The sequence below is a fragment of the Mesorhizobium sp. M2A.F.Ca.ET.043.02.1.1 genome, assembly GCF_003952405.1.
Classification (GTDB): domain Bacteria; phylum Pseudomonadota; class Alphaproteobacteria; order Rhizobiales; family Rhizobiaceae; genus Mesorhizobium.
This window is the reverse complement of sequence record NZ_CP034445.1, coordinates 2,030,001-2,256,006: the sequence shown is the minus strand read 5'-3', so window position 1 is coordinate 2,256,006 and position 226,006 is coordinate 2,030,001. Positions and strand designations below refer to the sequence as shown.

At 64.1% G+C, this 226,006-nt stretch carries 210 protein-coding genes, 3 tRNA genes, 4 pseudogenes and 1 riboswitch (1 of these 218 running past the window's edge); of the genes and pseudogenes, 116 read left to right on the top strand and 101 right to left on the bottom strand.

The annotated features are described in order from the left end of the window. On the bottom strand, positions 1–165 hold the beginning of the coding sequence (locus EJ068_RS10735) for an RluA family pseudouridine synthase (protein WP_127250513.1). It extends 900 nt beyond the left edge of the window; only the first 165 of its 1,065 coding nucleotides appear in the window; it begins with the start codon at positions 163–165; the stop codon falls past the left edge of the window. 26 nt (positions 166–191) lie between these two features. Here EJ068_RS10735 and EJ068_RS10730 point away from each other — a divergent pair, with 26 nt between their 5' ends. The 3 genes from EJ068_RS10730 (at position 192) to EJ068_RS10720 (ending at position 1,145) form a co-directional block, all read left to right on the top strand. Beyond that, entirely contained in the window at positions 192–575 is a 384-nt protein-coding gene (locus EJ068_RS10730) for a fimbrial protein (protein ID WP_126080837.1), read from the top strand. After that, the gene (locus tag EJ068_RS10725; RefSeq protein ID WP_129554530.1) at positions 572–985 is read left to right on the top strand and encodes a VOC family protein; all 414 of its coding nucleotides are present in this window, start codon (positions 572–574) and stop codon (positions 983–985) included. Before EJ068_RS10730 ends, EJ068_RS10725 begins: the two co-directional genes overlap by 4 nt. 85 nt (positions 986–1,070) lie before the next feature. Next, positions 1,071–1,145, top strand: a tRNA-Glu gene (locus EJ068_RS10720). Between the two features lie 43 nt (positions 1,146–1,188). On the opposite strand, the gene EJ068_RS10715 is transcribed toward EJ068_RS10720, so the two are convergent. Next, on the bottom strand, positions 1,189–1,443 hold the full coding sequence (locus tag EJ068_RS10715) for a hypothetical protein (protein WP_127250510.1): 255 nt from the start codon (positions 1,441–1,443) through the stop codon (positions 1,189–1,191). 643 nt (positions 1,444–2,086) lie between these two features. Between EJ068_RS10715 and EJ068_RS10710 the strand changes: the two genes are divergently transcribed. The 4 genes from EJ068_RS10710 (at position 2,087) to EJ068_RS10695 (ending at position 5,970) form a co-directional block, all read left to right on the top strand. Next, on the top strand, positions 2,087–3,628 hold the full coding sequence (locus tag EJ068_RS10710) for a winged helix-turn-helix domain-containing protein (protein WP_129554529.1): 1,542 nt from the start codon (positions 2,087–2,089) through the stop codon (positions 3,626–3,628). 238 nt (positions 3,629–3,866) lie between these two features. Beyond that, positions 3,867–4,448, top strand: coding sequence for a VOC family protein (locus EJ068_RS10705; RefSeq protein ID WP_127250505.1), 582 nt, complete (start codon positions 3,867–3,869; stop codon positions 4,446–4,448). A 23-nt stretch (positions 4,449–4,471) separates the two neighbouring features. Then, complete coding sequence (locus EJ068_RS10700; protein ID WP_127250503.1) at positions 4,472–5,344, top strand: glutathione S-transferase family protein; 873 nt, start codon at positions 4,472–4,474, stop codon at positions 5,342–5,344. A gap of 281 nt (positions 5,345–5,625) precedes the next feature. Then, on the top strand, positions 5,626–5,970 hold the full coding sequence (locus EJ068_RS10695) for a hypothetical protein (protein ID WP_245463453.1): 345 nt from the start codon (positions 5,626–5,628) through the stop codon (positions 5,968–5,970). 17 nt (positions 5,971–5,987) lie between these two features. Here EJ068_RS10695 and EJ068_RS10690 read toward each other — a convergent pair whose 3' ends face one another. After that, positions 5,988–6,221 (bottom strand): hypothetical protein, encoded by a 234-nt coding sequence (locus EJ068_RS10690; protein ID WP_127250500.1) that lies wholly within the window; start codon positions 6,219–6,221, stop codon positions 5,988–5,990. Positions 6,222–6,482: 261 nt separating this feature from the next. Beyond that, the gene (locus EJ068_RS10685) at positions 6,483–6,842 is read right to left on the bottom strand and encodes a hypothetical protein (protein WP_126080869.1); all 360 of its coding nucleotides are present in this window, start codon (positions 6,840–6,842) and stop codon (positions 6,483–6,485) included. Positions 6,843–7,047: 205 nt separating this feature from the next. Here EJ068_RS10685 and EJ068_RS10680 point away from each other — a divergent pair, with 205 nt between their 5' ends. From EJ068_RS10680 to phoB, 7 genes are all read left to right on the top strand, one after another. After that, positions 7,048–10,803, top strand: coding sequence for a PAS-domain containing protein (locus EJ068_RS10680; protein WP_129554528.1), 3,756 nt, complete (start codon positions 7,048–7,050; stop codon positions 10,801–10,803). A gap of 490 nt (positions 10,804–11,293) precedes the next feature. Continuing rightward, complete coding sequence (pstS, locus tag EJ068_RS10675; protein ID WP_129554527.1) at positions 11,294–12,352, top strand: phosphate ABC transporter substrate-binding protein PstS; 1,059 nt, start codon at positions 11,294–11,296, stop codon at positions 12,350–12,352. A 64-nt stretch (positions 12,353–12,416) separates the two neighbouring features. Then, the gene (gene pstC / locus EJ068_RS10670) at positions 12,417–13,403 is read left to right on the top strand and encodes a phosphate ABC transporter permease subunit PstC (protein WP_127250499.1); all 987 of its coding nucleotides are present in this window, start codon (positions 12,417–12,419) and stop codon (positions 13,401–13,403) included. Positions 13,404–13,406: 3 nt separating this feature from the next. Then, on the top strand, positions 13,407–14,258 hold the full coding sequence (gene pstA, locus EJ068_RS10665; protein ID WP_127386020.1) for a phosphate ABC transporter permease PstA: 852 nt from the start codon (positions 13,407–13,409) through the stop codon (positions 14,256–14,258). After that, positions 14,255–15,058 (top strand): phosphate ABC transporter ATP-binding protein PstB, encoded by an 804-nt coding sequence (gene pstB, locus EJ068_RS10660; RefSeq protein WP_112129583.1) that lies wholly within the window; start codon positions 14,255–14,257, stop codon positions 15,056–15,058. Before pstA ends, pstB begins: the two co-directional genes overlap by 4 nt. Before the next feature lie 20 nt (positions 15,059–15,078). Further along, positions 15,079–15,786 (top strand): phosphate signaling complex protein PhoU, encoded by a 708-nt coding sequence (gene phoU, locus EJ068_RS10655; RefSeq protein ID WP_042641610.1) that lies wholly within the window; start codon positions 15,079–15,081, stop codon positions 15,784–15,786. A gap of 17 nt (positions 15,787–15,803) precedes the next feature. Beyond that, a complete protein-coding gene (gene phoB / locus EJ068_RS10650; protein ID WP_010911896.1) occupies positions 15,804–16,493 on the top strand; it encodes a phosphate regulon transcriptional regulator PhoB in 690 nt (229 codons plus the stop codon). A gap of 162 nt (positions 16,494–16,655) precedes the next feature. Here phoB and EJ068_RS10645 read toward each other — a convergent pair whose 3' ends face one another. Beyond that, positions 16,656–17,891: an ROK family protein gene (locus EJ068_RS10645; RefSeq protein ID WP_127252212.1), complete on the bottom strand. Its 1,236-nt coding sequence runs from the start codon at positions 17,889–17,891 to the stop codon at positions 16,656–16,658. 268 nt (positions 17,892–18,159) lie between these two features. Here EJ068_RS10645 and xylF point away from each other — a divergent pair, with 268 nt between their 5' ends. The 4 genes from xylF (at position 18,160) to EJ068_RS10625 (ending at position 23,271) form a co-directional block, all read left to right on the top strand. Beyond that, entirely contained in the window at positions 18,160–19,200 is a 1,041-nt protein-coding gene (gene xylF, locus EJ068_RS10640) for a D-xylose ABC transporter substrate-binding protein (RefSeq protein ID WP_127252211.1), read from the top strand. 144 nt (positions 19,201–19,344) lie between these two features. Then, positions 19,345–20,697, top strand: a complete 1,353-nt coding sequence (locus tag EJ068_RS10635; RefSeq protein ID WP_127252210.1) for a sugar ABC transporter permease — start codon at positions 19,345–19,347, stop codon at positions 20,695–20,697. Between the two features lie 18 nt (positions 20,698–20,715). Continuing rightward, entirely contained in the window at positions 20,716–21,516 is an 801-nt protein-coding gene (locus tag EJ068_RS10630) for an ATP-binding cassette domain-containing protein (RefSeq protein ID WP_127252209.1), read from the top strand. Between the two features lie 132 nt (positions 21,517–21,648). Beyond that, positions 21,649–23,271 carry a CHASE domain-containing protein gene (locus tag EJ068_RS10625; protein ID WP_127252208.1) on the top strand — a complete coding sequence of 541 codons (1,623 nt, stop codon included), beginning with the start codon at positions 21,649–21,651 and terminating at the stop codon, positions 23,269–23,271. A gap of 83 nt (positions 23,272–23,354) precedes the next feature. Here EJ068_RS10625 and EJ068_RS10620 read toward each other — a convergent pair whose 3' ends face one another. The 6 genes from EJ068_RS10620 to EJ068_RS10595 form a co-directional block, all read right to left on the bottom strand. Continuing rightward, positions 23,355–23,600 (bottom strand): YMGG-like glycine zipper-containing protein, encoded by a 246-nt coding sequence (locus EJ068_RS10620; protein WP_027166589.1) that lies wholly within the window; start codon positions 23,598–23,600, stop codon positions 23,355–23,357. 84 nt (positions 23,601–23,684) lie between these two features. Further along, positions 23,685–24,011, bottom strand: coding sequence for a hypothetical protein (locus EJ068_RS10615; protein WP_127252207.1), 327 nt, complete (start codon positions 24,009–24,011; stop codon positions 23,685–23,687). A 176-nt stretch (positions 24,012–24,187) separates the two neighbouring features. Next, positions 24,188–24,409, bottom strand: a complete 222-nt coding sequence (locus tag EJ068_RS10610; protein WP_127252206.1) for a hypothetical protein — start codon at positions 24,407–24,409, stop codon at positions 24,188–24,190. Between the two features lie 88 nt (positions 24,410–24,497). Next, positions 24,498–25,529, bottom strand: coding sequence for a sensor histidine kinase (locus EJ068_RS10605; protein WP_126080877.1), 1,032 nt, complete (start codon positions 25,527–25,529; stop codon positions 24,498–24,500). A 155-nt stretch (positions 25,530–25,684) separates the two neighbouring features. Next, positions 25,685–25,849 carry a DUF1328 domain-containing protein gene (locus EJ068_RS10600; RefSeq protein WP_018429836.1) on the bottom strand — a complete coding sequence of 55 codons (165 nt, stop codon included), beginning with the start codon at positions 25,847–25,849 and terminating at the stop codon, positions 25,685–25,687. Positions 25,850–26,023: 174 nt separating this feature from the next. Then, positions 26,024–26,818, bottom strand: coding sequence for a response regulator (locus tag EJ068_RS10595; protein ID WP_126080878.1), 795 nt, complete (start codon positions 26,816–26,818; stop codon positions 26,024–26,026). A gap of 218 nt (positions 26,819–27,036) precedes the next feature. Here EJ068_RS10595 and EJ068_RS10590 point away from each other — a divergent pair, with 218 nt between their 5' ends. The 3 genes from EJ068_RS10590 (at position 27,037) to EJ068_RS10580 (ending at position 28,869) form a co-directional block, all read left to right on the top strand. Next, positions 27,037–27,240 (top strand): NepR family anti-sigma factor, encoded by a 204-nt coding sequence (locus EJ068_RS10590; RefSeq protein ID WP_042641626.1) that lies wholly within the window; start codon positions 27,037–27,039, stop codon positions 27,238–27,240. A gap of 3 nt (positions 27,241–27,243) precedes the next feature. Next, positions 27,244–27,795, top strand: coding sequence for an RNA polymerase sigma factor (locus EJ068_RS10585; protein ID WP_027166584.1), 552 nt, complete (start codon positions 27,244–27,246; stop codon positions 27,793–27,795). Positions 27,796–27,933: 138 nt separating this feature from the next. After that, complete coding sequence (locus tag EJ068_RS10580) at positions 27,934–28,869, top strand: DMT family transporter (protein WP_127252205.1); 936 nt, start codon at positions 27,934–27,936, stop codon at positions 28,867–28,869. 46 nt (positions 28,870–28,915) lie between these two features. Here the strand turns inward: EJ068_RS10580 and EJ068_RS10575 are convergent, their stop codons facing one another. Then, positions 28,916–29,296, bottom strand: a complete 381-nt coding sequence (locus EJ068_RS10575) for a response regulator (RefSeq protein ID WP_126080880.1) — start codon at positions 29,294–29,296, stop codon at positions 28,916–28,918. Positions 29,297–29,460: 164 nt separating this feature from the next. Between EJ068_RS10575 and EJ068_RS10570 the strand changes: the two genes are divergently transcribed. The 4 genes from EJ068_RS10570 (at position 29,461) to EJ068_RS10555 (ending at position 31,655) form a co-directional block, all read left to right on the top strand. Next, positions 29,461–30,222, top strand: a complete 762-nt coding sequence (locus tag EJ068_RS10570; protein ID WP_127252204.1) for a Crp/Fnr family transcriptional regulator — start codon at positions 29,461–29,463, stop codon at positions 30,220–30,222. Positions 30,223–30,443: 221 nt separating this feature from the next. Continuing rightward, entirely contained in the window at positions 30,444–30,770 is a 327-nt protein-coding gene (locus EJ068_RS10565; RefSeq protein WP_126080881.1) for a DUF883 C-terminal domain-containing protein, read from the top strand. A 6-nt stretch (positions 30,771–30,776) separates the two neighbouring features. Beyond that, entirely contained in the window at positions 30,777–31,241 is a 465-nt protein-coding gene (locus tag EJ068_RS10560; protein ID WP_126080882.1) for a phage holin family protein, read from the top strand. A gap of 192 nt (positions 31,242–31,433) precedes the next feature. Further along, positions 31,434–31,655 carry a hypothetical protein gene (locus EJ068_RS10555; RefSeq protein WP_127386266.1) on the top strand — a complete coding sequence of 74 codons (222 nt, stop codon included), beginning with the start codon at positions 31,434–31,436 and terminating at the stop codon, positions 31,653–31,655. Positions 31,656–31,668: 13 nt separating this feature from the next. On the opposite strand, the gene EJ068_RS10550 is transcribed toward EJ068_RS10555, so the two are convergent. Then, on the bottom strand, positions 31,669–32,589 hold the full coding sequence (locus tag EJ068_RS10550) for a diacylglycerol kinase family protein (protein ID WP_127252513.1): 921 nt from the start codon (positions 32,587–32,589) through the stop codon (positions 31,669–31,671). 240 nt (positions 32,590–32,829) lie between these two features. Between EJ068_RS10550 and EJ068_RS10545 the strand changes: the two genes are divergently transcribed. Next, positions 32,830–34,191 carry a PRC-barrel domain-containing protein gene (locus EJ068_RS10545; protein ID WP_127252514.1) on the top strand — a complete coding sequence of 454 codons (1,362 nt, stop codon included), beginning with the start codon at positions 32,830–32,832 and terminating at the stop codon, positions 34,189–34,191. 52 nt (positions 34,192–34,243) lie between these two features. Here EJ068_RS10545 and EJ068_RS10540 read toward each other — a convergent pair whose 3' ends face one another. Continuing rightward, entirely contained in the window at positions 34,244–35,806 is a 1,563-nt protein-coding gene (locus EJ068_RS10540; RefSeq protein WP_189342049.1) for an alkaline phosphatase family protein, read from the bottom strand. 213 nt (positions 35,807–36,019) lie between these two features. Here EJ068_RS10540 and EJ068_RS10535 point away from each other — a divergent pair, with 213 nt between their 5' ends. The 4 genes from EJ068_RS10535 (at position 36,020) to EJ068_RS10520 (ending at position 39,240) form a co-directional block, all read left to right on the top strand. Further along, a complete protein-coding gene (locus tag EJ068_RS10535; RefSeq protein ID WP_042643016.1) occupies positions 36,020–36,952 on the top strand; it encodes a VOC family protein in 933 nt (310 codons plus the stop codon). Positions 36,953–36,956: 4 nt separating this feature from the next. Continuing rightward, a complete protein-coding gene (locus EJ068_RS10530) occupies positions 36,957–37,583 on the top strand; it encodes an alpha/beta hydrolase (RefSeq protein ID WP_127252515.1) in 627 nt (208 codons plus the stop codon). Then, entirely contained in the window at positions 37,584–37,883 is a 300-nt protein-coding gene (locus tag EJ068_RS10525; RefSeq protein ID WP_127252516.1) for a GNAT family N-acetyltransferase, read from the top strand. Positions 37,884–38,181: 298 nt separating this feature from the next. Beyond that, a complete protein-coding gene (locus EJ068_RS10520) occupies positions 38,182–39,240 on the top strand; it encodes a dipeptidase (protein ID WP_127252517.1) in 1,059 nt (352 codons plus the stop codon). Positions 39,241–39,247: 7 nt separating this feature from the next. Here the strand turns inward: EJ068_RS10520 and EJ068_RS10515 are convergent, their stop codons facing one another. From EJ068_RS10515 to EJ068_RS10500, 4 genes are read right to left on the bottom strand one after another with little or no spacing between them, the layout of a single operon-like run. Further along, complete coding sequence (locus EJ068_RS10515) at positions 39,248–39,505, bottom strand: hypothetical protein (protein WP_126080890.1); 258 nt, start codon at positions 39,503–39,505, stop codon at positions 39,248–39,250. Positions 39,506–39,507: 2 nt separating this feature from the next. Further along, complete coding sequence (locus EJ068_RS10510) at positions 39,508–40,746, bottom strand: aminomethyltransferase family protein (RefSeq protein WP_126080891.1); 1,239 nt, start codon at positions 40,744–40,746, stop codon at positions 39,508–39,510. Between the two features lie 46 nt (positions 40,747–40,792). Then, positions 40,793–42,367 (bottom strand): NAD(P)/FAD-dependent oxidoreductase, encoded by a 1,575-nt coding sequence (locus tag EJ068_RS10505; RefSeq protein ID WP_127252518.1) that lies wholly within the window; start codon positions 42,365–42,367, stop codon positions 40,793–40,795. After that, entirely contained in the window at positions 42,354–43,973 is a 1,620-nt protein-coding gene (locus EJ068_RS10500; protein WP_127252519.1) for an NAD(P)/FAD-dependent oxidoreductase, read from the bottom strand. Before EJ068_RS10500 ends, EJ068_RS10505 begins: the two co-directional genes overlap by 14 nt. 253 nt (positions 43,974–44,226) lie before the next feature. On the opposite strand from EJ068_RS10500, the gene EJ068_RS10495 reads away from it, so the two are divergent. The 3 genes from EJ068_RS10495 (at position 44,227) to EJ068_RS10485 (ending at position 46,876) form a co-directional block, all read left to right on the top strand. Continuing rightward, positions 44,227–45,021 (top strand): class I SAM-dependent methyltransferase, encoded by a 795-nt coding sequence (locus EJ068_RS10495; RefSeq protein WP_127252520.1) that lies wholly within the window; start codon positions 44,227–44,229, stop codon positions 45,019–45,021. Between the two features lie 6 nt (positions 45,022–45,027). Beyond that, entirely contained in the window at positions 45,028–45,714 is a 687-nt protein-coding gene (betI, locus tag EJ068_RS10490) for a transcriptional regulator BetI (RefSeq protein WP_127252521.1), read from the top strand. Between the two features lie 79 nt (positions 45,715–45,793). Continuing rightward, complete coding sequence (locus EJ068_RS10485; RefSeq protein ID WP_127252522.1) at positions 45,794–46,876, top strand: ABC transporter substrate-binding protein; 1,083 nt, start codon at positions 45,794–45,796, stop codon at positions 46,874–46,876. Positions 46,877–47,155: 279 nt separating this feature from the next. On the opposite strand, the gene EJ068_RS10480 is transcribed toward EJ068_RS10485, so the two are convergent. Further along, positions 47,156–48,340, bottom strand: a complete 1,185-nt coding sequence (locus EJ068_RS10480; RefSeq protein ID WP_127386606.1) for an integrase core domain-containing protein — start codon at positions 48,338–48,340, stop codon at positions 47,156–47,158. A 263-nt stretch (positions 48,341–48,603) separates the two neighbouring features. On the opposite strand from EJ068_RS10480, the pseudogene EJ068_RS10475 reads away from it, so the two are divergent. Both EJ068_RS10475 and EJ068_RS10470 read left to right on the top strand, forming a co-directional pair. Beyond that, positions 48,604–49,681 (top strand): annotated as a pseudogene (locus EJ068_RS10475) (extracellular solute-binding protein). Further along, positions 49,678–50,976, top strand: coding sequence for a flavin monoamine oxidase family protein (locus EJ068_RS10470; protein ID WP_127251231.1), 1,299 nt, complete (start codon positions 49,678–49,680; stop codon positions 50,974–50,976). The pseudogene EJ068_RS10475 and the gene EJ068_RS10470 overlap by 4 nt, the downstream one beginning before the upstream one ends. Here EJ068_RS10470 and EJ068_RS10465 read toward each other — a convergent pair. Genes EJ068_RS10465 through EJ068_RS10455 form a run of 3 tightly spaced genes read right to left on the bottom strand, consistent with a single transcriptional unit; the run spans position 50,940 to position 53,786 of the window. Continuing rightward, positions 50,940–52,013: an ABC transporter ATP-binding protein gene (locus EJ068_RS10465; RefSeq protein ID WP_127251245.1), complete on the bottom strand. Its 1,074-nt coding sequence runs from the start codon at positions 52,011–52,013 to the stop codon at positions 50,940–50,942. The two genes, EJ068_RS10470 and EJ068_RS10465, sit on opposite strands and share 37 nt — an antisense overlap. 37 nt (positions 52,014–52,050) lie before the next feature. Then, a complete protein-coding gene (locus EJ068_RS10460) occupies positions 52,051–52,872 on the bottom strand; it encodes an ABC transporter permease (protein ID WP_127251232.1) in 822 nt (273 codons plus the stop codon). After that, positions 52,869–53,786 carry an ABC transporter permease gene (locus tag EJ068_RS10455; protein ID WP_127251233.1) on the bottom strand — a complete coding sequence of 306 codons (918 nt, stop codon included), beginning with the start codon at positions 53,784–53,786 and terminating at the stop codon, positions 52,869–52,871. Before EJ068_RS10455 ends, EJ068_RS10460 begins: the two co-directional genes overlap by 4 nt. Positions 53,787–54,179: 393 nt before the next feature. On the opposite strand from EJ068_RS10455, the gene EJ068_RS10450 reads away from it, so the two are divergent. Continuing rightward, positions 54,180–55,598, top strand: coding sequence for an aminotransferase (locus tag EJ068_RS10450; RefSeq protein ID WP_127251234.1), 1,419 nt, complete (start codon positions 54,180–54,182; stop codon positions 55,596–55,598). 52 nt (positions 55,599–55,650) lie between these two features. Here EJ068_RS10450 and EJ068_RS10445 read toward each other — a convergent pair whose 3' ends face one another. Continuing rightward, on the bottom strand, positions 55,651–56,853 hold the full coding sequence (locus EJ068_RS10445) for an aromatic ring-hydroxylating dioxygenase subunit alpha (RefSeq protein WP_127251235.1): 1,203 nt from the start codon (positions 56,851–56,853) through the stop codon (positions 55,651–55,653). 477 nt (positions 56,854–57,330) lie between these two features. On the opposite strand from EJ068_RS10445, the gene EJ068_RS10440 reads away from it, so the two are divergent. Further along, positions 57,331–57,741, top strand: coding sequence for a hypothetical protein (locus tag EJ068_RS10440; protein ID WP_126080900.1), 411 nt, complete (start codon positions 57,331–57,333; stop codon positions 57,739–57,741). Positions 57,742–58,011: 270 nt separating this feature from the next. Here EJ068_RS10440 and EJ068_RS10435 read toward each other — a convergent pair whose 3' ends face one another. Together EJ068_RS10435 and EJ068_RS10430 are read right to left on the bottom strand one after the other, a co-directional pair. Then, the gene (locus EJ068_RS10435) at positions 58,012–60,120 is read right to left on the bottom strand and encodes a sensor histidine kinase (protein ID WP_245463396.1); all 2,109 of its coding nucleotides are present in this window, start codon (positions 60,118–60,120) and stop codon (positions 58,012–58,014) included. A gap of 154 nt (positions 60,121–60,274) precedes the next feature. Further along, positions 60,275–61,003, bottom strand: a complete 729-nt coding sequence (locus EJ068_RS10430; RefSeq protein ID WP_245463395.1) for a response regulator transcription factor — start codon at positions 61,001–61,003, stop codon at positions 60,275–60,277. Positions 61,004–61,096: 93 nt separating this feature from the next. Between EJ068_RS10430 and EJ068_RS10425 the strand changes: the two genes are divergently transcribed. Next, positions 61,097–61,798 carry a response regulator transcription factor gene (locus EJ068_RS10425; protein WP_126064136.1) on the top strand — a complete coding sequence of 234 codons (702 nt, stop codon included), beginning with the start codon at positions 61,097–61,099 and terminating at the stop codon, positions 61,796–61,798. Between the two features lie 72 nt (positions 61,799–61,870). On the opposite strand, the gene EJ068_RS10420 is transcribed toward EJ068_RS10425, so the two are convergent. Continuing rightward, positions 61,871–62,035: a hypothetical protein gene (locus EJ068_RS10420; protein ID WP_108702949.1), complete on the bottom strand. Its 165-nt coding sequence runs from the start codon at positions 62,033–62,035 to the stop codon at positions 61,871–61,873. A gap of 33 nt (positions 62,036–62,068) precedes the next feature. Further along, the gene (locus tag EJ068_RS10415; protein ID WP_245463394.1) at positions 62,069–62,434 is read right to left on the bottom strand and encodes a hypothetical protein; all 366 of its coding nucleotides are present in this window, start codon (positions 62,432–62,434) and stop codon (positions 62,069–62,071) included. Positions 62,435–62,753: 319 nt separating this feature from the next. Here EJ068_RS10415 and EJ068_RS10410 point away from each other — a divergent pair, with 319 nt between their 5' ends. Continuing rightward, the gene (locus EJ068_RS10410) at positions 62,754–63,209 is read left to right on the top strand and encodes a L,D-transpeptidase (RefSeq protein WP_129554526.1); all 456 of its coding nucleotides are present in this window, start codon (positions 62,754–62,756) and stop codon (positions 63,207–63,209) included. Between the two features lie 113 nt (positions 63,210–63,322). On the opposite strand, the gene EJ068_RS10405 is transcribed toward EJ068_RS10410, so the two are convergent. Both EJ068_RS10405 and EJ068_RS10400 read right to left on the bottom strand, forming a co-directional pair. Next, the gene (locus EJ068_RS10405) at positions 63,323–66,406 is read right to left on the bottom strand and encodes an efflux RND transporter permease subunit (protein WP_126080902.1); all 3,084 of its coding nucleotides are present in this window, start codon (positions 66,404–66,406) and stop codon (positions 63,323–63,325) included. Continuing rightward, positions 66,403–67,662 carry an efflux RND transporter periplasmic adaptor subunit gene (locus EJ068_RS10400; RefSeq protein WP_245463393.1) on the bottom strand — a complete coding sequence of 420 codons (1,260 nt, stop codon included), beginning with the start codon at positions 67,660–67,662 and terminating at the stop codon, positions 66,403–66,405. The genes EJ068_RS10405 and EJ068_RS10400 overlap by 4 nt, the downstream gene beginning before the upstream one ends. A 141-nt stretch (positions 67,663–67,803) precedes the next feature. On the opposite strand from EJ068_RS10400, the gene EJ068_RS10395 reads away from it, so the two are divergent. Next, on the top strand, positions 67,804–68,337 hold the full coding sequence (locus EJ068_RS10395) for a TetR/AcrR family transcriptional regulator (protein WP_126080903.1): 534 nt from the start codon (positions 67,804–67,806) through the stop codon (positions 68,335–68,337). Between the two features lie 91 nt (positions 68,338–68,428). Continuing rightward, complete coding sequence (locus EJ068_RS10390) at positions 68,429–70,039, top strand: inorganic phosphate transporter (protein ID WP_127251236.1); 1,611 nt, start codon at positions 68,429–68,431, stop codon at positions 70,037–70,039. Positions 70,040–70,483: 444 nt separating this feature from the next. Here EJ068_RS10390 and EJ068_RS10385 read toward each other — a convergent pair whose 3' ends face one another. Beyond that, positions 70,484–71,644: a patatin-like phospholipase family protein gene (locus EJ068_RS10385; protein ID WP_127251237.1), complete on the bottom strand. Its 1,161-nt coding sequence runs from the start codon at positions 71,642–71,644 to the stop codon at positions 70,484–70,486. Continuing rightward, the gene (locus EJ068_RS10380) at positions 71,637–72,425 is read right to left on the bottom strand and encodes an acetoacetate decarboxylase (protein WP_127251238.1); all 789 of its coding nucleotides are present in this window, start codon (positions 72,423–72,425) and stop codon (positions 71,637–71,639) included. The genes EJ068_RS10385 and EJ068_RS10380 overlap by 8 nt, the downstream gene beginning before the upstream one ends. Positions 72,426–72,651: 226 nt before the next feature. Here EJ068_RS10380 and EJ068_RS10375 point away from each other — a divergent pair, with 226 nt between their 5' ends. From EJ068_RS10375 to EJ068_RS10350, 6 genes are all read left to right on the top strand, one after another. Then, positions 72,652–73,440, top strand: a complete 789-nt coding sequence (locus EJ068_RS10375; RefSeq protein ID WP_127251239.1) for a 3-hydroxybutyrate dehydrogenase — start codon at positions 72,652–72,654, stop codon at positions 73,438–73,440. 278 nt (positions 73,441–73,718) lie between these two features. Then, on the top strand, positions 73,719–74,537 hold the full coding sequence (locus EJ068_RS10370; protein ID WP_127251240.1) for a sulfurtransferase/chromate resistance protein: 819 nt from the start codon (positions 73,719–73,721) through the stop codon (positions 74,535–74,537). Then, positions 74,534–75,922 (top strand): chromate transporter, encoded by a 1,389-nt coding sequence (gene chrA, locus EJ068_RS10365; protein WP_127251241.1) that lies wholly within the window; start codon positions 74,534–74,536, stop codon positions 75,920–75,922. Before EJ068_RS10370 ends, chrA begins: the two co-directional genes overlap by 4 nt. 473 nt (positions 75,923–76,395) lie before the next feature. Continuing rightward, on the top strand, positions 76,396–76,965 hold the full coding sequence (locus EJ068_RS10360; RefSeq protein WP_127251242.1) for a sigma-70 family RNA polymerase sigma factor: 570 nt from the start codon (positions 76,396–76,398) through the stop codon (positions 76,963–76,965). Further along, the gene (locus tag EJ068_RS10355) at positions 76,952–77,887 is read left to right on the top strand and encodes an anti-sigma factor (protein WP_128315201.1); all 936 of its coding nucleotides are present in this window, start codon (positions 76,952–76,954) and stop codon (positions 77,885–77,887) included. The genes EJ068_RS10360 and EJ068_RS10355 overlap by 14 nt, the downstream gene beginning before the upstream one ends. Before the next feature lie 201 nt (positions 77,888–78,088). Then, positions 78,089–78,982 carry an adenylate/guanylate cyclase domain-containing protein gene (locus EJ068_RS10350; protein WP_128315202.1) on the top strand — a complete coding sequence of 298 codons (894 nt, stop codon included), beginning with the start codon at positions 78,089–78,091 and terminating at the stop codon, positions 78,980–78,982. 116 nt (positions 78,983–79,098) lie between these two features. Here the strand turns inward: EJ068_RS10350 and EJ068_RS10345 are convergent, their stop codons facing one another. Both EJ068_RS10345 and EJ068_RS10340 read right to left on the bottom strand, forming a co-directional pair. Then, complete coding sequence (locus tag EJ068_RS10345) at positions 79,099–79,893, bottom strand: SDR family oxidoreductase (RefSeq protein ID WP_126080913.1); 795 nt, start codon at positions 79,891–79,893, stop codon at positions 79,099–79,101. Next, positions 79,890–81,224, bottom strand: a complete 1,335-nt coding sequence (locus tag EJ068_RS10340; protein WP_128298430.1) for an alpha-glucosidase/alpha-galactosidase — start codon at positions 81,222–81,224, stop codon at positions 79,890–79,892. The genes EJ068_RS10345 and EJ068_RS10340 overlap by 4 nt, the downstream gene beginning before the upstream one ends. Positions 81,225–81,370: 146 nt before the next feature. On the opposite strand from EJ068_RS10340, the gene EJ068_RS10335 reads away from it, so the two are divergent. The 4 genes from EJ068_RS10335 to EJ068_RS10320 all read left to right on the top strand — a co-directional run bounded on the left by EJ068_RS10335 (position 81,371) and on the right by EJ068_RS10320 (position 85,497). Further along, positions 81,371–82,246, top strand: a complete 876-nt coding sequence (locus EJ068_RS10335) for a helix-turn-helix domain-containing protein (RefSeq protein ID WP_127251127.1) — start codon at positions 81,371–81,373, stop codon at positions 82,244–82,246. Between the two features lie 256 nt (positions 82,247–82,502). Then, positions 82,503–83,723 (top strand): extracellular solute-binding protein, encoded by a 1,221-nt coding sequence (locus EJ068_RS10330; RefSeq protein ID WP_245463452.1) that lies wholly within the window; start codon positions 82,503–82,505, stop codon positions 83,721–83,723. Further along, a complete protein-coding gene (locus EJ068_RS10325) occupies positions 83,720–84,640 on the top strand; it encodes a sugar ABC transporter permease (RefSeq protein ID WP_348527708.1) in 921 nt (306 codons plus the stop codon). Before EJ068_RS10330 ends, EJ068_RS10325 begins: the two co-directional genes overlap by 4 nt. Beyond that, the gene (locus tag EJ068_RS10320; RefSeq protein ID WP_127251130.1) at positions 84,640–85,497 is read left to right on the top strand and encodes a carbohydrate ABC transporter permease; all 858 of its coding nucleotides are present in this window, start codon (positions 84,640–84,642) and stop codon (positions 85,495–85,497) included. The genes EJ068_RS10325 and EJ068_RS10320 overlap by 1 nt, the downstream gene beginning before the upstream one ends. Positions 85,498–85,674: 177 nt before the next feature. Here the strand turns inward: EJ068_RS10320 and EJ068_RS10315 are convergent. Next, positions 85,675–87,418: pseudogene (locus EJ068_RS10315) on the bottom strand (adenylate/guanylate cyclase domain-containing protein); the annotation flags it as partial. Between the two features lie 389 nt (positions 87,419–87,807). Between EJ068_RS10315 and EJ068_RS10310 the strand changes: the two are divergent. Then, on the top strand, positions 87,808–89,097 hold the full coding sequence (locus EJ068_RS10310; protein WP_129554525.1) for an NAD(P)/FAD-dependent oxidoreductase: 1,290 nt from the start codon (positions 87,808–87,810) through the stop codon (positions 89,095–89,097). Positions 89,098–89,276: 179 nt separating this feature from the next. Here EJ068_RS10310 and EJ068_RS10305 read toward each other — a convergent pair whose 3' ends face one another. The 3 genes from EJ068_RS10305 to EJ068_RS10295 all read right to left on the bottom strand — a co-directional run bounded on the left by EJ068_RS10305 (position 89,277) and on the right by EJ068_RS10295 (position 94,457). Further along, positions 89,277–92,672: an adenylate/guanylate cyclase domain-containing protein gene (locus EJ068_RS10305; RefSeq protein WP_129554524.1), complete on the bottom strand. Its 3,396-nt coding sequence runs from the start codon at positions 92,670–92,672 to the stop codon at positions 89,277–89,279. Positions 92,673–93,106: 434 nt separating this feature from the next. Next, positions 93,107–93,183 (bottom strand) — tRNA-Arg (locus tag EJ068_RS10300). Between the two features lie 110 nt (positions 93,184–93,293). Then, the gene (locus tag EJ068_RS10295; protein WP_127251133.1) at positions 93,294–94,457 is read right to left on the bottom strand and encodes a M20 aminoacylase family protein; all 1,164 of its coding nucleotides are present in this window, start codon (positions 94,455–94,457) and stop codon (positions 93,294–93,296) included. 221 nt (positions 94,458–94,678) lie between these two features. On the opposite strand from EJ068_RS10295, the gene EJ068_RS10290 reads away from it, so the two are divergent. Next, the gene (locus tag EJ068_RS10290) at positions 94,679–95,848 is read left to right on the top strand and encodes a D-alanyl-D-alanine carboxypeptidase family protein (protein WP_127251134.1); all 1,170 of its coding nucleotides are present in this window, start codon (positions 94,679–94,681) and stop codon (positions 95,846–95,848) included. A 5-nt stretch (positions 95,849–95,853) separates the two neighbouring features. Beyond that, complete coding sequence (locus tag EJ068_RS10285) at positions 95,854–96,990, top strand: GTP-binding protein (RefSeq protein ID WP_127251135.1); 1,137 nt, start codon at positions 95,854–95,856, stop codon at positions 96,988–96,990. 18 nt (positions 96,991–97,008) lie between these two features. On the opposite strand, the gene EJ068_RS10280 is transcribed toward EJ068_RS10285, so the two are convergent. From EJ068_RS10280 to EJ068_RS10260, 5 genes are all read right to left on the bottom strand, one after another. Continuing rightward, positions 97,009–97,260 carry a sulfurtransferase TusA family protein gene (locus EJ068_RS10280; RefSeq protein WP_042643420.1) on the bottom strand — a complete coding sequence of 84 codons (252 nt, stop codon included), beginning with the start codon at positions 97,258–97,260 and terminating at the stop codon, positions 97,009–97,011. 49 nt (positions 97,261–97,309) lie between these two features. Continuing rightward, complete coding sequence (locus EJ068_RS10275; protein WP_127251136.1) at positions 97,310–98,599, bottom strand: murein L,D-transpeptidase family protein; 1,290 nt, start codon at positions 98,597–98,599, stop codon at positions 97,310–97,312. A 223-nt stretch (positions 98,600–98,822) separates the two neighbouring features. Beyond that, positions 98,823–99,773, bottom strand: a complete 951-nt coding sequence (locus tag EJ068_RS10270; RefSeq protein ID WP_126064161.1) for an acetyl-CoA carboxylase carboxyltransferase subunit alpha — start codon at positions 99,771–99,773, stop codon at positions 98,823–98,825. Between the two features lie 101 nt (positions 99,774–99,874). After that, the gene (locus EJ068_RS10265) at positions 99,875–100,789 is read right to left on the bottom strand and encodes a site-specific tyrosine recombinase XerD (protein WP_127251138.1); all 915 of its coding nucleotides are present in this window, start codon (positions 100,787–100,789) and stop codon (positions 99,875–99,877) included. Between the two features lie 13 nt (positions 100,790–100,802). Then, positions 100,803–100,955 carry a hypothetical protein gene (locus tag EJ068_RS10260; protein WP_042643428.1) on the bottom strand — a complete coding sequence of 51 codons (153 nt, stop codon included), beginning with the start codon at positions 100,953–100,955 and terminating at the stop codon, positions 100,803–100,805. A gap of 190 nt (positions 100,956–101,145) precedes the next feature. Between EJ068_RS10260 and EJ068_RS10255 the strand changes: the two genes are divergently transcribed. Genes EJ068_RS10255 through EJ068_RS10245 form a run of 3 tightly spaced genes read left to right on the top strand, consistent with a single transcriptional unit; the run spans position 101,146 to position 103,834 of the window. Further along, positions 101,146–101,775 carry a shikimate kinase gene (locus tag EJ068_RS10255; RefSeq protein WP_127251139.1) on the top strand — a complete coding sequence of 210 codons (630 nt, stop codon included), beginning with the start codon at positions 101,146–101,148 and terminating at the stop codon, positions 101,773–101,775. Then, on the top strand, positions 101,772–102,941 hold the full coding sequence (gene aroB, locus EJ068_RS10250; RefSeq protein ID WP_127251140.1) for a 3-dehydroquinate synthase: 1,170 nt from the start codon (positions 101,772–101,774) through the stop codon (positions 102,939–102,941). The genes EJ068_RS10255 and aroB overlap by 4 nt, the downstream gene beginning before the upstream one ends. Beyond that, positions 102,938–103,834 carry a transporter associated domain-containing protein gene (locus EJ068_RS10245; RefSeq protein ID WP_127251141.1) on the top strand — a complete coding sequence of 299 codons (897 nt, stop codon included), beginning with the start codon at positions 102,938–102,940 and terminating at the stop codon, positions 103,832–103,834. The genes aroB and EJ068_RS10245 overlap by 4 nt, the downstream gene beginning before the upstream one ends. Positions 103,835–103,861: 27 nt before the next feature. Here the strand turns inward: EJ068_RS10245 and EJ068_RS10240 are convergent, their stop codons facing one another. The 3 genes from EJ068_RS10240 to EJ068_RS10230 are packed head-to-tail and all read right to left on the bottom strand — an operon-like array spanning position 103,862 to position 108,698. Next, positions 103,862–105,406, bottom strand: coding sequence for a SpoVR family protein (locus tag EJ068_RS10240; RefSeq protein ID WP_127251142.1), 1,545 nt, complete (start codon positions 105,404–105,406; stop codon positions 103,862–103,864). 12 nt (positions 105,407–105,418) lie between these two features. Next, a complete protein-coding gene (locus EJ068_RS10235; protein ID WP_127251143.1) occupies positions 105,419–106,729 on the bottom strand; it encodes a YeaH/YhbH family protein in 1,311 nt (436 codons plus the stop codon). Positions 106,730–106,748: 19 nt separating this feature from the next. Next, the gene (locus EJ068_RS10230) at positions 106,749–108,698 is read right to left on the bottom strand and encodes a PrkA family serine protein kinase (RefSeq protein WP_042643762.1); all 1,950 of its coding nucleotides are present in this window, start codon (positions 108,696–108,698) and stop codon (positions 106,749–106,751) included. Between the two features lie 293 nt (positions 108,699–108,991). Here EJ068_RS10230 and EJ068_RS10225 point away from each other — a divergent pair, with 293 nt between their 5' ends. Continuing rightward, positions 108,992–109,885: an alpha/beta hydrolase gene (locus tag EJ068_RS10225; protein ID WP_245463392.1), complete on the top strand. Its 894-nt coding sequence runs from the start codon at positions 108,992–108,994 to the stop codon at positions 109,883–109,885. Here EJ068_RS10225 and EJ068_RS10220 read toward each other — a convergent pair. Beyond that, positions 109,797–110,099: a BolA family protein gene (locus tag EJ068_RS10220; RefSeq protein WP_127251144.1), complete on the bottom strand. Its 303-nt coding sequence runs from the start codon at positions 110,097–110,099 to the stop codon at positions 109,797–109,799. The two genes, EJ068_RS10225 and EJ068_RS10220, sit on opposite strands and share 89 nt — an antisense overlap. A gap of 136 nt (positions 110,100–110,235) precedes the next feature. Between EJ068_RS10220 and EJ068_RS10215 the strand changes: the two genes are divergently transcribed. The 4 genes from EJ068_RS10215 to EJ068_RS10200 all read left to right on the top strand — a co-directional run bounded on the left by EJ068_RS10215 (position 110,236) and on the right by EJ068_RS10200 (position 114,935). Beyond that, positions 110,236–110,859, top strand: coding sequence for a J domain-containing protein (locus EJ068_RS10215; protein ID WP_127386322.1), 624 nt, complete (start codon positions 110,236–110,238; stop codon positions 110,857–110,859). Between the two features lie 123 nt (positions 110,860–110,982). After that, positions 110,983–111,969 (top strand): cobaltochelatase subunit CobS, encoded by a 987-nt coding sequence (gene cobS / locus EJ068_RS10210; RefSeq protein ID WP_042643850.1) that lies wholly within the window; start codon positions 110,983–110,985, stop codon positions 111,967–111,969. A 54-nt stretch (positions 111,970–112,023) separates the two neighbouring features. Next, a complete protein-coding gene (gene cobT, locus EJ068_RS10205) occupies positions 112,024–113,922 on the top strand; it encodes a cobaltochelatase subunit CobT (RefSeq protein WP_127251830.1) in 1,899 nt (632 codons plus the stop codon). Continuing rightward, entirely contained in the window at positions 113,919–114,935 is a 1,017-nt protein-coding gene (locus EJ068_RS10200) for an esterase-like activity of phytase family protein (RefSeq protein ID WP_189439102.1), read from the top strand. The genes cobT and EJ068_RS10200 overlap by 4 nt, the downstream gene beginning before the upstream one ends. 22 nt (positions 114,936–114,957) lie before the next feature. Here the strand turns inward: EJ068_RS10200 and EJ068_RS10195 are convergent, their stop codons facing one another. The 5 genes from EJ068_RS10195 to rpmB all read right to left on the bottom strand — a co-directional run bounded on the left by EJ068_RS10195 (position 114,958) and on the right by rpmB (position 119,671). Then, complete coding sequence (locus EJ068_RS10195) at positions 114,958–115,767, bottom strand: hypothetical protein (RefSeq protein ID WP_127251829.1); 810 nt, start codon at positions 115,765–115,767, stop codon at positions 114,958–114,960. Between the two features lie 216 nt (positions 115,768–115,983). Continuing rightward, positions 115,984–117,759, bottom strand: a complete 1,776-nt coding sequence (locus tag EJ068_RS10190; RefSeq protein ID WP_127251828.1) for a GtrA family protein — start codon at positions 117,757–117,759, stop codon at positions 115,984–115,986. A gap of 88 nt (positions 117,760–117,847) precedes the next feature. Beyond that, on the bottom strand, positions 117,848–118,522 hold the full coding sequence (locus EJ068_RS10185) for a hypothetical protein (RefSeq protein WP_126081000.1): 675 nt from the start codon (positions 118,520–118,522) through the stop codon (positions 117,848–117,850). A 58-nt stretch (positions 118,523–118,580) separates the two neighbouring features. Beyond that, positions 118,581–119,267 carry a queuosine precursor transporter gene (locus EJ068_RS10180; RefSeq protein WP_127251827.1) on the bottom strand — a complete coding sequence of 229 codons (687 nt, stop codon included), beginning with the start codon at positions 119,265–119,267 and terminating at the stop codon, positions 118,581–118,583. Positions 119,268–119,374: 107 nt separating this feature from the next. After that, positions 119,375–119,671: a 50S ribosomal protein L28 gene (gene rpmB / locus EJ068_RS10175; protein WP_040989302.1), complete on the bottom strand. Its 297-nt coding sequence runs from the start codon at positions 119,669–119,671 to the stop codon at positions 119,375–119,377. A 257-nt stretch (positions 119,672–119,928) separates the two neighbouring features. On the opposite strand from rpmB, the gene EJ068_RS10170 reads away from it, so the two are divergent. The 3 genes and pseudogenes from EJ068_RS10170 (at position 119,929) to EJ068_RS10160 (ending at position 122,352) form a co-directional block, all read left to right on the top strand. Beyond that, positions 119,929–120,720, top strand: a complete 792-nt coding sequence (locus tag EJ068_RS10170; RefSeq protein WP_127251826.1) for a DUF3108 domain-containing protein — start codon at positions 119,929–119,931, stop codon at positions 120,718–120,720. Between the two features lie 75 nt (positions 120,721–120,795). Next, positions 120,796–121,684: pseudogene (locus EJ068_RS10165) on the top strand (EamA family transporter). Further along, positions 121,681–122,352 (top strand): lysoplasmalogenase family protein, encoded by a 672-nt coding sequence (locus tag EJ068_RS10160; RefSeq protein ID WP_127251824.1) that lies wholly within the window; start codon positions 121,681–121,683, stop codon positions 122,350–122,352. The pseudogene EJ068_RS10165 and the gene EJ068_RS10160 overlap by 4 nt, the downstream one beginning before the upstream one ends. Here the strand turns inward: EJ068_RS10160 and EJ068_RS10155 are convergent. Together EJ068_RS10155 and gloB are read right to left on the bottom strand one after the other, a co-directional pair. Further along, positions 122,349–122,777, bottom strand: coding sequence for a cupin domain-containing protein (locus EJ068_RS10155; protein WP_127251823.1), 429 nt, complete (start codon positions 122,775–122,777; stop codon positions 122,349–122,351). The two genes, EJ068_RS10160 and EJ068_RS10155, sit on opposite strands and share 4 nt — an antisense overlap. 42 nt (positions 122,778–122,819) lie before the next feature. Continuing rightward, on the bottom strand, positions 122,820–123,587 hold the full coding sequence (gene gloB, locus EJ068_RS10150; protein ID WP_127251822.1) for a hydroxyacylglutathione hydrolase: 768 nt from the start codon (positions 123,585–123,587) through the stop codon (positions 122,820–122,822). Positions 123,588–123,706: 119 nt separating this feature from the next. Here gloB and EJ068_RS10145 point away from each other — a divergent pair, with 119 nt between their 5' ends. From EJ068_RS10145 to EJ068_RS10135, 3 genes are all read left to right on the top strand, one after another. Beyond that, positions 123,707–124,483 carry a methyltransferase domain-containing protein gene (locus EJ068_RS10145; protein ID WP_126081007.1) on the top strand — a complete coding sequence of 259 codons (777 nt, stop codon included), beginning with the start codon at positions 123,707–123,709 and terminating at the stop codon, positions 124,481–124,483. 101 nt (positions 124,484–124,584) lie between these two features. Next, the gene (locus EJ068_RS10140; protein WP_127251821.1) at positions 124,585–126,408 is read left to right on the top strand and encodes an ABC transporter ATP-binding protein/permease; all 1,824 of its coding nucleotides are present in this window, start codon (positions 124,585–124,587) and stop codon (positions 126,406–126,408) included. A gap of 58 nt (positions 126,409–126,466) precedes the next feature. Continuing rightward, the gene (locus tag EJ068_RS10135) at positions 126,467–127,267 is read left to right on the top strand and encodes a DUF1194 domain-containing protein (protein ID WP_127251820.1); all 801 of its coding nucleotides are present in this window, start codon (positions 126,467–126,469) and stop codon (positions 127,265–127,267) included. A gap of 16 nt (positions 127,268–127,283) precedes the next feature. Here EJ068_RS10135 and EJ068_RS10130 read toward each other — a convergent pair whose 3' ends face one another. The 3 genes from EJ068_RS10130 to EJ068_RS10120 form a co-directional block, all read right to left on the bottom strand. Further along, positions 127,284–128,213, bottom strand: a complete 930-nt coding sequence (locus EJ068_RS10130; RefSeq protein ID WP_127251819.1) for a glycosyltransferase family A protein — start codon at positions 128,211–128,213, stop codon at positions 127,284–127,286. Between the two features lie 257 nt (positions 128,214–128,470). After that, the gene (metW, locus tag EJ068_RS10125) at positions 128,471–129,085 is read right to left on the bottom strand and encodes a methionine biosynthesis protein MetW (RefSeq protein WP_042643794.1); all 615 of its coding nucleotides are present in this window, start codon (positions 129,083–129,085) and stop codon (positions 128,471–128,473) included. Further along, complete coding sequence (locus EJ068_RS10120; RefSeq protein WP_126064185.1) at positions 129,082–130,251, bottom strand: homoserine O-acetyltransferase; 1,170 nt, start codon at positions 130,249–130,251, stop codon at positions 129,082–129,084. The genes metW and EJ068_RS10120 overlap by 4 nt, the downstream gene beginning before the upstream one ends. A 96-nt stretch (positions 130,252–130,347) precedes the next feature. Then, positions 130,348–130,425: riboswitch (SAM riboswitch) on the bottom strand. 146 nt (positions 130,426–130,571) lie between these two features. Between EJ068_RS10120 and hisC the strand changes: the two genes are divergently transcribed. Both hisC and EJ068_RS10110 read left to right on the top strand, forming a co-directional pair. Then, on the top strand, positions 130,572–131,675 hold the full coding sequence (gene hisC / locus EJ068_RS10115) for a histidinol-phosphate transaminase (RefSeq protein ID WP_127251818.1): 1,104 nt from the start codon (positions 130,572–130,574) through the stop codon (positions 131,673–131,675). A 6-nt stretch (positions 131,676–131,681) separates the two neighbouring features. After that, positions 131,682–132,617, top strand: coding sequence for a prephenate/arogenate dehydrogenase family protein (locus tag EJ068_RS10110; RefSeq protein WP_189342200.1), 936 nt, complete (start codon positions 131,682–131,684; stop codon positions 132,615–132,617). 107 nt (positions 132,618–132,724) lie between these two features. Here EJ068_RS10110 and EJ068_RS10105 read toward each other — a convergent pair whose 3' ends face one another. Both EJ068_RS10105 and EJ068_RS10100 read right to left on the bottom strand, forming a co-directional pair. Next, entirely contained in the window at positions 132,725–133,669 is a 945-nt protein-coding gene (locus EJ068_RS10105) for a sugar kinase (protein ID WP_127386216.1), read from the bottom strand. A 7-nt stretch (positions 133,670–133,676) separates the two neighbouring features. Continuing rightward, a complete protein-coding gene (locus tag EJ068_RS10100; protein WP_127252564.1) occupies positions 133,677–134,675 on the bottom strand; it encodes a DUF2125 domain-containing protein in 999 nt (332 codons plus the stop codon). Positions 134,676–134,792: 117 nt separating this feature from the next. Here EJ068_RS10100 and EJ068_RS10095 point away from each other — a divergent pair, with 117 nt between their 5' ends. From EJ068_RS10095 to EJ068_RS10085, 3 genes are all read left to right on the top strand, one after another. Further along, positions 134,793–135,329, top strand: a complete 537-nt coding sequence (locus EJ068_RS10095; protein ID WP_126081017.1) for a gamma-glutamylcyclotransferase — start codon at positions 134,793–134,795, stop codon at positions 135,327–135,329. A gap of 116 nt (positions 135,330–135,445) precedes the next feature. Beyond that, positions 135,446–136,393 (top strand): aldo/keto reductase, encoded by a 948-nt coding sequence (locus EJ068_RS10090; RefSeq protein WP_127252565.1) that lies wholly within the window; start codon positions 135,446–135,448, stop codon positions 136,391–136,393. A 222-nt stretch (positions 136,394–136,615) separates the two neighbouring features. Then, complete coding sequence (locus tag EJ068_RS10085; protein WP_127252566.1) at positions 136,616–137,236, top strand: LysE family translocator; 621 nt, start codon at positions 136,616–136,618, stop codon at positions 137,234–137,236. Positions 137,237–137,240: 4 nt separating this feature from the next. Here the strand turns inward: EJ068_RS10085 and EJ068_RS10080 are convergent, their stop codons facing one another. Beyond that, positions 137,241–138,035, bottom strand: a complete 795-nt coding sequence (locus EJ068_RS10080; RefSeq protein WP_129554523.1) for a 1-acyl-sn-glycerol-3-phosphate acyltransferase — start codon at positions 138,033–138,035, stop codon at positions 137,241–137,243. 140 nt (positions 138,036–138,175) lie between these two features. After that, positions 138,176–139,078 carry a LysR family transcriptional regulator gene (locus tag EJ068_RS10075; protein ID WP_126081021.1) on the bottom strand — a complete coding sequence of 301 codons (903 nt, stop codon included), beginning with the start codon at positions 139,076–139,078 and terminating at the stop codon, positions 138,176–138,178. Between the two features lie 100 nt (positions 139,079–139,178). Here EJ068_RS10075 and EJ068_RS10070 point away from each other — a divergent pair, with 100 nt between their 5' ends. Then, complete coding sequence (locus EJ068_RS10070; protein WP_126081022.1) at positions 139,179–139,799, top strand: pyridoxamine 5'-phosphate oxidase family protein; 621 nt, start codon at positions 139,179–139,181, stop codon at positions 139,797–139,799. On the opposite strand, the gene EJ068_RS10065 is transcribed toward EJ068_RS10070, so the two are convergent. The 3 genes from EJ068_RS10065 to ftsE all read right to left on the bottom strand — a co-directional run bounded on the left by EJ068_RS10065 (position 139,796) and on the right by ftsE (position 142,314). Further along, positions 139,796–140,518 carry a YdcF family protein gene (locus EJ068_RS10065; protein WP_127252568.1) on the bottom strand — a complete coding sequence of 241 codons (723 nt, stop codon included), beginning with the start codon at positions 140,516–140,518 and terminating at the stop codon, positions 139,796–139,798. The two genes, EJ068_RS10070 and EJ068_RS10065, sit on opposite strands and share 4 nt — an antisense overlap. A 157-nt stretch (positions 140,519–140,675) precedes the next feature. Next, positions 140,676–141,662, bottom strand: a complete 987-nt coding sequence (locus tag EJ068_RS10060; RefSeq protein WP_126081024.1) for an ABC transporter permease — start codon at positions 141,660–141,662, stop codon at positions 140,676–140,678. Next, a complete protein-coding gene (gene ftsE / locus EJ068_RS10055) occupies positions 141,655–142,314 on the bottom strand; it encodes a cell division ATP-binding protein FtsE (RefSeq protein WP_040998894.1) in 660 nt (219 codons plus the stop codon). Before ftsE ends, EJ068_RS10060 begins: the two co-directional genes overlap by 8 nt. 180 nt (positions 142,315–142,494) lie before the next feature. Between ftsE and EJ068_RS10050 the strand changes: the two genes are divergently transcribed. The 3 genes from EJ068_RS10050 (at position 142,495) to EJ068_RS10040 (ending at position 144,201) form a co-directional block, all read left to right on the top strand. Further along, complete coding sequence (locus tag EJ068_RS10050; RefSeq protein ID WP_127252569.1) at positions 142,495–143,127, top strand: hypothetical protein; 633 nt, start codon at positions 142,495–142,497, stop codon at positions 143,125–143,127. 77 nt (positions 143,128–143,204) lie between these two features. After that, a complete protein-coding gene (gene hpt / locus EJ068_RS10045) occupies positions 143,205–143,747 on the top strand; it encodes a hypoxanthine phosphoribosyltransferase (RefSeq protein WP_095816886.1) in 543 nt (180 codons plus the stop codon). A gap of 82 nt (positions 143,748–143,829) precedes the next feature. Next, positions 143,830–144,201: a response regulator gene (locus EJ068_RS10040; RefSeq protein WP_127252570.1), complete on the top strand. Its 372-nt coding sequence runs from the start codon at positions 143,830–143,832 to the stop codon at positions 144,199–144,201. Here EJ068_RS10040 and EJ068_RS10035 read toward each other — a convergent pair. Further along, positions 144,184–145,137, bottom strand: a complete 954-nt coding sequence (locus tag EJ068_RS10035; protein WP_042643825.1) for a DMT family transporter — start codon at positions 145,135–145,137, stop codon at positions 144,184–144,186. The genes EJ068_RS10040 and EJ068_RS10035 overlap by 18 nt on opposite strands. A 388-nt stretch (positions 145,138–145,525) precedes the next feature. Here EJ068_RS10035 and EJ068_RS10030 point away from each other — a divergent pair, with 388 nt between their 5' ends. Next, complete coding sequence (locus EJ068_RS10030; RefSeq protein WP_127252571.1) at positions 145,526–146,404, top strand: LysR substrate-binding domain-containing protein; 879 nt, start codon at positions 145,526–145,528, stop codon at positions 146,402–146,404. Between the two features lie 264 nt (positions 146,405–146,668). On the opposite strand, the gene EJ068_RS10020 is transcribed toward EJ068_RS10030, so the two are convergent. Further along, positions 146,669–149,251 (bottom strand): TIGR02302 family protein, encoded by a 2,583-nt coding sequence (locus tag EJ068_RS10020; protein ID WP_127386327.1) that lies wholly within the window; start codon positions 149,249–149,251, stop codon positions 146,669–146,671. 114 nt (positions 149,252–149,365) lie between these two features. Beyond that, on the bottom strand, positions 149,366–150,307 hold the full coding sequence (locus EJ068_RS10015) for a threonine/serine dehydratase (RefSeq protein ID WP_127253289.1): 942 nt from the start codon (positions 150,305–150,307) through the stop codon (positions 149,366–149,368). A gap of 50 nt (positions 150,308–150,357) precedes the next feature. Here EJ068_RS10015 and EJ068_RS10010 point away from each other — a divergent pair, with 50 nt between their 5' ends. Beyond that, positions 150,358–150,660, top strand: coding sequence for a metalloregulator ArsR/SmtB family transcription factor (locus tag EJ068_RS10010; protein WP_127253287.1), 303 nt, complete (start codon positions 150,358–150,360; stop codon positions 150,658–150,660). A gap of 13 nt (positions 150,661–150,673) precedes the next feature. Here the strand turns inward: EJ068_RS10010 and lysA are convergent, their stop codons facing one another. From lysA to argH, 3 genes are all read right to left on the bottom strand, one after another. Next, complete coding sequence (gene lysA / locus EJ068_RS10005; RefSeq protein ID WP_127386326.1) at positions 150,674–151,942, bottom strand: diaminopimelate decarboxylase; 1,269 nt, start codon at positions 151,940–151,942, stop codon at positions 150,674–150,676. A gap of 54 nt (positions 151,943–151,996) precedes the next feature. After that, complete coding sequence (locus tag EJ068_RS10000) at positions 151,997–152,203, bottom strand: lipoprotein (RefSeq protein WP_127253283.1); 207 nt, start codon at positions 152,201–152,203, stop codon at positions 151,997–151,999. A 185-nt stretch (positions 152,204–152,388) separates the two neighbouring features. Further along, entirely contained in the window at positions 152,389–153,789 is a 1,401-nt protein-coding gene (gene argH, locus EJ068_RS09995) for an argininosuccinate lyase (protein WP_127253281.1), read from the bottom strand. A 33-nt stretch (positions 153,790–153,822) separates the two neighbouring features. Between argH and EJ068_RS09990 the strand changes: the two genes are divergently transcribed. Next, positions 153,823–154,506: a TlpA disulfide reductase family protein gene (locus tag EJ068_RS09990; protein ID WP_127253279.1), complete on the top strand. Its 684-nt coding sequence runs from the start codon at positions 153,823–153,825 to the stop codon at positions 154,504–154,506. 66 nt (positions 154,507–154,572) lie between these two features. Here the strand turns inward: EJ068_RS09990 and EJ068_RS09985 are convergent. Both EJ068_RS09985 and EJ068_RS09980 read right to left on the bottom strand, forming a co-directional pair. Beyond that, a pseudogene (locus EJ068_RS09985) lies at positions 154,573–157,048 on the bottom strand (EAL domain-containing protein). A 179-nt stretch (positions 157,049–157,227) separates the two neighbouring features. Continuing rightward, the gene (locus EJ068_RS09980; RefSeq protein WP_127386427.1) at positions 157,228–158,268 is read right to left on the bottom strand and encodes an endonuclease/exonuclease/phosphatase family protein; all 1,041 of its coding nucleotides are present in this window, start codon (positions 158,266–158,268) and stop codon (positions 157,228–157,230) included. Between the two features lie 240 nt (positions 158,269–158,508). Here EJ068_RS09980 and EJ068_RS09975 point away from each other — a divergent pair, with 240 nt between their 5' ends. The 5 genes from EJ068_RS09975 to EJ068_RS09955 all read left to right on the top strand — a co-directional run bounded on the left by EJ068_RS09975 (position 158,509) and on the right by EJ068_RS09955 (position 163,737). After that, positions 158,509–159,861 (top strand): extracellular solute-binding protein, encoded by a 1,353-nt coding sequence (locus EJ068_RS09975; RefSeq protein ID WP_129554522.1) that lies wholly within the window; start codon positions 158,509–158,511, stop codon positions 159,859–159,861. Positions 159,862–159,967: 106 nt separating this feature from the next. Beyond that, on the top strand, positions 159,968–160,852 hold the full coding sequence (locus EJ068_RS09970; RefSeq protein ID WP_127250981.1) for an ABC transporter permease subunit: 885 nt from the start codon (positions 159,968–159,970) through the stop codon (positions 160,850–160,852). A gap of 8 nt (positions 160,853–160,860) precedes the next feature. After that, positions 160,861–161,775 (top strand): ABC transporter permease subunit, encoded by a 915-nt coding sequence (locus tag EJ068_RS09965; protein WP_127250980.1) that lies wholly within the window; start codon positions 160,861–160,863, stop codon positions 161,773–161,775. An 11-nt stretch (positions 161,776–161,786) separates the two neighbouring features. Beyond that, the gene (gene ugpC / locus EJ068_RS09960; protein ID WP_127250979.1) at positions 161,787–162,893 is read left to right on the top strand and encodes a sn-glycerol-3-phosphate ABC transporter ATP-binding protein UgpC; all 1,107 of its coding nucleotides are present in this window, start codon (positions 161,787–161,789) and stop codon (positions 162,891–162,893) included. Positions 162,894–162,939: 46 nt separating this feature from the next. Then, positions 162,940–163,737 carry a phosphodiesterase gene (locus EJ068_RS09955; protein ID WP_127250978.1) on the top strand — a complete coding sequence of 266 codons (798 nt, stop codon included), beginning with the start codon at positions 162,940–162,942 and terminating at the stop codon, positions 163,735–163,737. 1 nt (position 163,738) lies between these two features. Here the strand turns inward: EJ068_RS09955 and EJ068_RS09950 are convergent, their stop codons facing one another. The 5 genes from EJ068_RS09950 to EJ068_RS09930 form a co-directional block, all read right to left on the bottom strand. Further along, positions 163,739–164,137 carry a type II toxin-antitoxin system VapC family toxin gene (locus EJ068_RS09950; RefSeq protein ID WP_127250977.1) on the bottom strand — a complete coding sequence of 133 codons (399 nt, stop codon included), beginning with the start codon at positions 164,135–164,137 and terminating at the stop codon, positions 163,739–163,741. Further along, positions 164,134–164,409: an AbrB/MazE/SpoVT family DNA-binding domain-containing protein gene (locus tag EJ068_RS09945; RefSeq protein ID WP_127250976.1), complete on the bottom strand. Its 276-nt coding sequence runs from the start codon at positions 164,407–164,409 to the stop codon at positions 164,134–164,136. Before EJ068_RS09945 ends, EJ068_RS09950 begins: the two co-directional genes overlap by 4 nt. A gap of 56 nt (positions 164,410–164,465) precedes the next feature. Beyond that, positions 164,466–165,548 carry an ABC transporter ATP-binding protein gene (locus EJ068_RS09940; RefSeq protein ID WP_127250975.1) on the bottom strand — a complete coding sequence of 361 codons (1,083 nt, stop codon included), beginning with the start codon at positions 165,546–165,548 and terminating at the stop codon, positions 164,466–164,468. Continuing rightward, on the bottom strand, positions 165,545–167,119 hold the full coding sequence (locus tag EJ068_RS09935) for an iron ABC transporter permease (RefSeq protein WP_128298056.1): 1,575 nt from the start codon (positions 167,117–167,119) through the stop codon (positions 165,545–165,547). Before EJ068_RS09935 ends, EJ068_RS09940 begins: the two co-directional genes overlap by 4 nt. A 160-nt stretch (positions 167,120–167,279) precedes the next feature. Continuing rightward, positions 167,280–168,284, bottom strand: a complete 1,005-nt coding sequence (locus EJ068_RS09930) for an iron ABC transporter substrate-binding protein (RefSeq protein WP_127250973.1) — start codon at positions 168,282–168,284, stop codon at positions 167,280–167,282. Between the two features lie 205 nt (positions 168,285–168,489). Here EJ068_RS09930 and EJ068_RS09925 point away from each other — a divergent pair, with 205 nt between their 5' ends. The 3 genes from EJ068_RS09925 to EJ068_RS09915 all read left to right on the top strand — a co-directional run bounded on the left by EJ068_RS09925 (position 168,490) and on the right by EJ068_RS09915 (position 171,777). Continuing rightward, positions 168,490–169,026, top strand: coding sequence for a sigma-70 family RNA polymerase sigma factor (locus EJ068_RS09925; protein ID WP_127250972.1), 537 nt, complete (start codon positions 168,490–168,492; stop codon positions 169,024–169,026). Position 169,027: 1 nt separating this feature from the next. Further along, entirely contained in the window at positions 169,028–169,666 is a 639-nt protein-coding gene (locus tag EJ068_RS09920; protein ID WP_126081051.1) for an NrsF family protein, read from the top strand. Positions 169,667–169,788: 122 nt separating this feature from the next. After that, complete coding sequence (locus EJ068_RS09915; RefSeq protein ID WP_126081052.1) at positions 169,789–171,777, top strand: PAS domain S-box protein; 1,989 nt, start codon at positions 169,789–169,791, stop codon at positions 171,775–171,777. A gap of 30 nt (positions 171,778–171,807) precedes the next feature. Here EJ068_RS09915 and EJ068_RS09910 read toward each other — a convergent pair whose 3' ends face one another. The 7 genes from EJ068_RS09910 to EJ068_RS09880 all read right to left on the bottom strand — a co-directional run bounded on the left by EJ068_RS09910 (position 171,808) and on the right by EJ068_RS09880 (position 177,267). After that, entirely contained in the window at positions 171,808–172,686 is an 879-nt protein-coding gene (locus EJ068_RS09910; protein WP_126081053.1) for a 3-hydroxybutyryl-CoA dehydrogenase, read from the bottom strand. A 201-nt stretch (positions 172,687–172,887) separates the two neighbouring features. After that, positions 172,888–173,817 (bottom strand): electron transfer flavoprotein subunit alpha/FixB family protein, encoded by a 930-nt coding sequence (locus tag EJ068_RS09905; RefSeq protein ID WP_126081054.1) that lies wholly within the window; start codon positions 173,815–173,817, stop codon positions 172,888–172,890. Positions 173,818–173,840: 23 nt separating this feature from the next. Further along, the gene (locus tag EJ068_RS09900; protein ID WP_126081055.1) at positions 173,841–174,590 is read right to left on the bottom strand and encodes an electron transfer flavoprotein subunit beta/FixA family protein; all 750 of its coding nucleotides are present in this window, start codon (positions 174,588–174,590) and stop codon (positions 173,841–173,843) included. A 162-nt stretch (positions 174,591–174,752) separates the two neighbouring features. Further along, positions 174,753–175,562 carry a rhomboid family intramembrane serine protease gene (locus EJ068_RS09895; protein ID WP_127250970.1) on the bottom strand — a complete coding sequence of 270 codons (810 nt, stop codon included), beginning with the start codon at positions 175,560–175,562 and terminating at the stop codon, positions 174,753–174,755. Positions 175,563–175,583: 21 nt separating this feature from the next. Next, entirely contained in the window at positions 175,584–176,165 is a 582-nt protein-coding gene (locus EJ068_RS09890; RefSeq protein ID WP_127250969.1) for a cob(I)yrinic acid a,c-diamide adenosyltransferase, read from the bottom strand. Positions 176,166–176,183: 18 nt separating this feature from the next. Further along, positions 176,184–176,375, bottom strand: a complete 192-nt coding sequence (locus EJ068_RS09885; protein ID WP_042641360.1) for a twin transmembrane helix small protein — start codon at positions 176,373–176,375, stop codon at positions 176,184–176,186. Positions 176,376–176,400: 25 nt separating this feature from the next. Beyond that, positions 176,401–177,267, bottom strand: coding sequence for an SDR family oxidoreductase (locus tag EJ068_RS09880; protein ID WP_127250968.1), 867 nt, complete (start codon positions 177,265–177,267; stop codon positions 176,401–176,403). A 58-nt stretch (positions 177,268–177,325) separates the two neighbouring features. Here EJ068_RS09880 and EJ068_RS09875 point away from each other — a divergent pair, with 58 nt between their 5' ends. Then, positions 177,326–178,177 carry a YihY/virulence factor BrkB family protein gene (locus tag EJ068_RS09875; protein ID WP_126081059.1) on the top strand — a complete coding sequence of 284 codons (852 nt, stop codon included), beginning with the start codon at positions 177,326–177,328 and terminating at the stop codon, positions 178,175–178,177. A gap of 118 nt (positions 178,178–178,295) precedes the next feature. Here the strand turns inward: EJ068_RS09875 and EJ068_RS09870 are convergent, their stop codons facing one another. Then, positions 178,296–179,198, bottom strand: a complete 903-nt coding sequence (locus EJ068_RS09870) for a DMT family transporter (RefSeq protein ID WP_126081060.1) — start codon at positions 179,196–179,198, stop codon at positions 178,296–178,298. 47 nt (positions 179,199–179,245) lie between these two features. Between EJ068_RS09870 and EJ068_RS09865 the strand changes: the two genes are divergently transcribed. After that, positions 179,246–179,641: a hypothetical protein gene (locus tag EJ068_RS09865; RefSeq protein ID WP_245463391.1), complete on the top strand. Its 396-nt coding sequence runs from the start codon at positions 179,246–179,248 to the stop codon at positions 179,639–179,641. On the opposite strand, the gene gluQRS is transcribed toward EJ068_RS09865, so the two are convergent. After that, on the bottom strand, positions 179,638–180,510 hold the full coding sequence (gene gluQRS / locus EJ068_RS09860; protein ID WP_127250983.1) for a tRNA glutamyl-Q(34) synthetase GluQRS: 873 nt from the start codon (positions 180,508–180,510) through the stop codon (positions 179,638–179,640). The two genes, EJ068_RS09865 and gluQRS, sit on opposite strands and share 4 nt — an antisense overlap. Before the next feature lie 89 nt (positions 180,511–180,599). Here gluQRS and EJ068_RS09855 point away from each other — a divergent pair, with 89 nt between their 5' ends. Both EJ068_RS09855 and EJ068_RS09850 read left to right on the top strand, forming a co-directional pair. Further along, on the top strand, positions 180,600–181,259 hold the full coding sequence (locus EJ068_RS09855) for a DNA-3-methyladenine glycosylase (protein ID WP_127250966.1): 660 nt from the start codon (positions 180,600–180,602) through the stop codon (positions 181,257–181,259). Positions 181,260–181,369: 110 nt separating this feature from the next. After that, positions 181,370–181,927: an HNH endonuclease gene (locus tag EJ068_RS09850; RefSeq protein ID WP_027167440.1), complete on the top strand. Its 558-nt coding sequence runs from the start codon at positions 181,370–181,372 to the stop codon at positions 181,925–181,927. 163 nt (positions 181,928–182,090) lie between these two features. Here the strand turns inward: EJ068_RS09850 and EJ068_RS09845 are convergent, their stop codons facing one another. After that, a complete protein-coding gene (locus tag EJ068_RS09845) occupies positions 182,091–182,609 on the bottom strand; it encodes a disulfide bond formation protein B (protein WP_127250965.1) in 519 nt (172 codons plus the stop codon). A gap of 25 nt (positions 182,610–182,634) precedes the next feature. Then, complete coding sequence (locus EJ068_RS09840; protein WP_042641375.1) at positions 182,635–183,222, bottom strand: YqaA family protein; 588 nt, start codon at positions 183,220–183,222, stop codon at positions 182,635–182,637. A gap of 334 nt (positions 183,223–183,556) precedes the next feature. On the opposite strand from EJ068_RS09840, the gene EJ068_RS09835 reads away from it, so the two are divergent. Then, a tRNA-Leu gene (locus EJ068_RS09835) sits at positions 183,557–183,641 on the top strand. A 147-nt stretch (positions 183,642–183,788) separates the two neighbouring features. Here the strand turns inward: EJ068_RS09835 and EJ068_RS09830 are convergent. The 6 genes from EJ068_RS09830 to EJ068_RS09805 form a co-directional block, all read right to left on the bottom strand. After that, positions 183,789–184,814, bottom strand: a complete 1,026-nt coding sequence (locus EJ068_RS09830; RefSeq protein WP_127250964.1) for an ABC transporter transmembrane domain-containing protein — start codon at positions 184,812–184,814, stop codon at positions 183,789–183,791. Between the two features lie 487 nt (positions 184,815–185,301). Further along, a complete protein-coding gene (locus EJ068_RS09825) occupies positions 185,302–186,462 on the bottom strand; it encodes a YncE family protein (RefSeq protein WP_127250963.1) in 1,161 nt (386 codons plus the stop codon). 68 nt (positions 186,463–186,530) lie between these two features. Then, positions 186,531–187,811, bottom strand: a complete 1,281-nt coding sequence (locus EJ068_RS09820; protein ID WP_127250962.1) for a GNAT family N-acetyltransferase — start codon at positions 187,809–187,811, stop codon at positions 186,531–186,533. After that, positions 187,811–189,214: a lipopolysaccharide biosynthesis protein gene (locus EJ068_RS09815; protein WP_127250961.1), complete on the bottom strand. Its 1,404-nt coding sequence runs from the start codon at positions 189,212–189,214 to the stop codon at positions 187,811–187,813. Before EJ068_RS09815 ends, EJ068_RS09820 begins: the two co-directional genes overlap by 1 nt. Before the next feature lie 370 nt (positions 189,215–189,584). Further along, positions 189,585–190,091 (bottom strand): hypothetical protein, encoded by a 507-nt coding sequence (locus tag EJ068_RS09810; RefSeq protein WP_127250960.1) that lies wholly within the window; start codon positions 190,089–190,091, stop codon positions 189,585–189,587. 379 nt (positions 190,092–190,470) lie between these two features. Next, positions 190,471–190,743: a DUF4242 domain-containing protein gene (locus tag EJ068_RS09805; RefSeq protein WP_127250959.1), complete on the bottom strand. Its 273-nt coding sequence runs from the start codon at positions 190,741–190,743 to the stop codon at positions 190,471–190,473. Between the two features lie 324 nt (positions 190,744–191,067). Here EJ068_RS09805 and EJ068_RS09800 point away from each other — a divergent pair, with 324 nt between their 5' ends. Continuing rightward, the gene (locus EJ068_RS09800) at positions 191,068–193,653 is read left to right on the top strand and encodes a LuxR family transcriptional regulator (RefSeq protein ID WP_127386374.1); all 2,586 of its coding nucleotides are present in this window, start codon (positions 191,068–191,070) and stop codon (positions 193,651–193,653) included. A gap of 125 nt (positions 193,654–193,778) precedes the next feature. On the opposite strand, the gene secA is transcribed toward EJ068_RS09800, so the two are convergent. Next, positions 193,779–196,511: a preprotein translocase subunit SecA gene (secA, locus tag EJ068_RS09795; RefSeq protein ID WP_126081071.1), complete on the bottom strand. Its 2,733-nt coding sequence runs from the start codon at positions 196,509–196,511 to the stop codon at positions 193,779–193,781. A gap of 262 nt (positions 196,512–196,773) precedes the next feature. Between secA and EJ068_RS09790 the strand changes: the two genes are divergently transcribed. Next, positions 196,774–197,694, top strand: coding sequence for a peptidylprolyl isomerase (locus EJ068_RS09790; RefSeq protein WP_126081072.1), 921 nt, complete (start codon positions 196,774–196,776; stop codon positions 197,692–197,694). Positions 197,695–197,752: 58 nt separating this feature from the next. Here the strand turns inward: EJ068_RS09790 and EJ068_RS09785 are convergent, their stop codons facing one another. Next, on the bottom strand, positions 197,753–198,346 hold the full coding sequence (locus EJ068_RS09785) for a TetR/AcrR family transcriptional regulator (protein WP_127251146.1): 594 nt from the start codon (positions 198,344–198,346) through the stop codon (positions 197,753–197,755). 187 nt (positions 198,347–198,533) lie between these two features. On the opposite strand from EJ068_RS09785, the gene argJ reads away from it, so the two are divergent. From argJ to EJ068_RS09760, 5 genes are all read left to right on the top strand, one after another. After that, positions 198,534–199,775, top strand: a complete 1,242-nt coding sequence (gene argJ, locus EJ068_RS09780; RefSeq protein WP_127251147.1) for a bifunctional glutamate N-acetyltransferase/amino-acid acetyltransferase ArgJ — start codon at positions 198,534–198,536, stop codon at positions 199,773–199,775. After that, positions 199,775–200,554: a GNAT family N-acetyltransferase gene (locus tag EJ068_RS09775; RefSeq protein ID WP_189342222.1), complete on the top strand. Its 780-nt coding sequence runs from the start codon at positions 199,775–199,777 to the stop codon at positions 200,552–200,554. Before argJ ends, EJ068_RS09775 begins: the two co-directional genes overlap by 1 nt. Then, entirely contained in the window at positions 200,551–200,973 is a 423-nt protein-coding gene (locus tag EJ068_RS09770; RefSeq protein ID WP_126064239.1) for a (deoxy)nucleoside triphosphate pyrophosphohydrolase, read from the top strand. Before EJ068_RS09775 ends, EJ068_RS09770 begins: the two co-directional genes overlap by 4 nt. 153 nt (positions 200,974–201,126) lie before the next feature. Continuing rightward, entirely contained in the window at positions 201,127–201,447 is a 321-nt protein-coding gene (locus EJ068_RS09765) for a hypothetical protein (RefSeq protein ID WP_127251148.1), read from the top strand. A 105-nt stretch (positions 201,448–201,552) separates the two neighbouring features. Then, a complete protein-coding gene (locus EJ068_RS09760; protein ID WP_126081076.1) occupies positions 201,553–201,738 on the top strand; it encodes a Flp family type IVb pilin in 186 nt (61 codons plus the stop codon). Positions 201,739–201,767: 29 nt separating this feature from the next. On the opposite strand, the gene EJ068_RS09755 is transcribed toward EJ068_RS09760, so the two are convergent. Further along, positions 201,768–202,640: a methyltransferase domain-containing protein gene (locus tag EJ068_RS09755; RefSeq protein WP_127251149.1), complete on the bottom strand. Its 873-nt coding sequence runs from the start codon at positions 202,638–202,640 to the stop codon at positions 201,768–201,770. Positions 202,641–202,705: 65 nt separating this feature from the next. Here EJ068_RS09755 and EJ068_RS09750 point away from each other — a divergent pair, with 65 nt between their 5' ends. From EJ068_RS09750 to EJ068_RS09735, 4 genes are all read left to right on the top strand, one after another. After that, positions 202,706–203,506, top strand: coding sequence for a ComF family protein (locus EJ068_RS09750; protein WP_127251159.1), 801 nt, complete (start codon positions 202,706–202,708; stop codon positions 203,504–203,506). Positions 203,507–203,582: 76 nt separating this feature from the next. Next, entirely contained in the window at positions 203,583–203,846 is a 264-nt protein-coding gene (gene grxC, locus EJ068_RS09745; protein WP_042647701.1) for a glutaredoxin 3, read from the top strand. A gap of 2 nt (positions 203,847–203,848) precedes the next feature. Beyond that, a complete protein-coding gene (locus EJ068_RS09740) occupies positions 203,849–204,715 on the top strand; it encodes a carbon-nitrogen hydrolase family protein (RefSeq protein WP_127251150.1) in 867 nt (288 codons plus the stop codon). After that, complete coding sequence (locus EJ068_RS09735; protein ID WP_127251151.1) at positions 204,712–205,137, top strand: DUF1178 family protein; 426 nt, start codon at positions 204,712–204,714, stop codon at positions 205,135–205,137. The genes EJ068_RS09740 and EJ068_RS09735 overlap by 4 nt, the downstream gene beginning before the upstream one ends. On the opposite strand, the gene EJ068_RS09730 is transcribed toward EJ068_RS09735, so the two are convergent. Continuing rightward, complete coding sequence (locus EJ068_RS09730) at positions 205,134–205,628, bottom strand: MarR family transcriptional regulator (protein ID WP_127251160.1); 495 nt, start codon at positions 205,626–205,628, stop codon at positions 205,134–205,136. The genes EJ068_RS09735 and EJ068_RS09730 overlap by 4 nt on opposite strands. 99 nt (positions 205,629–205,727) lie before the next feature. Here EJ068_RS09730 and EJ068_RS09725 point away from each other — a divergent pair, with 99 nt between their 5' ends. Together EJ068_RS09725 and EJ068_RS09720 are read left to right on the top strand one after the other, a co-directional pair. After that, positions 205,728–206,660 (top strand): DMT family transporter, encoded by a 933-nt coding sequence (locus EJ068_RS09725; protein ID WP_126081081.1) that lies wholly within the window; start codon positions 205,728–205,730, stop codon positions 206,658–206,660. 146 nt (positions 206,661–206,806) lie between these two features. Next, positions 206,807–207,310, top strand: a complete 504-nt coding sequence (locus EJ068_RS09720; RefSeq protein WP_126081082.1) for a flavin reductase family protein — start codon at positions 206,807–206,809, stop codon at positions 207,308–207,310. Between the two features lie 12 nt (positions 207,311–207,322). On the opposite strand, the gene ubiG is transcribed toward EJ068_RS09720, so the two are convergent. Then, complete coding sequence (ubiG, locus tag EJ068_RS09715; RefSeq protein ID WP_126081083.1) at positions 207,323–208,072, bottom strand: bifunctional 2-polyprenyl-6-hydroxyphenol methylase/3-demethylubiquinol 3-O-methyltransferase UbiG; 750 nt, start codon at positions 208,070–208,072, stop codon at positions 207,323–207,325. A 309-nt stretch (positions 208,073–208,381) separates the two neighbouring features. On the opposite strand from ubiG, the gene EJ068_RS09710 reads away from it, so the two are divergent. Continuing rightward, positions 208,382–208,939: a putative glycolipid-binding domain-containing protein gene (locus EJ068_RS09710; protein WP_127251152.1), complete on the top strand. Its 558-nt coding sequence runs from the start codon at positions 208,382–208,384 to the stop codon at positions 208,937–208,939. Between the two features lie 13 nt (positions 208,940–208,952). On the opposite strand, the gene EJ068_RS09705 is transcribed toward EJ068_RS09710, so the two are convergent. Then, complete coding sequence (locus EJ068_RS09705) at positions 208,953–209,249, bottom strand: hypothetical protein (RefSeq protein ID WP_127251153.1); 297 nt, start codon at positions 209,247–209,249, stop codon at positions 208,953–208,955. A gap of 215 nt (positions 209,250–209,464) precedes the next feature. Here EJ068_RS09705 and EJ068_RS09700 point away from each other — a divergent pair, with 215 nt between their 5' ends. From EJ068_RS09700 to EJ068_RS09665, 8 genes are all read left to right on the top strand, one after another. Next, positions 209,465–210,718 (top strand): aspartate kinase, encoded by a 1,254-nt coding sequence (locus EJ068_RS09700; RefSeq protein ID WP_126081086.1) that lies wholly within the window; start codon positions 209,465–209,467, stop codon positions 210,716–210,718. Between the two features lie 83 nt (positions 210,719–210,801). Then, a complete protein-coding gene (gene ptsP, locus EJ068_RS09695) occupies positions 210,802–213,072 on the top strand; it encodes a phosphoenolpyruvate--protein phosphotransferase (RefSeq protein ID WP_126081087.1) in 2,271 nt (756 codons plus the stop codon). 139 nt (positions 213,073–213,211) lie between these two features. After that, a complete protein-coding gene (gene prfA, locus EJ068_RS09690; protein WP_126081088.1) occupies positions 213,212–214,291 on the top strand; it encodes a peptide chain release factor 1 in 1,080 nt (359 codons plus the stop codon). Continuing rightward, a complete protein-coding gene (gene prmC / locus EJ068_RS09685; protein WP_126081089.1) occupies positions 214,284–215,162 on the top strand; it encodes a peptide chain release factor N(5)-glutamine methyltransferase in 879 nt (292 codons plus the stop codon). The genes prfA and prmC overlap by 8 nt, the downstream gene beginning before the upstream one ends. Before the next feature lie 304 nt (positions 215,163–215,466). Further along, positions 215,467–216,492, top strand: a complete 1,026-nt coding sequence (locus tag EJ068_RS09680; protein WP_127251154.1) for a DUF4167 domain-containing protein — start codon at positions 215,467–215,469, stop codon at positions 216,490–216,492. A gap of 311 nt (positions 216,493–216,803) precedes the next feature. Continuing rightward, on the top strand, positions 216,804–219,410 hold the full coding sequence (gene clpB, locus EJ068_RS09675) for an ATP-dependent chaperone ClpB (RefSeq protein WP_127251155.1): 2,607 nt from the start codon (positions 216,804–216,806) through the stop codon (positions 219,408–219,410). A gap of 112 nt (positions 219,411–219,522) precedes the next feature. Further along, entirely contained in the window at positions 219,523–219,891 is a 369-nt protein-coding gene (locus EJ068_RS09670) for an MmcQ/YjbR family DNA-binding protein (protein ID WP_127251156.1), read from the top strand. A 129-nt stretch (positions 219,892–220,020) separates the two neighbouring features. Beyond that, entirely contained in the window at positions 220,021–221,559 is a 1,539-nt protein-coding gene (locus tag EJ068_RS09665) for a L,D-transpeptidase family protein (RefSeq protein WP_127251157.1), read from the top strand. Here EJ068_RS09665 and EJ068_RS09660 read toward each other — a convergent pair. Continuing rightward, on the bottom strand, positions 221,533–222,165 hold the full coding sequence (locus EJ068_RS09660) for a TMEM175 family protein (RefSeq protein ID WP_126064260.1): 633 nt from the start codon (positions 222,163–222,165) through the stop codon (positions 221,533–221,535). The two genes, EJ068_RS09665 and EJ068_RS09660, sit on opposite strands and share 27 nt — an antisense overlap. A 162-nt stretch (positions 222,166–222,327) precedes the next feature. Here EJ068_RS09660 and EJ068_RS09655 point away from each other — a divergent pair, with 162 nt between their 5' ends. Beyond that, positions 222,328–223,881 carry an MFS transporter gene (locus EJ068_RS09655; RefSeq protein WP_128298054.1) on the top strand — a complete coding sequence of 518 codons (1,554 nt, stop codon included), beginning with the start codon at positions 222,328–222,330 and terminating at the stop codon, positions 223,879–223,881. A 100-nt stretch (positions 223,882–223,981) separates the two neighbouring features. Here EJ068_RS09655 and EJ068_RS09650 read toward each other — a convergent pair whose 3' ends face one another. Beyond that, positions 223,982–225,961 (bottom strand): M23 family metallopeptidase, encoded by a 1,980-nt coding sequence (locus EJ068_RS09650; protein ID WP_189342587.1) that lies wholly within the window; start codon positions 225,959–225,961, stop codon positions 223,982–223,984. Positions 225,962–226,006: the final 45 nt, after the last annotated feature.

Genomic DNA, 226,006 nt, shown 5'->3' with positions numbered 1-226,006 from the left:
CACGCGGCTGCGCGAAAGCTCCGGCCCGAGCCTGGCGGCGAGCCACTGGTCGAGGCGCTGCCCGGCGGCGTCGGCGCCGGCCTCCAGCGCGACGGCTTCGCCGGATTCCTCGTCCGCCGATTCGTCCTCTATCAATATCGGGGTCTCTTCGTTATGAGCGCTCATCGAAACCCGTTGCGGATTGTTTAGCCATGGCCCGGCCGGTCGCCGAAGAAGATGAGGAAAAGCCGCTCGACCCCGCGGCCGAGAATGTGCGCCGCAAGCTCGTCCGCTTCATGATCGTCAATCTCGGCCTTCTGTTCCTCGCCCTTATGGTGGTGATCGGCGCGCTTGTCTACAAAGCCCGCAACGCACCGGTGGCCGGATCAGCGCCTGCCGGCGATGTCCAGGTTCCGGCCGGCGCGTCGCTCTCCGGCGACATCGTGCTTCCCGTCGGCGCCAAGGTGGTCAGCCAGTCGCTCTCCGGCAACCGCCTGTCGATCGACACCGAGCTTGCCGACGGCAGCCGGTCGATCTTCGTCTACGACATCGCCGAGCGCCGCATCATCGGCCAGTTCGCGATTCGCAACAAATGAGCGGCTTTGCCGAACGCCGCAGCGTTGCGACCGTCGCGCTCGTCGTCGGCAATTACGACGAGGCGGTTCGCTGGTATGTCGAGCGGCTCGGCTTCGTGCTCATCGAGGATGTCGACCTTGGCGGCGGCAAGCGCTGGGTCACCGTCGCGCCGGCCAAGGGCCAGGGCGCGCGGCTGCTCCTGGCTGAAGCTTCCGGCGAGGAGCAGGCCAGCCGCATCGGCAACCAGACCGGCGGCCGGGTTTTTCTCTTTCTCGAGACCGACGATTTTTCCCGCGACCACCAGGCGATGCTGGCGAAAGACGTCGAGTTCCGCGAGGCGCCGCGCCACGAACCCTATGGCACGGTGGCGGTGTTCTCCGATCTTCATGGCAATCTCTGGGACCTGATCGAGCCGAAACGGCAGTCCTGACACAGCCAATCCGTAAAGTGGTTCAGGCGTCAGAAACCCCAGTTGCTTTTTCCCGGCCGCCAGCCTATGTAGCCGGTTCTTGAGCGCGCCCATCGTCTAGCGGTCAGGACACCGCCCTCTCACGGCGGGAACAGGGGTTCGATTCCCCTTGGGCGTACCAAGCTTCCGAAAACCCGACGTTCGAAAAGACTCCAGCAGGCGGATCACTCCGCAGCAAGGGCGACGGCGGCAGCGAAACCGGCCTTGGTTCTTTCGCGTGATGCCTGTTCCAACAACCTCGACAGGTGCTGGAGGTGCATCGATTGCGCATCCTCAAGCAATTGCAGAAAGTTGGATGCGTTGCCCCGCGGCAACCGGCGGCGCTTCAGCGCGGCGATGCGCGCCCGCTGGCACCTGATGTGCCGCTCCGCTTGCAGAACGTGCCGTTCCGCCATTTGGATGTCGTCAGCCAGTGCCATCAACCGCTAAACGGTCACTGCGGGCAAAGAGTTCCGTAAGGGAAACCGCTGTCTTAAAACGCAGCCCGTGATTGGAGCCCCAGCTATAGTTGCCGGCGGCGGATAGTTCGGCTAGCTCCCCAAAGGCTTCCACGATCCCGGCGTGCCGGCAGCTTCGGCGAGATCGATCTTGTTCATGAGAGCGTTGTACGGCCTGCCGGAAATCGCCTCTCGAAGTCGGGAACGAGCTCGACCATACGCGTCACCACCTGCAGGCGCGTCACATCCGACACTATGATCGCGCAGACGATGATTATTTCACCGGCGAAAGGTCCCACCAGGACTTTGAACGTTTCCGCATGCGCAGCCACGAGCCTGCGGGTTCGCCAGACCGCTCGACGGACTCTGTATAGTGTCTTTGTTGTTCGGCATAGAAGGCCATGTAGCGATCGAGCGCGGCACGGAACTCCTCCACACGTCCGGGAGGGCTTTGAGCCGGCCGTATAGTTGGGGCTTCAGTTGTTATCGTCGGGTAATCGCGGCTCCCAGGCATTGCACGCTCTCCTGTGGCTGAGCTGGAGCCAAGATGTCGGGCCGCCTGCAAAACGTATCGAAGCGCGGCCGAACAGTTCCGAAAATCGCCGAAAACACATAATGTCTCGCAATGCCGGAGCAGCGGCTCGCATTTGGTCCTTTTGTGCTCAGCCCCGAGGCGGGAACGCTTCTGAGGCAGGGCCTGCCTGTCGCGATCAGCTACCGGGGGCTGCTGCTCCTATCGGCGATGGCAAGGAACGCCGGTGAGGTCCTGACCAAGTCCGAACTACTGGACGCCGCTTGGCCGGGGACCGCAGTCGAGGAAAGCAATCTCTCGGTCCAGGTCGCGTCCCTTCGGCGCCTTCTCGGCTCCATGGCAGACGGAACAGAGTGGATCGCAACCGTTCCGCGGGTTGGTTACCGTTTCACCGGCGCGATCGAGAGGCTCGACGAGGCAGCAGTCGCGCGAAATTCTGCGGAGCCTGAGCCTTCGATTGCCGTGCTCCCTTTCGTCAACCTGAGCGACGATGCCGAGCAGCAATATTTTGCCGACGGTCTCGCTGAAGATATCATCGTGCGGCTGGCGCGGCTGCGGTGGCTGTTCGTCTGCGCCCGCAACTCGTCCTTCAGCTACAGGAACAAAGCCATCGACGTGAAACAGGTCGGGCGTGAACTCGGAGTCCGCTACGTGCTGGGCGGCAGTGTCCGCCGCTCGGGTCAGCGGCTCAGGATCAGCGCCGAGGCGAGTGACACCTCCAGTGGGCGCCAAGTATGGACAGAGCGATACGACGTCCAACTGGCTGATTTCTTCACGCTACAGGATCAGATCGCCGATAGCGTCATCGGTGCCGTCGAACCTAAACTCTATGCGGCAGAGCATCAGCGTTACATCAGCCGGCCTCCCGCCAGCCTGGACGCCTGGGGCTTCGTAATGAAGGCGATGCCTCACATATGGAGCTGGAGCTCGGAAAGCGAGCTCGCGGTCGCCGAGCAACTGCTACGCAGGGCTCTAGACGCTGACCCGGACTACCCGCGTGCCAATAGCCTGTTCGCCTGGACGATGGCTTCCCGGGTGCTGCTCGGATTGGCGCAGCCGGCCGAGGTTCTTCCGAAGGCGAATGAGATGGCTCAGCGAGCCATTGCGCATGATGCTGACGATCCTTGGACGCATTTCGCTGCCGGTTACGTGCACATGATGGCACGCCGAACGCAGGCGGCCGTCACCGCACTAACCGATGCGATCACGCTCAATCCAAATCTGGCCATCGCTCATGTCATTCTGGGCGCCGCGTACGGCTTTGGAGGAATGCCGGAGGACGGCCTGCACCATCTCGCGATCGCCGAGCGACTTAGTCCGCGCGATTCCACGCAGCAGCCGGGAGTATTGACCGTGACCGGGATGTGTCACTTCGTTGCCCAACGATACGTCGACGCAGCGAGTTTCGAGCACCGAGCAGTGCAGCTTCGGCCACATTTTGGCGCTGCGTGGCGTACGCTGGCCGCCGCGGCAGGAATGGCAGGGGATCTCGATGAGGCGACGCATGCCCTTTCAGAGGCGAAGCGACTCCATCCAACGCTGTCGGTCCAATGGGTGGAGAAATATTACCCGATGGTCAGGGAACAGGATCGCGCCGCCTATATCGAGGGGCTGCGGACCGCCGGCCTCGAATGATGTACGCGTTTCGAGGAGCCTTGCCTCGCGAGGCGCAACTGTCACGGCGGGAATAGGGGTTTATTCCCCAGTCATACAAGGTCTCTCGGTCCAGGTTCAGATCTAGCGGCACATGTCCCTTCTGGCGTGGTGTCGCGGATTGAATTAGCATTGCATCATGCTTCCTGGCGGAAGGCACCAGGGGATACGTTTCGAACTTGCCCGGCGGAAGAGGCGAGCGGAACGCGGGGAGGAACCAATGCGGAAGCTGCAGTCGCAAGGCGTTCATCACATCACGCTGGTCGGCGCCGGACGCCAGACCTCGATCGACTTCTGGGAAGGGGTGCTCGGCATGCCCTTCATCTTCGAGCAGCCCAATCTCGACAAGGCGAGCGAGAGCCATCTCTATTTCGATCCGGGCGACGGTCGCCTGATCACGGTCTTCACTGACGAGAGCCGCATCCCGGTCAAGCGGCGGACGCCGACCGATATCGGTTGCGTCCATCACATCGCCTTCGCGGTGTCGCGGGTCACCTTCCTGCAGGCGGTTGCGCGACTCGACGAGCGCGGCATCAAGCACAGCGGCGTCAAGGACCGCGGTTTCATGGATTCGATCTATTTCGAGGACCCGCTGGGGCTGCTGATCGAGCTTGCTTCCTACCGTTTCGAGCCGCCGGCCGGCTTCACCCATGCAGACGTGCTGATGGAGGCGCACAAGATCCGCGTGGCACGCGGCGACTACAATATCGCCGAACTCCATCTGGCCGACGCCATTCAGGCGCTGGTCGAGCGGTCGCGCGAAACCCTGTCGGACGAGCGGACGGCGAAGAATCCATATTGAGCAAGCCATAAGGGGAGGAACAGATGGCAAAGGCTGCAGCGAAGAGCGTGAAGAAACCCGCGGCCAAGGCCGCGGCAAAGCCGACCGCGAAGGCGGCGGCAAAAGCTGCGACGGCAAAGGCCGCGCCCAAGGCGACAACTAAGTCCGCGCCTAAAGCGACGGCAAAAGCCGCACCTAAAGCCAAGGCCAAACCGGCCAAGAAGCCCGGCATAAAACTCAGCATGCTGAGGCCGAGCGTCAACAACCTGACGGTCAGGGTGTTCGTGCGCGCGGCAGGGCTCGATCCCGCCGAGACCGATGCCTGGGGCCATACGCGCTCGCCTGAGTTCCTGGCGCGCAATCCGGCGCATCTGACGCCGATGATCGAGGACAAGGGCCTGCCGCGCGGGGTGCTGTGGGAAAGCTGCGCCATCATGCAGTATCTCGCCAACAAGCACGGGCTGGAGAAGTTCTATCCGAAGGCGCCGGCCAAGCGGGCAATGATCGACAGCGCCATGTTCTATCTGATCGGAACGCTTTATCCCTATGTCGCGCGCGCCACCTATCCGGCGCTCGGCTTCCCGCAATATGCCGGCGAGGTCGGCCACAGCGACGCCCATCCCGACAAAAAATCGGAAGCGCAGAAGGCGGCGATGGCCGCGATCGCCGAGCCGCTCGAGGTGTTTCACTCTTTCTTCCGCAACGGCAAACCGTTCATCGGCGGCAACAACCCCTCGATCGCCGACATAAGGCTGGGGGCAACGCTCGAATTCCTGGCGGTCGTCGACTATGCGCTGCCCAAATGGGCGAAGGAGTACATGGCGGCCCTGGAGAAGAAGCTCGGCAAGGCTTATGCCGAGCCGGCCGGCGACGTGCGCGGCTACATCGCGCATGTGAAATCGCAGGCCAGGGCGTAGCGGTCCCCGGCGTTAAGGTTTCGTTTACCTAAGACCTGTCTACTGGGTTGAGACCTCGCTGCGACCACGGATGTACTGGCGCCATGACGAGGCAAGGGAAAGGTCGGCTCAGTGCCGGCCTTTTGCTTTTTCGCTGCCATCGCCGAAATCACGACAGTATGATTGCACCCCGACGGGTGGACTGAAAGCCTATTGTCATCCTCGTCACGGATCGTACGATACCGTCCGGGGCAGAGCGACGGCGACGAGGACCTGCGACGAACACGGCAAGATTTCTGATGATGTCGGGGGCGCTGTCGGTTGTGCCCTTTCCAGCGGCCGCCACCGCACCGCTCAACGGCATGAACGAGGTCGGCGCCGCCCTGCTCGCCTGCTGGACGCCGCCGGCCAACTCCGACAATTCCTCGGTCACGCTCAGCTTCAGCTTCAAGCGCGACGGCACGCTGATCGGGCCGCCTAACACAACCGCCATCCATGTCGGCGGCGACGACAAGGCGCGCAAGGCCTATGTCGATGCGGCGATAAAGGCGCTGAATGACTGCCTGCCGCTCAGCCTTTCGCCGGCGCTGGCGCAAGGCATTCCCGGCAACGTCTTCACGCTGCAGTTCAACTCACCGAAGAAATGAGCGGCAGGCTCACCGTTTCAGGTCAGGCCGCCCGCGCCTGACCTGGCGCGCCTGAGTTGGGCATGTTTTTCCAACTCCGGCATCTCGAAGACATAGTCGCTCCAGGCCGAGTCCGGGATCTGCCCGGCCAGATAACAATCCAGCAGAAGGTTCTGCTCCGGGGTAAGGGGCCTCGGCGCCTGCTCATGATCCAACCCAAGCGAATGGATCAGGTTCCTGGTCAGGCCAGAGACGGTGAAGTGAATGGACATCTTCAGTCTCCTGGGTGCAGCGCGGATCACCAAAGCGCGTCGCGATCCTTCCGATTCGCTCATGCGCTTTGGGTCTCTATTTTACGCATGTCTTTATCCCGAAACCGGTTCCCACTTTCGGGAGACATGCTTTAGTGCCGGGAAACGTCCACCACCGGTCAAAGGTTTCACCAGCAATCGGTGATCGCGACGGCGGCTCGGTTTTTTACGCCGGCTGTTGTTCGACGCTGTCCGGCCGGCACTGGGCCCACGGATTGAAGGTTATTCGCAGATGACGCGATAGCGCTTGCCGTCTTCGCCGACATTCCTGCAGGTGAGGGGGCTCTGCTCGCCGGATGTCGGGTCGGGCAGATCCCGCCCGAAGGACGGTTTCGTCGAAGCGGGCCTGGAATGGCGCCGGACGGTCGGGCTCGCCGGCAGGCTTGCCGGCGCGCTCGGCGGCGGCGGAAACACATCCGACACGATCTGCCGCGAGGCGGTCGTTCCCGGCGGCGCCTCGTCCCAGACACGCCTGACATCCATCCGGCTTGGAACGATCACCGTGCCGTCGTCGCTTCGCGTGCAGGCGCCCGCTGCAAGCAGCGCCGGGCACAGGACGAAAGCGGCGATTCGATTGAACATTAGCAACACCTCAGGTGCTTTATAGTGTGTCGTCGCCTCAATCGCCAACAGTCGGATTACCGCAACCGGTGCCATGATGCTGGTTTTCTCAACGGCATCGAACGGCAGGTGGTTGCGATCCATTATGGTTAGCGGATCGTTAATGCTTGTCAGGCACATTTCCGCGACGAACCGCGAAGGGGGGTTCGGTTGGGGTGGCAACAGCATGGCGGACGTGGACAAGACGAGTGGGACTGGCGGCATGCGCGACCCCCTCGACGCAACGGTTGCGCATGACGACGACACGCCCGCCGACGAGGGCGGCGAGCAGCATCTTGCCGATCTCGAACGAACGATGGACGCCATGCGCATGGGCGTCGTGCTTCTGGACGCCCGGCTCGACACGCTGATCATCAACAAAGCCTACCGGGAGTTTTCCAGGATCCCCGACGGGGTGGTGACCATCGGCGCGCCATTCAGCCGCCTCATGGATCTCAATCGCCGCAACGGCATCTATGGCGAGATCGACGAACAGGAGTGGCAGCGCTACCTTGCCAGCCGAATCGCGGAAATTCGTGCCGGTTCCGTCGCGCCGCGCGAGTTCGTCCATGCCGACGGCCGCACGATGATATTCTCGGTGACGGCGTTGTCCGGCGGCAAGCGCCTGTTGACCTACTATGATGTCACCGAGGTCAAGCGCCGAGACGCCGAGATCGAAAGAGCCAATGCCAGGACGGCCGAGACGTTCAGCAATCTCAGCCTGATGGTCGATTCGATGCCGATCGGCGTCATCGTTGTCGATGCCGAATTGCAGGTCGAGGTGATCAACCGGGCCTTCTACGACTTCTGGGAGGTCGATCCGCGGCGCGCTCCAGCCGGCATCTCTTTTCGCGACCTAATGGAAGCCACTCGTGCCGCCGATCCGTTCGGCGGCGAGGAGCGGAACTGGCAAAGCCATGTGGCCGAGCGGGAATCCGAAATCCGGGCCGGCGCCGCAGGCTCCAGGCATTTGCCGCGCAGCGACGGCCGTACGCTGATCGCCTCGCTGGCGCCGCTTCCGGGCGGCAAGCGGCTGATCTCCTATGTCGACATCACCGACATGAAGCAGCGCGAGACCGAGGCCGAGGACGCGCGCAGGAACCTCACCACCGTCCTGGAGTCGCTGCCGGCGGGCGTCATCATCTACGACCGCGACGACCGCTTCGTCTTCGCCAACCGCAAGCTGCAGGACACGCTGCCGGCGCTGAAGCCGGCCTGGCAGCCGGGCCGCACATTCCGCGAGGCATTGTCTCTCGGCCATTCGGTCGGCTATTTCCGCTCGAGCGGCGACACTGAAATCGACGGTCTGTACGGCGTCGACACCGAGCGCTGGCTCGACGCCATGCTCAGGCGGTACCGTTTGCCAAATTCCGCCTACGAGCGCCTCAACGCCGACGGGCGCTGGTACCAGGTCTATGACATGCGCACCGATGACGGGACGTTCATCGGCGTGCGTGTCGATATCACCGACATCAGGGTCCGCGAAAAGGCGCTGCGCGACTCCATGCGCCAGATCGACCTCTACCGGCACGTGATGGATGAGCTGCCGGTGGCGGCCTTCATCAAGGCCGACGATCTCAGCATGGAATTCGTCAACAAGGCCTGGTGCGCGCTGACCGGATTCGCCAAGGACGAGGTGCTCGGCAAGACGGATCGCGAGCTTTTCGCGTCGGAAGAGGCGGACGGCTTCAGCAATGACGATACCGAAGTCGTGGCAACTGGCGCGGGGCGCGAGGTCGAGGAGGCTGTCACCCATCGCGACGGCACCGTGCGGCAGCTGATGACGCGCAAGAGCCGGCTGGTGGCCATTGACGGGTCGGTGCATCTGGTCGGTTCCAGCACCGACATCACCGACGTCAAGGCGCGCGAGCAGGCGCTTCGGCAGAGCATGAGCGAGAACGAGGTGTTCCGCAGCCTGATCGACAATGTGCCGGTGTCGATCTACGCCAAGCGTTCGGACCTCAGGCAATTCTATGTCAACAAGGGCTGGTGCGATCTCACCGGCTTCAGCAAGGAAGAGGCGATCGGCAAGACCGGCGTCGAGATATTCGGCGCCGACGGCGAAGCCTTCGTCGCCGGCGACCTTGCCGTGCTGCGCACCGGCGAAACTCAGGAGATCGAAGAGACGGTGGTGCTGCCGGACGGCAGCGTCAGGCACCAGTTCGCGCGCAAGGGCGCGATGATCGCCTCCGACGGCTCGCTCTATCTCATCGGCTCCACCACCGACATCACCGAGCTCAAGCAGCGCGAGGCCGAGCTCAGCGAAGCACAGCGGCGCGCCGTGCTCGCCGACCGGGCCAAGTCGGAATTCCTCGCCAATATGAGCCACGAGATCCGCACGCCGATGAACGGGGTCCTTGGAATGGCAGAGCTTTTGGCAAAGTCGGACCTCGATCCGAAGCAGAAGACGTTCACCGACATCATCGTCAAATCCGGCAACGCGCTGCTCACCATCATCAACGACATCCTCGACTTCTCCAAGATCGACGCCGGCCAGCTGGTGCTCGACCCGGCGCCATTCAATCTTGCCGAGGCGATCGAGGATGTGGCGACGCTGGTCTCGACGCGCGCCAAGGAGAAGGACCTCGAGCTCATCGTGCGCGTCCAGCCGGGGCTCGACGGCCAGTTCGTCGGCGATGTCGGCCGCGTCAGGCAGATCGTCACCAACCTGCTCGGCAACGCGGTGAAGTTCACCGACGAGGGCCATGTGTTGGTCGATGTGACGGGCGAGCGGGTTCCCGCGGGAACGAAGCTCACCATTTCCGTGACGGATACCGGCATCGGCATTCCCGAGGACAAGATGAAGCTGGTGTTCGAGAAGTTCAGCCAGGTCGATACCTCCTCGACCAGGCGGCACGAAGGCACCGGCCTCGGCCTCGCCATCACCTCGCGGCTGGTCTCGATGATGGGCGGCGAGATCGGCGTCGACAGCGCCGAGGGCAAGGGCTCGACCTTCTGGTTCACGGTCACGCTGCCCCGGGCCGAGCAGGGCGGGCAGCGCATCACACCGGTCGACGTCACCGGCGCGCGCGTGCTCATCGTCGACGACAACGCGGTCAACCGCTCGATCCTGAGCGAGCAGATGGCGTCGTGGACGTTCGATGCCTGCGCTGCCGAAAGCGGCGCCGAAGGGCTTAAGGTGCTGATTGCAGCCGCTGCCTATGGCGTGCCGGTCGACTGCGTCGTGCTCGACTACCAGATGCCGGGCATGACCGGCGCCGAGATGGCGCGCATCGTGCGCAACACGGCGGGCCTGGCGCATACGCCCATCATCATGCTGACCTCGGTCGACCAGTCACTTGCCAACACTGCGTATCGCGACCTCGGCATCGATGCGCAGCTTATCAAGCCGGCGCGCTCCTCCGTCCTTCTGGAAACGCTGGTCGCGACCATCCAGCGTCATCGCCACAGCAGCGCCGCGGCGCAACCCGCCGTTGGCGGCAGCCTATCGCAAGCCGCGCCGGCGCAGACGGCGACGTCGGACCGCGCCATGCTGCAGCCGCCGCCCGTGCGAGCGCGCCAACGACCGGCCGAAGCCGAGCGCGGGCTCGACATCCTCGTCGCCGAGGACAATGAGGTGAACCAGATGGTGTTCACCCAGATCCTTGGCGAGACCGGCTACCGCTTCGAGATCGTCGGCAACGGCCGCACGGCGCTCGATGCTTTCGGCAAGCTCAATCCGCGCATGATCCTGATGGACGTGTCGATGCCGGAAATGAACGGGCTGGAAGCAACAGGCGCCATTCGCAAGCTCGAGCAGGACATGGGCACGCATGTGCCGATCGTGGGCGTCACGGCGCATGCGCTGAAGGGCGACCGCGAACGCTGCCTCGAGGCCGGCATGGACGATTACCTGCCGAAGCCGATCAGCCCGCGGGCGCTGCTCGAAAAGCTCGAGCGCTGGCTGGGTTCGGATATCGAGACCCGGCGCAGCGCGGGTTAAAGCGAATTTAGCCGGCAGGCGGGCGCAAGGCGTTGACGTATGCGTATGGTGCGATCGCACCATATCAAAGCCAACGCCAAGCTCTGACAATCGTAGCATTGATTCCGCTCTTCGGTTACGGGCGGGAGCAGCGACCGCCAACAAGAAACAGCGTCGACTCTACCCCAACGGACCTGTTTTCGGCGATGGCCACGCCATGATCCGCTCTGGCATGCAGGCAACGCGCTCTCGTCCGGATTTTATTTCCCGGCGGCCGCGATCCGGCCGCCGGGATAATTTTTGATTCAAAAGTCAGACAAGTCGCTGATTCCCGCGGCAAACTCCGGCCGGCCCGCAGAGACCGCCGGAAGCCCTTCCGAGCATCCCCGTTCAGGCGTTACCGGGCTGACACGAAACTGTCATGCGACTGTAATAATCGAAGTCTATTGCGCTCACCGGGCGCCGATAGAACGGGTGCCGAAAGACCATCTTCCGAACAGGAGCAGGCCACATGAGACATTTCATCCGCTCTGCGGCCGTTGCGATTGCAATGGCTGCGGCATCAACCCTTAGCATCTCCGCCGCGATGGCAGCCGATATCTCCGGCGCCGGCGCCACCTTCCCCTATCCGATCTATGCGAAGTGGGCCGACGCCTACAAGAAGGAGACCGGCATCGGTCTCAACTACCAGTCGATCGGCTCCGGCGGCGGCATCAAGCAGATCAAGGCCAAGACGGTGACCTTCGGCGCTTCCGACGCGCCGCTGAAGGGCGAGGATCTCAACTCCACCGGGCTCGCGCAGTTCCCGATGGTGATGGGCGGCATCGTTCCGGTCGTCAACCTCGAAGGCGTCAAGCCGGGCGAGCTGGTGCTCGACGGCCCGACGCTGGCCGACATCTTCTCCGGCAAGATCACCAACTGGAACGACGAAGCGATCAAGAAGCTCAACCCGGACGTTAAGCTGCCCGACCAGGCGATCGCGGTCGTGCACCGTTCGGACGGCTCGGGCACCACCTTCAACTTCAGCTACTATCTGGCCGACGTCAGCGCCGACTGGAAGTCGAAAGTCGGCGTCAACACCGCGCTCGAGTGGCCGGTGGGCATCGGCGCCAAGGGCAATGAGGGCGTCGCCAACAACGTCTCGCAGACCGGCGGCGCGATCGGCTATGTCGAATATGCCTATGCCAAGCAGAACAAGCTGACCTACACCGACCTGATCAACAAGGACGGCAAGAAGGTCGAGCCGACCGCCGCCGCCTTCTCGGCCGCCGCTGCCAATGCCGACTGGAACTCGCAGCCGGGCTACGGCGTCATCCTGGCCAACCAGACCGGCGCCGAAACCTGGCCGATGACGTCCGCCACCTGGATCCTCGTCTACAAGAAGCCCGACGATGCCGCCGCCACCGGCGAGGCGCTCAAGTTCTTCGCCTGGTCCTACGCCAAGGGCGACGAGCTGGCCGCCAGCCTGGACTATGTTCCGATGCCCGACGCGGTCGTGAAGAGCGTCGAGGAAATGTGGGGCAAGGACATCGTCGACGCGAATGGCAAGCCGCTCTATTCCGGCATGTAATTCTGACGAACAAGGGAGGGCGCTTCCGGCGCCCTCCCGTCTCTTTCGAAATGCGAGGGGCTAGATGAGTGCCGTTTCCGAAGCCGCGACATCGTCCGCCATGCGGACCAGGGAAGCGACAGTGCGCCGCTTTGCCTTCACCGACATGGTCTTCCGGGCGGCCACGCGCGCTTCCGCCATCCTCGTGCTGGTTCTGCTCGGCGGGGTCGCCATCTCGCTGATCGCCGGATCGTGGGAAGCGCTGTCGAAATTCGGCATATCCTTCCTTTCGACCGAATCCTGGAACCCGGTCACCGAGAATTTCGGCGCGCTGGCGCCCATCTACGGCACCATCGTCACCTCGGCCATCGCCATCATCATCGCCGTGCCGATCGGCATCGGCATCGGCGTCTTCCTGACCGAGCTCTGCCCGCGTCCGCTGCGGCGCCCTATCGGCATCGCCGTCGAGCTTCTGGCCGGCATCCCCTCGATCATCTACGGCATCTGGGGCCTGTTCGTCTTCGCGCCGTTCCTGCAGACGACGATCCAGCCCTTCATCATCTGGCTCTTCAAAGGCGTCCCCGGCCTCAACAGCCTGTTTGCCGGCCCGCCCTACGGCATCGGCCTGCTGACCTCCTCGCTGATCCTGGCCATCATGGTGCTGCCCTTCATCACCTCGATCACCAAGGACGTGTTCGACACGGTGCCGGCGGTGTTGAAGGAATCGGCATACGGCATCGGCTGCACGACCTGGGAGGTGACGCGGCGCGTGACCATTCCCTACACCCGCGTCGGCATCATGGGCGGCGTCATGCTCGGCCTCGGCCGCGCGCTCGGCGAGACGATGGCCGTCACCTTCGTCATCGGCAACGCGCATCGCATCAGCGCCTCGCTGTTCGCGCCGGGCACGACGATCTCGGCGACGATCGCCAACGAGTTCACCGAGGCCGATGGCGCGATCTACACCTCCTCGCTGGTGGCTCTCGGCCTGATCCTGTTCATCATAACCTTCATCATCCTGGCGCTCGCACGCTACATGCTGCTGCGCATCGATAGCCGCACGGGAGCCTGACCGATGGCGACTGCCCAATCGCTTCACCAGAGCCGCAAGCGCAAGAATGCCGTGATGATGGCGCTGTGCGTCATAGCCGCCGGCATCGGGCTGGCCTGGCTGGCGCTGATCCTTGGCGCTCTGCTCTACAAGGGCCTTTCGGGGGTGAACCTTGCCGTGTTCACGGAAATGACGCCACCGCCCGGCGATGCCGGCGGCCTGCTCAACGCCATCTACGGCAGCATCGTGATGACGATCATCGGCATCGTCGTCGGCACGCCGATCGGCGTGCTGGCCGGCACCTACATGGCCGAGTACGGCCGCTTCTCGAAGCTGACCACGGTGGTGCGCTTCATCAACGACATCCTGTTGTCGGCCCCTTCGATCATCGTCGGCCTGTTCGTCTATGAGCTGATGGTGCGGCCGATGGGGCACTTCTCGGCCATCGCCGGCGCCGTCGCGCTGTCCATCCTGGTGATCCCCGTCGTGGTGCGCACCACCGAGGACATGCTGAACCTCGTGCCCAACGCGCTGCGCGAGGCAGGCACCGCCATCGGCGCGCCGCGCTGGGTGGTGATCCGCTCCGTCGCCTACCGCGCGGCGCTGTCCGGCATCGTGACCGGCATATTGCTGGCGATCGCCCGCATCTCCGGCGAGACGGCGCCGCTGCTCTTCACCGCGCTCAACAACCAGTTCTGGTCGAGCAATCTCAATGCCCCGATGGCCAGCCTGCCGGTGACCATCTTCCAGTTCGCTCTCAGCCCTTACGAGGAATGGCAGCAGCTGGCCTGGACGGGCGCACTCATAATCACCTTGACGGTTCTCGGGCTGAGCATCATCGCCCGCAGCCTAACCGGACGCAGAGAGGACAGATGAAACCGATGTTGTCCACCGACCTGAACGTAGCCGACACGACCGTCGAGAAGGCCAAGATCGAGGTCAAGAACCTCAACTTCTACTATGGCCAGTCGAAGGCGCTGAAGGACATCAACCTGTCGCTGCCCGAGCGCAGCGTGACCGCCTTCATCGGGCCGTCGGGCTGCGGGAAGTCGACGCTGCTGCGCGTCTTGAACCGCATCTACGAGCTTTATCCGAAGCAGAGCGCCGAGGGCCAGGTGCTGCTCGACGGCAAGAACATCCTCGATCGCTCGCAGGACCTCAACCTGCTCAGGACCAAGATCGGCATGGTGTTCCAGAAGCCGACGCCGTTCCCGATGTCGATCTACGAGAACATCGCCTTCGGCGTCAGGCTCTATGAGAAGATCAGCAAGGCCGAGATGGACAGCCGCGTCGAGTCGGCGCTGAAGCGCGCGGCGCTGTGGAACGAGGTCAAGGACAAGCTCAACGCCAGCGGCCAGAGCCTCTCGGGCGGCCAGCAGCAGCGCCTTTGCATCGCCCGCACCGTCGCGGTGAAGCCGGAGGTCATCCTGCTCGACGAACCGGCCTCGGCGCTCGATCCGCTCTCGACCGCCAAGATCGAGGAGCTGATCGACGAATTGCAGGCCGACTACACGATCGTCATCGTCACCCACAACATGCAGCAGGCGGCGCGCGTGTCGCGGCAGACGGCGTTCATGTATCTGGGCGAGCTGGTGGAATTCGACCGGACCGAGAAGATATTCACCTCGCCCCGCGAGAAGCGCACCCAGGACTACATCACCGGCCGCTTCGGCTGAGCTCATACGAGGACAACATCATGGCCGAACATACCGTCGCCTCGTTCGACGAGGATCTGAGGCAGATCAGCCGGCTCATCAACGACATGGGCGATCTCGCCGGCTCCATGGTCGGCGGCTCGACCAGGGCCCTGCTCGAAAGCGACAATGCGCTGGCGCAGCGCGTCGTCTCCGACGATGCCATCATGGACGCGCGTCAGCGCGAGCTTGACGACCGCGCCATCACGCTGATCGCCAAGCGCCAGCCGATGGCGGACGATCTTCGCCACGTGGTCGGCTCGATACGCATGGCGGGCGACCTCGAACGCATCGGCGATCTCGCCAAGAACATCGCCAAGCGCGTCGGGTCAGTCGGCGTCAGCACTGCCCCGCGCGACCTCACGCATTCGATCGATTCCATGGCGCAACTGGTGCTGATCCAGGTCCAGGGCGTGATTCAGGAATATACGGTGGGTGATGCCACGGCGCTGGCCAAGCTTCGCAACGACGACGAACGCATCGACGTCAAATACACCTCCGTCTTCCGCGAGCTGTTGACCTACATGATGGAAGATCCACGCAACATCACCGCTTGCACGCATCTTCTGTTCTGCGCCAAGAACCTCGAGCGCATCGGTGACCATGTGACCAACATCGCCGAGAACGCCTATTATGTGCTGACCGGCACGCAATTGCCCGCCAACCGTCCCAAGCAGGACGAGACGGCAATGTCGGCGCCGGCCGCCTGACGGAAAAGGTTACCCCGATGATCGCGCCACGCATCATGGTGGTGGAGGACGAGGAGCCGCTGGGGGTGCTGCTCCGCTACAACCTCGAATCCGAGGGTTACCAGGTGGAAGTGGTGACCCGCGGCGACGAGGCCGAAATCCGCCTTCAGGAAAATGTTCCCGACCTGCTCGTGCTCGACTGGATGGTGCCGGCGGTCTCCGGCATCGAGCTCTGCCGGCGTCTCAGGATGCGGCCCGAGACCGAGCGGCTGCCGATCATCATGCTGACCGCGCGCGGTGAAGAAAGCGATCGGGTTCGAGGTTTGTCCACCGGCGCCGACGACTATCTGGTCAAGCCGTTCTCGACGCCGGAGTTCATGGCGCGCGTCAAGGCGCTGCTGCGCCGCGCCAAGCCCGAGGTGCTGTCCAGCGTGCTCAAGGTCGGCGACATCGTGCTCGACCGCGAATCGCACCGCGTCTATCGCAAGAAGAGCGAGATCAGGCTCGGCCCGACCGAGTTCCGCCTGCTCGAATTCATGATGCGGCATCCCGGCCGCGTGTTCTCGCGCAGCCAGCTGCTCGACAATGTCTGGGGCGAGACGATCTATATCGACGAGCGCACCGTGGACGTGCATGTCGGCCGCCTGCGCAAGGCCGTCAACAACGGCCGCATGCCCGACGTCATCCGCACCATCCGCGGGGCGGGTTATGCAATCCGGGAAGACTAGGGATATGCTGATATTCAGGTGAGGCCGGCCTGCGAATGGCGGCTTCCTGCGCTTCCGGTACTCACGTACCAAAAAGTACGCTCCGCTCCGGTTCTCGGAATCCACCATTTTCGACTCGGCCTGACCGGAATCTCAGCATATCCCGGCGCTTGAGCTTGCGGCTTATGCGACGTGCTTGCCCGCTCTTGCCTGGACACCCGGCGCGAAAATCTCCTGGTCGACGAAGGTCAGCGCGCGGGTGGCGCAGCCTTCGCGGATCAGCGGCAGCTCGTTCGGCTCGGTGTCGAAGGAGATCGAGCTCGAGTGCTGGCCGCCGGCGGTCTGGGCGATCGCCTCCCTCAGCGCCGGCTCGATCAGGTCGAAGGCGGCCGCGCTGACGCCGACCATGGCGACCGGCGCCGGGTCGATGAGGGCGAACAGGCTGCCAAGACCGAAGCCCAGCGCCTCGCCGGCCCGACGATAGGCTTCCCGTTCGGGGCCGTCCGCCTGTCGGGCCTTTGCGGCCAGCGCGCGCATGTCGGCGTCACCGACATCGGTCGGTGCGGCGTCCTCGCTTATCCCCATGGCGCTGCGCCAGATCGCGTAGTTGCCGGCATAGGCCTCGACGCAGCCGCGGCGGCCGCAGCGGCAAAGCGCGCCGCCCGGACGATGGATCATGTGGCCGAACTCGCCGCCGGAGGAATGCGAGCCGGTGAACAATTCGCCCTTCAGCACCAGGCCCATGCCGATGCCGTGCGAGAGCAGGATGGCGATGAAATTGTCACGATAGCGCTCGGGATCGCGCCATCGCAGCGCCACCGCCATCATGTTGCAGTCGTTCTCCATGGTGGCAGGGATGCCGAATTCCCTCTCCAGGATGTCGGCGAACGGAATGTCGGTCAGCGGCGTGATCGGCGACCATAGCATGGCGCGTGCGTGGGAATCGGTGATGCCTTGAATGCCCATGGCGATGCGGGCGACGCTGCCCACGTCGAGATCGGGGTCCTGCAGCCGGCGCCGGACGATCGCCAGGCATTCGCCGATCAGCTCGTCGCGCGGCATGACGAGCGTGTCCAGGCGCCGCTGCTCCTCGGCGATCACCTGGCCGGCATAGTCGATGACGGCGACGGACAGGAAGTTCAGCGACAGCACCACCGTCAACACCGCGGCGGCCTCGGGATTCAGCGCCAGGCCGATCTGCGGCCGGCCGCGCTTCAACGCCGTCGGCTCGCTGGCCTTGCTCTCGGTGAGGATGCCCTCCTGGATCAGATCGGCGGAGATCGCTGAAATGGTCGAGTGGCTGAGGCCGGTGGTGGCGGCAATTTCCGTCCGCGATGGCTGGCCGGCGCGGCGCACGGCCGAAATCACCATGGCGCGGTTGCGCCGGCGCAAATCGTCGTGACGGATTCCGACCGACATCGTCTCGCACGTCCTCCCGGTCATCGCGGCCTTGTGATGATGCCATGGCCTGTCGCTGACACGCTAGGGATAGTGGCAGAAGCCAAAGCCGATGTCATTATTTATTGCGGACTCCGAAAAAAATCCCTGGGCCCATCAAATGCCATCAGAATCTCGGTTGACAGCTTCATTTCGCTGGATCACTATTTTTTTGAGGCTCGAAAAAAAGCCTCTATGCCGGCCTTCGGGCCAGTCTGGGTCGCGCCGCACAAGGCGCAGGGAGGATATCATGAAGAAATTCGCAGCCGCCATTCTGGCGGGCGTAGCCATGTCGCTGACGCTGCCTTCGGTCGCCGAGGCGAAGGACAAGGTGATCGGCGTCTCGTGGTCGAATTTCCAGGAAGAGCGCTGGAAGACCGACGAAGCGGCGATGAAGGCCGCCATCGAGGCCGCCGGCGACAAGTATATTTCCGCCGACGCGCAGTCCAATCCGGGCAAGCAGCTGACCGACGTCGAAAGCCTGATCTCGCAGGGCGCCAATTCGCTGATCATCCTGGCGCAGGACGCCTCGGCGATCGGCCCGGCGGTGCAGAAGGCGCTCGATGAAGGCATCCCGGTCGTCGGCTACGACCGCCTGATCGAGAACAAGGACGTTTTCTACCTGACCTTCGACAACAAGGAAGTCGGCCGCATGCAGGCCCGTGAGGTGTTCAAGGCCAAGCCCGAAGGCAACTACGTCTTTATCAAGGGCTCGGGTTCCGATCCGAACGCCGACTTCCTGTTCTCGGGTTCCATGGAAGTGCTGAAGGAGGCGATCGACAGCGGCAAGATCAAGAATGTCGGCGAGGCCTATACCGACGGCTGGCTGCCCGCCAACGCGCAGAAGAATATGGAGCAGTTCCTGACCGCCAACGACAACAAGGTCGACGCGGTCGTGGCCGCCAATGACGGCACCGCCGGCGGCGTCGTCGCGGCGCTGACGGCGCAAGGCCTGGCCGGCACCGTTCCGGTCTCGGGCCAGGACGGCGACCACGCGGCGCTGAACCGCATCGCGCTCGGCACGCAGACCGTGTCGGTGTGGAAGGATGCGCGCGAGCTCGGCAAGAACGCCGCCGAGATCGCCTCGCAGCTCGCCGACGGCAAGAAGATGGGCGACATCGCCGGCGCCAAGGACTTCACAACGCCTGGCGGCAACACCGTCAAGTCGCTGTTCCTGACCCCGATCGCGATCACCAAGGACAATCTCAACCTCGTCATCGACGCCGGCTGGATCAAGAAGGACGAAGTCTGCGCTGGCGTTGCCGCCGGCAGCGTCAAGGTCTGCAACTAAGCTCGCCGACTTAAACCAAAAACTTCGCGCCGCGGCCGGAAAGCCGCGGCGTTTTCTCGAAGATTTACCGTCCCGCCTCGAGCGGATAGCTTCTAGGCTTGCTCCGGCATCCGCGTCAGACGGCAGGCCGGCAGGAGGAATTTCATGACCGACACGACGTCCACCCAACCGGCAGACACCGCGCGTGCCTCGGAGCTGGGCACCGTCGCCCGGTTCCTGAAGGCAACCGAGCTGGACACCCGCATGCTCGGCATGATCGGCGCGCTGCTGCTGATCTGGGGCGGACTGCATGTGATCTCCAGCCTGCGGCTTGGCGTCAATCCGCTCGACTTCGACAGCCGCACTTTCCTGACGCCGCGCAACCTCTGGAACCTGTCGGTGCAGACTTCGGCCGTGGCGATCATGGCCTCTGGCATGGTGCTGGTCATCGTCATGCGCAACATCGACCTGTCGGTCGGATCGGCCGAAGGGGTGATCGGCATGGTCATGGGTTTTGCCCAGGTGCATTTCCTGGTTCGCTTCGTCGGGCTCGAGCTCGGCAACCCGTGGATCTGGGTGCTGGCACTGCTGATCGGCCTGGCGCTCGGCCTCCTCATCGGTGCCTTCCAGGGCTTCGTCATCGCCTATCTCGAAGTGCCGGCCTTCATCGTCACGCTGGGCGGATTGCTGGTGTGGCGTGGCGCTGCCTGGTGGGTCACCAGCGGCCAGACCGTCGCGCCGCTTGACGCCACCTTCCAGCTGATGGGCGGCGGCCCGGCGGGCTCGATCGGCGCCAAATGGAGTTGGGTCGTCGGCATCGTCGCCTGCCTGGCGGTCATTTTCATGCATTATAACGGTCGCGTGCAGCGCAAGCGCTTCCGCTTCCCGCTGCGTCCGGTCTGGGCCGAGACGCTGCTCGCTACGGTCACCTGCGCGATCATCCTGGGCGCTGTGTGGCTCGCCAATTCCTATCCGTGGCCGGTCGGCATCGTGAACCGCTATGCCGCCGCCAACAACATCACCGTTCCCGAAGGCGGACTGTTCATCGCGCATGGCATAGCCATTCCGGTGCTGATGGCGGTCGCCGTCGGCCTGATCATGACCTTCGTCACCAAGCGCACGCGCTTCGGCCGCTATGTCTTCGCCATCGGCGGCAATCCGGAAGCGGCCAATCTCGCCGGCATCAACACGCGCTGGATCACCATGAAGGTGTTCATGATCATGGGCGTGCTGGCGACAATCGCGGCGGCGATCTCGTCGGCCAGGCAGAATTCATCCACCAATGCGCTCGGAACGCTGGACGAGTTGCTGGTCATCGCCGCGGCCGTCATCGGCGGCACGTCGCTCGCCGGTGGTTCCGGAACCGTGCTCGGCGCCATGCTTGGTGCGCTGCTGATGCAGTCGCTGCAGTCCGGCATGGTGCTGCTCGGCGTCGATTCGCCGCTGCAAAGCATCGTCGTGGGCGCCGTGCTGGTCGTGGCGGTGTGGCTCGACACCCTCTATCGCAAGCGGGCCTGATCAGGGAGGAGAAACAACATGGCTGACAAATCCGCTCCCGCCGGCGTTTCACTGGTCGACATGCGCAACATCTCGATCGCCTTCGGCGGCATCCGCGCAGTCGACGACGCGTCCGTCGATCTTTTCCCCGGCGAAGTGATGGCGCTGCTCGGCCACAACGGCGCCGGCAAGTCGACGCTGATCAAGATCCTGTCCGGCGCCTACAAGCGCGACAGCGGGCAGATCTTCATCAATGGCGAGGAGGCTTCGATCTCCAACCCGCGCGACGCCAAGAAATACGGCGTCGAGACGATCTACCAGACGCTGGCGCTGGCCGACAATGTCGATGCCGCCGCCAATCTCTTCCTCGGGCGCGAGCGGATGACCGCCTGGGGCACGCTGGACGACGTCGCAATGGAAGCCGAGGCGCGCAAGGTGATGGGCCGGCTCAATCCGCGCTTCCAGCGCTTCAAGGAGCCGGTCGTCAAGCTGTCGGGCGGACAGCGGCAGTCCGTGGCGATCGCGCGCGCGATCCTGTTCAATGCCCGCATCCTGATCATGGACGAGCCGACGGCGGCGCTCGGGCCGCAGGAGACGGCGCAGGTCGGGGAGTTGGTCAAGCAGCTCAAGGCCGACGGCATCGGCATCTTCCTGATCAGCCACGACATCCACGACGTCTTCGAGCTCGCCGACCGGGTCTGCGTGATGAAGAACGGCCAGGTGGTCGGCACCGCGCGCACCACCGATGTCACCCAGGACGAAGTGCTCGGCATGATCATTTTGGGCAAATGTCCGCCCGGCGCCATTCCAGGCCCTGGCGCGCTGAAGATCGCGGCCTAAGCCCAGGCATATAGCCGGCTAATTGCTGGCTGCGTGATGTACCAGCCACGGTGATGATTTGACCGCGCCATTGTGTTGACGCGGAGACTTGCCCATAAGGATCGTAGACCGTCCACGGGCCACATCGTTGATTTGAAGAAGCTCTTTCCGATCGTTGCCTTTGTCGCCGTCGCGCTGATCAGCCTGACGATGGCCGGGTTCGCCTATTTCGCGACGCAGGAGGCGGCGCGGATCAAGTTCGAGGGCACTGCCGACGACGCGCTGAGCCGCATCGAGAGCCGGATCGACCTGCATCTGTCGCTGCTGCGTTCGACGCAGGCGCTGTTCGATGCCCGCAACGGCGACATCACGCGCGGCGAATTCAACGCCTTCTTCACCGCGCTGAACATCGATGACAACTTCGCGGGCCTGCGCGGCATAGGCTTCCTCAGGCTCGCCAAAGCCGGCGACGAGGCCGCGGTCGAACGCGATATCCTGCGCGACCATGGGTCGGCCCACCCGATCTACCCTGCGACGACCCAGCAGTGGCGCACGCCGATCGTGCTGTTCGAGCCGCTCGACACGTCCAACCAGTCGATCATCGGATTCGACATGTTCAGCGAGCCGGTGCGGCGCGAGGCGATCGAAAAGGCGATGGCCGACGACCAGCAGCATGCGAGCGGCCTGGTCCAGCTCGGCCAGGGCGCCGGCGTGGCGCAGACGTTCACGGGTTTCCTGGTTTTCGTGCGGCTGAACGTCGAAACCGCCCCGGACGTGATCAATGCAAGCCGCTCCTCGACGGCCGGCCTTCTCTACGCTGCCTTCCGCGCGCAGGACCTGTTCCAGGTCGCGCTCAGCCGCGCGCCGCTGCTGCCCGTCAATGTCGAGGTCTATGACGGCAAGCCCGAGGCCGGCAATCTTTTGTTCCGGTCGGAAGCGCCGCCGGCGGAACGCATCGGGGCGAAGCTTCTGGCGCGCCGCGATATCGTTGTTGCCGGTCGGCCCTGGACGCTGCTGTTCAGGCCGACAAGCGCCTTCGAGCTACCATCCTCGCGCGCCATTCCGGTTATGCTCGGGCTGTTCGGCCTGCTGCTTGCAGGTGCCATCGCCCTGGTGGCGCGCTATCAGGAGCGTGCCTATGACGCCAAATCGGCGCTGCACGAGGCGACGGAAAAGAGCCTGCTGGAGAAGGACCTGATCCTTCAGGAGATGAAGCATCGCATCAAGAATTCGATCACCCGTGTGCTGGCGATCGCGCGGCAGACGGCTTCGCAAGCCACCGACGTCAAGGAGTTCTCGGCATCGTTCTCGGCGCGCCTCCAGGCCATGGCCGCATCGCAGGATATGCTCACCCGCTCGCGCTGGCAGAAGGCCGATCTCGGCGACCTGCTGCGTATCGAGCTGGGGCAGGTATTCGGCAAAGACCTCCCGGAAGGTGTGCTGTCCGGGCCGCAAGTGTTGCTCGACGAGACGACGACTCAGGCGCTGGGGCTGACCTTCCACGAACTCGCCACCAACGCGCTGAAATATGGCGAGGCCGGCAACTCGGTGGGCGCCCTCAAGGTCGACTGGAACGTGAAAGGGCGCGGCCGCGAGCGGACGCTTACCCTGAATTGGCGCGAAGCGGGTCAGAAGAAACTGGAGGCGCCGGCTAAGACCGGCTTCGGCACCAAGCTGATAGACCTCAATGTCACGCGCGAGTTGCGCGGCACGATCGCGCGCGACTATCGGGACGACGGATTGAAGGTGGAAATCAGGATACCGCTGGCGGAGTGAGCGGCCAAAATGGCCCCGCGCTGGTGTACGAATCAGCGGGTCGGAACCGAGGCCGGCCAGCGGCCTCCGGTCCCTTTCCGGTATCAGTTGCAGCGAGCCGTGTAGATCCGGCCGCGATGATCGCGGTACTGGCAATAGCCGTTGCGCAGGTTACGAACCAGGAGGCCCGACCCGGCACCGACCGCCGCGCCGATCAGCGCACCCTTGCCGCCGCCGACCAGGCCACCCACGCCGGCGCCAATCAGGCCACCGCCCACGACATCCTGCTCGGTCGTGGTGCAGCCGCTGACAGCGACAACGGCAACCATGGCAATAATCATCTTCCGCATTGAAATGCTCCTCACTTTTGTCCTCACTTTTCGGCAGTGCCAGCCGCCATTTAGCATGAAAAAACGGGCTTTGCCTGCCCGATCTTACTGTTGTTTAAGATAGTCTTTTTCGGGGCGCGCGCTGTTCGACGCGACAAGCATGCCGGAAACCTCCAAAGACGCGACCAGCGTGCCGTCGGGCCGCACGTTCCAGGCGATCTGATCGTAATCATCTTCCAGGGCCGGATCGACGGTAAGGCACTTGCCGACGATGTGCGGGGCCTGGCCCTGCAGGTCGCCGAGGGCGAAGGGCCGTTCGGCCGTACAGGCCTGCTCGGTCTCGAAGACGCTGACTGGCACCTGGAGTTCGCGACAATCGGTCATTGTGCTCGAGCAACCGACGACGAAGAGCAGTGCGGCGATGTGTTCCATGGCTCCAAACCTCTCGCCGCAAACAACGATTCTCGGCGAGCGAAAGTTCCGGGGCCGGGTTCAAAGCGTAGTGTCGAAGGGAATCAGACGACGCGCAACAAGTCCTGTTCCTTATGGACGTTTACCCAAAGCCGCCGCGCAGCTCTGATCGACATGCCAGCTGCCGCATGCAGGGATCAGAACAATTGCCAGACGGCAGTCAGGGCCACGGCGGCGAGAAGCGCGACCGCGCCAAGCCGGAGCGAAAGACGGGATGATCGCGGCGCCGGCTGAGGCTCGGCCTCCTGGAAGCCGCTCATCGAGACACGGGCGGCCTGCTCCAGCTTGTTCATATCGGCAACAATCTTTTCAGTCTCCCAGATCGCGCGCCGGGAGGCGCGGATGGGTTTCCGGCGCATCGCCAGCCGGCGACTCAGGATCGGACTTTATGGTGAACAGGGGGGGTTAAGCGCCTTCGCCTGCGAAGCCTGGCGCCATAGGGCGCAATCAATCCGTCTCGAAATTTCCATGCGGGACGGTGAGGCGGTATTCCATACGGTCCTTGCCGATTTCGAGCGTCGCGGAGCCGTTCAGCGACATCGGCACGACGCGCTCCAGCGCCACGCTGCCGAAGCGCTTCTCATTGCGCGGCGCGTCGCCGACCGCCTCCGTCCAGGTCAGCAAAAGGCTGGGCGAGCTTCCGCTTTCGGGTTCAAGCCTTGCGCTCACTTCGACATGGCCGTCAGCTCGCGACAGCGCGCCGTAGCTCACCGAGTTCACAGCCAATTCGTGCATCGCCAAGCCGATATGCAGGGCGGCATTGGGGTTAAGATAGGGATTGTCGCCCGCGAACCGCAGGCTCCGGGCCAGATCGGCGCTGTAGCGGCCGACCTGGCCGGATACGAGTTCCTGCAGCGCCGCTCCCCGCCAGTTGGAGGATGTGACCAGATCCTGCGAGGACGCGAGCGATTGCAGCCGGCCGCGAAACCGCGCCAGGAACTCACCGAGCGTCTCCGCGTAGCGTCCTGTCTGTGTGGCGATGCTCTGGATGATGGCCAGGAGGTTTTTCGATCGGTGACTGACTTCGCGCAGCAATGCCTTCAGCGTCTGCTCGCGACGTTTCTGCTCCGTCGTTTCCACCATGGTGGTGACGACGCCGAGGACTTCGCCGGCGTCGCCGCGGTCGGCATCGACCCAAAGCTGGAACCAACGGACGCCCTGGCTTCCTGGAATGCTGAGCTCGAGCTGGTCGGCGTTGCCGGATTCGATCACCTTGAGCTTGACGGCGCTTATACGTTCGGCCTGCGTCGGCGAAAGCTGGTCCTTGCCGTCGGCGGTTTCGGAGGCCCACGGCGCGCCCATGTTGCGCGCCCAGACCGTTTTCATCTGCCGATCCTGATAAAGAACCGAGATTCCGGCATTGTGCAGGGCATGAAGCAAGGCTCGCCCCACCTGCATCCCGCTTTCGGCGGGATGCATCGCGATCACCTCGCCGTCACGCCTTTCAGTCCTGTCCTTGGTGGGATCCTCGGGAGGCATCGGAACATCCCCGCACTCGGTCCTTGAACGGTTTCAATCCGCAACTGGTTCCGACGCCGCAGGCTCTCCAAAACGGTCCGCCGGACGGCGCTCTTTCGAGACGCCGCCCGGCGGTGGCTGGAAACCGTTTGAGGGGTGCGGCTTCCAGTGTCGCGTCAGGCTCTCCTGAAGAGGCCCGCGATGAGCGAAATCACCAGGAAGGCGAGGAAGATGAAGAACAGGATTTGCGCGATGCCAGCCGACGTGCCGGCGATGCCGCCGAACCCAAGCGCGCCGGCGATGATCGCAACTACGAGAAATACGAGCGCCCAGTACAGCATGATGCGTCTCCTTGTTATGTCGGGAAAAGAACGTGGGTCGGTGCCGTTTGTTCCACCATTTGCTGAAAAAGACGATCCCCTTTGAAGGGACTTTTCAGATCGCAAAAAGATGAGCGTCATGCGAGGCGCGAAGGCCCCGCATGACGCTCAAAACGGTCCAGCATTCGGAGCGGATCAGGCGGCGGCCTTGGCCTGCCGGTCGAAGAACAGGGCCTGGCTGATCAGAGCCTTGACCATGTCGGGATTGAAAGGCTTCGTGACCAGGAAGGCCGGCTCAGGGCGTTCGCCGGTCAGCAGGCGTTCCGGGAAGGCGGTGATGAAGATCACCGGCACCGGTGTCGACGACAAGATCTCGTTGACGGCCTCGATGCCAGAGCTGCCGTCGGCGAGCTGTATGTCGGCCAGTACCATTTTCGGCCGCGTCTTGCCGAACATGGCCACTGCCTCGGCATGTGTACGTGCCGTGCCGACGACCCGGTGGCCGAGGCTTTCGACCATCTCCTCGATGTCCATGGCAATCAGCGGCTCGTCCTCGATGATCAGCACATCGGTCGCGACCTGTCGCGAAATCTCGCTGCTTGCCTGCGCAAGCAACTCCGAGAACTCGTCGTCGTCGACGTCGAGAACCTCCGCGGCCTCGTCCTCGCTGAAACCCTCCACGGCGACAAGAAGGAAAGCCTGCCTCGGCAAGGGCGCGATCGCGTTCAGATTGGCGGCCGCCCGCTGCTCCCAGGCTGTCTGGGCCTGCTCCTGCGGCACGCGGATGGCAACTGAGGTGAAGAGCCTGGCAAAGACCTTATATATCGCAATACGGTCGCTGGAGGCTTCGGGGAAGATATTGGTGTCGGCGATGATGGCTTCCAGCATCGCGGCGACCAGCGCGTCACCGCTTTCCTGCGATCCGGACACCGCGCGCGAGAAGCGGCGCAGGAACGGAAGATGCGGAGCGATGGTTGCGGACAAACTCATTATTTACGTCTCCCTCAGATGACGTTGCACGTTCAAGGCCATGCTGTTGCCAGCCCCTGGAAAACCAACGCCGGCTTCCGGAAAAAGTTCCGCCGGCCATGGAACTAAATTAGCAGGCCTGCGTTTCGGGGTCTCGGGTTGGGCAACCAGACGAGGGTTCCGCTTGCGTTGTGGTTTGAAGTCGAAGAGCGGTTCCGGTGCTGGAAACTAGGGCTAACATGAAAGAAATGTCAAAAAAACAGATGGCTGATGCCAAGAGCAGGCATCGGAACGGGGATGGCAACCCGCTTGGAGCAAACTCCGAAATTGCCCGCAAGCTCAAGCAATATTACGACGAGCTGGTCTCGGATCATGTGCCGGACCGTTTCGCTCAGTTGCTCAGCCAGCTGGAACAGACCGAACCTGCCCAGAAAAAGGACTGAGGCATGGCGGCGGTATCCCAGAGCTTCAAGACCGAGCTGCTCGGTGCGATCCCGAGCTTGCGTGCTTTTGCGGTGTCGCTGACGCAGAATGCCGACCGGGCCGACGACCTCGTCCAGGAGACGCTGGTCAAGGCGTGGGACAAGCATGAGAGTTTCCAGCCGGGCACCAATCTCAAGGCCTGGCTGTTCACCATCCTGCGCAACGAATTCTATTCGCAGATGCGCAAGCGCGGCCGCGAAGTGCAGGACAGCGACGGCATCATGACCGCCAGGCTTGCCGTCCATCCGGCCCAGCACGGTCAGCTCGACCTCAAGGATTTCCGCGGCGCGCTCGAGCAACTGCCCGAGGACCAGCGCGAAGCCATCATCCTGATCGGCGCTTCCGGCTTTTCCTACGAGGAAGCCGCCGAAATCTGCGGCTGCGCGGTCGGCACGATCAAGAGCCGGGTCAGCCGGGCGCGCACCAGGCTGCAGGAGATCCTCAAGATTTCCGGCGAGGACGAGTTCGGACCCGACGCGATCTCGGCGCAAGTGACAGGCTCGAACGCGGCCTGATTTTCGGGGCGCGGAGCGCCGCCTGGCGTCCCTAAGTGCGATACCGGCCATTTCGGCGGGCGTGATCGGCTCGCCGAGCTCGGTATTCACGAGGACTTGCTTGTCAGGTCAGGCCGCAGTTCTATTCTATTCGGCGGTATGGAAACAGTATCTGCAGCATCGGTCTTCCGCCTCCAACTGCCCTTGGACGGGCTGCGGCCGCTCGGTCCGCGAGCCAGGGCGGCCGCCCTTGCCGTGGGGGCCGTGCTTTTCTGGGCGACATGGCCGACACTGGCCACGCTGGCGAGCCCCGCGCCTCCGTTCCTGGTCTTTGGGCTGGCTGCGGCCGTAGGCTTTGTCGCCGCGCTTTTCATGGCGTTCATACGTAGGCGCACCGCCTCCTTCGTCGCCACGCCGTTCCGCACGGTCCTTCTGGTCAGCGTCGGCCTGCTCGTCAACAATGTCCTTTATCTCTTCGCCATGCCCAGGATCGGGCCGGCGGAGGCGAATGTCGTCGCTTATCTGTGGCCGGTGATGCTGGTGCTCATCATGGCCCGGAAGCGGCGTGAACGGCTCGGCCCGTCGCGCCTGGGCAGCATTGTCCTCGGCTTCGTCGGCGCGGTGGTTGCGATCGGCCCCAGCTTTGCGCTCGGCTTCGACCTTTTTGGCGTGTTCCTGGCATTTTTGAGCGGCCTTACCTTCGCCATCTATGCCGCGGTCCGCTCGGATGGTCGGGAGGCCGAGGACGTCATCGGGCCGTCAATGGGAATTCTGGCGGTGCTTGCGCTGGCCTTGCACTTCGGTTTCGAGGCGCCGATCAGCCTTTCCCCATCCCAGCTGCTGGCGATCGCAGCCATAGGGATCGTTCCGTTGACGCTTTCCAACGCGCTTTGGGATCGGGCGACCAGGACAGGCCATACCGCGCTGATCTCGGCAATCGCCTATGCGACGCCGTTGGCCGCGTTGTCCCTGCTCGCGCTGCTCGGCGTCGGTGATGTTTCTTATTGGGTTGCCGCCGGCGCCGTGCTGATCGTCATCGGGGCGCTTGGCGCATCCGGAAGCTGCGGAAGGATCCCCGGTTCGCGCAAGCCGTAGCGAAGGTGAACGGGCAGCCTGTAGGGCGGCTTCGGCGAACCCTGCGTCAGGCCGAGGGGACCCGGCCGCAGGCCATGGCCACGGCTTCGATCAGATCCTCGCCCGAGTAAGGCTTGGTCACCAGGCGGATGTCGGGGAACGAACCCCGGATTTCCTCCGGATCCGAATAGCCGGAGGCGAATACGAACGGCACGCCCTCGCTGCGCAGCCGGGCGGCGAAATCCAAGGTCGAGACGCCGCCGAGCATAAGGTCGACAACCGCCGCGTCGAATCGCGCGGACAGCGCTTGCCCGTCGATCTCGACGATCTCCCGGGCGATCGTCACCTCCGCCGCGCCATGGTCGCGGCAAAGCTGCTCGACATCCATCGCGATCAGGAACTCGTCTTCCAGGACGAGGATACGCAGTCCGTCAAGCAGTGCTGGCACTTATCGGTTTCTCCTGGCAGGACCGCACTGATGCGCGGAATTTGTTGGCATGTCATTTAAAAAAGACATGGCTAAAAGCACAGGCGTGGAAGCCTGCGGAACCCCTGCCGGTCTCAGGCGTTTTTCTGCGCCCGCAAGGGCAGGGATTTCGAAGAGGGGTCGAAATGTCCAGCCAAAGCGCACGTCCGATCGCCAGCCGTCAATATCGTTGCGAAAAGTGCCCATTGCGGCCTCTGCCTGCATTCCGCGAGTTCGACAAGCAGGAACTGTCATTCATCAACACCTTCAAGCGCGGTGAGCTTGCCGTCGACAAGGGGGCGACGGTGCTGGTCGAAGGCAGCCACAGCGCCCATCTCTACACGGTGCTGTCGGGTTGGGCTTTCCGCTACAAGCTGTTGCCCGACGGGCGGCGGCAGATCCTCAATTTTTCCATGCCCGGGGACCTCATCGGCCTGCAGGGCAGCCTGATGGGCGAGATGCAGCATTCCGTCGAAGCCCTGTCGCCGATGCTGCTTTGCGTCTTCGAACGCGAGCAGTTGCAGGAACTCTACCGCAATCACCCCGGCCTTGCCTACGACATAACCTGGATCGCTTCGCGCGAGGAGCGAATGCTGGACGAGAACCTGCTCAGCATCGGCCGTCGCACCGCGCTCGAGCGCGCCGCCTATCTTATCGCCTTCATCGCCAGTCGGGCTCGTGGCGCCGGCCTCAACGGCAAGACGCCGGTGCAGATCCCGATCACGCAACAGCACGTCGCCGACACGCTTGGCCTCTCGCTTGTTCACACCAACAAGACGATCCGCAAGCTGATGGACCGCGAATTGGTCCTGTGGCGGGATGGTGGCTGTGAAGTGATCGACTATGATGGGCTGAAGAAGCTGGCCCGCTGGGAAGGGCTGGGGGAGGACCGCAGGCCGCTGATCTAGGGCGTGTTCAGATTCAGGTGAGGCCGGCCTGCAAATGGTAGCTTCCTGCGCTTCCGGTGCTCACGTACTTTAAGTACGCTCCGCTCCGGTTCTCGGAAGCCACCATTTTCGACTCGGCCTGACCTGAATCTGAAGACGCCCTAGGGTGCTGTGAGAGGCCAGACCCGGAACCATGGTGCAGAACGGGCGTTGAAACCAACGCAAACGCAAGGAGTTAGAGAATGGCAAGCGCCGCAGGCAAATCCGCAACGGACCAAGCAACCACCGCCGATCTCGAAGCCGATATCGAGCAGTTGAAGGCGGATATTCAGAAACTCACCGAGCAACTGGCCAGGACGGGCCAGCACGGCTACGGCGCCGCGCGGCGCGCCGCCGCGGACGGCGTCGAACAGCTGCGCGCGCAAGGCGAAGCCGCGTTCGAGAGCATGCGAGGAAGCGCCGAGGACATTGAGGCACAACTGATCGCCAAAGTCCGTGAGAAGCCGGTGACGTCGCTGGCGATCGCCGCGGGCGTCGGTTTCCTCTTCGCTCTTCTTTCCCGCCGCTAGCCTCAGATGGGGACGCTTGTCTCGCTGATCTCAGCCCTTGCCTCGGGCGAGGCAATGGCTGCTTTGCAAAGGGCGCGGATAACCGCCATCCTTTATGGGCTTGCCGCCATCTTCGCCCTCTGCGGCGTCGGCTTCCTCATCGGCGCCGTCTATATCTGGCTGGCGGCGCGCTACGGGCCGTTGGCGACCAGCCTGGGGTTCGGCATCGGGTTCCTGGTGATTGCCGGGCTGATCATCGTCATCCACAAGCTGACCGCCAGCGCGCGCGGCAAACGCCGCGCGCGACGGCGACAGGCCGACATGACGGCGGTGGGTGTTACCGCCGCGCTTGCCCTGCTTCCGGCGCTTGCCAGGAGCAAGGGCGGGCTGGCAGCCATTGCGGCGCCCGCCCTGGCGGTCGTCGCCTACGCCATCTATCGGGAGAACACCAGGCCCCCGCCGCCCAGGCAAGGTCCGGACGATCTGCATTAGGCTGTCGAGGTCTCCAGCGTGGCGGGCTGCTTGGGCATGACTATCGCGGCTGGCTTGCTGGCGAGCTTCGAACGCCTGCCGCAGGCTCATTCGTCCAATGATCTCCCGCTCGGAACCTTCACGGCAAGGTCTCGTTACCCGATCGTGCCGTGCCCGAAACGCTTGGCCAGACACGCAACATGGAGGCCAATCATGACCAAGATCGTTCCTGAAGACAAAGCCCGCCAGGGGCGCTGGGGTTGGCACGCTTTAAGGATTCTCGTAGGCGGCCTGTTGCTGGCCTTCATTGCGTGGGGCGCGGTGGAGATTTACGGGGAATTGATAAAGTCGCCGGCTTCCGGCGAGCAGCATGTGCCGCAGCCGCCTGGCACCGAGCAGGGCGCCGCTCCAGGCCAATCGACCGCAAAACCTTGAAGCAGCGCCGTCTTCAAGCTGCCTTTGCGCTGACGCCGCTCGACGGAACAAGCACGTTCAACGCGCCGGGGTGGATCTCGATCGTGGTTTCGCGCTCGAGCCTGATCAGTTCGCCGTCGAGGACGGCGCTGAATTTCCTGGCGGGCGAGAGGACCTTCAGGACAACCTTGCCGGCCTGATGAACTTCGACATGGGCACTTTGGCGCAGCCGGCCGCGCAGCATGTCCAGCAGCAGCTTTGCCAGATGGTGACGCCGGCGCGCGACGCTGACATAGATGCCGAGCACGCCGCCGGCCGGGTTGTCGGCATAAGGCAGGTGGCCCTCGCCGAACAGGTTGTTGGAAATGCCGATGCCGGTCGTGCGCGTCACGATCTCCGCCTTGCCGATGCTCAGGCTCACTTTCAGCGCCGGTGGATTCTTGATCGCCGCCCAGGCGGCGCGCACGGAGGCCTGCATCTTTCCAAGGCGCGAGCCGAAATCCATTTTCTCGCGCAACTGGACCATCTTGGCATGCATGCCAATCGAGAACTGATGCACGAAAGGCTGGCCATTGGCGCTCGCCATGTCGACGGCGATCACCTCGCCATCGGCAAAGGACCGCAGCGCTGCCTCCAGTGTCTGCGGAATGCCCAGGCCGCGCGCGAAGAGGTTCATCGTCCCCGCAGGTAAAATAGCCAGCGCCTTCTTCTTGTTCATGAGAAGGGACGCCGCGGTCGAGATCGTGCCGTCGCCGCCACCGGCGAGGATCACGTCGATGTTGCGCCTGGCGATGGCCTTCTCCAGCGCGGTAGCGACATCCCGGCCGGCGACGATGTCGATCTCGACCGAATGTCCCGCCGCTTCAAGCGTCTGACGCAACTGTCCGGAGAAAGCTTCCATGTCGACGGTGCGGAGCGCGCCGCCGTCATGATTAAGCACCGCAGCAAACCGCATATCCGCTCCGTATTCGGTTCAAGCCGCCTTGAGCCGTCAGACCTCAGCCGAAGGCTGGAACGAGGATGCGGCCGCAAAGGTTCCAGCGTAGGTTTGGCAACCCAGACGCTCGTGAACGTGTCTTGGAACAACACCCCGGTCACAACGTTGTGAACCTGTCGACACTGCCGCTCCCGACCCGCCGTCCAGAGGCTGACCGGGTGAGCAGCATGCACAAATCAGGCACGAGGAGAGACCATCATGATCCGCACTCTTTTTGCGACCACCGCGATCGCTACACTGCTCGCAACCGGCGCCCTTGCGCAGACGACAACCGCTCCGGCGCAACAGGCCCCTGCCGCCGAAACCACGGCTCCGGTGCCGCGCGCCGACGGCGCGCTGATGTCCAATATCATCGGCGAGTCTGTCTACAATGGCACCGGCGACGACGCCCAGAACATCGGCAAGGTCGATGATGTCGTCTTCGATTCCAGCGGCAAGGCCAAATCCGCCATCATCGGGGTCGGCGGTTTTCTCGGCGTCGGCAAGAAAGACGTCGCCTTCGACTACGCGAAGCTGGAATGGGCCGAGAAGAATGGCGACCGCTGGCTGGTCGCCAAATCGACCAAGGATGAGTTGAACGCGCTGCCGGCATTCGATCGCAAGCCTTATGACCCGGCGCCGGCGCAGACGACCGATGCCACGCAGCCCGCCAACAACACGACAGCACAGGCTCCGGCGGCCGCACCGGCCGAGCCGGTGAAGAAGGCCGAGGGCAACATCGCGTCCAACATCATGGGCGAGTCGGTCTATAACGGCACCGCGGACGACGCCCAGAAGATCGGCGACGTCAACGACATCGTTCTTGCCAAGGACGGCAAGGCTGAATCCCTCGTGATCGGCGTGGGGGGCTTCCTCGGCATTGGTGAGAAGAACGTCGCCTATGACTTCGCCAAGGCAAAATGGGCCGAGAAAAATGGCGACCGCTGGCTGGTGGCCGAGACCACCAAGGAGGAGTTGCAGGCGCAGCCCGACTTCAACCGCAAGGCCTATGACCCGGCGCCGGGCACGACCACGGCCGCGAACAACGCTCCCGCGGCGACCACGCCCGCGGTGGTGTCTTCGGACACGACCTCCGACAAGGGGGCCAAGCCGGCAGAGCCCGCCCAGTCGACGGCAGAGAACAAGCCCGCGGCGCCGGCGGCCCAGAGCACTGCTGAGAACAAGCCCGCCGACAATGGCACCGCCGCAACCGACCAGACCAAGACCTCGTCCATCGACAAGTCGACGCTGACCGAAATGCCCATGGGCAATATCAGGGTCGATGATCTGAAGGGTACGACGGTCTATGGCGCCAACGACGCCGAGATCGGTTCCATCGGCGACGTCGTGCTGACGCCCGAAAACAAGCCGGACGCGGTCATCGTCGAGGTCGGCGGCTTCCTCGGCATCGGCGCCAAGGAGGTGGCGGTCGGCATGGACAAGCTCAAATTCATGACCGACAAAAACGGCAAGAAATATCTCTACACCAACTTCACCAAGGAACAGCTGCAGGCGCAGACGGCCTATGACAAGAGCAGTTATGCCGCCAATCGCGACCAGCAGCGGATGATGCTGAAGTAAGGGAATAGGGCAGTAGGGCAGTAGGGCAGTAGGGAGCGATTCCCATACTGCCCTATTGCCTTACTGCCCTACTGACGCACCCAGCCACTCCATCCTCCGTCAGTTCCGCCAAGGCCAGCGACTGGTCGAGGTGAGTAGCGCGCCAGGCTAGCATCTTCTCCGCGAACTCGAGTCGCACCGGCAGATAGGCGGGGTCGTTCGCCACATTGTTCAGTTCTCCCGGGTCTTGCGACAGGTCGAACAGAAGCGCCGGCAGGCCGCCGCCGAAATGGACATATTTGAAGCCGGCCGAGCGGATGACGGCGAGATTGCAGTCGCGCGACTCCATGCCGAAATGGCGTTCGGCGTCGCCTGCCGCGATCGTGCGGAAGTCGAATTCCCAATGCGCGGCGTCGCGCCAGTTCCCGGGGCGGTCGCCGTCAAGCCACGGGGTCAGCGGGCAGCCGTCGAGATGGCGCTGCGGCGCGGCGCCGATCAGGTCGAGCAAGGTCGGAAAGACGTCGACGGCTTCGGTGAAATGATCCACGGATGAACCGGCCGCTGCTTTCCGGCGCGGGTCGCGGACGATCAGCGGAATGTGGTAGCTGGCATCGAAGAAGCCGCCTTTGCCCAGCATGAAATGGTCGCCCATCATCTCGGCATGGTCGGATGTAAGGACGACGATGGTGTCGTCCCAGGCGCCGGCCGATTTGATCGCCTGCCAGATACGGCCGAGCTGCGCATCGACCTCCGAAATCATGCCGTAATAGATGGCGCGGATGCGGCGGAAATTCTCCTCGCTCCAGTCCGGCACGTTGCCCTTCATGCCTGGAACGAATTTCGTTCTCTTCTGGAGGGCGAGATCATAGGCGAGATAGGGGTGGCTTGCGGCTTCGGCTTGCCAATTTGCCGCCCGCTTGAAAGCGGGGCCTTCAGCCGGATCGTACATCGTATTGTAAGGCTCCGGCACGATGAAGGGCGGGTGCGGGCTGATGAAGGAGATGTGCGCGAACCATGGCGCGCCCTTCTCCTGCTCGCCAAGCCAGCGGATGAATTCGCCGGCCAGGAAAGCGCTCGGCGTCTGGTCCTTCGAATAGACCGGCGGCGCGTTGGTCACGTCGCATTCCGCCTGCCCTCCGGCCGGACGGTGGATGCCAGGGCTGCCGGAGCTCGTGTCTATGCCTTGCGCGCGCAGCCATGACAGCCACTGCTTCTGATGCTCGGGCAAAGCCTGTCGGACGGTGAAGCCAGGCAGCACGCCTTCATAACTGCGCAGGCGCGGATCCCCCGCCGCAAGCTGGCGCGGGTCGAGCGAGACATCGGTGTAGCCGAACAGGGTTGGATCGTAGCCCGCCGCGCGCGCCGAAAGCGCGATGTTGCCATGGCGCGCGTCGAGCGGCGTGCCGTTGCGGCAGACGCGATTGTTCATCTGGTAGAGGCCTGTATAGAGACAGGCGCGGGCCGGAGAACAAGGCGCTGCCCCGCCATAGTGGCGGCGGAAAAGCACGCCCTCGGCGGCGAGCGCATCCGCATTTGGCGTCTTCACCACCGGATGGCCGGCGGCCGAGAGGCAATCGCCACGCCATTGGTCGCAAGTGATGAGGAGAACATTCGGGCGGCTCGTCGGATTGTCCAAGATCGTCTCCTTGTGGAAGCGCTCAGATGGAACGGAAATCACCTGGGTTGCAAGCCGATGCTGGTGATGGATTGGTGAACATATTTTGAACGGTCGTTCACGTTTATGATACAGTCCATCCTGTGTTTGCCCGCTTTGCCGCAGAGCCGCCCCTCCTCATATTGGCGTGGACTGCGGCGAGGGCCGCGCAAGAACAAGGGAAGGAGCACAATCATGCTCAATCAGATCCAAGGCCTGCATCACGTCACCTCGATGGCGAGCGACGCACGCCGCAACAATGAGTTCTTCACGAAAAAGCTCGGCCTGCGCCGGGTGAAGAAAACCGTCAATTTCGACGCGCCGGACGTCTATCACCTCTACTATGCCGATGAGGTCGGCACGCCGGGTTCGGTGATGACGTATTTTCCGTTCCCCGATATCGGCAAGGGCCGGCACGGCGTCGGCGAGGTCGGCACGACCGTGTTCTCGGTGCCGGAAGGCACGCTCGCCTACTGGGAAAAGCGCTTCGCCGATGAGGGCGTGGGCAATGTCGCCCGCACCGAAAGCTTTGGCGAAAAGCGGCTTACCTTCACCGGCCCGGACGGCGACAGCTTCGCGCTTGTCGAGGACAAGGCCGACAGCAGAGCGCCCTGGGTCAAGGGCGGCGTTCCCGGCGACGAGGCGATCCGCGGCTTTCACTCGGTCTCGCTCCGGCTGAAGGACGGCGGCGCCACCGAGGAGCTCTTGAAGTTCATGGGCTATGAGGAGGTCGACAAGTCCGGCAATATCCGCCGGCTGGCGATCAAGAACGGCAATGGCGCCGATGTCGTCGACATTGAATCGCTGCCGGGCGCCGGCTTCGCCAATCTCGGCGCCGGCTCGGTGCACCATGTCGCCTTCGCGGTCGAGGATCGCGCCAAGCAGCTCGAGGTGCGCAAGGCGCTGATCGACACGGGCTATGGCGTGACGCCGGTCATCGATCGCGACTATTTCTGGGCGATCTATTTCCGCACGCCGGGCGGTGTTCTGTTCGAGGTGGCAACCAACGAACCGGGCTTCGACCGCGACGAGGATACCGCCCATCTTGGCGAGGCGCTGAAGCTGCCGACGCAGCATCAGCATCTTAGGCCCTATCTCGAAGAGCACCTGCAGAAGCTGGAAGGCTGAAGCCATGAGCAAGGACGCTTACATCCACAAAATGCTGCCCGGTTCGCCGGGCAGCCCGCTCCTCTTTGTCTTCCACGGCACCGGCGCGGACGAGAACCAGCTGCTTGGCTTCGGCCGCGATCTGGTGCCTTCGGCGACGATCGTCTCGCCGCGCGGCGATGTGTCGGAGCATGGCGCCGCGCGCTTCTTCCGCCGCACTGGCGAGGGCGTCTACGACATGAACGACCTGGCGCGCGCAACATCGAAGATGGCGGGCTTCGTCAAGGCGCATGTCGAAGCGGTGAAACCATCGGCCGTGTTCGGCCTCGGCTACTCCAACGGTGCCAACATCCTGGCTTCGATGGTGTTCGCCGAGCCGACGCTGTTCGATGCCTCGGAACTCATGCATCCGCTGATCCCGTTCGAGCCGAAGGTGCAGGGCAGTCTTGCCGGCCGCCATATCCTGATCACGGCCGGCAGGCGCGACCCGATCTGCCCGCCTAACCTGACGTCGCGGCTCGAGGCCTATTTGCGTGCCGACGGCGCCGATGTCACAGTGGAATGGCACGACGGCGGGCATGAGGTTCGGCCGAATGAAATCGAAGCGGCGCGGCGGCTTTTCGCGCTCGCGCCCGCTGAAGGAGGCAAATAAATGGCTGACGAATTGCCCGAGATCGAGCTGGAAGACCGCGGCTCCAAGGGGCGCTACGTGCTGCGCGGCCCCGGCGGCGCCGAGGCCGAGATGACCTTCACCAAGATCGGCGAGCACCAGCTCATCATCGATCACACAGAGGTGCCGGACGTCTTTCGCGGCCAGGGCGCCGGGCTTCGGCTCGTCACCCGCGCCGTGGAGGATGCCCGTGCCACAGGCAAGAAGATCATCCCGCTCTGCCCCTTCGCCAACGCCCAGTTCCGCCGCCACCCGGAATGGGCGGATGTGCTGAAGCAGTAGAGAATTTCTTCCTTCCCCCCTTGCGGGGAAGGTGGCCGCGCAGCGGCCGGATGAGGGGTGCTCCGGGGAAAGCCAGCGTCTCACTCCGCTGGAACACTCCTCATCCGTCTCGACGCTGGCGCGCCGATCCACCGCCCAGGGGCGAGCCACGGGTCTCGCCCCGTCCTTCGACCCCACAAGGGGAGAAGGAAGAGGCCTAGTCTTGCCATTTGCACCGGCCGGCCATCTTGCCTAAGTTGACGGTTCGTTCGGACGAAACCTGTCGTCCCGCCTGTCCCCGATTTGAATGGCTCCCCTGATGACCGATACCGACCTGATCCCCGTTTTCGACGGACACAACGACACGCTGCTGCGACTCTACCAGTCGAAGGAAGCCGATGTCGAAAAGCTGTTCATCGAGGGAACGCCGGGTGGCCATATCGACCTGCCGCGCGCCAGAAAGGGCGGCTTTGCCGGCGGCATGTTCGCGATCTTTCCGCCGCCGGTCGAAAAGTCGAAGCGCAGCGCCGTGCCGCCGGCGCCGAGCGACAACGAGCCGTTGCCGCCCGAGCTGCCGCAGGCAGAAGCGATCACCTCAACCATAGGGATGGCTTCGATCCTGTTCAGGCTGGAGCGCGCCGGCGCGCTGACCGTCTGCCGCAGCGCCGGCGATGTGCGCGACGCGATGGCGAAAGGCTCGATCGCGGCGATTTTCCATATCGAAGGCGTCGAGGCGATCGATCCCGGACTCGCCATGCTCGACGTGCTGCACGCCGCCGGGCTGCGCTCGCTGGGCATCGTCTGGAGCCGCCCGAACGCCTTCGGCAATGGCGTGCCGTTCCGCTTCCCATCCTCGCCCGATACCGGGCCTGGCCTCACCGATGCCGGCAAGGCGCTGGTCAAGGCATGCAACCAGCTCAGGATCATGATCGACCTGTCGCATCTCAACGAGAAGGGTTTTCGCGACGTGGCCGAGCTTAGCGACGCGCCGCTGGTCGCGACTCATTCCAACGTGCATGCGATCTGCGGCCATTCGCGCAACCTGACCGACTGGCAGCTCGGCGCGATCCGCGAATCGGGCGGCATGGTGGGCCTTAACTTCGCCACCGGCTTCCTGCGCGAGGATGGCCGCATGAACGCCGACACCAGCATCGACATCATGGTGCGCCACATCGATTCGCTGTTGCAGGCGCTGGGCGAGGACGGCGTGGGTCTCGGCTCCGATTTCGACGGCGCCATGATCCCGGCCCCGATCGGCGACGTCGCTGGCCTGCCGAAGCTCATCGATGCGCTCGCCACGCGCGGTTTCGGCCGCGCGCTGATCGAGAAGATCGCTTATCGCAACTGGCTGAGTGTGTTGGAAAGAACCATAGGGTGAAGCGTGCCTACTGCGCGTAACCCATTCGCTTCAGCCAGTCTTTGCCAACGCCGCGGTCGCGGATGACCGGCAGAGGGTCCTCCTGATCGAGCCGGGCGCAGATGCGGTAGACCTCCAGCGTCTCGGCATTCATCTCGCCGCGCTTGAAGAAATACATCGCCGCCGCGTAGCGGGTGCGGCCGGACCACATCTCGCCGAGCGGCGTGTTGACCAGCTGCCACTGCTCGGCGGCTTCCGCCTCGAGGTCTTCCGCTTCGCTTGCCATCGTCAGAAGTCCGCCGGCGGGTTGGCGGTGCGGCGGTCGAGCTTGATGAAGGGCCGCGGCACCACCTTCGCCTTCTTCATCAGCTTCTGGTACTGCAGCTCGCGCATGGCGTAGATCTCGACCCAGAGATCGTCGACGATCGTGTCGCCATAGGGCCGCTGCAGGGAGGCGAGCGCGATGTTGCGCTTGGCCATGGGCGACCACATCGCCGCGCTGACCAGCCCGACCTCCTGGCTCTTCCTGTAGTAAACGATGGCATGCTCGGCCGGGATGTTGCCTTCGATCTCCAGCCCAACCAGCACATGGCGCAGCTTCTTCCTGCCGCGCGCTTCGAGGATGGCGCGGCGGCCGTTGAAGTGGCCCTTGTCCGAATCGATCATGAAGCCGAGGCCGATCTCGTCGGGCATGCGCAGGCGGTCGGCGCGAATGGCGTGCTCGGCAGCTGTGAAGTCGGCATTGGCGACGATCAGCCCGGCTTCCAGCCTGGCGCGGTTCAGCGCGGTGTAGCCGATGGCGCGGATGCCGCGCAGCTCGCCCGCCGCCATCAGCCGGTCCCAAAGGCTCAGCGCCTTGTCGGCCGACACGAACAATTCGTAGCCGAGATCGCCGGTGAAGCCGGTGCGCGAGATGGTGACGGTGCCACCGTCATGCGCGAATTCGGCAAGGTCGAAGATTTTCAGCCGCTGGATGCCGGCGAAGCCCGCGTCGCGCAGGATGGCGAAGGAGGTCGGGCCCTGCAGCGCGAGGCCGGCGACGGCTTCGGTCTCTTCCTCGACGCTGACCTCGTAGCCAATCGCGCTGTCGAGCAGCCAGGGCAGATGCCGCTCCTGCGAACCCAGGCGGAAGCGCGTCGGCGAGAGCCGGAACAGCGTTCCGTCGTCGAGCACGAAACCGTCGTCGTCGCACCAGGCGGTGTAGTGGACGCGGCCGGGTTTCAGTTTTGTCACGTCGCGCAGCGTGACGCGGTCAAGATAGGCTTCGGCGTCTGGGCCTTCGATCCGGTATTTGGTCATCGGCGAGATGTCGAACAGCGCCGCCTGGCTGCGGATGGCGAAATATTCGAGCTCCTCGTCCCACAGGGAATGCGGCGCGCGATAGCCGGCCCAATTGTACCAGTCCTCCTTCAGCCCCAGCGCGTCGATGCGCGGCTGGAAAGGCGTGCCGAGCCGCAGCGTGCGGAAGTGGGATTGGGCGGTTGTACGAGTGTCGGCCGAGGGCTTGGTCGTGGGATGATGGTTCATGACGGCGTTCCTTCGCCGTAGAGCGCTACTTCGACGAATTTCATTCTCATGCCCTCATCGCGATGATGCGGCGCGCGGCGTTGAGGCCGGGCGCGCCGGAGATGCCGCCGCCCGGATGCGAGCCGGCGCCGGCAAGGAACAGCCCTTCGAGCGGCGTGTCGTAGCCCGACCAGCCGGAGACCGGCCGCGACATCAGCATCTGGTCGGCCTGCATTTCGCCGTTGTGCCAGTGGCCGCCGGGCATGCGGTAGCGCGCCTCGATGTCGGCGGGCGTCAGAAGCTCGGCGTGGCGGACCGTCGCGCCGATGCCGGGCGCATAGGTCTCGAGTTGACCCATGACCGCCTTGAGGAATTGCGGCTTGCCGGCGGTCCAGCCTTCTTTCAACACATAGGGCGCGTATTGCACCACGGCCGAGAGCACGCAGGCGCTGGACGGTGCGAGCGATGGATCGACCAGGCTGGGCAAGGTAATCTCCATCACCGGCTCGGGCGAGAACGCGCCATATTTCGACGGGTTGAAGGCGCGCTCGACATGGTCGGGCGAAGGCGCGATGACGAGGCGACCCTTATGGCCGGCGGCATCGATGCCTGAGAATTGCGGCGGTCGGTCGAGCGCCAGATGGAGCTTCGCCGCATCGCCCTTCATGCGGATATTCCGGACCTTGCGCACGAAGCCGGTGTCGACCTCGCGCGGGCCGACGAGATCGAGGATCGTGGCTGCGGGATTGATGGCCGAGACGACGGTCTTTGCGCGCAGCGTCTCGCGGCTCTGCGTAACGACCCCCACGGCGCGGCCCTTCTCGACGATCACCTTGGCGACCGGCGAAGCGCGACGGATGGAGACGCCGGCCTTCTCCGCCGCGGCGCGAATGGCGGCAACGACGGCGCCCATGCCGCCTTTCGGCTGGACTTGCGCGCCCGCAAGGCCGCCGATCTCGCCGGCAAGCCGATAATAGAGACCGAGCAGGGAGGTCGGCGAGCGCGGCCCCAGATGCGAGCCGAGCGTCGCGTCGAAGGCAAGCAGACCCTTCAGTCGGTCGTCCGAAAGCTGCTCGTCGAGCAGGTCGCAGACATTCATCAGAAGCACGCGCAGGAAGTCGCGCATGTCTTCCTTGCCGAGCCGCTTCAACGCCAGCGCCGTCTGGCCAAGCCCGGTCATTTCCGTGAGCGACATGTTGCCGAGGTCCGGCGGCCGGCGCGACAGGAACGGCTTCAGCACGCCGGCATAGCGCAGCAATTGTGAACGCAATTCCTTCCAGGCGGCTTGCTCCGAAGGGCTCGCGCCGGTCAGCACTTCGCCATAGGCGCCGTGCAGCGTAAGCGGGCCGTCCTTGGACAGCGCGACCGAGGGCACGAAATCGCCGCGTTCGACTTTCAGCCCGTGGCGTTCCAGCTCCAGCGTCTTCACCACATCGGGATGCAGGCGGTTGAGCAGATGGGCGACCGCGGAGACTCGAAAGCCCGGCGCGAATTCCTCGGTGCGTGCCGCGCCGCCGACCTCGTTGCCGGCTTCGAGCAGCAGCACCTTGCGGCCCGACTTCGCCAGCGTGGCGGCGGCGACGAGGCCGTTATGGCCGCCGCCGATGACGATGGCGTCCCAATTCATTTCAGATGACGTCATGGGCCGGGCTCATATGCAGGGTCGGCTTGGCGAGATCGCGCAGGATCTCGGCGGCGGCGTTGCGTCCCGGTGCGCCCATGACGCCGCCGCCGGGATGGGTGGAGGAGCCGCACATATAGAGCCCGCCGATCGGCGAACGGTATTGCGCGTAGCCCGGCACCGGGCGGTTGAAGAGCAGCTGGTCGAAGGTCAGCTCGCCCTGGAAGATATTGCCTTCGGTGAGGCCGACCTCGGCCTCGATCTCGCGCGGCGTGCGCACCTCCATATGGACGATGCGATCGCGGAAGCCGGGCGAATATTGCGCGATCTGGGAAATCACGCTTTCGGCGAAGCCGTCGCGGTCGGCGTCGGTCCAGTCGCGCCCGTCTATCTTGGGCGGCGCGTATTGGACGAAGCAGCTCATGAAGTGCTTGCCCGGCGGCGCCATGGTCGGGTCGAGCGTGGTCGGGATCATCATGTCGAGGAAGGGGTCGGCAGACCAGCGCCCGGCCTTCCAGTCGTCATAGGCGCGCTCCATGCGTTCGATGGAATCGGTGAAGTGCATGTCGGCGCGGTAGACCGGCGAATCCTTCGGCAGGGCCGGAAACTCGGGCAGCGAATCCAGCGCGATGTTGACCTTGCCGGACGAGCCGCGGATCTTGAAGTTCCTGATACGGCGCAGGAAGATGTCGGGCAGTTCCTTCTCCTCGACCAGTTTCAGGAAGGTGCGCTTGACGTCGGCGTTGGAGATGACGAGCTTGCCAAAAATTTCCTCGCCGCTGGCGAGCACCACGCCCTTGGCCTTGCCGTTCCTGATCAGCACATGATCGACCTCGGCGCCCGTGCGGATGGTGCCGCCGGAAGCCTTGAAGGAGGCGGCCAGCGCCCTGGTGACGGCGCCCATGCCGCCGCGCGCATAGCCCCAGGCGCCGATCGAGCCGTCGACCTCGCCCATATAGTGGTGGAGCAGCACATAAGCCGAGCCCGGCGACATTGGCCCGAGCGCCGTGCCGATGATGGCGGACAGCGCGAAATTCGCCTTGATGATCTCGGTCTCGAAATACTCGTCCAGGAAGTCCGAGATCGACATCGTCCAGAAGCGCAGGGTCAGCGCCATCTCCTCGGCCGAGAGCCCGGCGAACTTCTTGCCGAGATAGAGCAGCTCGCCGAGGTCGCGCGGCTTGAAGCTCGTCGGGTCTGGCGCGGTGCGCATCAAGAGCGGCTGGATGAAGCGGCACTGCCGCGTGACGTCGCGCGAATAGCGATCATAGGCCTCGGCGTCGCGCTTCGAGAAGCGCGCGAACTCGCGACGATGGGCATCGTGGTCGCGGTAATTGGCGAGATAATCGCCGTCGCGCGTGAACACGGCGCCGCCTTCATAGGAGATCACCTGCAGACCGAAGCGCGGCAGCTCGAGATCGCGCATGATCTCGGGTCGGAACAGCGAGCAGACATAGGAGCAGTTGGAATAGAGGAAGCCCGGCGTCAGCTCCCGGCTGGTGGCCGCGCCGCCGACCCAGTCGTTCTTCTCGACCACCAGCACGTCCAGGCCGGCGCGCTGCAGATAGCAGGCGTTGACCAGTCCGTTATGTCCGCCGCCGATGACGATCGCGTCCCAGGCCTTCAAGCGCGCAGAAGCTCCATCCGGTAGCCCTATCTTCCTGTTTTTGCGCAACTCCTGACGGAAAACCGCTTCACGCTTTTCCTGGAATTGCCCGTGCCTTTGTTCCCCGATTGCCCAAATTTGGCACGGTTCACGGTTTTTTGTCCAGCCATCTTGAATGAATGTTCAACAAATGATGTTGCGTTTTCCTGTTGATGCGCTAGGCTTTGGCAGCATTCTGGACTGATCCACATCGGCATTTGGGGTTGAAGATCCGATGATCGAAACGGCTGACGCCGAGCCGGAATATGACGACACCGCCATCCGCTTTCTCGAAGCGTTGTGGGGCGAGGGCTACCTTTCGCCGGGCGGCCCCGAAGAGGTCGACCGCGTCATCGAAGGCCTGTCGCTCAAGGGCAAGACGATCGTCGATATCGGCTGCGGAGCCGGCGGCATCACGCTGCATCTGGTGGCAAAGCACGGCGCGGCTCGCGCCACCGGCTTCGACGTCGAGAAGCCGGTGATCCAGGCGGCAAGGCGAGGGGCGATAAGGCAGGGCCTGGAGGACCGCGTCAGCTTCGTCCAGGCGCCGCCGGGGCCGCTGCCTTTCGCCGACGCCTGCTTCGACCTCGTCTTCTCCAAGGACGCGCTGCTGCATGTGCCGGACAAGGATGCGCTGTTCGCTGAAATCTTCCGTGTGCTGAAGCCGGGCGGGGTCTTCGCGGCGTCGAACTGGATGATCGGGCATGACGGCGAGCCGTCGCCTCAGATGAAGACCTATATAGCGGCCGAAGGGCTGTCCTTCGCCATGGCCTCACCGGCGCGCTATGCCGAAGCGATGCGGCGCGCCGGCTTCACCGACATCACCATCCGCGACCGCAATCCATGGTACCGCGAGGTCGCGCGCGAAGAGCTTTCGCGGCTCAAGGGGCCGCTCTACGCGCAGGCCGCGGCAGCGGTCGGCGCGGCCTATGTCGACAAGAACATCAGGACCTGGGAGGCGATGCAGAAGGTGCTTGACAGTGGCGAGCACCGCCCCACTCATCTGCGCGGTTGGAAGCCGGTCGGATAGCCGGCGATGCTGGAGACCGTCACCCATATGAAGACCGTAGAGGCTACCGACAATGAGGCTCAATCGGCACCCAAAGGCGATGCCGAAAAGCGCGGCCGCAAGGCCTCGAAAGAGGTCCGCCGGTTGCAGCTGATCGAGGCGACGATCGATTCGCTCGCCAAGCGCGGTTATGCCGAAACGACGATGGCCGATGTCGCGGACGGCGCAGGCCTGTCGCGCGGCATCGTCAACTTCCATTTCGAGAGCAAGGAAAAGCTGCTCATCGCCACGCTGCAGCACATGTATGACGAGTATTCGGCGCATTGGCGCACTGCCCTCCAGAAGGCGGGCGACGATCCGGCGAGACAATTGCAGCAGCTGGTGTGGGCCGATTTCGACCGCTCGATCTGCAACAAGCGCAAGCTCGCCGCCTGGCTCGCCTTCTGGGGCGAGGCCAAGTCGCGGCCGACCTACCAGGCGCTGAGCAGCTCGCGCGACAATTACTACCAGCAGGTCTTCATCGATCTCTGCGCGACGCTCAAGGAAAGCGGCGGATACAGCTATGACCCCCAGGCCATCGCGCTCGCGCTCAGCGCCATGCTCGAGGGCCTGTGGCTGCGGCTGATGATGGGGACGGAGGACACCACGCGTGAGACGGCATTGCAGGCTGCGAACGCGTTTTTGGCCGCCGCCTTCCCCAAACATTATGGCTAGCGGGAACTGGGCTAGCAAAAACCGGGGTTAGCAATAGCCGGCCAAACAAGACCGGCAAACCAAAAGAGGATGGAACAGCATGAAGAAACTCAGCCGACGCCTGACACTGACCCTGGCGCTTGGGAGCGCGCTCGCGGCTTCGGCGGCGGCGTTCGCCGTCGCCGCCGACAAGGACCTGATCGTGTTCGACTGGTCCGGCTACGAGGATCCGAGCTTCCACGGCAAATATGTCGAGAAGAACGGCGACTCGCCGACCTTCGCCTTCTTCGGCGACGAGGACGAGGCCTTCGAAAAGATCCGCTCCGGCTTCAAGTCCGATCTTGGCCATCCCTGCTCGCAAAGCGTGGTGAAGTGGCGCGAAGCCGGGCTCTTGCAGCCGCTCGACACCTCGAAGATCACCGGCTGGAAGGACCTCAATCCCGGCATCATGGCGATGAAGGACCTCGCCACCACGCCCGACGGCAAGGCCTGGTTCATGCCCTGGGACTGGGGCGATACCCAGCTGACCTACAATTCCGACAAGATCGCCGAAAAGGACGTGCAGTCGCTGAAGGTGTTCGCCGATCCGAAATACAAGGGCCGTGTCTCGATCGGCGACAATGTCGACGACGCCTATGCCCTGGCCAGCCTCGCCATCGGGCTCAAGGACTGGACCAAGATAACGGACGACCAGTTCAAACAGGCGTCCGATTTCCTGCGCCAGGTGCACAAGAATGTGCGCTCCTACTGGACCGACACGACCGACATCGTGCAACTTCTCTCGGGCGGCGAAGTCGATCTCGCCTGGGCCTGGAACGACGCCACCGTGCAGTCGGCCGCAGCGGGCGTGCCGATCAAATCCAAGAAGGACACTGACGAAGGCATCTCGACCTGGGTATGCGGCTACGTGCTGTTCAAGGACGCGCCCGGCAACATCGACAAGGCCTATGACTATCTCAACGCCGTAAACGATCCGGAAGTCGCCAAGGTGCTGGTCAAGGACTGGGGCTACGGCCAGGCCAACGCCAAGGGCATGGCGGGCGTCGACCCGGCGATCCTGAAGGAAAAGGGCTACGACAATGTGCAAAAATGGGTCGACAAGACGCTGTTCCAGCAGCCGCTGCCCTCGGAGCTCAAGCTCAAGATGATCGCCGAATTCGAGAAGATCAAAGCCGGCTATTGAGTGCTGCGGAAACGACCTGTCGCTCTTGCACTGAAACGGCGTAGTGCAATCGTCCCAATGCGGCTTACGGTTGTTTGGCAGGTAATCGCCGAAGTCGGCGCTGCCCCTCATCCCCCTGCCGGGACCTTCTCCCCGTATAGTGACGGGGAGAAGGGAACTGGCCGCGGCCTTGGCGCTCGTTCTGCAGCGTTGGCGATTGGCGAAACCGCCGACGGCAGCTGTCCAGCGGATAGATGGGTAACACTTTGAACCGGATACATAGGTAACAGTTTTCTCTCCCTATGATGCGGTCGCCGCAGCGCCAAGCGGTCGGCTTGGCGCGGCGCTGCGGCGAACCAGTTTCATGTGCTTCTCATCGATGAAGCCGAGCGGATGGGTGTGGAAGCGCATCGTCCACTCGCCATCCTCAGTCTCTTCAATGGCAATCGGTTCGCCGGCCAACGTGGCCGAGACATAGATCTCGGTGCCCCGCCATTTGACCGCGCCGTTCTGGCGCACGCCGCGCACCGCTGCCTCGGTCGGATAATCGGGTTCAGGGGCTGTCTTCGGCATCGGTCGGGTCGAGGGGCGGTAATGCTGTGCCGGGGTGTCCATGCCCAGCGCCTCGTGCGGACGCTCCTCATTGTAGCTGCGCCGGAAGTCCTCGAAGGCCCTGGCTTGAGCCGCTTTGTCAGCCTTCGGTGCATCGGCCATCGGCAGCATGGTCAGATGGAAACGCTCATGGCGCCCGTTCTGCTGCGGCTTGCCTGGCTGGATGCGCTCCAGGGCGATGCCGAGCTTAATGAAGCGCACTGCCAGCGGCGTCAGCCCTGTGACGCCGGCCGACGCAAAGGGTGGGCCATTGTCGCTTCGAATGCGATCCGGCAGACCGTTTTCCTCAAACAATCGCTCAAACACCGGCCACGCCTCCTCGTCGGCCGTCGAGCCCGTCGCCTCGAGCCCCAGCAGGTAGCGGCTCAATGCATCCATCACCGTCAATGGCTCGCAGCGCCAGCCGTCACGGGTCCGGAACCAGCCCTTGTGGTCTACCGTCCACACCGCATTCGGCGCCGCAGGCTCCGGCCATGGCCCATTGCCCACAGCCCGCCAGCGCCGGCGTCCCACAAGACCATGCCGCTTCAGGATCTCGCCAGCTGTCGAGACTGCCGGCCAGCCACAACTGGGCTCCGCCCGCTTCAGCCGCGCCATGATCTTCTTCGGCCCCCACAGCGGATGCGCTTCCTTCTCCGCCACGATCCGCTCCACCAGCTCGGCTGCCGTTGCTCGGCCGTGATCGAGCGGCGCCCGCGGCCGGTCGTGCAGGCCTTCCGGCCCGGTCTCCCGGTAACGCCCAAGCCATTTGTAGCCGGTCTTGCGTGAGATCTCGAAGGCCGCGCAAAGCTGCGTCATCGTCTCCTCGCCAGCTAGGCATTCAACAACAAAACGAAGCCGCTCATCCATGATGCCAGTCTCTCGCCAAACCATCGCCGGTCCTCCCGGCTGGCAAGAAAACTGTCACCCATCTAATCGGTCCATTCTGTTACCTATCTATCCGGTTCGGACAACAGCCTCTTTCTCCCCGTCACTATACGGGGAGAAATGCCTGGCAGGGCAATGAGGGGCAGCGCTGATTTTGACAGTTTAGCGATCTCTGCCGCAAATTCGAAACGGAGCCAGCAGGCTCGCCAAAGTCCGGGAATTCTCCTAACCTCTCCCGATATATTCGCGATGGGGGAGTTTTTCGCGCCATGAAGACCATGCTTCGCCGCCTTGCCTTGGCCGCGCTCGTCACAGTCGGCGCGGGCACCGCCTATGCGCTGGCGGAAGGCGGCGGCGACCTCGTCGTCTTCGACTGGTCCGGTTACGAGGATCCGCTGCTGCATCCGGCCTACACAGCCAAATACAATGCCGAGCCGACCTTCTCCTTCTTCGGCGACGAGGACGAGGCCTTCGAGAAGATGCGCGCCGGCTTCAAGGCCGATATCGCGCATCCCTGCTCGCAAAGCGTGGTGAAGTGGCGCGAGGCGGGATTGCTGCAGCCGCTCGACCTTCGAAGATCGCCGGCTGGAAAGATCTCAATCCCGGCATCATGGCGATGAAGGATCTGGCCACCACCGCCGACGGCAAGGCTTGGTTCATGCCGTTCGACTGGGGCAACACCTCACTGTTCTACCGCACTGACAAGGTGACGGCGGACGAGGCGCAATCGCTGAAGATCTTCGCCGATCCGAAGTTCAAGGGCCGCGTCACCATCGGTGACAATGTCGACGACGCCTATGCGCTGGCGAGCCTGGTCATCGGCCTGAAGGACTGGACCAAGATGACGGACGAGCAGTTCAGCGAGGCTTCCGCCTTCCTGCGCGACGTGCACAAGAATGTCCGCTTCTACTGGACCGACGACACCGATCTCAACCAGGCCTTCACGGGCAATGAGGTCGACCTGGTCTGGGGTTGGAATGAGACCTATGTGACGCTGAAAGGCCAGGGGATGCCGATCGCCATGAACCGTGACACCAAGGAAGGCATTTCGACCTGGGTGTGCGGCTATGTGCTGCTCAAGGATGCACCGGGCAAGCTCGACCAGGCCTATGATTTCCTGAGCGCGGTCAACGCGCCGGGCGTTTCGGAGTATATATGGTGAAGACCTTCGGCTACGGTCACGGCAACAGCGCCGGCATGGCGGCGATGGACCAGAAGCTGCTCACCGAGCGCGGCTTCGACAATCTCGACAAGTTCCTCGACAAGACGCTGTTCCAGCAGCCGGTGGCGCCGGACCTCAAGCAGCGCATGGTCGCCGAATTCGAGAAGATCAAGGCCGGCTATTGAAGAGCATCATTGAAAGAACCGACGTCGTCATCGTCGGCGCCGGTTTCACCGGCTTATGCGCCGCGCTCGAGCTGAAGCGGGCGGGTATCGATTTCCTTGTCCTTGAAGCACGCCATCGTGTCGGCGGCAGGGTGGAGGCTGTCCGCAACGGACTCGGCGAGCTGATCGACAGCGGCGGGCAGTTCCTATGCCAGGACATGCCCGAGCTGATGGCGCTGGCCAAGGCGCGGGGCAAGAGCTTCGTCGAGACCTATATCGAAGGCGAGTTCATCACCCATCCGTCGATGTCGGTCGAGGAAGCCGAGCGGACCTATCAGGTCGCGATGGCGATCCGCGAGCGCATGAACAGGATCGAGCCGGACGATGCCTCGATCGCCGGACTGACCGTGGCGACATGGCTCGAGCGCCAGAAGGACACGGCCGACGCCAAGGCGACCTTCCGTTCGATGATCGAGGGCCTGTGGTGCCTGGCGCTGGACAAAGTGCCGCTCTGGTATCTGATCGACAATGATCGCCGCATCACCAACGAGGTGTTCGAGCTGCAGTATTTTCTGGGCGACACCATGCAATCGCTAGCCGAGGATCTGGCCGCCGAGCTCGGCGACCGGCTGCGCCTGAACCAGGCGGCGACGCGTGTCGAGCGCGCCCAGCAAGGCGTTCGCGTCAGCACCGGCGCGGCCACGATTGAAGCGCGCGAGGTTCTGATCGCGCTGCCGCCGGCGACGGCCGCCAAGCTCGACTTCGCACCAGCCTTGCCGGCGGAACTCGCAGGCGCGCTCGGCGTCTGGGAAAGCGGCGCGGTGATCAAGATCCTGGTGCGCTACGCAAAGCCGTTCTGGCGCGAGCGGGGCCTGTGCGGCATGGTGATGTGGCGCGATCAGCCGGGGCTGTTTGCCTGCGACGCCAGCCAGGATGCCGGTCACGCCGCGCTTATCGTCTTTGTCGGCGGGCCGCTCGCGCTGCGCTGGCATCCGCTCGGCGAGGCGGCGCTGCAGGCGGAAATCACCGCCAGACTTGTCCAGGCGCTTGGCGCTCAGGCCGCCGACTTCATCGATTTCAGCGCGCGCGACTGGACGCATGACCGCTGGAGCGGCGGCGCCTATAGCGACCTCATCATCGATGTGACCGCGCGCGATGCCGAGCGCGTGATCCTTGCTGGCGTGCCGCATGTCCATTTCGCCGCTTCGGAAGTCTCGCCGTCCTTCCCGGGTTATGTCGAGGGCGCGATCGTCGCCGGCCGCATCGCTGCCGCAAGGATTCAGTCGGCCATCGCCACCAAGGCCTCGGGGTCGTAGGCGAGGCGGATCGGGGCGCCGACCGGAATATCGTCGGCGCCGAAATCATTGGTCTCGGTCACCGAGAGCGGTTTTTCGAGCCCCGGTATCTCGACGATCAGATGGGTGATCTCGCCGAAATAATGCCGCTCGACGACCTTGCCGGCGACCTCGAATTTTGCCGACGCATTGTCCCACAGAACGCGCAGCCGTTCGGGCCGGATGCCAAGCGTCGCCGCGCCGCCATTGCGCATGAAAGCCTTCGGCTTGTCGGTCCTGACGCGGCCGAAGCCCAGCGTGTCGAGCAGCAGCGAAGCGCCGTTCTCCTCGACGATCTCGGCCTTGACGAAGTTCATGCCGCCTAGGAAGTCGGCGACCTGGCGGTTGACCGGGCGCTGGTAGATCTCCTTCGGCGAGGCGACCTGCGCGATGCGGCCGCCGAACATCACGGCGATGCGGTCAGACATAGCCAAGGCCTCGTACTGGTCGTGGGTGACCAGCACGAAGGTGATGCCGACCGCCTGCTGCAGGCGGCGCAATTCGACCTGCATCTGCTCGCGCAGCTTCTTGTCGAGGGCCGAGAGCGGTTCGTCGAGCAGCAGCACCTTCGGCCGCATGACCAGCGCCCGGGCCAAAGCCACGCGCTGGCGCTGGCCGCCGGAAAGCTCGGTGGCGCGGCGCTTGCCGAGGCCGGTGAGCGAGACCTGGGCCAGCGCCTCCTCGACGCGGCGTTCTTCTTCGCCGCCCCGCAGCTTAAGCCGCTTCAGCCCGTAGGCGACGTTCTGCTCGACATTGAGATGTGGGAAGATCGCATAGCTCTGGAAGACCATGTTGGTGGGCCGGCGGTTGGCGGGAATGCCGTCCATCGGCTGGCCGTCGACGGCGATCGAGCCGCTGCTCGGCGTGTCGAAACCGGCGATCATGCGCAACAGCGTGGTCTTGCCGCAGCCTGAGGGCCCGAGCAGCGAAAAGAACTCACCTTCGCGGATCGCCAGCGAGGCGTTGTCCAGCGCCTTGAACGATCCGTAGCTGCGGGTGACGTCGCGGATGTCGATCATCGTGCGGTCGGATTGGATGCGCTCGGACTGGAGCCGCTCAAGCATGGAGGCCTCCCTCGTGCTGGGTGCGTCTCGCCGCGCGGCGGCGCAGGATTTCGGCAATTGTCATCAGCACGAAGGATGCCAACAGCAACAAGGTGCCGAGCGCCAGCACGCCAGGAAGCTTGGCCGCGAAACGCAACTGGCCCCAGATGTAGATCGGCAGCGTCGCCTCGGTGCCGGTAAGGAAGAAGGCGATGATGAATTCGTCAAGCGAGATGGTGAAGCAGACGAGCAGGCTGGAGATGATCGCCGGCGCGACCATGGGCAGCGTCACCCGCCGGAAAGTGCCGAAGGCGCTCTCGCCGAGATCGGCGGAGGCCTCCTCCAGGCTGCGGTCGAAACCCTCGAAGCCGGAGGTCAGGACGGTCATGGAGTAGGGAATGCAGACCAGCACATGGCCGAGCACGACGGTGTAGAGCGATAGGCTCAGGCCTAGCTGCAGCATGACCAGCAGCATGGAGATGGCGACGATCACCTCGGGCAGCACCAGCGGCGCCATGATCAGGCCGTTGATGGCGCGGCAGCCGGGGTAGCGGTAGCGGGTGATCGAGCGGGCGGCGAGGATGCCCAGCACCGTCGACAGGATCGAGGCGGAGACGCCGACGATCAGGCTGTTCCAGGTCGCGTCGATCAGCGCCGGCGTTTTCGGCAGGTCCTCGTACCAGTGCAGCGTGACGCCAGAGAGCGGGAATTTCGGTGTCGCCGCCGTGTTGATCGAGAAGATCGGCAGGAAGATCACCGGCAGATAGAGGAACAGGACGTAGAGCGTGGCGTAGCTCGACAGCCATCCCGGCCGGAAACGTCTTGTCGCCGTCATCGCGCCAACCTTTGTAAAGCGCGAATGATCAGCACGGTGGCGCCTGCCATCAGCGAGACGATGACCATCGTGGTGACCGAGAGCGCAGCACCCAGCGGCCAGTTCGACGCCTTGCCGAACTGCGCCTGGATGGCGTTGGCGATCATGACGCCGTCCTTGCCGCCGACGAGCTTCGGCGTGACATAGTCGCCGACGGTCGGGATCATGACGATGAGCGCCGCCGAGATGACGCCGGGCGCCGACAGCGGGAGGGTGACGCGCAGGAAGGAGCGCAGCGGCCCGTCGCCGAGATCGGTCGCCGCTTCGATCAGGGTGCGGTCGACCTTCTCCAGCGAAACGAAGATCGGGAGGATGGCGAAGGTCGCCCAGGCATGGGTGAGCGTGATGATGACGGCGGTGGAATTGTAGAGCAGCGCGTCCGACGGCTCGCTGATGATGCCAAGGCCCATCAGGCCGGAATTCAAGACGCCATTGTGGCCGAGGATCACCTTCCACGACATCACGCGCAGCAGGTAGCTCGTCCAGAACGGGATGGTGATGAGGAACAGCCACAGGCTTTTGTGGCGGCCGCCATGAAAGGAAATGAAGTAGGCGATCGGGTAGGCGAGCGCCACCGTCAGCAGGCTGACCGTCAGCGAGATGTAGAGCGAGCGCCAGAGCAGGTCGCGGTAGATCGGCTCGGCCAGCGCGATCCGGTAGTTCTCCAATGTGAAGGTGTGGTCGATGGTGAGATAGTTCTGCGTCCAGAAGGAATGGGCGATAACGACCAGGATCGGCAGGACGAGAAGAACAAGGGCGTAGACGAAGGTGGGACTGATCAGGGCAAAGCCCTGGACGGCTTCCGATTGCAGAAGGGGATTTCGTCTGGCCCCTGCCATGCGCAACGGGGGCGACCCTTCCGCGGCAACCGTCATTGCAGCGCTCCGGGGGTGATTTCGGTAGCTGGCTCGGACTGTCCCGCCATGCGGCCTTCCCATTCGCTAGACCAGGATAACGTTCCGCTGGATCGTTATCCCGGCCTAACTCCTCGTTGAAGCATGATCTTATCCGAAAACCGGTTCCCACTTTTCGGGATCATGCCTTGGCGCCGGCCGCCTGTTCCCGAATTATGCTTAGAGCGCGATCGCTCCTGGCTTGCCGGCTTTCTTTCATCATGAGCGCATCCGCCGATTGAAATCAAGCGCTATTTCTGCGATATTGATTGAACGGATATTCAAAATATAGCGACAGAAAGCCGAGTTTCCATGGTTTTCCGCGTTGTTTGATGTCCGGTGAGATTTCGGCAACTCTGGCGATACGAGGCGAAGATGGCGGCTCAAAGCAAGGTCAAGGCAAGCGAACTGATCGGCCCTGGCGATGACGATGCGGTCGAGCTTGCCAGGCGCCATCTCGTCCAGCCCTGGCCCTATGCCGGCTCGGTCGGCGCCGAGGCGCGCACGCTGATCGGCGAGGGCGACGGCATCTACATCACCGACGCCTCCGGCAAGCGGCTGATCGACGGGCCGGCCGGCATGTGGTGCATCAATGTCGGCCATCGTCGCGAGGAGCTGGCCAAGGTCATGTACGACCAGGCGATGGCGCTCTCCTACAACACGCCCTGGTACACGATGAACGCGCCCTCGGCGGAGCTTGCGCGGCGCATCGCGGATGTCGCTCCGGGCGACCTCAGCCACACCTTCTTCACCACCGGCGGCTCGTCGGCGGTGGAGACGGCGCTGCGCTTCATGCAGTTCTACAACAATGTGCGCGGGCGACCGGAGAAGAAGCTGATCCTCAGCCGCGGCGGCGCCTATCACGGCTCGACCTATCTGTCGGCCTCGCTCAACGGCCGCCCGCGCGATCACGACTGGATGGACGGCGCCGACGATCTGGTGATCAAGCTTTCCTCGCCCGATCCGTTCCGCCGGCCGAAGGGCATGAGCGTTGCCGCCTTCACCGATTTCCTGGTCGACCAGTTCCGCGACACGATCGCGCGCGTCGGCGCCGACCGCATCGGCGCTTTTGTCGGCGAGCCGGTGCAGGCCTCGGGCGGCGTCATCGTGCCGCCGGACGGGTATCTGAAGCGCATCCGCGAGATCTGCCGCGAGAACGATATCCTCTATGTCTCGGACGAGGTGGTGACCGGCTTCTGCCGGCTTGGCCATGTCTTCGCCTCGGGCGACGTGTTCGGCATCGACCCGGACATGATCACCTTCGCCAAGGGGATCACCTCGGGCTATTTCCCGCTCGGCGGCGTGATCATCTCCGAGCGGCTGCTGGAAGAGCTGCGCCGCTCCAATCACCCGGATGCATTGTTCGGACACGGCCTCACCTACACCAGCCATCCGATCGGCTGCGCTGTCGCGCTGAAGAATCTCGACCTGCTGGAAGAGGGCGTCCTTCAACACACCCGCGAGATCGCGCCCTATTTCCAGGCGCAGTTGAAGACGCTTGAAGAGCTGCCGCTGGTCGGCGAGGTGCGCGGCGTCGGCCTGATGGCTTGCGTCGAATGCGTGGCCGATCGCGAAAGCAAGGATCCGCTGCAGCTCGACAAGAATGTCGGCAAACGCATCGACGCGCATTGCCACGAGCTCGGCCTTCTGGTGCGGCCGCTGATCAACATGTGCGTGATGTCGCCGCCGCTGATCATCACCAAAGAGCAGATCGACGACATGGTTGCGATCCTGCGCGAAGGGATTTCGCGGACCATGGATGATTTGCGGAAGGAAGGCGTCTGGCGGGGGTGATTAGCCGATCTCCCCCACAAGGGGGGAGATCAGCAGCTTCGGCCGCCTCGCCCTACCCCCTCGACCGCAGCGCGTCGTTCAGGCCCCACATGTCCTTTTCCTCGGGCGCCGTCTCCAGGTTCAGCACCGGGACCTGCCTGCGCAGATGGTCGTGGTGGGTGCGCACGCCGTACTCCAAATCCGACAAGTAGAAGCCTTCAAAAGCCTCCGACAGCATGGATTCGTTCGACCAGACCGAGAGCTGCACGTCCTCGTTCATGGTGTCGCGATCGATGCGGTACGCAAGGTAGCGCGCGGCCGCCTGTTCGCGGGTCTCGTCCTTGTGGCGGTAGATGGCGCCGCGCAGCAGCGTCTCGCCGGTCGACAGCGGGAACTCCTGATAGAATTGGACGGATTCCGGCATGATCGACAGCGCGTTGTTGGGGAAGATGCCGTAATAGATCCAGGCCTTGCGCAGATGCTCCGGCAGATGCGTGGCCTCGGGCGCGAGCTTGATGTATTCGCGCACGCTCCAGCGCCGGCCGGCATGTGGATTGTAGGTGGCGAAGGAGCGCGACACGCCATTGATGAAAGGCTCGTCGAAATAGGTGGCGCCGTAGAGGTCCTGCAGCGCCGGATGCGCCACGGCGACGTGATAGCCTTCATTGTCGACGTCGCGCACCGACTTCCAGTTGACCGGCGATTTCTGCGTCCAGATGCCCCAGGACGGCACCATGTCGGCGACGTTGTAATGCGCCATCTCGGCTTCGATCGGCTTCAGGAGTGCGGCGACGGAGGGCTGCGGGCCGCCCTTGCGGAAGCGGATGAAGATGAACCCCATCCAGATTTCGAGGTCGAGCGGCATCAGGCCGAACTCGGTCTTGTCGAGCTCGGGGAAGGAGCGCGGACGGGCAGCGCCGCGCAGCGTGCCGTCGAGATTGTAGACCCAGCCGTGGAACGGGCAGACCAGCGCGTTCATGCAGCTGCCCTGGCTGTCGGCGACGACGCGGCTGCCGCGGTGGCGGCACATGTTGTTGAAGGCGCGCACGACGCCGTCCTTGCCGCGCACGATCAGCGCGCGCTCGCCGATGACGTCCATGGTCAGATAGTCGCCCGGATTCGGCACGTCGGAGACATGGCCGGCGATCTGCCAGTGATTGCGGAAGACATATTCCTTCTCGAGCTCGAGAAGGGCGTTGGAATGGTAGCTCCACCCCGGCAAACCCCGCCGGTCCCAATCGTTGGGGATCGCCACGTCACGGAGGTGCGGGTTCATCGGAATGCTCTTCTTTTTGTTGAATACTCATTCAATATAGACATATTTTCCATTGAAATGCAACGGCTTGTAGGAATATGAAAATGCCAAGGCTGTAAGTTCGACCTCGTCTGGGCCGGAAAAATCCCGTAGAATCCGGGCCTTAATCGAGGAAGCGGAACGGCGGTTGTGAGCGCCGGTGCCCGCGTCGGAAAGGGCATGTTTCGATTGATGCCGAGCTGCGGCAGACGACAGCGACGCGCTCGATACAAACATTGCTGTGTGAGGCTGTTTACAGTCGGGCAGGCGCGACAGGCGCATAGCTGCGCCAACCAGCTTCGATAGTCGGTCGAATGGTTGCCGTGGATCGGAAGGCCGCACCGCTCAGCGTCTGTTTCAATCCTGTTACACAGGCAATCGCCGCCAATCATCCGACTGTTACGTGGTGCGACTAAGTTCGTTTCACAGCAAAAAGAAAGATAACGAAGGGAACAGCCGATGTTTGCGAAAGTTCATGCCGCCGATACCAATCGCCGCCAGCATGGCCCGGAGCGCAATGACCGCCGGCCGAAACTTGCGCTGCGCCAGCGCGCCAGCGACCATCCGATGGCGATGTTCATGCTGATCGGCGCCTGCGCCTTCGTCGGCATGCTGGCCGCGCCCGCCTCCGGTCCGGCCTTCGCTTCGATCAACCCGCCGGCCAATGTCGTTGAAGGCGCGCAGACCACGCTCAAGACCGCCCGCCTGCCGGAATCTGCGATCGACTTTGCCTGTAAGGGCCAGAACTGGGGCGCCGAGAGCGTCGAGTGCCTGCGCGCCATCGCCGAGCAGTCCGGCCAGCACCGCGAGCGCGCTGTGCGCATGATCGCCAACGCCGCCCCGGTCACCAACACGCCGAACATTTTTTAAGACCTCCCCAGAGCGCTCCCTCCTGCGCTCAAGTCAGGCTCCCGCCGCGAAAATCGGTCGGGAGCCTCTTTTTTCCGGATCTGCCGGTATTCAGGTGAAGCCGGCCTGCGAATGGCGGTTCCCTGCGCTTCCGGTGCTCGCGTACTATAAGTACGCTCCGCTCCGGTTCTCGCGAACCACCATTCTCGGCTCGGCTTGACCTGAATCTCGGCAGATCCTGCGGCGGTGCTAGCTCAAGCTCGGCCACGCCTCTTCGGTTGCAATCTTAGCTCAGAAGTGGACGCTGTTGTCGGCCGCGGCTGCGGCTTCGTCGGCTACCGCCGACAGGATGCCGCGGACGTCGAGGGTCGAGAAGGGCTTTTCCAGAATGTGCGGGCGCTGCGGCGGTGGCAGCGCTTCGATCTCCGCCTTGGCGCCGATGAGGTCGCCGGTCACCAGCACGAAGCGCTTGGCCAGAGCGGGCTGCTGCGAGAGCAGCTCGCGGTAGATCGCGATGCCGCTAGTGCCCGGCATGCGCAGGTCGGAAAAGACGATGTCCGGCGGCATATGGCCCGTGAGCACGTCGGCGGCGGAGGTCCAGCTTGCCACAACGCGCGACTTGAGCCCCATCAGCTCCAGTATATCCGAAAGCGAGCCCGCGACGTCGGGCTCGTCGTCGATGATCAACGCATGGCGCAATCCGCTCGAGCGCGCCGGCCCTTCACCCGCGCTTGCGGCACCGCCGGCAATCGCCGGCAATTGCACGACGAAGCGCGCGCCGGTCGGTTGCACTTCCTCGAACCAGATGTTGCCGTTGTGGCGCTCGACGATCGACTTCGAGATCGACAGGCCGATGCCGGTGCCAACCCCGACCGGCTTGGTGGTGAAATAGGATTCGAAGATGCGCGCGCGGATCGCCTCGGGAATGCCCGGGCCGTTGTCCTCGACGGAGAAGCCCGGATTGCCGTGCTCGTTGCGGAATGTCCGCACCTTGATGATCCGCTCGCCGGTGATGCCGGCCAGCGCATGCTGGCTGTTGATGAGGAAGTTCGCCGCCACCTGGGTGATATGGTCGGCGTCGGCCATGGCAAGCAGCGGCCCGGTGGCGAAATCGGTGTCGATGATGATGCCGCTGGAGCGGGCACCATAGGCGGTGACTTCGAGCGCCGAGCGCATCACCTGGTTGAGATCGGTCTCGGCCTGCTCGGTCGGGTGCAGCCGCACCATCGACAGGAAGCTCTTGACGATGCGGCCGCAGCGCTCGGCGGCCGCGCGCACCTTCTCGGCGCGCACCTTGGTCTGCGGGTCGCCGGCGAATTCGTGCAGCAGCGTCGACTGCGCCACCACCACCGCCAGCGGGTTGTTGAGCTCGTGCGAGACCCCGGCGAGCAGCGAGCCCATCGCCGCCATCTTCTCGTTCTGGTGCAGCTTCTCGCGCTGGCGGTTGATTTCCTCCTCGGCCTGCAGCTTCTCGCGCAGGTCGCGGATCGAGCCGAAGATCAGGCGGCGGTCGGCAACGCGCATCTCCGTCGCCGTCAGCTCGATCGGGAAAATCTCGCCGGCGGCGTTCTGGGTGACGGTCTCCAGGCGCTGGCCGACCATCGGCGCGCCGCGGCCCGCCATGTATTCGGCACCCGAGGCGTAGCCCTTGCGGTAATATATCGGAACGATGGTATCGAGCAGGTCCTTGCCGAGGATGGAGCTGCGCTGGAAGCCGAACATCTTCTCGGCGGCCGGATTGAACTCGATGATCGAGCCCGTCTCGTCGATGACGATGATGGCGTCGAGCGAGGCCTGCAGCATGGTGCGGCGGATCACCTCGCTGGCATGCGCCTCGGATGGCGAGCGCTCGATGGCGTCGCCGATGGCCAGAGCGATGATGTGCAGCGTCGCCTCTTCCTCATCCGTCCATTCGCGCTCGGCGACGCAGTCGTTGACCGCCAGCGTGCCCCAGAGGTGGCCATGCGCGAAAACGGAGACGGACAGGAACGACTTGATGCTCTGCTTCTCGAAGTCGTCCCGCAGGAAACCGTCCAAGTTGCGTGTGTGGCCGGAGAAGATCTTGCCCTGCCGCTCGTCTTCCTGCAGGCGCTCCAGCAAGGTATCCGAGTTGATGATCGACTGCATGATCACCGTGGGCGAGGCCAGGTCGCCGCCGGAGTCGGGGTCGATCCAGTAGGCGGCGACCGACTGGGCGAAACCTTCGCCCGGCAATTCACGCAGCCGGAAGAGAATGCCGCGCTGGCAATCCATCTTGCGGCACACCGTCTCCAGTATGCCGTCCATCTCGCGCTGCCAGTCGCCCGCCTCGCGCAGGCGGCGCACGACATGCACGGCCGCCATCGCTGCGCCGCCCGGGCGCGAGGCATGCGTATCGGTGCGTGCTGCATCGGCAGTCATGGTCAATTCCAGGCCCGGACGTCGGTCGTTCAGAGCACCCTTCGTTCCCGCAGAAACGGCGAACCGCTCTATCGTTCGCTTGTTGACGCAATTCCGGACGGAAGGCTACGGCGAAACCGCCGAGCCTACCACTCACACTTTTCCTGGAATTGCTTTAGTTGGCGTCGCCATTCGGCAGCGAGAAGATATAGCCTTCGCCGCGCACCGTGCGCAGGAATTTCGGATTGGCTGGGTCGGCCTCGATCTTCTTTCGCAACCGCATGATGCGGATGTCGACCGCGCGCGAGGATTCCGGGTCCTCGACGAAGCCGATGGCTTCCGAAATCGCCGCGCGCGTCAGGAGCCGGTTGGCGCGGGTGAGGAAAACCTCGAGCACGTCGAACTCGCTCTTGGCCATCTCGATCACCGCGCCATTGGCGGCGGTGACCATGCGACCGTCGAAATCGGCCTGAAAGCCGCCGAAATTCATGAAACGCCGATTACCGGTCTCGGCCTTCGCGGCTTGCGGCTCGGCCGGCTGCGGCACGCGGCGCAAAACGCTGCGCACCCGCGCCAGCACCTCGCGCAATTCGTACGGCTTGACGATGTAATCGTCGGCGCCGAGCTCCAGCCCGACGATGCGGTCGAGCGCGGTGCCGGCTGCGGTGGCATAGATGATGCCGATCGGCGTCTTCGAGCGCAGCCAGCGGCCGAGCGACAGCCCGTCCTCACCGGGCATGGCGATGTCGAGGATGGCAAGGTGAAAGGGCTGCGTTTCGAACAGCGCGCGTGCCGCCACGGCATTCTCGGCCGTCACGACGTCATAGCCGCTGGCGCCGAGATACTCGGCCACGGCCTCCCTCAGATCCGGTTCGTCCTCGACGACGATGATGCGTGCCTTCACGACGCGCTCGCTCCCGCTTTCAGCGGAAAGTAGATTGGGTATAAACATGATGTCCAGCACTCATCTCGAGTTGTCTGTGGCGGGGTGGAGAAAATGGCCGCACGATCCGTCATTGCGCTTGTGTCCGTCGCCGAGGTGGTGGCGGGCGATCTCGCCGACCATCTCGAGCGGCGTGGGCACGACGTGCGCCAGGCGCGCCAGCCCTGGGAGGCGGAGACGCTGCTTTCGGCCGGCGGTATCGATGTCGTGGTGGTCGGCGACGAGGTCACCCAGGCCGAGAGCCGCGAACTGCTCAAGCGCTACAGCAGCCAGGGCGCGGGTGGCGAGGGCGGCCCCGATTTCATCCTGATCTGCCGGCCGCGCGACCTTGTCGACAAGGTGCTGGCGCTCGAGCTCGGCGCCGCCGATGTGGTCGAAAGCCCGCTCAACGTGCGCGAGCTTGCCGCGCGCATCGGCGGCCTGCTGATGAGACGCGGCAGGGCCGCCGGGGAGCTGATCGTGCTGGAGAACGCCACTGTCGACCTGCGATCGGCCATGGTCATGCATCGCTCGGGTGCGGAGGATCAGCTTTCCCCGGGGCAGGTGGCGTTGCTGAAGCTGTTCCTGGCGAGCCCGCGCAAGGTGCTGACCCGCGACGACATCATTGCCGCGGCCCCGGCCGAGAATGCTGACGCTTTCGACCGTTCGATCGATTCGCGCATCGTGCGGCTGCGCCGAAAGCTCGACACCGAGACCATCATCACCATCCGCGGCGCCGGCTATCGTTTCGATCCACCAGCCTCGCGCAACGAGTGAATTCGGGTCGACGAGTCTATCAAGCATCGGATTCCCCAAAGCGGTGGTCATCTTGGGTCCGGCGCCTGGCGCTCAGCGCACCACAATGATCGAGGGGCCGGATAAAATGTCGGCGCCGGCGGTTGTCTCGGCGTGGGCGCGCTCCTTGAGCAGCACCGTCGCCAGCGCGGCAAAGCCGAGCAGGCCCTGCGCGTAAAGCAGCGCGGAAAGCACGGAGGCGGCAAATTTCGTCTTCATGTCCCTATCCTCAATCTCGATGTCGTCGGTGCTTCAGGAAACTCCCGAAGCGCCCGCGCCGCTGACGGAGCCCCCCGCTGCGGCGCGGGCCTTCGGTCCTCTCGGCAGCAAGTAGCCGGAGGGGCCGCGCGTCCTCAGCAGCCGGAGGCCGACCCGCCAGAGGGCCTTCAGCCGGTGGACGCGCAGGCTGGAGACAATCCAGACCGTGGCGATGAACAGAGCCATGTGCAGTGTCGAAACCTCGCTGGACGTCATCGCCGCCAGCGCCGTCACCGGGCTGCCGGCCACAGAGCCTGCGCCGCCGAGCGCGATTGCCGCGACGCTGATCCTGAGAAGCCAGGAGGGAGTTTCGATTTCCTGCCCATTTTCGTTTGCAGTTGTCTGTTCCCGTTGCGTCAAATCTGCCGCCGGCCTGTATCCAGATCATGCCGCCGTGGCTGCACTTTGTTGCAGTTTGGTTTCGAGCCGGGCGTAAAGTATTTAATATTAGAAATGAAATGAACTTTCGTTTGCGGGACTAAGCTCATTGTGTAGCGCCGACCTGCCGCGCCCCGGAAGAGGTCCGATGTAATGGCTGGCCGGAGCTTTTTGTTAACTTATGGAAACGAATTCGAAACAGAAACGAGCATCAAGCGAAATAGCTCGGAAACGGACGAGCACGATAAGAGCCCATCGAAATTGAAGCCGGACACAACGGCAAAAAACAGAGGGATCCGTCATGCATACCGCCATTTCCGCCAAGCTCATCCATGTCGCCGCCGCCGCGCTCAGCGGTGCCGCGCTGCTCTTCGGCGCCGGCAATGCCGCTCACGCCAACCAGATCGTCGCCAAGGTCTCGCTGTCGCAGCAGATCATGGAAGTCACCGTCGACGGTCGCCCGACCTACACCTGGAAGGTCTCGACCGGCGCGAGGGGGCACATCACGCCGACCGGTTCGTTCAAGCCGACGCGCATGCATGAGATGTGGTACTCGAAGAAATACGACAACGCGCCAATGCCGCATTCGGTGTTCTTCAGCGGCGGCTACGCCGTCCACGCCACTTACGCCATCAGCCGTCTCGGCCGTCCCGCTTCGCATGGTTGCGTGCGGCTGCATCCCGACGCGGCAGCCGACTTCTATCAGCTCGTCGAGGCCTTCGGCCCCGCCAACACCAGCATCGTCATCGTCAAATAGCCGGATCGGGTAGCAGGCCGTTGCCGCCTTCGGGACCAAACTGAAGCCGTGAGGCAGCCGCCAAAAAAGAGGCCGGAATTTCCGGCCTCTTTTGTTTTTAGCTGTCGTGCCGATCAGCTCGGCAGTGCCGGCATCAGCTTCGGATCGGGCTTCTCGGCGAGATGCGGCAGGTCCTTGCTGGCAATGAAGGTGTAGAACATCGGCACGACGAAGAGCGTGAACATCGTGCCGACCAGGATGCCGGTGAAGATGACCAGGCCCATCGAATAGCGGGCGGCCGCGCCGGCGCCGCTGGAGATGATAAGCGGCACGACGCCCAGCGCCATCGCCGCCGTCGTCATCAGGATCGGCCGCAGGCGCACCTTGGCCGATGCGATGATGGCGTCGCGGCGGCGCATGCCGTGCACCTCGCGCTGCTGGTTGGCGAACTCCACCAGCAGAATGCCGTGCTTGGTGATCAGGCCGATCAGCGTGATCAGGCCGACCTGGGTGTAGATGTTGAGCGTCCCGAGCCCGATGTTGAGCGGCACGATGGCGCCGAAGATCGACAGCGGCACGGCCATCATGATGATCAGCGGGTCGCGGAAGCTCTCGAACTGGGCCGCCAGCACCAGATAGATCACGACCACCGCCGCGGCGAAGGCGATCAGGATGGTGTTGCCCTGCTCCTTCTCCTGCCGCGACTGGCCGGAATAGTCGATGAAGAAGGTGTCGGGCAGGGTCTCATTGGCGATATCCTCCAGCACCTTCAAGCCGTCGCCGGTGGTCACGCCGGGCAAAGGCAAGGCCGAAATCGTCGAGGAGTTCAGCTGGTTGAACTGCTCGATGGCCGCCGGCGAGGCGTTGGTCGAGATCTTCACCACCGCCGACAGCGGCACCATCTTGCCGTCGACGCTGCGAATGAAATACTCGCCAAGCTTCTCGGGGTTGTCGCGGAATTCCTGCGGCACCTGCGGGATGATGTCGTAGCTGTTGGAATCGCGGTCGAACTGCGCCACCTCGGCGCCGCCGACCAGCAGCGTCAACGTATTGCCGATATCGGCGATCGGCAGGTTCAACGCCGCCGCGCGCTCGCGGTCGATGGTGACCGTCACCTGCGGCGCGTCGTAGGCCATCGAGTTCTGCACGACGATGAAGCGGCCCGAGGCCTGCGCCTTGTTCTTGATTTTCTCGGCCTGATCGAAGACCTCCGAGGGGTCGCCGGTGGAGCGCACGACCATGGAGATCGGCAGGCCGCCGCCGGAACCCGGCAGCGTCGGCGGCGCGAAGACGAAGGCCTGAACGCCGGCGACCTTGGCGAGCCGTGCGGTGATGTCGGCCTGCAGTTCCTTCGAATTGCGCTTGCGGTCCGCCCAATCCTTGAAGGCGAAGCCGACGAAGGCGCTGTTGGTGGCGCCGCCGAAGGCAACGGCCGAGAACTGCGCCCGGGTCTCGGGGATGTCCCTCACCAGGCCGAGCATCTGGTTGACATAGGTCTCGGTGTAGTCCGACGTCGCATAGCGCGGCGCGGTCACCAGAGAGAGCAGGAAGCCCTGGTCTTCTTCGGGCGCCAGTTCGGTCGAGGTCTTGGTGAACATGAAGCCGGTGAGGGCGACAAGCGCCACGACGATGATCAGCGTCACCGGCCGGTTCCGGAGCGAGGCGGTGACGGCCCGTTCATAGAAGCGCTCGACGCGGCTGAATGTACCATCGACGATGCGCTGGAAGCGTCCGTGCTGGCCAGCCTTCAGCAAACGCGCCGACATCATCGGCGTGATCGTCATGGCGATCAGGCCCGACAGCACCACAGAGCCGGCCAGCGTCACCGCGAATTCGCGGAACAGCGCGCCGGTCAGGCCTCCGGTGAAGGCAAGTGGGGCGAACACGGCGGCCAGCGTGATGGTCATCGCCACGATGGCCGTCGCGATCTCGCGCATGCCGTTGAAGGCCGCCTGCATCGGCGACATGTGGTCCTCTTCCATGTGGCGGTGGATGTTTTCCACCACCACGATGGCGTCGTCGACGACGAGGCCGATCGCCAGCACCATGGCAAGCAGCGACAGAAGGTTGATCGAGTAGCCGACCGCAAACAGGATGAAGCAGACGCCGATCAGCGACAGGGGGATGGTCACGATCGGCATCATCACCGAGCGGAACGAGCCGAGGAACAGAAGGATCACCACGATGACGATGGCGACGGCCTCGCCGATGGTCTTGAACACTTCCTCGATCGAGGCGCTGATCTGGCCGGTGGCGTCGTAGACGACCTCGATCGTCATGCCTTTCGGCAGCGTTTCCTGAATCACCGGCACGAGCTTGGTGACCGCGGCCGCAGTCGTCAGCGGGTTGGCGGCCGGCGTCGGGAAGATGGCGAGGAAGGTTCCCGGCTTGCCGTTGAAGCTCACCCTGGTGTCGGTGCTGGCCGCGCCGAGCTCGACACGCGCGACATCGCGCAGGCGCACAACCTCGCCGTTCGTCGAGCGGATCGGGAGCTGGGCGAAGGCCTCCGGCGTCTGCAGGGTCGAATGCACGGTGATCGAGGAGACCACATACTCGTTCTGGGTGTTGCCGGGCGCCGACAGGAAATTCGAGTTGTTGATGGCGGTCAGCACGTCAACCGCCGTGGCGCCGCGCGCGGCGAGCCGGATCGGGTCGATCCAGATGCGCATGGAATATTCCTGGGCGCCGAAGATCTGGACGTCGGCGACGCCTTCCACGGTCGAAATGCGGGGCCGAATGACGCGCTCGATATACTCAGTGAGCTGCTCCTTCGTCATGTTCGGGTTCTGCATCGAGATGTACATCATCGCGAACTGCTGCCCGGTGCCCTTGACGATGACCGGATCCTTGGAGGCGTCCGGCAAGGTGCCGCGCACGCCCTGGACCTTGGACAGCACCTCGGCGAGCGCGACGTCCGGATTGGAGCCGAGCTTCATCTGCACCGTGACCGTGCTCGAGGACGGACGGCTGGACGAGGTGACGTAGTCGATGTTTTCGGTCGAGGCGACGGCGCGCGCGATCGGCGCCGAGATGAAGCCCTGGATGAGGTCGGCGCTGGCGCCCGGATAGGCCGTGGTGATCGTGATCGCCGTCTCGTCAACCTTGGGATACTGGCGGATCGACAGGCCGAAGATGCCCTGGAAGCCCAGCAGCAGGATCATGCAGGCCAGCACCGTCGACAAGACGGGCCGGCGAATGAAGAGGTCGGAAAAGCTCATTGCTGAACCTCTTTGTTCGCCGATTTGCTGGGGTCGATAGTGTTGTCGACAGCAACCGACATGCCGTTGAAGAGCCGGTTCTGGCCGGCGGTGACGACCTGGTCGCCGTCCTTGAGGCCCTCGACGATCTCGACCATGCCGTTGTTGCGGCGGCCGAGCTTCACGAAGATCTGCGAGATGGTGAACGCCTGCTGCTGCGCGGCATCGGCCGGCTTGGCGTCAGCCGGCTTCGTGGCGTTGTCGGCGGGTTTGGACGCGTCCGCCTGCGGCTTGGCGGCATCGGCGGTGGCCTTCTGCTCGTCCGGCTTTGCCGGCGCGGCAGCGGCGCCCTCCGCCGGCTTTGCCGGCACAACCACGAAGACATAATCGCCGTAGAGGCTCGTCGTCACCGCGGTTTGCGGCACGGAGATGACATTGTCTTCCTGCGGCAGCTCGACACGGATCTGGACGAACTGGCCAGGCGTCAGCTTGCCTTCCGGATTGGCGACCTCGCCGCGGATCGAAACCAGCCGGCTTGCCGGATCGATCTTGGGATCGATGCCGCGGATGGAGCCGGCAAACGACATGTCCGCAAGGCTGCTGCCGAGCTTGACGGTCTGGCCGATCTTGAGCAGCGGCAGCTGCTGTTCGGGAACCGTGAAGTCGACCCGCATCGTGTCCAGATCCTGGATCGTCACCACCGAATTGCCGGGGGCCAGATATTGGCCGATATCGATCTTCGGGATGCCGACCGTGCCGCCGAAGGGCGCGGACAATTGCTTCTGGTCGAGCACCGCCTGCAGCTTGTTCACCTGTGCCGCCGAGGCATCCGCGGCGGCGCGCGCGGCGTCGAGCGTCGCGTCCGTGCCGACGCCGCGCCGCTGCAATTCGATCGCGCGGGTCAGCGCCGCCTGGTCGGAGGCGGCCTGCGCCTTCTGCGCCACCAGATCAGCCTTCTCGACCGCGTCGTCCAGCTGCAGGAGCACCGCGTCGGTGGCGACCTTCTGGTTGGCGTGGAAGAGGATGTTCTTGACGATGCCGCTCGTTTCGACGGTAAGGTCGACGCCGCGCACGGCATTGACGGTGCCGATGGCCTCGACGCCCGGCGTCCATTCCGAAGGCTTGACGACCACTGTCGAGACCGTGGCGGCCGGCGGCTTCATGGTGGCGAAATACTGCTTGATGCCGGCATCGCGCATGAAGTTGAAACCAACGATGCCGACGCAGACGAGAGCGAGCAGAATCAGGAACACAGCGATGGTGAAAAAGCGCTTCACGGACAGTCCCTCGAGCCGGCAACCGGCAAACAATCGATGCCGGGACACATATCGACAACAGGTCCCGACTTCAAACGGCGCCTTACTGTACCGGCTGGACGGTCTTGTCAATTCCGCCTAAGCTAATATAGGGGAGGCGTGATGAGAGCACCCAGGGCAAACTCACGCGAAAAGATACTTGCCGCCGCCGCCGACGTGGCGCGCGAAGCAGGCCCGGGAAGCTTGTCGCTCGAGGCAGTCGCCAGCCGCGCCGGGGTGTCGAAGGGCGGCTTGCTTTACAACTTCCCGACCAAGGCCAAGCTGATGCAGGGCCTTGTCGAAAGCTATCTCCGCGACTTCCAGACGGCGTTGGAAGCACGCACCGCCGAGGCCAGGCACGAAAGCGCCCTCTCGGCCTATATCAAGCTGTCGGCCGACGACTGCGAGCGACCGAAACCCTCGGCCTCCTGGATTTTCTCGGCGATCGCCGAAGATCCCGATTTCCTGGCGCCGATAAAGGCCTTCAAGCACCAACTGCTCGAACGGTTGAAGGAAGAGACCAGCGATCTCGGCTCGCTGCTGGTCTGCTTTCTCGCCATCGAGGGGATGCGCAGCATGAACCTTTTCGATTCCGATGTGCTTTCCGAAGACGAGCATAAGCTTCTGGTGGCCTCGCTCCTGAAGATAGCCGGATAGGTGGCCTGCCGGCCAAGGCGTCACACCAGCTTCATCCTAGGGACATAGCGTCCTTCCCGGTTCTTTGCTGCAATGCAAATGGAGTGGGACAATGGTGGACGTAGTTTCAAGTGAGGCGGGGATCCCGAGACCGGATCATCCCTTGGAGCAATCGGGCGGGGCGAAATGGTTTCTGCCGGCTTTCGGCGTGCTGGTGCTCGTCGGCATCATCTATGTCGGCTACGCGCTCAGCCAGGATCTGGCGATCGCCAAGACGGTACCGTGGATCCTGCTCGGCATAGCGCTTCTGATTGCGCTGGGCTTCGAATTCGTCAACGGCTTCCACGACACCGCCAACGCCGTCGCCACCGTCATCTACACGCGGTCGCTGCCGGCCGAATTCGCCGTCATGTGGTCCGGCGTCTTCAACTTCCTCGGCGTCTTGACCTCGAGCGGCGCCGTGGCGTTCGGCATCCTGTCGCTGCTGCCGGTCGAGCTCATCCTGCAGGTCGGCTCGTCATCCGGCTTCGCTATGGTGTTCGCCCTTCTGGTCGCCGCCATCCTGTGGAACCTGGGCACGTGGTTCCTCGGCCTGCCGGCTTCGAGCTCGCACACCATGGTCGGTTCGATCATCGGCGTCGGCCTCGCCAACCAGTTCATGGCTCCGGCAGGAAGCGCCACCAGCGGCGTCGATTGGGGGCAGGCGACCAATGTCGGCACCACCCTGCTGGTCTCGCCGATCGTTGGGTTCTTCGCCGCCGCGGTGCTGCTCTATGCGATGAAGCTCCTGGTGCGTAATCCTGCCCTCTACGAAGCGCCGAAGGGCAAAACGCCGCCGCCATGGTGGATCCGCGCGCTGCTGATCTTCACCTGCACCGGCGTCAGCTTCGCGCATGGCTCCAATGACGGCCAGAAGGGCATGGGCTTGATCATGCTGATCCTGATCGGCGTGGTGCCGACCGCCTATGCGCTCAACCGCACGCCCGACATCAACTATCTCGACGCCTATAAGTCGGCATCCGTCGCCGTCGAGCAGGCGCTGGGCAAATATGTCAAGCCGGGGGTCACCGTCGCGGATGACAATGCCGCAAAGGCCGCCGTGCAGGAAGCCGTGCGCAGCAAGTCGTGGAACGATCAGACGACGCTCGCGCTGCAGACCTACATCCACAGCACGACCGCCGGGCTGCAGCCCTACGCCACCGTCGACAACGTTCCGACCGACCTGGTCAGCAACGCGCGCAACGACATCTACCTGATCGGCGAGGCGCTGAAGCTGATCGACAAGAAGAAGCTGCTGCCGATGCAGCGCGCCGACCTGAAGGCGGTCACCGACTATCACAAGGCGGTCGACAACGCGACGAAATTCATCCCGCTGTGGGTGAAGATCGCCGTGGCGCTGGCGCTTGGGCTCGGCACCATGGTCGGCTGGAAGCGCATAGTCGTCACCGTCGGCGAGAAGATCGGCAAGAGCCACCTGACCTATGGCCAGGGCGCCGCCGCCGAGCTGGTCGCGATGGTCACCATCGGCATGGCCGACCGTCTCGGCCTGCCGGTGTCGACCACCCATGTGCTGTCGTCCGGCGTCGCCGGCACGATGGCGGCCAACGGCTCCGGCCTGCAGTGGTCGACCGTGCGCAATCTTCTGCTGGCCTGGGTGCTCACGCTGCCCTGCTCGATCGCGCTCGCCTTCGTGCTGTTCGTGATCTTCCGCCAGGTTTTCTGAGTCTGGCGCAAAGAGTTCAAAAAGGCAGCGCCGGTCGCCGGCGCTGCCTTTTTTGTTTGGGCAAACCCATGTTCGGGACACGAGTCGCGAGGGATGTATTTGCTGCGTCGAAATAGCGCTCGGAGATAGCCGAGCGCCCCTCATGTCGTCATTCCATGGCGGAGCAAGGAGCGAAAGACGCGGCGCAGACCATAGAATCCATTCCGTTACCTATGAGCGTCACGGCGGTCAGAAAGATCTTTGTTCTGCGCCGTCTTTACCCTTCGCGCCAAGCCACGGAATGGATCCTCGGGTCTTCGCGACGCCGCTTCGCGGCTGCTCCGCCCGTGGATGACGACGCGAGGCAGGGTTTCGACAAGCCGTAGGGCCGATCCGCTCGATCGAACGACTGGGTTCTCGCGGCCAACAGATACGATGCCGCTGAAAGCCGCAGCGCAGGGCTGATCAGGTCGGGTCTTCGCGATGCAGGTCGTGGATGGTGACGCCATCGGCATTGTCGGGCAGCATCAGCCATTTCTTGTGGCGCAGCGTGCGCTCGGTGTCTTCCAGGCCCATCTCCCAGTGCTCGCGCATCGAGGTGCCGGAGAACTCATAGTCCTTGGCGTGGCCTTCATAGCCTTTGTGCTGGTAGATCAGGTGGACGATGTTGACCACGCCGGCGTCGGAATAGTCGGCGATCAATTCCCTCTCGCCGTCCTTCAACTGCTCCGGCGGCACGCGCTTCAGCGCGTCAAGCAGCTTCATCTTGAGCGCGTGGATGCGCTGGAAATTGTCGGTGTTCTGGCGCGTGCGGCTGGAATACATGATGTCCTTGTGGCGCGACAGGACGTCGGCCATGCCGCGCGGCAGCACGCCGCGGGCGCTGAACAGATCGACCTGGAAAACCAGCGAGGAGCGGTCCTCCTCCTGGTCGAGCAGATATTGCAGCGGCGTGTTGGAGACGATGCCGCCATCCCAGTAATACTCGCCCTCGATGCGGATCGAGGGAAAGGCCGGCGGCAGCGCGCCGCTCGCCATGATGTGCTCCGGCCCGATGCGCACCTTGTCGGTGTCGAAATAAACGAAATTGCCGGTCCGGACATTGACCGCACCGACGCTCAACCGCTTCCTGCCGTCGTTCAGCACGTCGAAATCGATCAGGCTTTCCAGCGTGTCCTTGAGCTCGGCGGTGTCGTAGAAGCTGGTGGCGCCGTCTGCCCCGGCCAGCTGGAACCAGGGGTTGGGGCTGCGCGGCTTGAAGAAGCCTGGTTGGCCCATGGCCATGGTCATGAATGACGAGGTCTGGTTGCGGATATCGCGATAGATGTCGCCTTCCGGCGTATAGGCCCAGATCTTGCGGCCCGAGACGGTCTGCCAGAACTGCTCCAGCCGCTGCAGGCGGCGGCTCGGCTCGTTGCCGGCGATGATCGAGGCATTGATGGCACCGATCGAGACGCCGGACAGCCAGGTCGGCTCGCAGCCGGCGTCGGCTAGCGCCTGATAGACGCCGGCCTGATAGGCGCCGAGCGCGCCGCCGCCCTGGAAGACCAGGGCGATGCGGTCGTATTGCGCGGTGATTTCAGCGATGGTGGCGGCGGCCGCCCTGTTGCGGTTACGCTCAAGCACCGGCTTTCTCCAGCGCCTTCACGCCGGCAGCCGATCGGCCGTGGTCGGCGAGATAATCATGCACGACTTCGCCGAGGCCGAGCGTCAGGTCGGCGGTGAAGTGAACGGCCGAGACGATGTCGAGCACAGGCAGCTTGGCCACATCGGCCATGACATGGGGGCGCAGGTCGAGCGCGGCGGGCGCCGTCCAGGCCTCCTTCAGTGTGACGTCGGTGAGATAGTAACGCACCAGCTCGCAGATGCGCGGGCTGCCGTCGACATGCGGAATGATCTTGATCAGGAAATTGGGCGCGGCGAGCGCTGCCAGCACCTGGTCGTGGTCGGCCTCGCGATGCTTGTAGCCCATGGTGCCGGTGGCGCACAGAACGCTGCCATAATGCAGCGTGCCGACCACCACCTCGCCCTCATGCACGATCTTGGGGCTGGCGAGCTTCTTGGGGAAGCCCCAGAGCTCGCGGCCGCCGGCGATCGGCGCGTCGTCGTCGAGATACATGGAATGCACATAGCCGCCATGCTGGCCCTTATAGCGCACCGGGATGACCTGGCCGGTCTCGGTGTAGTCGCCGAAGCCGGTCGAGTCCGGCATGCGGATGAACTCGTATTTGACCAGCGGCTCGTCAATCTCGAGCGGCGCGGGCACGACCGCCTCCAACGCCTCACGCGTGGTGCGGTAGGTGATGATGATGTATTCGCGGTCGAAGAAACGGTAGGGTCCGGGCGGGAAGGAAGGGTTGGTGAGGGGCATCGCGTAGGCGCGCTTCACGACATCGTCGATTTCCAAGCTATTCACCCATCGGTTCAGGAACGACACGCGCTGGACGCGCGGCAGGATATGTTGCACGGCACCATGACAGTGCCATGTCAGCCGCATCGAGCGCCAGCTTGGCGGGCATCGGACAGCATCACAACATTGTAATCGCTACGACATATGGTCATGGCGTTGTCATGCTGCGGCGCACAAACTATGTGCCCTTGTAGTTCCCTTCCCTCCTGTCGCGAGATCTCCCATGGGTTCCCTGTCTTCGAAGAATGCGCTCGTCACCGGCTCGACCAGCGGCATCGGCCTTGCAATCGCCCGCGCCTTCGCCGCCGAGGGCGCCAACGTCACCATCAACGGCCTGGGCGATGACGCGGTGATCGAGCAGGAGCGGGCCGGCATCGAAAGGGATTTCGGCGTCAAGTGCCGTTACTCGGACGCCAACATGATCGATGGCGCAGCCGTCACCGCCATGATCCATGAGGCCGAGGAGGCGTTCGGCAGCCTCGACATCCTGGTCAACAATGCCGGCATCCAGCATGTCGCGCCGATCGAGGAATTTCCCGACGACAAGTGGGAGGCCATCATCCGCATCAATCTGCTTGCCGCCTTCTACGCCATCAAGGCGGCGGTGCCGGGCATGAAGCGCCGCACATGGGGCCGCATCATCAACACGGCCTCGGCGCATGCGCTGGTCGCTTCGCCGTTCAAGTCGGCCTATGTCTCGGCCAAGCATGGCATTGCCGGCCTGACCAAGACGGTGGCGCTGGAAGTGGCGCAGGACGGCATCACCGTCAATGCGATCGCGCCCGGCTATGTCTGGACGCCGCTGGTCGAGAAGCAGATCCCCGACACGATGAAGGCGCGCGGCATGACCGAGGAACAGGTCAAGCACGATGTGCTGCTGGCAGCGCAGCCGACCAAGGAATTCGTCACCGTCGAGGAGCTTGCCGCGCTGACGCTTTTCCTGTGCTCGGACGCCGCCAAGCAGATCACCGGCGCGACCCTGCCGATGGATGGCGGCTGGACCGCGCAGTAGGGCAAAGGTCGTTTCAGGGAAGGGCGGAGCGGAGCTCGCGTCCTCATAGAGCAGTTCACCGTTTCACGGAAACAGTGAACCGCTCTATCTCTCTGTTTTTGCGCAATTCCGGACGGAAAACCGCTCACACTTTTCCTGGAATTGCTCTAGGCAATTTGATTTCTTGACAATCGCAGGGGACCGTTCCAGCATTCCCGTAAGGGGTTCCCCGCGATGACCCCGTGAGGCGTCAGCCCAACGATCGCGTCCAGACTCTCTCTGTTCAGGAGGTGGACGCCATGCCATCAACAACCGCAATCACCGTTCCGCAGCTTGCCCGTATCGTCGGCCTGCCCGACGCGCCTTGCCTGGTCGATGTGCGCACCGACGAGGACTATGAAGCCGACCCGCGCCTGCTGCCGGCGTCATGCCGGCGCGATTTCCGGACTGTGTCGACCTGGGCGGCCGAGTTCTCCGGAGCAAAAGTCGCCGTCATCTGCCAGAGGGGGCAGAAACTCTCGCAAGGCGTTGCCGCATGGCTGCGTCATGAAGGCATTCCGGCGGAGTCGCTGGAAGGCGGCTTCGAGGCCTGGGTCGCCGCCAAGGCGCCATTGGTCAGCGCCAGCGCGATCCCGCCGCGCGACGAAAAGGGGCGCACGGTCTGGGTCACGCGTTCGCGGCCGAAGGTCGACCGCATCGCCTGCCCCTGGCTGATCCGCCGCTTCGTCGATCCCGAGGCGGTGTTCCTGTTCGTCGATCCGGCCGAGGTGCCCCTGGTGGCCGATCGCTTCGGCGCGGTTCCCTTCGACATCGAAGGCGTGTTCTGGAGCCATCGGGGCGATCGCTGCAGCTTCGACACGATGATCGAGGAATTCGGCCTGCGCGTCGACGCGCTCGACCGACTGGCGCTGATCGTGCGGGCCGCCGATACGGCGCGCCTCGACCTCGTCCCGCAGGCGGCCGGGTTCCTCGCCGCCTCGCTCGGCCTGTCGCGCATGTTTCGCGACGATCTCGAGCAGTTGGAAGCCGGCATGCTGCTCTACGACGCCTTCTTCCGCTGGTGCCGCGACGCCGCGGACGAGACGCATAACTGGCCGGCCGGAGGCAAGGCGCCATGACCGCGCTCGCCAAGGACGACGCCGCGCCGCCGGTGGATACCCCCGCCATGCCGAGCTTCCGTGAGGCGACGCGGCTCTGGGCCAAGATCGGCCTGCTGTCCTTCGGCGGGCCGGCCGGGCAGATCGCGCTGATGCACAAAGAGCTGGTCGAGGAGCGCCGCTGGATCGGCGAGGAGCGTTTTCTGCACGCGCTCAACTATTGCATGCTCCTGCCTGGACCTGAGGCGCAGCAGCTTGCCGTCTATATCGGCTGGCTCCTGCACCGGACCGCCGGCGGCCTCGTCGCCGGCACACTGTTCGTGCTGCCCGGCGCGCTGGTGATGCTTTGTCTGAGCAGCTTCTACATGCTCTACAACGACGCGCCGGTGGTCGAGGCGCTGTTCTTCGGGGTCAAGGCGGCGGTGCTGGCCGTCGTCGTCGAGGCGGTGATCCGCATCGGCAAGCGGGCGCTGAAGAACCGCGTAATGGTGGCGATCGCGGTGGCGGCCTTCCTGGCGATCTACATCGCCAAGCTGCCGTTCCCGCTGATCGTGCTTGCGGCTGGCCTCATCGGTTGGATCGGCAACCGCTTCGCGCCAGGCCTGTTTTCCGGCTCGGCCCATGGCAAGGGTGGGGCTACCGTCGACAGAATCGGCGTGGTCGACCTGATGTTCGAACGCGGCGAGCTGGCCCACACCGTGCCCACCAAATGGCACGCGGTCCGCACCATCGCCATCTGGCTGCCGCTCTGGCTCGGACCGGTGGCGCTGATCGCCGTGCTGGTGGGGCCAGGCAGCGTGTGGGCGCAGATCGGCGGCTTCTTCAGCCTGATGGCCGTCGTCACCTTCGGCGGCGCCTATGCGGTTCTGGCCTATGTCGCGCAGGCGGCGGTCACCTCTTTCGGCTGGCTGTCACCCGGCCAGATGGTCGACGGGCTGGGCCTCGCCGAGACAACGCCCGGACCGCTGATCCTGGTGCTGCAATTCGTTGGCTTCGCCGCCGCCTATCGCCATGCCGGCCTTGCCAGCCCGCTGCTCGCCGGGTCGCTCGGATCGCTGCTGACGCTCTGGGCGACCTTCGTGCCCTGCTTCTTCTGGATATTTCTGGGCGCCCCCTACATCGAGCAGCTGAGGCAGAACCGAGCGCTGGCAGCGGCGCTCGGCGCGATCACCGCGGCGGTGGTCGGCGTGATCATGAACCTGGCGCTGTGGTTCGCGCTGCATGTCGTCTTCGGCAAGGTCGCAAGCGTCGGTTGGGGCGTGGAGGTGCCGGTCCTGTCCTCGCTCGACTGGCGCGCCGCGCTGCTGTCGGTTGCGGCGATGGTTGCCATGTTCAGGCTGAAACTCGGCATGCTGCCGACGCTGGCGGCATCGGCGCTGGCGGGACTTTTCCTGTCGGCGCTATAGGCCGCGCGCAGTTCCGATCACATCAGCGTGAATGAAAAAGCGGAGCGGCCGGGAATAAACGGCCCGGTCCGCCGGTCTCCAAGGCATGCGCCTTTTTGCGCAACGGCAGGAGACCATCATGAAGCGGCACGAAGACAGATACGCACGGGTCGGAGAGGGCGAAGGCGTCAGCCGGCGTCGACCTTTGGAGCGTTGGCGCCGGGCGCATCTGTTCCGGGCGATCCCGCCACGCCGCCGGCCCTGATCCGTGCCGATCGCAACCATCGAAACCCACGACCATGACGGCGAGCACCCCGTTGCAGCCAGCGATGCGCCGTCCCCTTGTGAGGCGCCCCTTGCTTCCGAGACTCTTGACTCCGGTGACACCAATGCCTTCTCCTCCCTCGAAGCAGGCGCCATCGCCTGCGGTCGCGATCTTCACCCGCACGAGCAGGGACAGATCGTCGCCTCCCGCTGAGGGAAGCGGCAGACCCATGGCGGGAGCGCCCGACGGCGGAACGGTGTTGAGCGAAAAGATGCTGGCCGCGCGTTTTGCCGAGGTGGTGCTACCGCATCTTGGCGATGCGCTGTCGCTCGCCCGCTGGCTGACCGGCAACACCGCCGATGCCGAGGACGTGGTGCAGGAGGCCTGCCTCAAGGCGCATGCGGGCATCGCCGGATTCGCTGGGGGAAATCCCCGCGCGTGGCTGCTCACCATCGTGCGCAACGCCTCCTATACATGGATGGCGAAGAACCGGCCGCGCAGCGTGGTGGCGGTCGGCGACCTCGCCGATCTCGACGACGTCTCGCCGCCGCCCGACAATGATGCCGACAGCCCGGAGGCGGCGCTGATCGCCAAGGCAAATTCGGCGGCGGTGGAAGCGGCGATCGCGAGGCTGCCGCAAGCCTTCCGCGAAACGCTGGTGCTGCGCGACATAAACGGTCTCAGCTACCGCGAGATCGCCGCCATGCTCGGCGTGCCGCAAGGCACGGTGATGTCGCGACTGGCAAGGGCTCGCGGCCTGTTGATGACGGAACTTGGAGGGCGCCATGAGCCCGCATGAAAATCGCCCGCGTGAGGATGGCCCCCGTGAGGATGGATTGCCGCAAGACCCGCAGGATATGAAGCTGATGATCCACGCCCTTGTCGATGGCGAGCTCGATGCCGCCGCCGCACTTGCCGTCGAGCGGCGCATGGCCGCCGATCCGGAACTGGCCGCCGAGCATGCGCGCCTTGTGGCGCTGCGTGGCGCTGTCGCCAGCGTGCCGCGCCCGACCGTCAGCGACGATTTCCTGGCGCGTATCGCCGCCATTGCCGAGGTGAAAAGCCCGGAAGAAGCGGAGGCGCCAAACGTCTCTTCCGCGAAGGCTGAGCCGCTGCCGCAACAGCAGCAAGGCAATGTCGTCGCGATGCAGCCGCGCGCGTCGCGCTGGTTCAACTCCTTCGACTGGCGCCAGATGGCGGCCTCAATCGTACTGACGGCGTTCCTCGCCAGCGGCGCGACGCAGTGGCTGGCGACGGCGGATAACGGGGCCGAAAGTTTCGCCGTGGCCGTCGCCAACGGCCATCGCCGCAGCCTGCTCGCGGCGAATCCGGTCGACATCGTGTCGTCCGACCGCCATACGGTGAAGCCATGGCTCGACGGCCGTATCGGCGTGTCGCCGGCGGCGCCGGACCTGGCCAAGGACGGCTACGCGCTGCTCGGCGGCCGCGTCGAGGTGATAGGCGACAGACCGATGCCGGCGCTGGTTTATCGCCATCACGAGCACCTGATCACGCTGGTCGCCGCACCCCGGCAGAACGAGGCCAAATCGATGCCGGTGGCGGACGACCTCTCGGCGGGGGGCTTCCTCCTGGTTCACTGGACCGACGATGCCTTCTCCTACTGGGCGATCTCGGATGCCGAACGCCCGGCGCTCGACGATTTCGTCGCCCGCTTCCGGGCGGCGATCATCGCCAATCCGACCGCGGGCAGTCCGGGGTAGGGAAACGAAACCTTTTATCGCCGCTATTTCTGAGGCCGATAATCCGTTTGGCTGGATGAGCGAAGGCAGGTGCCTGTCCGTCCAAGATGATCGCGCCAAAGCACTTGCCCCGTTGCGCCGGCCCCAAGACGCGCAAGTAGATAGCTCAAGGTCGACTTTGGTATGTTATAAACGCTCCGTTCTCGGGGCGGATACGGGGCAATGGATCAGGAAAGACTTCTAGCCGCAGTCCTCCTAGCTGATGTCGTGGGCAGCACGCCGCTCTATGAGCGCATTGGCGACGATGCCGCCCTGCGGCAGGTCTCGGATTGCCTCGACGCGATACGCGCGATCGTCGCCCAGCACGGCGGTGACTTCATTTACTCGAAGGGCGATGACGTGCTCAGTCTGTTCGAGAGCTCGGAGGCGGCGCTGAGGGCCGTCTGCCAAATCAACACCCAACTGACGAGGGGGCCGTTAAGCGCCCGGATCGGATTGCATTTCGGGGCGGTCATTCGCGCGCGCGGCGCGGTATTCGGCGATGTTGTCAATGTCACCGCAAGGCTGTCCACCACGGCCAATCCGGGGGAGGTGCTGATCAGCCAGAGCTTCTTCGAAGCGCTTTCGGCGGGCAGCCGCAGTGCCTTGCGGCTCCTCGACCAAATGGGGTTCAAGGGCAAGCAGGGACTCTTCGATGTCTATACCCTGCGGAGCGACGATGGGGCGCTCAGTACGCAGATCGCCAGCCGGGGCACCATTATCGAAAGGCGCTCCGCGCCGCCGCGGCAGATCAATCTGGTCATCCGCTATGGAGATCAGTTGGGGTCCTGCCGAAACAATGAATTCGTGACGATCGGCCGATCTCCGGAATGCGATATCGTCGTCCAGCGGCCCTGGGTCTCGAGGCACCACGCGACCTTCACCATTTCGAATGGCAAGGCACGGCTTGTCGAGCGGAGCTCGTCAGGCACATTTGTGTCGATGGGACCCGGCCAGGAAGAAGTATTCGTACGCCGCGAGGATATCCTGCTCTTCGGCTCCGGCGTCATCTCGCCCGGACGCAGATCGTCCCTCCGCGACGCCCAGGTCCTGCACTACGAAGTTGTCTCAGGCTGACCTGGCCGGTTGGGCGGGATCGCCGCACCGCCGGCTCTAGATCTCGGCCGGAATTGTCCTGTCGGATGCTGCGATGAGCGGCAGGCCAAGTTTCATCAGCCGCTTGATAGTCACCTTCAACGCGCCGCTTCCGGCAGGATCGCGGTCGACATTTCGGGCAAGGTCTGCCCGCCGTCTACGATGATACTTTGGCCGGTGATGTAAGCCGCTTCATCGGAAGCGAGAAAACGCACCGCGTGGGCAACGTCCTGCGGTGTGCCGAGACGGCGAAGCGGCACGGCGGCGCATTGTGCATCCACGAAGCTTTGTGACTGATGCTCCATCACGCCCTCCGTCAGGATGTTGCCCGGCTCAACGGCATTCAGCGTAACGTTCCAAGGCGCAAATTCGAGGGCCGCCGTGCGCATGAAGCCCAGAATTCCTGCCTTGCTAGCCGCATAGTGAGAATACCCAGGAGAAGATACGCGCGCACCCGTTATTGAGGACAAAAAGACCACCCTGCCGTGGCGCTGCCGCTGAAAATAGGGCAGGCAAGCCTTCGCCAGCAGGAAGGGCCCTCGCAGGTTGACCGCCATGACGCTGTCCCACTCGTCGGGCGTAATCGATGCGATATTGGTGTTCGGATAGATCGCAGCATTGGCAACGGCAATATCAAGTCGACCCATCTCGGCAAAGATATCATCGATCACGTGCGTGACCTCCGACTCATCGCTTGTATCCATGCGGCGATAAGTTGCTGCCAGACCCATTGCGCAAATGTTGGCGGCGGCGCGATAGCCGTCGACGTCCTTTATGCCCGTCAGGACGACTTGCGCTCCGGCGCGCGCCAGTTCAGTAGCAACACCCAGTCCGATCCCGCGTTGTGCGCCGGTGACGATGGCAACCTTTCCCAACAGGTCGAAGCCACTCATTGGGCAGCCCGAGCAAAAGCGGGCAACAAGCTGCCATGAGCTTCGATCAGCGCATCCACCAGGGCATCGATTTCGGCAAGCGAAAGCTCCGCTGCCGTGTGAGGGTCCATGGCGGCTGCGTGGTAGATGTGCTCGCGCTTCCCCGTGAGGGCGGCCGTCACGGCCAGCTCCTGCACATTGATGTTGCTCCGCATGATGGCGGCAAGCTGAACCGGGATGCGTCCGATGCGGATAGGCTGAATGCCGTTGCGATCGACATGGCAAGGAACTTCAACCGCAGCGTTCGATGGCAGATTTTCGATTAGGCCCCGGTTGGCGACATTGCCGTAGATCAGGCTTGGCTCACCCGTCACGCAGGCATGAATGATGGCGGCAGCATACTCCTTGCTGCGCGAGACTTCGATCGGCCGACTCTCGTCTTCCAGTTCGTGGCGCAGTTCATGCCATTGCGCGACCTGTCTTTCGCAACGGGTGATGTATTCGTCGAGCGGCAACCTGAATTCTTCCAGCAAGTCCTCGCGCCCGCGCTTGATGAACCAGGGCGTGTATTCCGAAAAGTGGATGGAACTCTCGGTAACGAAATGGCCGGAGTGCTTCATGACCGCGAAACGAACTGCATCATCGACGGGAAAAGTCCCATCGCGGGCAATCTGCCGAAGCCGCGGATAAAGGTCTACACGGCCGCCGCCCGGCAGGCGTTTTTCGAACTTGAGGAAAAAGGCCACATGATTAAGGCCGGCACACAGATAGTCGATGTCGGCAATATCCTCGCCGAGAGTGCGGGCCAGGAATTGCGATGTTTCCTGAACGGAGTGACACAGGCCGACATAGCGAATGTCCGGGTAGCCCTCGGCCATGGCCCAGCTGATCATGGCCATCGGGTTCACATAGTTCATCATCAGCGCCTGCGGGCAGTGCTTGCGCATGTCGTCGGCGATGGCAAACACGACGGGAATTGTACGCAGAGCCCGGAAGATGCCGCCGATGCCCAGAGTGTCGGCGATGGTCTGCCTCAGGCCGAACCTCTTCGGGACTTCGAAATCGGTGACAGTGGCCGGCTTATAGCCGCCCACCTGCATCATCAGGATGACGAAGTCGGCGTCCTTGAGGGCGATTGCCCGATCGACTGTCGCGACGAGCCTTACCTCGTCCTCGATCCCAAGCGCGCGGCAGATGCGGCGTGTCATGATCTCGGAGGTGGCAAGGCGGTCCCGATCGAGATCGTGAAGCGCGATTTCGCAACGCGAGAGAGCTTCATTGCTCAGCACGTCGCTGAGGATGTTGCGGGCGAACACCGTACTTCCGGCGCCGACGAGACAGATCTTGGGCATTGCGGGTATCCAGTCCTTGCTATGCGCTTTCGACGCAGCTTCCCTATTGCCATTGGAAACCGGAAAATGCTTGCTTGAATGCAATTGATATTTCCGGTTTTTAAGTGGAACCGCGCTAGCCGGGGCGCGAAGAACGGAGGGAGCGAATGCGTCAGCTTGACCCGCGCCAGACCGGCAACCGTTTTCTCAAGCCGGACGAATTCCTGGCTGAGACGCATATCGTGGAGCCTATGCCGGAAGCCCACTGGCACGACCATGTGGAACTCAACGTCATCACGCGCGGCGGCATGACCTATCTCATCAATGGCAAGCAGGTCAGCCTGCGCGAAGGCGCCATCTACTGCTTCTGGGCCGCTGTTCCTCACCAGGTGATATCTGCTGGTGACGGAACGGAGCTTGTCTGCATCTACGTGCCATTCGCCGATCTTCTGTCGCTTGCGGTCTCAAGTGATTTCAAGAACGACCTCATGGCGGGTCACGTCGTCACGGGCTCGTCCATCGACGCTGCCGACACATTATTGGTGACGCGCTGGGCGCGAGAGTGGGACACCAACAGCGAACTGGCCGCCGACATATTACGCGACGAGGTTCGCCTTCGCCTTCGCCGGCTGGCGGCCGACCCGCGCATCGCCGAGATAGGCTTGGGCGCCCTCGAAGCTGAACATCGGCGCCAGGCGATGCATGTCGCCGACCGGCGGGTGGTTGCGCGGGTGCAGCAGATGACGACCTTCATCAACAACGAATTCGCCAGGCCGATCAACGTTGCGGACGTAGCGCTTGTCGGCGGACTCCATCCGACGAACGCAACCGCGACCTTTCAGAAGGTCCTGGGACAATCCATCGCGCAATATCTGCGCCGCCGGCGGCTCAACCATGCACTGAAGCTTTTGGCCGACAGCGATATGGCAATTATCGAAGTGGCTTTCGAAAGCGGCCACGGCTCTCTCAGCCGCTTTTACGATGCCTTCCAGCGGCAGGTTGGCTGTACGCCGAAGGACTACCGCCGCCGCTTCCGCCCCTGAACGTAACCCGGATGTCGACGCTTCACTACCAGCGCCCGTTTTTTGCTCCTGCGACAGACCGAAGGGCTGAAAAACCTGAAAATTTGGGTCGAAACCGGCAAGAATATCAGAATTTCCAGCGATAGCTTTACCGTCTATTGGTGCGGGCAGCGGCCAAAAAGCATAGTGGGAACAATGCTGCCCGCTCGCGACGTCACGGGAGATAATCATGCGTTTGCCGAAGTCTGATCTGGTCTTCGCCTTCAGCGTCGTTTTGATGGCCACTACCAGCGGAATTGCGCTGGCCGATGATGCCAAGCCCTTTGCGGGACAAACAGTTTCGGTGCTCCTACCCTCGCCTCAGGATGCAAACATGGCGGCCGATTTCGAGAAAGCCACCGGCATCAAGCTCGATATGCAGACAGCGTCATGGGACGACGTGTCGGTGAAGATTTCGACGGCGTTGCTGGCTGGCACGGCGCCGGCCGATGTGACCGAGTTTGACTGGTCCTGGACCGGCCAGTTCGCTGCGGCAGACTGGTATACGCCGCTCAACGACACCGTTGACGCCGCGACCCTGGATGACATCAAGGGGTCGACGATCTTCAACGTGAACGGCAAGGTTCTGGCCATTCCTTACACGAACGACTTTCGCGTCATGCTGGTGAACAAGAAGCAGTTCGCCGACGCCGGCGTGACCGTCATGCCAAAGACGCTCGACGAGCTTGTAGCGGCGGCGAAGGCCGTCAAGGCCAAGGGAATCGTAAAGTATCCGATCGGCCTGCCGCTTTCCGCGACCGAAGGCGCATCGACAAGCTGGTACCTTCTGACCAAGGCGTTCGGCGGAGATCTTTTCGACAAGGATATGAAACCTCTGTTCACGGCGCCGGACTCGGCCGGCTACAAAGCGATGGCCTTCGAGATGATGCTCTTGAAGGAGGGCTTGGTTGACCCCGCCTCCACCGGTCTTAAAGACAGTGAGATCAATGAGACACTTTTCGCCAAGGGCCTGACCAGCATCATGATCAGCGGCGAACCGGGCCGTCTTGGCGCTTACAATGATCCCGCACAGTCTGTCGTTGCCGGGCAGGTTCAGGCAATTCCGGTGGCCACCGAAAGCGGCAAGACGCGCTCATTCGGGTTGCTGGAGGGCCTCGGCATCCCAAGGAATGCCCAGAACCCGGAAGCGGCCAAGGAATTCATCAAATGGATGACATCCAAGGACTATCAGATCCACAACTACGGAAACGGGGTATTGCCGACGCGCACGTCCGCGCTCGCAGAGCTGCAGCAACAGGGCAAACTGGTCAGCGGCGAGGCGATTGTCGAACAGGCGCCAACCGTGGAGGCGTTGTTCCCATCTGGCGCGCCCGCCTGGTATCCGCAATTCTCGCTGGCCGTAAACACCTCGATCAACAGCGCCGCAAAAGGTGAGATCAGTGTGGAGCAGGCCGTTCAGCGTATCGCCGAGGCCGCGGCTGAAGCCGTCAAGCAGTGACGTCGCAAACGGTAACCGTCCTCCCGCGACAAGGTCGTGGCGCCCGCAAAGTTGGGGACGCCACGACCGCCTTTTTGATGGTGCTGCCGATCCTGCTCACCATGGGCGGGCTCGTTTTCTACCCACTGCTGAGCACCGCATGGGACAGCTTGCACCGCGTCAACCCGATGCAAGCAGGGACCCCGTTCGTCGGCATCTCCAATTATACGCGCGTCTTCAGCGACGTAGAGGTGGGGCAGGCTTGGCTGAACACCTTCAAATATGTCGTAATCGCCGTTTTCGCCGAGACGGTGCTGGGGGTCCTTGCGGCTTCACTCATCAATCAGTTGAAGAGCGGGCGTCAGTGGGTGTTGGCAGCGGTGGTCCTGCCGTGGGCGCTGCCCGGCGTGGTCAGCGGGGTCATATGGCAATGGATCTATTCGCCCGGCCCCGGCCTCCTTAACGGGCTGCTGGTGATGATCGGTTTGGACTACGAGGGTCATCTCTGGTTCAACAACAGCACCAGCGCGATGCTTGCAGTCTCGGTGGTGCATATCTGGCGCATGTTGCCGCTGACCATCGTTATCGTGCTGGCGGCGATGCAAAGTATTCCGGGCGACCTCTATGAGGCCGCGCGCATGGACGGTGCCAGTCGCCTGGTGATGTTCCGCAATATTACCTTGCCGCTGACGCGCGGCGCGATCGCGGTGGCGATGACCAATGCCACAGTGTCGGCCTTCAACCTGTTCGACGAAGCGATCGTGCTTGCCCGCAACAGTCTGGAGACGAGGCCGATCCTGCTGCAGATCTATCTTGAGGCCTTCAAGAAACTCAATTTCTCGTACGGCATGGCATTGTCGCTGATGGTCACCTTCATTTCGCTCGCCATATCGCTTGGCTATGTGCTGCGCATCCACCGCAGCACGAGGCTTGACTGATGAAGGAACCTTGGCACATCCGTCTTGGAATCTGGGCCGGCGTTGCGCTGCTGCTCGCCTGGTCGCTTCTTCCGATCTACTGGACACTCGCCTCCAGCCTGACGCCGACGGTCGAGTTCAATGCGCGGCCGCTTCATCTTTTTCCCGAGCATCCCACCGGCGAGCACTATCTGAGGCTTCTTGGCGTGCTTGACGGGCATATGGGCGGCGTCGACGTGGCTGGCGAGTTTCGGCTTGCGCTTTTCAACAGCATACTCACTTCGGGTGCCGCCACCGTGCTTTGCGTGCTGATGTCGCTGCTTGCGGCCTATGCCTTCGCGCGCCTGAACTTTCCCGGACGTGAGGTGCTCTTCTATGCTGTGGTAGGGACCATGGCGGTGCCGGGATATGCGGTTCTCATCCCGCTCTTCCGGCTGATGGTGTCGATCCGGCAGATCGACGCCTATCTCGGCGTGACGCTCATCTACGTCTCGGCGTTCCTACCGCTTTGCCTTTGGCTCCTGAAAGGCGTCATGGACACGCTGCCGCGATCGTTGGAAGAGGCGGCGCGCATCGATGGGGCAAGCCATATGCGCATTCTTTTTTCCATCATCGCGCCGATCGCGGCACCAGGACTTACGGCGGCTGCCATTCTCACCTTTCTCGGTGCCTGGGGGCAATATGTTGTGCCGCTCGTCTTCTCACCCAAGGACACAAAGCCGCTGACGGTTCTGATCCCGGAATTCGCAGGGAAGAACTTCGTCGACTACGGGCTTATCATGGCCGGCGGTTCTATCGCCATTGCGGTGCCCTGCCTGCTGGTGATCTTCCTCAATCGATACCTCATTTCCGGCCTGCTTGCAGGTTCAACCAAATAGCGTCCGTAGGCCACAGCTGGAGCAATGCCGCAAACGGCGCAATTCTTGAGACGGCGGTCTGCGTTAGTGGAACACGATCTCCGCCCTGTCGCGCGTCAATAATCCAGACCCTGCCGGAAAGCGCCGATGACCACCGGCAGGCCGCTCACTCGCTACAGCGCTACCAACGGCACACTTGTCAGTCAGCCCGGCCTTGCGCATCCCCTCGACGAAGTATTGGACCACGACCAAATGGCGCGCCGGCTGGGAGGCAGCCCACCGTCCCAGGGAAAACTGGGGGTTATTGGCTATAAAGATGTTCGCTTCTCGACGAGTTTCGCGGTCGCGGTCCACCATTGCAAGCGCGGCTGCAAGCACCTTCCTTGATCCCGAGCGATAGGTCGCCTCATTGCGCAGGGTGTCGATTGCCGCATCATATCGGCCGGCAGCGTAATGGACCATTCCCAAGATCCAGAAATACCAGCCGGCTGGGTGCGGATTAAGCCGAAAAGCTCTGAGGATCATGTCCCTGGCCTCAACGATACGGCCGTCCCACATCAGCATTTCGGCACTCATAACAAGGGTATCCGCGTGGTTGGGATCGAGCGCCAGAGCGGCGGCGAAAGCGGCTTCCGACTCTGCCCAACGACGCTCATAGGCCTGCAGGTAGCCAACCACCCAGTGATTGCCAGCGTCGTTCGGGTCGAGTTCTACGGAACGAAGCGCAAACTCGATCGACTCCGGCCTCTTGGTTTCCGGCGAGCCTATGCTGTGAGCCCAATACGACCAAAGCGTGAAGGCCAGCCAGCGCATGGCTTCAGCATAATCCGGCTCGATCGTAACCGCTTCTCTCAGCAGGATCTCGCACTCGCGGATTGCTTCGGCGGATCCGGCAAGGTGGGCGATGAGTGGACGCGCTCGCAAGCAGAGTTCATAGGCCTCGAGATTTTTCGGGCGGCTGCGCGCAGGCAAAGTGGTAAGTCGGCCGACAAGGGCCTCGACAATCTTGCCCGTTACCTCGTCCTGCACCGAGAATATGTCTTCGACGCTGCGGTCGAACCGCTCAGCCCAGAGGTGATCGCCGCCGGTCGCGTCGATAAGCTGGACGTTAATCCGAACGCGTCCGTCGAGGCGGCGCGCACTGCCTTCCAACACATAACGGACGCCAAGCTCGCGGGCGATCTGGCGGACGTCTATCGCCTTGGCTTTGTAAGCAAACGTGGAGTGTCGCGCGATGACGAACAACCCCTCATTTCTAGACAGGTCGGTGATTAGGTCTTCAGTCAGCCCATCCGCGAAGACGTCCTGCTCGCGATCGCCGCTCATGTTGGTGAACGGAAGAACCCCCAAGGAAGGCTTGGCGGGAAGCCTCGGCGGGGTCGGTTCGATGACACTTTCGATATGACCGCCCGGCGGCGGCCGCAGACGATACACGCGCACGGGTTCAGCAATATTCTTTAGTGCTTGCTCTCCCAAATCGTCAAAGGTGGCGTCGAGCTTGCGCTTTACCTGGTCGAACACGCTCGCGGAAATGCACACTTCGCCAGGCTCCGCGACGGTTTCGAGCCGCACCGCAACATTGACACCATCGCCATAGATATTCACTCCCCTCGACGATGACGTCACCGAGGTTGACCCCAATGCGCAAAGTTATGCGCTTGGGCTCAGGCAGTGACCCATTCGCCTTTGCTGTTTCGTGCTGCAGATCAAGCGCGCATTGGGCGGCGTTCACCGCGCTTGCGAACTCCACCAGAACCCCATCGCCCATTACCTTTACGAGACGCCCATGGTATTTGGCGATGAGAGGTGCCAGGACTTCGCTGCGCCGCTGCTTGAGCGCTTTGAGAGTTCCCACTTCGTCGAGCCCCATCAGGCGCGAATACCCCACGACGTCCGCGCTCATTATCGCGGCGAGACGTCGCGGCGCGCTTTGCTTGGCCATCCGGCACCAGAACGATCGTGACTGCTGCATCAGGATAGTCACGGCGTGCAGACAAGTCCATAAGTGTCACTGTTCCGTCGGTGAGCCTGGACCAACCGATGCTTTCCCGCCACGACAGGATCAGAAGCGCTCCGGTCTGCCGAACGTCGGCCTTGCGCTTCGGATCAGCCCTTGGCACCGCACCCGTGAGTGACTGTCAGCGGAAGACGATATCGTGATTAGAAGAGATGGCAGTCGATAGTCGACAGAGGTTCGGGGCGGGGATGCTTTCGTCCTTTGCAATTCCCGGAAACAGCTGTTTGCAGTATGCTGCCGCATTTCCAGGGTGAGCCTGGTGTCGTTCGCCCTCACATGCAGTCGTTGTCGGCGGCACGATTTTGGCGGGGACCATGAGGGGGATTCTTGATGCGATCGTCATAGGCGCTGGCTCGGCCGGGCTTGGCGTCAGCTATTTCCTGCAACAACGTGGCTGCACGCACCAGGTTCTCGAGCGAGGCTGCATAGGCGAGACGTGGCGAACTCAGCGCTGGGACTCTTTCCGTCTGAACTCGACGAATTTACGCACCATGCTGCCCGGCGACTCCTACGACGGGCCGGACCCCTGGGGCGCGATAACGCACCACGAATTCGTCGCCTATCTGGAAGGCTATGTTGACCGGTACCACTTGCCGGTGCGCACCAGGGTGGCGGTCGAGCGGCTGGATTCCGAGAGCGGCACCTACCGGGTCACGACTGATTGCGAGACGCTTGTGGCCCATTCGATCGTGATTGCAACGGGCAACCAGTGCCGCCAGGTCCGGCCACCCTGGTGGTCAGACCTGCCGACCATTTTTCGCCAGGTCGATTCCTCAGCCTACCGCAACCCGGCCGAGCTTGTTGAGGGCGCCGTGCTCGTCGTCGGGAGTGGTCAATCGGGTGGACAGATCGCCGAGGATCTGGTGCAAGCCGGACGTCGGGTATTTCTGGCGACCAGCCGCACTGGCCGCCTAGTGCGCCGCTACAGGGGTGGCGACTCGTTCAACTGGCTCACCATCTCCGGCTTTGCCGACGTGCCGCGCTGTCAGCTCATCGTGGAAAACGGCGGCAGGCCTCCGGCGCGCCCGCTGCTCGGCGCGACCCACACAATCAGCTTGCAGTCGCTTAGCGCCCAAGGGGTCGTATTGCTCGGGCGTTTCAATGGCATCGTGAATGGCAGCCTGGCCTTCGGGGATGACGTCGACGACCACATGCGCTTCGCAGACGAAACCTCGGCCTACGCGAAGCGGGTTATCGACGAGTACATCGAGCGCGCCGGCATCGATGCGCCGCCGGCTGAGGATGATCCTGCCGAAACGGTTGCGTCGAGCGTGCCGAGCCCGCCGATCCGATCGATCGGCTTGGCCGCAAGCGGCATCTCCTCGATCATCTGGTGCACCGGATTCTCGGGCGACTTTTCATGGGTGAAGGTTCCCGGGGCTCTCGACCAGGCCGGCCAGCCGAAGCACGAGGACGGTATAGGCACCATTCCCGGGCTCTATTTCGCCGGCCTCGACTTTGGGGTAACGCGGAAATCAGGCACCATTCCGGCCGTTGCAGAGGAGGCGGACCATCTGGTGAGCCACATTGCAGCAAAAGTGAGTCGAATACTTCGGCCAATCCCGGCCGCGGAGAACTCACATGGGCCATTCTCAATTCGATGATGCTAGACGCGAGCGCTTAGCTTGGAACGCCGGAAAAAAGTCGGCACCAAGCGACCGCCTCACTCAGAAGCAAATCTGGGCAATTCGCTTTTTTCTGATCGTGAAAGACTGGAACGACTGCAATTGGCGCGACCGCGCCCGTTGAACGCGCTGCCCCTTCCACCAACAAACGGCCAGGGCTATTCACGCCGAGCCGAAGGCGAGCCAAATAGCGTAGCACGCTCCAACTCGCTGAGCAGGGCCTCGGCCTCTCTGACGTCGGCAGTTTCGAAACCCTCGGTGAACCAGTCGCGAACGTGTGTCAGAAAATCGTGGGCCTTCTCCCCGGCGCCTCGCTCCGCCCACTGGCGTGCGAGTTGCGTCGCAGTTCGCAACTCCCACCATTTGGCGGCCTGCGCCCCGGCAGTCTCTACCGATTTGCCGAAAGATTCCGCCGCCAAGTCGCCATCGCGACCAGGCTCGCGCAAAGCAAACTCCCCTTTCAGTCGGTACAGCTCGGCATCAAACCAACGCTCGCCGGTCGAAGTCGCACGCTCGAACGCGTCGTCGAGCACGCGTCGCGCATCTTCAACGTTGCCACTACTAAGGTAAGCCTCAGCCAGAATAGATCCGTAGTACGGCATCATCACCAGGTAATCGGCGTTCACGTCGTGCTCGTAGCAGGATTTGAGGGTCTCGAGGCCTTCGGTTGCATTTCCTTCAGCGATGAGTGCGGCAGCTCGAAAGCCCCGTCCCTTGTTCAACATTGCAGGCATGGCCTTTTCGGACGCGAGAGCAATCAGGCGCTCGCTGTCGCGCCGAAGGGCGAGCCAGTCTTTGCACAAGTGGTAGTAGACGCACGCGTTGGCGAGAGCCAACGCGATCGCGAAGGGCTGGCGCGTTTTCTCCGCAGTTTCCAGACCCTGCCGACACCGCCGGTACCCCTGCTCGGGGTAGCCCAGAATGAGCAGCGTCCGGGCAAGGTAGAGGTTCGGTCCGGCGTCGGCGATGTCCGCACCGAGCAGAGGGTCCAGGTCAGGTGCTCTTGTCGAGACCCGCTGTTCCAGGAAAGAGCGTGCGGTGGCAAAATCGCCCATCCAAAGGGCAACGAATCCGGCTGCGTCCGCTCCGATTGGGCCACCCTCGCCGTATGCGCGCGCCGCCGCGCGCATCAGCTCGTTTTCGACTTCGCGCGCGCGGTCGAGCTCCGCGCGATTGTAGTAACAGAGAAACTCGCCATAGCAGGCACGGAGGTTCTCGTGCTCCGCTCCCGTTTGCCCTGCCAAGAATCTGGCGCGGGCATAAGCGGTGCCCGTTTCGACCGCCGCCGTGCCTCTAGCCGCCCGGAGCGCATCGCCGAGCGCAAGGCGGAGCCCGAGTTCAAGTCGGTTGCGCTCCAAGCCTTCCGGCAGCTTTTCGAGAAGCGAGAGACCGTTATTGAGCTGGCCCAACGCTTCTCTTGTCGCCGAGCGCATGATCGCCGTGCGTGCCGCAGCCTGATAATATGGCACTGCCTGCTCGACGAGCCCGGCCCTGCCGTAGTGGCCAGCGACGAGTTCGGGATGGGCTGTGGCCGTGTCCTTGAATCTGTTGACCAGCGCGTCGGCAATCGCGCCGTGCAGTTCCCGGCGGCGCCTTTTGAGGAGCGATTCGTAGGCGGCGTCCTGAATGAGAGCGTGCTTGAAGATATTTGCCGGGCTGGCCGTGGTGCCGCCGCTCAAGATTAGCTCGGCTCCGATCAGTTCCGAGAGCGCCGTCTCCAATTCATCGGCAGGCATGTCGCTCACGCTCGCCAGCAGCGCACGATCGAACTCCCGCCCAATCACGGCACCGACTTGCGCGGCATGCCTTGCGGAGGGTGGCAGGCTGTCGAGCCGAGCCATCAGCGCGTCCTGAGGTGTCACGGGAACCGTGACTGCAGGCAGAGATCCCAAAAGGTCGAAATGATCCCCTGCGTCGACAAGGACGTTGAGATCGCGCATCGCCTTGGTCAATTCCTCGATGAACAGCGGAACGCCGTCGGTGTGCGCGACGATCTCGTTCAAGACTTCCTGCGGAAGACGCTTGCCCGCAACGGCCTCGGCCACTGCGGCCGCCTCAATCGGATCGAGCCGTTCGAGCACGATACAGTCAACGTGTGCGCCGCTCCAGGTCGGCTTGAACTCCGGCCGAAAAGTGACGAGCAGCAGCACGGGCAATTGGGCGATCCGATTGTTGATCCGATCGACCAGTTCCAGCGTCGTCGGGTCGAGCCATTGTGCATCTTCGACGACCATGAGCAGCGGATGCCGCGTCGCGAGCCCCTCAACCCAGTTCAGCAGCACTTCAAAAGTTATGGTCTTCCTCTGCTGAGGGGTCAGATCACGTAACGAATGCTGCTCGCCGGTGCGAACGCCGAGCAGATCGGCGATGACAGGGATGGCGCCGGTGGTATCGGGCAAAGCCCTTCCGAGAAGAAGCTCGAGCTTCCTGAACGGTGTTTTGTCCGGGTCAATGTTTGCAAACTCCGCAGAGCGCCGGATTTCCGAGATGACGGGCCGTAGCGCCGAGTTCGTGTAGTACGGCGAGGCGTCGAAATGGATTGCCTGGAGCCGGTCCCCTCTCAGTCGATCCACGAAAAAGCGCACCAGTCTCGATTTTCCGATCCCGGGTTCCCCGGTTACGAGGACAACCTGGCCCATCGTTCGCCTGACCCGCCCCCAGCGCTCGAGCAGCAGATCAATCTCGCGGCCTCGGCCGACGAACGGCGTGAGCATCGTGCCGTGAAGTCCCTCGAACCGACTTTCACTGCGCCCGATGCCGTGGACCCGCCAGAGAGCTACCGAGGGGCCTATCCCTTTGATCGGCTGCCTTCCCAGGTCCTCCAGGTCAAAAATCCCTCCGACGAGGTGCCGGGTGGTTTCGGAAATCACAACCTGGTCCGGTCCTGCCGCCTGCTGCAGCCGTGCTGCGAGGTTCGGCGTCACCCCGACGATCTCGTCCGGGCGCTCTGCCTCCCCTTCCCCTAGGCTTCCGATGACCACCAACCCTGTGGCAATCCCGATGCGTGCACGAAGGTGAGGAACCTCTTGCGTCTTGATTCCACCGGCTGCTGCCACAATGCGAAGGGCAGCCTTGACAGCCCGTTCAGCCGCGTCCTCCTGTGCCTTCGGCCAGCCGAAATATGCAAGAATGCCATCGCCCAAGAACTTGGCGACGTGCCCTCCCAAACACTCCACTTCTTCGGTTACCGCGCTTCGGTAACGCCGCATCACCGCCCGCAGTTCTTCGGGGTCGAGCTGTCGGCTTAGCTCGGTCGACCCGACGAGGTCGACGAACATCACCGTGAGCTGCCGCCGCTCCGCCGCTGGCGGGGCAGATAAAGGCAGCGCCGTCGTCAGCGATGCGGATGCGCCAACGGGCGCCGACCTCGAAACAGGGGCCAGTGAGGCAATCGCATCGAGCAGCTTGCGCCGGTGTCCGACGGAGGTCACGCCGAGTCTCGTCAGATCCTCGGCCCTCAGGTGGGCAAGAACCTCTCCACTAACATCGTTGTCGCGAAAGGCCTTCTCGTATTGTCCCAGGCCGATACCGCGAAGCCAGGTGGCGACGTTCACCTCCCCCTCCTGTATGAAAGTACAATAATACACCAAAAGGCCCTCATGGATGCGTGAAAACGGGTCCGAGAGAGTCGATTCGGCCTCAGCCTGAAGGTCCCCTTAATAGGACCAGAAATGTCTGGAAGTGGCGGCGCAAGAATGTCCTTCCGGAACCGGAACTGATGACCCAAGTCGGCCGAGACGTCGCGACAGCGTCAAAGGCCGCTTTCGACTAAGCAGATCGCTATTGCCGGAATCGGGTCGACTGCAGAAGGGCCGCTATTGAAGCAACGACAGGCGAGACCTGACGGTCCGGCTTCGGCCCATTTCAGCCGTTCACCGACACCGATAGTAAGGTCGCTCATGGCCTAAAGTTTGCAGGTCTGCATAATTTGCCGTACTTTTCGAGCAAAAATAGTACGGCGACTTCAGAGCCAAGCCATTGAAATTCATGGTGATCCCGACAGGAATCGAACCTGTGACCTACAGATTAGGAATCTGCCGCTCTATCCTACTGAGCTACGGGACCACGCGGCCCGACACATAAACGCTTCGGGCCGGTTCGCCAAGAGGAGTCTGAAAGCCGATCAGGCGGCCGTCTTGCGATAGGCGGCCGCCTCCTCTTGCCAAGCCTGCGCGTCAAGCGGCCAAGGCCGTCTCGGCCAGCTTCACCCAGTAGCTCATGCCGTGCGGGATGACCTCGTCGTTGAAGTCGTAGGCCGGGTGATGCAGGCCGGCCGAGTCGCCGTTGCCGATGAAGATGAAGGCGCCGGGGCGGGCTTCCAGCATATAGGAGAAATCCTCGCCGCCCATCACCGGCTGTATGGCGCGATGGACATGCGCGTCGCCGGCGACGTCGGCGGCGACATCGCTGGCGAAGACCGTCTCTTGCGCATGATTGAAGGTGACGGGGTAGTTGGCGTCGTAATCGACCTCGATGGTGGCGCCGAAGGCGGTCGCGATGCCGGCGCAGATGGCGCGCATGCGCTCTTCCGATTTCTTGGCCACTTCCTTCTTCAGCGTGCGGACCGTGCCGGCGATCTCGGCGCTTTCGGGGATGACGTTATAGGCGTCGCCGGCGTGGAACTTCGTGACCGACACCACCACGGCCTCGACCGGATCGGTGCTGCGCGAGGCGATGGTCTGCAGCGCGCCGACCAGCTGGCTGGCGATGACGATGGGATCGATCGTGCCGTGCGGCATCGCGGCATGGCCGCCGCGGCCCTTGACGGTGATGGTGAACTCGGCCGTCGCGGCCATGATCGGACCGGGCTTGATGGCGAACTGGCCGACCGGCAGGCCCGGCATATTGTGCATGCCGAACACCTTCTCGATATCGAAGCGTTCCATCATGCCGTCCTTGACCATCTCGTTGCCGCCGCCGCCGCCTTCCTCGGCCGGCTGGAAGATCACCGCCACGGTGCCGGCGAAATTGCGCGTCTCGGCAAGATATTTGGCGGCGCCCAAGAGCATCGCGGTATGGCCATCATGGCCGCAGGCATGCATCTTGCCGCGCACGGTCGAGGCCCATGGCTTGCCGGTGATCTCGTCGATCGGCAGCGCGTCCATGTCGGCGCGCAGTCCGATCGTCGGGCCATCGCCCTTGCGGCCGCGGATGATGCCGACGACGCCGGTCTTGCCCAATCCCGTCACCACTTCGTCACAGCCGAAGGCCTTCAGCTTCTCGGTGACGAAGCCGGCAGTCTGGAAGACGTCGAAATTCAGTTCCGGCGTCTGGTGGAGATGTCGTCGCCAGCCGGCGACTTCTTCCTGCATTTGTGCGGCGCGGTTGAGAATCGGCATGATCGGTCCATCTCTCGGTTGATTGGCGGCGGTCCGTTCAGAACCGATGCTCAGCAATTGTGATTGTGTTGAACTTTGCCATTTTGGCGTCACATAGGGTAAATAGCACCGCAACAATGGGGTCCGGGTCGAGGGGCCGGGCCGCATTTATGCTGGCGATGGGTAACGAAATCTTACGGACCCAGTGGCGATTACGGCAAGAGGCGATTTCGGATTTGATCATGCGGCAGAGGCATTTCCTCAACCTGTTGCTGGCGGGCGCGCTGGCGCTTCCGGCGTTTGCCGGCGTTGCGCGCGCCAATCCGGTGGTCCTGTTCGATCTCAAGAGCGGCTCCATTCTGGAGCATCAGGACGCGTTCAAGCGCTGGTATCCGGCCTCGCTCAGCAAGCTGATGACGGCCTATGTCGCCTTCCGCGCCATTCAGGCCGGCGAGGTGGCGCTCGATTCGCCGATCAAGGTGACCAAGCATTCGGCCGGCGAGCCGCCGAGCAAGATGGGCTTCAAGCCCGGCTCGGTGATGCGTCTCGACAATGCGCTGAAGATGATGCTGGTCAAATCGGCCAACGACATCGCCATGGCCGTGGGCGAGAATATCGGCGGGTCGCAGGCGGCCTTCGCCGACCGCATGAACGCCGAGGCGGCCCGGCTCGGCATGGTCGGAACGCATTTCGTCAACCCGAACGGGCTCTATTCGCCGGAACAATACACCACAGCGCGCGACCTCGCCGTGCTGGTGACGGCGCTGCGCAATGATTTTCCACAGTATGCGCCCTGGTTCTCAATCGAAGGCCTTGCCGTCGGCAAGAAGGCGCTCCCGAACTATAATCTGCTCATCGGCCGCTATCCCGGCGCCGACGGCATGAAGACCGGCTTCGTCTGCTCTTCCGGCTTCAACATGATCGGCTCGGCGACGCGCAACGGCCGCACGCTGGTCGCCGTGGTGCTTGGCGAAAAATCGGCGGTCAGCCGCGCCGAGGCGGCGGCAAAGCTGCTCGACCAGGGTTTCGATATGCCGGCGGCGGGTACGACGACGCTGGCCGCTCTCAAGCCCTATGGTGATACGCTGTCGCCCAACGACATGCATGACGAGATCTGCAAGAAGAAGCCGAAGGAAGAGCAATCCGAGGCGGCCCCCGAGGTCGCTGCCAAGGATAAGCCCAAGTCGCCCTATCAGGTGAAGCTCGACCACCCGACGCTGATCGCGGTCGGCCTCGGGGGCGCAACCGGACCGGCGCCCAAGGCATTCGTCGACCAGGCCGATCAGAACTATGCCGATGTGCCGGTGCCGAGCTGGCGGCCCGACAGGCCGGCGCCGGCCGGCGCCGAGCCGGCGGCGACCGGAACGGCAGCCGCCGCGGCGCAAGGCGACCAGCCCGCCAAGGCGAACTAGCCATCATGAAGGGCGGCTTTCCCATCCCCGTCTCCGTTCTCACCGGCTTTCTCGGCGCCGGCAAGACGACGCTGCTCAATCGGCTGCTCAAGGATCCGGCGCTTGCCGATACGGCGGTGATCATCAACGAGTTCGGCGAGGTGGCGGTCGACCACCTTTTGGTCGAGCAGGCATCCGACGGCATCATCCAGCTCTCCGACGGCTGCCTCTGCTGCACGGTGCGCGGCGACCTGGTCGACACGCTTGCCGATCTCGTCGACCGGCTGCAGACCGGCCGCATCGCGAAACTCGCCCGCGTCGTCGTCGAGACGACGGGTCTCGCCGATCCGGCGCCGGTGCTGCAGTCGATCATGGCGCATCCTGCGCTGGTGCAGGCCTTCCGGCTCGACGGCGTCATCACGCTGGTCGACGCCGTCAATAGCGAGGCGACGCTCGACGCCCATGTCGAGGCGGTGAAACAGGCGGCGGTGGCCGATCGCATCGTGCTGACCAAGACGGACCTTGCCGATGCGGCCGAGGTCGAGGCGTTGCTGGCAAGGCTGAAGCAGGTCAATCCGGGCGCCGTCGTGCTCGACGTCAACGAGGCCGGCGCCGCGGCGCTGTTCAATTGCGGGCTTTATGATCCCGAAACCAAGTCCGCCGACGTGCGGCGCTGGCTTGGCGAAGAGGCTGCGCATGATCAAGATCATCACCATGATCAGGATCATCACCAAGATCATCGCCATCATCACCATGACGGCGATCATGATCACCACCATCATGAGCATCGCCACGATAGGCGCGTGCGCACGCACTCGCTCGTCCATGACGGTCCGGTGCCGTACTCGGCGATCGAGATGTTCCTCGACCTTCTGCGCTCGACACATGGCGAGAAGCTGCTGCGCATGAAGGGCGTCATCGAGCTCGCGGAGGATCCGTCGCGACCGCTTGTCATTCACGGCGTGCAGAAGATCCTGCATCCACCGGCAAGGCTGCCGGCCTGGCCCGACGGTCAGCGCGGCACCAGGCTGGTGCTGATCACGCTGGACATGCCGGAAGATTATATCCAGCGCCTGTTCGCGGCCTTCACCAACAAACCGTCGATCGACACGCCGGACCGGGCCGCGCTCGAGTCCAATCCGCTGGCGATTGCAGGGTTATAGCAAAAAAACGACGCCGGCTCAGGCCGCGCTGCCGCGCTCGACCAGGAAACGATGACCGCCAGTGACCGCGGCCGTTTCGACCAATTGGTGGCCGGCATCGGCGCAGAAGGCCGGGATATCGATGACCGCGAGCGGATCGGTGGTTTCCAGCCAAAGCCGGCTGCCCGGCCGCATGGCCGCCAACCGCTTGCGGGCTTTCAGCACCGGCAACGGACAGTTCAGTCCCTTGAGATCGTAGATGGCGGGCGGCTTTGCCCTTTGTTCATGCATGTCGTTATCCCAAAACCGCCTTACACTTTCGGGCGACATGCATTGGGTCTCAGCCGCCGAACATGCCGAGCAGCTTCTTCTTCAGCTTCGACACGGTGCCCTGGTCGGCGTCGGCGGCCTGCTGGGTTTCCTGCGCGGCCGCTGGCTCGACGCCGGCGGTGACGACCGGCTGCTGCGCGGCCTGCTTGGCGGCTTCCTTCTCGGCCAGCGCTTGCGCCTTGGCCTGTTCCTTGGCGGCCTTGGCCGCCTCGATCGCCGCCAGGCGCTGCTCTTCCGCCTTGCGCTTGGCTTCCTTTTCCGCGTCGAGCGCGGCCATCTTGCGGCCGGCCGGCGAATCGATACGGCCCATGCGGGTCGTTTCCGTCACCGAGCCATCCGCATTCATCGACGGCGGCTCGATCGGCACGCGCTCGCCGCGGGCGCGGCGCTTCGACCAGTCAGAGACGATGCTGGCTTCCTTGATGCCGGCAATGGTCGGCTTCGGCGGCGGGTTGCTGGAATTCACCGCCGAATTGAAGGCCGCGTCGTAGCTCTTCTCGTAACTGGCGAAGGCGGTCTTCAGCGAATCCGGCTGCGTCGTCGGGGGGCAGGGGCCAGTCGGGTCGAAGGTCGTGCCTTCCGGCGCGACCTGATTGAAGACGTAGCGCTTCTCGCAGACGTCGACCTTCGGCGGCACCTTGGTGATCTCGAAATTGTCGTATCCGACCTTCAGCATCTTCCAGAACTCGTAGTTCGGGTCGTTGCGGTAGCGCGCCATGTTGGCGGCGGTCATGCGGAAGGGGAAGGCCTGGATCTGGAATTCGGTCTGGCCGCCCTGGAAGGCGTCGCGGCCGAAGGCATAGATCTGCTCGATCTGCGCGTCGGTCATCGAATAGCAGCCGGACGACGAGCAGGCGCCGTGCACCATCAGGTTCTGCCCGGTGCGGCCATTGGCGCGGTCATAGGCGTTGGGGAAGCCGATGTTGAAGGACAGATGGTAATTCGAGCGCGGGTTCATCTGCGACGGGCGCACCGTGTAGAAGCCTTCCGGCGCCTGGCGGTCGCCCTCGGTGTATTTGGGGCCGAGCTTCCCCGACCATTTGCAGATGTCGTAGCTGGCGACGAGATCGTAGCGGCCGTTGGTCTTGGCCTTCCAAATCTCGAGCTTGCCTTCTTCCTTGAAGATGCGCGCCATCACCGAGGAGGTGCGCACCATGCCCTTGGCCTTCATGTCGGCAAGGATCTTGTCCGGCAGCGGCTTGTTGGCCTCCGGCGCGAAATCCTTCATCGACGAATCATTGCAGCCGGCGACGCCGATGGCGGCGATCAGGACTCCGGTGCGGGCAAGCTTGGCAAACATCGGTGCGGCTACGTCTCTTCTCTCGGGCCAACGACTCTCGGCATGGCCGGGCCCGCAGGCTGAACACCAGTGGACCGTAAGCCCGTTAACCTTGAAAATTCCTTACCGCAAGCCTTCGTCACAAATCTGGGCAAACCCCTCACGGCAAATCCCATTGAGCCGAATCCGGCGGCATTTTTGTGGCGAAATTGCTCATCTTGGCCACAGTTGAACGGTTAGCGGGTCAGAGGCTGCGGCCCATCGCCAGATATTTCTCGCGGCGCTGCTCGCGGAAATCGGTGTTGGCGCCGGCAAAGTCCTTCATCGTCCTGGCGATGAGGTCACCGGTGGAGGCAATCACCGTTTCCGGCGCGCGCTGGGCGCCGCCCATCGGCTCGGGAATGATGGCGTCGATGATCTTCATCTCGAGCAGATCCTGCGCCGTGATCTTCATGTTGGTCGCCGCGTCCTTGGAGCGGGTGGTGTCACGCCACAGGATCGAAGCGGCACCCTCCGGCGAGATCACCGAATAGATGGCGTGCTCGAGCATATAGACCCGGTTGGCGGTGGCGATCGCGATGGCCCCGCCGGACCCGCCTTCGCCGATGACCACCGAGATCGACGGCACTTTCAGCGAAAGGCAGGCGGAAGTCGAACGTGCGATCGCTTCGGCCTGGCCGCGCTCCTCAGCGCCGACGCCGGGATAGGCGCCGGCGGTGTCGACCAGCGTCAGAAGCGGGATCTTGAAACGGTCGGCCAGTTCCATGAGGCGCACCGCCTTGCGGTAGCCCTCCGGCCGCACCGAGCCGAAATTGTGCTTGATACGGCTTGCCGTGTCCGAACCCTTTTCCTGACCGATCACCGCCACCGGCTCGCCGCGGAAGCGGGCGAAGCCGCCGACGATCGCCTGGTCGTCGCCGAAATTGCGGTCGCCGGCCAAGGGCGTGAAATCGGTGAACAGCCCTTTGATGTAGTCGACGCAATGCGGGCGGTCGGGATGGCGCGCGACCTGCACCTTCTGCCAGGGGGTGAGCGCCTTGTAGAGGTCGCGCAACGCGTCGCGCGAACGCTTTTCCAGCCGGCTGATCTCTTCGGCGACATCGACCGCCTCGCCGTTCTCGGCAAGCTTCTTCAGTTCGAGGATCTTGAGCTCCAGATCCTGCACCGGCTTTTCGAAGTCGAGGTAGTTGTACATGCTTGCGCGGACCGATCCGTCGGAAGGCGAAATGGCTGGCGGAACCGCTGAAATGCCGGCTCCGGGCGGTGGAACGTCGCCCTCACATAGCGATATGAGGCCTAGTCGGCAAGCGGATGATGATCGTTGACCAGCCGCACCAGCCGCTCCTCCAGCACATGGGTGTAGATCTGCGTGGTCGAGATGTCGGCATGGCCAAGGAGTTGCTGAACGGCTCTGAGATCGGCGCCGTTCTGCAGGAGATGGCTGGCAAAAGCATGGCGAAGCACATGCGGCGAGATTTTCGCCGCAGCTATCCCCGACCGAGCCGCCAAGTCCTTGAGATCGCGGGCGAAAACCTGCCGGGAAAGATGGCCGCTGTCGGAGGAGGCGGGAAACAGGAACGGGCTCTCGGCAAAGGCCGGGCGCTCGGCCCTTGCGGCAAGCCAGGCGCGCATGGCCGTGCGCGCCTTGGCCGACAGCGGCACCATGCGTTCCTTGTCGCCCTTGCCGCGCACCATGAAGAAGCGGTCGTCACGCAGCGCCACCGTCACCGGGAGGCCGACCAGCTCCGACACGCGCAGGCCCGTGGCGTAGAGCACCTCGACCAGCGCGTGCAGGCGCAAGGCGGCCATCCGGTCGCCATCCGGACCAGCTTCGCCGGCTTCCTGCGCCGCCCGGTCGAGCAGGCGGCCGGTCTCGGCCTCGCTCATCGTCTTCGGCAGCGGCCGGCCCTTGCGCGGGCTGTCCAGCGTGCCGGTCGGGTCGTCGCCGCGCAGGCCCTCGGCGTAGAGGAATTTGAAGAACTGGCGGATCGCCGACAATTTGCGCGCCTGCGAGGTCGGCGCGAAGCCACGCGCGGCAATGTCGTCGAGATAGGCGCGGATGTCGGCCGATCCGGCGCCCGCAAGTCCGCCCTTGATCGCTTCGGAAGCGTCCTCGAGATCGCGGCGGTAGGAGGCAAGCGTGTTCTCGGCCGCCCCCCGTTCGGCGCTCATCATTTCGAGGAAGGCTTCGATGCGGGCGGCGCTGTTCATCGGGCCGGGTTTGTCAGTTCTTCTTGGGGTTGAGCTTTTCGGCGGGAATGCGGATGCTCATTTCCGCTTTTTTGGGCTCCACGAACATCGCCAGCGCGAACATCGCGCCATAGGCAATACCCGCAAGAACCGCCAGCGTCACGACGAAGCGAAACAAAGTCGGCATTCAAATTTCGCCCGTCTTGTTGTTCTGCGTTTCCAAAGCCCTGTGCCCTTATGGGACGCCAAACCGGGCAATTCAAGGACGAAGGATTCCGGTCGCCGCAGGTTTTTGCCGGAAAGGCTTCGGACCCGTTCGTGCACCCGCGCTTGACGCAAACAGGCTTTTGATGTCGATACGGCGCAAAGAGGCCCCGATGAACGCTGTGCCACCAAATCCGACGGACGAAGGCTGTGCCGCGCTGGTCGAACGGCTCGGCAGCCGTTCGATCGTCTTCGTCGGGCTGATGGGGGCTGGCAAGACGGCGATCGGCCGCAAGGTGGCGACGATGCTGTCGCTGCCCTTCATGGACAGCGACCAGGAGATCGAAAGCGTCTCGCGCATGACGGTGCCGGAACTGTTCGAGCGCTATGGCGAGCCGGAATTCCGTGCGCTGGAGCAGCGCGTGATCCTGCGCCTGCTGGAAAACGGCCCGCAGGTGCTGTCGACCGGCGGCGGCGCCTTCATGAACGCGCAGACGCGCGAGGCTATATCGGCGCATGGCGTGTCGGTCTGGCTGAAGGCCGATCTGGACCTCTTGATGGAGCGCGTCTCCAAGAAGCAGAACCGGCCGCTGTTGAAGAACCCCGATCCGCGCGCCGTGCTGGAAAAGCTGATGGGCGAGCGTTATCCGGTCTATGCCGCCGCCGACCTGACCGTGCCGACGCGCGACGACCGCAAGGAGATCATCGCCGGCGAAGTCGTCGCGGCGCTCTGCGCCCATCTCGGCGTCGAGGCGATCGCGACGGGCGCTACAGGCGCCACAAATGACGAGGTGCAGCCGTGAGCCATGCCGAACCGGTAAAGGTCGAGGTCGGGCTCGGCGACCGCGCCTATGACATCCTTATCGGTTCCGGATTGCTGGCGCGCTCCGGCGAGGAGGTCGCGCGCCGGCTTCCTGGCACCCGCGCGGCCATCGTCACCGACGAGAACGTCGCCGCCGCGCATCTCGACACGCTGAAGGCGGGATTGGAGAAAGGCGGCATCCAGTCCGCCGTCATCACATTGCCGGCCGGGGAGAAGACCAAGAGCTTCGCCCATCTCGAGGAGGTGGTCGACGGCGTGCTCGCCGCCAAGCTCGAACGCCGCGACGTGGTGATCGCGCTCGGCGGCGGCGTCATCGGCGACCTCGCCGGCTTTGCGTCCGGCATCGTGCGGCGCGGCATGAATTTCGTGCAGATCCCGACCTCGCTCTTGGCGCAGGTCGATTCCTCCGTCGGCGGCAAGACCGGCATCAACAGCCCGCGCGGCAAGAACCTGGTCGGCGTCTTCCACCAGCCCAGGCTGGTGCTCGCCGACACTCAAGTGCTCGACACGCTGCCCGTCCGCGAGTTCCGCGCCGGCTATGCCGAGCTTGCCAAATACGGGCTGATCGATCGCCCGGCCTTCTTCGCCTGGCTGGAACAGAACTGGGGGCAGGTCTTTGCCGGCGGCCCGGCGCGCGTCGAGGCGATCGCCGAGGCCTGCCGCGCCAAGGCCGACGTTGTCGCCCGGGACGAGTTCGAGACCGGCGACCGCGCCCTGCTCAATCTCGGCCACACATTCGGCCATGCGCTGGAAGCCGCCACGCACTATGACGGCGCGCGCCTCGTCCATGGCGAGGGCGTTGCCATCGGCATGGCGCTGGCGCATCGCTTTTCGGCGCGGCTCAACCTGGCGAGCCCGGACGACGCCGAACGCGTCGAGGCGCATCTCAGCGCCGTCGGCCTCCCCTGGCGCATGGCCGATATTCCTGGCGAGTTGCCGGACGCCGAGGCGCTGCTTTCCTTCATCACTCAGGACAAGAAGGTCTCGCGCGGCGCGCTGACCTTCATCTTGACGCGCGGCATCGGCCAGTCGTTCATCGCCAAGGACGTGCCGCACTCGGAAGTGCTTTCCTTCCTCAAGATGAGCCATCCAGCGGCGCTCAAGACGAGCCATCCCGAACGGTCCAAGAGGAGCCGTTCCGGATGATCGACGCCGGCTGGATCGTCGCAGCCGTCCTCGCCGCCATCATGATCGTGGCGCTCCTGTTCCGCGCCCCCTTGCTTGCCGCTTTCGGTTACGCGCTGTGGCCGATAGAGCCGCCGCCGCGATCCGAGCGCAACGGCAAGGATCATGACAGCGACGATTCCCGTCGCGATGGCGAAGCCGGCCGCGAGGAGCGCAACCGGCTCGAGGGCCTCTTCGAGCTTGATGAGCTCGAAGTGTCGGACGTCATGGTCCACCGCACCAATATGCGCTCCGTCAATGCTGACAATGCGCCGGAGGCGGTGGTGCGCGAGATCCTCACGAGTCCGCACACCCGCATGCCGCTGTGGAAGGGCTCGCTCGACAACATCGTCGGCGTCCTGCACGCGAAAGACCTGCTGAGGGCCCTCAACGAGGTCGGCAACGATTTTTCGCGGATCGACGTGATGAAGATCGCGGCGAAGCCCTGGTTCGTGCCGGACACCACCACCTTGCAGGAACAGCTCAACGCCTTCCTGCGGCGCAAGACGCATTTCGCCATCGTCGTCGACGAGTATGGCGAGGTCGAAGGGCTGGTGACGCTGGAAGACATCATCGAGGAGATCGTCGGCGAGATCGCCGACGAGCACGATGTCGACATGCAGGGCGTCAAGAAAGAAGCCGATGGCTCGGTCGTCGTCGACGGCACCGTGCCGATCCGCGACTTGAACCGCGCTCTCGACTGGGACCTGCCCGACGAGGAGGCGACGACGATCGCCGGTCTCGTCATCCATGAGACGCAGTCGATCCCGGAGGAGAAGCAGGCCTTCACCTTCCACGGCAAGCGTTTCGTGGTGATGAAGCGCGACAAGAACCGCATTGCGAGGTTGAGGATCAGGCCCGCCGGGGAGAGCTGACGCGCTCCGCGATTCAAGCCATGTCGCTCAGAGTTCCTTCGTCCAGCGCTCGCTGAGCGTCGCGCCGGTCCCGGCGTCGATTGCCGCCAGGCTGACCTCGTAGCCCCAGAGGTTGCGGATATGGCGCAGGGTTGCGTCGCGGCTCTGGCCCTCGAGCATGATGCCGTCCTTGACCTTGTGCTGCAGCCGCAGATGCCGGTCGCCCAGCAGGTCCACGTCGACCACCTGGATGTCGGGGCGGCTGGCACCGATATCGTAGCTTTGCGCCAGCGCCGACCGTATCCTGGCATAGCCGCGCTCATTGTGGATCGAGGCCACCTCGTAATGCGGCTCGTCGGCGCCGTCGGCCAGCGCGAAGAGCCGCCATTTGCGGATCAGCGCCGGGCTCAGATACTGGCGGATGAAGGATTCGTCGCGGTGGTTGGCCCAGGCGTCGAGCAGGGTGTCGCGCCAGTCGCCGCGGCCGGCGATGTCCGGGAACCAGTCGCGGTCCTCGGCGGTGGGCACGGTCGAGATGCGCTGGATATCCTGCATCATGTCGAGGCCAAGCGCGTAGGGATTGATGCCGGAGTAGCGCGGATCGTCATAGGCCGGCTGGAAGACCACGTTGGAGTGGTTGCGCAGGATCTCGAGCATGGCGCCTTCGCTGATGCGGCCGCGATCGAACAGCGTGTTCATGATCGTGTAGTGCACGAAGGTGGCGCAGCCTTCGTTCATCACCTGGGTTTGCCGCTGCGGGTAGAAATATTGCGCGATGACGCGCACGATCCTGACGATCTCGCGTTGCCAGGGCTCAAGGACGAGGCTGTTCTTCTCGAGGAAATAGAGCAGGTTCTCCTCCGGCAGCTTGAGCGATTTCTTCCGCTCGGCAAGCATTTCGTCCCCCGCTTCCGGCTTGCTCTTTCCCTGCGAGGGCGGCAGCGTTCGCCACAGATCGTTGAAGGAGCGCTCCTCGTATTCGAGACGTTCGCGCAGCCCCTCGCGCTGCTGCTCGGACGACAGTTTCGGCGGCCGATGGTAGCGGAACACGCCCTGCTCCATCAGCGCGTGCGCGGAATCCAGGATCGCTTCCACGGCCGCCAGGCCATGCCGTTCCTCGCATCGGGCGATGTAGCCCTTGGCAAAATCCAGATAACTCAGAATGCCGCCGGCATCGGTCCATTGCCGGAAGAGATGATTGTTCTTGAAGAAATGGTTGTGCCCGAGCGCGGCATGCGCGGTCACCAGGGCCTGCAGGGCCATGGTGTTCTCTTCCATCAGATAGACGATGCAGGGGTTGGAGTTGATGACCAGCTCATAGGCCAGGCCGCGTGCGCCCTTGCGGTAGAGAAACTCGTCGTAGAGGAAACGCTTGCCGAACGACCAATGCCGGTACATCAGCGGCATGCCGACCGAGGAATAGGCGTCGAGCATCTGCTCGGAAGAGATGACCTCCATCTGCACAGGATAGATGTCGAGGCCCAGCTCTTCGGTCCCGAGCGCCTCGATCTCGTCATAGACGCGGGACAGCTTCGCAAAATTCCAGTCCGAGCCGGAAAACAGCAGTTCGGATTTGCCCGCCTGACTGACCATTGCAGAAGCCCCTCAAGCGCTCTTGCGCAGGGCGGGTTGCCTGGCGAAGAGCTCGCGGAAGACCGGGTAGATGTCGGCCGGCGCGGCAATGCGCCTCATCTGGAAGTTCGGCCATTTGCCGTCGACGGCGTTGTAGGCGCGCCAGAGCGACGTGCCGTTCTCGGTCGAGCCGAAGATATGACTTTCCCGCTCGTCGATGATCTCCACATAGGCGAAATACTGGCAAAGCCGCATGAGCTTGCGGTCGAGCAGTTCGATGCAGCGCTCGGAGTCGGTGGCGAAGTTGTCGCCGTCTGAGGCCTGGGCGGCGTAGATGTTCCACTCGGCGACCGGATAGCGTTCTTCGATGATGCGGTGCATTTCCTCGAGCGCGGTGGAGACGACAGTGCCGCCGCTTTCGGTGTGGTAGAAGAACGTCTGCTCGTCTACCTCCTTGGCTTGGTGGGTATGGCGGATGAAGACGACCTCGATGCGGTCGTAGCGGCGCGTCAGGAAGAGATGCAGCAGCACGAAGAAGCGTTTGGCCAGGTCCTTCTCGCGCTCTCCCATCGAGCCTGAGACGTCCATCAGGCAGAACATGACCGCGTTCGCATTGGGCACGGGCTGGGGATCGAAGCGGTTGAACCGGATGTCGACCGGGTCGACATAGGCAATCCGCCTGCGCCGGCCCTCGAGCCGCTCAAGCTCTTCGCGCAGCGCCGTGATGCCTTCGCGCACAGCAGCGCTTGCCGGCTTCGCTTCCAGCTCGGCGATCTGCCTGGCGATTTCGTCCAGCTCGGCCTGCTTGGGGCGCCTCAGCGCGATGCGGCGGCCGTGGCTGTTGCGCATCGTGCGTCCGACATTGATGTTGGTCGGCGCTCCGCTTGCGGCGAAGCCTGCCCGCCTCGGCTTGAAGCTCAGTATCTGCTTGAGGTTGAGCTTGACCAGATCCGGCAGTTCGAGGTCCTCGAAGAAAAGGTCGAGCACCTCCTCGCGCGACAGCACGAAGCGGAAGTCGTCTTCGGATTCCGTGGTCCCCGGAGCCGATCCGTAGCCTCCGCCGCCGCCAGGCTTGTCGATGAGATCGCCAGGGCTGAACGTCTTGTTGCCGGGCAGGATGTGCTGGCGCCGGCCGCTTTGCTTGTCGTCGCCGAAGCTCGGTTCGTCGGTGCCCTTGCGCGGCATCGGCACGGCGTGTTCGCGGTCGAGGTCGGCGATGCCGCCGGTGCGGACCTTGTCGCGGATGCTGCGCTTGAGATCCTCGCGGGCGCGCCTGAGGAAGCGCTGGCGATTGCCAAGGCTCTTGTCTTTCGGGTTCAGACGGCGGTCGATGAAGATCGGCATGGCACCGTTCGGGCGTCCCTCAACCCGCCTTGTTCACGCGCATGTACCAGTCGACCAATCGGCGCACCTGCCGCTGGGTATAGCCGCGCTCCACCATGCGCTGCACGAATTCATTGTGCCGCTTCTCCGTGACGCTGTCCTGCTTGGAACCGAAGCTGATCACCGGCAACAGGTCCTCGACCTGGCCGAACATGCGCTTCTCGATAACCTCGCGAAGCTTTTCATAACTCGTCCAGGAAGGATTGCGGCCATGGTTGCGCGCCCGGGCGCGCAAGGTGAATTTGACCACTTCGTTGCGGAAGTCCTTGGGGTTGGCGATGCCGGCCGGCTTTTCGACCTGCGACAACTCCTTTTCCAGAACCTCGCGGTTGAGGATCTGGCCGGTGTCGGGGTCCTTGTAGTCCTGATCCTCGATCCAGGCATCGGCATAAGCGATGTAGCGGTCGAAGAGGTTCTGGCCATACTCGCTGTAGGATTCCAGATAGGCTTTCTGGATCTCGTGGCCGATGAACTCGGCATAGCGGCTGGCGAGTTCCGACTTGATGAACTCGAGATAGGCAGCCTCCGTTTCCTTCGGGAATTGCTCGCGCTTGATGGCCTCTTCGAGGATGTACATCAGGTGCACGGGATCGGCGGCCACTTCCTTGGTGTCGTAGTTGAAGGTCTGCGACAGGATCTTGAAGGCGAAACGCGTGCTGACCCCGGTCATGCCCTCGTCGACGCCGGCGGCATCGCGATATTCCTGGACGGACTTCGCCTTCGGGTCGATCTCCTTGAGGTTCTCGCCGTCATAGGCGCGCATCTTGGTGTAGAGCGGCGAGTTCTCGTGCTCGGCAAGGCGGGTCGAGACGGTGAAGCGGCTGAGGATGTCCAGCACCTCGGGCGCGCAAGGACTGTTCGCCAGCTCGCTTTCGCGCAGCAGCTTCTCGTAGATCTGCCGCTCCTCTGTGATGCGCAGGCAATAGGGCACCTTGACCACGAGGATGCGGTCGAGGAACGCCTCATTGTTCTTGTTGTTCTTGAACTGCTGCCATTCCGATTCATTGGAATGGGCGACGACGATGCCCTGATAGGGGAAGGCGCCGAAATTCTCGGTGCCGTTGTAGCTGCCTTCCTGGGTGGCGGTCAGCAGCGGGTGCAGGACCTTGATCGGCGCCTTGAACATCTCGACGAATTCGAGCAGGCCTTGCGTCGTCCGGTTCAGGCCGCCGCTGTAGGAATAAGCGTCCGGGTCGGACTGGCTGAAGTGCTCCAACTGCCTGATGTCGACCTTGCCGACCAGCGCCGAGACATCCTGATTGTTCTCGTCGCCGGGCTCGGTCTTGGCGATGGAGATCTGGCGCAGCCGCGACGGCATCAGCTTGACGACGCTGAATTTCGAGATGTCGCCCTTCAGCTCATCCAGGCGCTTGGCCGCCCAGGGCGAGATCAGTCCGTTCAGGCGGCGGCGGGCGATGCCGTATTTGTCCTCCAGCAGATCGCCCATCCGGTCGGGATGAAAGAGGCCGAGCGGCGATTCGAAGATCGGGCTGATCTGGTTGCCGACCTTGAGCGTGTAGATCGGCCGCTCTTCCATCAGCTTCTTCAGCCGTTCGGCTAGCGAGGATTTGCCGCCGCCGACCGGGCCGAGAAGATAGAGGATCTGCTTGCGCTCCTCGAGGCCTTGCGAGGCGTAGCGGAAATATCCGGCGATGCGCTCGATCGTATCCTCCATTCCGTAGAAGTCGGAAAAGGAAGGATAGATCTTGATGGTGCGGTTGGAGAAAATGCGGCCGAGCCGCTCGTCCTTGCTGGTGTCGACCAGATTCGGCTCGCCGATCGCCTCGACCATGCGCTCCGGCGCCGAGGCGTACATGGATTTGTCCTCGCGGCAGGCCAGCAGATATTGCTGAAGGCTGATCTCTTCCTGTGCCGCATTGGAATAGATCTCCGAAAACAGATCGAAGACGTCGGATTGGTTCTCGCGCATGATGCTTTGCCTCGGAGCCGATAGGCTGCCAATCGGCTCATCGCTTCATCAACCACCGGAAAGCATTGTGGTTCCCTTCACGTGAAGGAAGAGCGCACAATGCACCCCGACATTAGCCTTCGGGACACCCCGATTCGGCCTTAAATGCTCGCCTATGAACATACGTGGTGATTGCCAGCGGACGGTCAAGGAGTGGATTTGGTTTCGCACCGAAAGTTGTCATTTTTGGTTCGTAAACGAGGCGTGTGGCGAGCATCCGTGCCCGCCGCGACACAATCTGGCCGGAGATGGCGATGATCGATCGACGCAGCTTCATCGTGGCAGCCCTGGCGGCGCTGTTGCCGCCGGGTGCGTCAGCCGCTGGGCGTCCGGGCCAGCCGGAACCGCAAACCCTCGATTACGGTCCGGCCAAGCTCGACATCTACGCGCCGGCCGGCGCGAAGAACCTGCCGGTGGTCTTCTTCGTCCATGGCGGCGCTTGGCGGTTCGGCAAGCGCAGCCAGGTCGGCTCAAAGCCGGACTTCCTGCTCGCCAATGGCTTCTTGTTCGTCTCGATCGACTACCGCATGCTGCCGGAAGCGGATGTCGCCACCCAGGCCGGCGATGTCGAAAAGGCCTATGCCTATGTGCGCGCGAACATCGCCCGATATGGCGGCGATCCGGACCGCATCGTCGGCATGGGCCATTCGGCCGGCTGCCATCTGGTTGCGCTGACCGGCATGCGCGGAGGGTTGCCGGGCGTCGCCGCGCTGATCCTGGACGACACAAGGGCCTACGATCTTGCCGCGCTTTCGAGGTATGGCGGCATGGTGCGCGCCTATGCGCGTGTCTTCTCCGACCCGAAACAATGGGCGGCGCTGTCGCCGTCGAGCTATGTCGACGGCAGGAAGCATCCGCCGACCTTCATCGCCTATTCGCGCGCGCCCGGGCGAGGCGAGGAGTCGAAAGTTCGCCGAGCGCCTGCGCGCCACTGGCACCGAGGTCACGCTGTTCGACGGCAGCGCCTATACGCATATGTCGATCAATGGCGATTTCGGCGAGGCTGGCGACGCCTTGACCGCGGCGGTGCTGGCCTTCCTGAAGGCGACGGTGGCCTGATTACCAGCGCGTCTTCTCGCCGGGTGCGGCCGGCTCGATCGCCAGCGCGTGCACGCCTGCCTTCAGTTCGTCGGCAAGCAGTTGGTTGACGGCGCGGTGGCGGTCGATGCGGCTCATACCGGCAAAACTCGGCGAGACAATGCGGACGCGGAAATGTGTCTCGCCGGTGCCGTCGAACGTCGCGTGATGGCCGGACTCGATATGGTGATGGCCTGCATGAAGGTGGCTTTCATTGATGACGGCGAGCCGTTCGGGCGAAAATGCCGCTTTCAGCTTGTCTTCCATCTTGGCCTGTATGGACATCAGGGCTTCCCTTCACCACATATGCGGCACAGCCGCAAAATCTTGTATTTCGACCGCTTTTAAGCCGCGATTCAGCGGTTAGGGCGATCATCGGCGAAATGTCAATTCTTGTTTCGCACATGCGAACAGCCCATAAATGGGTGAGATGAAAGCGTATCCCAAATATTTCGAGAAGATCCGGATCCGGCCGGAGAAGGATGCGGAGCTGAAGTCGCGCGCGCCGGTCTGCCAGTGGGACGGCTGCAACGAGGCCGGCACGCACCGGGCGCCGGTCGGGCGGCTCAAGGAGGGCGAGTATTTCCGCTTCTGCTTCGATCATGTGCGCGAATACAACAAGGGCTTCAACTACTTCTCCGGCGTGTCGGACAGCGAGATCGCCCGCTTCCAGAAAGAGGCGCTGACCGGCCACAGGCCGACCTGGCGCATGGGCGCCAATGGCGGCGGGACGCGCTCGGCGCCGGATTTCGCGCAGCAGCGCTCGGGGCGCGCCGGCTACTACAACCGCATGCGCGATCCGTTCAATCTGTTCAGCGGCGGAGCGCGGGAGCCGCGCGAACGCAAGGCCAAGCCGCTTGAGGCCAAGGCGCTGGAAACGCTTGGTCTTGATACAAAGGCGACTGGTCAGGACATCAAGGCGCGTTATAAGGAACTGGTTAAGCGCCACCATCCGGATGCGAATGGCGGCGACAGAGGTTCGGAAGACCGGTTCCGCGATGTGCTGCAGGCCTATCGCGTGCTCAAGCAGGCAGGATTGTGCTGAGCGGCCCTTCGGTCCCAAGTCTTTTCCAACTTTCATAAGGTTGGAAAAGGCTCTAAGACCGCCCCCGGACAAAATCGATTGCCGGCGAAACGCGGCGTTTCGCCCGTGGAGACGTTGATAGAGATGAACAAGGTCGATCGCGACATCGCCAACCTGCCCGACACGACGGTGTCGGTGAAGGAGAAATTCGGTTTCGACTCCAAGATGGTCGTTCCCGCCTATTCGGCGGCGACAGAGCATGTCCCGGACATCGACCCGGATTATCTGTTCGACAAGGCGACGACATTGGCGATCCTCGCCGGCTTTGCCTACAACCGCCGCGTGATGGTGTCGGGCTATCACGGCACCGGCAAGTCGACGCATATCGAGCAGGTCGCGGCGCGGCTCAACTGGCCTTGCGTGCGCGTCAACCTCGACAGCCATGTCAGCCGTATCGACCTCGTCGGCAAGGACGCCATCGTCGTCAAGGAAGGCCTGCAGGTCACCGAGTTCCGTGACGGCATCCTGCCCTGGGCCTATCAGCATAATGTGGCGCTGTGCTTCGACGAGTATGATGCCGGCCGGCCGGACGTGATGTTCGTCATCCAGCGCGTGCTGGAATCCTCGGGCCGGCTCACGCTGCTCGACCAGAGCCGCGTCATCCGCCCGCATCCGGCTTTCCGGCTGTTTGCCACCGCCAACACGGTCGGCCTCGGCGACACCACCGGCCTCTATCACGGCACGCAGCAGATCAACCAAGCGCAGATGGACCGCTGGTCGATCGTCACCACGCTCAACTACCTGCCGCACGACAATGAAGTGAACATCGTGCTGGCCAAGGCCAAGCACTATCGCGACAACAAGGGCAGGGACATCGTCAACAAGATGGTGCGCGTCGCCGACATGACGCGCTCGGCCTTCATCAACGGCGACCTGTCGACCGTGATGAGCCCGCGCACCGTCATCACCTGGGCCGAGAATGCCGAGATCTTCGGCGATATCGGCATGGCGTTCCGGCTGACCTTCCTCAACAAATGCGACGAGCTGGAGCGTTCAGTGGTGGCCGAGTTCTACCAGCGCGCCTTCGGCGAGGATCTGCCGGAGAGCGCCGCCAACGTGGTGCTGGGCTAGGCGCAGCTGAATGGCCTCCGGCCGTTCAGCATGAAAATGCGCAGGGAATGATCAATGGCGGGTCCGGGCGACAACACGCGCAACAAGCCGAAGAACGGGTCTGAAGCGGACAGCTTCAAGCGCGCCGTCACCGTGTGCATGCGCGCCGTCGCGGGCGACAAGGACCTCGAGGTCGGCTTCGCCAAGGACCGGCCGGCGCTGGCTGGCAACCGCGCCCGGCTGCCCGAGCTGCCGAAGAAGGCCTCCCGCAACGACATCGCGATCACCCGCGGCATCGGCGATTCCATGGCGCTGAAGCGCGCCTGCCACGATCAGCGCATCCACAACAAGCTGGCGCCGGAAGGCAAGCTCGCGCGATCCATCTTTGACGCCGTCGAGCAGGCGCGCGTCGAGGCGATCGGCAGCCGCGCCATGCAGGGCGTGGCCGACAATATCGGCTCGATGCTCGAGGACAAATACGCCAAGGCGAATCTCGTCGACGTCAGGGACAAGGCCGACGCGCCGCTGGAAGAAGCGATCGCGCTGATCGTGCGCGAAAAACTCACCGGCCGCGCGATCCCAAAGAGCGCCGAGCGGCTCGTCGATCTCTGGCGCCCCTGGGTCGAGGAAAAGGCGGGCGGCGACCTCGACGGCCTGTCGGCCAAGCTGGAGGACCAGCAGGCCTTTGCCCGCGTCGTGCGCGACATGCTGGTTTCCATGGAGATGGCCGAGGAACTCGGCGACGACCAGGAAACCGACGACTCCGAGGAAAACGAAGAGAACGAGCAGCAGGGAGACGAACAGAGCGAGGAAGGCGGCGAGGAGGATTCAGGCTCCGAGCAGTCGCAGTCGGAAGAGGCCGAAGCTTCAGCCGACGAGGAAGAGTCGGCCGAGACGGAAGCGACCGACGCCACATCGGACGACCTCTCGGACGAGGACGATTCCGACGCTGAGACGCCCGGCGAGGCCAAGCGCAACGACAACCCGTTCCTCAACCTGCCGAAGGAGATCGACTACAAGGTCTTCACCACCGCCTTCGACGAGACGGTGGGGGCCGAGGACCTTTGCGAGGAAGAGGAGCTCGACCGGCTGCGCGCCTTTCTTGACAAGCAGCTTGCCAACCTGTCCGGCGTTGTCGGGCGGTTGGCCAACCGGCTGCAGCGCCGGCTGATGGCGCAGCAGAACCGCTCCTGGGATTTCGATCTTGAGGAAGGCTATCTCGATCCGGCGCGCCTCGTGCGTGTCGTCATCGATCCGATGCAGCCGCTGTCCTTCAAGCAGGAGCGCGACACCAAGTTCCGTGACACGGTGGTGTCGCTGGTGCTCGACAATTCGGGTTCGATGCGCGGCCGGCCGATCACCGTCGCGGCGACCTGCGCCGACATCCTGGCGCGCACGCTGGAGCGCTGCGGCGTTTCGGTCGAGATCCTCGGCTTCACCACCCGCGCTTGGAAGGGCGGGCAAGCGCGCGAGAAATGGCTGAAGGACGGCAAGCCGCCGAATCCCGGCCGGCTCAACGACCTGCGCCACATCATCTACAAGTCCGCCGATCATCCATGGCGGCGCGCCCGGCGCAATCTCGGGCTGATGATGCGTGAGGGCCTGCTCAAGGAAAACATCGACGGCGAGGCGCTGCTTTGGGCGCATAACCGGCTGATCGGCCGGCCCGAGCAGCGCAAGATCCTGATGATGATCTCGGACGGCGCGCCGGTCGACGATTCCACCCTCTCGGTCAATCCGGGCAATTATCTGGAGCGGCATCTGCGGGCGGTCATCGAGCTGATCGAGACGCGTTCGCCGGTCGAGCTTTTGGCCATCGGCATCGGCCACGACGTCACGCGCTACTACCGCCGCGCCGTCACCATCGTCGACGCCGAGGAACTGGCCGGGGCCATGACCGAGCAACTCGCCTCGCTGTTCGGCGAGGAAAGCGCGCGCGACACGCGCCGCGGCGGGTTGCGGCGCGCCGGATGATGTTTTCGGGGCGGCGTGCGCGGCGGACGCTCTTCGCCTGCGTGCTGATCTGCGCCTCGCCGGCCATTGCCGCCCAGAGAGCTCCCGTCGAGACCGTCGAGATTTCAGCGCGGCCGATCACCCAGTTCCAAATCGGCCATGACGAGACGCGGTTCGGGCCGTTCGAATTCGTCGGCGGGCTGGAGATGACCTCGCCGGCGCGCGATTTCGGCGCGCTGTCGGCGCTTCGTTTCTTGAAGCCGGGCAGCGACTTCATCGGGGTCGCCGACACCGGCTTCTGGTTCTTCGGCACGATCGCGCATGACGCCGGCAAGCGACCCTCGGGTGTCAAGAATTTCCGCATGCAGCAGATGGTCGACGCTTCGGGGCGGCCGATCGACCGGAAATGGAAGGTCGACGCGGAAGGGCTCGCGGTGAAGGACGGCATCGCAACCGTCGGCTTTGAGCGCGACCAGCGCGTCGCCCAGTTCAAGATCGACCCCGACAATGTGAAAGCGCCGATCCGGCAGCTCGACTATCTGGTTCCCGCCCACGAGTTGCGCCAGAACCGCGGCTTCGAGACCGTCGCCCATGCCAACCCTTACGGTCAGCATGCGGGCGGGCTGGTCGTGGTTTCGGAGAGGAGCCTCGACAAGGCGGGCAACGTCTACGCCGCCATTATCGAAGGGCCGCACAAAGGCGTCTTCACCATCAAGCGCAATGGCGATTTCGACATCACCGACGGAGCCTTCCGGCCGGACGGCGACCTGCTGCTTCTGGAACGCAGTTTCTCGATCGCGCGCGGGGTGAAGATGCGGCTGCGGCGCATCTATGGTGAGAGCGTCGAGAAGGGCGCGGTCGCCGACGGGCCGGTGCTGATGGAGGCCGATCTGGGCTACCAGATCGACAATATGGAAGGGCTCGACGTCTGGACCCGCGACGATGGCGCGCTGATGGTGTCGCTGGTATCCGACGACAACCATTCGATCCTGCAGCGCAACCTCTATTTGGAATTCATCCTGCATCAGGACTGAACAAGACACGAGCGCCGGGAGATTACCGGCCGACGTGGCGGACTTCGTTCATCACGAAATTGGCGGCGCGCTTGCTCCGGTTGCGGATCTTGAGTGTCGCTGTGTTGTCGACGAAATAGGTGTGAAGGATGCTGTCGCGGGTGCGGACTTCCGGCCCGACAGTATCGACCGCGTGCCAGGTGTCGGCACCGACCGCAAAGGCGTAGCCCGTGTTCGGCGAAAACGACATCCGGCGCGAATTCTCGAAACGCCCGTCCGGCATGCGCTCGGCGAAGCGGGTGCCGATATGGTTGATCGAGTCGTCCTCCGGCAAATAGAACTGGACCGTGATCCCCTTCCATTTCGTGTCGGTGTGGAAGCCAATCTTGTAGCCCGCCACGTCGCGCGTCAGCATCGGCACCGGATACATGCCGACCTTCATGAAATCCGAGCCGAACCGGCGCTCCAGGCCCGGGGCAAGGCGGCGCATAAAGGCTTCCTTCAGTTCCGGCGCGTGCAATGCCTTGCCGACCAGGGCCCAGACGGCCCGTTTCTCAGCTGGCAGATGGCGGATATATTCGGGATAGAGGTCGATCTTGATCCGCGTCGCGGTGCCGTCGGCCTTGATGTTCACATTGTGGCGGCCCTTGAGCGCGCGATATTCGCGCGCCTCCGGCATGGCTGCGCGCATGCGCTGGTAGAGGTCCGCCGGAAAGATATCCGTCATCTCAAGATGCCAGAACGGCTTTTCCACGAAGGTGGCGCGGTTCACCGCCTCCACCATGTGGGAGACAACATGCTGCAGCGTTTGTCTGGCTGATGCTGGCGCCGCCGCGCCGTCTATGACCGACATGGATAACCCTTCCCCAATCCAAAGAACCCCGAACCCAAATTTCTTGAATAGATATATCGCCGACCGTGCGGAATGCTAACCAAAGCACAGGCTGGATTGCAATGATCCACGGACTGACTTCAATCGCGGTTTCCAATCACGAGGTGATGTTGCATCGGCGCAAAGCAAGGGCGTTGCAAGGCACCCGGCGATGCTGATTTGGCCGCAAGCCGATATTCAACGGACCTTGTAGATCTCGATCGGCTTGCCCGCGGTCGACTGGTCCAGTTCAAGCCATGCCGGCAGGTCGCCCTGCAGCAATGCCGCGGCAAGGCCCTTGGGCGCGTCCAAGCCCAACGATATCTCTTCCGTGTTGCCGCGGCAGATCGCGATCAATCCCACTTGCTCGCGATGGATGACGGCGCGGGCTGCCTCCGGCGTTCCCATGAAAGCGTCGAGCATGGCGAGATTGCCAGCGACATTGCGGTGGTAAGGGCCGGCCAGCACCCGGTGGCCGGTGAACATCAATATCCCCGAGCCGAGATTGGACGAAGCAAGCACCGTCGTCGCCGGCAAGGCGGCCAGATCGCGGAAGTCGTCCGGCTTGCCGCAGGTCACGGCATGATCGGGATCTGAATTGATCTCCTGCGGCGCCTTCTGGACCACGGATTGCGCCGCCACCGCTACCCCGGCCCAGGTCGCATTGAGCGAGACCAGCCACGCCATGACGATGGCGGTGGAGATCCGCCAAGAGGGCGCGGCGCTGGCCCTGAGGCGGATTTGCGCGATCCAGGCCGAGAGCGGCAGCACCGCGAAAGCGACGGAAAAGGTCGAGCCGCGCACCTGCCAGAGGCTGACGCCGAAGGCGACGACAAGCAGGATGGCGGCAAGCATCTCCTCGCGGCGCAGGCGACGGCTTCGCAGCTGAAAGCCGATCAGAAGGATCGCGATGAAGGGCGTCACATAGCGCGCCGCCATCAGCTTGGGCTGGTGGATGGCGACGCTCCAGAAGGGCTGCGCTTCGACCACGTCGGCCAGCCAAAAGGTGCGGATGCGCTCGTCCATGCCCGCATAGGGCGACGCCAGGCACTGCGGGAAGGCCGCTATCACAGTCACCGCGACCACCGCGGCCAGCGCCAGCATCGAAACGAACCGTGCCCGAACCGTCGATGCGGTCAATGTCGAGGCGATCGCGAGGCCAAATCCGGAAAGCGCCGCTACGGCGAACTGGAAAAACGAGAAGGCGTCGCATTGGGCAACGGTCCAGTTGGAAGGCCGGATGGTCGCCACGAAGACCAGCAAGGCGACACCGGCAAATCCAAGGCCGAAGCCTCGCGCGGTGGCGTGCTCCTTATCGTCGAGGATGAACAGGACCGCAGCGCAGATGCCGAGCGTCGCCACATAGGGAGCGGTTTCCATGCCGACAGCGAGCGTCAGGCCGGCGCAAATGCCCGACAGCAGGGCGGCAGGCCGCCAGAAGGGCGCTTCCATCAGAAGCCAAAGGCTGGCCGCCGTCAGCAGCAGCTGGACATTGTGGTGATCGATCACGCCGGGGCTGTAGACCATCAGGAAGAAAAGCGCGGCCGTCGACAGGATGAGCGATGGCATCGCGACGTCGGCGCCGGCGAAGCGCCGCGAGGCGCGCATGAGCACGAATATGGTCAGTCCGTAGAGCGTGGTCGGCCAGATGATCCGCGCTGCCCGTTCGGCGGTGGCGGCGCCGGCGCCCAGCGCGTCGAAGACCATGACAAGCAATGCGAGCGGCGCGTCCACCAGCCGGGACCAGTGCATGACGAAACCGCCTGCCGTGCCCATCCTGTATTGATGGAGATCGAACCAGCCCTGCCCGGCGAGCAGGTCGCGGACCTCGACCAGCCGCAGCATGCTGTCATTGTCCGCGCCATTATTCGCAAGGGTTGGGAAGCCGGAAACCGCGTTGACGGTCAACACCACCAGCGTGGCGCATGCCGCAAGCAGGAGATGATTTTTCCAACCGGTGCCTTGCACGGTCATGGTGGTTGCGAAGCCTTGGAGAATTTTCGCGATCCTGCACGATCGGCCGTAACAAAGCGTAAATCCGCCGCAGCTGTGACGGAAAGCGTCAGGGCCGGTTGGTCGCAACCCAGATAACATGGCGGGCGCCGCGCTTGCCGTGGGCGCGCGTGTTGACCTCTTCGACCGCGAAGCCTGCCTGCTTCAGCCGCCAGGTGAAGCCGCCGTCCGGTCCCTGCGACCAGACCGCCAGCACGCCGCCTGGCTTCAAGGCGGCGCTAGCGGCAGCCAGCCCGGCCGCGTCATAGAGCGAGTCATTGCCCTTGTAGACGATGCCCTCGGGACCATTGTCGACGTCGAGCAGGATGGCGTCCCAAGCGGCTTTCCGCACCCTTATCAGCTGACCGACATCAGCCTCGCGAATGCTGACTCGAGGATCCTCGAGGCAGCCGCCGAAGATCGTCGACATCGGCCCACGCGCCCAGCCAACGACCGCGGGGACAAGCTCGGCGACAGTGACGGCGGCATCGCCATCGAGCGCGGCGAGAGCGGCGCGCAAGGTGAAGCCCATGCCGAGCCCGCCGATGAGGATCTCCGGCCGCTTGCGGCCGGCGATCCGCTCGCAGGAAAGCCTGGCGAGCGCCTCCTCGGAGCCGCTGAGGCGGCTGTTCATCAGCTCGTTGGTGCCGAGCATGATCGAGAATTCAGTGCCGCGCTGCTTCAGGCGCAGTTCCTGGCCGCCATCGGGCGTGCGGGCGGAATCAAGCTGAACCCAGGGGATCACGGCCTGTCTTTTGGCTTGAGCATGATCTTTTCCAAAAACCGAGTCCCACTTTTTGGGATCATGCTCCGACGGCGACCGCCGGCTGGCTCCAGCGCGCGGCGAGCAGCCGGTAGGGGATCAGCGCCACGACGGCGATGATGAGCTTGACCGAAAGGTCGCCAAGCGCCCAGGAGACCCAGCGCATCGTCTCGACCGGCAGCATGCCCATTAGCGGCGCGGCCTCCAGCGCGAAACTGTCATTGGGGCCGGCAAAGGCGAAGGCGGCGGAAAAGGCGACGCCGAAGAAGACGAGCGTGTCGAACACCGAGCCGACCAGCGTGCCGACGATCGGCGCGCGCCACCAGCTCTGCCGGCGCAGCCGGTTGAAGACGGTGACGTCGAGCAATTGCGCGGTGAGGAAGGCGGCGCCGGAAGCGGCCGCGATGCGCACCAACCGATCGGCGGCGGTCTCGAACTCGATCAGGCCATGACGGAACAGGAAGGGCGGGACCAGGATCGAGCAGGTCACCGCAGTCATGAAACCCACGAACACCACCTTGCGCGCCACGGCCGGGCCGTAGCGGCGGTTGGCTAGGTCGGTGACCAGGAAGGAGAAGGGATAGGTGAAGGCGCCCCAGGTCAGCAGGTCTGCCAGCGACAGGCCGCCGACCTGGCCCTGCATCGGGAACTGCACGAGGATATTCGACGCCACGACGACAAGCGCCATGGCGGCCACGAAGGGCAGGTATCGCGTCAGGAAATTCATTTTTTTATCCTGGGTAATGGAACCAGCCGAGCGTCAAGGCGACGCTCGCTCATATCCGAGCACCGGTCTGGCCGGTGCCCGAGGCGGTCGTCGTGCCCGAAAGCTACTTAAGCGGCGGACTGCTCGGCAAGCTTCTTGGCGATCTGCTTCTTCAGCAGACGAGCGCGCTGCGACAATTCCTTGACGTCCGCCTTGACCAGGAAGGCGTCGAGGCCACCGCGATGCTCGACCGAACGCAGCGCGTTGGCCGAAATGCGCAGCCGAACGTTCTGGTTCAGCGCTTCGGAAATCAGCGTCACATTGACCAGGTTCGGCAGGAAGCGACGCTTGGTCTTGTTGTTGGCGTGGCTCACATTGTTGCCGGTCTGGACTGCCTTGGCAGTGAGTTCGCAGGTGCGGGACATTTGTCTAACCTTCAGTTTCTAAACCTGCCAAACCATTCTGCCCGCGCCAGGCGGCGCGCGGTCTCAGTCAGGCGGCCTTTGGAAAAGTTGGCGTTCCATAGTGGCATTTCGCCATTGCGTCAAGCTCCGGCACGTCGCCTGCCGTCGGGCGCGCTCCATATAAAGGCCGGATTTCATACTATAAGCCGTTCGCGAAGGGACACGCCAGGCTGGAGCCGTTGCGTTCTGGCCGAACCGCCAGGGATTCGCCAGCCGCCATGCTCCGTCCATCTCATGCATTCGCCACCCTTCTTGCCCTTGCCGTGCCGGCAACAAGCTTCGCCGCCCCCTCGCCACAGTCCTTCAAGGGCGAATATACGGTGTCCTACCTCGGCCTTTCGATCGCCAGGGCCACCTTTTCCAGCCGCTATGTGGGCGATACCTACGCCATCAACGGCACCGTCTCCGCCGCCGGGCTCGGCAGGCTGTTCGACGACACGAAAGGCACGATTTCGTCGAAAGGCATCATTTCCGACAAGCGGATGACGCCGCAGGTGTTCAGGGCCGATTATACGTCCGGTAAGAAGTCCTCCAGGGTCGACATCCGCTTCAGCAACGGGGCGGTCTCCTCCACGCAAGTCGTTCCCGCTCCAGGCAAGCGCGATCCGAAGAGCTGGGTGCCGATCGGCGACGGAGACCTGAAATCGGTGCTCGATCCGATGGCCGCGACCGTGATCCATGCCGACAGCCTGGACAAGGTCTGCGGACGCACGGTCAAGTTCTATGATGGCGAGATGCGCGCCGACCTGACACTGACCTATGCCTCCAAGGGCTCGATCGCGGTGCCGGGCTACAAGGGCGACACGGTGACCTGCAAGATGGGATTCGAGCCGGTGGCGGGCTATCGCAAGGGACGCAAGGCGCTGAACTACCTCAAGAACAAGAGCCGCATGCTGGTGACGTTTGCACCGGTCGGTCAATCCGGCGTATATGCCCCGATCCGCGCCACGGTCGGGACCCAGATCGGTCCGCTGACCATCAGCGCCGGACGGTTCGAAGCGGTAAATTAACTAATTCCGGACGGAAAACCGCAAGGCACTTTTCCTGGATTGCTAGAGGCGCCGCCGCGCGCCGGCGGGGGAGATATGGGGCGCGCAACATTGATCGGATTTTCGGCGGTCGCCATGTGGGCGCTGCTGGCGCTGCTCACCGACGCCTCGGGGCAGGTGCCGCCATTCCTGCTGTCGGCCATCACCTTCGCCATCGGCACCTGCGTCGGGCTGGCGGCCCGGCTGGTGATGCCGGCGCCCGACCGCAGTGAGAAGATCCCGCCACAGGTCTGGGTGATCGGCATAGCCGGCCTGTTCGGCTACCATTTCTTCTACTTTACGGCGCTGCGCAACGCGCCGGCAGTCGAGGCGAGCCTGATCGCCTATCTGTGGCCGCTGCTGATCGTGCTGGGTTCCGCGCTGATGCCGGGCGAGCGGCTGGCCTGGAACCATGTCGTCGGCGCGCTGCTCGGCCTTGCCGGTACCTTCCTGATCGTCACCAAGGGCGGCGGGCTGGCCTTCGACGCGCGTTATGCCTTCGGCTACGCGATGGCCGCCGTCTGCGCGCTTTTGTGGTCGTCCTATTCACTTCTGTCGAGGCGTTTCCCCGTCGGTGCCGACCTCGATCGTCACCTGGTTCTGCGCGGCGACGTCGGTGCTTTCGCTGGTCTGCCATTTTCTGCTTGAGAAGACCGTGCTGCCCGACGGCCCCGGACAGTGGCTGGCGGTCATCGGGCTCGGCCTGATGCCGGTCGGCGCGGCCTTCTATGCCTGGGACACCGGCGTCAAACGCGGCAACATCCAGGTCCTGGGCGCCGCGAGCTATGCCGCGCCGCTGTTGTCGACGCTGGTGCTGATCGCCGCCGGCGTCGCCGAGCCGTCGCTGCGCATCCTCGCGGCCTGCGTGCTCATCACCGGGGGTGCTGCGCTGGCCGCGAAGTCTCTGCTGATGCGCAAGCCGGCGGTCAAAGAGGTGAACGCATGATGCCGTTTCCCGGCGGCATCGAGGCCAACGCCAACGCGACGCTTCTGTTCTCGTTCGTCGCGGCCGTGATCTACGCCTTTGCGCTCGACATGCCGGCGAAATGGACGCGCACGGCGGCAAAGACGCTTGCAGTCGCTTTGCTGGCCGTGCTTGCCGTGATGCAGGGCGGTCCGCTGCTGCTCGTCGCCGCGCTGGGCTTGAGCGCCATCGGCGACGCCTTCCTGTCGCGCGACGGCGAAAAGGCCTTCCTCGGCGGGCTGGCGAGCTTCCTCGCCGGCCATGTCGCCTATGTCGCGCTGTTCTCGCAGGCGGGTGGCGGGCTCCGACTGTTGAGCGCCGAATCCTGGCGGGGCGCGATCGCGCTGGTCATGGCCGCATTCAGCATCGTCATGCTTGCCGCGCTCTGGCGCCGCGTCGGCCCGCAACTGCGCATCCCGATCGCCGTCTATGTCGCGGCGATCCTCGCCATGGGCATTTCGGCGCTCACCACCGGCAGCGCATGGGTCATCGCCGGCGCGGTGCTGTTCATCGCTTCGGACGGGTTGCTGGCGACCGAGCGCTTCCTGTTCGCGGCGATCTCGCCACAGCGCCTGTGGATGCGCTACGCGGTCTGGGTGCTTTATTACGCCGCCCAGCTGGCGATCACGCTGGGGTTTCTGCTGGCCTAGACCGGCCGCCAGCCGGGCTCAGCCAGCTCGAAAGCGGCGAAATCGAAGCCCGGCGCCACGGTGCAGCCGACCAGCGTCCATTCACCTAAGCTGCGCGCCGACTGCCACCAGCCGGCCGGTACGACGACCTGCGGCCGCTCGCCCGTGGCAAGGGCCGTGCCCAGAACCTGCTCGATGACCAGGCCTGCGCCTTCCTCCTCATGCATCGACAGCGCCAGCGGCGCGCCGGCATAGAAGTGCCAGACCTCGGCCGCGTCCTTCACCCGGTGCCATGCCGAAAGCTGACCTTGCTCGAGGAGGAAGTAGATCGCGGTGGAATGACCGCGCGGGCCGCCCGCGGCGTCGCGAAACGTCTCGGCATACCAGCCGCCCTCGGGATGCGGCTTAAGGCCAAGGGTGGCGATGATCTCGGCGGCGCTGGTCATTGGCGGTCTTTGGTTCGATGCATGTCGCTTTATGCGGTGGAGTTAGAAATTGTCCTTGCGCTTGCGGATCTCGGCAAACACCTCGGCGTCGCCGGCTTTCTCCATGCCGAGATGCTTGCGGATCGCCGGGTCGTGCCAGCGCAGGAACGGGTTGGTCGACAGTTCCTCGCCGATGGTCGTCGGCAGCGTCGGCTTGTTGTCGGCGCGCAGCGCCTCGATCCTGGCCGCGCGCTGCCTCAGCAGCGGATTGCCCGGGTCGACCGTCACCGCGAAGCGGGCATTGGCAAGTGTGTATTCGTGGCCGCAATAGATGGCGGTTTCCGCCGGCAGCGCCGCCAGCTTCTTCAGCGATTCATACATAACCGGCGGCTTGCATTCGAACAGGCGGCCGCAACCCAGCGCGAACAATGTGTCGGCGGTGAAGGCCACTTTCGAGGCTGGCAGGTGGTAGGAGACGTGGCCGGCGGTATGACCGGGCGTCTCGATGACCTCGATCCGTTCCTCGCCAAGGCGCACGACCGAGCCTTGGCCGACCGTCTCGTCTATGCCGGGAATCTTTGCCTTCTCGGCTTCCGGGCCGATGATGCGCAGCTTGAAGCGCTCCTTGAGCGCCAGATTGGCCTCGACGTGATCGGCATGATGGTGCGTGGTGAGGATCAATGTCGGCGTCCAGCCGGTGCGCTTGATCGCCGCAAGGATCGGCGCTTCTTCCGGCGCGTCGATGATCGCCGTCTCGCCGCTTTTGGGATCGTGAACCAGCACGCCAAAATTGTCCGTGCGGCACATGAACTGCTCGATCTCTACGGCCATAGGCATCTTTCTCCATCTATCGCCGCAGACATAGGGCGACCGGCCGCCGATGTCATCCGCGTTCGTCGAACTTGCCGCCTTTGTTGAACTTGGCAGGCTTCACGGCTACCGTCCCGCGCATGCATTCGGACATCGTCGACCTGCGTTCCTTCTACTCGTCCACGCTCGGGCGTCTCGCCGAGCGCTCGATCACCATGGCGCTGTCGTCCATCTGGGCAACTGTCCCCAACGAGCGGCTGGTCGGCCTCGGCTACGCGCTGCCATGGCTGGAACGCTTCGGCACCGATGCCGAGCGTGTCTTCGCTTTTATGCCGGCAACGCAGGGCGCTGTGGTATGGCCGGCGTCGGGACCGACGGCAACGGCGCTGGTCTTCGACGAGGAACTGCCGCTGGTCGATTCCTGCATCGATCGCGTGCTCCTGGTGCATTCGCTCGAGCACGCCGAAAACCCGCGCGAGACGCTGAACGAGATCTGGCGCGTGCTGTCGCCTGCGGGCAGGGTCGTCATCGTCGTGCCCAACCGGCGCGGCGTCTGGGCGCGCTTCGAGCACACGCCCTTCGGCAACGGCCGGCCGTTCTCGCGCGGCCAGCTGACCGAGTTGCTGCGCGAGGCGAACTTCACCCCGGCGACGTGGAGCGATGCGCTGTTCTTCCCGCCGTCGCCGCGGCGTTTCATGATGCGGTTCCACAATGTGCTGGAGCGGGCCGGCCGCCGGTTCTGGCCGATCTTTTCGGGCGTCATCGTCGTTGAGGCGCAGAAGCGGCTCTACCAGGGCGTGCCGGTCGCCCAGCGCGCCTCGCGCCGCGTCTTCGTGCCAGTCTTCTCGCCACAGGGCGCGACGCGGCTCGGACGCAAGGCGGCGGACGTCGCCGCCCGACGGGTGACGCGTTCGTGATCGGTGTCGCGCCTTGTCCTTTACCGCCATCGCCACCCTATCTGAGGGAAAGCTTCGCGGCGCGGCTCCGTTGATCGCGCCCGAAATCAGGGATGTCCTTTATGGCTGACCAAATGGACTACAAGCCAGGCGCCGAGCAGGCTGCGTTCTCGATCGAGACCAGCAGCCTTTCCGACCAGCTGGCCACGATACGCATGGCGCTGAAGACCTCGCCGGTGCGCCGGCCGCTTGCCTGGGTCAGCATCGGCATCGTCGCCGTCATCATCGCGACCTCGATCGGGCAGGTTCTGCTCAACCGATGGAACCAGCCTTTCTACGATGCGCTGGCGCGGCGCGACCTCGGGGGCTTCCTGCACCAACTGATGATCTTTGTGGAAATCGCCGGCAGCCTGCTGGTGCTCAATATCGGCCAGACGTGGCTCAACCAGATGATCCGGCTGAGGCTGCGCGAGGCGCTGACGCTCGACCTCATCGATGAATGGATGGCGCCGGCCCGGGCCTTCCGGCTCGCCCATGCCGGCGCCATCGGCGTCAATCCCGATCAGCGCATGCAGCAGGATGCCGCCCATCTGTCGGATCTGTCGACCGACCTTGGCGTCGGCCTATTGCAATCCTTCATCCTGCTGGCGTCCTTCATCGGCGTGCTCTGGCAGCTCTCTTCCGGCTTCGTCTTCCATATCGGCGGCCATTCGCTCACCATACCGGGCTACATGGTCTGGGCTGCGGTCCTCTATGCCGGCATCGCGTCCTGGCTGAGCTGGCTGGTGGGCCGGCCGCTGATACGCTTCAACAGCGACCGCTACACCCGCGAGGCGCAGCTGCGCTCCTCGATGGTCCGGGTCAACGAGAATGTCGATGCGATCGCGCTCGCCCATGGCGAGGCCGATGCCAGGCGCCAGCTGGAGCTCGACCTCGGCACCGTGCTTGGCGCCATGCGGCGTATCTACAGCGCCCAGATCAACCTTTCCTGGGTCACCGATGCCTATGGCTGGATCACCGTGGTAGCCCCGATCCTGGTGGCCGCGCCCGTCTATTTCGCGGGCGACATCAGCTTCGGCGGGTTGATGATGGCGGTGGGCGCCTTCAACCAGGTGAATTCCTCGCTGCGCTGGTTCATCAACAATATCGGCGCCATCGCCGACTGGCGGGCAACGCTGATGCGCGTCGCCGACTTCCGCATCGCGCTTGGCGAAACGGACATCCTGCACGACAAGGAAAAGCGAATCGAGGTCGGCGAGAATCCGGACGGCAAGCTGACATTCGACGAGCTCGAAGTCGCCTCGCCCGACGGCTGCACCAGGCTTGCCGAGACGAGCGTCGAGATCCATCCGGGCGAGCATGTCATGATCACCGGCGATCCGCGCGCCGGCAAGACGCTGTTCTTCCGCGCCCTTGCCGGCCTGTGGCCCTGGGGAGGGGGCCGCATCGGCATGCCCGACGGGGAGAAGCCGTTCTTCGTACCGCGCACGCCCTATTTCCCGCTCGGTTCGCTGCGCGATGTGCTGAACCACGCCGAGGGCGTCAAGATCGACGACGCCGAGATCAAGGCCGTGCTCGGCGAGGTCGGGCTGGAGCGCCTGTCGTCCCAGCTCGACCGCTCGGCGCGCTGGGAGCGTGAGCTGGCGGACGACGAGCAGCGCCTGCTGGCGTTTGCCCGGCTGGCGCTGCGGAAGCCGAAATGGGTCATCATCGACGAGGCGCTGGACACGTTGGACGGCGCGACGCTGCGGCGCGTGCTGGCGATGCTGCAGGCCAGGCTCCCGGATGCAGCAATCCTCAATATCGGGCGCGGCCTGCACAACAACCAGTTCTTCCCGCGGGCCCTCACCATCGTCAAGGACGTCTGCGGCCCAGCGCTCAAGCCGGCGCGCGTCCGCGCCGGAGCGATCGAGCCGCCGCCCCAGGCGGCGCGCCGCAAGAAATAGCTTTATTTTGCCGCGATCGCCGGGAAGAATCGCCGGCGTCGACAGAACGCCTGCAGCCATGCTCGAGATGCTCAGCCTGCTTGCCTGTTTCGCCTGCGCCGAGGCGGCTTCGTTGCCCGTGCCTGACGTCGGCACGCCGGTCGATGTGGAGCTCGTGCTCGCCGTCGACATCTCGCAATCGATGGATGAGGACGAGTTCGCGCTGCAGCGCGCCGGTTATGTCGAGGCGCTGCGCCATCGCGATTTCATCAACACGGTGCGTTCGGGGACGAACGGGCGCATCGCGCTTGCCTATTTCGAATGGGCAGGGGTGGTGCGCGACGACGGCGTCATCGCCTGGCAGGTCATTGACGGCGAGGACAGCGCCAACGCCTTCGCCGACAAGATCGCCTCCCGGCCGTTCCGGAGCTTTCGCGGCACCTCGATCTCGGGCGCGCTGGGCTTCGGCACCGGGCTCCTTGAGAAAAGCGCCTTTTCGGCACCCCGCCGGGTCATCGACATATCGGGCGACGGCCCCAACAATACCGGACGGCCTGTCGCCGCGATCCGCGATGCCGCCGTTGCCGAGGGTATCGTCATCAACGGCCTGCCCATACTCATCAGGCCGTCGCCGAGCGTCAGCCGCCTCGACCGATACTATGCCGATTGCGTGACCGGAGGAGACGGTTCCTTCGTGCTGCCGATCTATGCGGCGTCCGAATTCTCGACCGCCATCCGCCGCAAGCTGATCCAGGAGGTGAGCGGCGTCACCGACGCCAGATCCATTCGCGTCCAGGATGCGGCGCCCGTCGATTGCCTACTGGGCGAGCGCCTGCGGCAGCGGTTCTCCGATCCCTATTTTCCGGAACTCGACCGATAGCGGTCTTGCGGCCACATCAGACCGCCCGGGCGCCATATTTGGCGCGGAACTCGTCATAGCAGTCGCGGCGCCAGCGCCGGCCGACGACATAGCCGCGCAGGAGCTTCGGCAGCGAATAGCCGAGCGCCTTGGACGAACGATTGGCGAGGTAGCCGGAAAAGGCCTGCTGCAGCCGGCCCTTCAATGTGTCGGCGATGATCTGGCGAGCGATCATAAAGGGCGGGACATCGGGATAGCGGTCGGCGATATAGGGATGCTTGTCGATCAGGTTGGCATAGGCCGCGACATAGCCGTCGCGCCGGCGGGAGATCGAGTTCTCCGAATTGTACTTCTTCCAGTCGATGTCTTCGGACAGCTGGGCGCCGCCGCGGCGGGCAAAGCGCAGCAGAAGGTCGAGATCCTGCATGCGCGTGATATCGCTGTCATAGCCGCCGATCGCCAGCAGCGATTCGTGCCTGGCGGTGATTGCCGAGCCGGCGATGAAAATAGTCTGCGAGACCAGGGCGCGCTGCAGCGCGCTTTTATCAAGAAAGGCTTCGCGGTTGATGCATTTGGTGCTGCGGCTGCCCTTCAGCGACAGGAACGAGCTGATCAGGACTTCGAGCGAGGGACTCTGGTCAAAGCGCGCCAGCGTCCGCTCTAGCCGGTCCGGCAGATAGACGTCGTCCGAATCGAGGAAGGTCACCACGGGCGCCCGCGCGCGCTCGATGCCCGCGTTGCGGGCGGCATTGGCGCCGCGCCATTTGGCGCCGACATAGATCAGCCTCGGGTCGCGGATCTCGGCCAGCGCGGCGGCCGTCCCGTCGGTCGAACCGTCGTCGACCACGATGTGCTCGAAGCGGGTAAGTGTCTGCGCCAGAACGCTTTTCACCGCACGTACGACCTGACTGCGCCGGTTGTGGGTCGGCGTGATCACTGAGATCAGCGGAACGTCCTGGTTCGACATCGGGCTGCGACCGGTCGGATCTGGCGCGTGTCGGATGGGTTTGATGGCTATGTTCTTATCCCACCTGTGATTTGCGGTCGAAGCTACAAAAAAGCCACCTGTGTGTCACGCCGAGTCGGCCGAGAAATGCGAAACAGGGGCTTTTCCGCAACGTTGCGGTTTGATGGCAACACAATCGGCCTTCCAATCCGCGGAGGCCGTCCGCCGGCAAGAGCCGGCGGTGAGAATCATGCGCTCATCGAACTGATCGCGCGGCGTCAGCGCCTGAGCAGAAACACCGCTTGCTGGCCGAAGAAGTTCCAGAACCACCACGGCATCGACAGGCCGATCTTCTGGCCGTTGGCGTCGAGCGCGGTCGCCTTCTCGACGGTCGCGCCGAGCTCTTCGCACAGGTTGACGAAGTCGCGGATGGTGCAAAAGTGGATATTGGGCGTGTCGTACCAGGAATAGGGCAGATCCTTGGTGACCGGCATCCTGCCTTTGATCAGCAGCGAGAAGCGCACGCGCCAATGGCCGAAATTGGGGAAGGAGACGATGGCGCGGTTGCCGATCCGAAGCAGCTCGTCAAGCACGACCTTCGGGTTGCGCGTCGCCTGCAGCGTCTGCGACAGCACGACGAAGTCGAAGCCCTTGTCGGCATAGAATTTCAGATCCGTGTCGGCGTCGCCCTGGATGACCGAGAGCCCGCGCGCCACGCATTCGTTGACGCCACGCTGCGACAGTTCCAGCCCGCGGCCATCGACCTGCTTGGTCTCCTGCAACAATTCCAGAAGGACGCCGTCGCCCGAGCCGACGTCGAGGACGCGCGACTTGGCCGGAATGAGATCGGTGACGACTTCGAGGTCGACACGCTGGGCGCGGTTGACGCTCATAGGCTGAGCCCCCTTGCGCGTGCTGCCGAACCGATGAAGCCGTTGATGGCCGCGAACAGCTCCGGCTCGTCGAGCAGGAAGGCATCGTGGCCGCGATCCGTCTCGATCTCGACGAAGGAGACGGAAGCGCCCGCCGCGTTCAAGGCATGCACGATCGAGCGGCTCTCCTCGGTCGGGAACAGCCAGTCGCTGGTGAAGGAAACCAGGCAGAAGCGCGTCCTGGTGCCGGCGAAGGCATCGGCGAGGCGCCCGCCGTGATCGGCGGCAAGGTCGAAATAGTCCATCGCGCGGGTCAGATAGAGATAGGAATTGGCGTCGAAGCGGTCGACGAAGGTCATGCCCTGGTGGCGCAGATAGCTTTCGATCTGGAAATCGGCGTCGAAGCCGAAGGTGAGCGCCTCGCGGTCCTGCAGGTTGCGGCCGAACTTGCGGTGGAGCGCGGCTTCCGAAAGATAGGTGATGTGGGCGGCCATGCGCGCGACGGCAAGCCCCTTTTCCGGGCGCTTGCCGAACTCGAGATATTTGCCGCCATGCCAGTCCGGATCGGCCATGACCGCCTGCCGGCCGACCTCGTGGAAGGCGATGTTCTGCGAGGAATGGCGGGCGCCGGTGGCGATCGGCAGCGCCGAGAAGACCCGCTCCGGATAGCTCGCCGCCCATTCCAGCACCTGCATGCCGCCCATCGAGCCGCCGAGCACGCAAAACAGCTTTTCGATGCCGAAATGATCGACCAGCATCGCCTGCGCGCGCACCATGTCGCGTATGGTGATGATCGGCAGGTCGAGGCCGTAAGGCTTGCCGGTCGCCGGATTGGTCGAGGCCGGGCCGGTCGAGCCGAGGCAGCCGCCGATCACGTTTGCGCAGATGACGAAGAAGCGGTTGGTGTCGATGATCCTGCCGGGACCGATCAGCACTTCCCACCAGCCCGGCTTGCCGGTCACCGGATTGGTGTTGGCGACGTGCTGGTCGCCAGTCAGGGCATGGCAGACGAGAATGGCGTTGGAGCGCGCGTCGTTCAAGCTGCCGTAGGTCTGGTAGGCGATCTGGAAAGGCGAGAGCAGCGTGCCGGCGTCGAGCTTCAGCGGCTTGTCGGGGCCGAACTGCAGCACCGGGCTCGACGGATGGTCGGCCTCGTCGTTGGTTCTTGCAGCGCGCTGAGCGGCCATGCCCGTCCTCGATCCTGTCCCGCATCGGTCTCGACACCACGCGGTGTCCGGCCGGCGGCGGACAACAAAAAACCGGCTTGCCGTCGCAAAGCCGGTTACAGGTTGCAAACGGCCCTTTAGCGAGTTGTTTAACGTGGCTGCAAGCCGACCGGCCAAATCACCACGGAAGTCTGGCTGACCTTCTAGGACCGGAGCCGCTGTTCGTCAACGGGGGTAGCCTCCATGCCGACAGGGGCTGCCGCAAGCGCCAGCACTCGACATTGCAGCCCGTGGCCTGTATTTCCGCTGCGGCCTTGAGGCCTTCTCGACGGATTTGTGACATGAAGCAGGATCAGCCCCGTCCGACGCCCCGCGCGGGCATCATGGACATCGAGGCCTATGTGCCGGGAAAAAGCACCGCGCCGGCCGGCGTGACGAAAGTCTACAAGCTGTCGTCGAACGAAAATCCCCTGGGGCCTTCGCCGAAGGCGATCGAGGCCGCGCGCGAGGTGGCGGCGAAGCTCGACGTCTATCCCGACGGCACGGCGCGGCGGCTGCGCGAGGCGATCGGCGAGGTGCATGGGCTGAACCCTGCGAACATCATCTGCTCCAACGGCTCGGACGAGATCCTGGGGCTTCTGGCGCAGACCTATCTCGCGCCGGGCGACGAGGCCGTGTTCACCGAACACGCCTTCATGGTCTACAAGATCTACATCCAGGCGACGGGCGCCAAGCCGGTGGCGGTGAAGGAAACCGACGAGCGCGCCGATGTCGACGCGATCCTCGCCGCGGTTACGCCCAAGACGCGTATCGTGTTCCTTGCCAATCCGAACAATCCGACCGGCACCTACCTGCCGTTCAGCGAGGTGCGGCGGCTGCATGCCGGCCTGCCGAAGAACGTGCTTCTGGTGCTTGATGCGGCTTACGCCGAATATGTGCGGCGCAACGACTACGAAGCCGGCATCGAGCTTGCCGGCAGCGCCGAGAACGTGGTGATGACACGCACCTTCTCCAAGTTCGGCCTTGGCGGCGCGCGCGTGGGCTGGATGTACGGGCCGGCGCATATCGTCGATGCCATCAACCGTATTCGCGGCCCCTTCAACGTCAATGCCACCGCGATAGAGGCCGGCATCGCCTCGATTCGCGACCGCGCCCATATCGAGCGCAGCGTGACGCATAACGAGAAATGGCTGACATGGCTCAGCGCGGAGCTGACCGGGCTCGGCCTGCGCGTCACGCCCAGCGTCGGCAATTTCGTGCTGATCCATTTTCCCGACGACAAGAAGCATTCGGCTGCGGCCGCGGACGATTACCTGAGCGCGCGCGGCTATATCCTGCGCCGCGTCACCGGCTACGGCTTCCCCAACGCGCTGCGCATGAGCGTCGGCACCGAGGAAGCCAACCGCGGCGTGATCGATGCGCTCAAGACCTTCCTGAAAAGCTAGAACGCCATGGCATCACCGATGTTCGAGAAAATAGCGCTGGTCGGCATCGGCCTGATCGGCTCGTCGCTCGCCCGCGTCATCCGCCGTGAAGGCCTGGCGCGTCATATCGCCATCGCGACGCGCAGCGCATCGACGCTGAAGCGCGCCGAGGAGTTGGGCCTTGGCGATTCCTACACGACGGAGGCAAAAGAAGCGGTGCGCGATGCCGATCTCATCATCGTCTCGGTCCCGGTCGGCTCGTCCGGCGAGGTCGCGGCCGAGATCGCGCCGGCGCTGAAGAAGGGCGCCATCCTCACCGATGTCGGCTCGACCAAGGCTTCCGTCATCGCGCAGATCGAGCCGCACGTGCCGGAAGGCGTGCACTTCATTCCCGGACATCCGCTGGCCGGCACGGAAAAGTCCGGACCCGATGCGGGCTTTGCCGATCTCTTCGAGAACCGCTGGTGCATCTTCACGCCGCTGCCGGGCACCGATCCCGCCGCGCTCGAGACGCTCTCGGAATTCTGGCGGCGCTGCGGCTCCAACATCGATACGATGGACCCGCAGCATCACGACATGACCTTGGCGATCGTGTCGCACCTGCCGCATATCATCGCCTACAACATCGTCGGCACGGCGGACGATCTGGAAGCGGTGACCAAGAGCGAGGTCATCAAATATTCCGCCTCCGGTTTCCGCGATTTCACCCGCCTTGCTGCCTCCGATCCGACGATGTGGCGGGACGTGTGCCTGCACAACAAGGACGCGATCCTGGAGATGCTGGCGCGTTTCTCGGAAGATCTGGCCTCGCTGCAGCGGGCGATCCGCTGGGGCGACGGCGAGAAGCTGTTCGATCTCTTCACCCGCACGCGCGCCATCCGCCGCTCGATCATCGAGGCCGGCCAGGATATCGATGTGCCGGATTTTGGCCGGCAGGCGGTCGAGCATCCCAAAGGGAACTGATATTCAGGTGAGGCCGGCCTGCGAATGCCGGCTTCCTGCGCTTCCGGTGCAGTACGCTCCGCTCCGGTTCTCGGAAGCCACCATTCTCGACTCGGCCTGACCTGATCTCAGCTCCCTTTGCCTCCTCGGACTGGCGGCCAGTGCGCCGCAATCATGGCGAGCGTCTCGGCTCTGTCCGGCGCGCCCAGCCTGCCGCCGAAGCGCAGGCATTTGAGCGCGGCTGCGGCGCTGGCGAAGCGCAGGGCCTTTTCCATTGGCATGGCCTCGGCGAGGCCGACGGCAAAGGCGCCGTGGAAAACGTCGCCGGCGGCGAGCGTATCCACCGCCTTGACCTTCGGTGCCTCGACATGGCGCACGCGTCCGGTCGCCCGGTCGTGCCACCAGGTTCCAGCGGCGCCGCCGGTCACCGCGACAAAGGCATCGGTGCGCGAGCCGAGGTCGGCGCAAGCGCTTTCCGGGTCGAGCGCATGGCCGCAGACGATGCGCGCCGCAGGCTCGGATGCGACGATATGGGAGGCCAACGGCAGAAGCTGCTCCAGCACCTCGACGGGTGCTGTATCGGCATCCAGGATCGCCGGACGGCCGATCGATCTGGCCGCGCTCAAGGCGAGCGCCGCGGCGCCCGGCCAGCGGACATCGACCAGAACGGCGTCGAAGCCGGAGAGGTCGGCGAGCGGCAGCATTTCAGGATCGGCCTGCGCCTTCTTGTCGTAGAAGGGGGCGATGATGCGCTCGCCATGCGCATCGACCATGATCGCGGCCAGCGCCGAACGCGCGCCGGGAACCCGGCGGATAAGGCTGCAGTCGATGCCTTCGGCCTTGATGTCGGCAATCAGCTGGTCGCCGACCGGATCGTCGCCCGCGCTTGCCCATAGCGAGACCTCGGCGCCGAGGCGATGCGCGGCGCAGGCGGCGCTCGTCGCCATGCCGGAAGCGATCTGGACGCCGTCGCTGGCGATGAACTTGCCCTGATGCGCGGGCAGCGTCTCGACTCGGAGAATGGTGTCGAGGGTGAAGGCGCCGACGCTGAGCAGTCTGACCGGCTTCGCCATCATCGTGTTACTCGAGCGGCTTGATCTTGCCGAGCGGAATGAAGCCGAGCGAAGCCTTACCCTTGACGATCTTCAGCGGCATCGACGGTTCCTTCCCGAGCATGGCCAGGGCGGCAAAACCCTGCTCGATTTCGCTTTTATGCTCGGGAACCGCCCCGGCAAGGATGGCCGCCACCGCTTTCGGGTCCCTGAGCTTGATCATCAGGTCCCCGTCGACCAGTCCTTCCGCATCGACGGAGACCGGTCCTGATACGGTGATGCGCGCCGTACCCGACGACAGGTCGAGCCTGGCGATCTCGATCGACTGGCCGCGCAGGCTTTTCGGGGGGGCCGCGATCAGCGCCACGCCGTTCTTCAGCGTCACGTCGCCGCTGCCGTCCAGCGCCGGCAGCACGCGTCCCTCGATAGCGTCGGCATTGATCTCCAGATCGCCGAAGCTGCCGACATAGTTGATGTCCTGGCCGGCCGGCTGCAATTGCCCGGCCGCCTTGCCGGCGCTGAACAGCTGCATCGGATCCGTGTCGTCCTGCGGGTCGGTCTGACCGTTCAGGCCTTCGGCCTGCAGCGAGACACTGCGCGGCAGCGGCCACCACACTTTGACATTGGCCTGCAACTGGTCCCAGTCGATCCAGAGCGGCGGCATGCCGGGGGCCATCGTGCGCAGCGGCCCGCGCAGGTCGGCGACCGGCGACAAGAGACCGGTGATGCCAGCGACGGCGTTGAAGCTCCCGGTAGACGCAGCGACTTTCCGGGCGTCGTCCTCATACGCGATGTTGTCGCAGGAGACCGTGAAGCTCATCGGATAACCGCTGACGGTGAGGTTGGCGCAGCCGGCGGCGATCCCCTTGCTGCCCAGCCGCGCCACCGCCTGGTCGGCTTCGGTCTTGAGCCTTTCGGCGAGATAGAACCAGCCGCCGCTGTAGAAGGCGAACAGCACGGCGATGAACGCCGCGAGCCAAAGCAGCCGGCGGCGGGGTTTGGGCGATCGCTCGTCACTTGACGTCATGCTGCGGCTCTCGTTAACCCCGGCGTGCAGGCGTTTGCTTCACGCAAACAAGCGGGGGACAGAAGAAGCACTCTCCGGTGCGGTGTCGTTCACTCGAATGCGATCAGGCTTGGCGATATGGGCGATTTTTGGGTTTTTGGCTATGGCTCGCTGATCTGGCGGCCCGGATTCGCCCATGTCGAGACGCGCCGCGCCCGGCTTTACGGCTACCGCCGCTCGCTTTGCGTCTATTCCTTCGTGCATCGCGGCACGCGCGCACGGCCGGGTCTGGTGCTCGGCCTCGACCGGGGCGGCTCCTGCATCGGCCTCGCCTACCGCGTCCCCGGCAATCTGCGCGACGAGGTGCTTTCCTACCTGCGCGAGCGAGAGCTGGTGACCAGCGTCTATCTCGAACGCATGCTCGATGTCCGACTGGGCAGGGACGGGAAAGGAGAGGGCGTTTCGGTCGAGGCGGTCGCCTACATCGTCGACCGGCGGCATGAACAATATGCTGGCGCGCTCGATGCCGATCACGCGGCAAGGATCGTTCGCGGCGCCGTCGGCCAGTCGGGCCGGAATGAGGATTATGTGCTGAGCACGCTCGAGCATCTCGAGGCGCTCGGCATCCGCGATCACTGGCTGGAAGAGGTGGGCCGTCAGGTCTCGTCTTCGTGAAGTGCTGGTCCGATCAAAAAGCAAAACCATGCCTTTGACCTCGTCCGGCCACGACCTAGCTTAGCGGCATCCCATCCCTGGGCGTCAGGCCCGTTCCAGCATCACGGAGATCAGTCTTGCAGAAACGCCGTCTCGGTCGCACCGACCTTTTAATCGCGCCGCTGGTCCTGGGCGGCAACGTCTTCGGCTGGACCGCCGACGAGAAGACCTCCTTCGATCTGCTTGACCGGTTCGCCGGAGCCGGCCTGAACGCCATCGATACGGCCGATGCCTATTCGCGCTGGGTTCCCGGCAACAAGGGCGGCGAGTCGGAAACCATCATCGGCAATTGGATGAAGAGCCGCGGCAACCGCGACAAGGTGGTCATCATCACCAAGGTCGGCTCGGATATGGGCCAGGGTAAACGCGACCTCTCCGCCGCTTATATCGAAAAGGCGGTCGAGGCATCGCTCAAACGGCTGCAGGTCGATGTCATCGACCTCTATCTGTCGCACTGGCCGGACCCGGCCACGCCTTACGAGGAAACGCTCGGCGCCTATCAGCGCCTGCTCGAAAAAGGCAAGATCCGCTATCCCGGCTGCTCCAATCTCGATGCCGGCCAGTTGCGCGCGGCACTCGACGTGGCCAGCCTGCGCAGCCTGCCGCGTTACGAGGTGCTGCAGCCTGAATACAATTTGTACGATCGCTCATCGCTCGACGGACCGCTGCTCGATCTCTGCAAGGCTGAGGATATCGGCGTCATCACCTATTTCAGCCTGGCCAAGGGATTTTTGAGCGGGAAATACCGCAGCAAGCCCGATCTCGGGCAAAGCGCGCGCGGCGAGGGCGTGGCCGGCTACCTCAACGAGCGCGGCATGCGCATCCTGTCCGCGCTCGATGCAGTGGCCGAACGCCATTCGGCCAAGCAGGCGGAAGTGGCGCTGGCCTGGATCATCGCGCGTCCAGGCATCACCGCGCCGATCGCCAGCGCCACGACGCCGGCCCAGATGGACAGCCTGATCCGCGCCGCATCGCTCAAGCTTTCGGCGGACGATGTCGCGGCGCTGGACCGGGCCAGCTCGTAAGGCGTGTTGATCTTCGGGTGAGGCCGGTCTGCAAATGGCAGTTTCCTGCGCTTCCGGTGCTACTTTACGCAGCTCCGCTCCGGTTCTCGGAACCTACCATTTTCGACTCGGCCTCACCCGAATCTCAACACGCCTTAGCGGAGTCGATACTCGCACGATCATCCAAGACGGCCATGACGGTCCCTCCTAAATCCTGCGCATCGCGACAGGAGGAGGTTCGGCATGGCTGGTGGTGTTCTGGGCGATCCACAATCCTGGCAGCAAGTGCTGGCGCTTGTCTTGGCCGCGACGGTCGTCATGGGCAGTCCGGGACCGGCGACGATCAGCGTCACCGCCGTCGGCGCGGCTTTCGGTCTGAGTCCTTCCCTGAGTTACACCGCGGGCGTCGTGCTCGGCACGATGGCCGTGCTTTTGGCGGTGGCGGCCGGGATTCTCGGCCTACTGACCTCGGTGCCGGGAGTGGCGCCGGTGCTGGCGATCCTCTCGGCCGCATACATCCTTTATCTCGCCTTCAAAATAGCGACCGCGCCGCCATTGGCCGAGCGCGGGAGCACGGCGACGAAGCCCGATTTTCTCGGCGGCTTCACGCTCGCCGTCGCCAATCCGAAGGCCTATGTGGCGATCGCCGCGGTTTTCGCCGGCGCCCGGTCGCAAACCGATGCGCTGGGCGCTTCAACCAGGCTGCTTGTGCTAGCCGCGATGATCGTCGCCATCCACGTCGTGTGGCTGCTCGCAGGAACGGCCTTCGCACGGTTCCTGCGCCATCCGCTGGCGTCGCGGGTCATCAACCTGGTGTTTGCCGCGACGCTGGTGCTGACGACCTTGCTGGCGGTGCTGCGGTAGCGGATCAGGTCCTGGCCGTTACGCCGAGTTCCGCTAGGCGCTTGACCGCCGTCGGCGGCATGGGCGGCGGGTTCGGCGCCTGCGCGGCCTCGACAAGCATCTGGTCGCAGGCGGCTTCCGTCTCGCCGATCAGCCGCTGCATGAATTCCTCCTTGCCGAGCCCTGGCGGGATAGGCGGCAGGAAGCGGGCCTTGATGGTGCCCGGATAGCGCAGGAACTTGCGGCGCGGCCAATAGAGGCCGGCGACATGGGCGACCGGCACCACGGGCACGCCCAGCTGCGTGTAGATCTCGACGATGCCGTATTTGTAGGACGGCTCGGCGCCCGGCGCGCGGCGCGTGCCTTCGGGATAGATGATCAGTTGGCGCGGGTTGCGGTCCATCTCCTGTCTGGTCGCGACGACGACCGCTTTCAGCGCTTTCGAACGGCTGCCGCGGTCGACCGGGATCATGCGCATCTTCATGATGTACCAGCCGAAGAAAGGGATCCAGGTCAGCTCGCGTTTCAGGATGTAGAGCGCGTCGTCGAGATAGGGGAAGAAGGCGATCGCATCCCAGAAGGACTGATGCTTCGGCGCCAGGATGAAGGACCCTTCGGGCAGGTTCTCGACACCGGTGATCTCGCTCTTCGTCGCGGCGATCTTGTTATAGAGCCACATTGAGGTCCGTGACCAGAATTTCGGCACGAACCAGGCACGGTGGCGCGGCGCCAGGAAATAGAAAGGGGTCCAGAAGATCATCTGGACGATCAGGCTGAGATAGAAGACGAGGTTGAACGCCAGCGAGCGGATGATGAGCATGCAAGGGGCCCGTGAGGAAGTGTGCGTTGGTTACACCAAGCGGCGGCAAAAAGGAAACGCCGCCACGGTCGAAATGCCGGCCACTCTTGGTTTGCCGCAATTCCGGACGGAAAACCGCGATGCACTTTTCCTGGAATTGCTTACAATGACCGCGCCAGCCGCTCCTTGAGGCGCGGCGCTGCAAAATCGAGGAAGGCGCGCAATTTCACCGGCAGCCGGCCCTGGCCGGCATGGACGAGGCTTACCGGCCAGGGCGGCGACTCGAATGGCTCCAGCACCACCCGCAGCGTGCCGGCGCGCACGCCGGCGTCCGCCTGGTAGGAGAGCACTTTCGTCAGGCCAAGCCCGGCGATGGCGGCATCGATCGCCGCTTCGGCGGTGTTGACTTGCAGGCGCGAGCGGACCGGGATCGTGGTTTCCGTCTTGCCCGCTCCGAAACTCCATGTCGCGGGAGAGGCAAGGCCCTCGAAGGTGACGCAGCTGTGACCCGCAAGCTCAGATGGTTTCTCCGGCGTGCCCTGCGAGGCAAGGTAAGCCGGGCTTGCGCAGACGATGCGGCGGATCGAGCCGACGCGGATCGCGACCATGGCCGAATCCGGCAGCTCGCCGATGCGCAGGGCCAAATCGATATGCTCCTCGACCAGTTGGGTGATCCGGTCCGACAAGGTCAGGCGGACGTCCACCTGCGGATAGATGGCGAGAAAGTCGGTGATCACGGGCAGCACATGCAGGCGGCCGAAGACGACCGGTGCCGTGATGACCAGCTCGCCTGTCGGGCTCGAATATTCGCCCGCAGCGGTACGCTCGGCCTCATTCACCTCATCGAGAATGCGGCGGCAGGCGGCGAGGTAGGATTGGCCGGCATCCGTCAGCACCAGGCGCCGCGTCGAGCGGTTGAGCAGACGCGTCTTCAAATGCTTCTCCAGGTCGGAGAGCTTGCGGCTCACCGTCGCCAACGGCACGCCGGCACGCCTGGCAGCGGCGGAAAGGCTGCCTGCCTCCACCGTAGCGACGAACAGGGACATGGCGTCGAGGCGATCCATTATTCTTCCGAAATCTGGAAGGGTGAATTGCAAATATGCTCTCTACATCCGATTTTCGGAAGAGGGTAATGACATGCCATCCTGTCCGAGGAGCGCCGGCATGAACGAATTCACCAGCGACGTCGCCTTCACACCGACCGTCAAGGCGATCCAGTCGCGCAAGGGATCGCGCGATTCCTATGCGCGCGTCGAGCAGCGCGGCGGCTGGCGGGCCACGATCACGCCGGACCTTGCCGCCTTCATCGAAGCGCAGTCCAGCGTGTTCCTTGCGACGGCCAATGCCGAAGGCCAGCCTTACATCCAGCATCGTGGCGGGCCGGCCGGCTTCCTCAAGGTGCTGGACGAGCACACGATCGGCTTCGCGGATTTCTCCGGCAACCGCCAGTTCATCACCCAGGGCAACCTGCAGGACAACGACCAGGCCTTCCTGTTCCTGATCGACTATATGCTCAGGCAGCGCATCAAGGTCTGGGGCAGGGCGCGGGTCGTCGAAAACGACCCGGAGCTGACGGCGAAGCTGATGCCGGCGGACTACAAGGCAAAGCCGGAGCAGGCGATCCTGTTCACGGTCACGGCGTGGGATGCCAATTGTCCGCAGCACATACCGCAGCGTTTCGAGGCGGCGGATGTCGCGGCGGCGCTCGCCGAGCGCGATCGGCGCATCGCCGGCCTGGAGCAGGAGATTGCCCGCTTGCGAGATAATTTGGAGGCTAAGGTCTAGTTCTTCACCGCGGTCGATGCTTGGGCAAGCGTCATGCCCTCGGGCGTCGTGCGAAGCGGCAGGAAGCCGCGCGCCAGCGAGAGCACATATTTGCTGTATTCGGTCAGCAGCACGCGCAGCGCTTCCGGCTTGGTCAGCCAGCCGCCATTGCCGAGATTGGTGTTGACCACCGGATAGGGCTCAAGGCGCGCGCCATGCAGCAGCCGGCCCATCTCGAGCAGGCTGCGCGGCATGTGGTAATTGTTGGTGACGATGATGATGCTGCCATAGGCGTGGTTTTCCACCCATTTGGCGCTTTCTTCGGCGTTGCCGATGGTGTCGAGCGCGGCACGGTCGATGTCGACACAGCAAGAGAAGAGCCGCTTGTCACCACCCATCGCCGCCTGCAACTGGCGTTTGGTGGCCGACGGATGGACGCCGCTGATCAGCAGCCGTTCCCCTTTGCCGGACGCCAGCAGGTCCATGGCGGCGTCGAGCCGCGACTGCCCGCCGGTGAGCACGATTATGGCATCCGCCCTGGCCGGATCGAGCGGGGTCGTCATATGGCTGACCTTGTCGGCGAACCAGCCGAAGCCGCCGGCAAAAAGCACCAGCGCGGCGAGAGCGACGAAAGCGCAGACGCGCAGGGCGAGCCGCAGACGACCGGCGGGGGCGGCGGCGCGCGCAGGCACTGCCGGCATCCGTCCAGCCGTCTCGATCTGCTCCCGCGCTTCCATCATCCCCAGGTTAATCCTGAAAGCTTCTAATGGTTAACTCCGAAATGCGGCCTTTGATAGGTGAGGCGGCGCACTTTGCGTTACGGCATCTGCCCAAGCCGTGATCGTTGCCTTGTTTGTATGCAACGCCTTCCACGGGCTTTCGGCTGGAGCTCATGGATCAGCCCGCGTCCGGCTGGCGAACGTCGATGTCGCTGAGATAGGCGACGACGGTCGCGTGCGAGGTGGCCGCGGTCAGCGCGCCGATCACAAGCACCATCAGGCCGACGCCGAAATAGCCGGCGGAGCCAATGGCGAAATTGCCGAATAAGGCGGTCGCCTGGTCGGCCTCGGGCGTCGCCATGTTGCGCGACGACCACCAAGAAAAGACGATGAAGACGACGATCGCGAGCGCTCCGCCGGCTGCCGCGCCCTTCATGCCGGTGACCAGGAAATGCCAGCGGAATTCGCGCGCGATGAAACGCGCCTCGGCGCCGACGAAATGCAGCACCTCGATGATATGGCCGTTACCGGCCATGGCGCCGCGCGTGGCGAACACCACCGTCAGCACCGTCGCCGAGAGCATCAGCGCCAGAACGGCGATGCCGATCGTCACCGTGGTGTGCGCCATGGCGACGAGGCGGTCCACCCAGGTGCGGTGGTCGTCGAGCGCGGCGGTCGGGATCTTGGGCGTGATGGCGGCGCGCATGGCGGCAAAGTCAGGCGGGCTGGCCTCGTCGATGGTGACGATAATGAGGCGCGGCACCGGCAGCTCGTCGATGTTGAGGCCGCTGCCCAGCCATGGTTCCAAAAGGCGCGCCGTCGCGTCGCGGTCGATGATCTTGGTGCCCTTCACACCGGGGAACTCGCTGGCGATCTGCGAGGCCTGCGCAAGCGCCGCCTCCATGTCGAGGCCGTCGGCCGGCTTGATCTGGATCGTCGCCTCGCGCGAGATCTGGTTCTCCCAGACCGAGGCGGTGTCGCGCACCAGCGTCACCGCGCCGAAGGTGAGACAGGACAGGAAGGTCATGATGGCGATGACCAGCACCAGCGCCCGCCCGGCGATGTTCTGCGCCGGCACGATCGGCGCCGTCTTGCGCTGGACGCGCCGGACCGTCACCGGCGCCTCGGCTTCATCCTGGAGGTGATCGGCCGGAAAGTCAGTCATAGACGTCCAACCTTCCACCGGCCAGAATCATACGACGCGCATCGACCTGCTCCATCAGGCCGAGGTCATGGGTGGCGATGACGACTGCGGTGCCCAGCCGGTTGAGCTCGATGAAGAGTCTCAGCAGCCGGCGCGCCAGCGGCGGATCGACATTGCCTGTGGGCTCGTCGGCCAAAAGGATCTCCGGCTGCTCGATCAGCGCGCGCGCGATCGCGGCGCGCTGCTTCTCGCCGCCCGACAGCACCGGCGGCAGCACATGCATGCGGTCGCCAAGGCCGACCCATTTCAGTAGCTCGGTGACGTCGGTGCGGTAGCTCGCCTCCTCGCGCCCGCGCACGCGCAAGGGCAGCGCGACATTCTCGTAGGTCGTCATATGGTCGAGCAGGCGGAAATCCTGGAACACCACGCCAATGCGGCGGCGCAGCAGCGGCAATTCGCTGCGCGAGATGCGCGACCGGTCCTTGCCGAAGATGGTGATCAGGCCGCGCGTCGGCTTCAGCGACATGAACAAAAGGCGCAGCAACGTCGTCTTGCCGGCGCCCGAGGGGCCGCTCAGGAACTGAAAGGAGCGCTCCGGAATGTGCAGGGAGATGTCGCGGAGGATCTCCGGACCCATGCCATAGCGGAGGCCGACATTTTCGAAGCGGATCACGTTCGGCGACCTGAAACTTTCGGCGGCGACGCGCCACGATCTACATTAACAGACCATCGGCCGGCATGGTTAACCGGCGGTTAATTTTTCAACGATCGGTACTCGTCAAGGCCATTCCGGTGGGGAAGCGTTAACCAATTCCGTTTACGCAAAAGAAACGAAGACTGCACTGGTGCCGTAATGGCTGAGAATAGAACCGCGCGCCCCGTTTCCGGCGAAATCATGACCGGCCCGGCAACACATGCCGCGCCGGAGCGCGCCATGTCCAATGCGGCCGACATCGTCGATGCCGACTATGTGGTGCTGCCGCGTTTTGCCGCGCATCCGGAGCGGTCGCCGCCCCAGCCGCAGATCCCGCCGCCGCCGATCGAAGGCATGGGCATGCTGCGCAAGCCGGATGCCGCGCCGTCGCGGCCGTCGCGGGGCGGCCCAATGTTCTGGATCGCCGGCGTCGGCATAGCACTTGCCTCTTTCTGGGTGTCGGGCGGTCATGCGCTGGTGCGGCAAAGCCCCTTTTGGACGACCGCCGGGCCGGCGAGCGCGCTCACCATTTCGGGCGTGACGTCGCGCATCGATGCGTCGGGATTGAAGCCGGTGCTGTTCGTGGATGGCGAAGCGGCCAATGACGGGACCAGGTCGGAGGAACTGCCGCCGCTCGAAATCCGCGTCACCGACAACGACAGCAATATCATCCGCTACAGGCTGGGGACATCCAATCGCGCACTGGCACCCGGCGAAAGATTCGGCTTTTCCAGCCGCCTCGATGTGCCTAAAGACGGCGTGAAGGCCGTTGCAGTCGTCTTCGCCGGCTAGACGGGTCTATATTCAGGTGAGGCCGGCCTGCAAATAGCGGTTTCCTGCGCTTTCAGGTGATTTTGAAGGACGAAAGAATGCCAGTTGTGCGCGGCAAGGACATCGAGGTCCTGTTTTCGGCGTCGGCGATCGCCCGCCGCAATCTCGAGCTCGCCAAGGAAATCGCCGGGCGCGACTATCACGACCTCTTGGTGATCTCGATCCTCAAGGGCTCGTTCGTCTTCGCCGCCGATCTCATCCGCGCCATGCATGATGTCGGCCTGTCGCCGGAAGTCGAGTTCATCTTCATCTCGAGCTATGGCGCCGGCACCACGAGCGGCGAGGTCAGGGTGCTGCGCGACATCGACAACGAGGTCGCCGGCCGCGACGTGCTTCTGATCGACGACATACTGGAATCCGGCAAGACGCTTTCCTACACCCGCGACCTGATGCTTTCGCGCGGCGCCAAGAGCTGCGCCATCGCGGTGCTGCTCGACAAGCGCATGCGCCGTCAGACCGCGCTCAACGCCGACTATGTCGGCTTCGACTGCCCGGACTATTTCGTGGTCGGCTACGGCATGGATGTCGCCCACGCGTTTCGCGAACTGCCGTTTGTCGGGGTGGTGAAGGGCGACGCCTGAAGAGCCCCCGTTTCGCCCCGAAAAGCCGCTGATCGTTAGAATTTTCAGAAAACGTCAACGTTTCGGCGGCATCTATCTCGGCATGGCAAAGCTTCTGATCGTCGAGGACGATGAGTCCGTCCGCACCCTCGCCGCCCGCGCGCTGGAGCGCGACGGCCATGATGTCACCGTCGCCCCCGATGGGTCGCAAGGGCTGGACGCGATCCGGCAGGCCCGCGGCGGCTACGATCTGGTGGTGTCCGACATCCGTATGCCGGAGATGGACGGCATCGAGATGGCGACTGCCGCCGCAAGAGAGTTCCCGACGCTGCGGATCATGCTGATGACCGGCTATGCCGACCAGCGCGAGCGCGCCGAGGAGCTCAACGGCATCATCCTCGACGTCGTGCAGAAGCCGTTCACGCTTGCCGAGATCCGCGCCCGCGTCGGCAAGGCGTTAAGCTGCTTCGCTTGAGACCGCACCGGCCGCGGGTGCTGCGCTTCGCCGGCGCTCGCCGTTGAGCGCAAGCAGGCCGGCGCCGATGATCAGCGCCGCGCCGAGCACGGTCGTCTCGCGCGGCACTTCGGCGAAGAACAGGAAACCCCACAGCGGCGACCACAGGATGCCGGTGTATTCGAAGGTGGCGACGCGGTTGGCCGGCGCCATGCGGTAGGCCTGCGACAGCAGGATCATGCCGGCGGAAGCGACGAAGCCGCAAGCGGCCATCTTCAGGAAATCAGGCATCGTCGGCCACACCCACGGCCGCACCAGGAATTCGACGCTCGGATGCGCCGCATGGGTGATGCCGGCGAGATGGAAGACGGTCGCAACCGCGACGGCGCCGCTGAGATAGGCGCCGTTCTGGTAGAAGGCCATCACGGTCGATGATTCGGTGTCGCCGATGCGGCGCGCCATCAACTGCGAAAAGCCGTATAGGAAGGCCGAGCCCAGCGACAGCAGCGCCGCCCAGTCGAACACGCCGGCGCCCGGACGCACCATCACCAGCACGCCGACAAGGCCGATCAGCACCGTCGCCAGCGTCTTCCACGAGACGCGCTCGCCGAGATAGGGGCCGGCCATCGCCATGATGAACAGCGGCGCCATGAAATAGAGCGCCACCGCGTCTGCCAGGGGCAAGGCAGCGATCGCGAGATAATAGACCGTATAGGACGAGAACTGGATGAAGGCGCGCAGCGTCAGCAGGCCGAAGCGCTTGGACAGCACCGCCTTCAGGCCGACATCGGCCTGGACGATGACGATCAGGATCGGCAGCGCGACGATGGCGCGGATCGCCATCACCTCGGTCACCGGATAGCCGCCCGACACCGCCTTCACCAGCGGATCCTGCAGAGAAAAGACCAGCACGCCGAGGCAGAGGCTCAGAATGCCAAGCACCAACCGGTTCCGCATCAGTCTCGGCCCCCCCCGCGAGCCGCATCGATATTCATTTCACGCAATTCCGGACGGAAAACCGCAAGCACTTTTCCTGGAATTGCTCCTAGAGCAGGATGACGCTTCGTTGAACCGTCATTCTGCTCCAACTCTTGTTGTTTGAGCATGATCTCGCCCGAAAACCGGTTCCCACTTTCCGCTGACGCGGTCCTTCGGCTCGGGATCATGCTCTTAAAAAGAACCCGCTACCGTTTCGGGCAGCGGGTACGAGTGAGGACTCTTCGATTGTCCGCGGCCGACTCGCGACCGCATATACAATGGGTATGGGAACTATCCTGCGGCGTTTGACATGTTGCAAGCGAATTGAAATGATGCCAGCAATCAGATTTGCTTATGGCGGTTTTCGATGAGACCAGTCCTCGACAGCGACCTCCTGCGCACCTTCGTGGCGGTGGCCGAAACCGGCAATTTCACGCGCGCGGCGGAGAAAGCCGGGCGCACGCAATCGGCCGTGTCCATGCAGATGAAGAAGCTGGAGGACATGGTCGGCGACAATCTGTTCGAGCGCGGCTCGCGCGGCGTGGCGCTGACGCGCCGCGGCGGCGAGTTGATCGCCAATGCGCGCCGGATCGTCTCGCTGCTCGACGAAACGGCTGCCTCGCTGGTGGCGCCGCCGCTTGGCGGGCTGGTGCGCATCGGCATCCCGGCCGAATATGGCCGCTCGATCCTGTCGCGGGCGCTGGGCGAATTCGCCAAGCGCCATCCGCGCGTCGAGGTCACGGTGCGCTACGCGCATTCGGATTCGCAGGTGAGGGCGCTCGCGGCCGGCGAGCTCGATCTCGCCGTGGTGTTCGAATGGGAGGGCTCTTCCGGCGGCGAGGTGCTGATGCACGACCCGACGGTCTGGGTGACCTCGACGCTGCACCGCATGCATGAGGAGCGGCCGGTGCCGATCGCGCTCTACAGCCGCAACGGCTGGTGCCGCGACTTCGCCATCAAGTCGCTTCAGCAGCGCGGCCTCGATTACCGCGTCGCTTACACCAGCGACACCAATGGCGGCCTGACGCTCGCGGTGACTTCCGGCCTGGCGATCGCGCCCATCTCGCGCAGCAACATTCCGCCCGATTGCCGGGAACTGACGGCCGCCGACGGCTTTGGCGACATCGATTCGTCAAACGTCGTCCTGCATCGCAATCCGCTCGCGACCGGCGAGGCGATCGACGGCATGGAAAACGCGATCCGCGACGCCTTCATGCTGACAAGGCAGGTCGCGCCTGCGGCATAGATACCGACGCACAGCGATCCTTCGCGCCCCCCTCTGTCCTACCGGACATCTCCCCCACAAGGGGGGAGATTGCCAGTTCCCGCGACCGCCCTTTTCCTGCGGTGTTGGTGATTGCGGCGCTGGCGATTGGCGAAAGCGGTGACGACATCCGATCTCCCCCAAGTGGGGGAGATGTCCGGCAGGACAGAGGGGGGCGCTGTCCCGCCAGCATCCCAAAAGTGGGCAAGGGCCGTCACATCCAGTCTAACAGCTGTGAGGCAGAAGCTACTTCAGCTCCAGCAGCCGTTCGAGATAGCTGCGCTCGATGTCGGGGCTGAGCGCATTGCCGAGCCGCTTGCGGATCGCGTCGAGGATCTGGCGGGCGCGCTGGACGTCGATCTCGTCGGGAACCTTGACCGAAGTGCCGTCATCGGGGCCATTGGTGGCGCGCGGCCGTCCCAGCGGGTCACGGTCGGCATTCTGCTCGCGACCGCCCTGCTCGCTGCCGCCCTGGTCACCCTGCATGGCCTGCATCTGCTTCATCATGTCCTTGGCGCCGCGGCGCAGCGCTTCCAACGCGCGGCCCTGGTGGCCAACGGCCTGGTCGCCGTCGCCCTGGCCGAGCGATTGCTCGGCGTCGCCCATCGACTTGCCGGCTTCGCCAAAACCCTCATTGGGCTCCATGCCCATGCCTTCGAGCCCTTTCTTCAGCTGGTCGAGCTCGCTCTGCAACTGGCCCTGGCCTTCCTGCAATTGCTTTAGCGCATCGGCGAAATCCTTCGGCGACATTTTCGGCCGTCCCAGCGGATCGCGGTCCTGGCCGGGGCCGGGCCTCTGCTCGTCCTGGCCCTGCTGCTGCTCGCCGTCCTCGCCGAACTGTTGTTCGCCATTGTCGCGCGAACCGCGCTGCATCTGGTCCAGGCGGAAGGTGTCGTTCATCATCTCCTGCTGGCGGCGCATGATGTCGCCGAGCTTGTCCATCTGCTGGCGCAGCTCGCTATCCTGTTCGCCGCCCTGCTGCTGGCGGCCGGCCTGCAGGTTGTTCATCATGTCCTGCAGTTCGGAGAGAAGCTGCTGCGCCTTGTCGCGATCGCCGGATTTGGCCAGGTTCTCGATCTGGTCCATCATGCGGTCGATGTCGCTCTGGCGCAGCTCGCGGCCGTTCTGCTGCATCTGCGGCGCGTTCGGGTTCTGCTGCGCGCGCTGGGCGAATTCCTGCAGGAACTGGTTCATCGCCTCGCGCAGTTCCTTCATCGCCTTCTCGATCTCCTGATCGCTGGCGCCGTTCTTGATGGCGTCCTGCAAGGCCTGCTGCGCCTGGCGCAGCCGCCGCTCGGCGGCCGAGAGATTGCCTTCCTCGATGCCGAGCGCGATCTCCCAGAGATAGGAGACGATGTTGCGCAACTGGTCGTCGCTCTCGGCGAGCTTCAGACGGCTCCTTGCGCTCATGATGGCGAGATAGTTCGACATGTTGTCGAACGTGTCCTCGGGCCGCAGCGTGATCGCGTCCATCAGGTCGAGAACGCGCGGCTTGGCGTTGGTATCCAGCGCCAACAGCCGGCGCTGCTCGATCACCGCGCGGGCCAGCGGGTTGGCGAAGGGCCGCTCCGGCATCACAAGCGTCTTGGTTTCGCTGGTCGCGGTGTGGCCGGCATCGTCGGTGACGCTCAGCGTCAGCTTGATGCCGCTGCCGGCCCAGACATGCTCGGTCAGGTCCTTGGTCGTCTTGGCCGCGTTCGTCTTGCCGCCGCGGCGCGGCAGGGTCAGCGGCAGGTCCGGCGGGCCGTAGAGCGGATGCGCATTGGCGGCCGGCGGGTCCGACAGCTCGAAAACGGCCCTGGCCGAGGCTGCGCCGTAATCGTCATCGATCTCGTAGTTCAGCTCCATGGAGCCGTTGACGGCGCGCTTCGGCTCGCCGACGAAGCGGATCGCCGGCGGCTTGTCGGGAATGACGGCAAAGGCCCAGTGGCCGAGATCGCTTTCGGCGGATTTCAGCGTCAGCGTGCCGTTGGTATCCAGCGTGCCGGAGAACTGGCGCACTTTGGGCGCGGCCTGGCTGGCAGGCGCGGGGCCTTTGGGCGCCGCGGGCTCGATGGCGCGCGCATTGCCGCCTTGATCGGCGTAGCTCAGCGTTTCCTCGCCGGAACCGCCGGTGACGCGCAGCGAAACGTCGCTGCCTTGCGGCACCGAGAAGGTCTGGACCGCCTGGTTGGCGTCGGCGGTCAGGAACAGCGGCGCCTTGCCGGTATAGGCGGGCGGCGTCACCCAGGCGTCGATGCGCGGCGGCACGGTATCGCGCGCGGCGCGGGCAACGAAGCCGTCGCTGACCCTGCCGCCGAAGGGCCCGAAGGAGAAGGCCAAAGCGGTGACGAACAGCAGCCCCGCCACTGCGCGCAGGCCCCAGCGATCGTAGTCCGGGACGCGGCTGCGCGGCCGGTCGGCGCCGAGGCTCGACAGCCGCTCGGCCATCCGCTTCTGGTGCTCGCGCCACAAGGCCTGCGAGAAGATGCTCTCGGCGCCGCTGGGACGATCGGTCTGCACCTGGACCGGGCTGTGCAGCAATTGGTTTGCCGCCTCGATACGCCTGTCGATCTCGGCGGCAGAGGGCATGCGGAAGAAACGCAGCGGATAGAGCGCCGCGACCCCGGACAGGGCGAACAGGATCAAGAGGCCGATGCGCGCGACGTCGGGCAGACGCGGGAACAGGCCGAACCACGAAAAGCTGAGAAACAGGCTGATGGCGATCAACAGCGGCAGCACGAGCGGCCAGCCGCGCTCGAAGACCATCGAGGCCCGCGTCGCCAACCGGCTGAGCGCCAAGCGCAAGGCCAGGCCGCGTTCGCCGCTGGAAATGGGTCGTTCCGTCATCGGCCCTTCCTGCCCGGGCGTAACAGCCCGGACGTCATCACCAGAAGGATACCAGCAAACACGGCAAAGGCGAGGCGGGTTCCAAAAACGTGAAGCGGTTTTGCCGGGTTATGATCAGAAATTGCCAGGATTCGTGTTGGAACCGCAGACCAGGACCGCCACGCGCTCGCCCTCCGCCGGCACATAGCGCCCGGAAAGCATGGCGGCGAAGGCCGCTGCGCCACCCGGCTCGGCGATGATTCGCACGCGGTCCCACAGCGCCTTCTGCGCAGCTATGATGTCGTCGTCGCTGACCAGGATAGAGCGCTCGACGAAGGCTTCCGCGATCGGAAACATCATCTCGCCGACGCGCTTCGGCGCCAGCGAATCGGCGGCAATGCCTTCTGCCGGGGCATCGACCGGCTCACCGGCCTCCAGAGCGCGATAAAGCGTCGGCGCGCCCTCGGGCTCGATGGCGACGATGCGGATGCGCCCCGAAAACCACGCTGCGATGCCGCCGATCAGGCCGCCGCCGCCAACGGCAACCAGCAGCGTGTCGATCGCGGGCAGGTCGGCCTCGATCTCCAGGCCGAGCGTGCCCTGGCCGAGCAGCGTTTCCTCCTGGTTGAAGGCGTGGATCTGCAGGGCGCCGGTCCGGGCCGCGAAGTCCTCGCTGGCGGCTAGGGCCTCGGCATAGCGCGCGCCGCCGACGACCAGATCCGCGCCGTAGCTACGGATGCGCGCGAGCTTGGCCGGGGGGCTGACCTCGGGCACGAAGATCGTGGCCTTGTGGCCAAGCTTCATGGTGGCATAAGCGACGGCCGCACCGTGGTTGCCGCCGGACGCGGCCACCACGCCGGCCTCGGGCACCTGGCGTTCGAGCAGGTTGGTGAAGGCGCCGCGCACCTTGAAGGAACCGGAATGCTGCAGGGATTCGAGTTTCAGGTCGACCGGAAAGGCGGGACGGCCGAAATCCGCCATGTCGACGCGCATGACCGGCGTATGGCGGACATAGGGGCGGATGCGCGGTTCGACTGCGGCGATGCGCTCGCGCGTGATCGTTCTGGTGTTCAGCATAACCTGCTCCTCGGGATTGACTTCAATTAGTAACTTAGCAAAATAGCTAAATGCAAGAGGTCGACATCTTCAAGGCATTCGCCAATGAGCGCAGGCTGCAGATCCTCGATTGGCTCAAGGATCCTCGCGCGCATTTCCCGCGCCAAGCAGATGGCGATCTGGTCGAGGACGGCGTTTGCGCGCTGCTGATCGCTGAGAAGCTCGGCATCACACAGGCGACGCTCAGCGAGCATATGCGTGTGCTCACCCAGGCCGGCCTGCTCAGCACAAAGCGGGTGAAGCAATGGATCTTCTATCGCCGCGACGAAGGGCGGATCGCCGAAGCCAAGGCGCTCATCCAGCAAAGAATCTAACGCTTCGAGCGCGCTACCTCAGCCAGTCGGGGACCGAATCCAGCCCGATCAGGTTCTCATAGGTCTGGCGGGGGCGCACGACATGGAAGCGGTCGCCGTCCACCAGAACCTCCGGCACCAGAAGCCTGGTGTTGTAGGTGCCGGCCTGCACCGCGCCATAAGCGCCGGCGGTCGAAACAGCGATCAGGTCGCCGGCCTTCAGCCTGGGCAGGTCGCGGTCGTGGCCGAGGAAGTCGCCGGTCTCGCAGACCGGGCCGACGACGTCGACCTTCATGCGCGGTGTGGAGGCGGGCGGCTGCACCACCGGCCGGATGTCGTGGAAAGCGTCATAGAGCGTCGGCCGGATCAGGTCGTTCATGGCGGCGTCGACGATAAGGAAATTCCTGGCGTCGCCTTCCTTCACATAGATGACCTCGGACACCAGGATGCCGGCATTGCCGACGATCAGGCGCCCGGGCTCGAACATCACCTTGAGACCGAGCCTGGTGACATGCTTCCTGACGATCTCGGCATAGGCGTCGGGCAGCGGCGGCGGGCTGTTGTCGACGCGGTAGGGGATGCCGAGGCCGCCGCCGAGATCGACATGCTCGATCGCATGTCCGTCGGCGCGCAGCGCGCCGACCAGCTCGACCAGCAGCGCGAAGGCGTCGTCGAAGGGCTGCAATTCGGTGATCTGGCTGCCGATATGGGTGTCGATGCCGGTCACCTTGATGCCGGGCAATTCGGCCGCGCGGGCATAGACCTGCCGCACGCGCTGCCACGGGATGCCGAACTTGTTCTCGGCCTTGCCGGTCGAGATCTTCTTGTGTGTCCTGGCATCGACATCCGGATTGATGCGCAGCGAGATGGGCGCCACCTTGCCGAGCGCCACGGCGCGCGCCGACAGCAGTTCGAGTTCAGGCTCGGATTCGACATTGAAGCAAAGAATGCCGGCGGAGAGCGCGAAATCCATCTCGCGCGCGGTCTTGCCGACGCCGGAAAACAGGATCTTGCTGGCCGGGATGCCGGCGGCCAGGGCACGGCGCAATTCGCCTTCCGAGACCACGTCGGCGCCAGCACCTTGCCTGGCCAGCGTCCTCAGCACGGCCTGGTTGGAGTTCGCCTTCATGGCGTAGCAGACCAGCGCGTCGAGGCCGGCGAAGGCTTCTCTGAAAACGCGGAAATGCCGGGTCAGCGTCGCCGTCGAATAGCAGTAGAAAGGCGTGCCGACCTCGGCTGCTATATCGGGGATGGCGACGTCCTCGGCATGGAGCACGCCGTCGCGGTAGTCGAAATGGTTCACGAGGGTTGGTCCCGAAAAGTTGGAGCGTGGTGAGATCGAGCGATCCCGTCGGCTCTAGAGCAGTGGATCGAGGATGAACTTCCTGTCCTTGACCGGTTTCTCCGGCTCGGGCGGCACCGGCTGCTTGGCTTTTTCCGCATCCTTGCGCGCCTGCTCCGCCGCCTCATAGGGCGTGTCGAGGCCGGTCTTCCTGCCGCAGGCCGTGACGGTGACAACCGCCGCCAGCAGCGCCAGCGTCACCAAAATCCTGCTACGGGTCATCGATCCATCCGTTTGAAATTGTTTCCTGTGCCGCCGCTTTTAGCCGAGTTTTCGGCACTTTGCATCCGGGCAATTGTTTTGATGCATATCGTGTCCCAGAACCGCTGCACACGTCCGGGCGACATGCATTTGTTTTGATGCATGTCGTTGTCCCAGAACCGCTATGCACTTCTGGGCGACAGGCATTAAGCCTTGGCGAGCCGCTTTTTCCAGTAGCGGATCTGCTTCCGCACCTCCGACGGCGCGGTGCCGCCGAAGCTCACCCGGCTCTTCACCGAATTCTGCACGGCAAGCACCGAGAAGATGTCGTCGGTGATGCCGGGATGGATCGAGCGCAGGTCCTCCAGCGAGAGCTTCTCCAGGCCGACCTTCTTCTCCTCGGCGAGCGCCACGGCGCGGCCGGTGACATGATGTGCCTCGCGGAAGGGCAGGCCGAGATTGCGAACCAGCCAGTCGGCGAGGTCGGTCGCGGTGGCGTGACCGGCGCCGGCGGCCTTCTTCATGGCGGCGGCGTTGACGGTCATGTCGCGCACCATGCCGGTGGTCGCCGCCAGCATCAGGTCGAGCGTCTCGGCGGCGTCAAAGACCGCTTCCTTGTCCTCCTGCATGTCCTTGCCATAGGTCAGCGGCATGCCCTTCATCACGGTCAGCAGGCCGACGAGATGGCCGTTGACGCGGCCGGTCTTGCCGCGCACCAGCTCGGCGGCGTCCGGGTTCTTCTTCTGCGGCATGATCGAGGAGCCGGTGGAGAAGGAATCCGACAGGCGGATGAAGCCGAATTGCGGGGTCGACCAGATGATGATCTCCTCGGCGAGCCGGGAGAGGTGCGTCGCGCAGATCGCGGCGAGGCTCAGGAATTCCAGCGCGAAGTCGCGGTCCGAAACGCTGTCCAGCGAATTGCGCGTCGGCTCGCGGAAACCCAGCGCCTTGGCCGTCATGTGGCGGTCGATGGAAAAGCTGGTGCCGGCAAGCGCCGCCGCGCCAAGTGGGCTTTCGTCCATGCGCTCGATGGCGTCGTGGACGCGCGAGAGGTCGCGGCCGAACATCTCGACATAGGCCATGCAATGGTGGCCGAAAGTCACCGGCTGCGCGGCCTGCATATGGGTGAAGCCGGGCATGACGGTCGCCGCATGCTCCTCGGCGCGTTCGAGGAATGCGGCGATCAAGTCCTTCAATGCCTCGGCGACGCGCTGGCATTCCTGCTTGACCCAGAGCCTCAGATCGACCGCCACCTGGTCGTTGCGCGAGCGGGCGGTGTGCAGACGTCCGGCCGCAGGGCCGATCAGGTCGGCAAGGCGGGCCTCGACATTCATGTGGATGTCTTCCAGCCTGGTGGAGAATTCGAAGGTGCCGGCCTCGATCTCTTTCAGGATCGTGTTCAGCCCGTGAGCGATTTTTTCTTGATCGGCCGCCGAAATAATGCCCGTTTCAGCCAACATCTCGCTATGGGCGATCGATCCGCTTATGTCCTGCGCATAGAGCTTGCGGTCGAAGCCGATCGACGCGTTGATCGCTTCCATGATCGCGGCCGGACCCGAGGCAAAACGTCCGCCCCACATCTGGTTGCTGGCCTTCTTGTCGCTCATCGCTATAACCCGTGCTCCGGAGCAGTTTTGAAAATGGCAGACGGCAAGAAATTCTTTTTTCCGGCTACGCGCCTCATCCTTGCCGCTTTGGTGGCGGGCGTGCTGGCCGGCGCGGTCGCGGTATATGTCAGCGAGAGCGGTTCTGGCAACAACGCTCCGGAGAAGGTCGCCGCGGCCGCCGGCAAAGACGACGCCGCCTGTGCGGCCAAGGCAACCCGGGCCAAGACCGTCGCCGCAAAAGCGGTTGGCCAGGTCGCGGCGCTGCAGCCAGCCGATCCGCCGCAATCGCTGAAAAGCCTCGCCTTCAACGGTCCCGATGGCAAGCCGATGACGATCGCCGACCATGCCGGCAAGACGGTGCTGCTCAATCTGTGGGCGACATGGTGCGCGCCGTGCCGAGCCGAGATGCCGGCGCTCGATGCACTGCAGAAGGAGAAGGGCAGCAAGGACTTCGAGGTCGTCGCGGTCAATGTCGATACGGGCGACGATACCAAGCCGAAGAAGTTCCTCAAGGAAATCGGCGTCGAGACGCTCGGCTTCTACCGCGATCCGACGATCGCCCTGTTCAACGAGGCGAAGACGCGCGGCCTGGCGCTCGGGCTTCCGGTCACCATGCTGATCGACGCGGACGGCTGCTTGATCGCGCATATGAACGGCCCGGCCGAATGGTCGAGCCCCGACGCCAAGCGCCTAGTGGAAGCGGCGCTCGCGCCGTGATCGTGTGATCTTTTGGATTGACGCAATTCCGGACGGAAAACCGCTACACACTTTTCCTGGAATTGCTTAGACTGAACGCGCGGCCGCTGCCGGCTGCAGCATCAGGATGCTGCCGCCCCGGACATTTTCGACCTTGGCGGTTGCCGCGTCTTCCTTGACGCCGTCATCGGCCGCCGGAACACCCGTGAGCTCGCTGAACGCCTCGATCGGGCCGGGCCTGCCCAGAAAATATCCCTGGCCGATGTCGCAATCCTCGGCATCGAGGAAGCGCAATTCGTCGAGCGTCTCGACGCCTTCGGCCAAGACCGGCAGGCCGAGGCCGCGCCCCAGGCCGAGCACGGCGCGCACGATGGTTGCGACCTGGCCGTTACGGTCGACCGACTTGATGAAGGACCCGTCGATCTTGATCTTGTCGAAGGGGAAGGCGCGCAGGTTGGACAGCGAGGAATAGCCGGTGCCGAAATCATCCATCGCCACGCGTACGCCCAGCGCCTTGATCTGACGCAAGGTGGCCAGCGCGCGCGGCATGTCCTTCACCAACGCCGTCTCGGTGATCTCGAGCTCGAGCCGGCCTGCCGCCAGGCCGGTGCGAAGCAGCACCTCATGCACCTTGCGGCTGAAATCGGGATTGTGAAGCTGCACCGCCGAGACGTTGACAGCGACCGTCAGCGGGTTCTTCCACGTCGCGGCCTCCTCGCAGGCGGTCGACAGCACCCACTCGCCGATCTGGGCAATCGAACCGCTATCCTCGGCCACCGGGATGAACACCGACGGCGGAACCTCGCCGCGGTCGGGATGCTGCCAGCGGAGCAGGGCTTCGAAGCCGATCATCCTGCCGCTGCTGATTTCCTTCTGCGGCTGATAGACGAGCCGGAATTCGCCGCGCGCCACTGCCTGGCGCAGATCCTGCTCCAGGCTGCGCCGGTCGCGCGCCTCGGCACCCATGGAGGCCTCGAAATAGCGGAAGGTGTCCTTGCCTTCGGCCTTGGCGCGATAAAGCGCGGTGTCGGCATGGCTGACCAGCGCCGCCTGTTCGTCGGCATCGAGCGGGTAAAGCGCGATGCCGATGCTGGCCGACACCATGCCGCCGGGCGACAGCCGGTTTTTCCTGGCGCAGCGCCGAAAGCACCGCCTCGGCTATGCGGCCCGCCGCCTGCGGGTCAGGAAGATTGGGGGCGATGATGGCGAATTCGTCGCCGCCAAGCCGGGCCAACATCTGTCCGTGGCGCAGCACGCTGGAAGCGCAGTGAGCCACCTTTTGCAGCACGGCGTCGCCAGCGGCGTGGCCGAAGAGGTCATTCACTTCCTTGAACCGGTCGAGGTCGAGCAGCATGAGCGCCAGCTGGCTACCTTTGCCACTGCTTTTGCCATCTGGCGCGGATGCGGCGATCTCGGCTTCCAGGCGGCTGGTGAAGCTACGGCGGTTGGCAAGGCCGGTGAGCGGGTCGTAATTCGCAAGCCGCATGATCTCCTGTTCGGCCTTCCTGCGTTCGCGTATGTCGCGCACGGCCACGACCAGATGCGGCTTGCCGCAATAATCGATTCTCCTGGCGATCAGCTCCACCGGTATCCGGCTGTCGTCCTGACCGCGGAGGTCGGCTTCCTGCGCCTGTCCGTTGCCGGTGCCAACGGCCGACGCAATTCGTTCGCCGAACAGCTCGCCCAGCCTCATCGTGTTCAGCGTGCCGGCGGCGATGCCGCTCAGCGCCGCGATGCTGTCGTTGGCGCTGACGATGCGGTTGCCGTCGCAGACGATGAGGCCTTCGACGGCAGCATTGGCGAGGCCGTGCATGCGCTCCGCCTCGATCCTGTGACGGCGGAAGCGCAGATCGATCCACAGCGCGGTGGCCGCCAGCACCAGAATGACGAGGCTTGCCGTCGCGGCTGCGAAAGCCTGCGACATCGGAGCGATCGTGAATTTCGAGATCTCGATCGAGGAATCCGGATAGATCGAGACGGCGGCCATGGCGATGAAATGCAGCGTGCAGATCGCCAGCGTCAGCAGGACGGCACCGGCGACTGTCGCTAGGGTCGACGGGCGACGCAGCACGATAAACAGCGAAAGCGCGGCAAGTGATATACCCGAGACCAGCGATGCCGCGACCAGCAGCTGGTTCCAGACGATCCGACCTTCGACCTCGAAAGCCGCCATGCCGGTATAGTGCATCGCCGCGATGCCGATGCCGAGCACGGCGCCACCGACGAGATAGTGGTCGATGCCGCTGCGCACGGTTGCGATCCATATCCCAGCGGCCGTCAGAAGAACGGAAACCGCCAGCGAAGCGACCGAAAGCTCGGCGTTGTAGGCGTTGGGTATTCCCGGCGTGAAGGCGATCATGGCGATGAAATGCGTCGCCCAGATGCCAAATCCGGTCGAAGCGGCGGCAATCAGCAGCCAGGCATAACGGTTCCGGCTGGTCGATTGCACGACATGGCGGAGCAGATTGACAGCGGTGAAACAAGAAATTCCACAAATCAGCGCGGCCAGTGCGACCAGTCTCAGATCGTGCTCGTTTACGATACAATTATAGACGGTCAACATCTTGCTTCACCTGATCTTCCCACATCAATCAAGGCAACGGAATTGATTAGGGCCCGGCAGCTGAAGAATCGGTTATGCCGCCCGCAACCACTGCGTGCGTCCCAGGTTGTATCTGTCAGGGAGGCCATGCCTGGAATCATTGGGCCGAGCCAGCGGGAATTGGTCGATCCTGAAGGCCGTCACTTCACCCGCACCGTGACCACCAGCGCCTCGTGGTCGGCGCTCGGGCTGCCGTCCGGCAAGACCGCCGGCAGCGTCGCGGGTGCGCTTGCCGAAAGGCCGCGGGTGAAGAACCAGTCGATATGGCCGGCGGGCGTCAGGTCGCCGGCCGCGCGCCGCTGCGTCGGCTTGTCGAAGGCGTTGGCCTCGCGCCAGTCGTAGCCACGCTCGGCAAACACCGCGAACAGGGGCTCATGACGCTCCGGGCACATCAGCCGGTCCGGTTCGGCGGCGATGCGCTTTCGCCACGCGGCTGGGTCGTCATTGCGTTCGGGATAGGTGGCGGTGAGCGTGTTGAAGTCGCCGCCGATGAGAACAGGCGTTTCCGCATCATATCTGTCGATGGCATCGAGCAGATGGCGCGTCTGGTCGGCCCGGCCGGCCGGCGTGGTGCGGTTCTCGAGATGCACGGAAACGACGGTCACACGGCGGTCGCCGACCATCATCTGGCCGCCGAGCGCCATGCGGCCGCCGATGCGTGGCTGGCCGTGCTCCGGCAGGAACCAGGCGCCAGCGGCGTCGAAGCGAACGAGAAAAGGCCGCAGCAGCGGAACGGTGCTGGTTATGGCGTTGCCGTGGAAGCCCTCCACATTCTCGGCGCCGCCATTTGCCACCTGCTCCGTCTCATTGCCGGTGCCGAGCTCGAGGAACTCGACGCCATAGGCGTAGGAATGGCCCAGGCGATCGGCAAGCCGGCTCAGCAGATGGCCGTTGCCGGAGCGCGCCATGCCCTTGTCGACCTCGGACAGCAGCACGACGTGTGGCGCCTGGCCGGCGATGGTTTCGGCGATGGCATCGACGTGGCGCAGCCGCTCGACATTCCAGGCCATGACGGTCAGGCTCTCACCGGCGCTTTCACGCGAAGCCTTGCCGCCGATCTCAATCTCGCCGAGGGCGGGAACGGCGGCGGCGTGGCGCAGATGGGTGGCGCTGTCGCGCGGCCCGTCCCGCATGGCGTTGCGGACGGCGACGGGCACGTGCGTGAGCTGCGGAACCAGCATGTCTTGTCTCATTCAGTTAGCCGGTTAATCAAAGAGGTCTTTTCACGGCTTGGCGGCGCCCTAGCTCTCTAGAGCGCCGATGTGACGTTTTCATGCCGGCGCTGCCGCTGCCAGGGGAGGAGAGACTGGCTGTCCACAGGGGCTTCGGGCCCACAACAGAACTGTCACATACCTTCTCTATGAGAGCGGGCAAGGACTTGCGCAAAACCCTTGTCACACTGCCACTCAAGAGGGAAAACCATGACGATCATCAAGCGGGGCTTTGCTGCCCTTGCCGCCAGCGCGCTCAGCACCGCGCTTGCGGTTCCTGCTATTGCCGAACCGGTCAAATTCGACTTCTGGTTCGGTCTTTCGGGCGACCTCGCCCGCGTCGTCGACACGCTGTGCAAGAACTTCAACGCCTCCCAGAAGGACTACGAGGTCGTCTGCACCAGCCTGGGCAATTACGACGCCACGCTGCAGAACACGATCGCCGCGTTCCGCGCCGGCAAGCAGCCTACCGTCGTCCAGGTCTATGACGTCGGCACCGCCACCATGATGCTGTCGGGCGCCTACAAGCCCGCCGACAAGCTGATGGAGGAGAACGGCTACAAGATCGACTACAACGACTATTTTCCCGGCATCGCCCGCTACTACGCGACGTCGAAGGGCGAGATGCTGTCCTTCCCGTTCAACTCGTCGACGGCGCTGATGTACTGGAACAAGGACGCCTTCGCCAAGATCGGCAAGACCGAGGCGCCGAAGACCTGGGAAGATGTCGGCGCCGATCTCAAGGCGCTGAAAGACGCCGGCTATGACTGCCCGATGGCGATCAACATCTCGGCCAACGAAAGCTGGCAGCTGATGGAGCAGTTCTCGGCGCTGCACAACCAGCCGATCGCCACCAAGAACAACGGTTATGACGGCCTCGACGCGCGTCTGGAAGTCAACAAGACCAAGTTCGTCCAGTACGTCACCGACTTGAAGAAGTGGTATGACGCGGGTCTCATCAAGATCAAGTCCAAGGATCTCGGCCAGGACATGGTGCAGGCCTTCGCCACCGGCACCTGCCAGGTCATCCTGACTTCGGTCGGCGACCACGGCACTGTCGGCCGCACCCAGAAGGAAGGCATGAGCTGGGATGTCGCCGAGCTGCCGGTCTATGCCGGCACCGAGCGCAAGAACTCTTTGGTCGGCGGCGCCTCGCTGTGGGTGCTGTCCGGCAAGTCGGACGCCGAATACAAGGGCGCGGCCGCCTTCCTCAACTTCATCCACGACCCCAAGACCGCTTTGTTCTGGTCGACCAACACCGGCTATATCCCGGTGACGAAATCGGGCTTCGATTTCATGCAATCCAACGGCTTCTACGACAAGGCGCCTTATAAGGGCCGCGAGGTGGCCATCGCCAGCCTGACCGCGTCGGAGCCGACCGAGATCACCCGCGGCATCCGCCTCGGCAACTTCACCCAGATCCGCGCCGAGTTCGGCACGCAGATGCAGGCGATCTTCGCCAACAAGGTCAGCGTGCAGGAAGGCCTCGACGCGCTGGTCAAGAATGGCGACGCCATCCTCGAGCGCTTCCAGCAGACCTATCCGGGTAAGACCCTGCCCTGACCCCGGATAGCGCAACGGCCGCCCGTCGAGATTCGACGGGCGGCCATTTCATATCTAGTTTGTCCCGCGAAGGCGGGCTGATGGGTTCCACTGCATCGGCGGATCTATGGAAAAACGCGTCACTTTCGGCAGATGGACGATCGGCATCCTGTTCGCGGTGCCGCAGCTTATCCTGATCTTCACCTTCTTCTATTGGCCTGCCGGCCAGGCGGTCTACTGGTCGCTGACGCTGCAGCAGCCCTGGGGCGGCGGCAACATCTGGGTCGGGCTCGACAATTTCCGCTCGATCCTGGCCAGTGCCGACTACTGGAATTCCATCACCGCCAGCATGATCTTTGCCGGCATCAGCACGGGCCTTGCGATGGTCATCGCGCTGGTGCTCGCCGCCCTGACCGACCGGCAGCTTGCCGGCTCGTGGCTCTATCGCGTGGTGCTGATCTGGCCTTACGGCATCGCCGCGCCGGCGCTGGCGCTGGCATTTCGTTTCATCCTGGCGCCGGAGGCCGGCTTCATGGCCGTCGTCAACAAGGTTTGGCCCGGCTTCTGGGACCCCGGCCTCGACGGCGCCGACGCGATGGCATCCGTCATCATCGCCTTTTCCTGGAAATATGTCGGCTACAACTTCATCTTCTTCCTCGCTGCCTTGCAGGCGATCCCGCGTTCGCTGATCGAGGCGGCGGCGATGGACGGCTCCGGCGTCATCCGGCGCTTCTGGGACATCCAGTTCCCGCTGATCACGCCGACGATCTTCTTCCTGCTGGTCATCAACATCACCGAGAGTTTCCAGGATTCCTTCGGCATCGTCGACATCATGACCGCCGGCGGGCCGGCCAACGCCACCAATCTGATGGTCTACAAGATCTATTCCGACGGCTTCAAAGGCCTGGATTACTCCGGCGCGGCCGCGCAGAGCATCATCCTGATGCTCTTGATCATCGCGCTCACCATCGTCCAGTTCCGCTTCATCGAGCGGCGCGTGCATTATCGTTGAGGCGGGTCATGGTCGAGCGCACTCCGATCCTCAATTTCTTCACGCATCTCATCCTGTTCGCCGGCTTCGTCTTCTGCGTGGCGCCGTTCGTCATCGTGGCGATCGCCGCCTCGCACAATCTGAAGGACGTCAACGACGTGCCGATGTCGCTGCTGCCGGGCAGCGACTTCTGGGTCAACATCAAGACGGCATGGACGACGGCCGATCTCGGCCCGAAGCTGCTCAATTCCTTCATCATGGCGTTTGGCGTTGCCGCCGGCAAAGTGATCATCTCGGCGCTCACCGCCTTCTCGATCGTCTATTTCCGCTATCCCGGCCGCATGCTGATCTTCTGGTTGATCTTCATCACGCTGATGCTGCCGCTCGAAGTGCGCATCGTGCCGACCTATGCGGTGGTCGCCAACGTGCTCGAGCCCTATCAGACGATCATGGACCTGACAGGGCTGTCCTGGCTGATCGAGAAGATATCGGGGGTTCAAGTCCAGCTCAGCCTGGGGCTGCTCAATTCCTATAGCGGCCTGATCCTGCCGCTGGTCGCGACCGCCACCGGCACGTTCCTTTACCGCCAGTTCTTCCTGACCGTGCCGGACGAATTGACCGAGGCGGCGCGCATGGACGGGGCCGGCGCGCTGCGCTTCTTCGTCGATATCCTTCTGCCGCTGTCGCGCAACAACATGGCGGCGCTCGGCACCATCATGTTCCTGTGGGCCTGGAACCAGTATCTGTGGCCATTGCTCATCACCACCGACCAGTCGCATGCGATGGCGGTGACCGAGTTGAAGCAGCTCATCCCCAATGTCGGCGGCGCGCCGGAATGGCATATCGCCATGGCTGGCACACTGATCATCATGCTGCCGCCTATGATCGTCGTGGTGCTGATGCAGCGCTGGTTCGTGCGCGGCCTGATCGCCACCGAAAAATAAGGAGACAGGAAATGGCCTCCATCACCATTCGCGGCGTCAAGAAGAACTATGCCAAGACGCAGGTCGTGCACGGCGTCGACCTCGATTTCGCCTCGGGCGAATTCGTCGTCATCCTGGGACCCTCCGGCTGCGGCAAGTCCACGCTGCTCAGGATGATCGCAGGGCTGGAAGAGATATCCGGCGGCACGATCGCCATCGACGGCACGGTCGTCAACAAGCTCGAGCCGCGCGAGCGCGGCTGCGCCATGGTGTTTCAGAATTACGCGCTCTACCCGCATATGAGCGTGGCGCAGAACATCGGCTATTCGCTGAAGGTGGCAGGCGTTCCCGCCGCCGAGCGGACGCAGCGCATCCAGGCAGTGGCGCGCGTCCTGGAACTGGAGCACCTGCTCGACCGCAAGCCGATGGCGCTGTCCGGCGGCCAGCGCCAGCGCGTCGCCATGGGCCGCGCCATGATCCGCGAGCCGAAGGTGTTCCTGTTCGACGAGCCGCTCTCCAACCTCGACGCCAAGCTGCGCGTGCAGATGCGTTCGGAAATCCGCAAGCTGCACCGGCGGCTCAATGCCACCTCCGTCTTCGTCACGCATGATCAGGTCGAGGCGATGACGCTGGCCGACCGGCTGGTGGTGATGAATGGCGGCCGCGTCGAGCAGGTCGGCACCCCGGCGGAAGTCTACGGCCGGCCGGCAAGCCGCTTCGTCGCCACCTTCGTCGGCGCGCCGGCGATGAACATGCTCGAAGGCACGGTGGCGCTCGACGGCATTTCGCTGCTCGGCGGCAGCCGCAAGCTCAACGTATCGCGAGCCGGGCTAGCGGTGGGCTCGAAGGTCGCGGTCGGCGTCCGGCCGGAGGCGGTGCGCATGGTGGCGCCGGGGACGCCCGGAGCGCTCGCGGCGACGGTCGACCTCATCGAGGAATTGGGCGCCGGACGTGTCATCTATGTCGATCTCGACGGCGCGCCGTTCTCCGTCGTGACGTCTGAGGCCGTCCACCCCGAACCGGGCAGCACGATCGGCCTGCAGTTCGCCGAATCGGACCTGCACTTCTTCTCCTCGGAGACAGGCGGTAGGCTGGAGGTGTTCAAGGCTTCTGTGCCGGAGCCGGCGCTCCAAGGGTGATCCCTTTCCGTCGGCTTTGCGAACATTTTGATTGAGGGTTCGGGGCATGAAGGTCATCCAGGTTACGGACGTCCATCTCGGTCGTCTGCGCGAGATACGATATGGCGCGAACCTGAATGAGCGGCTCGATCGTTGCATCGACCATATCAATCAGCGCCACAGCGATGGGGCGCTCTGCATCTTCACCGGCGACCTGACCGACGACGGCGAGGCCGACAGCTATGCTGACCTGAAGGCGGCGCTGAGCCGGCTTGCCGTGCCTTACCGGCTGCTGCCTGGAAACCACGACCGGCGCGCCAACCTCATCGCCGCCTTCCCGGAAAACGGGACCGACGGAAACGGTTTCGTGCAGTCGGTTTTCGACACGCCGGAAGGGCGGCTTATTTTCCTCGACAGCCTGGCGGAAGGCCGCGTCACAGGCGAGTTGTGCGACGACCGGCTCGGCTGGCTCGATGCCAGGCTCGCCGAGGTGGCGGGGAAGGCGGCCTATATCTTCCTGCACCATCCGCCGGTCGAGCTCGGGCTTACGCTGCTCGACCCGCTCGGGCTCGAGCAGCCGCAGCGGCTCATCGACGTGCTGACGCGCCACGGCAATGTCCGCTATATCTTCTTCGGCCATGTCCACCGCGACATAGCCGGCACCGTCGCCGGCATTCCGTTCTCGGTGCAACGGGGCCTGCATGCCCGCTTCATGCTGGACGTGGTCGGCGACGAGATGGTCGAGCAGGCGCCGCCCGCCTATTCGATCATCCTGATCGACGGGCAGCGCGTCGTTATCCACAGCCACGACTTTCTCGAGCAATGGCCGCTCTGGTCGCCGGCGACGGGACAACGCGTGCGGTAGATCACTCGAGCAGCAGTGTGGGCGTTCCCTGTCCTTCGACCAGCTTTACCGCTTTCCTATCGAAGGACACGAAGGTTTTGCCGCCGAGCCACTGACCGTCGAACGCTATCACGCCGTCGGCGAAATCTCCGCCGGCGTCGAGCACGGCCAGGCCAGCCTCGATCGTTGGTCGGTTGGCTACGACGTTGCGCATATCGAGGATGCGACGGATCGAGGCTGATATGTCGGGCCGCGCGACCCGGTAGCTTCTGTCCAGCACCCAAACGAACTCGCAGAGCGCTTGAACGCTGATCGCGACCAGTTCGGCCCTTTCCAGGGTCTCGGCTGCGGTCTGCTGCTGCGCTTCGTCGTCCCCGACAATGAGCCACAACAGCACGTTGGTGTCGAGGCTGACCTTCACTCGCGCTCGATTCCGCGCATCCCGCTCGAAGCGCCGGCGTCGGCGATCGCATCGTTGATCTCCTCGATCGAAAGCCGGGCGCCGTTGGTTTTGCCCTTGAGCATCCCGCTCAGCTCTTGCCAGGAGCCCTTGCCCTGGTCGGCTTTCAGCTCCGCCCGGCCACCAGGTAGAAGATCAAGCCTGATCTTGTCGCCGGGCTGGATGCCGAGGTGCTTGAGCACATCCTTCCGGAACGTGACTTGGCCACGCGCTGTAACTGTCAATGTCGTCATGGTGTAGCCTCCGGCTGCTGAAGATAATGCAGAATTGCATTATCTCAAGGCGGACATTAAGCGAATACGTGCGCCTTGCCGGTGACGGTCAGCCGCACGATCTCGCCGATGGACGGCGCGTCCATGCCTGTCCTGCGCAAGACGAGCGGCGTGTTGCCGATGGCGGCCGCGTCCGGCGGATCCGGGCTGTTGAGCAGCCGTACCGCCACGGTGCAGACGGCGCCCGCGAATTCGCAGTCCGTCACCTCGCCGAACAGCATGTCCGGCGTGCCCGACATGCCTTCGCGGGAGGTGAGCTTGAGCAGGATCTGCTCGGGCCGCAGCATGATGCGCGCGACATCGCGCCGTTCCTTCGTATCGACGGCGATGCGGCCGAGCCGCGACACTGCGAAGCCATCCGCGATCCTGGCGGGCACGATGATGGCGTCGCCAAGGAATTCGGCGACCATCCTGTCCTTGGGCTGGAAATAGAGCTCGCGCGGCGTCCCGACCTGCGAGAACAGGCCGTCGCGCATCACCGCCACCTGGCTGGCGAAGGACAGCGCTTCGGCCTGGTCGTGCGTGACCAGGATGGTAGTGATGCCCGCCTCTTCCAGAAGCTCTGCCACCGCTTTGCGCATCGAAGCGCGAAGCCCGGTGTCGAGCGCCGAGAAGGGTTCGTCGAGCAGCATCAGCCGCGGCTTCATCGCCATGGCGCGGGCAAGCGCGACGCGCTGCTGCTGGCCGCCGGAAAGCTCATGCGGCCGGCGTTTCAGGACCGCCTTGTCCAGCCCGACGATATAGGCAAGCTCGACGATATGCTCGGCCCGCTTGTCGGCATTCCGCGCGATGCCGAAACCGATATTGTCGGCGATGCTGAGATGCGGGAACAGGGCACCGTCCTGGGCCACCACGCCGATCCCACGGCGATGCGCCGGCACGGCCGCGTCGCCATTGGCGAGCACCTTGCCGTCAAGCGCGATGCGGCCGCGGTCCGGCGCCTCGAAGCCGGCGATCAGCCTGAGCAAGGTGGTCTTGCCGCAGCCGGACGGCCCGACGATCGCGGTGCGGCTGCCGCTTTCGACCTGAAGGTCGACACCGGCCAGCGCCGTCACCGGACCATAGTTCTTGGCGACATCGCTCAGTTCGAGAAAGCTCATCGTCCGGCCATCCGCTTCGACTGGACGTAGAGCCACCAGGTCATCGGCAGCGACATCGCCACCATGATCAGCGCGTAAGGAGCGGCGGAGGCGTAGTCGATCTCGCTGCTGTAGGACCAGAAGGCCATCGCCAGGGTGCGGGTGCCGTTGGGCGCCAGCATCTGGGTGGCGGTGAGCTCGTTGGTGATGCCGAGCGCCACCATCGCCATGCCGGCCGCGGCGCCGGGCGCCGACAGGCGGATGGTTGTCGCCCACAGTGCCTTGACTGGCGGCCGGCCGAGGCTGGAAGCGGCACGCTCCAACTCCACCGGAGCCTGCGCGATCGAAGCGCGCAGGCTTATCAGCGCGCGCGGCAGGAACATCAGCGCATAGCCGAACAGGATGGTGAACAGCGTCTGGTAGAGCGGCAGCGCGACGCGTACGGTGATCGTCACCAGCGCCAGCGCAATGACCACGCCCGGCAACGCGCCGACGATGTAGTTGCAGCCCTCGAGCAGGCGCTGCAGCCGGCCTGGCGCGCGGATCGAGATCCAGGCCATCGGCATGGCGGCAACCGTCGCGAGCACAGCGCCGACGATGGCGAGGAACAGCGTCTGGCCGAGCGCCAGGCCGATCTCGTCCCAGCGCCAGACATCCGCGCCGCCGGCGAGCAGCCAGCGGCCGACAGTGACGAAGGGCACGCCGAGCGACAGCAGTGCGACACCGGCCGGCAAAAGCAGGCAAGGCAGGGCGGCGCGGCCGAGGCGGGCACGCTGCTGCTTGCGCGCGGCGCCGGAACCGACACGCGCATAGCGCTCCTCGCCACGTATCATCACCTCGAGGGCGAGCAGGAAAAGGCAGCAAGCCACAAGCACGGCGGCCAGCATGTTGGCGGCCGGGCCGTTGAAGGTCGACTGGAACTGGTCGACGATCGCGGTGGTGAAGGTGTCGAAGCGAATGAAGACATAGAGGCCATATTCGGCCAGAAGATGCAGGCCGACCAGCAGCGAGCCGCCGCAGATGGCAAGCCTCAACTGCGGCAGCACGACGCGCGCGAAAACCCGCCACGGGCCAAGGCCAAGCGCCGCCGCCGCATCCTCCAGCGCCGGGTCGAGACGGCGCAACGCGGCGGAGATCGGCAGATAGAGGAACGGGAAATAGGCGATGACGGAGACCAGCAGGCCGGCCCAGAGCCCGTGCAGGCCAGGGACAAAGCTGATCCATGAATAGGAGTGCACGAAAGCAGGGATGGCGAGCGGCGCCACCGACAGCCACGACCACAGCCGATTGCCCGGCAGGTCGCTGCGTTCGGTCAGCCAAGCCAGCGCCACCGACAGCGCGATGGCGATCGGCACGGTGACGATGACGAGGAGCACCGTGTTGATCAGCAACTCGCCGACGCGCGGGCGGAAGATCAGCGCCACCACCGTATCCCAGCCGGTCTGGATCGCGATCCAGACGATGAAGCCGAGAGGCAGCAGCGCGATGAGCGAGATCAAAGCCGCGGCGAGCGTGATCCACGACATGGCCCGGCGCTTCTTCATTCCGGCCGCCGGCAGCGCGGAAGCCGTGAGGTGGATCGCGGACGCCATCAGTCGGAATAGGCCGCCCGGAAGCGACGTGATGAACCGCGGCCGCGGCCGCAAACGCAGATGATCGTCATCGACGAGGCCATCTCCAAAACAAAAGCGCTCCCACGGAAGCGAGTTCCCGCGGGAGCACGGTCGCTTGCCCTTTTAGGACGAACGCGAACTAAAGCAAGCCGGCTTGCGTCATCAGGTCGATGACCTTCTTGGAATTCAGCGTCGCCGGATCGATTTTCGGCGCCTGCAGGTCGGCCAGCGGCACCAGCTTCGGGTTGGACTGGGCATCCTTGCCGACCGCATATTCATACGACGTGCCCGTTTTCAGCACGTCCTGGCCGCCCTTGCCTGTCACCCACTTCAGGAACGCCTGGGCTTCCTTCTGATGCTTGCTGGAGGCCAGCACGCCGCCGCCCGATACCGAAACGAAGGCGCCCGGGTCCTGGTTCTTGAAATAATGCAGGCCGACATTCTTGCTGTTCTCGCCGGTCTTGGCCTGATCGCCGAACCAGTAATAGTGGTAGATCACGCCACCATCGATCTCGCCGACATTGACCGCCTTCATGACAGTGCTGTTGCCTTTGTAGGCCGTGAAATTCTCCTTCATCGCCTTCAGCCAGTCGGCGGTCGCGGCCTCGCCCTTCAGCTGGAGCAGGGCGCTGACGATGGCCTGGAAGTCGGGGCCCGACGGCGAGGCGGCCCAGCGGCCTTTCCAGCTCGGATCGGCGAGGTCCAGCAGCGACTCGGGGAGCTGGTCTTCCTTCAGCTTGTCCTTGTTGTAGGCAAAGACGGTGCTGCGGGCCGCGACGCCGACCCACTTGCCGCTCGACGGCTGGTATTCCTGGGGAACCTGGGCGAGGGTGTCGGCGTCGACCGGGGCGAACAGACCGGCCGCCTCGACCAGCGCCATGGCCGGCGAATTCTCGGTCAGGAAGACGTCGGCCGGCGAGGCCGCGCCCTCGGCGACGATCTGGTTGGAGAAATCGCTGTCGCCGCCATTGCGCAGCGTGACCTTGATGCCGGTCTCCTTAGTGAAGCCGGCAGCCCATTCCTTGGCGAGGCTCTCATGCTGGGCATTGTAGACGACGATGCCTTGATCCTCCGCCATGGCCGGGCCGGCGATCAGGCCGAGCGCCATCGCAGCGCCGGCGAGCGTGGAAAGGGCAATCTTCATGGGGCATCGTCCTCGAATTTGGAGACAGGGGTTCAGGCTCGGCTCACCTATCAATACCTGATTATTGTAGTCAAGATTGTGACCCTGCTTCAATCCGTCGCCATGCCGCAAACTTTCGTGATTCTGCGGCAGTTTGGCTTGGACATTATTTCGCTGGCCACGTAACAAACCAGGGCCGAGACGCGAACTTCGGGGGTAAACTCTTGTGACCGGCAAGGACGAGGCAGAGCTCTCCGGGCTGCTCAGGGCCGCGATCGCGGGAGACGAAAGGGCTTATGCCAACTTTCTGCATCGCATCGCCGCCCTCGTTCGCGGCTTTGTCCGGCGCAAGATCGTTCAGGGCGGAGTCGACCCCGAGGATGTCGTGCAGGAAACCTTGCTTGCCATTCATGTGAAACGCCACACCTGGCGGCCGGATGCGCCGGTGTTGCCCTGGGTTTACGCGATCGCCCGCTTCAAGCTTATCGACGCGTTTCGCCGGCGAGGGCGCCGCATCGAGGTCGAGATCGACGAGATCGCCGAGACCTTCGCCGAGCCGGAGACAGAAACGGTCAGCGAGCGCGACATAAACCGGGCGCTCGAGGGACTGCCGCCAACGCAACGTTCGGTCGTCTCGTCAATCTCGGTCGACGGCCATTCGATCGGCGAAACCGCCGCCAAGCTCGGCGTCAGTGAAACGGCTGTGCGCGTGTCGCTGCATCGCGGCCTCGCCGCGATCGCTAAAAGATTCGGGCGACAGTGACATGAGGACGGAGGATCTGATCAAAGCGCTCGACGCGGATGCCGGCAAGAAGGCCATGCCGATGGGCAAGGCCTGGTGGCTGGCGGTCTCCGTTGCCGTGGCGATCGCGGCAGCCGTGTTCTTCACGACCATCGGGCCGCGTCCCGACATCATGCCGGCCATGCACACGATGCGCTTCATGTCGAAATTCGTGTTCACGCTGGTGCTTGCGGTCAGCGCCTTCGCGCTGATCCGCGCGCTGTCGGTGCCGGGCGCTTCGACAAGGCAGAAGATGGCCTGGATGCTCGCCGCGCCGCTTTTGGTCGTGCTGGCGGTGGTCCTGGAGCTTTTCGTCGTACCCCAGGCCGATTGGGGCAAGCGGCTCGTCGGCTCGAACATGATGATCTGCATGACTTTCATCCCGCTGATCGGCATCGGCCCGCTGGCGGTCTTCCTCGGCATGCTGCGCTACGGCGCGCCGACCAGGCCGGTGCTTGCTGGCGCGGTGGCCGGGCTGCTCGCGGGCGGGCTCGCGGCAACCTTCTACGCCGCGCATTGTTTCGACGATTCGCCGCTCTTCGTCGCCACCTGGTATACGATCGCCATCGCCTTCCTGACGCTGCTCGGGGCTATCGGCGGGCGGCTTTTCGTGCGCTGGTAGCCCGCCGGGGCTGTTTCGAAACAGTCCCTTAATCATGCCGGCAATTGTTTGCCGGTTAGCGGAGCGATCGCCATCATCTGCGCAACCATTCCTTAAAACCGATCCGCCAGGGTTGCGGCAACGTGCAGTTGCGTGTTGGGGTGGGTCGCATCGTGGCGTGGTTGAACTGGAAAGGGCTTCGTGCCGACAGGCACGCCGCGCAGGGTTTGCTCGCAATCGGCCTGGTTGCCGCCGCCGCATCGATCCTGCTGCCACGCCTCGAATTTGGCGCCGACGCGCTGAGGCTCTGCCTGCAGATTTCCATCGCCATCACAGCCGCGACGCTGTTTCTGTCGGCCATGTTCATCCAACGCATCGTCGACGATCGCCGGCAGATCGCCGAGAGCGAACAGCGCTTCCGCCGGGCCATGGAGGATTCGGCGATCGGCGTCGCCATTGTCGGGCTCGACGGGCGCATCGTTCAGGCCAATCCGGCCTTCGCCGACATGCTCGGCTATACCCGATCGGAAATCGAGGCGCTGACGTTCCTCCAGATCACCCATCCCGACGACCTGCAGATCGGCCGCGAGACGATGATGAGCCTGAAGGAAGGCAAGATCCACTCCTTCCATTTCGAGAAGCGGTATCTGCACAAGGACGGTACTCCGGTCTGGGCGCAGCTTGCGGGCTCGGTCATCCGCGAAGAGGGGACAGGCCGCCCGCTCTATCTGGTGTCGCAGATCGAGGACATCGACGCCCGCAAGCAGGCCGAGGCGCGCATCGCCGAGGCCGAGACCCGTTGGAATTTCGCGCTCACCAGCACCGGACAGGGAGTCTGGAGCCTCGATATGCGCAAGGGTGGCACAACCTATTCCGAAACCTGGGCGAAGATGCTGGGCTATGCCGCTGGCGAGCTCGACGGAGACCCGGACCGCTGGCTGACCATGATCCATCCCGACGATCAGGCACGCGTCGCCGAGGCGGATCGCGCGCACCTTGCCGGCGAGACGCCCTTTTTCGAAGCCGAGTTCCGGATGCGCCACAAGGACGGCCACTGGGTCTGGATCCTCGACCGTGGCAAGACGATCGAGCGCGACGCCGAGGGCCGGGTGATCCGCGCCATCGGCAGCCTGACCGATATCACGCAGCGCAAGGAGGCCGAGACGCGGCTGATGGTTTCGGCGGCGATGCTGGCCGACGAGAAGGAGCGTCTGAGGGTCACGCTGCAGTCGATCGGCGACGCGGTGATTTGCACCGATGCCGCCAACCGCATCACCTTCATGAACCCCGTCGCGGAAAAGCTCACCGGCGTTGACGTCTGCGAAGCCCTTGGAAAGGTGCTCGGCCATGTCTATTGGGCGGTCGACGAGGAAAGCGGGCAGAGAATCGGCCTGACGCGTCCTTCGGCGTGCGAACAGCCTCGTTGCGACCAGAACACGCGCGCGGTTCTCGTGCGGCGCGACGACACGCGCTGCAGCATCCGCCAGGTGGTGTCGCCGATCATGAACGACCGCAAGCAGTTCTGCGGCCTGGTCATCGTCTTCCAGGACTTCACCGACGCGCGCGCCCTGCAGCGACAACTGGCCTACGCCGCCGCCCATGACGCGCTGACCGGGCTCGCCAACCGCTCGAGCTTCATGCGCACCATGGAGGAACTGGTCGACCAGTGCCGCCTCAATGGCGGCGAGCATCAGTTCATGTTCGTCGACCTCGACCACTTCAAGGCCGTCAACGACACCGGCGGCCATGCCGCGGGCGATGCGCTGCTCAGGCGCGTGGCCGACACCCTGCGCAATGTGCTTGGCCCGGAAGAGATCGTCGCGCGGCTCGGCGGCGACGAGTTCGCCGTCATCCTCAAATCGGGCGACGCGGCGCGCGGGCCGATCGCGGCGCGCTCGATCATCGATGCCATCTGCAACCTCAATTTCAGCTGGGACGGCCGCCCGCATTTGATCGGCGCCAGCATCGGGCTCGCGCCGATCCGCGCCGGTTGCGGCGAGGTGGATGAGATCATCGCCCGCGCCGATGCCGCCTGCTACGATGCCAAGGCGGCAGGCCGCGGCTGCGTTTCCGCCGCGCCGGACGAAGCTTCGAGAGATGTGCCGCCCATGCCGCTCGCCGCGGCGTCCTGAACGGCGTCGGAAGGGTTCAGCCGCGGAAGATCAGCGCGTCGGCACCGGATGGTCGCCGCGATAGTCGTAGAAGCCGCGACCAGTCTTGCGGCCGAGCCAGCCGGCCTCGACATATTTCACCAGCAGCGGACAAGGGCGGTATTTCGAGTCCGACAGGCCCTCATGCAGCACCTGCATGATCGACAGGCAGGTGTCGAGGCCGATGAAGTCGGCGAGCTGCAGCGGGCCCATCGGATGGTTGGCGCCGAGCCGCATGGCGGTATCGATGGCGTCGACCGTGCCGACGCCCTCATAGAGCGTGTAGATCGCCTCGTTGATCATCGGCAAAAGGATGCGGTTGACGATGAAGGCCGGGAAATCCTCGGAGACGGTGATCGTCTTGTCGAGGTGCTTCACATAGGTCTTGGCCGCCTCGAAGGTCTGGTCCTCGGTGGCGATGCCGCGCACTAGCTCGACCAGCTTCATCACCGGCACAGGATTCATGAAATGTATGCCGATGAAGCGCTCGGGACGGTCGGTCTGGGCGGCAAGCCGGGTGATCGAGATGGACGAGGTGTTGGTCGCCAGAATCGCTTCCGGATTGAGCTGCGGGCAGAGCTGCGCGTAGATCTTGCGCTTGACCGTCTCGTCCTCGGTCGCCGCCTCGATCACGAGGTCGGCGGCGGCGAGGTCGGCCATGGCCGGAGCGGCGGAGATGCGCGCCATCGCTTCGTTGCGCGCCTTTTCCTCAAGCTTGCCGGAACCGACTTGGCGGGCCATGTTGCCACTGATGGTGGCGATGCCCTTCTCGATCCGGTCGGCCGATATGTCGTGGATCAGGACCTTGTAGCCGCCCAGCGCAGAGACATGGGCGATACCGCCACCCATCTGACCCGCGCCGACAATGCCGATCGTCTCGATCTTGCTCATGAACCCCGATCCCGTCCGGAACGTCCGCACTTCCTTGAAGTACAAAGACGCTCCTGCTTGTTTGTTTCCCGCAATCCGGAGGCGAACCGCCGGATTGGCTCCGGACCTTGATGGCCCGCTTTTTGTGCAGTGCAAACTAAAAGGGCGGGGCGACTTCGTCTACCCCACCCTTTGGATTTTAATATGCCAGAACGGACGGCGTCAAAGCGCCTTTTGCAGCTCCGGCAAAATGACGAAGAGATCGCCGACCAAGCCGTAATCGGCAACCTGGAAGATCGGCGCCTCCTCGTCCTTGTTGATGGCGACGATCACCTTGGAGTCCTTCATGCCGGCCAGGTGCTGGATGGCGCCGGAGATGCCGACGGCAATGTAGAGGTCGGGCGCGACCACCTTGCCGGTCTGGCCGACCTGCCAGTCGTTCGGGGCATAGCCCGCGTCGACCGCGGCGCGGGACGCGCCGACCGCGGCGCCGAGCTTGTCGGCGACCGGCAGGATGACTTCCTGGAACTTCTCCGAGGAGCCGAGCGCGCGGCCGCCGGAGATGATGATCTTGGCCGAGGTCAGTTCCGGACGATCGTTCTCCGAGAGCTTGTTCTCGACGAAGGACGACAGGCCGGGGTTGGCGGCGGCGCCGACCGTCTCGACCGCGGCAGAACCACCTTCCGGCGCTGCCGCGAAGGAGGCGGTGCGCACCGTGATGACCTTCTTGGCGTCGGTCGACTGGACGGTCTGGATGGCGTTGCCGGCATAGATCGGCCGCTTGAAGGTGTCAGGCGAGACCACTTCGATGATTTCCGACACCTGGGCGACGTCGAGCAGGGCGGCGACGCGCGGCGCGATGTTCTTGCCGGCGGAAGTGGCCGGCGCGATGATCGTGTCGTAGCCGCCCGCAAGCGAGACGACGAGAGCCGCAGTCGGCTCGGCGAGGCGTTCCGAAAGCTCGTCCGCTTCGGCCAGCAGCACTTTCCGAACGCCCTTCAGCTTGGCGGCGGCGTCGGCCGCGCCCTTGGCGCCCTTGCCGGCCACCAGCACGTCGACTTCCGCGCCGATCTGGAGCGCCGCCGACAGCGCCTTGGCGGTCTGGTCGGAAAGGCTTGCGTTGTCGTGTTCGGCGATGAGGAGAATTGCCATTGTCTTTATCCTTTCCCGATCGCTTAGAGCACGCCGGCTTCGTTCTTCAGCTTCTCGACCAGCTCGGCCACCGACTTCACCTTGACGCCCGCCTTGCGGCCGCCCGGCTCCTCGGTCTTGATCACCTTGAGGCGCGGCTTGACGTCGGCGCCGAAGTCGGCCGGGCTCTTCTCGTCGAGCGGCTTCTTCTTCGCCTTCATGATGTTGGGCAGCGATGCATAGCGCGGCTGGTTGAGGCGAAGGTCGGCGGTGACGATCGCCGGCATCTTCAGTTCGACCGTCTGCAGGCCGCCGTCGACCTCGCGCGTCACCTTGGCATGATCGCCGGCAAGCTCGACCTTGGAGGCGAAGGTGCCCTGCGACCAGCCAAGCAGCGCCGCCAGCATCTGGCCGGTCTGGTTCGAATCGTCATCGATCGCCTGCTTGCCGAGGATGACGAGGCCGGGCTTCTCCGCCTCGACTACGCCCTTCAGCACCTTGGCGACGCCGAGCGGCTCGGTCTGCTCGTCAGTCTTAACCAGAATGGCCCGGTCGGCGCCCATGGCGAGCGCGGTGCGCAGCGTTTCCTGCGCCTGCTGCGGGCCGACCGAGACGACGATGATCTCTTCCGCCTTGCCGGCTTCCTTGATGCGGATCGCTTCCTCGACCGCGATCTCGTCGAACGGGTTCATCGCCATCTTGACATTGGCGAGCTCGACGCCGAGTCCGTCGGCTTTCACCCGGACCTTGACGTTGGCATCCACAACCCGCTTCACGGGCACAAGGATCTTCATTTTCCTGTCACCTCTCCTGAGATAGTCGGGGCGCTATAGCAGCGTACGCCCTGTCAGAGTTGTCGAAAGCCGACATTACGGGCGGAATATCCGCCCAGCGGTGCCGTTTCCGTAGTGGCGGCAAATCCGCGCGTCAATATCCCACGAGGCACCCAAATCGGTTCAGTCCCGAGGCGTCGCTGCTCCACGGCCCCATTGCGACCCCGGCTGCGCCGGGGTGCCGTCGCTCGCGGCGGGCTCGACGGGGACAGGCGGCTGCTGGATGTTCGGCGTCGGGTCCGGCTCGCCGTCGGCGCCGGCCAGCAGCGGCACGCCGCGGCTGCGCAGCACCAGCACCAGCACGAATCCGGCGAGGATGCCGCCGATATGGCAGGCCCAGGAAATCCGGTCCTCTCCGCCGGCGGCGAACATCACGATCTGGAACAGGATCCAGAGGATCAGCGGGATGAAGGCCGGAATGCGCAAGGGGATGCGGGCAAAGGCCAGCACCCAGACTTTCACGCGAGGGTAGAGAATCAGATAGGCGGTGACGACGCCGGCAATGGCGCCGGACGCGCCGATCAGCGGCACCTGCGAATCCCAGGCCACCAGCCCCTGGAAGAAAGCGCCGGCGACAGCGCAGGCCAAGTAGAAGATCAGGTAGCGTATGTGGCCGAGCGCATCCTCGACATTGTCGCCGAACACCCACAGGAACAGCATGTTGCCGCCTAGATGGAAAATGTCGGCGTGCAGGAAGGAATAGGTGAGATAGCTGAGGCTTTCGGGGATGACGACGAATTCAGGCGACAGCTCGACCTTGTCGTGGACCACCGAGGGAATGAAGCCGAGGCCGAGAACCGCGGCATTGGTGAAGTTCTCACCGCCAAGCGTGGTCGCCAGATAGACCAGCGCATTCACCACGATCAGACCGATCGTCACATATTGCAGACGGATGTGGCGCAGCCTGTTGGTGTCGTAAAGCGGGATGAACATCGGACCCTCCCGCCCCTGGATTCAGCGGTTCTTGCCGGGAACCCATAGCACGTCGGCCTTTCCATTGTCATTGACCGCACGGGCGGCAACGAACAGGAAATCCGAGACGCGATTGACGTATTTGAGCGCCTCGCGGTTGACATGCTCGGTCGGATCCTGGGCCAGCGCCACCATCAGGCGCTCGGCCCTGCGCGCCACGGTGCGGGCCAGATGGAGCGCGGCCGCGGCCGGCGTGCCGCCGTTCAGCACGAAGGATTTCAGCGGCTGCAGGTCCTTGTTGAGGAGGTCGATGTCCTGTTCGACGCGGCCGGTCTGGGCGGCGACGATACGCAGCGGCTCGTATTCCAGGGGCTTGCCGCCGTCGGGCACGGCGAGGTCGGCTCCCAGATCGAACAGATCGTTCTGAATGCGCGACAGCATGGCGTCGATCGCGGGATGTTGGCCGGCGGTATGGATGCGGGCCATGCCGATGCAGGCATTGGCCTCGTCGACCGTGCCATAGGCGTCGACGCGCAGGTCGGATTTCAGCCGCCGCTCGCCGGTGCCGAGCCCGGTGGTGCCGTCATCGCCGGTGCGGGTGTAGATCTTGTTGAGCTTGACCATAACGTCCCCAAAAGACCTCTATTTGCGCGTGAAATAGACCACCAGCAACAGCAGCGCCAACGCCACGGCCTGCAGCATCACACGGGCTTGCATCAGCTTGTTCGAGGTGACGCCGGAGCCGCCGCGCATCATGTTGATCAGGCCGCGAACCAGCACGATCAGCACGGCCGCCATCGCGATGACGGCGAGAATCTTCAAGACGATGACCATCTGGCTGGCTCCGGTTCAGTTTCGGTCAGGCGCGCCTGGCGAGCACGCGGTACAGCATTGACGCCGGCAGGATGCGTTTGAGTGCCGCGCCGATCCTGGCCGGCACCGTTACCACATAGTGCGGGCGCGGGCGCTGTGACAGAAGCGCGTGGCGGAGCGCGTTGTGCACGACCTCCGGCCCGGGCTTCAGCTTCGACACGCTGCCGCCGGCCTGGAGCCGGGCGAGCTGCGCCTGATAATCGGCGCGGTGGACGGACTTTTCGACATCGATGTTCTTCAGGAACCAGGGCAGGCCATTGCTGGCGATCTTCGACGTCACCGGTCCCGGTTCGATGAGGGAAAGGTGGATGCCGCTGCCGTCGAGTTCCTGGCGCATGCACAGCATCAGGCCTTCGATGGCGTGCTTGGATGCCGAATAGGCGCCGCGGAAGCGGACAGGCGCCAGTCCGAGGATCGAGGAGCAATGGACGAGACGGCCGTGCCCCTGGCGACGCATGACCGGCATGACGCGCCGGGTGAGATCATGCCAGCCGAAGAAATTGGCCTCGAACTGCTCGCGCAGCGCTGCGACCGGCAGGTCCTCGACGGCGCCGGGCTGAGCGTAGGCGCCGTTGTTGAACAGCGCGTCAAGCGTGCCGCCGGTGCGTTCAAGCACCCCCTCGACTAGCGCGGCGATGGATTCCGGCTCACGATAATCGAGATAGAAGGCCTCCAGGCCGTCGGCCTCGAGCACGGCTATGTCGGCCGGCTTGCGCGCCGTTGCGAAGACCCGCCAGCCCTCCGCCTTCAGCGCCCGCGCGCAATACGCGCCGATGCCGGAGGAGGCCCCGGTGACGATGACGGTGCGCAATTCTTTCGCGACGGTGGACGTTGTCTGACCTGGGGTTGCCATTTGCCGCAATCACTTCCCATATTCGCGGCGTCGACACAATCGAGCGGAGCGCGGGTCCTTGCTCAGGAATATCGTCGCCGTCAAGCGCGTGCTCTACGATGCGATCGGCCATTTCAACAATGACGACGGCTGGGCGATGGCCAGCCACCTCGCCATCACTTCGCTGATGGCGTTGTTTCCGTTCCTGATCTTCGCCACGACACTGGCCAGCTTCCTCGGCGCGCAGGCGTTCTCGGACACGGCGGTGCATCTCGTCTTCGACACCTGGCCGGAGCAGATCGCCAAGCCGATCGCGCGCGAGGTGCAGAACGTTCTCACCGTCAGGCGAACCGACCTTTTGACCTACGGCGTCGTGCTTGCCGCCTATTTCGCGTCGAACGGCATCGAGGCGCTGCGCACCTCGCTCAACCGGGCCTATCGTGTCACCGAAACGCGCGGCATCATCCACCGCAGGGTGCAGAGCATCATTTTCGTACTGATCGCCACGGCCTGCTTCCTGGCCGTCAGCGTGCTTCTGGTGTTCGCCCCTCTGCTGGCCAGGCTGGCGGAGGCCCATCTCGAATGGATCAAGCCCTATATGGGCACCATCACGCTGTGGCGTTACGTCGTCGCCTCCACCGTCATCGTCATCGGGCTGTTCTCCGTGCATATCTGGCTGCCGGCCGGCAAGCGCCGCTTTGTCTCGATCATACCTGGCATCGTCTTCACGCTGATCGCCTGGCTCGCCGGCTCGACCATCTTCGCCACCTATCTCGATCATTTCTCGTCCTACGTGACTACCTATGCGGGGCTCGCCTCGATCATGATCGCGGTGGTTTTCCTCTACATCATCTCGGCGATCTTCATCCTCGGCGGCGAGCTCAACGCCGCGATCAGCCGCTATCTGGAGGCGCGTGCGCGCGTCGGGTGAGTTGCGTCGGTAGAGGAATTGAAGAAATGAAGAATTGAGGAATTGAAGAAAAAGCGATCCGGCGCTGCCGGCTTCTTCTTCAGCTCTTCAGTTCTTCAGTTCTTCAGTTCTCCGTTCTTCAATTCTTCAATTCCTCAATTCCCCTTCCCTTCCCTTGCCTGCCCGCCGTCGCCAGGCCTACGCCAAGGGTCGCGATCGCCATGCCGGCGATCTGCAGCAGATTGAGCTGCTCGTCGAAAAGCATCCAGGCGATGACCGCGGTCACGGCGGGCACGAGGTAGAACAGCGAAGCGACCTTCGACATCTCGCCGTCCCTGATCATCACCATCAACAGGAAGATGGCGCCGACCGACAGCACCAGGACCAGCCAGGCCATGGCAAAGATCAGCTCGCCATTGACGGTGACGGCGCGCGTCTCGAAGGCGAGCGAGCCCAGGATCATCACGGCGGAGCCGCCGACATACTGCCACATCGTCGCCGACACCAGGTCGCCGCCGGAAGCATAGCGTTTCTGCCAGATGGTGCCGGCGCTCATGCCGAGCACCGAGACGAGCGAGGCGGTCAATGTTGCCGCGGTCACGCCGCCGCCGACCGCTCCGAGCTTCGGCCACAGCACAATGACGACGCCCACAAGCCCGACAGCGAGCCCGGCCCAATGGCGGGGCAGGATCGCCTCGCCGAGGAACCTGCCCGCGAGCACGGCGGTGATCAGCGGCTGCAGGCCGACGATCAATGCGGAAAACCCTGCCGGCATGCCCCGGTGGATCGCCCAGAAGACGGCGCCGAGATAGACGCCATGCATGAGGACGCCGGCCATCGTCGCATGCAACGCCTCGTCGCGCGTCGCCGTGCGCGAGCCAAGCAGCACGGCGAGGCCGGCAAACAGGATCGCCGCTATGACGAAGCGGATGGCAAGGAACGTAAAGGGCTCGGCCCAGGGCATGGCGTAGCGCGCGCCGATGAAGCCTGTCGCCCACAGAACGACGAAGGAGGCGGGAATGAGCCGCTTGATGCTCTGCATGGGTGGGAGGCTGCCGGGGTGAACGGTTGATGACGGCAATTGCTCTAATGCCGTTCAATCCGGCAAGCAAAACGAAACGGTTGATCCATAAGCTAAGTCGAATTCAACAAACCGTGCCAAGAGGGGCATGGCGCGTCGGCGCGCCATGGGTGGGCATGTTTTTGCATCTCGACACGACCTGGCTGTTGTTCGCCTTCCTGATCATTGCCGGCTTCGGTTTCTTCTTCGGCACGGCGCTCGACGCGATCATGAAGGAGAGCGGGTTTGGCCCGACCGGCAACACGCTGCTGTTCATCTTCGGCTTCTTTGCCGCGGTGACGGTCGCCGGCAAGCATGGCATCAGCCTGAGCGACCTCAGGCTGGCGGTTGCCTGTGGGCTCGGCGGCGCCTTTGCCTTCATCAGCGTGCTGGCGCTGATCAAGGCCGGGATGGCGCGACTTTAATCAAACTCGACAAGCCGCCTGACGTCCTGCGACGACATGCCCGCCTCGCGAAGCGCGGCAAGACCGGTGTCCTTGAAGCTCTTGGACAGTTTCCTGCCGTCCGGACCAAGGATCAGGCGGTGGTGGAAATAGCGCGGCTGCGGCAGGCCGAGCAGTTCCTGCAGCAGGCGCTGCACGCCGGCCGCCGCATAGAGGTCCTGGCCGCGCACGACATGGCTGACGCCCTGCAGCGCGTCGTCGAGGACGACGGCAAGATGATAGCTGGTCGGGATGTCGCGGCGGGCGACGATGACGTCGCCCCAGGCCTGCGGTTGCGCTTCGATCGCTCGTGTCGCCGACATCGTCTCATCGGTGAATTCGGTCCATGACAGGTCGGCGGTGACGCGCATCCTTGCCGCTTCGACGTCGAGCCGCCAGGCGAAGGGCATGTTCTCGGCGATCCGTCGCTTGCGCTCCCTGGCTGGCAGGGCCTTGTCGAGCGGCGGGTAGAGCGGCACGCCGTCAGGATCGCGCGGCCAGTCGCGGCCGCCTCTCTCGGCGATGAAGGCGCGGATCTCGCCCCGGCTCATGAAGGCCGGATAGACCAGTTCCTCGGCGACCAATCGGTCGAGCACCGCCTGGTATTCGGCAAAATGTTCCGACTGGCGACGCACCGGCTGTTCCCAGCGCAATCCCAGCCATTCGAGGTCGCGGAAAATGCCGGTCTCGAATTGCGGCGTGCAGCGGGCGATGTCGATATCCTCGATGCGCAGCAGCAGCCGTCCGCCCACCTGCGTCGCCATCTGCTGGTTCAGCAGGGCCGAATAGGCATGGCCGAGATGCAGTTCGCCATTCGGGCTCGGCGCGAAGCGGAATGTCAGGAGCGTCATCTCTCGGGCGGCGTTCGGGTTGAAAGGTGCTTTCGCCGGTTGGTATTTAGCCTCCATTGCCATTTCGCGGGCGTCCTGGGAACAAGAACGTGCAACGCATCGCCTCGCTCGACGACATTGCGACTGGGCTCGACGCGCTCTGCCGGATCGATCCGCGGTTGGAGACAGTGCGCGGCAAGGCGGGCGACGTGCCGCTTCGGCTGTCGGAACCGGGGTTTCGAAGCCTGGCGTCGATCATCGTTTCGCAGCAGGTTTCCCGCGCCAGCGCCGATGCGATCTTCGGGCGGCTGGTCAAGCTGGTCGATCCGCTGACGCCACAGGCAATCCTGGCCGCGGGCGAAGACGTGTTTCGCGAGGCCGGGCTGTCGCGGCCGAAGCAGCGTGGTCTGCTCGCCGTGGCCGAAGCCGTTGCCGGCGGGCTCGATCTCGATCACCTGTGCACCCTGGACGCCGGCGAGGCGATCGCCGCGATGACGGCCGTGCCCGGCATCGGCCCATGGACGGCCGAATGCTATCTGTTGTTCGCCGCCGGCCATCCGGACGTCTTCCCCGCGCGCGATGTCGCGCTGCAGACGGCGGTCGGCCATGCGCTCGGCATCGACCCGCGTCCGCCGGAGAAAATGCTGATCCGGCTGGCCGAATCATGGAGCCCCTGGCGGGGTGTCGCGTCGCGGCTTTTTTGGGCCTACTATCGTGAACTGAAGGGCAGGGACGCGGCCCCTCCCGTCGAAATGGCCAATAAAGCATGAAAATCATGCGTTTTTGAGAGTTTCGGCGAGAGACAATCCGCTTCACATCCCTGTCATGTCGGGCTTACAGTATTCGCGCCGTTCGGTTTGGAATGTAGGAGGCGAAGGACGTGACGGTTGCCGTATCTCCGGATGGGCTTCCCGCGCTGGTGCTGAATGCGGACTACCGCCCGCTCAGCTATTACCCCCTGTCGCTCTGGTCGTGGCAGGACGCCATCAAGGCTGTCTTCCTCGACCGGGTCAACATCGTCGCAGAATACGAGCACGCCGTCTCCTCGCCGACCTTCTCGATGAAGCTGCCGAGCGTGGTCAGCCTCAAGGCCTATGTGAAGCCGTCCCGGCATCCCGCCTTCACCCGCTTCAACGTGTTCCTGCGCGACCGTTTCCAGTGCCAGTATTGCGGCACGCCGGAGGATCTGACCTTCGACCATGTCATCCCGCGCCATCGCGGCGGGGCGACGACCTGGGAGAATGTCGTCGCCGCCTGCTCGCCCTGCAATCTTCGCAAGGGCGGCATGATGCCGGCGCAGGCCAAGATGTGGCCGCTGCAGAAGCCCTACCAGCCGACGGTGCACGACCTGCACAACAACGGCCGCCTGTTCCCGCCCAACCATCTGCATGAAAGCTGGATGGATTATCTCTACTGGGATGTCGAGCTGGAACCTTGAGATCGTTCGAGAATTCGTGAGGCAGGCCGTCTGAAGCGATTGTCTGCGCTTCCGATGCTCATGGACCTGAATGTCCGCTGCGCTTCGGTTCTCGACAATCACTTCATACGACTCAGCCTGACGAATTCTTTGAACGATCTCGCGTCGGCGCTTTGGTGCCGGCTCAATCCCGCGCGAGCGCGCTGCGGAAGGCGACGGCGGCCAGCACGAGGCTGGCGATAGCGTTCCAGCCGGCGAGCGAGAGACCGAGGATGCGGAGCGCCGCCTTGTCGCAGGAGGGCGGCACGAATTTGTCGAGCGCGTCGAGCACGCCCTTGCCGCCGGTGTCGACCGGGCCGGCGCCCGCCGTGCAGTCGGTCGGGCCGGCCCACCAATGCCATTCGACGCCGGAGTGGTAGACGCCGAGATAGAGGCCGTAGAGCATCAGCAAGCCGCCGATCCCCAGCAGGCCGCGCGTAGCCCAGGCCGGCGCATGAAGCATCGAGGCGATTACCGCCAGCAGCATCAGCGGCGCGCCGACATAATAGGGCGTGCGCTGCTCGAGGCAGAGATGGCAGGGGATGTAGCCGCCGATATATTGGAAAGCCAGCGCCGAGCCGACGGTCGCGGCCATGGCGACGGCGAGAAAAAGCGCCGCGCGCGTGCGCTGGCGTCCGGTGTCGGCATTCATGGTCGCTGTCATCTAATCGGATCCGTTTGTTGCGTCGCTATCCGTGGGCGTATCTGACGAGGATATAGAGCAAAATCAGGGCAGCCGCGCCGGCGCCGACGATCAATCCCAAGCGCTTTTCGATGAACTCCCGGATCGATTCACCATAGCGGCGCAACAGCCAGGCCAGCAGCAGGAAACGCGCGCCGCGCGCCACGATGGCCGAGACGACGAAGACAAGAATGTTGACGTGAAGCGCGCCGGCCAGAATGGTGACCACCTTGATCGGCGGCAGGTGCGCAGCGCCGGATGTGACGAGCAGCACGAGCATCAGCCCGGTGCCGGAGGACTGCCACCTCTCGAAGGTGTCGAGGCCGCCGAAATGCTCCAGGATCGGCCGCGCTATCGTGTCGTAGGCATAGTAGCCGATCAGCCAGCCGGCAATGCCGCCCAGCACGGAGGCAACAGTGGCGGTCAGCGCATAGCGATAGGCGCGGTCGGGCCGCGCCAACGCCATGGGCAGGAACAGCACGTCGGCCGGTATGAAGAACACGGAGCTTTCGACGAAGGCGATGAAGGCCAGCCACCATTCGGCGGATTTGCGCGCCGCCAGCGACAGGGTCCAGTCGTAAAGTCCGCGAAGCATCGGCTCTCCTAATGCAGTCGACGCAATTCCCGACGGAAAACCGCAGCGCGCTTTTCCTGGAATTGCTCTGATCAAAGTCACCCGGGACGCTTGGCGGTTTTGGGCAACGGCAGGCAGGAAGACAAGGACCCAAAGCGCCGCATCCAGCTTCCGGATGCGAGGCGCTCAATGCTTCGCCTGTCTAGAAAGATTTTCCGCGCCGCACAATGTCTGCGTCGCCACGAGGCCGAAGGGTGGGCGATGCCGCCGGTTGCGCGGGCAAATCCGCAACAGGCCAGTTGACGAACACCCATCCGCCCGTATAGTCCGCGCCCATCCAGGCCGCCCGGCCTGAGCCCCTATGGCGGAATTGGTAGACGCGCTCGACTCAAAATCGAGTTCCGCAAGGAGTGCTGGTTCGATCCCGGCTAGGGGCACCACCACCTTCATGCAGGTGTTGACGTATTTTACCGTCGGGTCGACCGGCGCAGGGCGCTTAACAAAAGCAAGACCGTCACCCACGGGCGCCAACACCAACCATCGGCTTGCGCTTGCGGAGCACCGGTTCCGGCAACAGGCTGGCAAGATCATCGATCTATTCTGTGCGCGGAATGTCCGGTTTGCGCGGGATGATCGCCGTCAACCCACTGGACGATCATCCGGAATTGCACTTTCGCTTGCGAATAGGAGCGATAGAAGTCGAGAAGTTCCCCTGTGGGTTCCGACAAGCGTTGGAAGCCCGAAATAAAGGCGACGACCGTGCCGATCGTCGTCTGCCCGCGGATCACAAGATAGCCGCCAACGATCAGGACCATCAGGGACCCCGCCGCGTTGGCTATATTCAGCAACGTCTTCAGCCCGAATTTCAACAAATAGAATTCGATGCGGGTGCTGAAGATCGTGCGTATGGTGCGAAAGGCGGCTCGGCGCTTCGTCGAGTGGCTGGCGAAGGAATTGACTGCTTGGTTGCCAAGCTTTCGGACCAGCGCGACCTGCCGTTCCACGAGTGTGTTCAGGTCCTTCTGCATGTAAAGCGCAAGCAGGATTTGCGGCAGGAGTGACACGCCGCTGACCAGAGCGATCACCGGCTGCATGTAGGTCATGTAAGATGCGACGGAGACCATCAGCGTGACGTTGACCACGCAATCAGAGATGCTGGTGCCGACAAATCCGCCAACATAGTCGATCTCGTTGCCGATGATGCCGGCGGTCTGACCACTCCTTGCGTGCTCGCGCGCGGACCTTTGCGTGGCGACGAGAGCGAGTTGGTCGCGGGCCGTCTTCACCACGCTCTCTCCGACCCAGCCTTGATAGACGATCAGTGCGTATTTCAGGCCCGCATGCAGGAGTATAGCCCCAAGATAAAGGCCGCCGAGCATCAGCAGCCCCCGAACGTCCTTGTCGGCAATTGCCACATCGACGACCCGTCTCTGCAGGTCGATGGGTAGAAAGTTGGCCAATGCAACCGAAGTCGCGATCACGCTGACATAGACCTGTTGCATGCCGCTGGCGCGCCGGACAAAACTGGGAAACTTCTCGCCAGGGCGCATCGCGTCGGCCATCGGCTCAAACGGGGCGAAGCGCCGCGCAATTGTCGCGAAAATTCCGCTCACCTTCGGTGCGCCTCCGTCGTATCCATTTCCGGTCCAACCGATCAGAGCAACGCACCCTGTCGGTGACCTGCTGAACAGGCAGCCTCTGTCAGGGCCGGGACTGCCGCCCGGTCATGCCTTTTGCCAGCCCACGCCACATGAGGAGGCTGAGTTCTCTATCTTCACGGTTTGATAGCGAACAAGGCCGCGAGCCCCTTTGATCGGCATCAAGGCCAGGGGAATTTACGATCCGAGCTGAACCAGGCAGGCTGCGCGATAGATACGCTGGAGAACTCCGAGCCGTCCGTGTCGATATTTTGAAGTATGCGTTTCAGGCTTGGAACGATCGGCGCGAGCGTGGCAGGCATTTGGCGCGCACATCATAAGCTGCAATTCCGCTCCCGGACATTCAGACGCTCTGCAAAATGGCAGGCGTGACGTTCAAAGGATCGTGCAGGTCGACTACACAATGCCGGCTGCGTTGAGTCTATTAGCGGCGTCCAGCCTCCTACCGCATATTGCCCGTATGCCCTTGCGAGTAGCGCCCCGGCTGCGGCCATACGGTGAGCCCATGCGGCTCTAGGCCGACGCGGATTTTCGTCACGGCGCCGCTCGTCGTGTCGATCATATAGACGTCGCTGTCGAAGCGGCCGGAGAGCCATAGCTGCTTGCCGTCGGCGCTGACATTGCCCATGTCGGGGCTGCCGCCGCCGGGGATCGGCCATTGCGCGACCACGGCGCGGGTGGCGAAGTCGATCACGGTCACGCTGCCCGGACCCTTGGCCTTGCCCTGCTCCATCTTGTGCGAGCCGCGATTGGAGACATAGAGCCGCTTTCCGTCGCGGCTGACGACGAAACCATGCGTGCCGATGCCGGTGGGGATGAAGCCGATTTCCTTGAAACTGTCGCCGTCGACCAGGAACACGCCGTCATTCATCATGTCGGCGACGTAAAAGACCTTGCCGTCGGGCGACAGGCGGATGTCCTGCGGCATGCCCATCCTGGAGAGGTCGAGATGGCCGAGCACCTTCTGGTTCTTCAGGTCGATCTTGGCCAGGCCGCCATCGCCATATTCGCAGGTGAAGATCGCATAGGAGCCGTCGACCGAGAAATCGGCATGGTTGATGCCAAGGCAGGTCGGCGTCGGCAGGCTCGATTTCAGCGCCATGGTGTGCGGGTCGCGGAAATCGAGCTGCTGCAATGCCTCGTCGACGACGATTGCCGCGCTGCCGTCCGGCATGAAATAGAGGTTGTAGGGATCGTCGACCGAGACCTGCTGGCCGGGCTTGGCCGTCATCGGGTCGATCGGCGTCAGGCTGCCGTTTTTGCCGGTGCCGTTGTTGGCAACCCACAGCGTCTTCAAATCCCAGGATGGCACGACGTGCTGCGGCTTGCTGCCGACATTGAAGCGATCGACTTCCTTGAGCGTCACGCTGTCGATCACCGAGACGCTGTTGGAGGAGCGGTTGGGCACATAGACGCGCGGCAGCGACCCGGTCGTCACGGGGCTCAGATGACCGGCAGCGGTGTGTTTGTAGATGTTGACGGCGGGCGGCGGCGGTTCGCTGCAGCCCTCGGGGCACGTATCGGCCCAAGCTCGAGCAGGCAGGAGCGCAATCAGCAGCAGGGCCGCACGAAGACTGGTGTGACGCAAAAGGCTTCTGATCATCTGGATGGTTTCGTGAAGGCCCGGCCCGAGTTCCCGCCCGGACCCATAGCTTGTGTCCCGCCGTCGATCTAGCGCCTTTTCAGGAAGCTCCGCATGCGGTTGCGCAGCAGGCGCGCCATGTTGCGGGTCTCGCGGTAGAGGTGCAGTTGCGAGGCCGCCTGGCGGGCCAGCCGGTCGGCATCCGGCGTCAGCCCGATCACCAGCGTGCCCATCGGCTTGCGCTCGCTCCACAGGCGGCTCATCACAGGATGGTCCGGAACCGCGCAGGAATCGGTCATGACGATGTTGGGATCGTCGAGATGCTGCTTGGTCACCTCGATCATCAGCAGCGTGCCCGGCGAATAGGCGGAGAGCGTCTCGTCATAGGCCGTCTTCCAGGTGTAGGCGACGCCGGCCTCGACGAAGACAACCAGGCAGGCGATGGCGCGGCCGTCGAGCGTCAAGACATGGATGCGGCACATATCCTGCTCGGCCAGCCGGTGCACGGCCTCGCGGGCGAAGGCGGCGCGATAGCGGTCGATCGCCATGGCGGTGCGCTCGCGACCCTTCCAGCCGGCGGCCTCCAGCGTCAGAAAGCTTTCGATGGCATGGCGGATCTCGTCCGGCCCGCGCGCAACGACGTGCTCGAGCTTGCCGAGGTCGGCGAGGCGCCGCTTCAGCCGGCGGAATTCGCGGTAATGGTGCGCGCGCAGCGATGCCTTGAGGTAGTCCTCGCCGTCGGCGTCGCTTTCAAGCACCGGGCGCTCGAGCTTGCCGGTGGTCACCAGGGTCAGGCCGCGGCTGTCGGCAAAGGAGGTGAGCAGGCTCGCGACCGGACCGTCGAGGCGCATGTCGGGCAGCACGAAGACTTTTGGCAGCTTGAGATGCGGCCGCGACAGCATCGAGAAGAAATCCTCGATGACGCCGATCGGATCGTCGCGGTCGACCAGCGGCGTGCCGAGCGGGCCGAACGGGCTCGACCATGTGCGCATCACCGGAACGCCAAGCGGGATCGCCGGCCGCTCGACCGAGAAGGGCACCAGAAGACGCAACCGGTTGCGGTATTCGTCGCCGTCGCGGATGACGGCCAGCCGCACCTCGCGGTCCTCCAGCCGGGGCATCGCCGGGGCCAGGAAGCGCGGGTTGAAGAAGACATTGGGCTCGACCGTGCGGGCGCTGAGATAGTCGAGTTCCTCGACAAGGTCGAAACCGGCCGAGGCCGGGTAGATGGCGAGCTTGCGTTCCGGCCTGTTGCTGGCGAAGAGCTCGATATGGGCGGGGTCGACCTCGCGCGCCAGGCCGGCAAGATTGGAGACCATGGCGCCGGCGGGGCCGCCGCTCGTCTCTTCAAGCAACGGGACAGCGGCCATCAGGCGACTTCCTTTCTTGCGGGCACGAAGATCGCCATCACGATGCCAAGCTTGCGCCAGACGGTGAAGGAGAGCGCGCTGGCCTCGAAGACCATGGCGAGGCTTGTGGCCATCGCCGCGCCCCAGAGGCCGAAGAGCGGGATCAGCAGCACGTTGAGGCCGATGTTGAGGGCGAGCGTCATGGCATAGACGGCGGCGCAGATGTTCTGGTTGCCGCTCATGGTGAGCAGGCTCTCGCACGGTCCGACGGCGGCGCGCGCCACGACGCCCAGCACCAGCAGGAAGAGCAGCGGATAGCCGGCGGTGAATTCGGGGCCGAACAGCACCAGCATCGGCTCGCCCAGCGCCAGCACCAGCAGCGCCATCAAAAGCGAAGGCCAGAAGGTCCAGGAGACGGTCTCGCGGGCGAAGGCGGCAAGCCTGTCCGGCTCGCCATGGGTGAATTGCGCATAGCGCTGGGCAACGCCGGCCTTGACCGCGAAATAAACGAAATGCACCAGCGCCAGCGTCTTCACGGTCGCGAAATAGACGGCGACATCGTTGGGCGGGAGGTAGGCGCCCACCATCAATACATCGGCATTGGTGAGCAGGAAGAAGAAGCTCTCGACCAGGAAGATCGGCAGCGAGACGAGGATCCATTGGCCGAAATGCACCGTCATCGGCCCGGGCGGGACCTTCTGGTCCATGCGAGAGGTGACGGCCATCAGCTGGCCGAGCGTCGTGACATAGGTGGCGGCGATCGAGGCGAAGATCGCGGTCTTGGCGTCGGGCACATAGTGCAGGCCAAGCATCAGCGCCATGAACACCAGGATCAGCACCGGCCGCACCAGATAGGTCGGCGAGAGCGCCAGCAGCGCCCAGGAATTGGCGCGCGCCAGCCCTTGCAGGAGGTCGCCGAGCCCGATCATCGGCAGGCAGATGACGCCGAGGATGAATGGGATGACGTAGTAGTTCTCGATCCAGTCCGAGGCCAGCCACACGCCAAGGGCGCCGAGGCCGGCGATCAGCGTCGAGGCGACGAGCACGAACAGGCGGCTGGCAAGCACGATGCCGCGCAGCTCGGCCAGCATGCCGCGCTCGCGATACTCCGGAATGAAGCGGATGACGGAGGTGTGGAAGCCAAGGCAGGCGAGATTGCCGACGATGACCATCGTCACCCAGACCAGCACCGAGATGCCGTACTCGAATGACCCCATCCAGCGCGCCATCAGCACCTGGCTGACAAAGGCGATCAAGGCGCTGATGATGCGGATGGAAAAGGCGATCAGCGACATGCGCCCGGCTTCGCCGCGCGCATCGGCGGTGAAGAGGATGGCATCGATGCGGCCAAGCAGCGGCCGCATGCGCAGCGCCCAGCGCTGCGGCAGGAACCGCCCGGCAGTCGTTGCCGCGGAAAAGCGCACCCAAAACTCTCCGTTTTCCGCCTTTTTCCAGGGTTCGGGTCTATCCGAAACACCTTAAGAAAGGGTGGGTGGGGAGCTTCCTTCTCCCGTCACTATACGGGGAGGTGAGGAGTGGTCCGCGCAGCGGACGAAAAGCCAATTGCTTGGCTTTTCGAACGACGAACGCCGGCAGGCGGATGAGGGGCATCGCTGGCCTCGGAAATTTGGGATGAACTGCGTGTCGAAGAGGTTCTTTGCGGGAGTGTCCTACAGGGTGATTATCCTCTGTTGGATTACGAAGGGCGGCCAATCGCAATCGTTGGCGCTGCCCCTCGTCCGGCCCTTCGGGCCACCTTCTCCCCGTATAGAAACGGGGAGAAGGAAAAGGCGCTCACATCCCCTTCATCGCGTCGCACGAGACGTTCGGGTTCATGTCGGCGAAGGCGCCGGTCGGGTTCTGCTTCCAAGCCCAGACATGCAGCTCGTAGAACGGGCCGAGGCCGTAGCGGTTGGGCGCGGTGTTGAAGTTGAAGAGATGGCCTTCGAGCGAGGCCGGTCCTTTCGACGTGATGTATTCGACGGCGATCAGCTTCAGCGTGCCGTCGGCCATCGGCTCGTACATGACGGCTTCCGGTTTGGCGACGTCGACGGCGTCGTCCTTCAGATAGGCGGCGTTGACGTAGTGAATGCCCATGGCGCCGCCGGTGAGGCCGCTGGCGCAGGGGATCGGCGCGTAGCCTTCGGCCTTCGCCACCGCCACGTCCTCGAAGCGGCTGTCGAGCGCCCGCACCTTTTCGGCGAGCGGGTTGACGGTTTGCGCGGTAGCGGCGCCCGCTATCAGCAGGATGGTCGAGGCGGAGGCGCCGATGGCGCATCTGGCTAAGGTCTGAATGCTCATTTGTCTCTCCAATTCAGTTGAGGCGAGCGGGCAGTGGGTCGGCCGGTCAAGGCCAACTCCGCGCCCTGGCGGCTCCTGTCGGTAAATGGGATGTTCGCCGGTCCGGACGCTGCGGGATCAGTGGTGATGTCACCAATATTCCCAGTATTCGCGCGGCATTTCCCGCTCATCGAGGCCGATATCGCGTCTCAGGTAATCGTTCTGAGGCGGCAGAAGGCGGCGCCGATTTCGCAACGGCGAAAGCAGCGCCGACAAAGCCCGTCGCATGTAGCCGCGCCGTGGCGGGAGGTAATCCGCCGCGGCGGATACACTCTCGCTGTCCGGCACGGCGTCAGGTCCGCCGGCGACGGGTATGGTCTGCCCGACACGGTCTTCCCCGTCAGCGATAAAAGTAGGGGTCGAGGACCCGCACCTCCGTGATCTTGTCGACGGGAAGCGCATTCTTTTGCGCGGTGCTGCGGATCGCCTCCGGCGAGGGCGCGTCGTAGATGCAGAAACTCTTGCCCTTGTCGGGCGAGACGAAGGATTGCACCCAGGTGACGCCTTTCTCGGCGTTGCGGGCGATGACGCCGCCCATCGCGGTGGCGCCGGCATCGTTCATCGGCACGTTCAGGCCTTCCGGGAAGGTGCGTTCAACGAGATAACGTGGCACGATCGTCTTTCCTTTCGTGATTGGATTGCAAGTTTCCACGCAATTCCGGACGGAAGGCCACGGCGAAGTCGCCGAGCCCAACCGCTACGCAGTTTTCCCGGAATTGCTCCGTGCTCGTTTCGAGCAAGGCGGATCCCACCATTTCGGCAAAGACTGCGCATCGGAGCCATTCCCCATATTGCTCCGGACGATTCCCTATCTTTGGGACGTTTTATGTGGAAGATGGCACTTGAATGTGTGGAAAGTCACATTTTAGGACTGTCTCCCACGCTATCGCGGCGGCGATCCGCCACGATGGAATTCCAATTTCGCGAGAGAGCGATGATGCTTCTGGAACGGCAGCCGCAGCTGCAGCAGATGGATGCCCTGTTGGCGGACGCAATGGGGGGCCGCGGCCGCGTCGTGGTCGTCTTGGGCGAGGCGGGCGCCGGCAAGACGGCGCTGGTCGAGGCGTTCGCGAGCCGACTGGATGATGGCCTGACAATGCTTCGCAGCGCCTGCGAGGACCTGTCCATCCCGGATCCGCTGGGGCCGCTTTATGATCTGGCCCGCGACGCGCGGTGGGAACTGCCGCGGGCGATGGACGACCGCCAGGTGCAGCGGCTGCCGTTGTTTTCCGAGGCGCTCGACGTCTTCGAGGCGAAAGGCCCGTGCCTGCTCGTCATCGAGGATCTGCACTGGGCCGACGACGCGACACTCGATTTCGTGCGCTTCCTCGGCCGGCGCATCGCAAACACCCGCATCCTGCTCCTGATCACTGCGCGGACCGATCGCAGCGAAGGGCAGATGCGCGTGCGCCGGGCGCTCGGCGAGATCCCGGCCGGCAATGTCGTGCGTATCGACGTGCCGCTGCTCAGCGAAAGCGCCGTGCTGTCGCTGGCCGCAACCGCCGAGCGCGACGGCGAGGCGATCTACCGGGCAAGCGCCGGTAACGCCTTCTTCGTCACCGAGCTGCTCGCCGCCGAAGGCGATGGCGCCTTGCCGGCAAGCGTGCGCGACGCCGTGCTGGCGCGCGCCGAAAAACTGTCACCGGGCGCGCGCTCGATGCTCGACGCCGTCTCGGTGTTTCCGCGCCGCGCCGACGCCTGGGCGCTGAGCGGCCTTTGCGGGATTGCCGCCGCCGGCCAGCTCGCCGAATGCGTCGCCAACGGCCTGCTCGAGGATTTCGGCGACGGCTATGCCTTCCGGCACGAGATCGCCCGCACGGCCATCGAGATGGCGCTGACGCCAAGCAAACGGCGCGAATACAATGAACGCGCCCTGGCAGCCTTGCGCGAAAACCCGCAAGTGGCCACCGCAAGGCTGGTGCATCATGCCGTGGAAGCGCAGAACCTGGAGGTGGTGCGCGAGCTCGCGCCGGCGGCGGCGCGCGAGGCTTCGCGGGTCGGCGCGCATCGCGACGCGGTGGGCTATTACGAGGTTGCCCTGCGCTATGCGGATATGCTGCCGGTCGACAAGCGAGCCGAGCTCTATGAGGGCCATGCTTTCGAGTGCCACCTGATCGGCCGCGTCGAGGCGGCGATGGAAGCGCAGGGCCAGGCGCGCCAGTTGCGCCAGGCGCAGGGCGATCGGGTCAAGGAGGGCGACGGTCTACGCTGCCTGTCGCGCTTTGCCTACCTGCTCGGCGATCGCGAGGCCGCGGACCGGTTCGGAGCGCAGGCCGTGGAGCTTCTGGAGACAGCGCCTGACGGCCCTGAACTCGCCATGGCTTATTCCAACCTCTCGCAGCTGGCGATGCTCGCCGAACGGCTCGAGGACACGCTCATGCTCGGCGGCAAGGCCGTGGAGCTGGCGGAGCGGCTCAACCGGCCGGATATTCTGTGTCATGCGCTGAACAATGTCGGCGCCGCCGGGCAATGGCTGGACTTCGCCAAGGGGCGGCGCGATCTCGCCCGCAGCCTGGGAATCGCATTGTCGGGAAACTTCCAGGAACATGCGGCGCGCGCCTTCACCAACTGCGCCTGCGTCGAGATGAACAGGCTCAACTTCAAGGAGGCGTCCTCGTTGCTGGAGCGCGGCATCGGCTACTGCGTCGAGAACGATCTCGCGACATGGCGCGACTACATGCGCGGCGTGCAGGCGCAGCTGCTGCTGAGGCTCGGCCTCTGGGACGACGCCGCGGCGGTGGCGCATGAGGTTGTCGATGATGAAGCAACGACGCCGTTGGTACGCTATCCATCGCTCGTCGCGCTGGCACGCTTGCGCATCCGCCGCGGCGACCCGTCGGCCGAGCCGATCGTGGAAGAGATGAGGCGGTTCCTGGACAAGGGCATGGAACTGCAACGGCTTGTGCCTTTTGCCGAGGTGATGGCCGAGCTGGCGTGGCTGGGCGAGGGCGACAGGGATGAAGCGCTGCATCTGATCGCCCTTGCCGAAGGCCTCGCGCCGACGCGGGCGGTGTTCGGCGGGCTGGCGGCCTGGCGGCGGCTTTTGTTGCCGGAAAGCGATCCCGGCGAGACCGACAGCATGGCCGAGCCGCATCGCCTGCAATTGATCGGCGACTGGCGCGCCGCCGCTGCGCTTTGGGCGAGGATGGGCGCCCCTTTCGAACGGGCGCTCGCCTTGCTGCAGGGCGACGAGGCCGCGCAGCGTGAAGCGCTGGATATTTTCGAGGCGCTCGGCGCAAGACCAGTAGCGCAGCATGTGCGCGGCCTGCTGCGGCAGAGCGGCGTGGGCCGTATTGCCAGAGGTCCAAGGCAGGCGACGCGCGCCAACCAGGCCGGCCTTACGCAGCGCCAGATGGAGGTCCTGCAGTTGATCGAACGAGGCTTCTCCAACAAGAAGATCGCCGCGCATATGGCGATCTCGCCGAAGACGGTCGATCACCACGTTTCGGCGGTGCTCGGGAAACTGGAAGCCGTCTCGCGCGGCGAAGCAGCGGCCGCGGCGCGCGCGTCGGGGCTGGTGTAAGGTTCAGCTGACGGGAAGCTCGAACAAGTCAGGCGATCTGCGGTAATCGCCAGCGCCGGCGCTGCCCCTCATCCGCCCTTCGGGCACCTTCTCCCCGTATAGTGACGGGGAGAAGGAAGACTGCGTCAGGCGAAGGCGCCGTGGCAGTGCTTGTATTTCTTGCCGGAGCCGCAGGGGCAGGCTTCGTTGCGGCCGACCTTGCCCCAGGTCGCGGGGTTCTTCGGGTCGCGGTTTTCCGGAGCGACAACGGTATTCGAATCCTGGCGCAGGAGAAGCGCGGTTTCGCCGCCCTGGAAATCGTCCTCGCCGGTGGAGCCGTCGATATGGCTGCCGAACATCTCGGGCGCCTCGGGCGGCGGCGCGTCCGCAGCCTCGCGCACCAGCTCGACGCGCATCAGCTGCGCGGTGACAGCTTGGCGCAAATTGCCCAGCATGCCCTGGAACAGCTCAAAGGCTTCGCCCTTGTATTCCTGCAGCGGGTCGCGCTGGGCGTAGCCGCGGAAGCCGACGACCGAGCGCAGATGATCGAGATTGACGATATGCTCGCGCCACAGATGATCGAGCGTCTGCAACACCACCGAACGCTCGACATAATTCATCACGTCGGGGCCGAAGCGATCGGCGCGCTCCTTGGCGGCGGCATCGGCCGCGGCCGTGATGCGCTCGCGGATGTCGTCCTCGGCGATGCCCTCTTCCTTGACCCATTCCTCGATCGGCAGGTCGAGGTTGAGGTATTGCCCCACCTCTTCCTTGAGGCCGGCGACGTTCCATTGCTCGGCATAGGCGTTTTCGGGGATGTTCTTGGCGACGATCTCCTCGATGACGCCTTCACGCATCTCGGTGATCGTCTCCGACAGGCCTTCGCCGTCCATCAGCTCGATGCGCTGCTCGAACACCACCTTGCGCTGGTCGTTCGAGACGTCGTCATACTTCAACAGATTCTTGCGGATGTCGAAGTTGCGCGCCTCGACCTTCTTCTGCGCCTTCTCCAGCGCCTTGTTGATCCAGGGATGGATGATCGCCTCGTCTTCCTTGAGGCCGAGCTTCTGCAGCATGCCGTCCATGCGCTCGGAGCCGAAGATGCGCATCAGGTCATCCTGCAGCGACAGGAAGAATTTCGAGCGGCCCGGATCGCCCTGACGGCCGGAGCGGCCGCGCAACTGGTTGTCGATGCGGCGCGATTCGTGGCGCTCGGTGGCCAGAACGTAAAGGCCGCCGGCGGCCAGCGCCTTTTCCTTCAGGCGTTCGACATCGTCGATGATGGCCTTTTCCCGCGCCTCGCGCTCGGGGCCGGCCGGCATGTCGCCAAGCTCCTCGGCGATGCGCATCTCGGCATTGCCGCCGAGCTTGATGTCGGTGCCGCGGCCGGCCATGTTGGTGGCGATGGTGATGGCGCCGGGCTTGCCGGCCTGGGCGACGATGGACGCCTCGCGCTCATGGTGGCGAGCGTTCAGCACTTCGAAGTCCTTGATGCCTTCCTTGCGCAGGCGCTCGGCCAGTTGCTCGGATTTCTCGATCGAGGTGGTGCCGACCAGGATCGGCTGGCCGCGGTCGCGCGCGTCCTTGATTTCCTTGACGATCGCCTTGTATTTCTCGTCGACCGTACGGTAGACCTCGTCGTCCTCGTCCTTGCGGGCGACCGGCAGGTTGGTCGGGATCTCGGTGACTTCGAGATTGTAGATGTTGGCGAATTCCTCGGCCTCGGTCAGCGCCGTGCCGGTCATGCCGGCGAGCTTCTTGTAGAGGCGGAAATAGTTCTGGAAGGTGACGGAGGCCAGCGTCTGGTTCTCCGGCTGGATCTGCACATGCTCCTTGGCCTCGAGCGCCTGGTGCAGGCCTTCCGAATAGCGGCGTCCTGGCATCATGCGGCCGGTGAACTCGTCGATGATGACGATCTCGCCGTTGCGCACGATGTAATCGCGATCCTTCTGGAAGAGCAGATGCGCCTTCAGCGCGTTGTTGACGTGGTGGACGATGGCGACATTCTCGACGTCATAGAGCGACTCACCTTTGAGCAAGCCCGCCGCTGTCAGCATGTTTTCGAGCTTCTCGGTTCCTTCCTCGGTGAAGATCGTCGTCTTCTGCTTCTCGTCGACCTCGTAGTCGGCCGGGCCGAGCTTCAGCATGAAGGCGTCGATGGTGTTGTACATTTCCGAGCGGTCCTCAAGCGGACCGGAAATGATCAGCGGCGTGCGCGCCTCGTCCACCAGGATGGAATCGACCTCGTCGACGATGGCGTAGGAGTGGCCGCGCTGCACCATCTGCGAGCGCTCATACTTCATATTGTCGCGCAGATAGTCGAAGCCGAGCTCGTTGTTGGTGGCGTAGGTGACGTCGCAGGCGTAGGCCTCGCGGCGCTCGTCGTCGGAAAGGCCGTGGACGATGATGCCGACGGTCAGGCCGAGGAATTTGTAGACGCGGCCCATCCATTCGGCGTCGCGCTTGGCGAGGTAGTCGTTGACGGTGACGACATGCACGCCCTTGCCGGCGAGCGCGTTGAGATAGACCGGCAAGGTGGCGACCAGGGTCTTGCCCTCGCCGGTGCGCATCTCGGCGATGCCGCCATTGTGCAGCACCATGCCGCCGATCAACTGGACGTCGAAAGGCCGCATGCCGAGCACGCGGCGGGCCGCCTCGCGCACCGTGGCGAAGGCCGGGACCAGCAGGTCGTCGAGCGAAGCGCCGTTAGCGAGATCCTGGCGGAATTTCTCCGTGCGCCCGGCAAGCTCGGCGTCGGAAAGCGCCCGCATCTCGTTTTCCATGGCGTTGATGGCCTCGACCCTAGGTCGGGTCGACTTGACGCGCCGGTCGTTGGAAGAACCGAAAACCTTACGGGCGAGACCGCCGAGACTGACCATCCAATGGTCCTTTCGATAGCAATTTTGGCCGTTTGCGACAGGCGCCTGGCGGGCCCATCAAATCCGCGTGAATGCGGACAAACGCAAAAAGCGCCCGGAAAACGGTTCTGGACGCCAAGTCGTTGGACAGATAAGAGGGGGCTCAATCGATGTCAACGCCGCGTTAGCCCTATGGGCAGCGCCAAATTCCGCCACAATTCGACTGATCTGGAACCCTTCCGCTCACGCGATCCTCATTGGCAATCCCATTGGAGTTATCTTGATGCCCCTGTCGTTCCGCCGCGCCTCGCTCGCCAGCCTCGGTCTGGCCTTCGGGCTCTCGGCTCTTAGCCTGTCGCCGCTGATGGCGCAGGAGACCAAGCCCGCGGATGCCACCGCGCCTGCCACCGCTCCCGCCGCGCCGGTCGATCCCAATGCCGTGGTCGCCACCATCAATGGCGAGAAGCTGACCGAGGCCGATCTTCAGCTCGCCGAAGGCGAACTCTCGCAGCAGTTCGCGCAGCTGCCGCCCGATCAGCGCCGCGCGGCCGCCCTTTCGGCGGCGATCGAAATCCGCGTCATGGCCAAGAAGGCGGTCGACAGCGGCCTTGACAAGGACGCCGACTTCCAGCGCCGCATGGCTTTCCTGCAGGCGCGCGCGCTGCATGGCGAGGTCGTCGAGAAGGAAGTGGTCGACAAGGTCACGGACGCCGAAGTCCGCGCCCGCTACGACCAGGAGATCGCCAACACGCCGCCAGTCAACGAAGTGCATGCGCGTCACATCCTCGTGAAGACGAAGGAAGAGGCCGAGGCGATCATCAAGCAGCTCGACGGCGGCGCCGACTTCCAGAAGCTCGCCAACGAACACACCAACGACCCCTCGGGCAAAACCAGTGGCGGCGATCTCGGCTGGTTCGGACCGGGCCAGATGGTGCCGGAATTCGACAAGGCGGCCTTCGCGCTCGACGTCGGCAAGTACACCAAGGAGCCGGTGCAGACGCAGTTCGGCTGGCACGTCATCAAGCTCGAGGACAAGCGCGCCAAGCAGCCGCCGGCCTTCGACGACGTCAAGGACCAGGCCAAGCAGGCGGTAATCCGCGACAAGTATTTCGCCATGGTGAAGGACCTGCGCGCCGCCGCCAAGGTCGAGATCTCGGACGAGAAGCTCAAGAAGGACGTCGACACGCTGGAAGCGGGCAAGTAATCCGCTGTCGGCCTGATTATCCTGAAAAGGGCGCCATGCGGCGCCCTTTGCTTTTGGCTCAGGCGGTCAGTATCCCCCGCGTGATGTAGCCAACGGCCGCGCGGATCGCCGCCACGTCCTCGTCGAGCCGTCCGGTCAGCAGATGCCGCCAGGCGTAGGACGCAATCAGATCGGCGACGATCCCGGCATCGACATCGGCCGCCACCTCGCCCCGCGCCTTGGCGCGCTCGATGATCCGGCCGGTATGGCTGCGGCGTTCCTTCGAATACTCGGCAAGCACGGCCGCGGCTGCCTCGTCCGACTGCGCCTCCGCGATCAGCGAGCGGTAGATGTTGCCCGACGGGGTGTCGCGCCAATGGGCGAAGAGATTTTCGAGAAAGCCCGCCAGGTCGTCCTCGACGTTTCCGGTGTCGGGTGTCTCGACATGCTTCTGCCTCTGGTAGATCTCGATCAGCAGCGCCGCCTTGCTTGGCCACCAGCGATAGATGGTCGGCTTTCCCGCCCGCGCCCGCCGGGCGACGGCCTCGATCGAGAAGCCGGCATAGCCCGCTTCGCGCAACACGGCCTCGGCCGCCTCGATGATGGCATCGGCGCTTTCTGGATTGCGTTTCGCGCCGATCGACTTGCGCCCGCGAGCGGCGGCTTCGCCCATTCCAGTCTTCCTTAGCCGGTGAATCTAGTGCCGATCATATTGGCATCGCGGGCGAAACGAAACGACCCGTTTCAGACCGCGAGCCCTTCGGCCGGGGCGATCAGGCGCGGCCAGAACGCCCTTGCGCCGGGACGCGCTATCGGGCAAACCGGCCTTCCTTTCGCTTCATTGCCGTTCCGGGGTTCCGATGTCCGCTACGATCTCGCCGCTCGCACCGAAGAAATATCCCAAGATGCCGGTCATCGAAGGTGTGCGCATCGCGACCGCGGAAGCGGGCATCAAATACCGGAATAGAACCGACCTGCTCGCCATGGTCTTCGATCCGGGCACGGCTGTCGCCGGCGTGTTCACCAGGTCGAAATGTCCGTCGGCGCCGGTCGACTTCTGCCGCCAGAACCTGCCCGCGGGCAAGGCGCGCGTGCTGGTGGTCAATTCCGGCAATGCCAATGCCTTCACCGGCAAGAAGGGCAAGGTCTCGACCGCGCTGACCGGCGACGCGGCGGCGAAGGCCGCCGGCTGTTCCGAGAGCGAGGTGTTCCTGGCCTCGACCGGCGTCATCGGCGAGCCGCTCGACACCACCAAGTTCAGCCATCTGCTCGCCGGCCTGGTCAAGGACGGCAAGCCCAATCTGTGGACCGAGGCGGCAAAGGCCATCATGACCACCGACACCTATCCGAAGGTGGCGACGGCGACGGTCAAGCTCGGCGACGCCGACGTCACCATCAACGGCATCGCCAAGGGCGCCGGCATGATCGCACCCGACATGGCGACGATGCTTTCCTTCATCGCCACCGACGCGCCGATCGCCGCGCCCGTGCTGCAGAACCTGTTGTCGCGCAGCACGGCCAAGACCTTCAACGCGGTAACCGTCGACAGCGACACCTCGACCAGCGACACGCTGCTCATCTTCGCCACCGGCAAGGCGGCTGCCCGCGGCGCGCCGGCGATCAGCGATGCCAAGGACGCGCGGCTCGGCGCGTTCCGTCGGGCGCTCGGCAAGGTGCTGAAGTCGCTGGCGCTGCAAGTGGTGCGCGACGGCGAGGGCGCACGCAAGCAGGTCGAGGTCACGGTGACCGGCGCCAAATCGGCGCGTTCGGCCAAGCGCATCGCGCTTTCGATCGCCAATTCGCCGCTGGTCAAGACGGCCGTCGCCGGCGAGGACGCCAATTGGGGCCGCGTCGTCATGGCCGTCGGCAAGGCCGGCGAGCCAGCCGACCGCGACCGGCTGTCGATCTGGTTCGGCGACAATCGCCTGGCGCATGAGGGCGAGCGCGATCCGGCCTATTCGGAGGAAGCGACGTCTGCCTACATGAAGCGCGACGACATCCGCATCCGCGCCGATCTCGGCATCGGCCGCGGCAAGGCGACGGTGTGGACCTGCGACCTCACCAAGGAATATGTCGCCATCAACGGCGACTACCGGAGCTGATGGCGCCGGTGTCCAGGCATCCGGCAAGCGTGCTGGCGGTCGTGCGCCGCTACGAGGCGGCGGGCTTTCGCGCCTGGCCGGCGGCGGCCGTCCATTATGACGGGACCTGGGTGGTGCGGCTGACCGCCGGGCATCCGGCCAAGCGCTTGAACTCGGTCAATCCGCTCGATCCGGGCGACACGCACGCCATCGAGGAGCGCATCGGCCGCGCCGCGCGCCGCTTCGATGCCTATGGCAGGCCGCTGACCTTTCGCATGTCGCCGCTGTCGGGACAGGTGCTGTCCACCCATCTCGACAAGGCCGGCTGGAACAGGTTCGACGAATCCATGGTGATGCGGCTACCGCTCAAGGACCTCGAGCTCGGCGCGGCCATGGACCAGATACCGCTCAAGGACATCAGCCGCTTCATCGGCGCGTCGCTGAGGACCAGCGGCTCGGACGCCTCGCTGCGGCCCGGCCTGTCGGAGGTCATCGGCGCCATTCAGCCCGAAGCTGGGCTGTTCGCGCTGGAGGACGGCAATGAGCCGCTGGCGACGCTGATCTGCGTCCATGATGGCGACCTCGCCGGCCTGTTCGAGGTCGCCACCGAAAAATCGGCGCGCAAACAGGGCCATGGCCGCAATCTCATCCTGTCGGCGCTGAAATGGGCGCGGCTGCGCGGCGCGCGCGAGGCCTGGCTGCAGGTCGAGGCCGGCAATCTACCGGCGCTCTCGCTCTACCGGTCGCTCGGCTTCGAGGAAGTCTACCGCTACCACTATCGGCGGCCGCCGGGCGCATGAGCGAGGTGAAGCCAGCCGGAAAGCGCCTGTTGCTGGTCGCCGCCTGCGCGCTGGTTGATGCCGACCGGCGCGTGCTTCTGGCGCAGCGCCCCGAGGGCAAGCAGCTTGCCGGCCTGTGGGAGTTTCCTGGCGGCAAGGTCGAGCCCGGCGAGACGCCTGAGGAGTGCCTGGTCCGCGAGCTGCATGAGGAACTCGGCATCGAGACCGAGATTCCGTGCCTGGCGCCGCTCACCTTCGCCAGCCATTCCTATGACGATTTCCATCTGCTGATGCCGCTTTATGTCTGCCGCCGCTTTCGCGGGATCGCGCAACCCAGGGAAGGGCAGGGGCTGAAATGGGTCAGGCCGAGGCAGATGCGCGACTACCCGATGCCGCCGGCCGACGCGCCGCTGATCCAGTTCCTCATCGACCTGCTGTAATTTCGCGAACTGTCTTCGCGGCCGTTTACCGTTTGCCGAAAGCGTCGTTTTCCGAGCTGCTTTAGCCAGCGTTAATGGAAGATTTATCTCGACGTGAAAAATTGCTCGGGGCCGTTTCGCGCGGCACATCGTTGATGACCGGGAACAACGGCAATGAGCCTTGAAAGAGAGTGGGACTCGATCCGGCCTGACCGAGGCTTCCGCGCCGCGGATGCCGGCATGAGCATCCTGCGAGTAACGCTTCTCTTCGGCTCGGCCGCCGTGGCGCTGGCGCTGATCGCAACGCCCTTCCTGGACAGCCAGACGCGATCGCAGGGCACCCGCGACGGCTTGGCTGTTGGGCTCGACATGACAGCGACCGGATCGATCGGCCATCGCACCAATACATACACGGTGCGCCGCAGTGTGCTGCAGCCGATGCCCAGTTCAATCTGCGTCATCCGCAATGACGGCAGCCGCAGCGGCGAGTGCTGACGTGGTTAATGATTTTTTGAGACACCGGCATTTCACTCGCTGTTAAGCTTTCGCCGTTAACCTTTCTTAACGGGTAGGACATTAGAATTTCTGCATAAGGGATTGATGGCCATGAAAAACCTGCTGCAGCAATTCGTAAGGGATGAGACCGGCGCCACGGCCATCGAATATGGCCTGATCGTTACCGTGCTGTCGCTTACCATCATCGGCGGCGTAAGCAGGGCGGCGGATGCGCTCCAATGGCTGTTCAGCGACAACAGCAGCAGGCTGGTCCAGGCCTTCTCCCACTGACGAAACCGGTCGGGCAATCAGAGACGCAGTCAGCTCTTCGGCGGGTTCTCCAGGATCGCCTTCAGCGATAGCTTGGCTGATCCAGGCTTGAGCGGCTTTTGCTGCGAGGCGTCGGGCGCCCAGCCGGACATCCAGACAACCGGAAAGCTTGCGCGGATGCGGCCGTCCGGGTCCGAGAACCGTTCGGCATAGATTTCGGCCGCGCGGGCAAACAAACGCCTGCTGCCGGGTCGCCGGCTGCGGTCGATGAGCGGGCTGGTTTCGCCCACGGCGCGCAGGTCGGCGGCGAGATCGAACAGCGTGTCGTAGCGCACGGCGACCGATTCGACATCGGCGACAGGCAATGCCAGGCCGGCGCGCTGCAACAGCGCGCCCGCATCGCGCACGTCGGTGAAGGGAAGGATGCGCGGGCTCGCGCCGCCGTAAAGCTCGGTCTCGGCCGTCAGCATGCTTTCGCGCAACTCGGCGAGCGTACCCGCGCCGGCGAGAGCGCCAAGGAAAAGCCCATCCGGTTTCAGCGCCCGGCGGATTTGCGCCAGCACGCCAGGAATGTCGTTCATCGCGTGCAGCGAGAGCAGGGAGACGACGAGATCGAGGCTGCCGTCCTCGAACGGCACGGTTTCCGGCGGCGCCACCAGGCCCGGGCCGCCGGCGAGAAGCGCTTCGTCCATCTCGACGCGCACGATCTCGCCGACCTTGCCGCTGGCTGCGAGCACCTCGAACGCCGCCGACGTCTGGCAGAACAGCGCGGCCGCCTTGCCGAAGCGGCGCTCGACGGCACCCAGCCGATCGGCAAGGTCTTCGGCCGCTCGCCGCATCAGGAAATCGGCACCCTCGACGGGGCGGGCGAGGGCCCGGCGCTTGCGCGCGAGCCAGAGCTCAGTGTCAATCAAAGGCTGCAATCAAAAGCTTCCTGTTGTCCGCGCCCGCCGGAGTGGTGTTAATGTGGCGAGGGGTTTCCTTTCACGTGGCCGATCCGGTGCACAAGATCAAGACCAGCGCGGTTCAGGACATGACGCGGCAGGCACTGGCCTGGCCGGCGCGTCTGTTGTTTCCGCCGGTTTGCGCCGGCTGCCGTCGCCATGTGTCGCAGCCCGGCGTCTTGTGCGGCGCCTGCTGGCCGAAGCTCAGGCTGCTGGAAAAGCCCTGGTGCCCGGTGATGGGCACGCCCTTCACCCACGACATGGGCGAGGGGTTTCTGTCGGCGGAAGCGATCGCCGATCCGCCGCCCTTCGAGCGGGCGCGGGCCGCTGTCATCTATTCGGGCGTCGCCCGGCAGATGGTCCAGGGGCTGAAATACCAGGACCGGACGGACCTGGCGCCCTGGATGGCGAACTGGATGGTCCGCGCCGGCGCGGAGCTGATTGCCGAGGCCGATCTGGTCGTGCCGGTTCCGTTGCACTGGCGGCGCTTCTTCCGGCGCCAGTTCAACCAGTCTGCGGAGCTTGGACGCGCCGTTGCAAAGCTCAGCGGACTGCCATTCTCGCCATCCGCGATCAAACGCGTGAAGCTGACGCGCCAGCAGGTCGGGCTCGAACGGCATGAGCGCGAGGAGAATGTGCGCGCCGCCTTCCGCGTTCCACCGGAGGCCGAGATCGAAATCGCGGGCCGCCGGGTGCTGGTCGTCGACGATGTCTACACCACCGGCGCCACGGTGAGGGCGGTCGCCAAGGCGCTGAAGCGGGGCGGCGCCGGGGCGGTCGACGTGCTGACGTTCGCCCGAGTCCTGCCGGGGGACTTTCGGGCGGATGAGTCCGCGACTATATAGAAACTCAAACGTTGTTTTTGGTGCAGGTCGCTTCCATACAACCATTGGGCGACATGCATTGGCAGGATTGTGATCGATGGTCGATGTGACGATCTATACAAGGATGATGTGCGGCTACTGCAGCGCCGCCAAGCGGCTGCTCGACCGCAAGGGCGTGGCCTATACTGAGCACGACGCCTCGTTCTCGCCGGAACTGCGCCAGGAAATGATTTCCAAGGCGCATGGGCGAACCACCTTTCCGCAGATTTTCATCGGCGACACGCATGTCGGCGGCTGTGACGATCTCCATGATCTGGAGTCGCAGGGCCGGCTGGATGTGATGCTCGCCAACGGGAGATGATCATGGGTAGTTTCAAGGCCGCAGCCGTGCAGATGCGTTCGGGCACGAGCCCCGAACGCAACGCCGCCGACATGGAAATCCTGGTCCGCCAGGCCGCCGGCCAGGGCGCCACCTATGTCCAGACGCCGGAAATGACGGGTGCGCTGGTGCGCGACAAGGAAGCCGGCGCGGCCGCCTTCACCACCGAAGACAAGGACATTGTCGTCGCCACCGCGCGCAGGTTGGCTAAGGAGCTCGGCATCCACCTGCATATCGGCTCGACGGCGATCCGTCGCGCAGACGGCAAGCTCGCCAACCGCGCCTTCCTGTTTTCACCCGACGGCACGCTGATTGCCGGCTACGACAAGATCCACATGTTCGATGTCGACCTCGACAATGGCGAGAGCTGGCGCGAATCCGCATCCTACGAGCCGGGAACGGAAGCGGTCGTGACCGACGTCAAAGGGACGAAGCTGGGCTTTGCCGTCTGCTACGACCTGCGCTTCCCGCAGCTGTTCCGCGCCGAGGCGATGGCCGGGGCCGAGGTGCTGACGGTGCCCGCCGCCTTCACGCGCCAGACCGGCGAGGCGCATTGGCATGTGCTTTTGCGCGCCCGCGCCATCGAGAACGGCGCCTATGTCATCGCCGCCGCGCAGGGCGGCCTGCATGAGGACGGGCGCGAGACCTATGGCCATTCGCTGATCGTCGATCCGTGGGGGCGCGTCATCGCCGAGGCCGCGCATAACGAGCCGGGCGTGATCCTTGCCGAGATCGATCCGGCGCAGTCGCTTGCGGCGCGCCGCAAGATCCCCAATCTCAGGAATGCGCGGGATTTCATCGTCAATGCCGGCGCAGGCGAAGCGCCGCGTCTCAGGGGTGCTGCCTCTTGATCCGCTTTTCCCTGATCTGCGAGCACGAGCACGAATTCGAAGCCTGGTTTCGCAGCAATGACGACTTCGACACCCAGAAGAAGCGCGGCTTTGTCGATTGCCCGACCTGCGGCTCGCAAAAGATAGAGAAGGCGCTGATGGCGCCGGCCGTCTCGACGTCGCGCAAGCAGGAGAAGATGGCTTTGGCCATGGGCGAAGCGCAGAAACAGGCGCTGGCGCAGTTGAAGGCGCTGGCCGAGAAGGTGCGCGAGAATGCCGACTATGTCGGCGACAAGTTCGCCGAGGAAGCGCGCAAGATCCATTTCGGTGAGACCGATCCGCGCGGCATCTACGGCGAGGCGACGCCGGAGGAGGCGCAAAGCCTGATCGAGGATGGCGTCGAGTTCATGCCGATCCCGAGCTTTCCGGACGATCGAAATTAGGGCGGCGAACTCAAGCTTCCGATGAGTTTTTCCAGCAGTTTCGCCAGCATTTCGCGGTCCTCTTGCGTCAGGCCGGCGAGGATTTCATGCTCGTTGGCGACATGGGCGGCAAGTGCGGTGTCGGTGAGCTCGCGGCCTTTCGCGGTGAGTTGGACAACCACGCCGCGCCGATCGCTTGGGTGCGGGGCGCGCTGGATCAGACCGGCCTTTTCCAGGCGATCGAGGCGGGCGGTCATGGCGCCGGACGTCACCATCGTCGCCTCATAAAGTTCGGTCGGCGTCAGCGCGTAGGGTGAGCCTGAGCGGCGCAATGTCGCCAGCACGTCGAACTCGCCGGCCTGCAATCCAAACCGGGCGAAGACCGGCGCGAGCCGGTCGCGGGCAATGAGCGCCGAGGCCTCGTTCAGCCGTCCGATCACCCCCATCGGCGACACGTCAAGATCCGGCCGCTCCCCCCGCCACTGTTCCATAGCCCTGCCCGCCCGATCCATATCGCTCACCACAAAGTATCTTGACGTAAAGAATCTTTACGCTATCTTATCGCATGAAGAACCGGCCGCCAAGCGGTCACGCAGCGACAGGACAGCCCGATGAAATTTCTCTGGGATTCGGCTATCGGCCTTCTGGTCGTGACCGGCGGCCTGCTCGGCATGACGCTGCCCTTCGGCAAGCTCGCCACCGCCGCCGGAGTGCCGGCCATGGTCTGGGCTTTCATTATCTCGGTCGGCGCAGGCGGAGTGCTGTTGCTTGCGCTTCTGCTGCGCGGCGAGCGCATCCGGCTGACGCCGCACAAGCTGCGCTATTTCTTCGTCACCGCGGCGATTTCCTATGCCATCCCCAATCTATTGATGTTTTCCGCCATCCCGCATCTCGGCGCAGGCTACACCGGCATCATGTTCACGCTGTCGCCGGTGATCACGCTGGTGTTCTCGATCCTGCTCGGCGTCAGGCGTCCGAACCTGCTCGGCGTCATCGGCATCGCCGTCGGCTTCGTCGGCGCGGTGATGGTCGCGCTGACGCGCGGCGAGGCCGGCCAAGCGGCGGATTATTTCTGGGTGGCGATCGGGCTGCTCATCCCGGTCAGCCTTGCCGCCGGCAACATTTATCGTACCGTCGACTGGCCGGAAGGCACCGGCCCGATCGAGCTCGCCGTCGGCAGCCATCTGGCCTCGGCCACGCTGCTCCTCATCGGCATACTGACGCTTTTGGGCTGGCAGGCCTTCGCACCGCTCGCCGGAGTGCCGCTGGTGATCGTCGGGCAGGTCGCCTCGGCCTCGGCAATGTTCGTCTTCTTCTTCCGCCTGCAGGCCGTCGGCGGCCCGGTCTATCTCAGCCAGATCGGCTATGTGGCAGCGGCCGTCGGCCTGTTCGCCGGGACGATCCTTCTCGGCGAGCACTACCAGCTTCTGACCTGGCTGGGTGCGGCCATCATCACCGCCGGTGTGTTCATCACCACGAAGGCGCAAAGCCAAAACGGCGCGCCTGCGTCGGTCCGGATCGAGCCGGCGTCGTCCCGCAGCTAATCCTCTTTGCTCGCGGCGCATGTCCTTATCCCGAAACCGGTTCCCATTTTCGGGAGACATGCTTTAAGCTCGCCTTGACGCTGTTCCAGACAGAGAACAACTACGCATCTTTCGTGAGATTGCTTTCGGCGAAAAAGGAGAAAGCCATGGCCAACGCGGAAGGTCCGGTCAGCGTCGCGGATTTCCGCGCCGCCATGCGGCTCATCGTCGGCAATGTCAGCGTCATCACCGCCGGCGTCGGCGACGACCGTACCGGCCTTGTCGTCATCTCGGTGGTGTCGCTGTCGGCGGAACCGCCGAAGGTGATCGCCTGCGTCAACCGCTCCTCGTCGACCTGGCCGGTCGTCGAGCGCTACCGGCATTTCGGCGTCAACTCGCTCGGGCCTCAGCACCAGCGGGTGGCCGAGCGCTTCTCCGGCTTCGGCGGCATCAAGGGCAAGGACCGCTATGAGGGTGCCGAATGGACGACGCTGAAGACCGGCGCATCGTTGCTCACCGATGCGGTGGCCGCGTTCGACTGCAGCCTCGACGAGATGATCGACCGCGGCGCGCATTCGATCGTCATCGGCTCGGTCGAAGCTGTCAGAATCCAGGACGCTGGGCAGGCTCTGATCTACTGGCGGGGCGGCTATCGGCCGTTGGAAGCCTGAGGTCTGACGCGATCAGACCGAGGCTTTCTCTGCCAGCACCATGTAGTTGACGTCCATGTCCTTCGAGCGCTGCCAGCGGTCGGCCAGCGGATGATAGATGACGCCGGTGCGGTCGATCACCGTGAGCCCGGCGGCGCCCAGCGCCTTTTCCAATTCGTCCGGCCGCACGAGCTTGCCGAACTGATGCGTGCCGCGCGGCAGCCAGCGCAGCACATATTCTGCGCCGATGATGGCAAGGCCGAGCGCCTTCAGCGTGCGGTTGATCGTGGCGACGAACATGATGCCGCCCGGGCGGACCATCTGGCCGCATTTGGCGACGAACAGGTCGACATCGGCGACATGCTCGACCACTTCCATGTTGAGGATGACATCGAAGGTCTCGCCGGCGTCCGCCAGTTCCTCGGCCGTCGCGGCGCGATAGTCGATGCCGACACCGGCTTCCGCCGCATGCAGCTTGGCCACTTCGATGTTCGTCGCCGAAGCGTCGGCGCCGACCACTTCGGCGCCAAGCCGGGCCATCGGCTCGCACAGCAAGCCGCCGCCGCAGCCGATGTCCAGGAAGCGCAGGCCCTCGAAAGGCCGCGCCGCGCGCGGATCGCGGCCGAAACGCGCCGCTACCTGGTCGCGGATATAGGCAAGCCGAACCGGATTGAACTTGTGCAGCGGACGGAACTTGCCGTTCGGGTTCCACCATTCGGCGGCAAGGGCGGAAAAGCGTTCGACTTCTCCGGCATCGATGGTCGATCGGCGGGGCTCTGGCATAGGCGGGTCTCCAGCGCATGACCCCGAAAATCGGAATCGATTTTCGGAAAAGGATCATGCGCAAAGTCAAACTGCTACAGCGTCCTTTGCGCGTCCGAGAGGACGCGCGGCGCTGTAGAGCGTTAGGAAGTCGGGCCCTTGGCGCCAAAAGTCAAGGCAGGGTTTTTCGGCTGCCGCCATGCGCGCCCCGGCAACCCTGCGGCGCGGCCCGGCGTTCTGTCAGCACATGGCAGCTGACTTGCCGCGCGTCGAAACAAAGCGGAATGAAGAACGAATACAGGACAGCCGGCACCGGCAGGAGGATCAAAAATGCGCATCGAGACTTCGATCCTTTGGCGCCGGCTCGACCAGGAAGGCCACGATGCCTGCCTGCTCGGCGAGACGGATGATGGTTGGTGTCTCAAGGGACATGCCCTCTTCGTCCATGACGGCAAGTCGTCCAGCCTTGCCTATGAGGTGAGTTGTGATTCCGGCTGGCGCACGCGCGCGGCGCGGGTCGACGGCTTTGTCGCGCTGCAGGAGTTGCGCTTTGAGATCGAGCGCCGGGCCGACGGCCAATGGCTGCTCAACGGCAAGGGCCAGGCGGAGGCAGCCGGCCTTGTCGACATCGACCTCGGTTTCACACCCGCCACCAATCTTCTGCCGATCCGCCGCCTCGATCTTGGCCCCGGCAAGACGACGCCCGCCCCAGCCGCCTATCTGGCTTTTCCCCAGCTCGAGCTTGTGCGCCTCGATCAGACCTATCGTCGGCTCGACGAAAGCCGCTACGCCTACGCCGCGCCCATGTTCGGTTATGAGGGCGTGCTGACGGTTTCGTTGGCCGGCTTCGTTGTCGATTATCCAAGCCTGTGGCGAAGCGCTGCCTGAGCAAGTTGCGCGATCAGCGCGACAGCGCAATCTCGGCATGGCTCATGACAACGCTGGCGGGCTCGATCGCCTGCATGGCCTCGCTGTCGCCGATCTCGGCTATAATGCGGTCTGCCGCCGCCTGGGCCTGATCCAGGCTCTGCCAGCGCACGACATCCACCCAGGTGCCATCCTCACGCTTCCCTAGGTGACGGGCAAGAAAGCCCGGCTGCCGGGCGAGCCAGTCGGTCATGACCCGGTTGTTGGCGACAAAGCCGGCTTCGGTGCCGGGCTTGAGGCGGAAGGTGACGATTTCCAGGGTTTCGGTCATGAGAAGCTCCAAAGGCCGGGTTTCGGCAGTCTATGGCATGATCGGCGACAGAAATCCGTCAGGATGAGCGTCGTCGGGGCGGCTATAGGCTCGCTCGCTTGCGAAGCCTTGTTGTTTTGGCTAAGGAGGCCGCGCATTTCCGCGCCTGGCTTAACCCCTGGCGTTTCCTTCGGTTCCGGCCGTGCGCCGGCTTCAGTCAAAGGCATTTCGCTTCCATGGCGCGTATCGTGATGAAATTCGGCGGAACCTCGGTCGCCGACATCGCCCGCATCCGCAATGTGGCGCGCCATGTCAAACGCGAGGTCGATGCCGGCCATGAGGTGGCGGTCGTGGTTTCGGCCATGGCCGGCAAGACCAACGAACTGGTCGCCTGGACCCGCGAGGCCTCGCCGATGCATGACGCGCGCGAATATGACGCGGTCGTCGCCTCGGGCGAACAGGTCACCGCCGGCCTGTTGGCGATCACGCTGCAGAGCATGGGGGTGCACGCCCGCTCGTGGCAGGGCTGGCAGATCCCGATCAAGACCGACAATGCGCATGGCGCGGCGCGCATCCTCGACATCGACGGCGCCTTCCTGATCAAGCGCTTCGGCGAGGGCCAGGTGGCGGTCATCGCCGGTTTCCAGGGCATCGGGCCGGACAACCGCATCGCCACCCTCGGCCGCGGCGGCTCCGATACAAGCGCCGTCGCGATCGCGGCGGCGGTGAAGGCCGACCGCTGCGACATCTATACCGATGTCGACGGCGTCTACACCACCGATCCGCGCATCGAGCCGAAAGCCCGGCGTCTGGCCAAGATTTCCTTCGAGGAAATGCTCGAAATGGCTTCGCTTGGCGCCAAGGTTCTGCAGGTGCGCTCGGTGGAGCTTGCCATGGTACACAGGGTGCGTACCTTCGTGCGGTCGTCCTTCGACGATCCCGATGCGCCCGGAATGGGGGATTTACTCAATCCGCCCGGAACGCTTATTTGCGACGAGGAAGAGATCGTGGAACAGCAGGTCGTCACCGGAATTGCCTACGCCAAGGACGAAGCGCAGATTTCGCTGCGCCGCGTCGGCGACCGTCCAGGCGTCGCCGCCGGCATTTTCGGCCCGTTGGCCGAGGCCAACATCAATGTCGACATGATCGTCCAGAACATTTCCGAGGACGGCAAGTTCACCGACATGACCTTCACGGTGCCGTCGGGCGATGTCGACAAGGCGCTTGCCGTGCTGGACAAGCTGAAAGCCGAAGTCGGTTACGATGTCGTGCAGTCGGAAGCCGGCATGTCGAAGGTCTCGGTCATCGGCATCGGCATGAGGAGCCATGCCGGCGTCGCCGCCACCGCCTTCAAGGCGCTGGCCGACAAGGCGATCAACATCCGCGCCATCACCACTTCCGAGATCAAAATCTCGATACTGATCGATGGTCCCTATACGGAACTTGCAGTTCGTACTTTGCATTCCGTCTACGGTCTGGATAAGCAATAGCAAGAACTGAGTCAGTTGTTGCGTGAACGCCGGCCGCGGGAGAAACTGCGGCGGGCGAAATGCCCATTGGAGAACAAGCCGCGATGCGTGATACGGCCGGTGGCCCGCGCGTTCTGCTCAAACGGCTTCGCGAGCTCATGCAGGAGCCGCTGGAGCCGCAGGAGCGGCTCGACCGTATCGTGCGCGACATCGCCTCCAACATGGTGGCGGAAGTCTGCTCGCTCTATGTGCTGCGCGCCGACTCCGTGCTCGAGCTCTACGCCACCGAAGGTCTGAACCCCAACGCCGTCCACCTGTCGCAGTTGCGGCTGGGGCAGGGCCTGGTCGGCACGATTGCCGCCAGCGCGCGGCCGCTCAACCTGTCCAACGCGCAGGAGCACCCGGCCTTCGCCTATCTGCCGGAGACCGGCGAAGAGATCTACAACTCCTTCCTCGGCGTGCCGGTGCTGAGGGCGGGGCGCACGCTGGGCGTGCTGGTGGTGCAGAACAAGACCATGCGCCATTATCGAGACGACGAGGTCGAGGCGCTGGAAACCACGGCGATGGTGATCGCCGAGATGATCGCCACCGGCGATCTCGCGCGCCTGACCCGGCCCGGGCTGGAGCTCGACCTGCGCCGCCCGGTGAGCTTCACCGGCCTTTCCTTCAACGAGGGCGTCGGCCTCGGCCATGTCGTGCTGCACGAGCCGCGCATCGTCGTCACCAACCTGTTCAACGAGGACAGCGAGGAGGAGGTGCGCCGGCTGCAGTCCTCGCTCGGCTCACTCAGGCTGTCCATCGACGACATGCTGGAGCGGCGCGAAGTCGCCTTCGAGGGCGAGCACCGCGAGGTGCTCGAGGCCTATCGCATGTTCGCCAATGACAGCGGTTGGGTGCGCCGGCTGGAAGAGGCGATCCGCAACGGCCTGACCGCGGAAGCGGCGGTCGAGAAGGTGCAGAGCGACATGCGCGCCCGCATGCTGCACATGACAGACCCTTATCTGCGCGAGCGGATGAGCGATTTCGACGACCTTGCCAACCGGCTCCTGCGCCAGTTGATGGGGCGCGGCCCCGAGGATGTCGCGGCCGCGCTGCCCAAGGACGCCATCATCGTCGCCCGTTCGATGGGCGCGGCCGAACTGCTCGACTATCCGCGCGACAAGCTGCGCGGCCTGGTGCTGGAGGATGGCGCCGCGACCAGCCATGTCGTCATCGTCGCCCGCGCCATGGGCATTCCCGTCGCCGGCCAGATGAAGGGCGCCGTTTCCATGGCGGAAAACGGCGACGCCATCATTGTGGACGGCGAGGAAGGGACCATCCACCTGCGGCCGCAGTCGGATCTCGAGGCCGCCTATGCCGAAAAGGTCCGGTTCCGGGCCCGACGGCAGGAAGTGTACCGGGAACTGCGCAAGAAGCCGTCGCTGACCAAGGATGGCGTTCCGGTCGATCTCCTGATGAATGCGGGTCTTGCCGTCGATCTGCCGCAGCTGACCGAATCGGGCGCCGCCGGCATCGGACTCTTCCGCACCGAATTGCAGTTCATGGTCGCCTCGACCTTCCCGCGCGCCGAGGCGCAGGAGCGGCTCTACCGCGACGTCCTCGATGCCGCGCGCGGCAAGCCGGTCACCTTCCGCACCATCGATATCGGGGGAGACAAGGTGCTGCCTTATTTCAAGGGCGCGATCCAGGAGGAAAACCCGGCGCTCGGCTGGCGCGCGATCCGGCTGACGCTCGATCGTCCCGGCCTGCTCAGAACGCAGATCCGGGCGCTGCTGAAAGCCAGCGGCGGCCGCGAGCTGAAGCTGATGCTGCCTATGGTGACCGAGCTGTCGGAGATCGCGCAGGCGCGCGAGATCATCGACCGGGAGGTCCGGCACCTGTCGCGCTTTGCCCATCACCTGCCCACCAGCCTCAAGCTCGGCGCGATGCTGGAAGTGCCCTCGCTCTTGTTCCAGCTCGACGAACTTATGAAGGCGGTGGATTTCGTTTCGGTCGGCTCCAACGACCTCTTCCAGTTCATGATGGCGGTCGACCGCGGCAACACGCAGCTTGCCGACCGTTTCGACACGCTTTCGGCGCCGTTCCTGCGGGTGTTGAAGACGATTGCCGATGCCGGCGTGCGCAACAACACGCCGGTGACGCTGTGCGGCGAGCTTGCCGGCAAGCCGATCTCGGCAATGGCGCTGATCGGCCTCGGCTTCCGCTCGATCTCGATGTCGCCGGCCTCGATCGGCCCGGTCAAGGCGATGCTGACAGAGCTGCCGCTGCAGGAGCTGAAAGACTTCTTCAAGGACAATCTGATGGCGCCCAGCCTGGGAACGCCGATGCGGGCGCTGCTGCAGGCGTTTGCCGACGACCGTTCTATTCCGCTATAGATTCACGTGAGGGCGGTCTGCAAATGGCGATTTTCTGCGCTCCCGGTGCTCATGTACCTAAATGTACATTCGGCTCCAGTTCTCGAAACTCGCCATTTTCGACTCGCCCTGACGTGAATTCCATCGAAGTTCGAAGACCATGATCAACCTGCCTCGCGACCGTATGGATCAAGTCGTCAAGCGTTTCGACATGCTCGAAGCGCAGATGGCGGCCGGGCCTGCCGCCGATCAATATGTCAAAATGGCTTCCGAATATGCCGACATCCAGGAGATGGTGGGCAAGATCCGGTCGTTGCGAGCCGCCGAGCAGGAGCAGGCGGATCTCGAGGCGATGCTCGCCGACAAGGCAACCGATGCCGAGATGCGGGCCCTGGCCGAGGCGGACCTGCCGGAGGTCGAGAGCCGCATCGAGGCGCTGCAGAAGGACATCCAAATCCTGCTCCTGCCCAAGGATGCGGCCGACGAAAGGAACGCCATCCTCGAAATCCGCGCGGGCACCGGCGGCGACGAGGCAGCACTGTTCGCAGGCGATCTCTTCCGCATGTATGAGCGCTATGCCGCCTCGCGCGGCTGGCGCTTCGAGGTCGTTTCGGCCAGCGACGGCGAGGTCGGCGGCTACAAGGAAATCATCGCCTCGGTGTCGGGCAAGGGCGTGTTCGCGCATCTGAAGTTCGAATCCGGCGTTCACCGCGTCCAGCGCGTGCCGGAAACCGAAGCCGGCGGGCGCATCCATACCTCGGCGGCGACGGTCGCCGTGCTGCCCGAGGCCGAGGAGGTCGATATCGACGTCCGGCCGGAGGATATCCGCATCGATACGATGCGCGCCTCGGGGTCCGGCGGTCAGCACGTCAACACCACCGACTCGGCGGTTCGCATCACCCACCTGCCAACCGGCATCATGGTGGTGCAGGCGGAGAAGTCGCAGCACCAGAACCGGGCGCGCGCCATGCAGATCCTGCGCGCGCGGCTCTACGACCTCGAGCGCAGCCGCGCGGATGAGGAGCGCTCTGAGTCACGCAAATCGCAGGTCGGGTCCGGCGACCGGTCGGAGCGCATCCGCACCTACAACTTCCCGCAAGGGCGCGTCACCGACCATCGCATTAACCTCACGCTCTACAAGCTCGACCGGGTGATGATGGGCGAGCTCGACGAGGTCATCGACGCGCTGATCGCCGACCATCAGTCGAAGCTGCTTGCCGATATGAGCCTCGATGGCTGATCGACTGCCCGCCGCGCTTGGCCCGCTGCTCAGGGCGGCGCGCGAACGTCTGGCCACCGCCGGCATTGACGATCCAGGGCTCGATTCCCGGCTGATCGTCGAACATTTTTCCGGCACGACCCGCACCCAGGCAATTGCCGACCCAGGGCAAAAGGTGGGTTCGGCGGCGCTTTCGGCCATCGAATCGGCCCTGAGGCGTCGCGTCGCAGGCGAGCCGGCGCACCGCATCCTCGGTTATCGCGAATTCTACGGCTTGCGCCTGTCGCTCTCACCGGAGACGCTTGAGCCGCGGCCGGACACCGAGACGCTGGTAGACGCCATTCTGCCTTTCGCCAGGACAACGGCGGAAAGGCTCGGCGAATGCCGCATTCTCGACCTCGGCACCGGAACCGGCGCCATCGCGCTGGCCCTGCTCAACGCCGTTCCGGTTGCCACCGCGACGGGCGTCGACATTTCACCAGACGCATTGGCGACTGCGGCCGGAAATGCCCGGGATCTGGGGCTCGGCGGGCGCTTCAAAGCCTTGCATTCCAACTGGTTCGAAAAAGTTTCGGGCTCCTACCATGTAATTGCCTCGAACCCTCCCTATATACCCAGTCGAGAGATTGGAAATCTGCAGGACGAGGTCCGCGATTTCGACCCGCACCGGGCCTTGGATGGTGGTGCGGATGGTTTGGACCCCTACCGGGTCATCGCCGCCGAAGCGGCAGGATTTCTGGAAACGCAAGGCAGGGTAGCGGTCGAGATCGGCCACACGCAGAAAAACGAGGTCAGCGGAATATTCGCGGCAGCGGGCTATGTGTTAACCGGAACACATCGCGACCTCGGCGGCAATGACAGAGTTCTGGTGTTTGAGCGGCGAAAGCCCTGATACAGCGCGAAAAAACCGCTTGGCAATATAAGGGAATGCAGTTAGGGTCCGGCTCAACCGGATGAGACGAAGCAGGCAGTGCTCCCAGCGATTCGGTTTTCCTTGGAAATAGCTGCCTTCTTGCGCAAACGACGCCCAAGCTTCGTGCGGGAATCGTCCGGCAAGTGATGTAACCGGAACAGGATGGCACGTGGCGCCAACGCAATTGATGCGGGCGAACGCCGGTGAAGAAACGAAACGGCTGGCTGCATGAGCGCCTCCGTTCGTGAAGAGTTTTTCGAAAATCCACTATGAAGAGAGTCTAATGAGGCCACAACAGCAGAACAGGCGCATGCGCGGTCGCAACAACAATGGCGGCGGTGGCAACAACAACAACCGCAAGGGGCCAAATCCCCTGACCCGCACCTACGAGAGCAACGGCCCGGACGTGAAGATCCGCGGATCGGCTCAACAGATCGCCGAAAAATACGCCACACTCGCCCGTGACGCGCAGAGCTCCGGCGACCGGGTGATGGCGGAGAACTATCTCCAGCACGCCGAGCACTACAATCGCATCATTGCCGCCGCGCAGGCGCAGATGCCGATCCAGAACGCCCAGCAAAACCGCGACGACTTCGACGACGATCTCGATGAGGATCGTGACGAGTTCGATTCTGTCGGCAACAGCAACGGCGGTGGAGCCGAGGCGCCGGCCGCGGCGAACGGCTCGGGGCCGCAGCCTGTGATCGAAGGCACGCCGGCGGAGCTCGCCTACAACCAGGAAAACGGCCGCGACAACAACCGGCGCGACAACAACCAGCGCGACAACCGCGACAACAATGGCCGCGACCGGCATCGTGACCGCCGCAACGGCGGCTACGGCCAGAACGGTCAGCGTGGCGACAACGGCCAGCGCGGCGAGCATGGCGGCCAGCAGCTCGACCAGAACCGGCGCAATGAGACCCCGGCGCAGCCCGAGGCCGCTGGAGAGGCCGGAACCCAGGCCGAGCAGACACCGCAGTTCGACAGTTTCTCGCCGGCAGCGCTCGCCGCACAGGCCGAGCTCAACGAAGCCGCCATGGACAATGGTGGCGGTCGCCGGCCGCGGCGTCCGCGCCGCCCGCGCGGCACCTATGCCGACCATGCCGGCAATGGCGAGCAGGGCGACCAGCCGCAGGGCGCAAGCCCCGAAAATTCAGGCGAAGCACACAATGCGACGAACAATGGCGGCGAGGCCGGCGCCAAGCCCGCCGAAGAGGCAAGGCCGGCAAGCGAGCCTGTCGCCAGCGAGCCGGCGCCGGTCGCCGGCGAAGCTCCCGGCGAGCCTGTGACCGCCGACGCGAACAACTGACACAAACGCCATTTCAGGCATTGCAAACGGCGGGGATCTTTCTCCGCCGTTTTCGTTCGCGCGCGGCTAAAGCGCGTCACGGCGCGCTTTAGGTCTCTTTGCTCGATGCATGTCGCTTGCCCCAAAACCGCCGCGCATTTTTGGGGCGACATGCGGTGGAATATTCTGCTTTGATCGACATCAAGGCGTCTTGAGGGACCGCACCCCATACACCATATCTCGGCTGAACAGGGCTCGGCTCCTATGAGCGGGTCCGTCACCGCAATCTGATCCGGTGCCGCAAAGCGGGCCGGTGACGGAAGGAGACAGATATGAATCTTGAAAAATACTCGGAGCGCGTGCGCGGCTTCATCCAGTCCGCGCAGACCATGGCGCTTTCGCGCAACCATCAGCAATTCACACCTGAACATATGCTTAAGGTGCTCGTCGACGATGACGAGGGCCTTGCCGTGTCCCTGATCGAGCGCGCCGGCGGCAATGCCCGCGACGTCAAGCTCGGCGTCGAGACGGCGCTCGAGGCCATGCCCAAGGTCGAAGGCGGCAATGGCCAGCTCTATCTGGCCCAGCCGCTCGCCAAGGTGTTCTCGACCGCCGAGGACCTGGCCAAGAAGGCCGGCGACAGCTTCGTCACCGTCGAGCGGCTGCTGCAGGCGCTCGTCATGGAGAAGTCGGCCAAGACCGCCGACATCCTGTCCAAGGCGGGCGTCACCGCGCAGGCGCTCAACCAGGCTATCAATGATATCCGCAAGGGCCGCACCGCCGACTCGGCCAGCGCCGAGCAAGGCTATGACGCGCTGAAGAAATACGCGCGCGACCTGACGGCCGACGCCCGCGCGGGCAAGCTCGATCCGGTCATCGGCCGCGACGACGAGATCCGCCGCACTATCCAGGTGCTGTCGCGGCGCACCAAGAACAACCCCGTGCTGATCGGCGAGCCGGGCGTCGGCAAGACGGCGATCGCCGAGGGCCTGGCGCTGCGCATCGTCAATGGCGACGTGCCGGAATCGCTGAAGGACAAGCAGTTGATGGCGCTCGACATGGGCGCGCTGATTGCCGGCGCCAAATATCGCGGCGAGTTCGAGGAGCGGCTGAAGGCCGTGCTCAACGAGGTCACCTCGGCCAGCGGCAACATCATCCTGTTCATCGACGAGATGCACACGCTGGTCGGCGCCGGCAAGGCCGACGGCGCTATGGACGCGTCCAACCTGTTGAAGCCCGCGCTGGCGCGCGGCGAGTTGCACTGCGTCGGCGCGACCACGCTCGACGAATACCGCAAGCATGTCGAGAAGGACGCCGCCCTTGCCCGCCGGTTCCAGCCCGTCTTCGTCGACGAGCCGACGGTGGAGGACACGGTCTCGATCCTGCGCGGCCTGAAGGAGAAATACGAGCAGCACCACAAGGTGCGCATTTCCGATTCTGCACTGGTGTCGGCAGCGACGCTTTCCAACCGCTATATCGCCGACCGCTTCCTGCCGGACAAGGCGATCGACCTGGTAGACGAGGCGGCGTCGCGGCTTCGCATGCAGGTCGATTCCAAGCCCGAGGCGCTGGACGAGGTCGACCGCCGCATCATGCAACTGAAGATCGAGCGCGAGGCGCTGAAGGTCGAGAAGGACGAGGCTTCGAAGGACCGGCTTGCCCGGCTGGAGAAGGAACTCGCCGGCCTCGAGGAGGAATCGACCGCGCTGACCACGAAGTGGCAGGCCGAAAAGCAGAAGCTCGGCCTCGCTGCCGACCTGAAGAAGCAGCTCGACGAGATGCGCAACGAACTGGCGATCGCGCAGCGCAAGGGCGAGTTCCAGCGCGCCGGCGAGCTTGCCTATGGCAAGATCCCGGAACTGGAGAAGAAGCTCAAGGAAGCCGAGGCCCAGGACGGCAAGACCGGCATGGTGGAAGAGGTGGTCACCCCTGACCACGTCGCGCATGTCGTGTCGCGCTGGACCGGCATTCCGGTCGACAAGATGCTCGAAGGGCAGCGCGAGAAGCTGTTGCGCATGGAAGACGAGATCGGCAAGCGGGTCGTCGGCCAGGGCGAGGCCGTGCAGGCGGTGGCCAAGGCTGTTCGGCGCGCCCGCGCCGGCCTGCAGGATCCAAACCGGCCGATCGGCTCGTTCATGTTCCTCGGGCCCACCGGCGTCGGCAAGACCGAGCTCACCAAGGCGCTGGCCAGCTTCCTGTTCGACGACGAGACGGCGCTGGTGCGCATCGACATGTCGGAGTTCATGGAGAAGCACTCCGTCGCCCGGCTGATCGGCGCGCCTCCCGGCTATGTCGGCTATGAGGAAGGCGGCGCGCTGACCGAAGCGGTGCGGCGCCGGCCTTACCAAGTGGTGCTGTTCGACGAGATCGAGAAGGCGCATCCGGACGTGTTCAACGTGCTCCTGCAGGTGCTCGATGACGGCCGGCTGACCGACGGCCAGGGCCGCACGGTCGACTTCCGCAACACGCTGATCATCATGACGTCGAACCTCGGCGCCGAATACCTGGTCAGCCTCAGCGACGACCAGGATGTCGATGCCGTGCGCGACGAGGTGATGAGCGTGGTGAAAGCCTCGTTCCGGCCGGAGTTCCTCAACCGCGTCGACGAGGTGATCCTGTTCCACCGGCTGCGCCGGCAGGACATGGACCGCATCGTCGAGATCCAGCTCAAGCGGCTGGAGAACCTGCTCGTCGACCGCAAGATCACGCTGTCGCTCGATCATGACGCGATCGAGTGGCTGGCCTCGAAAGGCTACGACCCGGCCTATGGCGCCAGGCCCCTGAAGCGGGTGATGCAGAAGGAGTTGCAGGACCCGCTGGCCGAGAAGATCCTGCTCGGTGAGATCCTCGACGGTTCGACCGTCAAGGTCACGGCGGGTTCCGATCGGCTGAACTTCCGCTCAAAGCCGACCGTGGTGGCGACGGAAGCCGCCGCCTGATCCGGGTCGAGCTTGAATGAACGCGAAGCGCGTCGCACCGGTGCGGCGCGCTTTGTTATTCCCGGTGACTGCGCATAATCGGCTGCCGATTCGGATAACCGGGAAGGACTCGATGAAGCTCGACGATTACAACGGCTTTTGCGCTTCATTGCCCGCCACGACGCATATCGTCCAATGGGGCGGCGCCCATGTCTGGAAGGTCGGCGGCAAGGTGTTCGCCATCGGCGGCTGGAACGACGGCGGCGAGCTTTTCGTCACCTTCAAATGTTCCGAGATGGCCTATGACGTGCTAAAGGATCAGCCGGGCTGCCGGCCGGCGCCCTATCTCGCTTCGCGCGGCATGAAATGGATCCAGCGTCAGACAAGCCAAAGCATGGATGATGCGGCGCTCAAGGACTATCTGCGCGAAAGCCACCGCCTGGTCGTGCTGAAGCTGACCAGACAGGCACGCAAGCAATTGGGGCTCGCGCAAACTGGCTGATGTTCCTCAAGGCACTGGAAATCCGCCATCTTCATGCCCGGTTCATGTTGGAACCTTAACTTGGGTAACTGGTTTGCTGGCGAAGATTCGCCCGTCAGAAGCCAGAGTCGACCGGAGAGCTTGACCCCCATGCTGCGCTTGATCTTTTCCCTATCGGCACTCGCGGCCGGGCTGGCGTCTTCCGGCGCGTTCGCCGCGCCGAGCGCGGATGGCCCGCAAGGCGTGCGCCCGGCTGAACGCGGCGTGCTGATGCTGGCCCAGGAAGGCAATATCGACATCTATTACGACGCCAGGGGCAATCGGGTGCTGGTCGATGCCGACACCGGCAAGGTCATCGCCATCCAGCCGCCGGGCAGCAGGCTCGACCGCCGCGCGCTTCGCCGGCAGATGCGCACGCAGGAGCTCGGCCGCGCGCCGGCCGAGGACGACGACCGCTACTATCTCGACAACCCCGAGGACATGGCCCGCTTTCGCCGGCGGCAGCTGGAGGAGAATGGCCGGGTCATCCCGCCGCCGGCCGACGAATACGATCCCAATAGCGGCGACAATTCCGTCGATGCCTATCCGCCGGCGCCCAACAATGACGAAGGCTACGCCACCACCTATCCGGAAGAGCCGAAGTCCAACACGATCAAGCGCCAGCCGCTGAACGAGGCGTCGATCGACCCGGAGCAGCCGGGCCAGGGCGAGGTGCTGCAGACCAATCCGGAGGCCTCGTTGCCGCCGAACACGGGCGGCAAGGCCAGTGTCGATCCGTCGCTGTCGCTCGGGGTGCGTCAGGATGTCGCCGCGCTGCAGGTGCTGCTCGATCGCGGCGGCGCCTCGCCGGGCGTGATCGATGGGCGCTTCGGCTCCAATGTCGACAAGGCGCTGGCCGCCTATAACGAAATAAACGGCACCAATCTCAAATCGACCGATGCGGTCGGCATCCAGGCGGCGCTCGCCCAGTCGGGCGGCGACGCCTTCGCTTCCTACACGATCACGCCGGAAGATGTTGCCGGCCCGTATGTCGCCTCGATCCCCGAGGACTACAGCCAGAAGGCCAAGCTCGACTGCATGTGCTACACCTCGGTCACCGAGGCGCTGGCCGAGCGCTTCCACATGGACGAGACCTATCTGAAGTCGATCAACAAGGGGGTGGACTTCAATCGCCCCGGCACGATGATCGAGGTCGCCAATTTCGGCAAGCTGGTCTCGACGCCGGTGACGCGCATCGTCGCCGACAAGACCAAGAAGGAAGTCTACGCCTATGATGGCAGCGGCAAGCTGGTCGCGGCCTATCCGGCCACCATCGGCTCGGCTGACACGCCGTCGCCGACCGGCATCCATGCCGTCTCGCGCATCGCGCTCGACCCGAACTACACCTACAACCCCAACATCAATTTCAAGCAGGGCCAGAACGACAAGATCCTGACTCTCCCGCCGGGACCGAACGGTCCGGTCGGCTCGGTGTGGATCGCGCTAGACAAGCCGACCTACGGCATCCACGGCACGCCCGATCCCTCCAAGATCGGCAAGACGGAGAGCCATGGCTGCGTGCGCCTGACCAACTGGGATGCACGCGAGCTTGCCAAGCTGGTGTCGCCGGGCGTCACGGTGGAGTTCGTCGGCGGACCGACAATCGCGGAGGTCGGCGGGACCTCAACCGATGAGTTTACGCAGCAGTGAGGCGCGCGGCGCCGCGGCATAGATGAGCTGCACCAGCAGGATGAAGCCGATGCTGAGCAGCGGCGTGATCAGACACAGCGCTGCGCCGACCGCCCATAGGGCCTGCGCCTTGACGATGCGATTGTAGACGGTGCGCCGCGTTTCAGCGTCGACGTCCTCGGCGATCATGCCGTTCCTGTCGGCATACCACCAACTGGCGAACAGCGTCGCGCCCAGCATCAGCAGGTTCAGCCAGTAGACCAGCACCGCGATCCTGAACTCGAGGAAATCGGCCAGCAGGTCGGTCGAGAAGGGCAATAGCGCTATAAAGGCAAGAAAGCACAGGTTGAGCGTCGCCAGCCTGCGGTCCGACTTCGCGATCAGGCCATGCTGCGCCTGCTGGCCGAACCAGAAGATGGTGAGCGTCAGGAAGCTCAGCGCATAGGTCAGAAAGCGTGGCGCGAGCGCGAGGATCGCTCCGAGCAACTCGCCTTCCGAGTGCACCGCCTCATGCGCCGGCACCCTGATCTCCAGCACGATCAGGGTCAGCGCGATGGCGAAGACGCCGTCGGTGATGCCGACGATGCGCCCGCGTCCTTCCGCCGACGGTTCGAGCGGCCGCTTCATGGCTTCCCCCTCCATACGTAATGTTGGAACCTAGCACGCGATCGGCGGTTTGCCTTCAAGATTGCCGTTCACCTCGCCACCCGACCAGTGCCATCTGGTTTCAAGAACAGCGATGCTCTGGCTTGTTGTTGCGCCCACGCAAGAGGGCTAAGCAGGGATCCCATGTCATCCGCGAGCGAAACCACGGCCGATTCGCATTCGCCCGCGCGCGCGAACGGCACGTTCTGTCCCCAGACGCAGCGCAAATTCGTGCTGGTGTCGGCAATCCTCGCCTCGGCACTCGGCTTCATCGACGGCTCGATCCTTGCGATCGCCATGCCGGCGCTGCGCGCCGACCTCGGCGCCAGCCTGGCGGAGGCGCAGTGGATTTCCAACGCCTATGCGCTGACGCTGTCGGCGCTCATCCTGGCGGGCGGCGCCGCAGGCGACCGGTTCGGGCTGCGGCGCGCCTTCGTGACAGGCATCGCACTGTTCATCGCCGCCTCGCTCGCCTGCGCGGTGGCTCCCGACCCGGCCATTTTGATCGCCTTCCGCGCCATCCAGGGCATCGGCGCGGCGATCATGGTGCCGGGCAGCCTCGCCATCATCGCCAAAGCCTATCCGAAGAAGGAGCGCGGCCGGGCGATCGGCATCTGGGCCGCCGCTTCGGCGCTGACCACGGCGCTCGGCCCCGTTCTGGGCGGCTTCGTTTTGACGACGTTCGGCAACGGGGTCTGGCGCGCGATCTTCGCCATCAACCTGCCGCTTGGGCTGATCTCTATCTATCTGCTTTTGGCCAAGTTGCCGGCCGACAAACCGACCGAAAAACGCAGCCTCGACCTTGGGGGCGCCGCGCTGGCGACGCTTGCCTTCGGCCTGCTCGCCTACGGGCTGACGGCCATGAATGCCGAAGGCGGCGGAATGCTGTCAACGCCCGCGATCGTTGCCGGTGTGGTCCTGCTCTTTGTCTTCATCGCTTATGAGCGCTGGCAGCGCGATCCGATGATCGATCTCGGCCTGTTCCGCATCCGCGCCTTTGCCGGCGCCAACCTGGCGACATTCTTCCTCTATTTCGCGCTGTCGGCCAATCTGTTCTACCTGCCGATGCTTCTGATCGCCGGCTGGAGGTTGAGCGAGGCCGAGGTCGGCTTCATCTTCCTGCCCTTGTCGGCATTGATCGCGCTCCTGTCCGGGCCGGTCGGCCAGTGGTCGGACCGGATCGGTCCGCGCTTTCCGATCGCCTGCGGCAGCATGTTCGTCGCCATCGCCTTCGCCGGCCTCGCTTTGCTCACGCATTTCGGCATCCACAATTTCTGGACCGGGACATTTCCGCTGATGGCGCTGATGGGCCTAGGCATGGCGCAAGTCGTGTCACCGTTGTCGACCGCGGTCATGACGTCCGTCGAGGACAAGGATACCGGCGCCGCGTCCGGCATCAACAATGCGGTCTCGCGCGTCGGCGGCCTGATCGCGGTGGCGGCGATGGGTTCGCTGGCGGCCTGGGTTTACGCGCGGATCATCGGCAATGCTTCCGGGGTGCCAGGTTTCGGCGAGCCGCCCGCTTCCGGGCTTGCGGCCAATCTCGACGCGGCCAGAGTGGCGGCAAGCGATTCGGCTTTCACCGCGGTCGCGGCGGTCACGGCGTTGCTTTGCGTGCTTTCTTCCCTTATCGCCTGGTTCACGGTTCCCGGACAGGCATCGCCCTGGCCGCGGCAGACAGACGAATCGCGCGATTAGAGCAATTCCAGGAAAAGTGTGAGCGGTTAGGCCCGTCGACTTCGCCGTAGCCTTCCGTCTGGAATTGCGTCGAAACAGGTGGAGCGGTTCCTGGAACTGCTTAGTTCGGAAGCTGCGAATCAGTCTTGGCGCTGGCGACCTTCAGCGAGTTGCCGTCTTCCTGCTTCAGAAGATCGTCGATGCGCTCGCGCTCTTTCTTGAAGGCCACGAGATCGTCACCCTTCAGCACCTTGCCGACCGGCAGGCGCACGCGCATTGAATCGACCTTGGTGCCATTGACGATGAGTTCGTAGTGAAGATGCGGGCCCGTCGACAGGCCGGTCTGGCCGAGATAGCCGATGACTTGACCCTGGCGGACATGGAGGCCGGGCTCGATGCCTTTGGCAAAAGCGCTCTGGTGGTTGTAGGACGTCTCGTAGCCATTGGCATGGCGGATGATGATCTGCTTGCCATAGCCGCCGGCCCAGCCGGCCTTTTCCACGACGCCATTGCCGGCCGCGATGATGGGCGATCCGATGGGGGCAGCCCAGTCCGTGCCGGTGTGCATGCGCACATAGCCCAGAATCGGGTGACGGCGCGCGCCGAAGCCGGAGGTGAAGCGCCCGTTGGGGAGCGGGTTGCGCAGCAGGAACTGCTTGGCGCTCGAACCGTTCTCGTCGAAATAGTCGGTGCTGCCGTCCTGCATCTGGAAGCGATAGAAATTCCGCGTCTGCCCGCCGAAGGTCGCCGACACGTAGAGAAGCTCGGAATTGTCGGAGGTCTGGTCGTCGCCGTCGGGCTGCGAGAACAGCACCTCCAGCCGGTCGGCCGGCGAAAGCCGCGACTGGAAATCGACGTCGGAAGCGAGAAGCTTGATCAGCTTCTGCGTCATCGCTTTCGACATGCCGTAGGAATAGGCGGTGCGATAGATGCCGTCATAGACATTGGGCAGGTTGCCGCGCACCACCACCGGCTGCGAATCATCGAACGCCGTCAAAAGCTCGGGATTTGGCTCCGGCTCCTGGGCCGGCACAAACTGGCCGCGGTCGTCGAGCGCGATGGTGACGATGTGCGTGGTCTTGTCATAGACGCTGGTGCGCACGACCTTGGCGATGTCGCCGCGCACTTCGAGGCCGACACGCAGCACCGTCCCGGCCTTGAGCGCCGTGGCGTTCAACAACTTGCCGATCGCTTCCGCCATGCCGGTGGCGTCAGCGCCGGTGTAGCCCGAATCGGCATAGGCCTCGGCGATATCGGTATCCTCGGTGAAGGGGATGATTTCCTCGGCGAAGGCCGGCGTCTGATCTTCCAGGGTGGCGCGCGGCGCCACCGAAACGTTTTCCTGGGTGATCTTCACGTCGTAGGAACCGGCCATCGATTCGGCGAAGGCGTCGCCGAATCGCTGCGGATCGACATAATGCAGCGCCGCCACCTGGACGGCGCCGTCGCTCAAGCCGTTGCTGGCGTCGCGAACCACCTTTTCCACCTCGTCGGCCGACAGGTCGCTCTTTTCGTCGAATGAAGCCGTCTCGATCGGGAAATCGACCGTCTTGAGGCTCATTTCGCTCTCGACCTTGGCGCCGTAGATCTGCGCGGCGGCCGCGGTGGCCGTTGCCGGCTGGGCGTTGTCGTCGCTGTCGTCGCCGAACACCTGCAACGGGTCGAAGGGCGGATAGGGGCGGTTGGTGGTGTGGCCGGCGGCCAAGGCCATCTTGATCTGCACGAAAGGCATGGTGTGGATAACGTCGCGGTCGCCGACCTTGGTGACCATCGACACTTCCATGCGCCGCCGGTCTTTTGCCCGGGCGATCTGGCGGGGTGCTACGAGCCTGGTGGTCTTTGCTTGCTCGCCGGAATCATCGCCGCCGCCGGCAAGACCGATGAGCTCGGCGATTTCCGGCGGAGTCGCCAATTGCTGGCGGCCATCAAGGGCGGCGAACAAGGCCACGCCCATCAACACGCTCGAGGTCACACCGGTGAGGAACGTGCCCGACAGCCAGCGCGCCGAGACCTCGCGGCGGTCAGGCGGACCGCTGCGGCCGTCCGCGATCAGCGGCGGCTCGTTGCCGAGTTCGGCTATGACCTCTTCGGTGTCCGGCATCCAGAAAGGCTGCTTCTTCCCCAGGCGAAACGGCTTGTCGTTCTC

Coding starts and splice junctions, on each gene's coding strand:
- EJ068_RS10595 (WP_126080878.1), bottom strand. CDS start 26,818: ATGAGTTTGTCCGCAACCATCGCTCCGCATCTTCCGTTCCTGCGCCGC.
- EJ068_RS10605 (WP_126080877.1), bottom strand. CDS start 25,529: ATGCCTCCCGAGGATCCCACCAAGGACAGGACTGAAAGGCGTGACGGC.
- EJ068_RS09790 (WP_126081072.1), top strand. CDS start 196,774: ATGCCCCTGTCGTTCCGCCGCGCCTCGCTCGCCAGCCTCGGTCTGGCC.
- EJ068_RS10345 (WP_126080913.1), bottom strand. CDS start 79,893: ATGAGTGGCTTCGACCTGTTGGGAAAGGTTGCCATCGTCACCGGCGCA.
- EJ068_RS09865 (WP_245463391.1), top strand. CDS start 179,246: ATGCCGTTCAATCCGGCAAGCAAAACGAAACGGTTGATCCATAAGCTA.
- EJ068_RS10255 (WP_127251139.1), top strand. CDS start 101,146: ATGAACGCTGTGCCACCAAATCCGACGGACGAAGGCTGTGCCGCGCTG.
- EJ068_RS10615 (WP_127252207.1), bottom strand. CDS start 24,011: ATGGAACACATCGCCGCACTGCTCTTCGTCGTCGGTTGCTCGAGCACA.
- EJ068_RS10610 (WP_127252206.1), bottom strand. CDS start 24,409: ATGCGCCGGAAACCCATCCGCGCCTCCCGGCGCGCGATCTGGGAGACT.
- EJ068_RS10555 (WP_127386266.1), top strand. CDS start 31,434: ATGACCAAGATCGTTCCTGAAGACAAAGCCCGCCAGGGGCGCTGGGGT.
- EJ068_RS10390 (WP_127251236.1), top strand. CDS start 68,429: ATGGTGGACGTAGTTTCAAGTGAGGCGGGGATCCCGAGACCGGATCAT.
- EJ068_RS10395 (WP_126080903.1), top strand. CDS start 67,804: ATGAGAGCACCCAGGGCAAACTCACGCGAAAAGATACTTGCCGCCGCC.
- EJ068_RS10545 (WP_127252514.1), top strand. CDS start 32,830: ATGATCCGCACTCTTTTTGCGACCACCGCGATCGCTACACTGCTCGCA.
- EJ068_RS10690 (WP_127250500.1), bottom strand. CDS start 6,221: ATGTCCATTCACTTCACCGTCTCTGGCCTGACCAGGAACCTGATCCAT.
- EJ068_RS10710 (WP_129554529.1), top strand. CDS start 2,087: ATGCCGGAGCAGCGGCTCGCATTTGGTCCTTTTGTGCTCAGCCCCGAG.
- EJ068_RS10245 (WP_127251141.1), top strand. CDS start 102,938: ATGATCGACGCCGGCTGGATCGTCGCAGCCGTCCTCGCCGCCATCATG.
- hisC (WP_127251818.1), top strand. CDS start 130,572: ATGAAGCAGGATCAGCCCCGTCCGACGCCCCGCGCGGGCATCATGGAC.
- EJ068_RS10220 (WP_127251144.1), bottom strand. CDS start 110,099: ATGTCCATACAGGCCAAGATGGAAGACAAGCTGAAAGCGGCATTTTCG.
- EJ068_RS10105 (WP_127386216.1), bottom strand. CDS start 133,669: ATGGCGAAGCCGGTCAGACTGCTCAGCGTCGGCGCCTTCACCCTCGAC.
- EJ068_RS10295 (WP_127251133.1), bottom strand. CDS start 94,457: ATGCCGATTCTCAACCGCGCCGCACAAATGCAGGAAGAAGTCGCCGGC.
- EJ068_RS10370 (WP_127251240.1), top strand. CDS start 73,719: ATGCCATCAACAACCGCAATCACCGTTCCGCAGCTTGCCCGTATCGTC.
- EJ068_RS10240 (WP_127251142.1), bottom strand. CDS start 105,406: ATGGTCAGTCAGGCGGGCAAATCCGAACTGCTGTTTTCCGGCTCGGAC.
- EJ068_RS09910 (WP_126081053.1), bottom strand. CDS start 172,686: ATGAGCAAGATCGAGACGATCGGCATTGTCGGCGCGGGTCAGATGGGT.
- EJ068_RS09760 (WP_126081076.1), top strand. CDS start 201,553: ATGGCCATGAAAAACCTGCTGCAGCAATTCGTAAGGGATGAGACCGGC.
- EJ068_RS09975 (WP_129554522.1), top strand. CDS start 158,509: ATGACGATCATCAAGCGGGGCTTTGCTGCCCTTGCCGCCAGCGCGCTC.
- EJ068_RS10350 (WP_128315202.1), top strand. CDS start 78,089: ATGGATCAGGAAAGACTTCTAGCCGCAGTCCTCCTAGCTGATGTCGTG.
- pstS (WP_129554527.1), top strand. CDS start 11,294: ATGAGACATTTCATCCGCTCTGCGGCCGTTGCGATTGCAATGGCTGCG.
- gluQRS (WP_127250983.1), bottom strand. CDS start 180,510: ATGACGCTCCTGACATTCCGCTTCGCGCCGAGCCCGAATGGCGAACTG.
- EJ068_RS10480 (WP_127386606.1), bottom strand. CDS start 48,340: ATGGTTTGGCGAGAGACTGGCATCATGGATGAGCGGCTTCGTTTTGTT.
- EJ068_RS09885 (WP_042641360.1), bottom strand. CDS start 176,375: ATGGTCATCGTCTTGAAGATTCTCGCCGTCATCGCGATGGCGGCCGTG.
- EJ068_RS09920 (WP_126081051.1), top strand. CDS start 169,028: ATGAGGACGGAGGATCTGATCAAAGCGCTCGACGCGGATGCCGGCAAG.
- EJ068_RS10695 (WP_245463453.1), top strand. CDS start 5,626: ATGTCGGGGGCGCTGTCGGTTGTGCCCTTTCCAGCGGCCGCCACCGCA.
- EJ068_RS10340 (WP_128298430.1), bottom strand. CDS start 81,224: ATGCCCAAGATCTGTCTCGTCGGCGCCGGAAGTACGGTGTTCGCCCGC.
- EJ068_RS09800 (WP_127386374.1), top strand. CDS start 191,068: ATGCTTCTGGAACGGCAGCCGCAGCTGCAGCAGATGGATGCCCTGTTG.
- EJ068_RS10130 (WP_127251819.1), bottom strand. CDS start 128,213: ATGTCGAACCAGGACGTTCCGCTGATCTCAGTGATCACGCCGACCCAC.
- EJ068_RS09725 (WP_126081081.1), top strand. CDS start 205,728: ATGAAATTTCTCTGGGATTCGGCTATCGGCCTTCTGGTCGTGACCGGC.
- EJ068_RS10275 (WP_127251136.1), bottom strand. CDS start 98,599: ATGTTTGCCAAGCTTGCCCGCACCGGAGTCCTGATCGCCGCCATCGGC.
- EJ068_RS10440 (WP_126080900.1), top strand. CDS start 57,331: ATGTTTGCGAAAGTTCATGCCGCCGATACCAATCGCCGCCAGCATGGC.
- EJ068_RS10010 (WP_127253287.1), top strand. CDS start 150,358: ATGCAAGAGGTCGACATCTTCAAGGCATTCGCCAATGAGCGCAGGCTG.
- EJ068_RS10230 (WP_042643762.1), bottom strand. CDS start 108,698: ATGCGCGAGAACCAATCCGACGTCTTCGATCTGTTTTCGGAGATCTAT.
- pstC (WP_127250499.1), top strand. CDS start 12,417: ATGAGTGCCGTTTCCGAAGCCGCGACATCGTCCGCCATGCGGACCAGG.
- EJ068_RS09955 (WP_127250978.1), top strand. CDS start 162,940: ATGAAGGTCATCCAGGTTACGGACGTCCATCTCGGTCGTCTGCGCGAG.
- prfA (WP_126081088.1), top strand. CDS start 213,212: ATGATCAACCTGCCTCGCGACCGTATGGATCAAGTCGTCAAGCGTTTC.
- EJ068_RS09930 (WP_127250973.1), bottom strand. CDS start 168,284: ATGAAGATTGCCCTTTCCACGCTCGCCGGCGCTGCGATGGCGCTCGGC.
- EJ068_RS10265 (WP_127251138.1), bottom strand. CDS start 100,789: ATGAACAGCGCCGCCCGCATCGAAGCCTTCCTCGAAATGATGAGCGCC.
- EJ068_RS09705 (WP_127251153.1), bottom strand. CDS start 209,249: ATGACCGAAACCCTGGAAATCGTCACCTTCCGCCTCAAGCCCGGCACC.
- ugpC (WP_127250979.1), top strand. CDS start 161,787: ATGGCCTCCATCACCATTCGCGGCGTCAAGAAGAACTATGCCAAGACG.
- EJ068_RS10050 (WP_127252569.1), top strand. CDS start 142,495: ATGGCTGAGAATAGAACCGCGCGCCCCGTTTCCGGCGAAATCATGACC.
- EJ068_RS09990 (WP_127253279.1), top strand. CDS start 153,823: ATGGCAGACGGCAAGAAATTCTTTTTTCCGGCTACGCGCCTCATCCTT.
- EJ068_RS10560 (WP_126080882.1), top strand. CDS start 30,777: ATGGGGACGCTTGTCTCGCTGATCTCAGCCCTTGCCTCGGGCGAGGCA.
- EJ068_RS10000 (WP_127253283.1), bottom strand. CDS start 152,203: ATGACCCGTAGCAGGATTTTGGTGACGCTGGCGCTGCTGGCGGCGGTT.
- cobT (WP_127251830.1), top strand. CDS start 112,024: ATGGCGGGTCCGGGCGACAACACGCGCAACAAGCCGAAGAACGGGTCT.
- pstA (WP_127386020.1), top strand. CDS start 13,407: ATGGCGACTGCCCAATCGCTTCACCAGAGCCGCAAGCGCAAGAATGCC.
- EJ068_RS10190 (WP_127251828.1), bottom strand. CDS start 117,759: ATGACCGTGCAAGGCACCGGTTGGAAAAATCATCTCCTGCTTGCGGCA.
- EJ068_RS10120 (WP_126064185.1), bottom strand. CDS start 130,251: ATGGCCGCTCAGCGCGCTGCAAGAACCAACGACGAGGCCGACCATCCG.
- EJ068_RS10680 (WP_129554528.1), top strand. CDS start 7,048: ATGGCGGACGTGGACAAGACGAGTGGGACTGGCGGCATGCGCGACCCC.
- EJ068_RS10335 (WP_127251127.1), top strand. CDS start 81,371: ATGCGTCAGCTTGACCCGCGCCAGACCGGCAACCGTTTTCTCAAGCCG.
- EJ068_RS10715 (WP_127250510.1), bottom strand. CDS start 1,443: ATGGCACTGGCTGACGACATCCAAATGGCGGAACGGCACGTTCTGCAA.
- EJ068_RS10030 (WP_127252571.1), top strand. CDS start 145,526: ATGAGACCAGTCCTCGACAGCGACCTCCTGCGCACCTTCGTGGCGGTG.
- EJ068_RS10040 (WP_127252570.1), top strand. CDS start 143,830: ATGGCAAAGCTTCTGATCGTCGAGGACGATGAGTCCGTCCGCACCCTC.
- EJ068_RS10645 (WP_127252212.1), bottom strand. CDS start 17,891: ATGTCGGTCGGAATCCGTCACGACGATTTGCGCCGGCGCAACCGCGCC.
- EJ068_RS10085 (WP_127252566.1), top strand. CDS start 136,616: ATGGCTGGTGGTGTTCTGGGCGATCCACAATCCTGGCAGCAAGTGCTG.
- EJ068_RS09900 (WP_126081055.1), bottom strand. CDS start 174,590: ATGAAGATCCTTGTGCCCGTGAAGCGGGTTGTGGATGCCAACGTCAAG.
- metW (WP_042643794.1), bottom strand. CDS start 129,085: ATGAGCGTCAACCGCGCCCAGCGTGTCGACCTCGAAGTCGTCACCGAT.
- EJ068_RS09665 (WP_127251157.1), top strand. CDS start 220,021: ATGCTGCGCTTGATCTTTTCCCTATCGGCACTCGCGGCCGGGCTGGCG.
- EJ068_RS10135 (WP_127251820.1), top strand. CDS start 126,467: ATGCTCGAGATGCTCAGCCTGCTTGCCTGTTTCGCCTGCGCCGAGGCG.
- hpt (WP_095816886.1), top strand. CDS start 143,205: ATGCCAGTTGTGCGCGGCAAGGACATCGAGGTCCTGTTTTCGGCGTCG.
- EJ068_RS09680 (WP_127251154.1), top strand. CDS start 215,467: ATGAGGCCACAACAGCAGAACAGGCGCATGCGCGGTCGCAACAACAAT.
- EJ068_RS10445 (WP_127251235.1), bottom strand. CDS start 56,853: ATGAACCCGCACCTCCGTGACGTGGCGATCCCCAACGATTGGGACCGG.
- EJ068_RS10360 (WP_127251242.1), top strand. CDS start 76,396: ATGGCGGGAGCGCCCGACGGCGGAACGGTGTTGAGCGAAAAGATGCTG.
- EJ068_RS10485 (WP_127252522.1), top strand. CDS start 45,794: ATGAAGAAACTCAGCCGACGCCTGACACTGACCCTGGCGCTTGGGAGC.
- EJ068_RS09660 (WP_126064260.1), bottom strand. CDS start 222,165: ATGAAGCGGCCGCTCGAACCGTCGGCGGAAGGACGCGGGCGCATCGTC.
- EJ068_RS10180 (WP_127251827.1), bottom strand. CDS start 119,267: ATGAATTTCCTGACGCGATACCTGCCCTTCGTGGCCGCCATGGCGCTT.
- prmC (WP_126081089.1), top strand. CDS start 214,284: ATGGCTGATCGACTGCCCGCCGCGCTTGGCCCGCTGCTCAGGGCGGCG.
- rpmB (WP_040989302.1), bottom strand. CDS start 119,671: ATGTCCCGCACCTGCGAACTCACTGCCAAGGCAGTCCAGACCGGCAAC.
- EJ068_RS10235 (WP_127251143.1), bottom strand. CDS start 106,729: ATGCCGATCTTCATCGACCGCCGTCTGAACCCGAAAGACAAGAGCCTT.
- EJ068_RS10375 (WP_127251239.1), top strand. CDS start 72,652: ATGGGTTCCCTGTCTTCGAAGAATGCGCTCGTCACCGGCTCGACCAGC.
- EJ068_RS10585 (WP_027166584.1), top strand. CDS start 27,244: ATGGCGGCGGTATCCCAGAGCTTCAAGACCGAGCTGCTCGGTGCGATC.
- EJ068_RS09965 (WP_127250980.1), top strand. CDS start 160,861: ATGGTCGAGCGCACTCCGATCCTCAATTTCTTCACGCATCTCATCCTG.
- EJ068_RS09655 (WP_128298054.1), top strand. CDS start 222,328: ATGTCATCCGCGAGCGAAACCACGGCCGATTCGCATTCGCCCGCGCGC.
- EJ068_RS10530 (WP_127252515.1), top strand. CDS start 36,957: ATGAGCAAGGACGCTTACATCCACAAAATGCTGCCCGGTTCGCCGGGC.
- EJ068_RS09740 (WP_127251150.1), top strand. CDS start 203,849: ATGGGTAGTTTCAAGGCCGCAGCCGTGCAGATGCGTTCGGGCACGAGC.
- EJ068_RS09720 (WP_126081082.1), top strand. CDS start 206,807: ATGGCCAACGCGGAAGGTCCGGTCAGCGTCGCGGATTTCCGCGCCGCC.
- EJ068_RS10725 (WP_129554530.1), top strand. CDS start 572: ATGAGCGGCTTTGCCGAACGCCGCAGCGTTGCGACCGTCGCGCTCGTC.
- EJ068_RS09970 (WP_127250981.1), top strand. CDS start 159,968: ATGGAAAAACGCGTCACTTTCGGCAGATGGACGATCGGCATCCTGTTC.
- EJ068_RS10600 (WP_018429836.1), bottom strand. CDS start 25,849: ATGCTGTACTGGGCGCTCGTATTTCTCGTAGTTGCGATCATCGCCGGC.
- EJ068_RS10435 (WP_245463396.1), bottom strand. CDS start 60,120: ATGACTGCCGATGCAGCACGCACCGATACGCATGCCTCGCGCCCGGGC.
- EJ068_RS09650 (WP_189342587.1), bottom strand. CDS start 225,961: ATGCCGGACACCGAAGAGGTCATAGCCGAACTCGGCAACGAGCCGCCG.
- EJ068_RS09880 (WP_127250968.1), bottom strand. CDS start 177,267: ATGGCAACCCCAGGTCAGACAACGTCCACCGTCGCGAAAGAATTGCGC.
- EJ068_RS10100 (WP_127252564.1), bottom strand. CDS start 134,675: ATGACGTCAAGTGACGAGCGATCGCCCAAACCCCGCCGCCGGCTGCTT.
- EJ068_RS10260 (WP_042643428.1), bottom strand. CDS start 100,955: ATGCCGACTTTGTTTCGCTTCGTCGTGACGCTGGCGGTTCTTGCGGGT.
- EJ068_RS09710 (WP_127251152.1), top strand. CDS start 208,382: ATGCGCATCGAGACTTCGATCCTTTGGCGCCGGCTCGACCAGGAAGGC.
- EJ068_RS10060 (WP_126081024.1), bottom strand. CDS start 141,662: ATGACTGACTTTCCGGCCGATCACCTCCAGGATGAAGCCGAGGCGCCG.
- phoU (WP_042641610.1), top strand. CDS start 15,079: ATGGCCGAACATACCGTCGCCTCGTTCGACGAGGATCTGAGGCAGATC.
- EJ068_RS10285 (WP_127251135.1), top strand. CDS start 95,854: ATGAAGGGCGGCTTTCCCATCCCCGTCTCCGTTCTCACCGGCTTTCTC.
- EJ068_RS09940 (WP_127250975.1), bottom strand. CDS start 165,548: ATGAGCTTTCTCGAACTGAGCGATGTCGCCAAGAACTATGGTCCGGTG.
- EJ068_RS10495 (WP_127252520.1), top strand. CDS start 44,227: ATGATCGAAACGGCTGACGCCGAGCCGGAATATGACGACACCGCCATC.
- EJ068_RS10685 (WP_126080869.1), bottom strand. CDS start 6,842: ATGTTCAATCGAATCGCCGCTTTCGTCCTGTGCCCGGCGCTGCTTGCA.
- EJ068_RS10515 (WP_126080890.1), bottom strand. CDS start 39,505: ATGGCAAGCGAAGCGGAAGACCTCGAGGCGGAAGCCGCCGAGCAGTGG.
- pstB (WP_112129583.1), top strand. CDS start 14,255: ATGAAACCGATGTTGTCCACCGACCTGAACGTAGCCGACACGACCGTC.
- EJ068_RS10405 (WP_126080902.1), bottom strand. CDS start 66,406: ATGAGCTTTTCCGACCTCTTCATTCGCCGGCCCGTCTTGTCGACGGTG.
- EJ068_RS09770 (WP_126064239.1), top strand. CDS start 200,551: ATGAGCGAGGTGAAGCCAGCCGGAAAGCGCCTGTTGCTGGTCGCCGCC.
- EJ068_RS10465 (WP_127251245.1), bottom strand. CDS start 52,013: ATGATCGACATCCGCGACGTCACCCGCAGCTACGGATCGTTCAAGGCG.
- EJ068_RS10705 (WP_127250505.1), top strand. CDS start 3,867: ATGCGGAAGCTGCAGTCGCAAGGCGTTCATCACATCACGCTGGTCGGC.
- EJ068_RS10270 (WP_126064161.1), bottom strand. CDS start 99,773: ATGTACAACTACCTCGACTTCGAAAAGCCGGTGCAGGATCTGGAGCTC.
- EJ068_RS10620 (WP_027166589.1), bottom strand. CDS start 23,600: ATGCGGAAGATGATTATTGCCATGGTTGCCGTTGTCGCTGTCAGCGGC.
- EJ068_RS10510 (WP_126080891.1), bottom strand. CDS start 40,746: ATGAACCATCATCCCACGACCAAGCCCTCGGCCGACACTCGTACAACC.
- EJ068_RS10450 (WP_127251234.1), top strand. CDS start 54,180: ATGGCGGCTCAAAGCAAGGTCAAGGCAAGCGAACTGATCGGCCCTGGC.
- EJ068_RS09670 (WP_127251156.1), top strand. CDS start 219,523: ATGAAGCTCGACGATTACAACGGCTTTTGCGCTTCATTGCCCGCCACG.
- EJ068_RS09765 (WP_127251148.1), top strand. CDS start 201,127: ATGAGCCTTGAAAGAGAGTGGGACTCGATCCGGCCTGACCGAGGCTTC.
- EJ068_RS10015 (WP_127253289.1), bottom strand. CDS start 150,307: ATGCTGAACACCAGAACGATCACGCGCGAGCGCATCGCCGCAGTCGAA.
- grxC (WP_042647701.1), top strand. CDS start 203,583: ATGGTCGATGTGACGATCTATACAAGGATGATGTGCGGCTACTGCAGC.
- EJ068_RS10550 (WP_127252513.1), bottom strand. CDS start 32,589: ATGCGGTTTGCTGCGGTGCTTAATCATGACGGCGGCGCGCTCCGCACC.
- EJ068_RS10170 (WP_127251826.1), top strand. CDS start 119,929: ATGCTCCGTCCATCTCATGCATTCGCCACCCTTCTTGCCCTTGCCGTG.
- EJ068_RS10590 (WP_042641626.1), top strand. CDS start 27,037: ATGAAAGAAATGTCAAAAAAACAGATGGCTGATGCCAAGAGCAGGCAT.
- EJ068_RS10570 (WP_127252204.1), top strand. CDS start 29,461: ATGTCCAGCCAAAGCGCACGTCCGATCGCCAGCCGTCAATATCGTTGC.
- EJ068_RS09980 (WP_127386427.1), bottom strand. CDS start 158,268: ATGCTGGTTCCGCAGCTCACGCACGTGCCCGTCGCCGTCCGCAACGCC.
- EJ068_RS09840 (WP_042641375.1), bottom strand. CDS start 183,222: ATGCTTCGCGGACTTTACGACTGGACCCTGTCGCTGGCGGCGCGCAAA.
- EJ068_RS10460 (WP_127251232.1), bottom strand. CDS start 52,872: ATGACGGCGACAAGACGTTTCCGGCCGGGATGGCTGTCGAGCTACGCC.
- EJ068_RS10065 (WP_127252568.1), bottom strand. CDS start 140,518: ATGATGGAAGCGCGGGAGCAGATCGAGACGGCTGGACGGATGCCGGCA.
- argJ (WP_127251147.1), top strand. CDS start 198,534: ATGTCCGCTACGATCTCGCCGCTCGCACCGAAGAAATATCCCAAGATG.
- EJ068_RS09905 (WP_126081054.1), bottom strand. CDS start 173,817: ATGGCAATTCTCCTCATCGCCGAACACGACAACGCAAGCCTTTCCGAC.
- EJ068_RS10420 (WP_108702949.1), bottom strand. CDS start 62,035: ATGAAGACGAAATTTGCCGCCTCCGTGCTTTCCGCGCTGCTTTACGCG.
- EJ068_RS10635 (WP_127252210.1), top strand. CDS start 19,345: ATGACCGACACGACGTCCACCCAACCGGCAGACACCGCGCGTGCCTCG.
- secA (WP_126081071.1), bottom strand. CDS start 196,511: ATGGTCAGTCTCGGCGGTCTCGCCCGTAAGGTTTTCGGTTCTTCCAAC.
- EJ068_RS09935 (WP_128298056.1), bottom strand. CDS start 167,119: ATGGCGTCCGCGATCCACCTCACGGCTTCCGCGCTGCCGGCGGCCGGA.
- EJ068_RS09945 (WP_127250976.1), bottom strand. CDS start 164,409: ATGACGACATTGACAGTTACAGCGCGTGGCCAAGTCACGTTCCGGAAG.
- EJ068_RS10410 (WP_129554526.1), top strand. CDS start 62,754: ATGCATACCGCCATTTCCGCCAAGCTCATCCATGTCGCCGCCGCCGCG.
- EJ068_RS10630 (WP_127252209.1), top strand. CDS start 20,716: ATGGCTGACAAATCCGCTCCCGCCGGCGTTTCACTGGTCGACATGCGC.
- chrA (WP_127251241.1), top strand. CDS start 74,534: ATGACCGCGCTCGCCAAGGACGACGCCGCGCCGCCGGTGGATACCCCC.
- EJ068_RS10155 (WP_127251823.1), bottom strand. CDS start 122,777: ATGACCAGCGCCGCCGAGATCATCGCCACCCTTGGCCTTAAGCCGCAT.
- EJ068_RS10195 (WP_127251829.1), bottom strand. CDS start 115,767: ATGTCGGTCATAGACGGCGCGGCGGCGCCAGCATCAGCCAGACAAACG.
- EJ068_RS09895 (WP_127250970.1), bottom strand. CDS start 175,562: ATGTTCATCCCGCTTTACGACACCAACAGGCTGCGCCACATCCGTCTG.
- EJ068_RS10035 (WP_042643825.1), bottom strand. CDS start 145,137: ATGCGGAACCGGTTGGTGCTTGGCATTCTGAGCCTCTGCCTCGGCGTG.
- EJ068_RS10095 (WP_126081017.1), top strand. CDS start 134,793: ATGGGCGATTTTTGGGTTTTTGGCTATGGCTCGCTGATCTGGCGGCCC.
- ubiG (WP_126081083.1), bottom strand. CDS start 208,072: ATGCCAGAGCCCCGCCGATCGACCATCGATGCCGGAGAAGTCGAACGC.
- EJ068_RS10505 (WP_127252518.1), bottom strand. CDS start 42,367: ATGACGTCATCTGAAATGAATTGGGACGCCATCGTCATCGGCGGCGGC.
- EJ068_RS10075 (WP_126081021.1), bottom strand. CDS start 139,078: ATGGATCGCCTCGACGCCATGTCCCTGTTCGTCGCTACGGTGGAGGCA.
- EJ068_RS10320 (WP_127251130.1), top strand. CDS start 84,640: ATGAAGGAACCTTGGCACATCCGTCTTGGAATCTGGGCCGGCGTTGCG.
- EJ068_RS09820 (WP_127250962.1), bottom strand. CDS start 187,811: ATGGCCGCTGTCCCGTTGCTTGAAGAGACGAGCGGCGGCCCCGCCGGC.
- EJ068_RS09890 (WP_127250969.1), bottom strand. CDS start 176,165: ATGGTCAAGCTCAACAAGATCTACACCCGCACCGGCGATGACGGCACC.
- EJ068_RS10700 (WP_127250503.1), top strand. CDS start 4,472: ATGGCAAAGGCTGCAGCGAAGAGCGTGAAGAAACCCGCGGCCAAGGCC.
- gloB (WP_127251822.1), bottom strand. CDS start 123,587: ATGGCCGTAGAGATCGAGCAGTTCATGTGCCGCACGGACAATTTTGGC.
- argH (WP_127253281.1), bottom strand. CDS start 153,789: ATGAGCGACAAGAAGGCCAGCAACCAGATGTGGGGCGGACGTTTTGCC.
- EJ068_RS10140 (WP_127251821.1), top strand. CDS start 124,585: ATGGCTGACCAAATGGACTACAAGCCAGGCGCCGAGCAGGCTGCGTTC.
- cobS (WP_042643850.1), top strand. CDS start 110,983: ATGAACAAGGTCGATCGCGACATCGCCAACCTGCCCGACACGACGGTG.
- clpB (WP_127251155.1), top strand. CDS start 216,804: ATGAATCTTGAAAAATACTCGGAGCGCGTGCGCGGCTTCATCCAGTCC.
- EJ068_RS10580 (WP_127252205.1), top strand. CDS start 27,934: ATGGAAACAGTATCTGCAGCATCGGTCTTCCGCCTCCAACTGCCCTTG.
- EJ068_RS10280 (WP_042643420.1), bottom strand. CDS start 97,260: ATGCATGAACAAAGGGCAAAGCCGCCCGCCATCTACGATCTCAAGGGA.
- EJ068_RS09845 (WP_127250965.1), bottom strand. CDS start 182,609: ATGACAGCGACCATGAATGCCGACACCGGACGCCAGCGCACGCGCGCG.
- EJ068_RS09700 (WP_126081086.1), top strand. CDS start 209,465: ATGGCGCGTATCGTGATGAAATTCGGCGGAACCTCGGTCGCCGACATC.
- betI (WP_127252521.1), top strand. CDS start 45,028: ATGCTGGAGACCGTCACCCATATGAAGACCGTAGAGGCTACCGACAAT.
- EJ068_RS10145 (WP_126081007.1), top strand. CDS start 123,707: ATGCATTCGGACATCGTCGACCTGCGTTCCTTCTACTCGTCCACGCTC.
- EJ068_RS10215 (WP_127386322.1), top strand. CDS start 110,236: ATGGGTGAGATGAAAGCGTATCCCAAATATTTCGAGAAGATCCGGATC.
- EJ068_RS10730 (WP_126080837.1), top strand. CDS start 192: ATGGCCCGGCCGGTCGCCGAAGAAGATGAGGAAAAGCCGCTCGACCCC.
- EJ068_RS10520 (WP_127252517.1), top strand. CDS start 38,182: ATGACCGATACCGACCTGATCCCCGTTTTCGACGGACACAACGACACG.
- EJ068_RS10200 (WP_189439102.1), top strand. CDS start 113,919: ATGATGTTTTCGGGGCGGCGTGCGCGGCGGACGCTCTTCGCCTGCGTG.
- EJ068_RS10425 (WP_126064136.1), top strand. CDS start 61,097: ATGGCCGCACGATCCGTCATTGCGCTTGTGTCCGTCGCCGAGGTGGTG.
- ptsP (WP_126081087.1), top strand. CDS start 210,802: ATGCGTGATACGGCCGGTGGCCCGCGCGTTCTGCTCAAACGGCTTCGC.
- EJ068_RS09825 (WP_127250963.1), bottom strand. CDS start 186,462: ATGATCAGAAGCCTTTTGCGTCACACCAGTCTTCGTGCGGCCCTGCTG.
- EJ068_RS10225 (WP_245463392.1), top strand. CDS start 108,992: ATGATCGATCGACGCAGCTTCATCGTGGCAGCCCTGGCGGCGCTGTTG.
- EJ068_RS10290 (WP_127251134.1), top strand. CDS start 94,679: ATGCGGCAGAGGCATTTCCTCAACCTGTTGCTGGCGGGCGCGCTGGCG.
- EJ068_RS09810 (WP_127250960.1), bottom strand. CDS start 190,091: ATGAGCATTCAGACCTTAGCCAGATGCGCCATCGGCGCCTCCGCCTCG.
- EJ068_RS10355 (WP_128315201.1), top strand. CDS start 76,952: ATGAGCCCGCATGAAAATCGCCCGCGTGAGGATGGCCCCCGTGAGGAT.
- EJ068_RS10080 (WP_129554523.1), bottom strand. CDS start 138,035: ATGCTCATCATCCGCTCGCTGGCGTTCAACCTCGTCTTCTATCTCAGC.
- phoB (WP_010911896.1), top strand. CDS start 15,804: ATGATCGCGCCACGCATCATGGTGGTGGAGGACGAGGAGCCGCTGGGG.
- EJ068_RS10565 (WP_126080881.1), top strand. CDS start 30,444: ATGGCAAGCGCCGCAGGCAAATCCGCAACGGACCAAGCAACCACCGCC.
- EJ068_RS10110 (WP_189342200.1), top strand. CDS start 131,682: ATGGCATCACCGATGTTCGAGAAAATAGCGCTGGTCGGCATCGGCCTG.
- EJ068_RS10455 (WP_127251233.1), bottom strand. CDS start 53,786: ATGACGGTTGCCGCGGAAGGGTCGCCCCCGTTGCGCATGGCAGGGGCC.
- EJ068_RS10310 (WP_129554525.1), top strand. CDS start 87,808: ATGAGGGGGATTCTTGATGCGATCGTCATAGGCGCTGGCTCGGCCGGG.
- EJ068_RS09730 (WP_127251160.1), bottom strand. CDS start 205,628: ATGGATCGGGCGGGCAGGGCTATGGAACAGTGGCGGGGGGAGCGGCCG.
- EJ068_RS10535 (WP_042643016.1), top strand. CDS start 36,020: ATGCTCAATCAGATCCAAGGCCTGCATCACGTCACCTCGATGGCGAGC.
- EJ068_RS09870 (WP_126081060.1), bottom strand. CDS start 179,198: ATGCAGAGCATCAAGCGGCTCATTCCCGCCTCCTTCGTCGTTCTGTGG.
- EJ068_RS10070 (WP_126081022.1), top strand. CDS start 139,179: ATGAACGAATTCACCAGCGACGTCGCCTTCACACCGACCGTCAAGGCG.
- EJ068_RS10160 (WP_127251824.1), top strand. CDS start 121,681: ATGATGCCGTTTCCCGGCGGCATCGAGGCCAACGCCAACGCGACGCTT.
- EJ068_RS10020 (WP_127386327.1), bottom strand. CDS start 149,251: ATGACGGAACGACCCATTTCCAGCGGCGAACGCGGCCTGGCCTTGCGC.
- EJ068_RS09785 (WP_127251146.1), bottom strand. CDS start 198,346: ATGGGCGAAGCCGCCGCTCGCGGGCGCAAGTCGATCGGCGCGAAACGC.
- EJ068_RS10330 (WP_245463452.1), top strand. CDS start 82,503: ATGGCCACTACCAGCGGAATTGCGCTGGCCGATGATGCCAAGCCCTTT.
- EJ068_RS09775 (WP_189342222.1), top strand. CDS start 199,775: ATGGCGCCGGTGTCCAGGCATCCGGCAAGCGTGCTGGCGGTCGTGCGC.
- xylF (WP_127252211.1), top strand. CDS start 18,160: ATGAAGAAATTCGCAGCCGCCATTCTGGCGGGCGTAGCCATGTCGCTG.
- EJ068_RS10525 (WP_127252516.1), top strand. CDS start 37,584: ATGGCTGACGAATTGCCCGAGATCGAGCTGGAAGACCGCGGCTCCAAG.